The sequence below is a fragment of the Latilactobacillus sakei genome (genome assembly GCA_002953655.1).
Classification (GTDB): Bacteria; Bacillota; Bacilli; order Lactobacillales; family Lactobacillaceae; genus Latilactobacillus; species Latilactobacillus sakei_A.
Window position 1 is genome coordinate 346030 of sequence record CP025839.1, and the last position, 230686, is coordinate 576715.

The 230686-nt window shown below is 41.8% G+C and carries 210 protein-coding genes, 35 tRNA genes, 8 rRNA genes and 1 other RNA gene (2 of these 254 running past the window's edge); 222 read left to right on the forward strand and 32 right to left on the reverse strand.

Going from position 1 to position 230686, the window contains the following annotated elements; translation table 11 throughout:
• The 3 genes from C0213_01490 to trxA (C0213_01500) form a co-directional block, all read left to right on the forward strand.
• Positions 1-654: ribosomal RNA gene (locus tag C0213_01490) — 23S ribosomal RNA — on the forward strand (it extends 2267 nt beyond the left edge of the window).
• An 88-nt stretch (positions 655-742) separates the two neighbouring features.
• A 5S ribosomal RNA gene (rrf, locus tag C0213_01495) occupies positions 743-859 on the forward strand.
• A gap of 69 nt (positions 860-928) precedes the next feature.
• Positions 929-1264 (forward strand): thioredoxin, encoded by a 336-nt coding sequence (gene trxA / locus C0213_01500; protein ID AUX11166.1) that lies wholly within the window; start codon positions 929-931, stop codon positions 1262-1264.
• Positions 1265-1314: 50 nt separating this feature from the next.
• Here trxA (C0213_01500) and C0213_01505 read toward each other — a convergent pair whose 3' ends face one another.
• Positions 1315-2496, reverse strand: coding sequence for a Bcr/CflA family drug resistance efflux transporter (locus C0213_01505; protein AUX11167.1), 1182 nt, complete (start codon positions 2494-2496; stop codon positions 1315-1317).
• Positions 2497-2729: 233 nt separating this feature from the next.
• Between C0213_01505 and C0213_01510 the strand changes: the two genes are divergently transcribed.
• From C0213_01510 to C0213_01535, 6 genes are all read left to right on the forward strand, one after another.
• Positions 2730-3488, forward strand: coding sequence for a hypothetical protein (locus C0213_01510; protein ID AUX11168.1), 759 nt, complete (start codon positions 2730-2732; stop codon positions 3486-3488).
• A 17-nt stretch (positions 3489-3505) separates the two neighbouring features.
• On the forward strand, positions 3506-3973 hold the full coding sequence (locus C0213_01515; protein ID AUX11169.1) for a threonine/serine exporter: 468 nt from the start codon (positions 3506-3508) through the stop codon (positions 3971-3973).
• 391 nt (positions 3974-4364) lie between these two features.
• A complete protein-coding gene (locus tag C0213_01520; protein ID AUX11170.1) occupies positions 4365-5762 on the forward strand; it encodes an L-cystine transporter in 1398 nt (465 codons plus the stop codon).
• A 21-nt stretch (positions 5763-5783) separates the two neighbouring features.
• Positions 5784-7118 carry a CoA-disulfide reductase gene (locus C0213_01525; GenBank protein ID AUX11171.1) on the forward strand — a complete coding sequence of 445 codons (1335 nt, stop codon included), beginning with the start codon at positions 5784-5786 and terminating at the stop codon, positions 7116-7118.
• A gap of 210 nt (positions 7119-7328) precedes the next feature.
• Positions 7329-8852 carry a cell surface protein gene (locus C0213_01530; GenBank protein AUX11172.1) on the forward strand — a complete coding sequence of 508 codons (1524 nt, stop codon included), beginning with the start codon at positions 7329-7331 and terminating at the stop codon, positions 8850-8852.
• Between the two features lie 100 nt (positions 8853-8952).
• Positions 8953-9591 carry a hypothetical protein gene (locus C0213_01535; GenBank protein ID AUX11173.1) on the forward strand — a complete coding sequence of 213 codons (639 nt, stop codon included), beginning with the start codon at positions 8953-8955 and terminating at the stop codon, positions 9589-9591.
• A gap of 86 nt (positions 9592-9677) precedes the next feature.
• On the opposite strand, the gene C0213_01540 is transcribed toward C0213_01535, so the two are convergent.
• Positions 9678-10319 (reverse strand): short-chain dehydrogenase, encoded by a 642-nt coding sequence (locus C0213_01540; protein ID AUX11174.1) that lies wholly within the window; start codon positions 10317-10319, stop codon positions 9678-9680.
• 373 nt (positions 10320-10692) lie between these two features.
• On the opposite strand from C0213_01540, the gene sdaAB reads away from it, so the two are divergent.
• From sdaAB to C0213_01570, 6 genes are all read left to right on the forward strand, one after another.
• On the forward strand, positions 10693-11343 hold the full coding sequence (gene sdaAB, locus C0213_01545) for an L-serine ammonia-lyase, iron-sulfur-dependent, subunit beta (protein AUX11175.1): 651 nt from the start codon (positions 10693-10695) through the stop codon (positions 11341-11343).
• A 16-nt stretch (positions 11344-11359) separates the two neighbouring features.
• A complete protein-coding gene (gene sdaAA, locus C0213_01550; GenBank protein AUX11176.1) occupies positions 11360-12253 on the forward strand; it encodes an L-serine ammonia-lyase, iron-sulfur-dependent, subunit alpha in 894 nt (297 codons plus the stop codon).
• A gap of 29 nt (positions 12254-12282) precedes the next feature.
• A complete protein-coding gene (locus tag C0213_01555) occupies positions 12283-14220 on the forward strand; it encodes a peptide transporter (GenBank protein ID AUX11177.1) in 1938 nt (645 codons plus the stop codon).
• A complete protein-coding gene (locus C0213_01560) occupies positions 14201-14554 on the forward strand; it encodes a PqqD family protein (GenBank protein ID AUX11178.1) in 354 nt (117 codons plus the stop codon). Before C0213_01555 ends, C0213_01560 begins: the two co-directional genes overlap by 20 nt.
• A 57-nt stretch (positions 14555-14611) precedes the next feature.
• Positions 14612-16033, forward strand: coding sequence for a dipeptidase (locus C0213_01565; protein AUX11179.1), 1422 nt, complete (start codon positions 14612-14614; stop codon positions 16031-16033).
• Between the two features lie 75 nt (positions 16034-16108).
• Positions 16109-16960, forward strand: coding sequence for a YitT family protein (locus C0213_01570; protein AUX11180.1), 852 nt, complete (start codon positions 16109-16111; stop codon positions 16958-16960).
• Between the two features lie 48 nt (positions 16961-17008).
• On the opposite strand, the gene C0213_01575 is transcribed toward C0213_01570, so the two are convergent.
• Entirely contained in the window at positions 17009-17224 is a 216-nt protein-coding gene (locus C0213_01575; protein ID AUX11181.1) for a DUF2187 domain-containing protein, read from the reverse strand.
• Positions 17225-17422: 198 nt separating this feature from the next.
• Here C0213_01575 and C0213_01580 point away from each other — a divergent pair, with 198 nt between their 5' ends.
• Together C0213_01580 and C0213_01585 are read left to right on the forward strand one after the other, a co-directional pair.
• The gene (locus tag C0213_01580; GenBank protein ID AUX11182.1) at positions 17423-18265 is read left to right on the forward strand and encodes a Cof-type HAD-IIB family hydrolase; all 843 of its coding nucleotides are present in this window, start codon (positions 17423-17425) and stop codon (positions 18263-18265) included.
• Between the two features lie 64 nt (positions 18266-18329).
• Positions 18330-18402: transfer RNA gene (locus C0213_01585), tRNA-Thr, on the forward strand.
• Between the two features lie 70 nt (positions 18403-18472).
• On the opposite strand, the gene C0213_01590 is transcribed toward C0213_01585, so the two are convergent.
• Positions 18473-20770, reverse strand: a complete 2298-nt coding sequence (locus C0213_01590) for an ATP-dependent DNA helicase (protein AUX11183.1) — start codon at positions 20768-20770, stop codon at positions 18473-18475.
• A 355-nt stretch (positions 20771-21125) separates the two neighbouring features.
• On the opposite strand from C0213_01590, the gene trpS reads away from it, so the two are divergent.
• The 20 genes from trpS (at position 21126) to C0213_01690 (ending at position 37450) form a co-directional block, all read left to right on the forward strand.
• Positions 21126-22142, forward strand: a complete 1017-nt coding sequence (gene trpS / locus C0213_01595) for a tryptophan--tRNA ligase (protein AUX11184.1) — start codon at positions 21126-21128, stop codon at positions 22140-22142.
• A 208-nt stretch (positions 22143-22350) separates the two neighbouring features.
• Entirely contained in the window at positions 22351-23718 is a 1368-nt protein-coding gene (locus tag C0213_01600; protein AUX11185.1) for an MATE family efflux transporter, read from the forward strand.
• Entirely contained in the window at positions 23711-24508 is a 798-nt protein-coding gene (locus C0213_01605) for a DNA-entry nuclease (protein ID AUX11186.1), read from the forward strand. The genes C0213_01600 and C0213_01605 overlap by 8 nt, the downstream gene beginning before the upstream one ends.
• Positions 24509-24572: 64 nt before the next feature.
• Positions 24573-25208 carry a pentapeptide repeat-containing protein gene (locus C0213_01610; GenBank protein ID AUX11187.1) on the forward strand — a complete coding sequence of 212 codons (636 nt, stop codon included), beginning with the start codon at positions 24573-24575 and terminating at the stop codon, positions 25206-25208.
• A gap of 87 nt (positions 25209-25295) precedes the next feature.
• Positions 25296-27917: a TIGR00374 family protein gene (locus C0213_01615; GenBank protein AUX11188.1), complete on the forward strand. Its 2622-nt coding sequence runs from the start codon at positions 25296-25298 to the stop codon at positions 27915-27917.
• 9 nt (positions 27918-27926) lie between these two features.
• Positions 27927-28532: a 16S rRNA methyltransferase gene (locus C0213_01620; GenBank protein AUX11189.1), complete on the forward strand. Its 606-nt coding sequence runs from the start codon at positions 27927-27929 to the stop codon at positions 28530-28532.
• A 72-nt stretch (positions 28533-28604) separates the two neighbouring features.
• On the forward strand, positions 28605-28949 hold the full coding sequence (locus C0213_01625) for a hypothetical protein (protein ID AUX11190.1): 345 nt from the start codon (positions 28605-28607) through the stop codon (positions 28947-28949).
• Between the two features lie 80 nt (positions 28950-29029).
• Positions 29030-29548, forward strand: coding sequence for a tRNA-specific adenosine deaminase (locus C0213_01630; GenBank protein AUX12790.1), 519 nt, complete (start codon positions 29030-29032; stop codon positions 29546-29548).
• A 7-nt stretch (positions 29549-29555) separates the two neighbouring features.
• Positions 29556-29653: signal recognition particle sRNA small type (gene ffs / locus C0213_01635), an RNA gene on the forward strand.
• A 319-nt stretch (positions 29654-29972) separates the two neighbouring features.
• On the forward strand, positions 29973-31691 hold the full coding sequence (locus C0213_01640) for a DNA polymerase III subunit gamma/tau (GenBank protein ID AUX11191.1): 1719 nt from the start codon (positions 29973-29975) through the stop codon (positions 31689-31691).
• Positions 31692-31717: 26 nt separating this feature from the next.
• Positions 31718-32026, forward strand: coding sequence for a YbaB/EbfC family nucleoid-associated protein (locus tag C0213_01645; protein ID AUX11192.1), 309 nt, complete (start codon positions 31718-31720; stop codon positions 32024-32026).
• A 25-nt stretch (positions 32027-32051) separates the two neighbouring features.
• Positions 32052-32648 (forward strand): recombination protein RecR, encoded by a 597-nt coding sequence (locus C0213_01650; GenBank protein AUX11193.1) that lies wholly within the window; start codon positions 32052-32054, stop codon positions 32646-32648.
• Positions 32649-32664: 16 nt separating this feature from the next.
• Positions 32665-32919, forward strand: a complete 255-nt coding sequence (locus C0213_01655) for a DUF2508 domain-containing protein (protein AUX11194.1) — start codon at positions 32665-32667, stop codon at positions 32917-32919.
• Between the two features lie 142 nt (positions 32920-33061).
• Entirely contained in the window at positions 33062-33706 is a 645-nt protein-coding gene (locus C0213_01660; protein ID AUX11195.1) for a dTMP kinase, read from the forward strand.
• A 14-nt stretch (positions 33707-33720) separates the two neighbouring features.
• Positions 33721-34050: a hypothetical protein gene (locus C0213_01665; GenBank protein AUX11196.1), complete on the forward strand. Its 330-nt coding sequence runs from the start codon at positions 33721-33723 to the stop codon at positions 34048-34050.
• A gap of 3 nt (positions 34051-34053) precedes the next feature.
• Positions 34054-35046: a DNA polymerase III subunit delta' gene (locus C0213_01670; GenBank protein ID AUX11197.1), complete on the forward strand. Its 993-nt coding sequence runs from the start codon at positions 34054-34056 to the stop codon at positions 35044-35046.
• A 51-nt stretch (positions 35047-35097) separates the two neighbouring features.
• Positions 35098-35451 (forward strand): initiation-control protein YabA, encoded by a 354-nt coding sequence (locus C0213_01675; protein ID AUX11198.1) that lies wholly within the window; start codon positions 35098-35100, stop codon positions 35449-35451.
• A gap of 98 nt (positions 35452-35549) precedes the next feature.
• Entirely contained in the window at positions 35550-36428 is an 879-nt protein-coding gene (gene rsmI, locus C0213_01680) for a 16S rRNA (cytidine(1402)-2'-O)-methyltransferase (GenBank protein AUX11199.1), read from the forward strand.
• Between the two features lie 10 nt (positions 36429-36438).
• Positions 36439-37185, forward strand: coding sequence for an acyl-ACP thioesterase (locus tag C0213_01685; protein ID AUX11200.1), 747 nt, complete (start codon positions 36439-36441; stop codon positions 37183-37185).
• Between the two features lie 67 nt (positions 37186-37252).
• The gene (locus tag C0213_01690; GenBank protein AUX11201.1) at positions 37253-37450 is read left to right on the forward strand and encodes a hypothetical protein; all 198 of its coding nucleotides are present in this window, start codon (positions 37253-37255) and stop codon (positions 37448-37450) included.
• 87 nt (positions 37451-37537) lie between these two features.
• On the opposite strand, the gene C0213_01695 is transcribed toward C0213_01690, so the two are convergent.
• Entirely contained in the window at positions 37538-38512 is a 975-nt protein-coding gene (locus C0213_01695; protein AUX11202.1) for an L-asparaginase, read from the reverse strand.
• A 284-nt stretch (positions 38513-38796) separates the two neighbouring features.
• Between C0213_01695 and C0213_01700 the strand changes: the two genes are divergently transcribed.
• A complete protein-coding gene (locus C0213_01700; GenBank protein AUX11203.1) occupies positions 38797-39333 on the forward strand; it encodes a folate family ECF transporter S component in 537 nt (178 codons plus the stop codon).
• A gap of 131 nt (positions 39334-39464) precedes the next feature.
• On the opposite strand, the gene C0213_01705 is transcribed toward C0213_01700, so the two are convergent.
• On the reverse strand, positions 39465-40748 hold the full coding sequence (locus C0213_01705) for a hypothetical protein (GenBank protein AUX11204.1): 1284 nt from the start codon (positions 40746-40748) through the stop codon (positions 39465-39467).
• 145 nt (positions 40749-40893) lie between these two features.
• Here C0213_01705 and C0213_01710 point away from each other — a divergent pair, with 145 nt between their 5' ends.
• The 4 genes from C0213_01710 (at position 40894) to tsaD (ending at position 43611) form a co-directional block, all read left to right on the forward strand.
• Complete coding sequence (locus tag C0213_01710; protein AUX11205.1) at positions 40894-41223, forward strand: XRE family transcriptional regulator; 330 nt, start codon at positions 40894-40896, stop codon at positions 41221-41223.
• Between the two features lie 88 nt (positions 41224-41311).
• Entirely contained in the window at positions 41312-42037 is a 726-nt protein-coding gene (gene tsaB / locus C0213_01715) for a tRNA (adenosine(37)-N6)-threonylcarbamoyltransferase complex dimerization subunit type 1 TsaB (protein AUX11206.1), read from the forward strand.
• A gap of 61 nt (positions 42038-42098) precedes the next feature.
• Positions 42099-42566 (forward strand): ribosomal-protein-alanine N-acetyltransferase, encoded by a 468-nt coding sequence (rimI, locus tag C0213_01720; protein ID AUX12791.1) that lies wholly within the window; start codon positions 42099-42101, stop codon positions 42564-42566.
• 10 nt (positions 42567-42576) lie between these two features.
• On the forward strand, positions 42577-43611 hold the full coding sequence (tsaD, locus tag C0213_01725; protein AUX11207.1) for a tRNA (adenosine(37)-N6)-threonylcarbamoyltransferase complex transferase subunit TsaD: 1035 nt from the start codon (positions 42577-42579) through the stop codon (positions 43609-43611).
• 121 nt (positions 43612-43732) lie between these two features.
• Here tsaD and C0213_01730 read toward each other — a convergent pair whose 3' ends face one another.
• Positions 43733-44992, reverse strand: coding sequence for a hypothetical protein (locus C0213_01730; protein AUX11208.1), 1260 nt, complete (start codon positions 44990-44992; stop codon positions 43733-43735).
• Positions 44993-45269: 277 nt separating this feature from the next.
• On the opposite strand from C0213_01730, the gene C0213_01735 reads away from it, so the two are divergent.
• Entirely contained in the window at positions 45270-45587 is a 318-nt protein-coding gene (locus tag C0213_01735; GenBank protein ID AUX11209.1) for a PTS sugar transporter subunit IIB, read from the forward strand.
• A 99-nt stretch (positions 45588-45686) separates the two neighbouring features.
• The gene (locus C0213_01740; GenBank protein ID AUX11210.1) at positions 45687-46049 is read left to right on the forward strand and encodes a YccF domain-containing protein; all 363 of its coding nucleotides are present in this window, start codon (positions 45687-45689) and stop codon (positions 46047-46049) included.
• 41 nt (positions 46050-46090) lie between these two features.
• Here the strand turns inward: C0213_01740 and C0213_01745 are convergent, their stop codons facing one another.
• Positions 46091-48037 (reverse strand): multidrug ABC transporter ATP-binding protein, encoded by a 1947-nt coding sequence (locus C0213_01745; protein ID AUX11211.1) that lies wholly within the window; start codon positions 48035-48037, stop codon positions 46091-46093.
• Positions 48038-48234: 197 nt separating this feature from the next.
• Between C0213_01745 and C0213_01750 the strand changes: the two genes are divergently transcribed.
• A complete protein-coding gene (locus C0213_01750) occupies positions 48235-48882 on the forward strand; it encodes a redox-sensing transcriptional repressor Rex (GenBank protein AUX11212.1) in 648 nt (215 codons plus the stop codon).
• A 48-nt stretch (positions 48883-48930) separates the two neighbouring features.
• On the opposite strand, the gene C0213_01755 is transcribed toward C0213_01750, so the two are convergent.
• The gene (locus C0213_01755) at positions 48931-49563 is read right to left on the reverse strand and encodes a CPBP family intramembrane metalloprotease (protein ID AUX11213.1); all 633 of its coding nucleotides are present in this window, start codon (positions 49561-49563) and stop codon (positions 48931-48933) included.
• A 171-nt stretch (positions 49564-49734) separates the two neighbouring features.
• On the opposite strand from C0213_01755, the gene C0213_01760 reads away from it, so the two are divergent.
• From C0213_01760 to C0213_01940, 37 genes are all read left to right on the forward strand, one after another.
• On the forward strand, positions 49735-50019 hold the full coding sequence (locus tag C0213_01760; GenBank protein ID AUX11214.1) for a co-chaperone GroES: 285 nt from the start codon (positions 49735-49737) through the stop codon (positions 50017-50019).
• A 53-nt stretch (positions 50020-50072) separates the two neighbouring features.
• On the forward strand, positions 50073-51698 hold the full coding sequence (gene groL / locus C0213_01765) for a chaperonin GroEL (protein ID AUX11215.1): 1626 nt from the start codon (positions 50073-50075) through the stop codon (positions 51696-51698).
• Between the two features lie 626 nt (positions 51699-52324).
• A complete protein-coding gene (locus tag C0213_01770; GenBank protein ID AUX11216.1) occupies positions 52325-54154 on the forward strand; it encodes an amino acid permease in 1830 nt (609 codons plus the stop codon).
• Positions 54155-54414: 260 nt separating this feature from the next.
• Positions 54415-55221 carry a TIGR00282 family metallophosphoesterase gene (locus tag C0213_01775; GenBank protein AUX11217.1) on the forward strand — a complete coding sequence of 269 codons (807 nt, stop codon included), beginning with the start codon at positions 54415-54417 and terminating at the stop codon, positions 55219-55221.
• A 21-nt stretch (positions 55222-55242) separates the two neighbouring features.
• Positions 55243-57846: a DNA mismatch repair protein MutS gene (mutS, locus tag C0213_01780; GenBank protein ID AUX11218.1), complete on the forward strand. Its 2604-nt coding sequence runs from the start codon at positions 55243-55245 to the stop codon at positions 57844-57846.
• 23 nt (positions 57847-57869) lie between these two features.
• A complete protein-coding gene (locus C0213_01785; GenBank protein ID AUX11219.1) occupies positions 57870-59831 on the forward strand; it encodes a DNA mismatch repair endonuclease MutL in 1962 nt (653 codons plus the stop codon).
• On the forward strand, positions 59831-60376 hold the full coding sequence (gene maf, locus C0213_01790) for a septum formation protein Maf (GenBank protein ID AUX11220.1): 546 nt from the start codon (positions 59831-59833) through the stop codon (positions 60374-60376). Before C0213_01785 ends, maf begins: the two co-directional genes overlap by 1 nt.
• 15 nt (positions 60377-60391) lie before the next feature.
• Complete coding sequence (locus C0213_01795) at positions 60392-60952, forward strand: TIGR00730 family Rossman fold protein (GenBank protein ID AUX12792.1); 561 nt, start codon at positions 60392-60394, stop codon at positions 60950-60952.
• 374 nt (positions 60953-61326) lie between these two features.
• Positions 61327-61938: a Holliday junction branch migration protein RuvA gene (locus C0213_01800; protein ID AUX11221.1), complete on the forward strand. Its 612-nt coding sequence runs from the start codon at positions 61327-61329 to the stop codon at positions 61936-61938.
• Between the two features lie 12 nt (positions 61939-61950).
• Complete coding sequence (locus tag C0213_01805) at positions 61951-62958, forward strand: Holliday junction branch migration DNA helicase RuvB (protein AUX11222.1); 1008 nt, start codon at positions 61951-61953, stop codon at positions 62956-62958.
• Positions 62959-62972: 14 nt separating this feature from the next.
• On the forward strand, positions 62973-64004 hold the full coding sequence (locus tag C0213_01810) for a tRNA preQ1(34) S-adenosylmethionine ribosyltransferase-isomerase QueA (protein ID AUX11223.1): 1032 nt from the start codon (positions 62973-62975) through the stop codon (positions 64002-64004).
• 23 nt (positions 64005-64027) lie between these two features.
• Positions 64028-64552 carry an N-acetyltransferase gene (locus C0213_01815; GenBank protein ID AUX11224.1) on the forward strand — a complete coding sequence of 175 codons (525 nt, stop codon included), beginning with the start codon at positions 64028-64030 and terminating at the stop codon, positions 64550-64552.
• A gap of 207 nt (positions 64553-64759) precedes the next feature.
• Positions 64760-65995: an arginine deiminase gene (gene arcA / locus C0213_01820; GenBank protein ID AUX11225.1), complete on the forward strand. Its 1236-nt coding sequence runs from the start codon at positions 64760-64762 to the stop codon at positions 65993-65995.
• Between the two features lie 25 nt (positions 65996-66020).
• Entirely contained in the window at positions 66021-67037 is a 1017-nt protein-coding gene (gene argF, locus C0213_01825) for an ornithine carbamoyltransferase (GenBank protein ID AUX11226.1), read from the forward strand.
• Between the two features lie 98 nt (positions 67038-67135).
• Entirely contained in the window at positions 67136-68080 is a 945-nt protein-coding gene (gene arcC / locus C0213_01830; protein AUX11227.1) for a carbamate kinase, read from the forward strand.
• Between the two features lie 11 nt (positions 68081-68091).
• A complete protein-coding gene (locus C0213_01835) occupies positions 68092-69207 on the forward strand; it encodes an aminotransferase (protein AUX11228.1) in 1116 nt (371 codons plus the stop codon).
• A 33-nt stretch (positions 69208-69240) separates the two neighbouring features.
• Positions 69241-70668, forward strand: coding sequence for an arginine-ornithine antiporter (gene arcD / locus C0213_01840; protein AUX11229.1), 1428 nt, complete (start codon positions 69241-69243; stop codon positions 70666-70668).
• 71 nt (positions 70669-70739) lie between these two features.
• A complete protein-coding gene (locus C0213_01845; protein ID AUX11230.1) occupies positions 70740-71441 on the forward strand; it encodes a Crp/Fnr family transcriptional regulator in 702 nt (233 codons plus the stop codon).
• A 137-nt stretch (positions 71442-71578) separates the two neighbouring features.
• Entirely contained in the window at positions 71579-73150 is a 1572-nt protein-coding gene (locus C0213_01850) for a hypothetical protein (protein AUX11231.1), read from the forward strand.
• A gap of 91 nt (positions 73151-73241) precedes the next feature.
• Positions 73242-74384 carry a tRNA guanosine(34) transglycosylase Tgt gene (locus tag C0213_01855; protein ID AUX11232.1) on the forward strand — a complete coding sequence of 381 codons (1143 nt, stop codon included), beginning with the start codon at positions 73242-73244 and terminating at the stop codon, positions 74382-74384.
• 73 nt (positions 74385-74457) lie between these two features.
• Positions 74458-74814 carry a preprotein translocase subunit YajC gene (gene yajC / locus C0213_01860; protein AUX11233.1) on the forward strand — a complete coding sequence of 119 codons (357 nt, stop codon included), beginning with the start codon at positions 74458-74460 and terminating at the stop codon, positions 74812-74814.
• A 126-nt stretch (positions 74815-74940) separates the two neighbouring features.
• Positions 74941-76137 (forward strand): toxic anion resistance protein, encoded by a 1197-nt coding sequence (locus tag C0213_01865; protein AUX11234.1) that lies wholly within the window; start codon positions 74941-74943, stop codon positions 76135-76137.
• Entirely contained in the window at positions 76115-77311 is a 1197-nt protein-coding gene (locus C0213_01870; GenBank protein AUX11235.1) for a hypothetical protein, read from the forward strand. Before C0213_01865 ends, C0213_01870 begins: the two co-directional genes overlap by 23 nt.
• Positions 77304-77888 carry a hypothetical protein gene (locus C0213_01875; GenBank protein ID AUX11236.1) on the forward strand — a complete coding sequence of 195 codons (585 nt, stop codon included), beginning with the start codon at positions 77304-77306 and terminating at the stop codon, positions 77886-77888. Before C0213_01870 ends, C0213_01875 begins: the two co-directional genes overlap by 8 nt.
• Before the next feature lies 1 nt (position 77889).
• Positions 77890-78657, forward strand: a complete 768-nt coding sequence (locus tag C0213_01880; GenBank protein AUX11237.1) for a hypothetical protein — start codon at positions 77890-77892, stop codon at positions 78655-78657.
• Between the two features lie 217 nt (positions 78658-78874).
• Entirely contained in the window at positions 78875-81469 is a 2595-nt protein-coding gene (locus C0213_01885; protein AUX11238.1) for a bifunctional acetaldehyde-CoA/alcohol dehydrogenase, read from the forward strand.
• A 184-nt stretch (positions 81470-81653) separates the two neighbouring features.
• Complete coding sequence (locus C0213_01890; GenBank protein AUX12793.1) at positions 81654-82316, forward strand: Cro/Cl family transcriptional regulator; 663 nt, start codon at positions 81654-81656, stop codon at positions 82314-82316.
• A 19-nt stretch (positions 82317-82335) separates the two neighbouring features.
• On the forward strand, positions 82336-83832 hold the full coding sequence (locus tag C0213_01895) for a glucose-6-phosphate dehydrogenase (GenBank protein AUX11239.1): 1497 nt from the start codon (positions 82336-82338) through the stop codon (positions 83830-83832).
• 73 nt (positions 83833-83905) lie between these two features.
• Positions 83906-85036, forward strand: a complete 1131-nt coding sequence (locus C0213_01900) for a DNA polymerase IV (protein AUX11240.1) — start codon at positions 83906-83908, stop codon at positions 85034-85036.
• Between the two features lie 118 nt (positions 85037-85154).
• On the forward strand, positions 85155-86477 hold the full coding sequence (locus tag C0213_01905; GenBank protein AUX11241.1) for a hypothetical protein: 1323 nt from the start codon (positions 85155-85157) through the stop codon (positions 86475-86477).
• A 3-nt stretch (positions 86478-86480) separates the two neighbouring features.
• Positions 86481-87434 (forward strand): DHH family phosphoesterase, encoded by a 954-nt coding sequence (locus tag C0213_01910; protein AUX11242.1) that lies wholly within the window; start codon positions 86481-86483, stop codon positions 87432-87434.
• A 44-nt stretch (positions 87435-87478) separates the two neighbouring features.
• Positions 87479-88837, forward strand: coding sequence for an ATP-dependent helicase (locus C0213_01915; protein ID AUX11243.1), 1359 nt, complete (start codon positions 87479-87481; stop codon positions 88835-88837).
• Between the two features lie 34 nt (positions 88838-88871).
• The gene (locus C0213_01920; protein ID AUX11244.1) at positions 88872-89858 is read left to right on the forward strand and encodes a hypothetical protein; all 987 of its coding nucleotides are present in this window, start codon (positions 88872-88874) and stop codon (positions 89856-89858) included.
• A gap of 246 nt (positions 89859-90104) precedes the next feature.
• Positions 90105-92741 carry an alanine--tRNA ligase gene (locus tag C0213_01925; protein ID AUX11245.1) on the forward strand — a complete coding sequence of 879 codons (2637 nt, stop codon included), beginning with the start codon at positions 90105-90107 and terminating at the stop codon, positions 92739-92741.
• A gap of 186 nt (positions 92742-92927) precedes the next feature.
• Positions 92928-93188 carry an IreB family regulatory phosphoprotein gene (locus C0213_01930; GenBank protein AUX11246.1) on the forward strand — a complete coding sequence of 87 codons (261 nt, stop codon included), beginning with the start codon at positions 92928-92930 and terminating at the stop codon, positions 93186-93188.
• A complete protein-coding gene (locus tag C0213_01935; protein ID AUX11247.1) occupies positions 93188-93631 on the forward strand; it encodes a Holliday junction resolvase RuvX in 444 nt (147 codons plus the stop codon). Before C0213_01930 ends, C0213_01935 begins: the two co-directional genes overlap by 1 nt.
• A 47-nt stretch (positions 93632-93678) precedes the next feature.
• On the forward strand, positions 93679-93990 hold the full coding sequence (locus C0213_01940; GenBank protein ID AUX11248.1) for a DUF1292 domain-containing protein: 312 nt from the start codon (positions 93679-93681) through the stop codon (positions 93988-93990).
• A gap of 178 nt (positions 93991-94168) precedes the next feature.
• On the opposite strand, the gene C0213_01945 is transcribed toward C0213_01940, so the two are convergent.
• A complete protein-coding gene (locus C0213_01945) occupies positions 94169-95092 on the reverse strand; it encodes a ribonuclease HIII (protein AUX11249.1) in 924 nt (307 codons plus the stop codon).
• A 193-nt stretch (positions 95093-95285) separates the two neighbouring features.
• On the opposite strand from C0213_01945, the gene C0213_01950 reads away from it, so the two are divergent.
• The 8 genes from C0213_01950 (at position 95286) to dltD (ending at position 103329) form a co-directional block, all read left to right on the forward strand.
• The gene (locus tag C0213_01950) at positions 95286-95825 is read left to right on the forward strand and encodes a colicin V production protein CvpA (protein AUX11250.1); all 540 of its coding nucleotides are present in this window, start codon (positions 95286-95288) and stop codon (positions 95823-95825) included.
• Positions 95826-95880: 55 nt separating this feature from the next.
• Positions 95881-98244, forward strand: a complete 2364-nt coding sequence (locus tag C0213_01955) for an endonuclease MutS2 (GenBank protein ID AUX11251.1) — start codon at positions 95881-95883, stop codon at positions 98242-98244.
• A gap of 132 nt (positions 98245-98376) precedes the next feature.
• Complete coding sequence (gene trxA / locus C0213_01960) at positions 98377-98688, forward strand: thioredoxin (protein AUX11252.1); 312 nt, start codon at positions 98377-98379, stop codon at positions 98686-98688.
• Positions 98689-98889: 201 nt separating this feature from the next.
• A complete protein-coding gene (locus C0213_01965) occupies positions 98890-99039 on the forward strand; it encodes a teichoic acid D-Ala incorporation-associated protein DltX (GenBank protein AUX12794.1) in 150 nt (49 codons plus the stop codon).
• A gap of 17 nt (positions 99040-99056) precedes the next feature.
• Positions 99057-100589 carry a D-alanine--poly(phosphoribitol) ligase subunit 1 gene (gene dltA, locus C0213_01970; protein ID AUX11253.1) on the forward strand — a complete coding sequence of 511 codons (1533 nt, stop codon included), beginning with the start codon at positions 99057-99059 and terminating at the stop codon, positions 100587-100589.
• Positions 100582-101790 (forward strand): D-alanyl-lipoteichoic acid biosynthesis protein DltB, encoded by a 1209-nt coding sequence (gene dltB, locus C0213_01975; protein ID AUX11254.1) that lies wholly within the window; start codon positions 100582-100584, stop codon positions 101788-101790. Before dltA ends, dltB begins: the two co-directional genes overlap by 8 nt.
• Before the next feature lie 29 nt (positions 101791-101819).
• Entirely contained in the window at positions 101820-102056 is a 237-nt protein-coding gene (locus tag C0213_01980; protein ID AUX11255.1) for a D-alanine--poly(phosphoribitol) ligase subunit 2, read from the forward strand.
• A gap of 1 nt (position 102057) precedes the next feature.
• Positions 102058-103329, forward strand: a complete 1272-nt coding sequence (gene dltD / locus C0213_01985) for a D-alanyl-lipoteichoic acid biosynthesis protein DltD (protein ID AUX11256.1) — start codon at positions 102058-102060, stop codon at positions 103327-103329.
• A gap of 50 nt (positions 103330-103379) precedes the next feature.
• Here dltD and C0213_01990 read toward each other — a convergent pair whose 3' ends face one another.
• Complete coding sequence (locus tag C0213_01990) at positions 103380-104303, reverse strand: ferrichrome ABC transporter substrate-binding protein (GenBank protein ID AUX11257.1); 924 nt, start codon at positions 104301-104303, stop codon at positions 103380-103382.
• A 172-nt stretch (positions 104304-104475) separates the two neighbouring features.
• Between C0213_01990 and C0213_01995 the strand changes: the two genes are divergently transcribed.
• The 4 genes from C0213_01995 to C0213_02010 are packed head-to-tail and all read left to right on the forward strand — an operon-like array spanning position 104476 to position 108253.
• Positions 104476-105279, forward strand: coding sequence for an ABC transporter ATP-binding protein (locus C0213_01995; GenBank protein AUX11258.1), 804 nt, complete (start codon positions 104476-104478; stop codon positions 105277-105279).
• Positions 105269-106261: an iron ABC transporter permease gene (locus tag C0213_02000; GenBank protein AUX11259.1), complete on the forward strand. Its 993-nt coding sequence runs from the start codon at positions 105269-105271 to the stop codon at positions 106259-106261. Before C0213_01995 ends, C0213_02000 begins: the two co-directional genes overlap by 11 nt.
• Entirely contained in the window at positions 106258-107259 is a 1002-nt protein-coding gene (locus tag C0213_02005; GenBank protein AUX11260.1) for an iron ABC transporter permease, read from the forward strand. The genes C0213_02000 and C0213_02005 overlap by 4 nt, the downstream gene beginning before the upstream one ends.
• Positions 107260-107275: 16 nt before the next feature.
• Positions 107276-108253 (forward strand): hypothetical protein, encoded by a 978-nt coding sequence (locus C0213_02010; GenBank protein ID AUX11261.1) that lies wholly within the window; start codon positions 107276-107278, stop codon positions 108251-108253.
• Between the two features lie 54 nt (positions 108254-108307).
• Here C0213_02010 and C0213_02015 read toward each other — a convergent pair whose 3' ends face one another.
• Positions 108308-108967 carry a DUF2507 domain-containing protein gene (locus tag C0213_02015; protein ID AUX11262.1) on the reverse strand — a complete coding sequence of 220 codons (660 nt, stop codon included), beginning with the start codon at positions 108965-108967 and terminating at the stop codon, positions 108308-108310.
• Positions 108968-109107: 140 nt separating this feature from the next.
• Here C0213_02015 and C0213_02020 point away from each other — a divergent pair, with 140 nt between their 5' ends.
• The 5 genes from C0213_02020 to C0213_02040 all read left to right on the forward strand — a co-directional run bounded on the left by C0213_02020 (position 109108) and on the right by C0213_02040 (position 112975).
• Positions 109108-109932, forward strand: a complete 825-nt coding sequence (locus tag C0213_02020) for a glutamate racemase (protein ID AUX11263.1) — start codon at positions 109108-109110, stop codon at positions 109930-109932.
• Positions 109916-111145 (forward strand): XTP/dITP diphosphatase, encoded by a 1230-nt coding sequence (locus C0213_02025; protein AUX11264.1) that lies wholly within the window; start codon positions 109916-109918, stop codon positions 111143-111145. Before C0213_02020 ends, C0213_02025 begins: the two co-directional genes overlap by 17 nt.
• An 11-nt stretch (positions 111146-111156) precedes the next feature.
• The gene (locus C0213_02030) at positions 111157-111678 is read left to right on the forward strand and encodes a YfcE family phosphodiesterase (GenBank protein AUX11265.1); all 522 of its coding nucleotides are present in this window, start codon (positions 111157-111159) and stop codon (positions 111676-111678) included.
• 97 nt (positions 111679-111775) lie between these two features.
• Complete coding sequence (locus C0213_02035) at positions 111776-112249, forward strand: CBS domain-containing protein (protein AUX11266.1); 474 nt, start codon at positions 111776-111778, stop codon at positions 112247-112249.
• A 15-nt stretch (positions 112250-112264) separates the two neighbouring features.
• A complete protein-coding gene (locus tag C0213_02040; GenBank protein AUX11267.1) occupies positions 112265-112975 on the forward strand; it encodes a hypothetical protein in 711 nt (236 codons plus the stop codon).
• A gap of 99 nt (positions 112976-113074) precedes the next feature.
• On the opposite strand, the gene C0213_02045 is transcribed toward C0213_02040, so the two are convergent.
• Both C0213_02045 and C0213_02050 read right to left on the reverse strand, forming a co-directional pair.
• Entirely contained in the window at positions 113075-113971 is an 897-nt protein-coding gene (locus C0213_02045; GenBank protein AUX11268.1) for a DUF368 domain-containing protein, read from the reverse strand.
• Positions 113972-113995: 24 nt separating this feature from the next.
• The gene (locus C0213_02050; GenBank protein AUX11269.1) at positions 113996-114883 is read right to left on the reverse strand and encodes a mechanosensitive ion channel protein MscS; all 888 of its coding nucleotides are present in this window, start codon (positions 114881-114883) and stop codon (positions 113996-113998) included.
• A gap of 157 nt (positions 114884-115040) precedes the next feature.
• Here C0213_02050 and C0213_02055 point away from each other — a divergent pair, with 157 nt between their 5' ends.
• Positions 115041-115475, forward strand: a complete 435-nt coding sequence (locus tag C0213_02055; protein AUX11270.1) for a DUF948 domain-containing protein — start codon at positions 115041-115043, stop codon at positions 115473-115475.
• A 5-nt stretch (positions 115476-115480) separates the two neighbouring features.
• Positions 115481-115918 carry a YtxH domain-containing protein gene (locus tag C0213_02060; protein ID AUX11271.1) on the forward strand — a complete coding sequence of 146 codons (438 nt, stop codon included), beginning with the start codon at positions 115481-115483 and terminating at the stop codon, positions 115916-115918.
• Positions 115919-116271: 353 nt separating this feature from the next.
• Here C0213_02060 and C0213_02065 read toward each other — a convergent pair whose 3' ends face one another.
• Positions 116272-117369: a peptidase M24 family protein gene (locus tag C0213_02065; protein AUX11272.1), complete on the reverse strand. Its 1098-nt coding sequence runs from the start codon at positions 117367-117369 to the stop codon at positions 116272-116274.
• A 216-nt stretch (positions 117370-117585) separates the two neighbouring features.
• Here C0213_02065 and ccpA point away from each other — a divergent pair, with 216 nt between their 5' ends.
• Complete coding sequence (gene ccpA, locus C0213_02070) at positions 117586-118587, forward strand: catabolite control protein A (GenBank protein AUX11273.1); 1002 nt, start codon at positions 117586-117588, stop codon at positions 118585-118587.
• Between the two features lie 50 nt (positions 118588-118637).
• On the opposite strand, the gene C0213_02075 is transcribed toward ccpA, so the two are convergent.
• Positions 118638-121187, reverse strand: a complete 2550-nt coding sequence (locus C0213_02075) for a carboxypeptidase (GenBank protein AUX11274.1) — start codon at positions 121185-121187, stop codon at positions 118638-118640.
• A 283-nt stretch (positions 121188-121470) separates the two neighbouring features.
• Here C0213_02075 and C0213_02080 point away from each other — a divergent pair, with 283 nt between their 5' ends.
• Positions 121471-122178, forward strand: a complete 708-nt coding sequence (locus C0213_02080) for a glucosamine-6-phosphate deaminase (protein ID AUX11275.1) — start codon at positions 121471-121473, stop codon at positions 122176-122178.
• 274 nt (positions 122179-122452) lie between these two features.
• Here the strand turns inward: C0213_02080 and C0213_02085 are convergent, their stop codons facing one another.
• Complete coding sequence (locus C0213_02085; GenBank protein AUX11276.1) at positions 122453-123157, reverse strand: DUF4811 domain-containing protein; 705 nt, start codon at positions 123155-123157, stop codon at positions 122453-122455.
• Complete coding sequence (locus C0213_02090; GenBank protein ID AUX11277.1) at positions 123154-124629, reverse strand: MFS transporter; 1476 nt, start codon at positions 124627-124629, stop codon at positions 123154-123156. Before C0213_02090 ends, C0213_02085 begins: the two co-directional genes overlap by 4 nt.
• Positions 124630-124781: 152 nt before the next feature.
• Between C0213_02090 and C0213_02095 the strand changes: the two genes are divergently transcribed.
• Positions 124782-125222 carry a MerR family transcriptional regulator gene (locus C0213_02095; protein AUX11278.1) on the forward strand — a complete coding sequence of 147 codons (441 nt, stop codon included), beginning with the start codon at positions 124782-124784 and terminating at the stop codon, positions 125220-125222.
• A gap of 58 nt (positions 125223-125280) precedes the next feature.
• On the opposite strand, the gene C0213_02100 is transcribed toward C0213_02095, so the two are convergent.
• From C0213_02100 to C0213_02115, 4 genes are all read right to left on the reverse strand, one after another.
• Positions 125281-126684, reverse strand: a complete 1404-nt coding sequence (locus C0213_02100) for a dipeptidase PepV (GenBank protein AUX11279.1) — start codon at positions 126682-126684, stop codon at positions 125281-125283.
• A gap of 192 nt (positions 126685-126876) precedes the next feature.
• Positions 126877-128967 carry a cadmium-translocating P-type ATPase gene (cadA, locus tag C0213_02105; GenBank protein AUX11280.1) on the reverse strand — a complete coding sequence of 697 codons (2091 nt, stop codon included), beginning with the start codon at positions 128965-128967 and terminating at the stop codon, positions 126877-126879.
• 206 nt (positions 128968-129173) lie between these two features.
• Entirely contained in the window at positions 129174-129506 is a 333-nt protein-coding gene (locus tag C0213_02110; protein AUX11281.1) for an ArsR family transcriptional regulator, read from the reverse strand.
• 14 nt (positions 129507-129520) lie between these two features.
• The gene (locus tag C0213_02115; GenBank protein ID AUX11282.1) at positions 129521-130849 is read right to left on the reverse strand and encodes a cell surface protein; all 1329 of its coding nucleotides are present in this window, start codon (positions 130847-130849) and stop codon (positions 129521-129523) included.
• Between the two features lie 293 nt (positions 130850-131142).
• Here C0213_02115 and C0213_02120 point away from each other — a divergent pair, with 293 nt between their 5' ends.
• The 7 genes from C0213_02120 to C0213_02150 all read left to right on the forward strand — a co-directional run bounded on the left by C0213_02120 (position 131143) and on the right by C0213_02150 (position 136263).
• Positions 131143-131457, forward strand: coding sequence for a hypothetical protein (locus C0213_02120; GenBank protein ID AUX11283.1), 315 nt, complete (start codon positions 131143-131145; stop codon positions 131455-131457).
• Between the two features lie 12 nt (positions 131458-131469).
• Complete coding sequence (locus C0213_02125) at positions 131470-132072, forward strand: metallophosphatase (protein AUX11284.1); 603 nt, start codon at positions 131470-131472, stop codon at positions 132070-132072.
• Positions 132073-132084: 12 nt separating this feature from the next.
• Complete coding sequence (locus C0213_02130) at positions 132085-133464, forward strand: multifunctional 2',3'-cyclic-nucleotide 2'-phosphodiesterase/5'-nucleotidase/3'-nucleotidase (protein ID AUX11285.1); 1380 nt, start codon at positions 132085-132087, stop codon at positions 133462-133464.
• 18 nt (positions 133465-133482) lie between these two features.
• Complete coding sequence (locus C0213_02135) at positions 133483-134100, forward strand: DUF1027 domain-containing protein (GenBank protein AUX11286.1); 618 nt, start codon at positions 133483-133485, stop codon at positions 134098-134100.
• Positions 134101-134108: 8 nt separating this feature from the next.
• Positions 134109-134894: a TIGR01457 family HAD-type hydrolase gene (locus C0213_02140; GenBank protein ID AUX11287.1), complete on the forward strand. Its 786-nt coding sequence runs from the start codon at positions 134109-134111 to the stop codon at positions 134892-134894.
• Positions 134882-135523, forward strand: a complete 642-nt coding sequence (locus tag C0213_02145; GenBank protein AUX11288.1) for a TIGR01906 family membrane protein — start codon at positions 134882-134884, stop codon at positions 135521-135523. Before C0213_02140 ends, C0213_02145 begins: the two co-directional genes overlap by 13 nt.
• Positions 135524-135609: 86 nt before the next feature.
• Entirely contained in the window at positions 135610-136263 is a 654-nt protein-coding gene (locus C0213_02150; protein ID AUX11289.1) for a cytochrome O ubiquinol oxidase, read from the forward strand.
• 54 nt (positions 136264-136317) lie between these two features.
• Here the strand turns inward: C0213_02150 and C0213_02155 are convergent, their stop codons facing one another.
• Positions 136318-137304, reverse strand: coding sequence for a ferredoxin--NADP(+) reductase (locus tag C0213_02155; GenBank protein AUX11290.1), 987 nt, complete (start codon positions 137302-137304; stop codon positions 136318-136320).
• A gap of 144 nt (positions 137305-137448) precedes the next feature.
• Here C0213_02155 and C0213_02160 point away from each other — a divergent pair, with 144 nt between their 5' ends.
• From C0213_02160 to C0213_02335, 36 genes are all read left to right on the forward strand, one after another.
• Positions 137449-138033, forward strand: coding sequence for a peptidylprolyl isomerase (locus C0213_02160; GenBank protein AUX11291.1), 585 nt, complete (start codon positions 137449-137451; stop codon positions 138031-138033).
• Positions 138034-138180: 147 nt separating this feature from the next.
• On the forward strand, positions 138181-138558 hold the full coding sequence (locus tag C0213_02165) for a general stress protein (protein AUX11292.1): 378 nt from the start codon (positions 138181-138183) through the stop codon (positions 138556-138558).
• On the forward strand, positions 138559-138945 hold the full coding sequence (locus tag C0213_02170; protein AUX11293.1) for a hypothetical protein: 387 nt from the start codon (positions 138559-138561) through the stop codon (positions 138943-138945).
• Between the two features lie 397 nt (positions 138946-139342).
• Positions 139343-140920: ribosomal RNA gene (locus tag C0213_02175) — 16S ribosomal RNA — on the forward strand.
• A gap of 83 nt (positions 140921-141003) precedes the next feature.
• Positions 141004-141077, forward strand: a tRNA-Ile gene (locus C0213_02180).
• Between the two features lie 26 nt (positions 141078-141103).
• Positions 141104-141176 (forward strand) — tRNA-Ala (locus tag C0213_02185).
• 170 nt (positions 141177-141346) lie between these two features.
• A 23S ribosomal RNA gene (locus tag C0213_02190) occupies positions 141347-144267 on the forward strand.
• An 88-nt stretch (positions 144268-144355) separates the two neighbouring features.
• A 5S ribosomal RNA gene (rrf, locus tag C0213_02195) occupies positions 144356-144472 on the forward strand.
• The 16S, 23S and 5S rRNA genes sit together here with 29 tRNA genes alongside, the layout of an rRNA operon.
• A 10-nt stretch (positions 144473-144482) precedes the next feature.
• Positions 144483-144555 (forward strand) — tRNA-Val (locus tag C0213_02200).
• Between the two features lie 2 nt (positions 144556-144557).
• A tRNA-Lys gene (locus tag C0213_02205) sits at positions 144558-144630 on the forward strand.
• Between the two features lie 23 nt (positions 144631-144653).
• A tRNA-Leu gene (locus C0213_02210) sits at positions 144654-144737 on the forward strand.
• A gap of 35 nt (positions 144738-144772) precedes the next feature.
• Positions 144773-144845 (forward strand) — tRNA-Thr (locus tag C0213_02215).
• 7 nt (positions 144846-144852) lie between these two features.
• Positions 144853-144924: transfer RNA gene (locus C0213_02220), tRNA-Gly, on the forward strand.
• 14 nt (positions 144925-144938) lie between these two features.
• Positions 144939-145027 (forward strand) — tRNA-Leu (locus tag C0213_02225).
• Positions 145028-145038: 11 nt separating this feature from the next.
• Positions 145039-145112: transfer RNA gene (locus C0213_02230), tRNA-Arg, on the forward strand.
• 5 nt (positions 145113-145117) lie between these two features.
• Positions 145118-145191: transfer RNA gene (locus C0213_02235), tRNA-Pro, on the forward strand.
• 37 nt (positions 145192-145228) lie between these two features.
• Positions 145229-145302: transfer RNA gene (locus C0213_02240), tRNA-Met, on the forward strand.
• 15 nt (positions 145303-145317) lie between these two features.
• Positions 145318-145391 (forward strand) — tRNA-Met (locus C0213_02245).
• Between the two features lie 45 nt (positions 145392-145436).
• Positions 145437-145510: transfer RNA gene (locus C0213_02250), tRNA-Met, on the forward strand.
• Positions 145511-145512: 2 nt separating this feature from the next.
• Positions 145513-145586: transfer RNA gene (locus tag C0213_02255), tRNA-Asp, on the forward strand.
• A gap of 9 nt (positions 145587-145595) precedes the next feature.
• Positions 145596-145668, forward strand: a tRNA-Phe gene (locus tag C0213_02260).
• Positions 145669-145680: 12 nt separating this feature from the next.
• Positions 145681-145751 (forward strand) — tRNA-Gly (locus C0213_02265).
• A 6-nt stretch (positions 145752-145757) separates the two neighbouring features.
• Positions 145758-145831, forward strand: a tRNA-Ile gene (locus C0213_02270).
• A 14-nt stretch (positions 145832-145845) separates the two neighbouring features.
• A tRNA-Ser gene (locus tag C0213_02275) sits at positions 145846-145933 on the forward strand.
• Between the two features lie 8 nt (positions 145934-145941).
• Positions 145942-146013 (forward strand) — tRNA-Glu (locus tag C0213_02280).
• Positions 146014-146043: 30 nt separating this feature from the next.
• Positions 146044-146134: transfer RNA gene (locus tag C0213_02285), tRNA-Ser, on the forward strand.
• Between the two features lie 9 nt (positions 146135-146143).
• A tRNA-Met gene (locus C0213_02290) sits at positions 146144-146217 on the forward strand.
• 3 nt (positions 146218-146220) lie between these two features.
• Positions 146221-146294, forward strand: a tRNA-Asp gene (locus tag C0213_02295).
• Positions 146295-146303: 9 nt separating this feature from the next.
• A tRNA-Phe gene (locus tag C0213_02300) sits at positions 146304-146376 on the forward strand.
• A gap of 5 nt (positions 146377-146381) precedes the next feature.
• A tRNA-Tyr gene (locus tag C0213_02305) sits at positions 146382-146462 on the forward strand.
• Positions 146463-146469: 7 nt separating this feature from the next.
• A tRNA-Trp gene (locus tag C0213_02310) sits at positions 146470-146540 on the forward strand.
• Positions 146541-146599: 59 nt separating this feature from the next.
• Positions 146600-146672: transfer RNA gene (locus tag C0213_02315), tRNA-His, on the forward strand.
• Between the two features lie 9 nt (positions 146673-146681).
• Positions 146682-146753: transfer RNA gene (locus C0213_02320), tRNA-Gln, on the forward strand.
• 27 nt (positions 146754-146780) lie between these two features.
• Positions 146781-146851, forward strand: a tRNA-Cys gene (locus tag C0213_02325).
• A 37-nt stretch (positions 146852-146888) separates the two neighbouring features.
• Positions 146889-146972: transfer RNA gene (locus tag C0213_02330), tRNA-Leu, on the forward strand.
• A 133-nt stretch (positions 146973-147105) separates the two neighbouring features.
• A complete protein-coding gene (locus C0213_02335) occupies positions 147106-147954 on the forward strand; it encodes an alpha/beta hydrolase (GenBank protein AUX11294.1) in 849 nt (282 codons plus the stop codon).
• Positions 147955-147978: 24 nt separating this feature from the next.
• On the opposite strand, the gene C0213_02340 is transcribed toward C0213_02335, so the two are convergent.
• Positions 147979-148899, reverse strand: a complete 921-nt coding sequence (locus C0213_02340) for a LysR family transcriptional regulator (GenBank protein AUX11295.1) — start codon at positions 148897-148899, stop codon at positions 147979-147981.
• A 131-nt stretch (positions 148900-149030) separates the two neighbouring features.
• Between C0213_02340 and C0213_02345 the strand changes: the two genes are divergently transcribed.
• From C0213_02345 to C0213_02360, 4 genes are all read left to right on the forward strand, one after another.
• Entirely contained in the window at positions 149031-150662 is a 1632-nt protein-coding gene (locus tag C0213_02345; protein ID AUX11296.1) for an NAD-dependent malic enzyme, read from the forward strand.
• A gap of 33 nt (positions 150663-150695) precedes the next feature.
• Positions 150696-151658, forward strand: a complete 963-nt coding sequence (locus tag C0213_02350) for a malate permease (GenBank protein ID AUX11297.1) — start codon at positions 150696-150698, stop codon at positions 151656-151658.
• 144 nt (positions 151659-151802) lie between these two features.
• Positions 151803-152171: a reactive intermediate/imine deaminase gene (locus C0213_02355; GenBank protein AUX11298.1), complete on the forward strand. Its 369-nt coding sequence runs from the start codon at positions 151803-151805 to the stop codon at positions 152169-152171.
• A gap of 22 nt (positions 152172-152193) precedes the next feature.
• Positions 152194-153099: an L-lactate dehydrogenase gene (locus C0213_02360; GenBank protein AUX11299.1), complete on the forward strand. Its 906-nt coding sequence runs from the start codon at positions 152194-152196 to the stop codon at positions 153097-153099.
• 45 nt (positions 153100-153144) lie between these two features.
• Here C0213_02360 and C0213_02365 read toward each other — a convergent pair whose 3' ends face one another.
• Positions 153145-154092: a malate transporter gene (locus tag C0213_02365; GenBank protein AUX11300.1), complete on the reverse strand. Its 948-nt coding sequence runs from the start codon at positions 154090-154092 to the stop codon at positions 153145-153147.
• A gap of 201 nt (positions 154093-154293) precedes the next feature.
• Here C0213_02365 and C0213_02370 point away from each other — a divergent pair, with 201 nt between their 5' ends.
• The 11 genes from C0213_02370 (at position 154294) to C0213_02420 (ending at position 163513) form a co-directional block, all read left to right on the forward strand.
• The gene (locus C0213_02370; GenBank protein ID AUX11301.1) at positions 154294-155235 is read left to right on the forward strand and encodes a dihydroorotate oxidase; all 942 of its coding nucleotides are present in this window, start codon (positions 154294-154296) and stop codon (positions 155233-155235) included.
• 5 nt (positions 155236-155240) lie between these two features.
• Positions 155241-155939, forward strand: a complete 699-nt coding sequence (locus C0213_02375; GenBank protein AUX11302.1) for a noncanonical pyrimidine nucleotidase, YjjG family — start codon at positions 155241-155243, stop codon at positions 155937-155939.
• A gap of 56 nt (positions 155940-155995) precedes the next feature.
• Entirely contained in the window at positions 155996-157276 is a 1281-nt protein-coding gene (locus tag C0213_02380) for a glutamate/aspartate:proton symporter GltP (protein AUX11303.1), read from the forward strand.
• Between the two features lie 405 nt (positions 157277-157681).
• Positions 157682-158659 carry a PTS mannose transporter subunit IIAB gene (locus C0213_02385; protein ID AUX11304.1) on the forward strand — a complete coding sequence of 326 codons (978 nt, stop codon included), beginning with the start codon at positions 157682-157684 and terminating at the stop codon, positions 158657-158659.
• Between the two features lie 34 nt (positions 158660-158693).
• Positions 158694-159500, forward strand: a complete 807-nt coding sequence (locus C0213_02390; GenBank protein ID AUX11305.1) for a PTS mannose/fructose/sorbose transporter subunit IIC — start codon at positions 158694-158696, stop codon at positions 159498-159500.
• A gap of 18 nt (positions 159501-159518) precedes the next feature.
• Positions 159519-160430: a PTS mannose family transporter subunit IID gene (locus C0213_02395; protein ID AUX11306.1), complete on the forward strand. Its 912-nt coding sequence runs from the start codon at positions 159519-159521 to the stop codon at positions 160428-160430.
• A gap of 309 nt (positions 160431-160739) precedes the next feature.
• The gene (locus tag C0213_02400) at positions 160740-161108 is read left to right on the forward strand and encodes a DUF956 domain-containing protein (protein AUX11307.1); all 369 of its coding nucleotides are present in this window, start codon (positions 160740-160742) and stop codon (positions 161106-161108) included.
• A 156-nt stretch (positions 161109-161264) separates the two neighbouring features.
• The gene (locus tag C0213_02405) at positions 161265-161489 is read left to right on the forward strand and encodes a DUF2829 domain-containing protein (GenBank protein AUX11308.1); all 225 of its coding nucleotides are present in this window, start codon (positions 161265-161267) and stop codon (positions 161487-161489) included.
• Positions 161489-162229, forward strand: a complete 741-nt coding sequence (locus C0213_02410; protein AUX11309.1) for a 3-oxoacyl-ACP reductase — start codon at positions 161489-161491, stop codon at positions 162227-162229. The genes C0213_02405 and C0213_02410 overlap by 1 nt, the downstream gene beginning before the upstream one ends.
• 73 nt (positions 162230-162302) lie before the next feature.
• A complete protein-coding gene (locus C0213_02415) occupies positions 162303-163148 on the forward strand; it encodes a permease (GenBank protein ID AUX11310.1) in 846 nt (281 codons plus the stop codon).
• Positions 163148-163513 (forward strand): DUF1634 domain-containing protein, encoded by a 366-nt coding sequence (locus C0213_02420; protein AUX11311.1) that lies wholly within the window; start codon positions 163148-163150, stop codon positions 163511-163513. The genes C0213_02415 and C0213_02420 overlap by 1 nt, the downstream gene beginning before the upstream one ends.
• 169 nt (positions 163514-163682) lie before the next feature.
• Here C0213_02420 and C0213_02425 read toward each other — a convergent pair whose 3' ends face one another.
• Entirely contained in the window at positions 163683-164114 is a 432-nt protein-coding gene (locus tag C0213_02425) for a hypothetical protein (protein ID AUX11312.1), read from the reverse strand.
• A 414-nt stretch (positions 164115-164528) separates the two neighbouring features.
• Between C0213_02425 and C0213_02430 the strand changes: the two genes are divergently transcribed.
• The 14 genes from C0213_02430 to C0213_02495 all read left to right on the forward strand — a co-directional run bounded on the left by C0213_02430 (position 164529) and on the right by C0213_02495 (position 176603).
• Complete coding sequence (locus C0213_02430) at positions 164529-165731, forward strand: glycosyltransferase family 4 protein (protein AUX11313.1); 1203 nt, start codon at positions 164529-164531, stop codon at positions 165729-165731.
• Positions 165732-165808: 77 nt separating this feature from the next.
• Positions 165809-166825, forward strand: coding sequence for a hypothetical protein (locus C0213_02435; protein ID AUX11314.1), 1017 nt, complete (start codon positions 165809-165811; stop codon positions 166823-166825).
• A gap of 12 nt (positions 166826-166837) precedes the next feature.
• Positions 166838-167716: an oxidoreductase gene (locus C0213_02440; protein AUX11315.1), complete on the forward strand. Its 879-nt coding sequence runs from the start codon at positions 166838-166840 to the stop codon at positions 167714-167716.
• A 71-nt stretch (positions 167717-167787) separates the two neighbouring features.
• Positions 167788-168021, forward strand: a complete 234-nt coding sequence (locus C0213_02445; protein ID AUX11316.1) for a DUF1797 domain-containing protein — start codon at positions 167788-167790, stop codon at positions 168019-168021.
• Between the two features lie 220 nt (positions 168022-168241).
• Positions 168242-170299: a glycerol phosphate lipoteichoic acid synthase gene (locus C0213_02450; protein ID AUX11317.1), complete on the forward strand. Its 2058-nt coding sequence runs from the start codon at positions 168242-168244 to the stop codon at positions 170297-170299.
• A 149-nt stretch (positions 170300-170448) separates the two neighbouring features.
• Positions 170449-170883, forward strand: a complete 435-nt coding sequence (locus tag C0213_02455; GenBank protein ID AUX11318.1) for a transcriptional repressor — start codon at positions 170449-170451, stop codon at positions 170881-170883.
• A gap of 366 nt (positions 170884-171249) precedes the next feature.
• Positions 171250-172827 (forward strand): 16S ribosomal RNA (locus C0213_02460).
• A 217-nt stretch (positions 172828-173044) separates the two neighbouring features.
• A 23S ribosomal RNA gene (locus C0213_02465) occupies positions 173045-175965 on the forward strand.
• An 89-nt stretch (positions 175966-176054) separates the two neighbouring features.
• A 5S ribosomal RNA gene (gene rrf, locus C0213_02470) occupies positions 176055-176171 on the forward strand.
• A 5-nt stretch (positions 176172-176176) separates the two neighbouring features.
• Positions 176177-176249, forward strand: a tRNA-Asn gene (locus tag C0213_02475).
• Positions 176250-176260: 11 nt separating this feature from the next.
• Positions 176261-176350, forward strand: a tRNA-Ser gene (locus C0213_02480).
• Positions 176351-176367: 17 nt separating this feature from the next.
• A tRNA-Glu gene (locus tag C0213_02485) sits at positions 176368-176439 on the forward strand.
• A 5-nt stretch (positions 176440-176444) separates the two neighbouring features.
• Positions 176445-176517: transfer RNA gene (locus C0213_02490), tRNA-Val, on the forward strand.
• Positions 176518-176529: 12 nt separating this feature from the next.
• Positions 176530-176603 (forward strand) — tRNA-Asp (locus tag C0213_02495).
• Positions 176604-176718: 115 nt separating this feature from the next.
• Here C0213_02495 and C0213_02500 read toward each other — a convergent pair.
• Positions 176719-177342: a hypothetical protein gene (locus C0213_02500; GenBank protein ID AUX12795.1), complete on the reverse strand. Its 624-nt coding sequence runs from the start codon at positions 177340-177342 to the stop codon at positions 176719-176721.
• Between the two features lie 267 nt (positions 177343-177609).
• Between C0213_02500 and C0213_02505 the strand changes: the two genes are divergently transcribed.
• A complete protein-coding gene (locus C0213_02505) occupies positions 177610-178809 on the forward strand; it encodes a methionine adenosyltransferase (protein AUX11319.1) in 1200 nt (399 codons plus the stop codon).
• Between the two features lie 94 nt (positions 178810-178903).
• Complete coding sequence (locus C0213_02510) at positions 178904-180364, forward strand: MFS transporter (protein ID AUX11320.1); 1461 nt, start codon at positions 178904-178906, stop codon at positions 180362-180364.
• 31 nt (positions 180365-180395) lie between these two features.
• Here the strand turns inward: C0213_02510 and C0213_02515 are convergent, their stop codons facing one another.
• Positions 180396-181421 carry a 6-phosphogluconolactonase gene (locus tag C0213_02515; GenBank protein ID AUX11321.1) on the reverse strand — a complete coding sequence of 342 codons (1026 nt, stop codon included), beginning with the start codon at positions 181419-181421 and terminating at the stop codon, positions 180396-180398.
• 145 nt (positions 181422-181566) lie between these two features.
• Between C0213_02515 and C0213_02520 the strand changes: the two genes are divergently transcribed.
• Both C0213_02520 and C0213_02525 read left to right on the forward strand, forming a co-directional pair.
• A complete protein-coding gene (locus C0213_02520; protein AUX11322.1) occupies positions 181567-181959 on the forward strand; it encodes a PTS sorbitol transporter subunit IIA in 393 nt (130 codons plus the stop codon).
• Positions 181960-181974: 15 nt separating this feature from the next.
• Positions 181975-183114 (forward strand): AI-2E family transporter, encoded by a 1140-nt coding sequence (locus C0213_02525; protein ID AUX11323.1) that lies wholly within the window; start codon positions 181975-181977, stop codon positions 183112-183114.
• A gap of 129 nt (positions 183115-183243) precedes the next feature.
• Here C0213_02525 and C0213_02530 read toward each other — a convergent pair whose 3' ends face one another.
• The 3 genes from C0213_02530 to C0213_02540 all read right to left on the reverse strand — a co-directional run bounded on the left by C0213_02530 (position 183244) and on the right by C0213_02540 (position 185919).
• Positions 183244-183690 (reverse strand): GNAT family N-acetyltransferase, encoded by a 447-nt coding sequence (locus C0213_02530; GenBank protein ID AUX11324.1) that lies wholly within the window; start codon positions 183688-183690, stop codon positions 183244-183246.
• A gap of 153 nt (positions 183691-183843) precedes the next feature.
• Positions 183844-184821: a GMP reductase gene (locus C0213_02535; GenBank protein AUX11325.1), complete on the reverse strand. Its 978-nt coding sequence runs from the start codon at positions 184819-184821 to the stop codon at positions 183844-183846.
• Positions 184822-184965: 144 nt separating this feature from the next.
• Positions 184966-185919 (reverse strand): magnesium transporter CorA family protein, encoded by a 954-nt coding sequence (locus tag C0213_02540; GenBank protein ID AUX11326.1) that lies wholly within the window; start codon positions 185917-185919, stop codon positions 184966-184968.
• An 88-nt stretch (positions 185920-186007) separates the two neighbouring features.
• Between C0213_02540 and C0213_02545 the strand changes: the two genes are divergently transcribed.
• The 12 genes from C0213_02545 (at position 186008) to C0213_02600 (ending at position 200086) form a co-directional block, all read left to right on the forward strand.
• Positions 186008-186844, forward strand: a complete 837-nt coding sequence (locus tag C0213_02545; GenBank protein ID AUX11327.1) for a methyltransferase — start codon at positions 186008-186010, stop codon at positions 186842-186844.
• 252 nt (positions 186845-187096) lie between these two features.
• Positions 187097-187606 (forward strand): tRNA (uridine(34)/cytosine(34)/5-carboxymethylaminomethyluridine(34)-2'-O)-methyltransferase TrmL, encoded by a 510-nt coding sequence (trmL, locus tag C0213_02550; protein ID AUX11328.1) that lies wholly within the window; start codon positions 187097-187099, stop codon positions 187604-187606.
• Between the two features lie 11 nt (positions 187607-187617).
• On the forward strand, positions 187618-188025 hold the full coding sequence (locus tag C0213_02555; GenBank protein ID AUX11329.1) for a DUF1149 domain-containing protein: 408 nt from the start codon (positions 187618-187620) through the stop codon (positions 188023-188025).
• A gap of 138 nt (positions 188026-188163) precedes the next feature.
• Positions 188164-190533 carry a cell division protein FtsK gene (locus C0213_02560; protein ID AUX11330.1) on the forward strand — a complete coding sequence of 790 codons (2370 nt, stop codon included), beginning with the start codon at positions 188164-188166 and terminating at the stop codon, positions 190531-190533.
• A gap of 197 nt (positions 190534-190730) precedes the next feature.
• A complete protein-coding gene (locus tag C0213_02565; GenBank protein ID AUX11331.1) occupies positions 190731-192002 on the forward strand; it encodes an insulinase family protein in 1272 nt (423 codons plus the stop codon).
• Complete coding sequence (locus C0213_02570; GenBank protein AUX11332.1) at positions 191992-193299, forward strand: insulinase family protein; 1308 nt, start codon at positions 191992-191994, stop codon at positions 193297-193299. Before C0213_02565 ends, C0213_02570 begins: the two co-directional genes overlap by 11 nt.
• The gene (locus C0213_02575; protein ID AUX11333.1) at positions 193296-194027 is read left to right on the forward strand and encodes a 3-oxoacyl-ACP reductase; all 732 of its coding nucleotides are present in this window, start codon (positions 193296-193298) and stop codon (positions 194025-194027) included. The genes C0213_02570 and C0213_02575 overlap by 4 nt, the downstream gene beginning before the upstream one ends.
• 81 nt (positions 194028-194108) lie before the next feature.
• Positions 194109-195032, forward strand: coding sequence for a DUF4115 domain-containing protein (locus C0213_02580; GenBank protein ID AUX11334.1), 924 nt, complete (start codon positions 194109-194111; stop codon positions 195030-195032).
• A gap of 25 nt (positions 195033-195057) precedes the next feature.
• A complete protein-coding gene (gene pgsA / locus C0213_02585; protein AUX11335.1) occupies positions 195058-195642 on the forward strand; it encodes a CDP-diacylglycerol--glycerol-3-phosphate 3-phosphatidyltransferase in 585 nt (194 codons plus the stop codon).
• A gap of 183 nt (positions 195643-195825) precedes the next feature.
• Positions 195826-196893, forward strand: a complete 1068-nt coding sequence (recA, locus tag C0213_02590) for a recombinase RecA (GenBank protein ID AUX11336.1) — start codon at positions 195826-195828, stop codon at positions 196891-196893.
• Between the two features lie 386 nt (positions 196894-197279).
• Positions 197280-198845 carry a ribonuclease Y gene (gene rny, locus C0213_02595; GenBank protein AUX11337.1) on the forward strand — a complete coding sequence of 522 codons (1566 nt, stop codon included), beginning with the start codon at positions 197280-197282 and terminating at the stop codon, positions 198843-198845.
• Between the two features lie 152 nt (positions 198846-198997).
• Positions 198998-200086 (forward strand): undecaprenyl/decaprenyl-phosphate alpha-N-acetylglucosaminyl 1-phosphate transferase, encoded by a 1089-nt coding sequence (locus C0213_02600; GenBank protein AUX12796.1) that lies wholly within the window; start codon positions 198998-199000, stop codon positions 200084-200086.
• A gap of 25 nt (positions 200087-200111) precedes the next feature.
• Here C0213_02600 and C0213_02605 read toward each other — a convergent pair whose 3' ends face one another.
• The gene (locus C0213_02605) at positions 200112-200777 is read right to left on the reverse strand and encodes a YigZ family protein (GenBank protein ID AUX11338.1); all 666 of its coding nucleotides are present in this window, start codon (positions 200775-200777) and stop codon (positions 200112-200114) included.
• Between the two features lie 61 nt (positions 200778-200838).
• On the opposite strand from C0213_02605, the gene C0213_02610 reads away from it, so the two are divergent.
• The 30 genes from C0213_02610 to C0213_02755 all read left to right on the forward strand — a co-directional run.
• Positions 200839-202176, forward strand: a complete 1338-nt coding sequence (locus tag C0213_02610; GenBank protein AUX11339.1) for a DNA/RNA helicase — start codon at positions 200839-200841, stop codon at positions 202174-202176.
• On the forward strand, positions 202176-202847 hold the full coding sequence (locus C0213_02615; GenBank protein AUX11340.1) for a ComF family protein: 672 nt from the start codon (positions 202176-202178) through the stop codon (positions 202845-202847). Before C0213_02610 ends, C0213_02615 begins: the two co-directional genes overlap by 1 nt.
• Before the next feature lie 126 nt (positions 202848-202973).
• Positions 202974-203519: a ribosome-associated translation inhibitor RaiA gene (gene raiA, locus C0213_02620; protein AUX11341.1), complete on the forward strand. Its 546-nt coding sequence runs from the start codon at positions 202974-202976 to the stop codon at positions 203517-203519.
• Positions 203520-203764: 245 nt separating this feature from the next.
• Complete coding sequence (locus C0213_02625) at positions 203765-206128, forward strand: preprotein translocase subunit SecA (protein ID AUX11342.1); 2364 nt, start codon at positions 203765-203767, stop codon at positions 206126-206128.
• Between the two features lie 69 nt (positions 206129-206197).
• A protein-coding gene (locus C0213_02630) for a peptide chain release factor 2 (GenBank protein ID AUX11343.1) occupies positions 206198-207314 on the forward strand; the annotation gives its coding sequence in 2 pieces (ribosomal slippage) (positions 206198-206269 and positions 206271-207314; 1116 coding nt in all).
• A 130-nt stretch (positions 207315-207444) separates the two neighbouring features.
• Positions 207445-208131 carry a cell division ATP-binding protein FtsE gene (gene ftsE, locus C0213_02635; protein ID AUX11344.1) on the forward strand — a complete coding sequence of 229 codons (687 nt, stop codon included), beginning with the start codon at positions 207445-207447 and terminating at the stop codon, positions 208129-208131.
• The gene (locus C0213_02640) at positions 208121-209008 is read left to right on the forward strand and encodes a cell division protein FtsX (protein ID AUX12797.1); all 888 of its coding nucleotides are present in this window, start codon (positions 208121-208123) and stop codon (positions 209006-209008) included. Before ftsE ends, C0213_02640 begins: the two co-directional genes overlap by 11 nt.
• A gap of 191 nt (positions 209009-209199) precedes the next feature.
• Entirely contained in the window at positions 209200-210333 is a 1134-nt protein-coding gene (locus C0213_02645) for a PDZ domain-containing protein (GenBank protein ID AUX11345.1), read from the forward strand.
• A 19-nt stretch (positions 210334-210352) separates the two neighbouring features.
• Positions 210353-211066, forward strand: coding sequence for a DNA-binding response regulator (locus tag C0213_02650; protein AUX11346.1), 714 nt, complete (start codon positions 210353-210355; stop codon positions 211064-211066).
• The gene (locus tag C0213_02655) at positions 211053-212714 is read left to right on the forward strand and encodes a two-component sensor histidine kinase (protein AUX11347.1); all 1662 of its coding nucleotides are present in this window, start codon (positions 211053-211055) and stop codon (positions 212712-212714) included. The genes C0213_02650 and C0213_02655 overlap by 14 nt, the downstream gene beginning before the upstream one ends.
• Positions 212715-212806: 92 nt before the next feature.
• Positions 212807-213667 carry a phosphate ABC transporter substrate-binding protein gene (locus tag C0213_02660; GenBank protein ID AUX11348.1) on the forward strand — a complete coding sequence of 287 codons (861 nt, stop codon included), beginning with the start codon at positions 212807-212809 and terminating at the stop codon, positions 213665-213667.
• Positions 213668-213676: 9 nt separating this feature from the next.
• Entirely contained in the window at positions 213677-214600 is a 924-nt protein-coding gene (pstC, locus tag C0213_02665; protein ID AUX11349.1) for a phosphate ABC transporter permease subunit PstC, read from the forward strand.
• Positions 214600-215484, forward strand: coding sequence for a phosphate ABC transporter, permease protein PstA (gene pstA, locus C0213_02670; GenBank protein ID AUX11350.1), 885 nt, complete (start codon positions 214600-214602; stop codon positions 215482-215484). Before pstC ends, pstA begins: the two co-directional genes overlap by 1 nt.
• Positions 215485-215493: 9 nt before the next feature.
• Positions 215494-216303 (forward strand): phosphate ABC transporter ATP-binding protein, encoded by an 810-nt coding sequence (gene pstB / locus C0213_02675; protein ID AUX11351.1) that lies wholly within the window; start codon positions 215494-215496, stop codon positions 216301-216303.
• A 20-nt stretch (positions 216304-216323) separates the two neighbouring features.
• Positions 216324-217082, forward strand: a complete 759-nt coding sequence (locus C0213_02680) for a phosphate ABC transporter ATP-binding protein (protein AUX11352.1) — start codon at positions 216324-216326, stop codon at positions 217080-217082.
• A gap of 17 nt (positions 217083-217099) precedes the next feature.
• A complete protein-coding gene (phoU, locus tag C0213_02685) occupies positions 217100-217777 on the forward strand; it encodes a phosphate transport system regulatory protein PhoU (GenBank protein ID AUX11353.1) in 678 nt (225 codons plus the stop codon).
• A gap of 281 nt (positions 217778-218058) precedes the next feature.
• The gene (locus C0213_02690; GenBank protein AUX11354.1) at positions 218059-218529 is read left to right on the forward strand and encodes a nucleoside 2-deoxyribosyltransferase; all 471 of its coding nucleotides are present in this window, start codon (positions 218059-218061) and stop codon (positions 218527-218529) included.
• 189 nt (positions 218530-218718) lie between these two features.
• Positions 218719-219906 (forward strand): glycine C-acetyltransferase, encoded by a 1188-nt coding sequence (locus C0213_02695; GenBank protein AUX11355.1) that lies wholly within the window; start codon positions 218719-218721, stop codon positions 219904-219906.
• A gap of 19 nt (positions 219907-219925) precedes the next feature.
• Positions 219926-220873, forward strand: coding sequence for a UDP-glucose 4-epimerase (locus C0213_02700; GenBank protein AUX11356.1), 948 nt, complete (start codon positions 219926-219928; stop codon positions 220871-220873).
• Between the two features lie 186 nt (positions 220874-221059).
• Positions 221060-222541, forward strand: coding sequence for a hypothetical protein (locus tag C0213_02705; protein ID AUX11357.1), 1482 nt, complete (start codon positions 221060-221062; stop codon positions 222539-222541).
• Positions 222542-222568: 27 nt separating this feature from the next.
• Complete coding sequence (locus C0213_02710; GenBank protein AUX11358.1) at positions 222569-222805, forward strand: PspC domain-containing protein; 237 nt, start codon at positions 222569-222571, stop codon at positions 222803-222805.
• Positions 222805-223080, forward strand: coding sequence for a hypothetical protein (locus C0213_02715; GenBank protein ID AUX11359.1), 276 nt, complete (start codon positions 222805-222807; stop codon positions 223078-223080). The genes C0213_02710 and C0213_02715 overlap by 1 nt, the downstream gene beginning before the upstream one ends.
• Positions 223080-223454, forward strand: a complete 375-nt coding sequence (locus tag C0213_02720; GenBank protein ID AUX11360.1) for a hypothetical protein — start codon at positions 223080-223082, stop codon at positions 223452-223454. The genes C0213_02715 and C0213_02720 overlap by 1 nt, the downstream gene beginning before the upstream one ends.
• A gap of 137 nt (positions 223455-223591) precedes the next feature.
• Positions 223592-224533 (forward strand): HPr kinase/phosphorylase, encoded by a 942-nt coding sequence (locus C0213_02725; protein AUX11361.1) that lies wholly within the window; start codon positions 223592-223594, stop codon positions 224531-224533.
• 118 nt (positions 224534-224651) lie between these two features.
• Positions 224652-225488 (forward strand): prolipoprotein diacylglyceryl transferase, encoded by an 837-nt coding sequence (locus C0213_02730; GenBank protein ID AUX11362.1) that lies wholly within the window; start codon positions 224652-224654, stop codon positions 225486-225488.
• 17 nt (positions 225489-225505) lie between these two features.
• The gene (locus C0213_02735; GenBank protein AUX11363.1) at positions 225506-226528 is read left to right on the forward strand and encodes an NAD(P)H-dependent glycerol-3-phosphate dehydrogenase; all 1023 of its coding nucleotides are present in this window, start codon (positions 225506-225508) and stop codon (positions 226526-226528) included.
• Between the two features lie 118 nt (positions 226529-226646).
• A complete protein-coding gene (locus tag C0213_02740; GenBank protein AUX11364.1) occupies positions 226647-227048 on the forward strand; it encodes a hypothetical protein in 402 nt (133 codons plus the stop codon).
• 116 nt (positions 227049-227164) lie between these two features.
• Entirely contained in the window at positions 227165-228085 is a 921-nt protein-coding gene (gene trxB / locus C0213_02745; protein ID AUX11365.1) for a thioredoxin-disulfide reductase, read from the forward strand.
• A 154-nt stretch (positions 228086-228239) separates the two neighbouring features.
• Complete coding sequence (locus C0213_02750; protein ID AUX11366.1) at positions 228240-229964, forward strand: phosphoglucomutase; 1725 nt, start codon at positions 228240-228242, stop codon at positions 229962-229964.
• Between the two features lie 124 nt (positions 229965-230088).
• Positions 230089-230686, forward strand: the 5' portion of a protein-coding gene (locus C0213_02755; protein ID AUX11367.1) for an HD domain-containing protein. It continues 35 nt past the right edge of the window; only the first 598 of its 633 coding nucleotides appear in the window; the start codon lies at positions 230089-230091; its stop codon lies beyond the right edge, outside the window.

Consider the following 230686-nt stretch of genomic DNA (forward strand, 5'->3'; position numbering starts at 1 on the left):
CTGGGGCGGTCGCCTCCTAAAGTGTAACGGAGGCGCTCAAAGGTTCTCTCAGAATGGTTGGAAATCATTCGTAGAGTGTAAAGGTATAAGAGAGCTTGACTGTGAGATTGACAAATCGAGCAGGGACGAAAGTCGGACTTAGTGATCCGGTGGTTCCGTATGGAAGGGCCATCGCTCAACGGATAAAAGCTACCCTGGGGATAACAGGCTTATCTCCCCCAAGAGTCCACATCGACGGGGAGGTTTGGCACCTCGATGTCGGCTCATCGCATCCTGGGGCTGTAGTCGGTCCCAAGGGTTGGGCTGTTCGCCCATTAAAGCGGTACGCGAGCTGGGTTCAGAACGTCGTGAGACAGTTCGGTCCCTATCCGTCGCGGGCGCAGGAAATTTGAGAGGAGCTGTCCTTAGTACGAGAGGACCGGGATGGACATACCTCTGGTGTACCAGTTGTGCCGCCAGGCGCATCGCTGGGTAGCTATGTATGGCAGGGATAAACGCTGAAAGCATCTAAGTGTGAAGCCCCCCTCGAGATGAGATTTCCCATTCCTTTATGGAAGTAAGACCCCTGAAAGATGATCAGGTAGATAGGCTAGGAGTGGAAGTACAGCGATGTATGGAGCGGACTAGTACTAATCGGTCGAGGACTTAACCAAAGGTGCAATGTTTGGCTTTTGAAATGAAATATTACTTATTATGCAGTTTTGAGAGAACGAAGTTCTTCTCAGTGCGTAAGCACAAATAGTGTGGTGGCGATAGCAAGAAGGATACACCTGTTCCCATGTCGAACACAGTAGTTAAGCTTCTTAGCGCCGATAGTAGTTGGTGGGAAACTACCTGCGAGGATAGGACGTTGCCACGCAAATTAAAAAGGTTGAACCTCAGGTTCAGCCTTTTTTGTTAGTTATATTTTAATTAGGAAGGGAAAATAATGACTCAAACAATTACAGCGAACAATATAGAGGCCTTTGTTGCTGAAGAACCGTTAGTTATTTTAGACTTTTGGGCGGACTGGTGCATGCCTTGTAAAATCATGACGCCAATGATTCAAGAATTACAGGCAGCTTCTAATGACGCATTTAAGCTCGGGATGGTGGATGTTGAAGATCAACCTGAATTAGCAGAACGATATGCCATTCAATCCGTACCAACCTTATTAATTTTCAAAAAGGGCAAAGCAACTGAAAAAGTAACGGGTGCTTTCCCTAAAGAAAAATTGAAACGGTATTTAGATAAGAAGATTGCAGAATCTAATCACGAAGGCTAAATAAAAGGCGAGACATCCAAATGGACGTCTCGCCTTTTATTTTGTTAAGCTTAAACAATACGACGCACATAGCGATAGAGTAACAGTGCGCTGCATTCACAGATTAGAATAAGAATGGCTAGTGGGAGATAAGTATAACTGCCCATAATTCCGACAAGTGGTGATAAGAAGATGCCAAAGACGTACATGCCTAAGCCTAAAACCGAAGAAGCGATACCGGCTTGTTTCCCTTGTCGTTGAAGTGCCAAGGAAGTGACAACGGCATTGATAAGACCAAGAGTTGAAACGACTAGGAATAAACCAATCAATGCTAACCAAAGTTTGTTAGGGCCTAAGCCACTGATCAAAATACAGAAACCGCCAATCAGTCCGCCAATGAGGCCTAATTTTAGTTGTTCTAATTCGGTGAACCAGTTAATCAGAACGGTTGATAATTCTGCCATTAGGATAATCCCAATCCCGTTAATCCCGTAGATAAGACTAAAAGTTGATTTTGAAAGTGAAAAGACGTTTTGTAACATAAAACTAGAGCCAGAAATATAACAGAACATTGCGCCGTAGACGAGTCCTTGGATAAGTACGAAACAGATAAAAGGCCGATCTTTAAAGACTGTTTGAACATTGAGTCGGGTACTGGTTGCCTTTTGATCGGCTGGGGATAACTTGTGCGTTTCTTTAAATCCGAAAATCAAACCGAGTAATAAGAGTAAGCCGGCACCACCGATGAAACCGAAGATACCTTGCCAGGAAGTATAACGTAATAGTAGACTACCAATTAACGGTGAGATAATCGGGAAAATCCCGTTAATGGCCATCAATAATGCGATAAACTTAGTCAGTTGTTTGCCGTTAAAGAGATCCTTCGCAACAGCCCGCGTGACCACTTGGCCAGCAGAACTTGCAAGCCCTTGGATAAATCTAAGTAAAAAGAATAACCAGATATTATGGGTAACAAGTGATAGAAAACAAGCGATAATGGCTAGTGATGTCCCAATCACCAACGGTTTTTTGCGACCGACGCGATCACTCCAGGCACCCATGAAAATGGGGCCAATCGCTAACCCCGCTAGGCACATCGTCAAACTAATCTGAATCATGGAAGCGGAAGTATGAAAATCAGATTCCATAATTGGAAATGCCGGTAAATACATATCGACCAATAAGGGACCATAAGCGCTCAAAGAGCCGAGTAGAACGGATAGCCAGATGATTCTTGATTTTGAATAATGCATGAAAACCCTCCTAGATAAGCTGGAAAAAAGTCCAAAAAAATAGCCCGTCATAAACGTAGCTGTCGCAGTACGTATTCGAATAGGTGCTATAAATGATGCTTCCTTATTAGATTAACATAGATGGTGAATGATGAGGGGTTCTATGAGCAATTTTTAATCAGATTTATTGTTTCTATTTAAGTTTAAACAAGTTATGATGGAGATATTGAGAAAAGAATTGAGTGAGGGTTTGTATGAAAATTGCACAAAAAAATAAAATTCTAGAAACCTGCTTAATTGCGGGGCGCATTATGATTGAAAGTGGTTCTGAAATGTACCGAGTTGAAGATACGATGAACCGAATTGCTTATAATGCTGGTATTCAAAAGAGTGTGGTCTTCACGACACCCACTGGCTTATTTATCGGGATTGAAAATCAACCGTATGTGCAGTTGGAATCAGTTGCAGTGCGTACGATTAATTTAGAAAAAGTTGAAAATGTTAATACCGCTTCACGGCAGTTTGCGACCAAAGAAATTACGTTAGATCAGTTAAGTACTCGTCTCAAACAAATTGATCAACACACACCTTATTTTCCGTTGTGGATTCAAATTATTGCAGCGGCTTTTGTATCAGCGTTATTAATGATTATTTTCTCCGGTGAATATGACTGGGCTGATTTATTACCAGCGGCCTTAGTGGGGGCTTTAGGATATGCCGTTTTTTCTGAAATCAATCGTTTGACTAGCATTCGCTTTATTGGCGAGTTTTTAGGAGCCTTTTCGATTGGTGTATCAGCTTACTTATTAACGAAGTGGCACCTAGGGGTCGATCTCGATAATATTATTATTGGGGCTGTGATGCCACTTGTGCCTGGTGTGGCGATTACTAATTCGATTCGAGATATGTTAGCCGGGCATTTATTATCTGGTATTGTGCGCGGTGTTGAGGCGCTTTTAAGTGCCTTTGCGATTGGAACCGGGATTGCGTTAATCTTTAGATTCTTAATTTAATGAAGGTGGTGGGATAGTTGCCATATTGGGTACAGTTCATTGTCCAAGCAGTTTTTAGTTATTTTTCAACAGTCGCGTTTGGAATCTGTATTAATTTACCGCGGCGCGCACTAGTTTGGTGTGGGATTGCAGGCATGCTTGGTTGGCAGGTTTATTGGGTACTGTTTAACCTTGGTAGTGGTCGGATGATGGCTAATTTATTCGGGGCGTTAGCTGTCGGGATTGTCGGGAGTATTTTAGCTCGCTATAAACGAATGCCCGTGATCATTTTTAATATTCCTGGCTTAGTGCCCTTGGTGCCGGGTGGTACTGCCTATCGGGCAGTTCGCAACCTAGTTTTAGGGAACATCTCACAAGCTGTTACCCAGAGTGTTTCGGTAGTGATGGTCGCAGGGGCGATTGCAGTCGGTTTTATGTTTGCCCAAATTCTAGCGGATATTACCAGAAAAAGAAGTAGTGTGCCGATTTGGCTTTCAAGACACTAAAAAGTATGCTATACTATTGTTATGCGATGAGTCGAGTAAGTCTCGGTAGGCAACTATTCTGCGAAAGCAGCTAGGAGACCCAAAGATACAGGATACCACGATTATTAATTTAATCACTTGCCGTATTGCAAGGGTGTTTTCGCCCGCTGTGTTGTGGAGCACATGGTGTTTATTCTTCGGAATACTGTCGAGAAAGATCTTTCCTTTTAGGAAGGGTCTTTTTTTGTGCTCCCAATCGGGTTTTCTGTAAATTTCAGGTTAAAAATTGAAAGAAATAATGTGGTTTAATGGCTTTTCACGAATTATTTCAGAAATTAGGGCTTACTTAATGCAAAAAAAGTGGTTTTCGTTTACAATAAGTAAGTATTGAAAAAGGAAATGAGGGATAGAGATGACTATTACATATATTGTGATCAATATTATCATTATGTTGATCATGTTATTCGTTCTAAATAAGATGGCGCGGATTCACGTTAAATTCAGTCGACGGGTCTTCACGGCATTAGGTGTCGGTATTTTGTTTGGTGCTATTTTACAATTAGTTTTTAAAACCGACTCAGAAGTAGTGAAACAAACGGCCGATTGGATTGGGATTGTCGGAAACGGTTATGTATCATTCTTGAAGATGATTGTGATGCCGTTAGTCATGGTTTCCATCATTCAAGCCATTACTAACTTGGAATCGTCTAAGGGCTTAGGTAAAATGGCCGGAATGGTTATTGGTTTATTAGTTTTCACGACGTTAATTGCCGCAACTGTTGGTTCAGTGACGTCAAACGTGTTTGATTTAAATGCGAGTTCCATTCAATCAGGACAGGTTGAAAAGGCTCGTTCAAAAGAATTAGAAACAAAATTAGGGGATGTCCAAGAACAAACCGTCCCTGAAAAGATTGTTAGCTTCATTCCAGAAAATCCATTTATGGATATGACTGGTGCACGACCAACGTCAACTTTAGGGGTTGTTATTTTCTCAGCTTTCTTGGGTTTAGCAGCCTTACAATTACGGCGGAAGAAACCGGAACAAGCAGAGACGTTTAATAAAATCGTCAATGCCTTTTACGCCGTTATCATGCGAATGGTTACTTTAATCTTGAGAATGACACCGTACGGGGTTTTGGCATTAATGACAACGACGGTGGCCCAAACAGATGTCCAAGGTATCTTGAATCTAGGGAAGTTCGTAATCGCCTCATACGTTGCTTTAATTATCATGTTTATCGTTCATTTCCTATTGATCACCTTTACGGGTTTAAACCCAATTAATTACATTAAAAAGGTTATTCCAACCTTAATCTTTGCCTTTACCTCACGGACAAGTGCGGGTTCAATTCCAATGAATATTGAAACCCAAACAAAACGTTTAGGGGTCGAAGAAGGGATTGCCAACTTGTCAGCTTCATTTGGGGCTTCAATTGGTCAAAACGGCTGTGCTGGTGTTTATCCAGCGATGTTAGCAGTTATGATTGCACCAACGGTTGGCATTAACCCTTGGAGCATTGGCTTCTTGGTTAAATTAATCTTAATTGTGGCGATCAGTTCATTCGGAGTTGCCGGTGTCGGTGGTGGCGCAACATTTGCCGCTTTGATCGTCCTTTCTTCAATGAATTTACCAGTTGGGTTAGCCGGTCTTTTAATCTCAATCGAACCATTAATCGATATGGGGCGGACAGCATTGAACGTTAATGGTTCAATGACTGTTGGGGTGTTGACGGCACAATTCCTAGGTAAATTAGATAAGCATAAGTTTAATGATATGACATTAACAGAAGATTCAGATGAAGTGGCATAATTTTAAGTTGGAGGGATAACAATGCGAACCATTATTGTAGGAGCAACAGCAGCCGGGACGAGTGCGGCCGCTAAAGCTAAACGAATGAACCCAGAATTAGAAGTTGTGATGTATGAGATGCGGGATTACGTCTCCTTTGGTGCTTGTGGCTTACCATACTTTGTCGGCGAGCATTTTGATAATCCTAACCAAATGATTGCTAGAACGCCGGAAGCTTTTGCTAAACAAGGCATCGACGTGCAATTAGAACACGAAGTCGTTGCGGTTGATTTCGATACACAGATGATTACTGTTCGTGATTTAAAAACAAAGCAGGCCAAAACAGAACATTACGATCAATTAATGTTAGCGACTGGGGCAACGGCAGTGATGCCACCATTTGAAAATGGTCAATTGGATAATATTTATCATTTACGGACGTTGGCTGATGGTGAAGTGCTCCGTCAGTTAGGTCAAACACCTGAAATTCAATCCGTAACGGTGATTGGTGCGGGCTTTATCGGTTTAGAAATTGCTGAAGAGTTCCATCAATTAGGTAAAAAAGTACGGGTTATCCAACTAGAAGATCGCGTCTTGCCACTTGCATTTGATTCAGAATTAACGGAGATGATGGCCGCTGATTTACGCGATAATGGGATCGAATTACGATTATCAGAAGCTGTTCAATCTTTTGAAGGACAATCGAAGGTAACGGGCGTTGTAACTGATAAAGGTCGCTACGCAACAGACTTAGTGGTTGTCGCAGCTGGGATTCGGCCTAATACACAATTTATCACGGATGAGCGGCTTAAAAAGCTTAAAAATGGTGCGATTGTCGTCGATCAAACAGGGCGGACATCAATCGAAAATGTTTTCGCAGCAGGCGATAATGCCACGGTAATTAACAGTGTGACCGGCGAGCCCATGTATTCTGCTTTAGCCACTGGTGCTAACAAGTTAGGTCGCGTTGTGGGCGTTAATTTAGCGGGGCAACAAGCACAATTACCAGGGATGCTAAATTCAGCCGGGGTCAAGTTAGTGACCCTTGAAGCTGGGCGGACAGGACTAACTTCTGCCCAAGCACAAGCAGCTGGCATTGATTACGATACTGTTTTGATCCACGATAAGAATCATACCGATTATTATCCAGGTCAATCAGAACTGACGATTAAATTAGTTTATAAAAAAGCAGATCATGTTTTAATCGGGGGTCAAATTATTGGGCAAAAGGATGCGGTCTTGCGAGTTGATGTACTCGCAACTGCCATTCAGGCACAAATGACAACTGAGCAATTAGGGTTATTAGACCTTGTCTATGCGCCACCATTTGCAAGAACTTGGGATGCATTAAATGTTGCCGGAAACGTGGCTCATTAGGTGATTTAAGAAAAAGGGATGACAAATTAAATTTTGTTGTCCCTTTTTTTAGTACTTTCTAAAAAAAGGGTGGAAGCGTGCAAACTTGATTAATGGGGCTAAATTATGCTAAGATTGCTTTTAGAAATTATTTTTTTTTTAAGATATTTAGAAATTACTTACGAATATTAAGAATTACCAAATATAAAATCATGTTTAGGAGATAAGTTAATGAACAACACGAAGAGTTTAATTGCACTTGGTTCAGGTATCTTAGGAGTCGCTGGAATGAGTTTAATCAGTGCAGGACAAGCCAACGCCGCAACCGCAACAGTCAATTACTCAGCTGGCGCAACTACGGTTTGGACAAGTCCTGAGACTGGACAAACAGCTAAACGTTACATTTTTAAGGGGCAATCAGTTAATCTACTCGCTTCTCAAAAAGTGGGTGCTGAAACTTGGTATCGGATTGGTAACGGCGAATGGGTGCCAGAACGCTATTTGACGACTGCTAAGGAAACACCTAAAGCACAAACAGATGCTACTAAAACGATTCGTGTTGCTTTTGCGGATGGTGCCACAACTGTCTGGTCAACACCAACTTATACACAACCTACTGGCCGTTATATGACTTACGGTCAAACTGAAGGCGTTGTAAAAACACAAACTGTCTCAGGTGAAGAATGGTATCAATTAGCTAATGGTGGTTGGATTCCGGCTCGTTTTACAGGTGAAGGTCAATTGAAGAGCACCCCGGTTGTTAAGCAAGCAGCAACACCTACTCAAGCACCAGCTCAATCAACGACTGCTGCTAAGGTAGTGACGCCAGCCGCTGAAACAGTAACCTCACAAAGTACATCGGTAGCAACACCAGCGCCAGTTGCCTCATCATCAGTTTCAGAAAGTGTTGCTTCAAGTACAACTGTCTCAGAATCAACAGCACCGGTTGCATCAGAGAGTCAAGCTGAGTCTGTTTCGACACCAGTAGCCTCATCGTCCGTTGCTGAAAGTAGTAGTGTAACGTCAGAATCGACAGCGCCAGTTGCTGAAAGTAGTGTGACATCAGAATCAACAGCATCAGCGGTTGAAAGTTCAGTTGCACCAGCGCAAAGCTCATCTGCAACAGCCGTAGAAGTACCTGCTAAAGAAACGGTTGAATCAACACCAGAAGCGACACCAATTCAAGCAGAATCTGCGACTGTTTCATCAACGACACCTTCAACACCAGTTGTTGAAAGTAGTACCCAACAAACAACACCTAAAGCACCGGTACAACAATCGTCTGTTGCCGAAAGCAAACCAGCGGTTGTTGAAAGTACTAAACCAACAACGCCCACACAAACAACACCGACACCAGCGCCTACAACGCCAAAACCCGCAACACCAGCACCAACCACGGGTAATGCACAAGCTGTTATCAATTTAGCAATGGCTCAAATTGGTAAACCTTACGTTTGGGGTGCTCATGGCCCAAGTAGCTTTGATTGTTCTGGTTTGATGGATTATGTCTTCCAAAATGCAGCCGGTCGGAGTATCGGTGGCTGGACAGTCCCTCAAGAAAGTGCCGGTTATTCTGTTTCATTAAGCAGCTTACAACCTGGAGACTTATTATTCTGGGGTGCACAAGGTAGCTCATACCACGTTGCTTTATATATCGGTGGTGGCCAATACGTCCACGCACCACAACCAGGTGAAAATGTTAAAATTGGTTCAATGCAATATTACACACCAAGCTTTGCTAAACGTGTCTTCTAAACACTTAAAAATTAAAACATCTCACGTTCTGTGGGATGTTTTTTGTGTTTTAGACTAAAATAAGCTATGCTAGGTAGAACATCAAAAAAGGACTGATGAAATGAAAATCGGCGTACAAGCATTTATTAATGAAATTCAAGATCAAACTTATTTAACAGATGAATATGAAATAGCAACACCCAACCCATTTGTGGCAGCTGACTTCTTGGCACAATTGAAACCTGCTGTCAGTAAGGCTGTTGAAAAACAAGCATTGGCTTCTTTTTCAGCATTAACCACTTATGAAGGTGAACAAGTGAAGGTGACGCTAGAAACAGGTGTTGTGAATTTACCATTACAATACATCAAAAAGGTGAACCAATTTTTAGAATTAGAAGCACAAGCGGAAGTCAATATCTATCTTTATGTCACTTCACTACTAGTGAACCGCTCGGGAATGCGGATTGACCTCATTGGAACTGTTGCTGACTTTGAAGCACAAGCTGATCAAGCGTGGGCCAAAGTCGAACAACTATTAACGCAGGATCTAGAAGCTGTTGAAGCAGGCGCTAAGTTGGCTAAAGAAGCACCAGTTGAAGTCCCTAAAAAGGCTCCTGCTAAGAAAAAAGCAGCACCTAAGAAGAAAACGGCGGCTAAAAAGACAACTACCAAGAAAAAAACGACAACCACTAAGAAGAAACCAGCGACAAAGAAAACAACCACTAAAAAGACAACGACTAAGAAAAAAAGCGATGCTTAAAGTATCGATTCAAAAAGGGTCTAAGACAAAATTTACTTTTGTCTTAGACCCTTTTTTATTATCCGAATATTGATGGTACACTTTTTCTAATCTGCTTGTTCAATTGCTTGTTGGATTGGTAGGTCACCATTTACAAATGAATACTTGTGGTGGATTGTTTGTTCTGGTTTTTCAAGGACAGCTTTGATCATGGCTGCAACATCAGCACGGGCAACTTGTCCACCAGTTGGTTGCATGGTGAATTGCGCTGTACCAGCATCATTGGTTAATGTGCCGGGTCTGAGGATTGTCCAGTCTAAACCAGAAAATTCGAGCCAGTGATCAGCATAGTATTTAGCGGCATAATAAGGCTTGATACTTTCTGGCCACTTGGCGCGGTCTTCAACGAAGAGGGCACTGACCATGACATAGCGTTTCACATCCGCGATTTTAGCAGCCGCCATACTTTTAACAGCGCCGTCTAAATCGACTAATAGCGTTTGATCGTCGCCAGTTTTACCACCGGAACCGGCAGTAAAGACGATGGCGTCATGGTCAGCAAAAAGAGGTGCTAACTCTTTAGGTTGTTTCGTTAAGTCAAAAGAAACGGGGGTTGCGCCTAATGCTGTCATTTCAGTTGCTTGTGCCTCATTGCGGATACCTGCAGAGACGATGTGGCCCGCTGCAACGAGTTTGGGGATTAGTAATTGGCCGATGTTACCATGGGCACCAATAACAAATATTTTCATAATAGAGACTCCTTTGCTGATTATCTTAAGATACATTATAGTAGTTATTATTAGTAAGTGCAAAATAAAAGCGCCGTGTTATAGCACAATTAGTAAAACAATTATAAAACGTTTTTTCTAATATGAATTATGAGATTTAAATAAGAAATATAAGCGATGCATAGACGTTAAATAAACCTTTTTATATAATTAACATGGTGAAGCTTGCCATCCATTTAATAACCTTCTCATAATCACATAAATATGCTTATTGTAATATAATGAACTGCTATTCAATTTGTGTTATGGTACAGGTATAAGGATTGTGATGTATTTTACAATAACCTGATTTTACAAATTGTTATTTAATTTTTCTTGAGGAGAGGCGTTTAGAATGACAAACCAATATCGTAGTGTTTTTGATATTATTGGACCGATTATGATAGGACCTTCTAGTTCACATACTGCTGGTGCTGTGGCGATCGGACACGTTGCCAATCGACTTTTCCATGCGCCAATTAAAAAGGTGATTGTGCGCTATTATGAATCTTTTGCACAGACCCACCAAGGACATGGGACCGATTATGCCATTATTAGTGGTGTGTTAGGATTCGATCCTGCTGATCAACGGGTACCAATGGCGGTCGATTTAGCACGTCGTCAGGGAATTGAAGTTGAATTCATTGAAGATCCTGGTGATAGCCCAGTTAATCATCCCAATACTGCTGAATTAACCCTTATTAATTCACAAAAATCATTAACGATTTGGGGTTGTTCGATTGGTGGTGGGACCATTGAGATTCGGAAGGTTGATTTAAATGGGATTATCTTCCAACCAGACGGCCCGCTACCTATTATTTTTGTCGAAGCTGACCAAGAGATTGGGACTGCTTTGGACCACATCTTCAAGGATAATTATCGTGACGAACGCATCTCAGTTCGGGTACCAGGTCGGTTCTTGTATAAATTAGAGTTACTTGATAAGCCTTATCCAGAACAGGTTGAACAGGTTCGTGGTATGAGTAAAGATATGATTGTATTATAGAAGGCGGTGAAATGTGATGTACACAAAAATTCATGAGTTAGTTCAAACAGCGCAAGAACGGCAACTACCTATTTCTGAATTAATTATTGAGCAAGAAATCAAAATGAGTCATTCTAGTCGAGAAATTATCTGGGCAACAATGGGTAAAAATTTAGATGTCATGCTTGCTGCTGAAGAAAAAGGGGTGACCGGTGAAGGCGTTCAGTCAGCAACTGGGATTACCGGTGGTGAAGCCGTTTTGATGAAACGGTATCGTGAAAAAGGGCAATCACTATCAGGTGATATCATGTTGGAAGCTGTTCAAAACGCCATTGCGACAAATGAAGTTAATGCGTCCATGGGGATTATTTGTGCGACACCAACGGCAGGTTCTGCTGGGACTTTACCAGGGATTTTATCAGTGATTACGAAACAGTTATCACTCGATCGTGATGCGCAAATTCGTTTCTTGTTTTGCGCGTCAGCATTTGGGATGGTTGTTGCTAATGATGCCATGATTGCTGGTGCGACAGGTGGTTGCCAAGCAGAAGTCGGAAGCGCCTCAGCAATGGGTGCGGCCGCAGCAGTTGAAGCAGCCGGTGGAACACCACAACAATCTTCAGAAGCTTTTGCGATGGCGATGTCTAATTTATTAGGCTTAGTTTGTGATCCCGTTGCAGGGTTAGTTGAAGTCCCATGTGTTAAGCGGAATGTGATTGGTTCCGTCAACGCTTTAACAAGTGCTGATATGGCACTTGCTGGTTTAGTAAGTAAAATTCCAGCTGATGAGGTCATTAGTGCAATGAAGAGTATTGGTGAAAACCTACCTTCAACACTGAGAGAAACTGGCTTAGGCGGTTTAGCAGCAACACCAACTGGGATTGCGCTTAAAATGCAAATTTTTGGTCAAGATATGAGTATTGATAAATAAATAGCTTTGCTATTTTAGGAGGAAATTCGATGCAAAAGAAGCTTTCAAAGTCAGCATACGGTGGCATTTCGGGAGAAAAGTATGTCCCGTATGTTAGCCAAGGGAATAAGAAAGTCGGTAACACTGCTATTTTAATTATGGGGAGCTTATTAGCAATTATTTTTGCAGCTTCCACTGCTTATTCAGGGATGAAGGCCGGCTTAACTGTTGCGGCCGGCATTCCAGGTTCAATCATTGGTTCCGGTTTAGTAGGGGCTTTCGCTAAATCAAAAGGGATTTTAGGTAAAAATATCATGCAAGGGATGTCCAGTGGTGGGGAATCAATCGCCAGTGGGATGATTTATGTTTTACCAGCCATCGTTTTAATTGGTGGTCATATCAACTTTATTGAAGGATTAATTGTTGGGATTTTAGCAATTCTCTTTTCAATTGGAACATCTTCATTAGTGCATAACTACTTAGTTGTTGAAGAACATGGTAACTTGGTTTATCCAGAAGCCATGGCGATTTCAGAAGCGCTAGTTGCTTCTGATACTGGTGGCGATTCTTTGAAATACATGGGAATTGGCTTTGGTATCGGTGGCGTTATTACGATGTTAACAACTTCTGTTTTTGGGGTTGTTAACAATATGATGAACTATGTTGGCTCATCATTTTATAAATGGAAATTAGACGTTGAAGTTAACCCCTTACTAGCAGGGATTGGGTTCATTGTTGGGTTAGAAGTTGCTTTAACGATGTTTGCGGGTGCTTTATTATCAAACTTTGCCATTGCACCACTTATCGGTTACTTTACTGATATGGCTGGCAACGGCGCTCATGTTTGGAATAACGCAAGCTTAGCTGTTAACCAAATGACAGTTAACGATTTAGCAAGTTCATACGTTAAATATATTGGTGCTGGGATGATGCTTTGTGGTGGTTTAATTGGTGCCATTAAATTAATCCCAACCATTGTCACATCAATCAAGAAGACATTAAACGCTAAAAACACAACTGGCGAAGATAAAAATACACTTGGTATGATTTCAATCGTACTTGGTGCGGTTGGGATTTTTGTAATTGGGATTATTATTGCCCAAAACTTCATGATGGGGATTGTTGGTGCATTATTAGCTGTTATCTTAAGTTTATTATTTGTTATCGTATCAGCTCGAATTGCCGGTACAATTGGTTGTTCTAACTTACCTGTATCAGGGATGACAATTGCTTCATTAGTGATTATGACGGTTGTCTTCGTCTTATTCGGTTGGACAAGCAATGCACATACCCAAATCTTATTAATGTTTGGGACTTTCGTCGTAACAGCAATCGCTGTTGGTGGTGGCTACATGCAATCACAAAAAGTAACTTATGTTATCGGTGGTTCTAAATCAGAAATGATGAAATACTTCATGATTTCAGCAATCATCGGGGTGGTTGTCGTTATCGGGACAATCAGTATTTTATCACCACAATTTGTCACAGATAGTGCAACACCTGCTTTTGGGTTACCACAAGCTAACTTAATCGCAACGTTAACATCAGGTATCATGTCTGGTGAATTACCATGGATTATGATTATCGTTGGGGTTGCAATGGCAATTGTATTATACTTCTTGGAATTACCAATTATGACTGTTGCGATTGGTTTTTACTTACCAATTTCAACAACATCAATTATTTTAATTGGCGCTTTAATTAAAGTGTTCATCGATAAAGTTACGGGTGATGAAGCTGTTAAGAATAACCGAATCCAAAGTGGGATTAGTTTATCTTCAGGTTTAATCGCTGGTGGTTCGATTATCGGCTTAATCGGGATTATCCTCCATGTCACAGGTGTTCTAAAAGACCGCGTGATTTCAGGCTTTGCAAGCAGTAACGAAATGGCATTGATTCTCTTAGTTGTCATGATTGTTGCGATTGCAGCACCATTGATGATGATCAAAAAAGGAGGAGATAGCGAAGATGAGGAAGCAAAAGGCTGAGGTTGATTTAAATCAACTAATCTTTGCTAAAGTACCAGAAGTTAAGTTCCAATTAAAAGCGGGACAGGTAACGATTATTCGTCCTCAGGATCATTGGATTCAACGATTCTTTAGACGGTTACACGTCAAAATTCCAGCTGAATCAAAATTGACGCTGGATGATTATGGTAGTTTCGTATTTAGACACGTTAATGGTCAGCGGAGTGTTTATCAGATTGGCCAAGCACTCGCAGCCGAATATGATGAAACAAACGACTATCTATATGAACGATTACTCGTTTATTTAAATCATTTAGAACAAACTGAACATTTAATCAAACGTGTGACGGATTGAGTTAATTAAAGTTGTGAATCATGATTAAAATAGCTTATAGATAAAGGAGTTTTTCAAATGACAGACAGAATCGAGTTATCCGCATGTACTTCAATGATGGTGGGCAAGAATGCGTCAATTGATGGCTCTACGATGATTTCGCGTAATGAAGATCGCTTTTATGCGATCCACCCTAAACGTTTCTTCGTACAACCAGCAGTGCACAATCGGCATGAAACATATGTTTCTAAATATAATGGGTTAACCATGCCCTTACCAGAAGAAGGGTATCGTTATACTTCCACTCCTAATGGTGATTTAAGCGATGGTTTGAATGAAGAAGACGGCATTAACGAGAAAAACGTCGCACTTTCTGCCACAGAAAGTGTCTACGCTAACGAACGGGTTTTAGCATATGATCCGTTGATTAAGAATGGTTTAGCAGAAGACTCAATGTGTTCACTCGTATTACCCTATATTAACTCAGCACGCGAAGGGGTTAAGTTGATGGGCGATATCGTTACAAAATATGGCTCAGCCGAAGGTAATGGTGTTCAATACAGTGATGAAAATGAAGTTTGGTATCAAGAAATCGTAACAGGACATCACTGGGTAGCTGTTAAGATTCCTGATGATTGTTACGCAGTTGCAGCAAACCAAGTTGCAATTGAAAATATTGATTTTAATGATCCTGATAACTACATGTGGTCAGATGGTATTCAAGAATTTGTTAGTGAAAATCATTTGAATCCAAGTGACACAGAATGGAATTTCCGGAAGATTTTTGGAACGGATACCGAAAAAGACCGTCACTACAACACACCACGTGTTTGGTATGCACAACGTTATCTCAATCCAGAAATTAAACAGGAACCAGAATCAAGTGATTTACCATTTATCCGGAAAGCAAACCGCAAATTAAGTGTGGAAGATGTTCAATATGTGTTAAAATCACATTATAACGAAACAGAATATGATCCGCTTGGTAATGGGACGGAAGAACAAAAGACGACTTATCGCGCAATTTCGCTTTCACGGACACAAAATTCCCATATTTGTCAGATTAGAAATAATGTGCCTGATGCGGTGAAAGGTGTTCAATGGTTAGGTTTTGGTGTACCGACATTCTGCCCTCACGTACCTTTCTTTACGAATGCAAATGATACGGATGAAACTTATCGGGAATTGCCTGAAAAGATGACTTTAAAGAATGCTTATTGGTTACACGAAGCTTTAGCAATGGTTGTAGAATCACACTACGGTGCGTTTAAACAAGCTGATATCGATTATCAAAAGGCATTATCAGAATGGGCAAGAACTAAGATTGCTGCAACTGATAAAGCAATTGAAAATCAAACTGACGCCGTAGCCTTTTTGACAGCTCAAAATCATGAGATTGCAACGCACTATAACGAAGCAACCACTGATTTGTTAGCACAATTAGTTACTGAAGGGACACAACTGTCTAAGTTAACGTTTGTGATGGATAAGAATCTTTAGGTCTAATCGGGCTTTTAATTAATTTGTCACACTTCCAAGGGGGGAGTGTGACTTTTTTTGGTGGAGGTGCTGAGAATGACTGATTTAAAAATGAGTTCCAAACGAATTGTGGTGGCAATGATTTATGGTTTTTTAGCAGCGGTCAGTGTGAATTTATTTTTGATTCCTGCTAAGACGTATTCCAGTGGTGTAACTGGGGTAGCACAATTATTAACGGCGTTTGTTGCCCACCTTGGTGGTTCTTTGAGTGTGGCGGCCTTAGTGTTTATCCTGAATGTGCCGCTGTTAGTATTGGCATGGTTTAAAATCAATCATCAATACGCAATTTTCAGTATTGTTGCTGTCTTTACGAGTGTTATTTTTTTGAAGATTATTCCAGTACCGGTTCAACCGATTATTACTGAACGTTTTGCAGGGGCCTTATTTGGAGGGGCCTTGATTGGTCTAGGCGTTGGACTTTGTTTTAGAGCGGGCTTTTCCACTGGGGGAACTGATGTTATTGTGACCCTTGTTGGTCGGTTAACAGGCAAGCGAGTGGGTGCCGTGAACAACGTCATTAACGGTATGATTATCCTCGCTGCTGGTATTTTCTTTGGTTGGGGTGCTGCTTTATATAGTATCGTTGAAATCTTCGTATCGAGCTTATTAATGGACTATATTTACACGCAACAACAAAAGGTGACAGTAACGATCTTTACGAAGCAACCTGAAGCTCTAAAGAAACGGATGCGCGAATTTATCCATGGTGCGACCGAATTGGATGGGACGGGCTTATATACGAATCAGGAGACATCTGTGATTATGACAGTTGTTTCTAAATATGATTTGACCGCCCTTAAATTAGTGGTGCAAGATGCAGACCCAAATGCGTTTGTTAATATTCAATCGACAATGAATTTATGGGGTCGCTTTGAAAGTAATGAATAAAAAAGAGCCGATTCAACAAGATTAATTGTTGAATCGGCTCTTTTAGGACTATTTTGTTTTAGCGGCTTTCAATTGTTTAAGATTAACAACAATTTTGTTGTTTAATTCCGAAACGTTAGCTTTATCAACTGCGTCGAAATCCGTGATGGTGACTAAAGCTGAGTTTTCATATACCTTTTCGACAGTTCCTGTAAAAGCTGACTCTAGATCTTCGTTGACTTTACCAGTGACAATATCACCGATATTGAGATTTTCTTTATCCATCGTAAAAACTCCTTTAGACATAATAAAATTACCAAATAAGGTGATAATAAACTATGTCACTCTAAATAGCAAGCTCTAACCAAGTAAAAAGAAAATAAATCTGTGACACAATTGCTGATAGCTATTTAATTTATAAAGTAAATAGGCTAGAATAGAGTTGTGTTAGCGATTACAAAAGCGGCTGAAAAAGGAGTTATTATGGAACCTTACTTAGTTTTTTCAGATATTGATGGGACATTAGTCATTGATCATCAAATTGTCACACCATTTACGAAGCGGGTTATTCGAGAACTACAGCAACGAGATGTGATATTTTATATTGCAACCGGACGAATGTATAATCTTGGAAAAGTAATTGCACGTCAAATTAATGATGATGCACGAATTATTGCCTCTAATGGTGCTGTATTTGAAAATGAGCAAGGAAGTGTTCAACATCATTTAGGCCACGCTGCGCTAAAAGCAGCTTACGAAATCACACAATCAAATCCGCGATTATCAGCCCATTTTTTTACGACTGATGCGGCATATTATACACGTGAAATTCCGCGGTTTGTGGCACGTGATGCGGGGAACCTCACCAGTATGGGGGCCGAAATTGCTTATGACTCAGTCAATGATTTAGATACTTTGCTAGCGATGAGTAATCAGATTATTAATGGTATTATTGTTGCGAAAGGTGAACCAGCATTACTAGCGTCAGTGAAACAATACCTAGCTGAACAAGATGTGATGAATTTATCATCATCCGGACCGGATAATATCGAATTAATTCCTAAGGGAATCGATAAGGCAACGGCGATTCGCCAAATTCAAACCCTACATGGGATTGATGCAGATCATACCTTTGTTTTTGGGGATGGTCAAAATGATCTTGGCATGTTACAAGCGGCTAAGTATAGTGTTGCAATGGGAAATGCTTTACCAGAAGTAAAAGCAGTCGCTAATTATGTGACGGAGAGTAATGTTAACGATGGTGTCGCTAAGTTTTTACAAAAACATTTTGAATTATCATTATCAGATTCAGAAGTTGGCCTTTAGGGACTTGACCCGCTTTTTATTTTTCGATATACTTATATCACGGTCAACAATTAGCCGTGATTATGCTGTTTTAGCTCAGTAGGTAGAGCATCACCATGGTAAGGTGGGGGTCGTCGGTTCAAATCCGATAAACAGCTTAATAATCATTCGAATTAAAGACTGTTGCTAATGTGCAACGGTCTTTTTTTGTACCAAAAAAGGAAACGCTTAGGCAATCGTTTCCTTAGTGGTTGTAATGTTTTGGTAGTATTGAGGATCGAGGCTAGTAATGAGTGGGCTGAGGGTACCAATTCCCAACAAGGTTAAGTCGTGCATGGCACGCGTCATCAGTGTGTAGAGTAAGTCAACGTCACTTGATTGGCCAAAGGTGGTTGCTGAAATGTCGTAACCAATGACAGCATCGAATTCGAGACCTTTAGCGAGATATAACGGTAATACTAAAACACCTTTTGGCAATGAGCGGGTGGTTTCGGAGATGAGTGTTACCTGATCATCGGGAGTCAGGCTGGCGAAAAGTTGGCGCGCCGTTTGTTGATCCTTGGTTAAAATGGCGATAGTTGCATGCCGTTTTTGTAGGTGGAAAATTTCTTGCGTTAAGGCATTTAAACTAGCTTCCTTAGTGGCTGTGATGACACGAGGGAGCCGTCCATCACGACTAAAGGCTTGCAAGGCTGTTTCTTTAGGCAATAAGGCTTTTGCGAAATTCGTGATGGGGGCAGTCGCGCGATAGCTCTTCGTCAAACTAATTTGGTTAGTTTTTAGTTTTGGAAAAGCCGCGCAGAGGCGTTCAATGAAATTACCGGCTTGATAAGTAGCGGTAAAGACGTCCTGCGCGTAATCGCCGAGCACGGTGAATTTAGCGTTCGGGAAAGCATGCTGGAGATAAACGAATTGCGCAATGCTATAATCTTGCATCTCATCGACGAATAAGTATTGAATGCTGTGATTTTGACCACTATCGGTTAATAAATCACGGAGATACAGAATTGGCGCTGCGTCACTTAAACCGACGAGGTGGCGTTCATTATTTTGAGCGACTGTTTCAATCATTGCTTCCCAAACGGCAACCGGAATTGTAGCCGGACAAGCTGTCCGTAGGAAGTTTTGATATTCAGTATACACATCCAAAAAGTAATCGTTATAAATAGCATCGTATAAATCAGCAAAATAATTTTGAACAATTTCCCGGGCAATAAATGCTTGTTCTAAATCGCCAGAATCAAATTCGCGATCACCGACGATGGCACGGTAGTCATCATCTGATAAGGTATCGATTTTTTCAGCGACCCAATCAAGGTGCACTTCTAAATTAATTTGGCGTTTAAGTCGTTTAATGAGGGTATTTTTAGTGGCAATAAATTTATCACCGGGACGCATATTATGTGGGAGATCGAGATAAATTTTATTAATTTGCGCTTTTGTGAAGAACGGACGATCTTCAAAGTAGAGGTCATTGAAGGCCAATGGCTGTGTAGAAACCTGTTTAACATAATCCGCAATTTGTTGCATAAAGGGGGCACTTTCTTTAAAGCGGCGCATTGCTTGCGTCATTTCTGGGAAACTCGTTTGGTCTTTTTCAAAACGATCGAAGAGTGTTTCAACTTGAAGCCCCGAGAAACGATGACTTAAAAATTCAGCCATCGTCACTTGGCGCATATTCTTTTCCCCTAAACTAGGCAGCACCTCAGAAATATAGTGACTGAATAAGCGATTAGGTGAAAAAAGGACCATTTGATCGGCTTCTAAGTGACTACGACTGTGATAGAGTAAGAAAGCGATGCGTTGTAAAACAGCGGAGGTTTTACCGCTGCCGGCGACCCCTTGGACAATCAGCAAATCGGCAGTGGTATCACGGATAATATCGTTTTGTTCTTTTTGAATTGTTGCAACGATATTTTGCATGTACTCATCACTTTGTTGGCCGAGGACGGCTTGCAGAAGTTCGTCGCCCACTGTTTCGTTTGTATCAAAAAGATGTTCAATTTGACCGTTTTTAATCTTGAACTGCCGTTTTAGTGTTAAATCAACTTTAACGGGGCCATTAGGCGTGTCGTAACTGACGGTTCCTAATGTGCCATTATAGTAAATACTAGCGATTGGTGCTCGCCAATCATAAACCAAGAATTGGTCTTGTTCGTTGATAAAAGTGGCGGTCCCGATGTAGAGTGATTCTTCCTCACCGTCTTCATTGATATCAATCCGGCCAAAATAAGGAGAGTCAACTAAATCCGTTAGTCGTTTTTGTTGCGTCGTTAAGAGTTTCTCGTTTTCAACGGCCGCTGCGACTAGTTGTTTTTGCTGTTGGACAGCAGCGTTGGTTTCCATCCGATCATCGACTTCGGTGATATTGACCTTGGTAGTATCACCATAACGTTGTTCAATATCTTTAGTTTCATTATAGGCATTGTCCAATTGCTGGTTGATAACCGTTAGCCGTTGATTGACTTGGTCAACCGTTAAATCAACACGGGCTTGTTCTTGTTGTTGCGTATCTTCTTGTAGCATGGCGACCTCCAGATGTTAGTTGTTATATTATAGTCGTGTTATTAGAAAAAAGCGACCGTTTGACATTCATTTTAAAATCCGTTAGTATGACAGTAATTCAACAAACAGAGTGAAGGATAAGTAGCAACTTTAACTTTTTGTACAGGAAGCGGCGGTACTGAGAAGTCGTCAAAAGCAAGTTGTGAATGGGCCTTTAATCGGGAGCTGGTGATAAGCCAGTTCGGGTAGCGCCCTTATCGCATAAGTGGCACGATTTTTTCGTGCAATTTAGGTGGTACCACGTCTAAGCGTCCTAATTGTGAACAACAATTAGGACGTTTTTTTAGTTGATAAGTAAAAATTGGAGGACCTTATTATGGCAAAAAAAATCATCTTAACCGGCGATCGACCAACTGGTAAATTACACATTGGGCATTACATCGGATCATTGCGCAACCGAGTTGCGATGCAAGACTCAGGCGAATACGAAACATTCATTATGATTGCTGATCAACAAGCCTTAACGGATAATGCGCGCGATCCTGAAAAGATTCGTAACAGCCTTTTTCAAGTCGCTTTGGATTATTTATCAGTAGGCATCGATCCTGCTAAAACAACCGTCTTTGTGCAATCGCAAATTCCAGCTTTAAGTGAATTAACAATGCATTACTTGAACCTTGTGACGGTTTCGCGGTTGCAACGCAACCCAACTGTTAAAGCTGAAATTCAACAAAAGAACTTTGAACAAAGTATTCCAGCTGGTTTTTTAATTTATCCTGTTAGTCAAGCTGCTGATATTACAGCGTTCAAAGCAACAACCGTCCCAGTTGGCGATGATCAAGAACCAATGTTGGAACAAACCCGCGAAATCGTCCGGACATTCAATAACGTTTATGGCCAAGAAATTTTGGTTGAACCAGAAGGCGTCTTCCCACCAAAAGGTGAAGGTCGCTTACCTGGCTTAGACGGGAACGCCAAGATGAGTAAGTCATTGGGCAACGCCATCTACCTATCAGACGACGCTGAAACGCTTGAAAAGAAAGTCATGTCAATGTACACTGATCCATTGCATATCAAAGTAACCGATCCTGGTCACATTGAAGGCAACACTGTCTTTACTTATTTAGATGCTTTTGATGATGATCATGAAAAAGTGGCTGAACTCAAAGCACAATATCAAGCTGGTGGTTTGGGTGATGTGAAGATTAAACGTTACTTAAACGAAGTCTTGCAAGCTAAATTCGCACCAATTCGTGAACGTCGTGCTGAATTCGAAAAGAATCCAGCAGCCGTTTATAAGATGTTAGAAGAAGGTAGCAAGAAAGCAAATGCCGTTGCAGAACAAACGCTTAAAGAAGTACGCGATGCAATGGGGATTAATTATTTCAACTAAATTTTGTTAATGAAAGCTTGATTGAACGCCAGTTAGGAGATCAATCAAGCTTTTCTTATGGCATTAAAAAAGTGAAAAAAGTTAAGCCTTTTTATGGTAATTTACTAGTGCATATGAGAAACTTAACTCAATTTATTGAGTCTGAAAATGCTCTTTCAATCAACCGCAGTGGGTTATATTTAGCGCGTGAGAAAAAGGGGGAATTCATATGCATGATTTTACTAAGGGTAATCCATTAAAAGTGATTATTTTGTTTACCGGACCATTGTTGATTGGTAATATTTTTCAACAATTATACAGTGTTATTGATACTCTAATTGTTGGACGAACAATTGGTGTCAATGCCTTGGCAGCTGTTGGATCGACTGGTGGCTTAAATATGCTGATTATTGGTTTTTGTACAGGGACGACAGCTGGTTTATCGATTTTGACAGCCCAACGTTATGGTGCACAAGATTATCGCGGTGTGAAGCGTAGTTTTGCAACGAGTATCCTAATTAGTTTGGTGATTACAGTAATCTTAACCATTTTGAGTATGGTGTTTTCGCGGCAAATATTAGTTTTGATGAAGACACCAACGGCGATTATTGCTGATGCCCAGCAGTTTATTATGATAATTTTCGCTGGTATTTTTGCTTCCATGGCTTTTAATTTATTATCGAATATTATCCGAGCACTGGGTGATAGTCGAACCCCACTTTTTTTCTTAATTGTGGGCGTGGTGGTTAATATCGTTTTAGATTTTATCTTTATTTTAGGATTTAAAATGGGTGTTGAAGGGGCTGGATTTGCAACAGTTTCCGCGCAAGTGGTTTCTGCTGTGTTATGCTTAATTTATATTTATCGACGGATTCCAGCCTTGGTTTTACGGCGTAAAGATTTTCGGATAACGCCCAAAGAAGTTCGTGAGCATTTAAAAGTAGGCTTACCGATGGGATTTCAATCCTCAATTATTGCCATTGGGGCCATTGTTATTCAGATTATGTTGAATACACTAGGTGCAAGCGCAGTCGCAGCCTATACGGCAGCTGGCAAAATAGATCAACTTGCAAACCAAGTCGGCAATTCATTTGGTGTCGCACTGGCAACCTATGCAGCTCAGAATTATGGGGCTCGGCAGTACGATCGAATCCGAGTGGGCGTGCGGCAAACGTTATTGGTGTCGATTACCTTTAGTATCATAATGGGGGCTTTAATTATTACTTTTGGCCGACCATTAGTGAATATCTTTATCGGGACGCAACAGCCGCACGTAACGGCGTTAGCGCAAATTTATTTCCGCTATAATAGTAGTTGTTACTTTATTTTAGCGATCCTGTTTGCGATTCGCTATACACTACAGGGCTTAGGGCAGAGTGTGATGCCAACGCTAGCAGGATTGGCTGAGTTATTAATGCGGATTTTTGCAGGTATTATCTTAGTGAGGATGCTTGGCTTTACCGGGGCTAGCATGGCCAATCCATTAGCTTGGATTGGTTCATGTTTAGTCTTATTGGGATCATACTTTAAGACCATGCGGCAGTTAAAACGAAGAGCAGCAAAGCAAACGAAAAAAAAGGAGTCCCCAAATGTTTAAAAAAAGATTCATTGGCGTTGTTGCGCTATTAGCACTAATGTTAGCGGGGTGTCAGGTTCAACCAGCGACGCCCCATAAACCAGCACAAACAACGACGACTCACAAGCAAGCCAAAACAACAACGGCTTTAGCCGCTAAGACGTTCAAAAGTGGGGACGAACCTTATCTGGTAGTTAATCACAATAAATCGACGTTAGATGTGCGCCAATGGCAAACTGAACGCATTAAATACGGGGCGTTGGATGATTTGAATCGAACGACGACCAACACGGCCTATTTATCAAACGAAACGCTAGGCCATTCGCATACACGGGCGCGTCAAAATTGGCGTCCAACCGGTTGGCATAACCAGCCTGTAATGATTGATGGTCACCGGGTAATACCACAAAATCGTGGTCATCTAATTGCTTATGCGATTTCATTTAATTTTGATGAAGATGGTGTTTTTAAAAAAGGTCAACCAGGCAGCAATGATAGTCCTAAGAATTTGGCCACCCAAACTGAATTCAGTAATCAACGGACGATGCAGATTTTTGAAGATCAGGTCCGGCAGGCTTTAATTCGCCATAAAAAGGTGATTTACCAAGTAACGACCGTCTTCCGCGGATCAGAATTGATGCCTCGTGGTTACTGGGTACAAGCCATTTCAACGGATAAGACATTGAATTTTAATGCGTATGTTTGGAATGTTGAACCTAAGATGCAATTTGATTATGCCACTGGTCGCGGTCGCGTTGATTCAGCAATGAAAGTTAGTGACCGTTACCAAGGTAATCGTTATACAAGATAATAAATTAGTAAGATTGGCAACCAAGTTTGACTGCCAATCTTTTTTAGTTAGAGGAGTAGTAATGATGACAATAAAAAAAGCACAGGCACCGATTTTAACGGCGGCTTTAGAGCCATATCAAGAAAATTATTTTGAAACGGACGAAGCCTACGAGAACCAGTTGATTACGGAGATGCCGTTAAAAGAAGTCACGATTAATATGGCTTATTTCAAGGGCAGCCACTTTAAAGATATCCAATTTGAGCAGGTGACGTTTGATAATTGTGATTTTCAAGACGTCCTGTTTGAGCATTGCGCGTTATTGAACTGTTCATTTATCGGTAATACTTTTCAGCGAGTGGCTTTTGACGGCTGCCAGTTAATTGGGGCCGATTTTGCCGAAGCTGGTTTGCGGGATGTTCGCTTTGTTGCTTGCAAACTGGATTATGCGGGTTTCAACCAAACCCGCATGCGCCATGTGGCTTTTGAAGAATGCTCACTACAAGAAGTGGCGTTTGAATATGTTGATTGGCAGTGGCTGACGATGAACGGTAACGATTTGAATGGCATTGATTTGACGGGGACTAATTTAAAACAGTTTGATTTGAGCCAGAATACTTTTGAAAAAGCAGTTTTCTCACTCGATTTATTGCGTGGGGCAACTGTTAGTTCTGCTCAAACGTTAGTCATTATGAGTGCTTTACGAATTAATGTGCGCTAGGTGTAACTAACATAATTGTCATTTTGCTGAGTTTTTTTGATAGATAGCTTATAATTAAGGTATCTCATTAATTAAGAGGAGACAAAAATGAAAAATTTGGGTAGACGTATTTATCAAGCAATCCAGCGCCATTTAACACTATTAAAGGGCCTTTTTATCCTATCAGTCTTAGTATTTGTTATCTTTGAAGTCGGTCGTATTTTTCGCGACCTCAATGGGGAACAATTACGGGCTAGTCTAACCACGCAAAGTCCGTTAACGTTATTAGCAATGCTCGTGATTGGCTTTTTCGCGATATTACCAATGCTCAATTACGATTTTGTCATTACGGAATTGTTGCCAGAAGATTATTCGTTTTGGTATCAGGTCAAATCGGGATGGATCGTTAATACATTTACGAATATCGCTGGTTTTGGTGGCTTTTTAGGGGCTAGCTTACGAGCTAACTTCTATGGTAAAAAAGCTTCGCAAAAAGAAATTCTAATTGCGATTTCAAAGATTGCGCTCTTTCTATTAGCCGGTCTTTCAATTTGGTGTTTAATTAGTATCGTCTTAATCTTTGGTTTTGGCATTGGTCAAATTTATGCTAACTATTGGTTATGGTTAGTCGGTGGGGCTTGTTATTTCCCAGTATTACTCGGGAGTACTCGTCTGAAGAACGCAGCATTCTTTAGTGATTTATCCGTTAAACGGATCTTGCGCTTAACAGCGGGTTCATTCTTCGAATGGGGCTTTGCTGGCGGCTTCTTCTTACTGATTGGTTATTTCTTAGAAATCAAAGGGGACTTGTTACAAGTCCTACCATTATTCATGATTGCCAACATCATTGGGGTTATTTCAATGGTGCCTGGTGGTTTAGGGACGTTTGATTTATTTATGATCTTTGGGTTGAGTGCGATTGGTGTGGGCAATGCGGATGCTGTTGTTTGGTTATCATTCTACCGGGTGTTCTACTACATCATGCCTTTCTTGGTAGGGGTCGGCTTATTTACGCACGACGCGGGTAGTCGCTTAAACCACTACCTCCAAGGCTTACCACGGCAGATTATGCAAAAAATCGCGCACCACTTTATCGTCTTTTTCCTCTATATTTCGGGGATTATTTTATTATTAGTAGCGACGGTGCCCAACTTTGCGATTACTAATACCGTGATTGGTCAACTTTATCCTTACACATTTTTCTTCCTAGATCGGGTAACGAACATTATCGTGGCCTTTGTCATGTTAGGACTAGCGCGTGGGGTTGCTAACCGGGTGAAACGGGTCTATTGGCCACTGATGATTTTATTGGTGATTGCGATTGCCAATACCTTATGGCGTGACTTCTCGATTAAGTTAGCCGTTTTCTTGTTCTTGGTCTTATTGGCCAGTCTCTTATTGAAACGGGAACTTTATCGTGAAAAAATTGAATTCTCGTGGAATGATCGGATTGTCGATGGTGCCATTTTTGTGGGTGTCTTCTTGCTGTACAGTTTTGTCGGGATTGCAAATTCACCACACTTGCATCACCGCAAACCAGTGCCAACGGCGTTATTATTCCCGTCAGAACGAATTTGGTTCGTCGGTTTTGTTGGTCTGTTAGTGGCAGCTGCAACATTGTTCATTGTTTTCCGATATTTAAGTCGGGGCGGACACGTAATTGCGACCCCGTTTGATGAAGCGCGAATTAGCAAGGTAATTGCTGAATATGGTGGCAACGAGGTCAGTCATCTAGCCTATCTAAAAGACAAATCAGTTTATTTTTATCAAGAAGATGGTGAAGATCAGGTCTTCTTATTATTCCGGAAAAAAGCGGATCGGTTGATTGTGATGGGCGAACCAGTTGGAAATCCCGATAAGTTCATCGATGCGATTGAAGCATTGATGCGCGAAGCCGATTTGATTGATTGTCACTTGGCGTTCTATGAAATCTCGGCTGAATTAACAATGCAGTTACATGAAATCGGGTTTGATTTCATCAAGTTTGGTGAAGAAGGTTACGTGAAGCTGGCTGACTTTACGTTAGTTGGTAAGAAACGTCGTGCTGAGCGGGCCTTGATGAATAAATTTGAACGTGAAGGCTATCAATTTGAATTATTGACGCCACCATTTTCAGCGGAATTAATGGCTGAATTGAAGGCTGTTTCGGATGATTGGCTTGACGGTCGCGTTGAAAAAGGGTTTTCACTCGGGTTCTTTGATCCTAACTACCTACAACAAGCAGCGATTGCTGTGATTTACGATTCAGAACATCGCATCGTGGCGTTTGCCAGTGATATGCCAACGGGGACGAAAGAAGTTTCAAGTATTGACCTCATGCGCCACAGAAAAGACGCGCCATCTGGTATAATGGATGAAGTTTTCATTAGTCTTTTTGAACACAACAAAGCAGAAGGTTATGAGTACTTCAATTTAGGGATGGCGCCTCTCGCCAACGTGGGGACGTCGGAATTCAGTTTTATTGAAGAAAAAATCGCGCATTTGATTTATGAATATGGCTATCACTTCTACGGCTTCCAAGGCTTGCGGACGTATAAGAAGAAATATACGACGAAGTGGCTTCCTAAATACATTGCTTATCAAAAGCGGACCTCAATTATCTTTACGATGCTCCAAATTCTATTAGTGGTGAACCAAAAAGTGACAGAGACGCCACAACGAAAAGGACTCGCAGGTCATTTTATGCGGTTTGTTCAAATCGGCAACTTAACTAACAATCAAGACAAATGAGGTTCTTAAATGACAGATTATTATTATTCAAAAAATCCGGAAGTTGAACATGCTGAAAAAAATTGGATGTTTGAACTACGGGGCTTTAATTTCAAGTTCACAACTGACAATGGTGTATTCTCTAAAAATACTGTGGATTATGGTTCACGGGCATTGTTAGATGCCGTTGATTTAAGCGAAACACCAGTAGGCCCCATTTTAGACATGGGTTGCGGTTACGGGCCAATCGGAATGACACTTGCTAAACTAGCACCTGAGCGCCAAATCGACATGGTCGATGTTAACGAACGCGCGCTTGGCTTGGCACAAAAAAATTGTGATTTGAATCAGATCCAAAACGTTGCAATTTTCGAATCCGCTGAATATCAAAATGTGACGGCCCAATACGCGGCAATTTTAACAAATCCCCCAATCCGGGCTGGCAAAGCAGTGGTTCAAAATATTTTAAAGGGTGCCTACGAACATTTGTTACCAGATGGTGAATTAGATGTTGTGATTCAAAAGAAACAAGGTGCGCCTTCAGCCAAGCAATTGATGGCAGATACTTTTGGCAATGTGCAGATTATTCATAAGGACAAAGGCTACTATATTTTACAAAGCATTAAGTTAAAATAATATTGAGCCGATAAGACGTCAAATAGGCTGGGATATGCTAGAATAGGGCTATAGTGTAAGGAGGTTGATACAATGAAAATGAGATATAAGATTCTAATTGGTGTTGGTGTCACAGCGGGGGTCAGCGCAACAGCTGTCATCGTTGGTTCTAAGGCAGTTATTGAGAAAGTTGAACGCTACCGTAAACGTTCGGCAGTCAAAAACTTTATCAAGGATAAACTACACGGTAATCAAAAGGCATTGGAATTGGTTGATCAGCTTTCCGATGCAGACGTGAATAATTTGTTGGGGGCAGCTGATAAGCTCAACCAACTTAAGGATAAGCTTGGCGAACAAACCGATAATATTCCAGAAATGATGGAAGATTTACGGCAAACGTTGACGGCTTATGCGACAAAGGTTAAAGAACGGTTATAAAAAACGACTAAGAGTGTTTCTAGGACAAAGATCTCTTTTGTTTTAGGGACACTCTTTTGATTGGTGAAGGGGTTAGTGAATTGGGATATACACAAACTGAGATTGATCAGTGGATGCAAGTTGCGATTGATGAAGCAAATCAAGCACGGATTATCGGTGAAGTTCCAATTGGGGCGGTCATTGTGAAGGATGGTCAAATTATCGGTCGGGGCCATAATATTCGTGAACATGCGCAAGATGCGACATTACACGCGGAAATTATCGCGATTCAAGAAGCCTGTATGGTCGAAAAAAGTTGGCGCCTAGAAGACACAGCGATTTTTGTAACGCTAGAACCGTGTCCAATGTGTGCCGGGGCGATTATCAACAGTCGGATCCCAAACGTTTATTTTGGCGCCAGTGATCCAAAAGCCGGCGTGACTGGCACCTTGATGAACCTTTTGACAGATAAACGGTTTAATCATCAAGCGACGGTGGTAGCCGGTGTGCGTGAAGGCGAATGTGCCGCCTTATTACAGACTTTTTTCAAAAAAATTCGGGAAAATCGGCGGAAAAAGAAGAAAAAAACTGGTAATTTTAAACCTAATCAGGTAGAATAAGAGTTGCCGTAAGGCCTTGAGACAATGATGAGCCTACGAATCGTGTCAGGTTCGGAAGAAAGCAGCACTAAGTTTGTTTTATCATGTGTCTTAAGTTTTTTAGAAATTAACCAGGATTAGGTCAATATGACTTAATCCTTTTTTAGTGCCTAGTGTGTTTCAGGCGCTCATATTGGGTAGGCTTAGCTGAGGCGCGGGAATAAGCGAGGCGGTCGATTGTTTGCGCGGCGCCGCTAACCGCAACAATATGCCTGAAAAAGCACGTTGATTTAGAGGATGCGGAGAGACTGAAGCTAAAATTATTTTTGGAACAGTCTCTTTTTTAGTGCCCCTAGGGTCTAAAAAATACTGTAAAATATGCTAAAATGAAACAAGTAGTTTTTTTTAACAATAGGACGATTAGGTGAAAGGCGGAGGTCATTAAATGAGCTATCAAGCTTTATATCGGGTTTGGCGGCCACAACGGTTCGATGATGTCGTTGGGCAAGAAACAATGACCCAAACATTAAAAAACGCCATCATCACAAAACAGACGAGTCATGCCTATTTATTTACGGGTCCGCGGGGGACTGGGAAAACGTCCGCTGCGAAGATTTTTGCCAAGGCGATTAACTGTCATTATCAAAAAGATGGTGAACCTTGTAATAAATGTGAAACGTGTCGGGCAATTACTGCCGGGGCGTTAAATGATGTGATTGAAATTGATGCGGCTTCAAATAACGGGGTTGAAGAAATTCGGGATATCCGGGATAAAGCGAAGTATGCCCCCACCCAAGCCGATTATAAAATTTATATTATTGATGAAGTCCACATGTTATCCACTGGTGCGTTTAATGCGCTGTTGAAAACATTGGAAGAACCACCAACAAACGTGGTCTTTATTTTAGCAACGACCGAAGTTCACAAGGTGCCAGCAACGATTATTTCGCGGACCCAACGCTTTAACTTCAAGCGGATTACGGCTGCTGATTTATTCAAACGGATGGCCTACATCTTAGAGCAAAAAGAAATGACCTATGATCCAGCTGCGTTAAAAGTGATTGCTAAAGCTGCTGAAGGTGGGATGCGGGATGCACTGAGTATCTTAGATCAGGTCTTATCCTTTAGTGATAATCACGTCACTTTAGAAAATGCGTTGGACGTGACGGGGAGTTTGACGGAAGCTTTATTAGCCGATTATGTGCAAACAATTCACGATCACGCGCCTAAAGAAGCGTTGCAATTATTGCAACAGATATTAGCTGAGGGTAAAGATGCCCAACGCTTTGTTGAAGATTTAATCGAATATGTGCGTGATTTATTGATGTACCAACAAGCACCTGAATTGGTAATGGCTAATGAAATGGATTTATTGGATGAACACTTTAAACAACTTAGTGGGGCTTTAAGTGCTGAACAATTGTATACGGTGATTGATATTTTAAATGAAACGCAACAACAATTACGCTTCACTAATCATCCAGAAATTTATTTAGAAGTCGCAACGGTCCGGTTGACACAACAACCAGTGGCACCTACGGCCGTCAGTGCCAACACCTCAGCCCCAGCTGATAATGAGCAAGTGACCCAATTAAGTCAACAAGTTGCTCAATTACAAGCGGCTTTACAAAAGTTGGCAACAGCTGGACCCAGTGCGCCGGTTCAACCAGCAAAACCTAAACCGGCTAAGAAGATTAGTAAGAAGGTTAACCGCAAGTTGATTTATCCCGTACTGGCAGATGCGACGCGGACTAACTTAGAAAACTTAAAAGAAGTTTGGCCGGACTTATTAAATATGTTAGATGTTACTAAACGGGCGATTATGCGGGTCTCTGAACCGGTAGCGGCGAGTCAAAGTGGTGTCGTCGTCGCTTTTAACTACGAAATTTTATTCGAACGGGCTAATAACGATCAGGATTTATTAACGGTCCTAGAAAATGGCTTAAACCGTTTAACGGGCAATCCGTTTAAAGTGGTTTTAGTTCCACAAGATAATTGGCCAGAGATCCGGAAAGAATATTTGCAAAATCATGCGGTTTCAGGTCATAATAATGAGGACCAACCAACGACGACTACTGAAAAAGCACCGGCGCCTGAAGTTAACGAAGTTGTGCAGCAGGCCCAAGCGTTATTCGGGGATGCAGTCGTTGTTCAAAAAGATTAATTTAAAAATTGAGAGGATGTTTTAAAATGCGCGGAATGGGTAATATGCAAGGTATGATGAAACAAATGCAAAAAATGCAAAAAGAAATGGGTCAAACACAAGACGAATTAAACAGCACCGAATTCGTCGGTAAAGCTGCTAACGACACAGTTGTTGTGACCATGACTGGTGACAAGAAGATGAAAGATATCGCCATCAAACCAGAAGCTGTTGATCCAGATGACGTTGATATGCTTCAAGATTTAATCATCATGGCAGTTAACGAAGCAATGGTTGATATCGATAAGCAAACACAAGCTAAAATGGGCAAGTTCACAAAGGGCCTCCCATTCTAAGGTAACCGAATAAGGAAGTGCACATATGCAATATCCAGAACCAATTGCGAAGTTGATCGAAAGTTATATGAAATTACCAGGAATTGGTAACAAAACGGCAACACGGTTAGCTTTTTATACGATTGATATGAACGAAGATGACGTGACTAACTTTGCCAAGAATTTAATTTCAGCACGTCGAGACCTCCATTATTGTAGTGTCTGCGGTAATATCACTGATGAAGATCCTTGTGAGATTTGTCGGGATACGGCGCGTAGTCAGGAAATGATTTTGGTGGTCGAACAACCTAAAGATGTGATGTCGATGGAACGGATGAACGATTATCACGGCCTCTATCACGTCTTGCACGGGGTATTGTCACCCATTGAAGGCAAAGGGCCAGACGATATTAATATTGCTAATTTAATTAAACGACTCCAAAAAACACCGGCTAAAGAAGTCATCATTGCTACCAATGCGACGCCAGAAGGAGAAGCCACGGCGATGTATATTTCACGGCTGATTAAGCCGGCTGGGATTAAAGTTACCCGCTTAGCCCATGGCTTAGCGGTCGGAAGTGATATTGAATATGCAGATGAGATGACTTTATTAAAAGCTGTCGAGGGTCGTCAAGAAATCTAGAAATGGTGGGGTTATAATGTTCGGTAGACGAAAACCAACGCTAAGAGAAGCTGGCGATGAAGCGTTACTTGATTTGATTTATCAAGTGAAAGATAAGTGGCGCTCAGCACAAAAAACGCAAGCCAATGTTAGAGGACTCGATCAAACGTTGGAGATGGAAAGTAAAATCCAACAAGCAAAGTTCGAATTTTTATACCGACAAGCACGTCAACGCAAGGTGGCCAGTGATGCCGTTTCGCGCGAAGTAGCCAGCCGTAATGCTTTAAGATAACCAAAAAAAGATTGGGACCGCGATAAAAGTGATTTTATCAAGGCCCAATCTTTTTATTAGCGAACTTTTAACCCCTTCCCTTTACCTTGTTTGCTCAATCAAGTAAAATAAGAGTAACTCTATTGATGAAGAAGGTTGTTGTGTGGTAGGCAAATTAATTACGTTTGAAGGGCCAGATGGTGCCGGCAAGACCAGTGCACTCGAAGCAGTCGTGGCACGCTTGCAAAAAGAAGTGTCTCAAGAAATTGTGGTAACACGTGAACCGGGTGGCAATCCCATTTCTGAACAGATTCGCCAGATTATCTTGGATGTGAAGAATACAGCAATGGATGATCGAACAGAAGCATTATTATACGCAGCAGCTAGAAGACAACATATTGTTGAAAAGATTCAACCAGCGCTGGCAGCTGATAAGCTCGTCATTTGTGATCGATTTGTGGATAGTTCAATTGCTTATCAAGGTGCCGGTCGCGGGATCGGCGAAGATGCCGTGGCGCAAATGAATTTATTTGCCACCGACGGCCTCACACCGGATTTAACGTTATACTTAGATGTGCCTTCTGAAGTTGGGTTAGCCCGAATCAAGCAGCACCGTCAGAATCAATATGACCGTTTGGATCAGGAAAAATTAGCGTTCCATCAAAAAGTACGTCAATCTTATTTGAAATTAGCACAAGCGCACCCAGATCGGATTAAAACAATCGATGCCTCACAACCTCTTGAAGCGGTTGTGACACAATGTTTACAAGTTATCGCACAAGCCAATCCGCATTTATTTGAAGTATAAGGGGAGAGATTAAGATGAAATTATTATTAGCAATCGTCCAAGACAAAGACAGTAACTTATTAAGTAGTGAATTAATTGATGCCAACATTCGAGCAACGAAGTTATCAACAACGGGGGGCTTTTTGAAATCTGGCAATACAACGTTTATCGTGGGGATTGAAGACGAACGTGTCCCAGAAGCCTTGAAGATTATTGAAGAAACGTGCCAAGCACGCGAACAATTCATGACACCTCCGATCAATATGGATGCGACAATGGACAGTTCAATGTCATACCCTATTGAAGTACAAGTCGGTGGGGCAACCGTCTTTGTGATGCCAATCGAACAATTCCACCGCTTTTAAACAATGGCCACTTTAACAATTGAACAAATGCAACCCAAGCTTGTCCAGCAGTTTGCCCAGATTGTTGCGCGTGGGCAGTTAGCACATGGCTATTTATTAGCCGGTGCACAAGGTGTGGGTAAAATGCAATTAGCACAATGGTTGGCACTGCGTCTTTTTTGCCAACAGGTCAATGAAGACAGCCAACCGTGCTATCAATGTCCTGAGTGTCAGCGGATTTTAACCGGGAATCATCCCGACGTTGTCGAAATAAAACCCGACGGTAAGAGCATTAAAATTGCTGATATTCGTTATTTGAAGCAAGAAGTTGCTAAGAGTGGGATGGAATCGAGTCAGCGGCTTTTCATTATTGAAGCGGCAGAGACATTGACGGCTAGCGCGGCCAATAGTTTATTGAAATTTTTGGAAGAACCGGCCCCAAACGTCTATGCGATTTTATGTACCAGCAATAAGAATCTGATGTTACCGACGATTTTGTCGCGGCTTCAAGTGATTGATTTAGCTAATCTGCCGAAGGAAATGGTCCGGCAACAATTTGAAGCAGCCCAGATTTTACCAGCGCAGGCACAGCTATTGAGTCACTTGACGAGTGATTTAACGCAGGCGCAACAATTATTGGCTGAAGACTGGCTAATGCAAGTCGTTGCTAAAATTACGAGTTGGGCCCAAAAAGTCGCTCAAAAGGACTTAGAGAGTTTCGTAGCCATTCAAACGCAACTATTACCATTATTGGCGGATCGGTCTCAACAAAAGATTGCCTTAAATTTAATCGGTTTGTGGTATCAAGATCTTTTAAACTGCCGGTATGATTTGGCGGGGGATCTTTGTTTTAGTGAGTATCGTCCGCAGTTAAATACCATTAGTCAACAAATGACCGCAGCGGAGATTGTGGCGCAAACAGAATTCGTTTTAACGGCCCAACGCACGTTTGAACAAAATGTGAGTTGCCAAAACGTCTTAGAGAGTTTAACGTTAAATTTAATCGCAGTAGCATAGCGGATCATAGTTCAAAAATTAGCTTAAAAGGCCATCGGGAGGATGTAAACGTTGAGTAAAACAGACTTATACGAACAATTATTAACTATTGAGCAGCAGGCCAAGTTAACGTTTGACGGCATCACTGAAATGAAGGCAGTTTTATCTAAAGTTCTGGAAGAAAATGCAGAATTAGAGATTGAAAATAAACACCTCAGAGAACACCTTCAGGAATTACAACAAACAACTGAGGAAACTGACACCAAAGATTTATCGCAAGGTTTGTCTAAGTCTAAACAAAATTTACAGAATCTGTATGAAGAAGGCTTTCATATCTGTCCTTATTTCTATGGCTCGCGACGTGAAAACGACGAACCATGCGCCTTTTGTAACGACGTTATTTATGGTGAACGGACAGCTGATTAATCATTAAGCAACGCAAACAGGGCGCTGAGGCAAGATTATTTGTCGCGGCGCCCGCTTTTATAAGTTCGAGTCATTACGGCGTGAAGGGATAAATAAACATGCAAACACAATCTAGTTTTAAAACAACCACTCAAGGGACGCTCTATTTGGTGCCAACGCCAATCGGTAATTTGGGTGATATGACGTATCGCGCAATTGAGACGTTAAAAAACGTTCAGTTAATTGCGGCTGAAGATACACGCAATACGCAAAAATTATTGAACCACTTTGAAATTGAAACCAAACAAATTAGTTTCCACGAACATAATACGCAACAACGGATTGAAACGTTGATTGAAAAATTGGCAGCAGGCGACGATATTGCCCAAGTTAGTGATGCGGGGATGCCATCGATTAGCGATCCGGGTCATGAATTGGTCAAAGCTTGTATCGAAGCCAATATCGCAGTCGTACCACTACCAGGCGCAAATGCTGGGATTACGGCGTTAATTGCTTCCGGGATTACACCGCAACCCTTTACGTTCTTTGGCTTTTTACCACGCAAAGGTAAAGAATTAACGGAAACGGTCGCGCAATTAGCTTTAAAGCCGGAAACAACTATCTTTTACGAAGCGCCTCATCGTTTAAAAAAGACGTTACAAGCATTGATTAACGGTTTTGGTGGCGAGCGCCAAGTGACTTTAGGCCGAGAATTGACGAAGAAGTTTGAAGAATTTATTCGCGGTGATTTACAAGAAGCCTTAACTTGGGCAACTGATAATGACATGCGCGGTGAATTTGTGATTATCGTAGCAGGCAACCCCACGCCTCAAAACCTAAGTGTGGTGGCAACTGATCCGACTTTATCACTATCAGAACAAGTCGAAGCTCAAATTCAACAAGGGGCTAGTCCCAATGTTGCCATTAAAACGGTCGCTAAGGCCAATGACTTGAAGAAACAGGTGGTCTACAAGGCGTACCACGATTTAACAGAATAGAGGAAATAAGATGGCAGGCAAGCAGTATACAGAGGAATACCGAATTCCGTATTTTGAAACGGATATTAAAGGCGAGTTAACTTTGGCATCTTTAGTCAACGTTTTAATTTTGGCCTCAGAACACCAACTCAATGACCTCAATGTCGGTGAAGAAACAATGCACAGCTTAAATCTTGGCTGGGTTGTCACACAATATCAAATGACGATTAACCGGATGCCCAAAGTGGATGAAAAGGTCCGAATTGTGACCGAAGCAGAGAGTTATAATCGTTATTTCTGTTATCGGAATTTTTGGCTGTATGATGAAGCAGGCCACGAGTGTGTCTTTGTTCAAAGTATTTTCGTGATGATGTCTTATGAAACGCGTAGTATGGTGCCCGTCGTTCCAGAAATTATGGCACCATTTGAATCAATGGCGATCAAAGGCAGCAAACGATTCCTTCGGATTAAGAAGCTAGACCCAGAAAAAGCGGCGCAAAAAGAATACCGCGTGCGTTATTTTGATATTGATGGCAATCAACACGTCAACAACGTCCATTATTTTGAATGGATGTTAGACGCCTTGGATTATGATTTCTTGATGGATCATCGGGTGACAAGTGTTAATATCCGTTACGGCCACGAAATCCAATACGGTCAAATGACACAAAGCCAGGTCGAACAAGTGATGGTGGATGATATAATGACGACACGTCATAAAGTCGCTGTAGGTGACTTGAGTGCAGCAGAAGCTGAAATAACATGGACTAAAAGATAAGCGTGTCTTTGTCAGCGATTAACTGCTGGTAAAGGCACAGTTCAATCGCATAAATGGGGAAAGTCATATGGTTAAAATAATTGAATTGTTTGCTAAACAGCATCCATATCTTGCCTATATCGTGTTAATTGTAACGGCGAGTTTGATCGGAATTACCATTGAAGGGCTTATAAATCGGGATTTTGTTAACAACATATGGGGCGCTTTAATGGTGATTGTAATTGGGATAATTGGCATTTATTATAAGCAAAAAAAGAAATCATAACAGTAATTGGAAATATGCTGGATAGCACGTAATGAACTAAAAAAGGCGCGGACATGACCATGTCCGCGCCTTTTTTAGCTATTTTTTTTATGAAACGGCATTGCTGACGAAGTTCACGAGGTCTTCGCCTGTTTTACCAGCACTTAAGCCAACTTGAAGTTTCAAGCGCGCTTTGGGGCCGTTTAAGCCTTGGCAGAAAGTAATCCCCATTTTTTTCAATTTAACGCCACCACCATCGTAGTCGTAGACGTCTTCGGCAATCCCGTTGAAACAACGTGATACGAGCACAACCGGGATGTTGCGGTCTAGTAAGGCTTGGATAGCAGGCAGTGTTGCGGGTGGTAAGTTGCCAGCACCAAGGGCCTCGATTACAAGCCCCTTAGTGGTTGGTTGATTGATGGCTTCAAAAAGCGTCCCGTCCATGCCGGCATAAGCTTTTAATAAGAAGACCGGTTCAACCAATTCTTGAATATCGCAGATTTCAGAACGAATTAATTCTTGGAAGAAATTTGCATCGTGCTTGCTGACCAAACCAATTGGGCCAAAAGTTGGTGTTCTAAAAGTAGCGACATTTGTCGTGTGCGTCTTGGTTACATAACGAGCGGTGTGAATTTCATCGTTCATGACGACTAAAACACCCTTATCGTGGGCATCGTCAGAAGCAGCGGTCCAAACGGCACTGATTAAGTTATGGAGACCGTCTGAGCCGATTTCATTAGAAGAACGCATCGCACCGGTGATGACAATTGGCACGTTGTTAGGCAAGGTCAGGTCTAAGAAGTAGGCTGTTTCTTCAAGGGTATCGGTCCCGTGAGTGATGACGACCCCATCGATACCAGTTGCTTCAGCTGCTTGAATGCGATTTTTGAGCGCTAACATCACGGCTGGTGTAATGTGTGGTGAAGGGAGATTCGTAAATTCTTCACTGATAATTGTGAGTTGGTTATCGAATAATTTTTCAAAACCGGCCATTGGATTTTGACCAGTTGGTGCGACTGCACCGTCTTGATCAGCGGACATGGCGATTGTACCGCCAGTGTGCAAGACGAGGATTTTTTTCATAGTTGTCAGTCCCTTTCATAATCAAGCTTAATTAGTTCCAGTATAGCAAATTTTAACCACCTTGAGATGATATATTTTGAAGTGGACAAACTGAATAGTTGTATCCTCAGGGAATCGGTGGTACATTTAGTAAGTTCTAAAAAGATTCGGAGTAGGGATTAAAGCGTTAAGTGCTGGTGGAACGGAATGTGAACACCAGACGAAGAGCAGTAATGCTCGCGGTTTTAGTCCCGCATTCGCCGCAGTGTTATTTGTGGCAACTCCAAAAGGGAGATGCTTTTTTTATGGTTAATCAAGATCGGTTATTTGGTGTGAAGTTAGATACCAGACGCATTGTATTACTGGCGGTTTTAATCGCTTTACAATTAGTGATTGCGCGCTTTGCGATTTCACTAACGATTTACAGAATTAGTTTTGGGTTTATCGTCACCGCTTTAATGGGTTGGTGGTTTGGGCCAGTTTGGGCGGGCTTAGCGGCCGTCCTTGGCGATCTGATCAATAGTTTGATGATTGGTGTCCCGGGTGGTTATTTCCCCGGATTCACGTTATCAGCCTTCTTAGGGGCTTTCATTTACGGCTGTTTCTTCTACCGACAAAAGATTACGTGGTTACGCGTGATTTTAGCGGTATTAACGGTGGTGGTTGTCGTTAATCTCGGTCTAAATTCATGGTGGGTCTCGATTTTAAGTCAAACCCCAATCAGTGTCCATTTTGCCACCCGAGCGGTGGGTGAAGCCGCCACAATGGTCATTCATCCGATTGTGATTTACCTCGTGATGCATTTTGAACCAATTGTTCGTTTGAAAGACAGAATTCAATAATTTTAAAGGCTAAGCAGTCAGTTATTTGCTTAGCCTTTTTGTATAGGATAAAATAAAAAAACTATATCAAAATAAGTCTCTTAATGAGAATTTATTCTGATATAGTTATGAGTAATTTAACAGAAGTTATGTTACATGGCGTTGAACATTAGATATATATTATTGGGCTTATCTTTTTCTAACGTAAGTGGTGTAGCTGGTTGACCTGCATAACCGTATTCTTTTATGTGATAGGCCATATATTCCTCTTCGGTTGATATATTGAAATGTGCATTAAGAACCTCAATAAAACCATATCTGGTTGTTCCTGGATATAATTCCTCCATAGAATTTCCGACAGTGTATTGATGACGACCATCTTCAGTATAGACATGATCAGTATCTGAATATCCCGAAGTATATTTATCCATATAGCTAACTTTATCGCCAACTTTACCAGTAAAGGTGCCTACTTTATAGAAGGGACGGTGTTCTTGAGAATAGATTATATATACGTTGTATGAAACCTGGTCTGTTGGTTCGGGTTTGTCAGTATTGTTATTATCGTGGTTGTTATTAGTATTGCCAGTATTTGAACCATTGTCTTGGTTGTTATTGGTATTACCGGTATTTGAGCCGTTATCTTGGTTATTATTGGTATTACCAGCATTTGAACCATTATCGTGGTTGTTATTAGTATTGCCAGTATTTGAACCATTGTCTTGGTTGTTATTGGTATTACCGGTATTTGAGCCGTTATCTTGGTTATTATTGGTATTACCAGCATTTGAACCATTATCGTGGTTGTTATTAGTATTGCCAGTATTTGAGCCGTTATCTTGGTTATTATTGGTATTACCAGCATTTGAACCATTATTTTGATTGTTATTAGTATTACCAGTATTTGAGCTGTTATCTTGGTTATTATTGTTACTACTATTGTTTGAATTACTATTTACATTAGTACTTGGTGCTGTGGTTGTATCGTTAACATCAGGGCTAACTGGTTTTGTAACGATAACTGAGGCATTGTTCTTAACAGGTTGTGAAGAATCTAGATTGTAAGCATTATTATCCCCATTTTTATCCTTAACAATCACAGTGCTATTAACACCGTTCCATTTAAAAAGCAATGTGTTACCAGTTTCAATCAAATCAACATTACTAATATGGTTAATTTCAGCAAGACGTTTAATAGAAACATCAACGCCATTTAGTTTAGCAGCTGCACTAATCGTACTTAATGTATCTCCCCATTTGATTGTATACTTATCAATCCCTGTTGTTTTTAAGTCTTGTCGAATGGCTTGGACACTTCTAGGCGTCCAGTTCGTTGCAGCTTCAACAGAGTGACTTGCACCATTAAAAATAGGTGTTACGGTTAGTAAGGTTACTCCAGAAACAAGTAGACTTGTACTAATCTTTGATAATTTCATAATATTCCCTCCAAGTAATAAGATTACGGTATCATTTTAGCATGAAAGAGTAATATATGGAACATTTATATTTAAATAGATATAATAGTCACTTTAATGAGTGGTCTTAGTCTTTTAGTGTTGAACTAAAAGGAACTATGACATAATGATTAAACAAATAGGCAATTTAATCCGTACTAAACGGTTGGACCAAAAAATGACAATTGAACAACTGGCTGAAAAAGCAGAATTATCAGCCAGTTTTATCGCTAAGTTTGAACGAAATGATCAGAATAATATTTCGATACAAGCACTTGAAAAAATCGTGAATGCTTTAAACATGAAGTTGGGTGATTTATTCATGTACGAGGGTATCAGCGACACAACAACTTTAGAATTAATCGGTTATCTCTCTCGCTTAAGCGAAACAGATCAACAAGAATTAAGTGCGGCAATTCTAAAAATGATAAAAATTAGTCAAAAAAATAGTAAATAGGAAAAAAGCTTTGAACCGACCTCTGTCGATTTAATCGCTAATTTATGCTAGAATAACAAGGATTATAAGCAGAAGAAGGATGACATTAATGAAGCTATTGGCAATGGATACCTCGAATCAAGCGGTGAGTGTGGCGCTACTTGAAGACCAACAAATATTAGGCGAAATGACCGTCAATATTCGGCAAACCCACAGTCAAACATTGTTACCAATGATTGATCAACTTTTAAAACAAACTAAGACATCGATTGAAGCAATTGACCGGTTTGTAGTCGCACAAGGGCCTGGTTCATATACTGGCTTGCGGATTGCGGTCACAACGGCCAAGTCTTTTGCCTGGACAATGGCCAAGGAATTAGTCGGGATTTCCAGTTTGGCGCTCTTAGCGGGGAATGTTCAAGAAACAACCGCTTTGATTGTGCCGCTATTTGATGCGCGTCGGGATAATGTTTTTGCCGGTGTTTATCAATGGCAAGACCAGCACTTACAAAACGTGGTCGCTGATCAACATTTGGCACTAACTGACTTATTAGCACAAGTGGCATTATTAAATGAACCCGTCTATTTTGTTGGCGGTGACGTACAACGGTTTAACGCACAGATTAAAGCCACTTTGGGTAGTCAGGCCCATTTTGTCGATGCTAACCATAACTTGCCACACGCAGCTGTTCTAGGCCAATTGGGGGCTAAGGCTGAACCAGTTGCTGACATCCATGGCTTTGGCCCACATTATCTCAGAAAGACAGAAGCAGAGGTCAATTGGGGTAAGACACATGACGATCAAGGATCGGCAGCTTATGTGGAACAAGTTTAGAGAATACCTGCGTCCACGTGTTTGGTTAAAAAAAGAGCTCCCCTATGTTACGCGGCAAGTGATGATTGATAATCAATCGTTTTACTTGGCGCGTGCTAGCCAAAGCGATATTCCAGCCTTGATTGATATTGAACGCTCGGTCTATGGCGGTAAAACACCCTGGGATCGCTGGGCCTTTGCTAGTGAACTCAGCAAGCGCCGGACATCGATTTATTTAGTATTATGTCAAGGTTCAGAAGTGGTCGCGTTTGTCGGGGCTTGGTTTTCGACTAATGAGGCCCATATCACGAATATTGCGGTCCGTCCCAGCTTTCAAAAAAAGGGGATTGGCCACTTTTTAGTCCATGAAGTGGTTGCACTTGCGCGGGATTATCCAAGCCAAAAAATTACCCTTGAGGTCCGCACTGGTAATACCGGCGCTCAATCGGTTTATCGACGGATGGGGTTTAAGGTGGTTAAAACCAGACGTAATTATTATGTTCAGGAAAAAGAAGATGCATTCAGTATGTGCCGCATACTGAGTCAATAGGAGTAACAAAATGACGGAGAAAAAAGAATTAATTTTAGCCTTTGAATCAAGTTGTGATGAAACGAGTGTGGCGGTGATTGAAAATGGCCAACGCATCTTAAGCAATGTCATTGCAACGCAGATTAAGAGTCACCAACGCTTTGGTGGAGTAGTGCCAGAAGTCGCTAGCCGCCATCATGTTGAACAAATCACACTTTGTACACAAGAAGCACTGGAACAAGCCGGTGTGTCTTATGCTGATTTAACAGCGGTCGCGGTTACTTACGGTCCCGGATTAGTTGGCGCTTTGTTAATTGGGGTCACAGCGGCCAAAGCAATCGCCTATGCGCATCATTTACCACTTGTACCGGTCAATCATATGGCCGGGCACATTTATGCGGCTCGCTTTGTTAAACCGCTCGAATACCCCTTGTTAGCCCTCTTGGTTTCAGGTGGTCATACAGAATTGGTTTATATGCCTGCTGCGGGTCAGTTTGAAATCATCGGAGATACACGGGATGATGCAGCTGGCGAAGCCTACGATAAGATTGGTCGGGTCTTAGGTGTGCCATATCCAGCGGGTAAGGAAATTGATCGGCTTGCACATTTAGGCCAAGATACGTTTAATTTTCCCCGTGCAATGTTGAAAGAAGATAACTTGGACTTCAGTTTTAGTGGTCTCAAGAGTGCTTTTATCAATACGGTTCACCATGCTGATCAAATCGGCGAAACATTGGATCAAGCGGATTTAGCGGCGAGCTTCCAAGCAAGTGTTGTGGAAGTGTTAGTGACTAAAACCCTCCGCGCAGCTCAAGCACTAAAGGTTAAACAACTAGTTGTTGCCGGCGGGGTTGCGGCCAACCAAGGTCTGCGAGAAGGTTTAGCCGCTGGGATTGAATCAGCAGGATTAGACCTTGATTTAATCATGCCACCACTACGCTTATGTGGCGATAACGGCGCGATGATTGGCGCTGCTGCGCACATTGCGCTTGCGCAAAATACGTTGGCCGATTTAGATTTAAACGCCGTCCCTAGTTTGGACTTTCCATATCAAAACGAACTTTAAAATTAAAAAAGAGAGTGTGCCATAAGTCGGGTATGACTTATGGCACACGTTTAGACCATCAATATTTGGATATCAAAAGGGAGCTGGGACAAAATTTATTTTTGTCCCAGCTCCCTTTTTGTTAGGCTTCACTTTGATGTAATCGTGCACCTTGGCTTTGGTGTTGTGCTCTAATTTGGTGGCGGTGTTGTTGGTATTTTTCGAAGACAAAGGCGATGCCAGTAGCGATAATGCCAAGGACAAAGAGATTAGGCGGTAAGAATAAAATAACCGTAATCAATCCCGCGACTAGTGGGGCTTCAAGAATGGCACTGCCCATACTGATGGCAATTAACCCAATGACAAAGAGGGCATCAACTTGCGGTAATAACTGGCTGATTGCCATCCCTTGAGCGGTTGAAGCAAACAATACCGGGAAGATATCCCCACCAAGCCAACCGGTGTTCAAACAGATTGTTAATAAAATTAGTTTTAATAGGGAGCGGCTCATTAAAAAAAGCATTGATTGATCTTGCCAAAGCGTGGTGAATAAGTGAAAGTTATGTTGACCGGAAAAGAGAATGTGTGGGAAAAAGAGGCTGGCTAAGAAAATCGCCAGACCACCGATTAAGACGCGGACCTGATCGTTGGTGAGGCGGGCTTGCATAATTTTGCGTAAGCCCACCATGCCGGCCAACCAGAGTTTTCCGAGTAAATAACCTCCGAGCACTAATGGTAAAAACCAATAGAGATCGCGCCCTTGCCAGTGTGATTGGCCAAGCCGAATAATTAATGACGGTTGACCAGTTAAGATGAAGACACCGCTAAACCATGCGGTCCCGTTTAAAAAATAAGTGACAATGAGGGCTTTCTTTTGATAGGTTGCTACTTTGGTAAGTGCGGTGGTTGGTTGTTGATAATGCAATAGATAGCGGTGCGGTGTCGCGAGTACTTTTAATCTCGTGCCTATTGATTGTACACGTAAGTCATCAAAATGCGCGGCGACGTAGCGTTGCTTATCAGCAAGCCAAATACTATAGAGGAAGGTTGAGCTAACCAACGTTGCTTCAGGGCCCAGACTTGTTCCACTGACTAAAATAACCGCCGGAATCAGCATTTGTAAGAGGACATAGCGATAATTAGCAGTGCCCGCTTGTTTGAGATCAGCCTTAATAACCCCCAAATTTTGTGGCAAGGGGCCAAAATAGTGGCGTGAAATAATAATGACTAGGCCCACCACCACCAGCATAATGGCGTCTAAGGGGCCACCAAAGGTTGCTTTTTGCCAGAAAATTTCAATTAGGGTACTTTGCAAGCTGTAAAAAAGGCCGAGCAAGATACCGACGATGGCGCTCAGAATGAGACCATAACCAAATAGATAAAGTGATTTAAAATTAAACATGATGCCTCCGAAAAATAGTGTCTAAAAGCCATTTAACCATAGTTGACAGGAAAAGTCAGGTTAAAAAAATCAATATAAAATAACACTAGTTATTAGTTAATTTATTAACAAATAGTCAGTAAAGGGGAATCAGCAATTATTTAAATTAAAAAATAACATTATTTGACATTTTTTTAGAAAGCGCTTATACTGAATTTACAGCAGTGATGAAAACGCTTCATTTCACTTTCTGTACAATTCTTTCATTTCAATCTAAAAATATTAAGGGGTAATTATTATGGCAGAAAAAACAATCATGTTATGTTGTGCAGCCGGTATGTCAACTAGCTTGCTCGTTTCAAAAATGCAAAAAGCAGCAGAAGCGCAAGGTATCGATGCAGAAATTTTTGCAACTGGTGCCTCAGATGCAGACAACCAATTAGAAAACAAAAAAATTGATTGCGTCTTATTAGGCCCTCAAGTACGCTTTATGGAAGGTCAATTTAAAGAAAAATTGGCACCTAAAGGGATTGGTGTTGAAGTGATCGATATGAAAGCCTACGGGATGATGGATGGCGAGACTGTCTTGAAACAAGCGTTAGCATTAATCGATTAATTAATAAAAGTTAAGGCCCACCTACTAATTAGGCGGGCTTTTTGATTGGATTTGAATAAGCCTGTATAATCGGAGGAAAGAACAGAGGAGGAGCAGCTAATGAGTCTTTTAGGGACGATTATTTGGTGGATTTTCGGTGGTTTAGTGAGCGCGGTTGGTTGGTTTTTGGCGGGCTTAGTATGGTGTGTCACCATTGTCGGGATTCCAGTAGGGCTACAATGTTTTAAAATTGGTGGGCTGACGTTAATGCCGTTTAATGCTAGAATTGTTGCGAATGGCGGGGCCGGATCATTTGTATTAAATATTATTTGGTTTATCTTTGGGGGCTTCATTTTATGGGCTAACCATATTTTTTGGGGTTTATTATTAACGATTACAATCGTTGGGATCCCATTTGCGCACCAACATTTTAAATTGGCGAGTTTATCATTGAGTCCATTTGGGAAACAAATTGTTGACTAAAAAAAGCGCGTATCTACGATACGCGCTTTTTTATTGGGCTTTTAATTAGTGAATTCTTCAAGTGCTAGTGCTTGTTCTTCCCAATCAGCTTCTGTTTGGGCCAGATCTGCTTGTACTTTTTCTAAATCCTGTTGTAATTCCTGCAAGACTAGTGGCTTGGTGATAACATCGGCTTGCGTCATTTGTTCTTGGATGGCGGTTGCCTGTTCTTCAAGGGTTGCCATTTGTTCTTCTAAAGCTGTAACTTCCCGTTCTAACTTCCGTTGTGCTCGTTGTGTTTCCTTGCTAGCTTTGTAGTTATCTTGGGCAGTAACAGGCTGGGCACTGACTTCAGCTGGTACCTCAGCCGCTTGTGCAAAGGCTTCTTCTTCAGCTTTTTTTGCGAGATAGTAATCATAGTCGCCTAAGTAGCGCTTGCTGCCGTTGGTTGTTGACAGTTCAATGATGCCAGTAGCGACTTGGTTGATAAAATATCGGTCATGGGAGATGAAGAGGACGGTCCCATCGAATTCGCGTAAGGCTTGTTCTAAAACTTCCTTACTATCGATGTCTAAATGGTTAGTCGGTTCATCCATAATCAAGAAATTATCATGGTTCATGGCTAACTTAGTTAGTAACAGCCGGGCTTTTTCGCCACCACTTAATTGTGAAACGACTTTTAAAACATCGTCGCCGGTGAATAAGAAACTGCCCAAAAGTGTCCGGATTTCTTTTTCAGGGGTGGTGCGATGTTCATCCCATAATTCATTGAGGACTGTTTTGTTAGCGTGGAGGTTGCGTTGTTCTTGGTCATAATAACCGATCGAAACATTGCTACCAAGACGTTCATGTCCTTTTAAGAATGGGATTTGATGGAGGATACTCTTTAAAAGCGTTGATTTACCAATCCCATTCGGTCCGATAATCGCTAAGCGTTCTTGCTTGTTGACTTCAAAGTTAATCGGTTCGACCATTACTTTGTCGGCTGAATAACCAACGGCCGCGTCAACGACTTGCAAGACTTCGTTGCCACTTGGTTGATCGATATCAAAATGGAAGTGGATTTTAGACGCGTCGTTGGTAGGACGTTCTAATTTATCCATCTTTTCAAGTTGACGCCGGCGACTTTGAGCTTGCTTAGTCGTGCTGGCCCGGACTAAGTTTTTGTCGACGAACGTTTGGAGTTTTTCAATTTCGGCTTGTTGTTTTTCATAAGCCTTCCATTCGAGTGATAGGTTGGCTGATTTTTGCGTCAAGAAGTGACTGTAATTGCCGGTGTAGTGCGTTAGTGTGTGGCGACTCATATCGTAAACTTCTTTAGTAATCTTGTCTAAGAAGTAGCGGTCATGAGAAACGGTTAAAAGTGCGCCGGGATAGGTTTGAAGATAGTTTTCGAGCCAGGTTAAGGTTTGGATGTCTAAATGGTTAGTTGGTTCATCCAAGATTAAGACATCTTTTTTCTCAAGTAATAGTTTGGCCAGCGCTAAGCGGGACCGTTCACCACCAGATAACGTGCTAATCGGTTTGGTGAAAGTTTCTTCTGGGAATTGAAAACCGTGCAGGACACCGCGAATTTCAGCTTCGTAACCATAACCGTTGGCTTCAGAGAAGTCGTGTTGAAGCTGGTCGTATTGTTTTAAGAGGGCTTGGTAGTCTTCATCTGAACGATTAGCATCTGGATCAGCAATTGCTTGCTCTAGTGTATGCATCTGCGCTTCCATTTGGCGAAGACCTTCAAAAATCGTTAGCATCTCGTCATAGATGGTTCGTTCAGAACTTAAGCCACTATCTTGGGCTAAATAGCCGACTTGCACATTTTTACCCAAAATAATTTGACCGTCATCAGGCGTCGTAATGCCGGCAATCATTTTTAAGAGTGTTGATTTACCAGCACCGTTAGGGCCAACTAAGGCGACGCGGGCGTGATCTTGCACTTCTAATTGTGCATTTTTAAATAAGTAATCACCGCCAAAGTGACGGGCAACTTGTTGAACCTGTAATAATATCACAATGTAAAATCCTTTCGATGTTGTGTTTTTAAGATGTCATTTTAAGGAATCGTTAGAGTCCGTTTCAACTATCATAACAGATTTAGGGCAAAGACAGTCAAAATAGTAAATTAATTGCTTTTCACAAGAAAATTCAGTATCATTTCAATATAGTGTAGGGATATTTTCACAAGTAAAAGAATGAACGGAGGTTCCAAATGGCTGAAAATAAAATTCCAAGAGCCACAGCGAAGCGTTTACCTTTATATTATCGTTATCTAAATTTTTTAAACAATTCGGGTAAGACCAAGATTTCATCAACTGAACTATCTGAAGCGGTTAAAGTAGATAGTGCGACAATTCGCCGAGATTTCTCATATTTCGGTGCGCTTGGTAAACGGGGTTATGGCTATGATGTTGAATCACTCTTGAGTTTCTTCAAGAAAACGTTGAATCAAGATCGCTTAACGAATGTTGCTTTAATTGGTATTGGTAATTTAGGGCATGCTTTGTTAAATTATAATTTTAGACAAACAAATAATATTCGGATTAGCGCTGCTTTTGATGTTAAACCTGAATTAATTGGCACAATCCAAACAGGTGTACCGGTATATTCAATGGACGAAATGGTGGAGCAATTAAAGCTACAGCAAATCGAAATCGTTATCTTAACGGTCCCAATTGAAGTTGCTCAAAAAGTAACGGATGAATTGGTTGATGCAGGTATTAAGGGTATCATGAACTTTACCCCAATTCGGATTTCAGTCCCAAATACCATTCGGATTCAAAATGTTGATTTAGCAAAAGAGTTACAAACGTTAATTTATTTCCTTGATAATTATAATACAGAAGAAGCACCAAAATAAAGAGCGCCTCATTAACCAATAGCAATGTCGGTTAATGAGCGCTCTTTTTTAATGATTAAGATAAAAGAGTGTGACCAGAAGGTTCATCCCCGCGTGGCTGATAATTGTTGTGTAAATTGATCCTGTCTTACGATAAAGCCCGCAAAGAAAAAGACCAATAGCCGCGTAAATAATTAGATGACTATCTTGATGGATCATGGCAAATAATAAACTAGAAATGAGGGCCGCTAATAGTGGGTTTAAACGGCCACTAAGGCCACCAAAAATCGCCTTTCTAAAAACGAGTTCTTCCATCGTTGGGGCAGCAATGGTGAGGATAATGATTAACCACGGTTGGGTTTTAAGGGCTGTCATGAGCGTGAGCGTATTGAGTGACTGGGTACTATTTTTAAAAAGTAAGTGATCGACTAAGCCCGCGATAATTTGAATGATTAACACTAGTAAAACCCCAATAATTCCCCAGATGATACTTTTTTTAAGCGGAAGCGGCTGCTTTTCCAGATTATTTTTAGGGCCGCGATAATTAAAATAAAGTAATAAAAGTGCGCCGAGGCTATCAGTGATTGTGGCTAATAAATAGAATTGATCTGTTAGGCCCCAAAAGCGGACGAGGGCACTAGGAATCAATAAAATGATGAGATAACTGATAATCAGTCTAAAATTTTGTTGGTTTTGAGTCATGATTACGCTCCTGAAAGTTGACGTGACCATAGCTTAGCGCATTGATCATTAAAATGCAAAAGTGCGTGGCAAAATACTTGCAATGTTCTGAAAAAATGCTATGATAAAAAATGTGATTAGCACTTGAGCGTTTAGAGTGCTAAAAAAGAAAAAGTGATGGAGGGATTTTAAGTGTTAAAACCATTAGAAGATCGCGTAGTGATCGCCGTTAAAGACGAAGCAGAACAAACAGTAGGTGGGATTGTCATTGCAAGTAACGCCAAACAAAAACCACAAACTGGTAAAGTCGTTGCCGTTGGTGCCGGCGTAATGACCAGTGACGGTCAGCGAATCCCACTTGATGTCAAAGAAAATGATGAAGTCATTTACGATAAATATGCTGGCTCAGAAGTTGAATACGAAGGCCAACAATATTTGGTATTACACGCAAAAGACATTATCGCTATTATTGAATAATAAACTGAAGCATTTAAAAACAAACTAAAAAATTTTTTTGAGGTGAAATAACTATGGCAAAAGAACTTAAATTTTCAGAAGACGCACGTTCAAAAATGTTAGCAGGTGTTGATCAATTAGCTAACACTGTTAAAACAACATTAGGACCAAAAGGCCGCAACGTTGTTTTGGAAAAAGCTTACGGTTCACCAGAAATCACTAATGATGGTGTGACAATCGCTAAAGCAATCGAATTAGAAGATCATTTTGAAAATATGGGTGCCAAATTAGTTTCGGAAGTCGCTTCAAAAACGAACGACATCGCCGGTGACGGGACAACCACTGCTACTGTTTTAGCCCAAGCCATTATTCGCGAAGGGATGAAGAATGTGACAGCCGGTGCTAACCCAGTTGGTATCCGTCGGGGGATTGAATTAGCCACTAAAGAAGCTGTTAAGAAGTTACACGAAATTTCACACAAAGTTGAAAGCAAAGATGCCATTGCCCAAGTGGCTGCTGTTTCATCAGCTAACGAAGAAACGGGTCGTCTAATTGCTGACGCTATGGAAAAAGTGGGTAACGATGGTGTCATCACAGTTGAAGAATCAAAAGGGATTGATACTGAATTAAGCGTTGTTGAAGGGATGCAATTTGATCGTGGTTACTTGTCACAATACATGGTGACTGACAACGACAAGATGGAAGCTGACTTAGACAACCCATACATTTTGATTACAGATAAGAAGATTTCAAATATTCAAGATGTTTTACCATTATTACAATCAATCGTCCAAGAAGGTAAAGCCTTATTAATCATCGCGGATGACGTTGATGGCGAAGCATTACCAACCCTTGTCTTGAACAAGATTCGTGGGACATTCAACGTGGTTGCTGTTAAGGCCCCTGGTTTTGGTGATCGTCGTAAGGAACAATTAGAAGACATCGCGACATTAACAGGTGCCACAGTGATTACAAGTGACCTCGGTCTAGAATTGAAAGAAACAACCATCGACCAATTAGGGACAGCTGGTAAAGTAACAGTTACAAAAGATGATACAACAATCGTGGAAGGTGCTGGTAGCAAAGATGCCATCGCTGAACGAGTTGAAAATATCAAGAAACAAATCGCTGAAACAACATCAGACTTTGACCGTGAAAAATTACAAGAACGCTTGGCTAAATTAGCTGGTGGCGTTGCAGTGATTAAAGTCGGTGCTGCCACAGAAACTGAATTGAAAGAACAAAAATATCGGATTGAAGATGCTTTAAACGCAACGCGGGCAGCTGTTGAAGAAGGCTACGTTGCCGGTGGTGGGACAGCATTAATCGATGTAATCGAAAGTGTTGCTGCGCTTAAAGAAGAAGGCGACGTTCAAACCGGGATCAACATTGTGCTTCGTGCATTAGAAGAACCTGTTCGTCAAATCGCAACCAATGCTGGTCTTGAAGGCTCAGTTATTGTTGAAAAAGTAAAATCACAACCTGTTGAAGTCGGCTACAATGCTGCAAACGGCAACTGGGAAAATATGATTGAAGCCGGCATCTTAGATCCAACTAAGGTGACACGTTCAGCATTACAAAACGCAGCGAGTGTGGCTGCCTTAATGTTAACAACTGAAGCAGTGGTTGCTGACAAACCAGAAGACAACCCAGCACCAGCAGCAGGTATGGACCCATCAGCAATGGGCGGCATGATGTAATTAAAGAAGTGCGTTTGAAACGGGTTGATTCTGAGCATTAACCTAAAAATGAGCGTTATGGTGGGTCTTGCCATAACGCTCATTTTGTAGTTAAGCGTAAGAATCAGTTTCGAAAAGCACGGTCAATAAAAGAAGTGTGACTCGAGCTGATTAGGCTTTAAGGATTAACAGTGAAATGGGCGTTATGGTGGGTCTTGCCATAACGCTCATTTTGTAGTTAAACGCAGGAATCAGTTTCAAAAAGCATGTTAAAAGAAGTGTGTTCAATCAAGGTCATCTCTAGCATTTTGCTGGGGATGGCCTTTTTTGCTGTTGTTTTCAAAATTAACGCTGGTTATTATCCTAATTTAGCTTATAATGAATGCAAGGTATTGACTGTCTTCAATTATATTTCAATAACTTGCTTTGGCACCTACAACCAGTTATGGTTATGGTAGGTAGGTACCTAACTTAATTTGTTGTAGTATTTTATTGTCAGATATAGTAGAATACCTTTTGTTCGAAAAAACGGCTATTATTTTTAAGTAAGATATTATGTTCAAAAGTCACCGTGTGAAATGGTAACAGGCGATTATCACATGAGGGCTTTTTATGTTTAGAAATACCATTAAAGGAGTTATATTGCTATGCAACAGTTAAAACGTTTTTTCATCGGGAAACCATTGAAATCTTCCGATGAAGGAAACCAGAAATTAGGGCGCTTCAAGGCCTTGGCGATGTTGTCCTCTGATGCATTATCATCAGTTGCATACGGGACCGAAGAAATCGTTGTTGTTTTAACGACCCTTTCTGCAGCAGCAATTTGGTATTCAATTCCAATTGCGGCATTCGTATTGGTGTTATTGATTTCTTTAACGCTCTCTTATCGACAAGTTATCCACGCTTATCCAGGTGGTGGGGGTGCTTATGTTGTTTCCAGTGAAAACTTGGGGAAGAATGCCGGCTTAGCCGCAGGTGGTTCTTTACTTGTGGATTATATGTTAACCGTTGCGGTTAGTATTTCAGCGGGTGCTGAGGCGATTACCTCAGCGATTCCAGCGATGTATGGGCATCAAGTCGGCATTTCATTTGCCATTGTGATTATTTTAATGGCGATGAATCTTCGGGGGATGCGTGAATCAGCGTCATTCTTGATGGTGCCGGTTTACCTGTTTGTCTTGATGATGACCTTGATGATTATTGTCGGGTGTTACAAGATTTTCACAGGGGCGATTCCATTCCACGCAACGGCAACCGTTGGGGCTGTTGTGCCGGGGATTTCGATGGCGTTGATTTTTAGAGCTTTCTCATCTGGTTCATCTTCATTAACCGGGGTCGAAGCGATTAGTAATGCGGTACCGTTTTTTAAGAAACCACGGGCCACAAATGCTGCCGAAACATTAGCAATCATGGCTGCTATTTTAGGGTTCTTCTTTGCCGGAATTACCTTCTTGAACTATTGGTACGGGATTGTCCCAATGGAAAAAGTAACGGTCTTATCACAAGTTGCCCAACATACTTTTGGTAAAGGATTCTTATTCTATATCGTTCAATTCGCAACGGCCTTCATTTTAGCTGTTGCTGCTAATACTGGGTTCTCAGCTTTCCCAGTGCTAGCTTATAACTTAGCAAAAGATAAATATATGCCACATATGTATATGGATCGTGGCGATCGTTTGGGTTATTCAAACGGAATTATCACATTAGCAATCGGGTCAATGGCTTTGATTTTCATCTTTAACGGTGATACATCACGATTGATTCCGTTATACGCCGTTGGGGTGTTCATTCCATTTACACTTTCCCAATCAGGGATGTTACGTAAATGGTGGGTTGAACGGCCTAAGAATTGGTTTGGTAAATCAATTGCGAACTTTGTGGGTGCCTTGATTTCATTTGCCATTTTAATTATCTTATTTGTTTATCGCTTACCTGATATCTGGCCATTTTTCATCATCATGCCAGTAATGATTTGGATTTTCTACAAGATTCACGATCATTATAAGAAGGTTGCACGTCAATTAAGAGTGAGTGCCAAAGATGCTGTCTTACATGATTATGATGGCTCAACAGTCATTGTTTTGGTCAGCAATGTCACCCAAGTAACCCGTGGGGCGCTTGATTACGCACAATCAATTGGGGATTACGTCATTGCGATGCATGTTTCGACCGATGAAAATCCAGAAAAAGAACGTGAAATCCAAGCTGAATTTAAGGCTGATTTCCCGAACGTCCGCTTTGTCGATGTGCATTCATCATACCGCTCAATTCAAAAACCAATTGTTCGTTTTGTGGACATTGTTAGCAAGAATGCCCAAAAACGGAACTTCACGACCACGGTCTTGGTACCACAATTTGTGCCAAGAAAACCATGGCAAAATATTTTGCATAACCAATCAAGTTTACGCTTAAGAACAGCCTTTGCCAGCCGTGAAAACATCATTATCTCAACATACAGTTACCACTTGAAACACTAATTAGAAGTGCGTTCAAACCGGTTATGTTCTGAGGAATAGCCCAACAAGGCAAATGATTGCTGTAAGCAATCGTTTGCCTTGTGTAGCTAACCGCAGGAACATGGTTTGAAAAGCACGTTATCAAAAAACTTGACCTTAACCGAAATCGTTAAGGTCAAGTTTTTTTGTTGCATTAAGCACTGAGCAAAACTTTTTATTCAGGGTAAAAATTGCTACAATAGAAGCTATTAAAGTTAGTACACAACATTAAGGGGCGCGACATGCGAATATTATTTATTGGTGACACAGTTGGCACAATGGGACAAAAAATGGTGAACGAATATTTACCACTTTTGAAACAACAATATAAACCACAGGTTACCATTATCAATGGCGAAAACATCGCTGATGGTAAGGGAATGACACAAAAGGATTACAAGAACTTATTGCAAGCCGGTGCGGATGCCATTACGATGGGGAACCATACTTGGAATAAGCGGGATATCTTGGACTTTATCGACGATGCTAAAAAGTTAGTACGACCAGCTAATTTTCCTAAGGGAACACCGGGGCAAGGTATGACGATGATTAACGTTAACCAAGCTAAATTAGCCGTCATTAACTTGCAAGGCCGCGCATTGATGGGTGAATTATTGGAAGATCCATTTGCAATGTTAGATGACATGGTGGCCCAAGTCAGCAAGGAAACCAATTGTATTTTTGTCGATTTTCATGCTGAAACAACGAGTGAAAAATTGGCATTAGCTTGGTATTTAGATGGTCGGATTTCAGCGTTAGTCGGGACGCATACGCATGTGCAAACAAATGATGCCCGTGTCTTACCAGACGGGACGGCAGTGTTAACGGATGCCGGGATGACAGGTCCTTATAACGGGATTCTTGGGGTGAAACGCGAAAAAATTATTTCACGGTTTATGACGCAACGCCCAGAACGATTTGAACTAGTGACCGAAGGACCTGGTCAATTGAATGGTTGTTTAATTGAAATCGATGATCAAACGGGTCATGCCAAATCAATCAAACCCATCCATATTTCACCAGATCATCCATTTGGATCACGCTTTTAAGAGATAGAAAGGGGCTTGAAAATGCCGCAAAAAACAAAAGAAACGCCAATGATGGCCCAATATCAAAAGGTTAAGGATCAATATCCAGATGCCTTTTTATTTTATAGATTGGGTGATTTTTACGAATTATTCAATGACGATGCTGTTAAAGCATCACAACTTCTAGAATTAACGCTGACCGCGCGCAATAAGAATGCAACAGACCCCATTCCAATGTGTGGAGTGCCCCATCATGCGGCGCAAAACTACATTGATATTTTAGTGGATCAAGGTTACAAAGTTGCCATTTGTGAACAGATGGAAGATCCTAAAACGGCTAAGGGCATGGTGAAGCGCGAAGTTGTCCAATTAGTAACACCTGGGACTGTGATGGACGAAAAAGCCGGTCATGCTAAACAAAATAATTATTTAACGGCAGTCGTTGCACAAGGCGATCAATTTGGCTTTGCCTACACGGATTTATCCACCGGTGAAATGAAAGTCAGCCAAATCAGTAGTTTAGATGTGCTATTAAATGAAATGTTGAGTTTGCAAACCAAAGAAGTCGTTGTGAATCATGATGTCCCGAGCGAAGTGGTCCAAGCTTTTGTCCAACAACAAATCTTGGTTTCTTATCAAGATGAAGGCGCCGATACAGCAGAGGTCAGTTTTGTTTCTCAAAACATCTCACAACCACTAGCCTTAGCTGTCATTAAACAGTTAGTCGTTTATTTAGCAACAACGCAAAAGCGGCACTTAGGCCATTTACAACGCGCCCAAGCCTATGAACCTTCTCAATACTTGAAGTTGGATCATTCGGCCAAGATGAACCTTGAATTGACGGCTTCATTACGAACTGGTCATAAGAGTGGGACGTTATTGTGGTTACTGGATGAAACAAAGACTGCGATGGGTGGTCGGTTATTAAAACAATGGTTGGAACGTCCATTATTGGATTTAAACCAGATCAAGAATCGGCAAAATCAAGTCGCCAGTTTCTTACAGCACTATTTTGAACGCACGAACCTCCAAGAAGCTTTAACCAAGGTTTATGATTTGGAACGCCTAGCGGGCCGGGTTGCTTTTGGGAGTGTTAATGGGCGCGATTTGATTCAATTAAAAACATCATTAGAACAGATTCCAAAGATTAAAGCTGTTTTGACAGGCATTAATGAAACGCAAGCTTTTGATCAAGCGTTAACGCGCTTGGACCCAGTTGATGATGTGCGGACATTAATTGAAACAGCGATTAATCCCGATTCGCCAATTTCAGTGACTGACGGTGGGATTATTCAAGATGGTTACGACGAACAACTCGATCAATACCGCAATGCGATGTCTAACGGTAAGCAATGGTTGGCGCAATTAGAAGCCCAAGAACGAGAAGCCACGGGTATTCATAATTTGAAGATTGGCTTTAACCGCGTTTTTGGTTATTATATCGAAGTTACCCGGGCTAACTTGAGTTCATTGCCGGAAGGGCGGTATGAACGCAAACAAACGTTAACTAATGCCGAACGATTTATCACACCAGAACTAAAGGAAAAAGAACAACTGATTTTAGAGGCGGAAGAACGCTCAACCGCCCTAGAATATGAATTGTTTACCCAAGTTCGGGAGCAAGTGAAGTTACAAATTGAACGCCTCCAAACATTGGCTAAAGGCGTAGCGGCTTTAGATGTCTTACAAAGTTTTGCGGTCGTCAGCGAAAGTTACCACTATGTTCAACCAACATTAACGACTGATAGTCGTGAAATTGATTTAGTCGATGGCCGTCATCCGGTAGTTGAAAAGGTATTGGGGCGTCAAAAATATATCCCCAATGCCGTTCAAATGGGCAAAGAGACGGATATGTTATTAATCACTGGGCCTAATATGTCTGGTAAAAGTACCTACATGCGGCAACTGGCCTTAACCGTCATCATGGCGCAGATGGGCTGTTTTGTACCTGCCAAGTCGGCGCACCTTCCGGTTTTTGATCAAATTTTTACCCGCATTGGTGCGGCAGATGATTTGATTTCAGGTCAAAGTACGTTTATGGTAGAAATGATGGAAGCCAATCGTGCGATTATGAGTGCGACCGCTAATAGTTTAATTCTTTTCGATGAAATTGGTCGGGGAACAGCGACTTATGATGGGATGGCCTTGGCACAAGCGATTATTGAATATATCCATGATCACGTTCATGCTAAGACGCTCTTTTCAACGCATTATCATGAATTGACGGCTTTAGCCGATACGTTGACCGCTTTACGTAATGTGCATGTTGGTGCAGTTGAGGAAAACGGTGAGTTGGTCTTTTTACACAAGATGTTGGCCGGTCCTGCCGATAAGTCATACGGGATTCATGTCGCTAAATTAGCAGGCATGCCAGAAACGTTGTTACAACGGGCCGATGTTATTTTAGGCCAATTAGAAGATAAACCCAAAGCACCGGTTCAACCGGAAAAAGTGGTGCCAGAACAATCAGCAACAGCAGCTGTCGAAGAACAGATGGCCCTTTTTGAACCCGAAGTGGCGGCCCCAGTCGATAAGAAAACAGATAAAGTGGTGGCGGCAATTAAGAATTTTGATTTGATGAGCGCGACACCACTAGAAGCCCTTAATCAATTATATGAGTGGCAAAAACAATTAAATAAACATTAATAGTGAACTGAGAGGATTAGATGATGGGGAAAATTCATGAACTGTCGGAAATTCTAAGTAATCAAATTGCGGCGGGGGAAGTGATTGAACGCCCCGCCTCAGTGGTCAAGGAATTGGTTGAAAATGCGATTGATGCCAATGGTACGCAAGTCGATATCATTGTTGAACAGGCCGGTTTACAGATGATTCAAGTGATCGATAACGGCGACGGGATTGAACCAGAAGATGTGCCGGTCGCTTTTAAACGGCATGCCACCAGTAAGATTGCAACCCGCCAAGATTTGTTCAAGATTCAATCACTAGGGTTTCGGGGTGAAGCGTTAGCCAGTATCGCGTCTGTTTCTGATTTAACGATTGAAACGGCAACTGCGGACTCTTTAGGAACCTTCGCCCACTTTAAAGGTGGTGTGTTAGAAGAACAAAAAACAAATCCGATTCGACCGGGGACGGCGATTACGGTGCGGGATTTATTCTTTAATACACCAGCCCGGTTGAAATATGTGAAGACTTTTCAAACCGAATTGGCGAACATTGTCGATATCGTCAATCGACTAGCAATGAGTCATCCACAGATTGCCTTCACGTTAACCAATGATGATCATCTACTTTTAAAAACGGCTGGCAATAATGATTTAAAACAGACGATTGCTGGTATTTATGGCGTCACCATGGCAAAGAAACTCTTGGCCGTGAGTGCTTCGGATTTAGATTTTAAACTAACGGGCTATGTGTCGTTGCCGGAATTAACACGGGCAACGCGTAATTATTTATCGATTTTAATCAATGGTCGGTTTATTAAGAATTACCAATTGAATAAGGCGATCATTAAGGGCTATGGCTCTAAACTAATGGTCGGGCGCTATCCAATCGCCGTTTTAGCGATTGAGATGGATCCGTTATTGATTGATGTCAACGTGCATCCAACGAAACAGGAAGTTCGGTTGAGCAAAGAAGCTGCCTTGATGACCTTGATTGAAGGGGCAATCAAAGCAAGACTAGCAACTGAGAATTTAATTCCCGATGCTATGCAGAATTTGAAACGGACCAAGACGGTAGATGTGGACCAATTACAGATGAATCTGAATCAAATTACACAAGAAAGGCGCCACCCAAGCGGTCCGCTACGACCAGTCAGTCCCAAGCCAACGCCAACGGTCAAACCGACGCCACCAGAAATTGCAGAAACTGAAACACCGTTAGCCGCACCAACTGCTAAAACACCGACAATTACACCGGAGCGGCCGTTGTTTGAACAGCCGCAGGCACTGGCTAAGTGGGATCAGAAGTATGCGACCGAAGCGGTTGGGAAGCCATTTGGGGACCAAGTGGTGGACGAAACGGACGAAAGCGCAGAAACTGTGGCCGAACCCACTGTTCGGTTTCCAGAGTTACGCTACATTGGGCAATTGCATAGTACGTTCTTGTTAGCGGAAGGTGAAGATGGCTTTTATATCTTGGACCAACATGCTGCACAAGAACGGATTAAGTACGAATATTACCGAAAAAAAATCGGGGAAGTCAGCACCTCGGTGCAAAACCTGTTAGTACCGCTTGTTTTGGAATATCCAAATAGTGATGCGCTAAAGATTCAGGAAAAAACTGAACTTTTAGCGTCAGTTGGGATTCAATTAGAAAATTTCGGTCAGAATAGTTTTGTGGTCCACAGTCATCCAACTTGGATTGAACAAGGACAAGAGGAAACGACGATTCGTGGGATGATTGACGATGTTTTAAAAGACGGTCGCATTAGTATTGCCCAATTCCGTGAGAAGACGGCGATTATGATGAGTTGTAAACAAGCCATCAAAGCCCACCATCATTTAGATGATGCTCAGGCTAAGGCGCTTTTGGCTGATCTAGCGAAGACCGAAAATCCTTTTAATTGTCCGCATGGCCGACCCGTTTTAATTCACTATACGCAAAAAGATTTGGAAAAGATGTTTAAACGGATTCAAGAACCACATCATAGTTGGGAGGGCGAATAATGTTTATTTTAGCATCGCAATCACCGCGCCGGCAGGCATTACTAAAGCGCGTTGTCAATGATTTTGAGGTACAACCAGCACGAATTGATGAACACGAGACACCACTAACAACACCGGGCGAATACGTCCAAACCTTAGCGCAACGCAAAGGGGAAGCTATTGCAGTTCAATACCCAACGGCGACCATTTTAGCGGCGGATACGACGATTAGTTTTCAAGGGACGCTTTATGGCAAACCCAAGGATCGTCAAGATGCTTATGAAATGTTACGCCAATTGAGTGGTCAGACACATCAGGTTTACACTGGGTTGTGGTTGATGCAGGATGGTTTGGTGCAACAAAAGGTTGTCCAAACCGATGTCACATTTTGGCATTTAAGCACTGCTGAGATTGAACAATATTTAGATCGAAATGAATATACGGACAAAGCGGGTGCTTATGGGATTCAAGGTGCGGGCGCACTATTAATTAAGAAGATTAATGGTGACTTCTACAACGTGGTTGGCTTGCCAGTCAGCACTGTTGCAAGAATGTTGCAGGATTAAGAGGGGTCAGACATGGTGAATGTGGCAGTTTTTTGTGGGGCTAGCAGTGGTCGTCGTCCGGTTTATACACAAGCCGCCAGCGATTTAGGCCGTTGGTTAGTTAAACGCCAAGACCAATTAATTTATGGTGGTAGTCGGGTTGGCTTGATGGGCACGATTGCCGATACGGTTTTAGAAAATGGTGGCCGAGTAGTGGGTGTGATGCCCGAATTCTTAGATCAACGAGAATTAGCGCATACTGGCTTAAGCGATTTGGTGATGGTTGACAATATGGCCGACCGTAAATCAAAAATGATCGAAATGGCCGATGTCTTCATTGCCTTACCAGGTGGGCCAGGCACGTTGGAAGAAATGAGCGAAGTGATTTCGTGGGCGCGAATTGGTCAGCAAGATGGCCCTTGCATTTTCTACAACGTAGCGGGTTATTATGATTTATTACAACAATTTTTAGCGCACATGGTTGAAGAAGGGTTTTTAACGCAAGCCGATTTTGAAAAATACTTGTTTACCGACTCTTTAACCGAAATGACAACATTTATCGCGACTTACCAACCACCAAAAATACGCGAATATTAACAATTGGGATTAGGACCGAGTAGGGCGGACCTGATCCCAATTTTGGTGAAACGTGCTCTTCACACCAACTTCCTGTGCTTTGCCGACACTTGTCAAATCAACGATTGCATCGTTAATTCGCCAAGTTAAGCAAATGCTCGGGAGTTATCCGGTGTGAAGAGCACTCTTGGCCAAATCGCTTTGAATCACAACTTAATTTGAAACGTGTTCTTCAAAACTGGCTGTTGTGCTTTGCACCGCATCGCAAATAATCGACGGGGTCGCTTATTCACGATACTAAGCAAATGCTCGCAGCCAAATCGTTTTGAATCACACTCTGTATTTATGGTACAATTTAGCAAGCAAATATATGTTCTCGTAAAGTAGGTTAGATTATGTATGAATATTTAAAGGGCTTAGTGACGGCGGTTAATCCCTATTACGTCGTTTTGGAAGTCCAAGGAATTGGCTATCAATTACAAGTTGCCAACCCATATCGCTATACGGAATCGATGAGCGAAGTGGTTCAAATTTATGTCCACCAAGCGGTACGCGATAACGATATTACGCTTTTTGGCTTTTATGATTTAGATGAAAAACAACTTTTCCAAAAATTAATCAGTGTTTCCGGGATTGGTCCCAAGAGTGCCTTGGCAATTTTGGCCAATAGTGATCATTCCGGTTTAATTCAGGCGATTATGAACGATGATATTGGGTACTTAACGAAGTTCCCAGGTGTTGGGAAGAAGACGGCCCAACAGATTGCCCTAGACCTTAAAGGCAAGTTAGGTGATTTAGAACAAAGTCCAACGTTAGTCGGCCAAACGGCAATTGATTTAGGCAGCCAAGGTGATTCACCTGAATTAAGTGATGCGCTAGCAGCTTTGAGTGCGCTTGGTTATTCCGCACGAGAAGTCAAAGCGATTACGCCTCAGTTAACTGATTTTGCAGCGCAAACAACTGATCAATACCTCAGAGAAGGTTTGCGGTTATTGATGAAGAAATAAGGAGGACTTTAAATGGCAGATGAGCGAATTGTTTCAGCTGAAAACGACGATTTTGCTGAAGCAAGTATTGAAAAAACATTGCGGCCACAAGTCCTTGCACAATATATCGGTCAAGATCGAGTTAAAAATGAACTAGCGGTCTATATTGAAGCGGCCAAAAAACGGGAAGAGTCCCTCGATCACGTTTTACTCTATGGGCCACCAGGCTTGGGGAAAACGACGTTAGCGATGGTGATTGCCAATGAATTGCAAGTCCAGATTCGTACGACAAGCGGTCCGGCAATTGAGCGGCCTGGGGATTTAGTAGCGTTATTAAATGAATTACAACCCGGGGATGTTTTATTTATTGATGAAATTCATCGCTTACCTAAGATGGTTGAAGAATTACTTTATTCAGCGATGGAAGATTTCTACATCGATATTGTGGTTGGTCAAGGGCCCACCGCGCATCCCGTCCATTTTCCATTACCACCGTTTACATTGATTGGCGCGACGACGCGGGCGGGCTTATTGTCCGCACCACTGCGGGATCGTTTCGGGATTGTGGAACACATGGCTTATTACACGGAAGCTGATTTGATGGACATTGTGCAACGCTCAGCTGGTGTTTTTAACATGTCGATTGTGCCAGATGGTGCGTTAGAAATTGCACGCCGCTCGCGTGGGACGCCGCGGATTGCCAATCGGCTCTTGAAACGGACCCGAGATTACGCACAAGTGGCTGACCAAAATACGATTGATCAAGCGATTGCTGATCACGCATTAAGTCAGTTGCAAGTTGATATTCGGGGGTTAGACGGTGTCGATCGTAAAATCCTCCAGATGATGATTGATTATTATCAAGGCGGACCAGTTGGTTTGAAAACCATTGCCGCCAATATTGGTGAAGAAAACGAAACTATTGAAGAAGTTTACGAGCCTTATTTACTGCAAATTGGCTTTTTAAAACGAACACAAAGAGGCCGGATGGTAACGCCAGCCGGGTATGCCCATTTAGGCATACCTTATCCAGAAAAATAGAAAGAGGTAACCACATGGTATCCACAGAAGATTTTGATTACAATTTACCAGAAGAATTAATTGCACAAACACCCATGATTGAAAGAGCAGCATCACGTTTATTAGTGATGGATCACGAAACGGGCGCTTTAGAAGACAAGGTTTTCTACGACATTATTGACGAATTAAACCCTGGCGATGCAGTTGTCATGAACAATACCCGTGTTTTACCAGCACGTTTATATGGGGTTAAACCTGATACTGGTGGTCATGAAGAAGTCTTGTTATTAAACAACACGCATGATGATGAATGGGAAGTTTTAATGAAGCCTGCTAAACGGGCTAAAGTGGGGACCGAAGTGGTCTTTGGTGACGGTCAATTAAGAGCCGTGGTCACTAAGGAACTTGAACATGGTGGCCGAATGATTGAATTTAAATACGACGGCATTTTCATGCAAATTCTAGAAGCTCTAGGCGAAATGCCATTGCCACCATACATCAAGGAAAAACTAGATGATCCAGAAATGTATCAAACAGTTTATGCTAAGGAACCGGGTTCAGCCGCTGCACCAACAGCTGGCTTCCACTGGACAGAAGAGCTCCTCCAAAAAGTCCAAGATAAGGGCATCAAATTGGTTTACTTAACGTTGCACGTTGGGTTGGGGACTTTCCGTCCGGTTTCAGAAGACAATGTTGAAGATCACAAGATGCATAGCGAATTCTATCGTTTAACAGAAGAAGCTGCTGCAACGTTGAACGAAGTCAAACAAAACGGTGGTCGCATTGTCGCTACTGGGACAACCAGCATTCGGACATTAGAAACCATCGCAACGAAGTTTGATGGCGAAATCAAAGCTGATAGCGGTTGGACATCAATCTTCATCAAACCTGGTTACCAATGGAAAGCCGTTGATGCCTTCATTACGAATTTCCATTTACCAAAATCAACCTTAGTGATGTTAGTGGCTTCATTTACCGGTCGTGAAAACATCTTAAATGCTTATCAACATGCTGTTGATGAACGTTATCGTTTCTTTAGCTTTGGCGATGCCATGTTTGTTAAATAATTTATGTAATTGAGGTGTGAGCATTGATGTACTTAAGAAAAGCCGCTTTTTCTGATTTACCACGAATCTTAGCAATTATCGATGGGGCTAAAGCCGCGTTAAAAGAACGCGGTGTCAACCAGTGGCAAGCTGGTGCGCCTAGTGAAAGTCAGTTTGAAAATGATATTCGTCAAGAGTATTGCTATATTTTAATTAAGGATGACACGATTATTGGGGTCGCATCAATTGTCGATACAGTTGATGCCGGCTATTGCGCCATCACTAATGGTGAGTGGCAACCAGTTGCTTCTAAACATCCTTATTATTCAATTCACCGCATGGCTTTAGATGGTTCAGTTCGTGGGCAACATTTGGCCCATCAATTTATGACATTGTTAATTACGGCTGCTAGTATTGACGGGGCGCACGATTTAAGAATCGATACCCATCCCGATAATTTAGCCATGCAACACGTGATTCAAAAGGCGGGCTTTACTTACTGTGGTGATATCTTAATCGCTGACGATCCTTCACCTAAACGCTTTGCTTACCAACTCGTTTTAAAATAAAGTTTAAAATTAAATTGTCCAAACGAAACTAAGATACTCAGGTATCTTAGTTTTTTTTGTGCATTTTTTAGTAAGCGTTATCAATTGATGTAATAGGATTTTGGTTATAAAACGTGAAATTGCTAACATTAAGAGTGTAAGAATCCCCCTGAAAGCGATTACTATCGCGACTATAGTAGGTCTTGTAAACAAAGGAGGTAGTTTTAAATGACAAGTCCAATTCATGTAAATTCCGAAATCGGAAAACTTAAGACGGTCTTACTAAAACGGCCAGGTAAAGAAGTCGAAAACATTACACCTGACATTATGTATCGTTTATTGTTTGATGATATTCCTTATTTACCAACAATCCAAAAAGAACATGATCAATTCGCACAAACATTACGTGACAATGGTGTTGAAGTGCTTTACTTAGAAAACCTCGCTGCCGAAGCAATCGATGCTGGTGACGTTAAGGAAGCTTTCCTGGATAAGATGTTGAACGAATCACACATCAAATCACCACAAGTGCAAGCAGCCTTAAAAGACTACTTAATTAGTATGGCAACGTTAGACATGGTTGAAAAAATCATGGCTGGTGTTCGGACCAACGAAATTGATATTAAATCAAAGGCATTGATTGACGTTAGTGCTGATGATGACTATCCATTCTATATGGATCCAATGCCTAACCTATACTTCACACGCGATCCTGCCGCATCAATGGGGGATGGCTTAACAATTAATAAAATGACTTTTGAAGCGCGTCAAAGAGAATCAATGTTCATGGAAGTTATCATGCAACATCATCCTCGTTTTGCTAACCAAGGCGCACAAGTATGGCGTGACCGCGATCACATCGATCGCATGGAAGGCGGCGACGAATTAATCTTGAGCGATAAAGTCCTGGCAATTGGGATTTCACAACGGACATCCGCACAATCAATTGAAGAACTTGCCAAGGTATTATTCGCTAACCACAGTGGCTTTGAAAAAATCTTAGCAATTAAGATTCCACATAATCATGCCATGATGCATTTAGACACAGTCTTCACCATGATTGATTATGATAAATTTACTATTCATCCAGGCATCCAAGGTGCTGGCGGCATGGTTGACACTTATATCTTAGAACCAGGCAATAACGACGAAATCAAGATTACACATCAAACTGATCTTGAAAAAGTCCTCCGCGATGCTTTGGAAGTACCTGAATTAACCTTAATCCCATGTGGTGGCGGCGATGCAGTTGTGGCCCCTCGTGAACAATGGAATGACGGTTCTAACACATTAGCAATCGCACCGGGTGTTGTTGTCACTTACGATCGCAACTATGTTTCAAACGAAAACTTACGTCAATACGGCATTAAAGTGATTGAAGTCCCATCAAGTGAATTATCACGCGGTCGTGGGGGTCCACGTTGTATGAGTATGCCACTTGTAAGAGAAGACTTAAAAAAATAAACAATAAAAAACGAGGTTGATGAACATGACAAACAGCGTATTTCAAGGCAGAAGTTTATTAGCAGAAAAAGATTTTACTAAATCAGAACTCGAATACTTAATCGATTTCTCATTACATTTAAAGGATTTAAAGAAAAAAGGGATTCCTCATCACTATCTAGAAGGTAAGAACATTGCCTTACTATTTGAAAAGAACTCAACCAGAACGCGTGCTGCTTTTACAACAGCTGCGATTGACTTAGGCGCTCACCCAGAATTCTTAGGTAAAAATGATATTCAACTTGGTAAAAAAGAATCAGTTGAAGATACAGCTAAAGTTTTAGGAAGCATGTTTGATGGTATTGAATTCCGTGGCTTTAGTCAAAAAGTGGTTGAAGACTTGGCTAAATATTCAGGCGTTCCTGTTTGGAATGGTTTAACTGACGAATGGCATCCCACACAAATGATCGCTGACTTTATGACCGTTAAAGAAAACTTCGGCAAATTAAAAGGTGTGACATTAACGTATGTTGGTGATGGCCGTAACAATATGGCTAACAGCTTGTTAGTAACCGGTTCAATGTTGGGCGTTAATATCCACATCGTTGCCCCAGATTCATTACAACCCACACAAGAAGTCCGTGATTTAGCTGAAGGTTACGCTAAAGAAACAGGCAGCAAGAACATGATTACTTCAGACGTTGACGCTGGTGTTAAAGGCTCAGATGTTTTATACACAGACGTTTGGGTTTCAATGGGTGAAGAAGATAAATTTGAAGAACGGGTTAAATTGTTGAAACCATACCAAATCAACATGGACATGGTTAAGAAGACCGGTAACGAAAACATGATTATCATGCATTGTTTACCAGCTTTCCATGATATTGAAACTGAATATGGCAAGAAGATTGACGAACAATTCGGCATTCAAGAAATGGAAATTACTGACGAAGCATTCAGAAGTCAATATGCCCGTCAATTTGAAGAAGCTGAAAACAGAATGCACTCAATTAAAGCCATCATGGCAGCAACATTAGGTAACTTATTCATACCTCAAGCATAACCAGATTGTAGAAAGGGGCTGGAAAACAAAACTTTGTTTTGTCCCGGCCCCTTTTTTAATTGAAACCACAATTAATCAATAGAAAGTAGGACAAGCTTATGACAAAACGTAAAATCGTCGTTGCATTAGGTGGGAATGCTATTTTATCAACTGATGCCTCAGCAAGCGCTCAAATCAAAGCCGTTAAGGAAACGGTTAAACAATTAGTTGCCTTCGTAAAACAAGGTGACCAACTTATTATTTCGCATGGTAATGGGCCACAAGTCGGTAACTTGTTAATTCAACAAGCGGCTAGCGATTCTGAAAAAACACCAGCAATGCCATTAGATACGGTCGGTGCGATGTCACAAGGCGAAATTGGTTACTGGATGCAAAATGCTTTTAACGAAGTTTTAGCAGAAGAAGGCTTGGCTTTGGATGTTGCAACAATCGTAACCCAAACGATTGTGGATGCTAAAGATAAAGCTTTCCAAAACCCAACGAAACCAATCGGGCCTTTCTATACCGAAGCAGAAGCTAAGAAACAACAAAGTATCAATCCAGAAGCACACTTTGTGGAAGATGCCGGGCGTGGCTGGCGGCGGGTAGTTCCTTCACCACGGCCAATCGGGATTCAAGAAGCACCTGTTATCCAAAAATTAGTTGAAGGTAACGTGATCACGATTTCAGCCGGTGGCGGTGGTGTACCAGTTGCAAAAGAAGGCAACAAGCTTCGTGGGGTTGAAGCCGTAATCGATAAAGATTTCGCTTCAGAAAAATTAGCCGAATTAGTGGGCGCAGACATGTTAATTATTTTAACAGCTGTGGATAACGTCTACGTTAACTTCAATAAGCCAGATCAAAAGAAATTAACCAACGTCTCAGTCGCTGAATTAGAAGATTACATCAAAGACGATCAATTCGCTAAAGGTAGCATGCTGCCTAAGATTCAAGCTGCAATCGAATACGTTAATAATCGTCCTGATAGTAAGGCCATCATCACTTCCCTTGATAACGTGAAGAATTTATTGGCACATGATGCCGGGACAATCATTACGAAATAGAGGCCAAGCTAATGGAAATTGCAAATTTCGGCGTTGAAGAGTGGTTAAACGTGTACGAAACACAAGCAACCTTGGATATTGCGCAAAGTACGATTGCCTCAATGACGATGTCAGAATTGATGGCCCTCTCACCTGATAATGGGACGCAGTTTTATCAAGACTTAGCGCAACAAAAGATGAATTATGGTGCGATTGAAGGTTCAGCGGCTTTTAAAGAAGCCGTTAGTGAATTGTATCAAACGGTCAACAGCAACCAGGTGTTACAAACGAACGGTGCGACGGGTGCCAATTTATTAGCCCTTTATGCGCTAGTAAAACCTGGCGATCATGTGATTACCATGTTTCCAACTTATCAACAACTTTATGAAATTCCCATCTCAATTGGAGCAACCGTTTCGTATTGGCAATTGGATGAGGCCCATAATTGGTTACCAGATATTGCTGAATTGAAAAAGTTAATCAGACCAGCAACCAAACTGATTTGTTTGAACAACGCTAACAACCCGACCGGGACGGTTATTTCAACAGAATTGATGCAAGCAATCGTTGAAGTGGCGCGAACGGTGGGCGCCTATGTCCTTGTGGATGAGGTTTACTTGCCATTAGGTGAAGGGCAACCAACAACTTCGATTGCTGATTTATATGAACGAGGGATTGCCACTAACAGTTTATCGAAGACCTATTCAGTTCCTGGTATTCGGGTCGGTTGGCTGATTGCTAACGAAAAATTGACCGATTTGTTTAGAAAATATCGGGATTACACCATGATTTGTGCCGGTGTTTTCAGTGATCAGTTAGCGGTTTATGTATTACGACATCGCAAACAAGTTTTAGCCCGTAATCGGGCACTGGTTCAACGCAATCTCGCGATTTTTAAAGCCTGGGTTGCACAAGAACCACTCGTTGATGTCATCTATCCAGAATCAGTATCAACATCGTTTATTCATTTCAAAGAAATTGAAGACGATGAAGCATTTTGTAAATATTTATTAAAAGAATACGGCGTCTTATTAGTGCCCGGTCAGCGTTTTGAAATTCCCGGACATGCCAGACTAGGGTATTGCGCACCAGAAGCAACTCTGAAAAAAGGGTTGGCCGAATTATCAAAAGCGCTCAGAACGTATTAATAATTGAGTGACGTAATTTAGGAGTGGTTTAAAATGACGGAAGAAAAACCAGCAAAAAAAATTGGCTTATTGGCATTAATTGCATTGGTTATTAGTTCATCTATTGGTAGTGGGGTCTTCGGATTAACATCTGATTTAGCGAGTGCATCCGCACCGGGCCCAGTTTTAATCGCATGGGTCATTGTCGGTTTTGGGATTTTAATGCTGGCATTATCCTTGAATAATTTATTGATGAAAGAACCTGAATTAGAAGGGATTTTCTCGTATGCTGAAAAGGGTTTTGGCCCCTTTGCTGGCTTTGTTAGTGGCTGGGGTTATTGGCTATCAGCATGGTTGGGGAATGTAGCCTTTGCGACAATTTTAATGAGTGCGTTGGGTTATTTCTTCCCGATTTTTAAATCAGGACAGAATTTACCCTCAATCTTAGTTGCCAGTGTTTTATCGTGGAGCTTAACGTATTTTGTTAATCGCGGGGTAGAAGGCGCAGCCGCCATCAATACATTGGTAACTATTTGTAAATTGATTCCACTATTTGTTTTCATTGTATTTGGGATTGTGTTATTTAAAGGCCATCTTTTCACACAAGCATTTTGGAATAATATGAGTAATAGCTTCGTAGCAGGCGATGTGATGAGCCAGATTAAGAATTGTATGATGGTTATGATGTGGGTCTTTGTCGGTATCGAAGGGGCTTCAATGTTATCAGCGCGGGCGGAAAAGAAGTCTGATGCTGGTAAAGCAACGATTTTAGGATTAGTGAGTTTATTAGCGATTTATATCTTAGCGTCTGTGCTACCTTATGGGTATTTAACGCAAGATCAATTGGCTAGCATCAAACAACCAGCGATGTTATACATTTTTGAACAAATGGTTGGAACTTGGGGCGGCTACTTCATCGGTGTGGGGTTAATTATCTCGATTTTAGGGGCTTGGTTGTCTTGGACGATGTTACCAGCCGAAACAATGTTATTAATGGCAAAGCAAAACCTATTGCCAGCTTACTTCGGCCGCGTCAACAAGAAAAAGGCACCGACGTTTGCATTAGTCGTGACAGCGGGGTTGATTCAAGTTTTCCTTTTCACCCTATTATTCACAACAAAAGCTTATAACTTCGCTTATTCCTTGTGTACGGCGTCAATTATCGTTTGTTACATGTTGGTGGCAGCTTATCAAATTAAATATTCTTGGGCTCACCTGCAAGAAAAAGGTAATCGGCAACAATTATTAATTGGGATTTTAGCCTTATTATTTGAAATTGCCGGGATTTTAATGGCGGGTATTAGTTACTTATTACTTTGTTTTATTGCCTATATTCCTGGGATTTACTTCTATGGTCGTGCTCGTAAAAATAATGGTCATCAACATTTCTTGTCAAAAGGGGAATGGTTAATCACGGCAATTATTGTCGTAGGTGCAATCGTTGGTATTTGGTTAGTTGTTTCAGGTAAAATTGTTATTTAGATATGTTATATTAGAACTTTGGTTACTTTGAGTAAAAAGTAATAATTGAGAATACTTTGGGAGCGAAAATCATGATTGCCGCAGACGAATATCCAAGATATATTCAATACTTAAGGACCAGACCTGAATTTATTGATTTTTCAGATGAAGAAATGAACATTCTGATGAACAACATGAAAGTTAAAGATTTTCATAAAGGCCAGGAATTGTTTGATCAAACAGATGAGCGGAGCCGATTCTATTTCGTTGTAAGCGGTCTCGTCAGAGCCGAACGAACGGACGAAAATGATGAGTTTACGTTTTATACGTATATCAAACAAGACTTAGCTTTCCCTTATCGGGGGATGTTTACCGATCAATATTATCCATATACGGCTCGTGCGATGACCGATATTGAGATTATTTATTTTCCGATGGCGACTTTTGAGCATTTATTACAAAAGAATACCGCTTCAATCGTCAAAGTGGTTCAAGAAATGGGTTCGATTATTAGTGAATCAGAAGATCAAATCCAAAGAATGGTGACCTCTAGTGCAAAGCAACGGGTTATTCAAGCTTTAAAAATATTTGAAATTAATTTGGGTGAACCACTGCGATGTGGTCGGGCGTATATCCCGTATCCGATTACGGTGAAGGAATTGGCGACGATGAGTGGGACCACTCGTGAAACGGCCGGTCAAATTGTTAAACAATTAGCCGCCCAAAAATTACTAAGTTATGAACACAAAGAATTTCGGTTTGAAAAAGCCTTCTTTAAAGATGAGTTGGCGTAAAAATTAAGGGGCACTTTGTCTCGCTATTAAGTTTAAAAGCCCATAATAAATCGTTTTGAAAAACGACTATTATGGGTTTTTATGTGGCAATTATTGTAAACGCTTCAATTGAACTTATTAAAAAAGGAGATGGCATGATGAATGATACTGAAATAATAACAACCAATCCAAGCCCTAAGAAGCGGTTTAAACTTAAAATGCCGGGGGCGTTCGTCATTTTATTCATACTGACAGTGGTCGCGGTGATGGCAACGTGGGTTGTGCCGTCAGGGTCTTACGCGAAGTTATCGTATGATCAAAAGAGCACGCAGCTGGTTGTGACCAAACCAGCTGGACAGGTTGAAAAGGTGCCAGCCACACAGGCAGCCTTAGATCGACTCGGCGTTAAAATTAAAATTAGTCAGTTTACTTCTGGTAGTATCAATGCAGCCGTATCGATTCCCAATACTTATAAAAGATTGAAGCAGCGCCCCGCTAGTTTGGCAGCTGTCCCTAACAGCATGGTTCGGGGGACTGTTGAAGCCGTTGATATTATGGTCTTCATTTTAGTTTTAGGCGGTTTGATTGGGACGGTCAAGGCCAGTGGTGCCTTTGAATCAGGCTTGTTGGCTTTGACTAAGAAAACAAAAGGCCACGAGTTCCTGTTAATCTTTTTTGTCGCACTCCTCATGGTTTTAGGGGGGACTTTATGTGGGATTGAAGAAGAGGCGGTGGCCTTTTATCCAATCTTAGTACCGGTCTTTATTGCGATGGGATATGATTCGATTGTTTGTGTGGGAGCGATTTTCCTCGCTAGTTCAATCGGGACGACTTTTTCGACGATTAATCCCTTTTCAGTCGTCATTGCTTCTAATGCGGCTGGGATTAGTTTCACGGAAGGCTTGTTGTGGCGAGTTGGCGGCTGTATTATAGGTGCTATTTTTGTCATTTATTACCTTTATCGTTATTCTAAAAAGGTTAAGGCTGATCCGACCCAATCATATGCATACGAAGATCATGACGCGTTTGATAAGCTGTGGGCAATTACGGCTGATGAGACGCAGTCAAAAGCCGTCTTCACCTGGCGGAAAAAATTGATTCTGGTCTTATTTGTGGTGACCTTTCCGATTATGGTTTGGGGTGTCATGTCTCAAGGTTGGTGGTTCCCAACAATGGCGGCTTCATTTTTAACCTTTGCGATTATCATCATGTTTTTAACAGCAACTGGGCCAGAAGGGATTGGCGAAAAAGGGGTCATCGATGCCTTTGTAAATGGTGCTGCTAGCTTAGTGGGGGTCTCCCTTATTATTGGCCTTGCGCGAGGGATTAACTTGATTATGAATGAAGGGCTGATTTCAGATACGCTATTACAATATTCGTCATCACTAGTGGCACATGTTAGTGGGCCGATTTTTATTTTAATCATGTTAGTGATTTTCTTCGTCCTCGGGTTTATTGTCCCTTCTTCTTCAGGATTAGCGGTTTTGTCGATGCCAATTATGGCCCCATTGGCAGATACAGTTAACATTCCGCGGTTTGTCGTGGTAACGGCCTATCAATTTGGCCAATATGCGATGTTGTTCTTGGCACCAACTGGCTTGGTGATGGCTACTTTGCAAATGTTAGATGTTAAATACGCTCACTGGTTGCGGTTTGTCTGGCCGGTGGTCGCTTTTGTGCTGACATTTGGGGGCGCCATGTTGGTCTTACAAGTCCTAATTTATTCATAAAATTGCTTGGGGAAATAACGGGTTTTCTTGCTTAATCACTAAAGTCTGATAGAATGAAGCAAGTAGAAATTCTAGAATTGGAGTCGATTAAATGGAACCAGCGATCAAGTATCGTTTAATCAAAAAAGAAAAACATACAGGCGCGCGCTTAGGCGAAATTGTAACACCGCATGGGACTTTTAAAACACCGATGTTTATGCCGGTGGGGACCCAAGCCAGTGTTAAAACTATGGCCCCTGAAGATTTAAAAGCAATGGGTGCTGGCATTATTTTGTCGAATACTTATCATTTATGGTTACGACCTGGTGAAGATATCGTCGAAAAAGCGGGCGGTTTGCATAAATTTATGAACTGGGATCGGGGGGTTTTAACCGATTCAGGTGGTTTCCAAGTCTTTTCATTAGCTAAATTGCGTGATATCAGTGAAGAAGGGGTCGCCTTCAAGAGTCATTTGAATGGCGAAAAACTATTCCTATCACCTGAAAAAGCAATTCATGTTGAAAATGCTTTGGGTGCTGATATCATGATGAGTTTTGATGAATGTCCACCATTCTTCGAAAGTTATGACTATGTTAAAAAATCAGTTGAACGGACTTCGCGTTGGGCTGAACGAGGCTTAATTGCGCATCAAAATCCAGCCACACAAGGCTTGTTTGGAATTGTCCAAGGGGCCGGTTTTGAAGATCTTCGTCGCCAAAGTGCGCGTGATTTAGTGGGGATGGACTTCCCAGGCTATTCAATCGGTGGGCTTTCAGTTGGTGAATCAAAGGGTGAAATGAATCGCGTTCTCGATTTTACAACACCAATGTTACCTGAAGACAAACCACGTTATTTGATGGGCGTTGGCTCACCAGATGCGTTGATTGATGGTGTTATTCGGGGTGTCGATATGTTTGATTGCGTGTTACCAACGCGGATAGCACGTAATGGGACTACAATGACATCTCAAGGCCGTTTAGTGGTTAAGAATGCGAAATATTCTGAAGATTTCAGACCATTAGATCCCAAATGTGACTGTTATGTCTGCAAGAATTATACACGAGCTTATATTCGTCATTTAATTAAAGCGGATGAAACTTTTGGGATTCATTTAACGAGTTACCATAACTTATACTTCTTAATCAACTTGATGCACCAAGTACAAGATGCGATTGAACAAGATAACTTATTGGAATTCAGAGAAGCATTCTTCGAAGAATACGGCTATAACGAAAATAACGGCCGTAATTTCTAGCGAATCACTGGAAGTTAGGCGATAAGTCTGCTAAAGTTGACTAGTAGATAAATAACGAAAAGAGGTATTTTAAATGTTAAACCTAGTATTAGGTGCCAATCCATTTGGTGGCAACTCAAGTTTCTTAATCATCTTGGTTTTAATGATGGTCATGATGTATTTCATGGTCATGCGGCCACAAAAGAAACAACAACAAAAACATCAAGAAATGGTTAACCAAATGAAAAAAGGCGACCAAGTTATCACAATTGGTGGTTTACACGGTGTCATTGACTCAGTGAATAACGATACTAAAATTGTTGTTTTAGATTGTGATGGCGTTTATCTTAAATTTAACTTAAGTGCTATCCGGACAGTTGAACCAACTGCTAAAGCAACTGAAACAGTCGTTGAAGACACAGTTGACGAATCAAAAGAAGAAACAAAATAATTTAAGCGAGATGACTCATTTTTATCATAAAATGAGTCATCTTTTTTTGTATAATACATAAAATAGATAGTCGAGTAGCGAGCGGTTTGATATACTATAATCAGATAGTTTATAGTGTTAACCTAAATGATTGTTAGCGCTGTTAAACAAAATGGAGATGGTGATTTAATGACTTTAGAATTAACTGACGAATTACTTGCAACACCAACAGCACTTGATGCGAAGCTTGATTTTTCAGATGAAATTAAGCATAAATTAACGCCAGCAGAAATGGTATCGGCGCAAGCGTATGCGCAGAGTCTCTCGGTCAGACAACAGAATACTGTAACCGAGTATGGTAAAGCACAACAAACAGCACTTTCTAATTTTTCAACTGATATTTTAGAAAAAGTCCGGAATAAGGATCTAGGAGAAATTGGGGATAGTCTGCGGGTACTCGTTAAAAGTTTAAGTGAAGCCAACCCTGATAAGTTGGCCCATCAAAATGATTCACTATTCGCTAAATTATTTGCGCGCCTTAGGACGTCGCTATTGGAAATGACGGCTAAATATCAAGAAGTGAGTGTCCAAATTGACCGTTCGGCAGAGCAATTAGCAAAGCAAGAACAGGTTTTATTATCAGATAACAATTTATTAGATGAAATGTATACTAAAAATTTAGCTTTTTATCAGGAGTTAAACATCTTAATTGTGGGGGCTAAGTTGAAAATCGAAGCGCTTGATACTGAGATTGCACAAATGCAGGCAACGCTTAAAGCTGGCGATCAAATGCAAGTGCAACAGTTACAAGATTTAATGGCGATGCAAGAACGTTTGGGTAAGAAAATGTCTGATTTATTGTTAACACGTGAGATTACGATTCAACAGGCGCCACAAATCCGATTAATTCAAAATAGCAATACGGTCTTAGCGGAAAAAATTCAAGCATCCATTGCAACGGCTATTCCGCTTTGGAAAAATCAAGTCGGCATCGCCTTAGCGTTACTGAGCCAAAAAGAAGCTTTATTAACTCAAAATGCGGTAGCCAATGCGACCAATGATTTATTGAAGAAAAACAGTCAACTTTTACATCAATCGGCTGTTGAGATTGCTCAAGCTAGTCAACGGGGAATTGTAGATGTGGCAACTTTAAAAGAAACCCAGACTAACCTAATTGATACGATTTCTGAAGTCTTACAGATTCAAGCCGAAGGTAAGACCCAACGCCAAGATGTTGAAAGTCAATTACAACAATTAGAGCAGTCATTGCAAAAACGTTTAGCAACGATTGACCAAACTGAATTGAAGCAGGATGAAGACAATGCGCAAGATACTAGTTTATAGTCAACCTAAATTACATTTTTTGATGCGCCGGTTAGTGGCGCTGTTGTTACTACTACTATTTATTGGGGGCTTTTTGTTAAGGGCTAAATACCACAATGAGTTTGTGGCAGGTCAGTATTATCACCAGTTATTAATTGTGTACGGACTCGCGTTTATTGGGATTCTTAGTTATTGGGGGGTTAGTTATCACCACTTGGCGCAAGATAAGTTTCAAGTGGCCAGAATTAACGACCAAAAGACAGGCCTGTGGCTTAATCTACATGGCTTTCGAACCCGACGAATTTATGTGGCTTTTGAATGGTTGACGGTGCAAAATAATCGAACGGGGATTCAATTGAATTATCGCCGAGCATTAGCACTGACGCGTCGCGATAAGCTGATGCTAGTCGGTCGCGGTTCCGTTACCTTAGATACCCGGGTCTTTGATAAAAAAGTGCTCGTTAGTTTTGCACGCCAATTAGAGGCAACTAATCAAGCAGAAGTAGCAGCGGGCTTTTCTGAAATTATCGACCGTGATATTAAGCCAACCAAGCTGCCTAAAATATCGCTTTGGAAGTGGCTTTGTGTGGGAATAACACTCTTTTTTTTAGGAGCTACTATTTGGGATACTAATTCAGCGACAACTAAGCCAACCAAAGAAGTACGCGCTAAGACTGAATTTGCCCGTAATGGTTATCACAAAGCACAGACGTATCAAAAGCCGGGGCAAGTTGTTAAGACGCGTAAATTAAAGCTGGTGATTAACCACATCTACCGTGCGACATCAACCGATGAAAAAGCATTAGTGATACTGAATGTGACGGTTAGCGGACACAACGTTGATGATGGGTTAAGTCTAGCAGGTGGGGACTTTTATCTGTATCGTAAGTGGTCTTTGAAGGATGAAAAAGACGATGAATATTTTGATATGGCTGGACATAAAAATCTCAATTATCTCTTACTTGATGGTAAAGAGCAGCCGATTATTAATATTTTGAAGGAAGGTTACGAGGTGTCAGGGGATACGCCACCTCGAACTTTTAATATTGTGATGAATAAACCGAATCAAGCAGCTTTTGATATTGTTTACCAGGGCTTTTATTATGATTTAAATAAAAAGCCAAGCAGTACTGATGACACTTCCTTTGTATTACATGTTAAGGAAAAGCAATTGGAGGAATTGACGAATGGTTAAAAAAGGAATCCTGATTATTTTAGGGTTTGTATGCTATTTCGGTATAGCAATCACGCCAGTAGCCGCTCGAACATACGATTATCAGCCAGGAAAGCCCATTACGCTTAAGGATGCAGGCAACCACTATACGATTTTAAATATTAAGACCCTAGAAAAGCCATTACCTAAATTCAACTATGAGGATACAGATGAGTTAGAACGCTTTTTAGTAGTTCAGATGCAACTGTCGGTTGCTAAGAATAATGAAGAAGAATCGGTTGGCGATTATATGTATAAATTAAAAGAAGGTCCTAATCAGCTTGATGCACTAGATAGGTTTGAAAAAGATTTTAAGAATACGACTTTACAAGCGCAATATTATCTATCTTGGATTAACAATAGTGATGATAAATTAGTGGTTAAACCAGGTAAACATAAAAAGTACGACTTAGTTTTTAAGATTTATCCACAAAATGATTTAGTTTTAGAAATAAAATTACCGCGTTCACTAGACGATAACCATGTTGATCGGATTAATATTAAAAAGATTCAAAGCAAAAATGGGGTGACGCCTAGTTTAACGCAGGAGGCGCAGTAGCATGCAAAATATTATTCAATACCGACAGTGGCAACGGGGACTGGCTGTTGTGCTTTTGGGAATATTACTTTTAGTCATTAAGGCTGATCAGGGACTGCCGTTTTTTATCATTGCTGCAATCACCTTTCAATTTTGTTTTAACCAACGACGTAGTTGGTTAATATACGCCCCGCTGACCATCGTTATGTTGAATTTTGTGATGAGCGACCATTTTTTCAGTGATGGACTATTGGGCGGTTCCTTTTTAATCGCTGTTTTTTCATTACCAGTGGAAGGACTGATTTACCTTTATCGGCGAATTAGCGTTCGGCGTTATGCACGCCAGATTAATGAATCAGGAGCACTGGGTCAGCTCTATATTAGTGATCATCTGCTGAAGCAAAGTGGATTAACGAATGCTGAGCGGCTGTTTTTCAAGCGAGAAATTAAAAGCTCATATCAACAACTTGTTTATTTACAACGCGTTAAAATTAAGGCCAGTGCTAGTTTAAAATCTTATAACAAAGATCTTAAACTGATTAATGCCATTTTTAATGAATTGTTGAGTTCACCACGCCAAATTTTAAATGTTTCAGATTTTTTATATGACCATTTTCCAGACTATGTGGCGCAAACCAAAAGTTTATTGCGTTTGAAAAATAACGTTTTGAAAGTTTCAGAAGACGAGGATAAGATTAAAGAAATTCAAACGACGATTAAAGAGCTCTCCGAGTTACTAGCGGCGGATTATTTAATCGTTACGGCAGATGAACGACAACTCGAAAATTAAAGCAAAGGGACTGTTTGAACGGTCCCTTTTTTATATGGTTGGTTAGTGATTAATAGCGCAATATTTCTTGTAGTTCAATTGAATAGATTGCTACGGTTGAAATTAACCTTTAAAAAATATGTTAAAAAAATCACAATAATAGTTTACAAACGCTGCTGAATGCGTTATGCTTTCTTTGTTAATTAAATCACATATAAAAATTACGGAGGCATTCCTGATGGTTAAAAAAGAAGGCGTTAAAGCGGTTGTTGATGCGGTATCTGAAGTAGATAAGATGGTGACGGATTTAGTCACACGGGCCCATGAAGCACTTAAAATCATGGAAACATTCGATCAAGCGAAGGTGGATCATATTGTCCACCAAATGGCGATTGCCGGCCTTGATCATCATATGGAATTAGCTAAAATGGCCGTTGAAGAAACGGGTCGTGGAATCTATGAAGATAAAGCCATTAAAAATATTTTTGCAACGGAAGAAATTTGGCACGCGATTAAAGATAATAAAACAGTTGGTGTCATTGAAGAAGATCCAGAACATGGGATTACTAAGATTGCGGAACCAGTCGGGGTCATTGCGGGGGTAACCCCGGTTACTAATCCAACCTCAACCACGATTTTTAAGGCAGAAATTGCCATTAAAACACGGAATCCAATCATCTTTGCTTTCCATCCCAATGCCCAAAAATGTTCTGCCAGAGCACTTGAAGTGATTAAAGAAGAAGCCGTTAAAGCCGGCTTACCAGCGGATGCCTTATTATTCATTGAGGAACCTAGTTTGGCAGCCACTCAAGCTTTGATGAATCATACTGGGATTGCAACGGTCCTAGCCACTGGTGGACCAGGGATGGTTAAGGCTGCTTATTCAACTGGAAAACCAGCGTTAGGGGTTGGGGCTGGTAACGCACCAGCTTATATTGAAGAATCAGCCAATATCAAACAAGCAGTCAATGATTTAATATTATCGAAATCATTTGATAACGGGATGATCTGTGCATCAGAACAAGCGGTGATTGTTGATGCTAAAATCTACAACGAGGTTAAAAAAGAATTCCAAGCACAAGGTGTTTATTTTGCCAAAGCAAGTGAGCTCCCTGCGTTAAACGAAGCAATTATTGATCCGGCTAAGAACGCTGTGCGCCCGGCAATCCCTGGGCAATCAGCTGCTAAAATTGCTAAGTTAGCTGGCATTGATATTCCAGAAGATACCCCCGTTTTAATTGCTGAAATCAAGGGTGTTGGTCATCAATACCCACTCTCACATGAAAAATTATCGCCGGTCTTAGCGATGATTAAAGCCAAAGACCGTGAAGATGGTTTGGCATTATGTGAAGCGATGCTTGATCTAGGAGGCTTGGGCCACACCGCATCATTGCATACGACAGATGACGCGTTACCATTAGAATTTGCAAAACGGATGAAGGCTTGTCGTGTGTTGGTTAACACACCATCGGCCCAAGGTGGGATTGGTGATTTATACAATGAAATGATTCCGTCATTAACACTAGGCTGTGGATCATATGGGCATAACTCAATTTCACATAATGTCTCGACAATTGACTTATTGAATATTAAAACATTGGCGAAACGGCGGAATAATATGCAATGGGTCAAATTGCCAAGCAAAATCTATTTTGAAAAAAATTCGGTCAACTATTTAGAAAAAATGGCTGATTTAAATAAGGTTTTTATCGTCGCTGATCAGGGCATGGTGAACCTTGGTTATGTCCGGATTGTTGAAGAAGTGTTAGCTAAACGGGCGAATGACGTTCAAATGCAAATCTTCTCAGATGTTGAACCAGATCCATCAACCAACACGATTTATAAGGGTGCTGCAGCGATGCGGAGTTTTGAACCAGATGCGATTGTCGCAATTGGTGGCGGTTCTGTCATGGATGCTGCTAAAGGGATGTGGTTATTCTATGACTCAGAAGAGGCCGATTTCTTCGGCGCAAAACAAAAATTCTTAGACATTCGCAAGCGGACCTACAAGTTCCCTAAACTTAACAAAACCAAACTAATCTGTATCCCAACAACTTCTGGGACGGGGTCAGAAGTAACACCTTTTGCGGTGATTACTGATAGCGAAACCCACATTAAATACCCATTGGCAGATTATGCATTGACGCCAGACGTGGCAATTGTGGATAGTCAATTTGTCGAAAGTGTGCCACCACGAGTTGTGGCACACACTGGGTTGGATGTGCTCTGTCATGCGACTGAAAGCTACGTATCAACCATGGCGTCTAACTACACGAAGGGGCTTAGTTTACAGGCGATTAAATTAGTTTTTGATAACTTGAAGGCCAGCTACGATGGTGATATTACGGCTAAAGGGAACATGCATGATGCCTCAACCATGGCGGGGATGGCCTTTGCGAATGCGTTATTGGGCATCAACCACTCACTGGCGCACAAGTTAGGTGGCGCGTTCAACTTACCCCACGGTTTGATGATAGCCATCACAATGCCCCATGTTATTCGCTATAATGCGACAACCCCAACCAAACGGGCACTCTGGGCTAAATATAGTTACTTCAGAGCTGATGAAGATTACGCCGAAATCGCACGTTATATTGGGTTGAAGGGTAATACGACAGCAGAACTCGTTGAAGCGTATGCCAATGCAGTGACTGAATTAGCCGAAAGTGTTGGGATTCAAATGAGTCTGAAGGCTAACGGTGTCACCAAGGCGGATTTCAAGCAACATGTTGACGAATTAGCCGAATTAGCTTATGAAGATAACTGTACCGTTACAAATCCAAAGGAACCATTAATTAAAGAATTAAAAGGTATCTTAGAAGCAGAATTTTAAAAATAAATAGTTAAAAAGGATTAAGCCTTGTTTGAAGGGCTTAATCCTTTTTATCTTGTTTAAATTTAAACCTGAGAGTATTAATATTACTCAAAATAGGGCATAATAGAGGGTAGACATTCATTTAATTCAGGGAGAACTGAGAAAAGTTTGTCGACAAACTTGATTAAGGATCGGGATGGCAATGACACCCAATAAAGAAGACTATTTAAAAATTATTTTTGAACTTGGTGGCGACGCAAAAAAAGTTACCAATAAGGAAATTCTAGCGGGATTGAACGTTTCGGCAGCATCAGTCACGGAAATGGTCAACAAATTAGTGAAAGAGAATTACGTCAACCACACACCCTATCAAGGGATTCAATTGACAAGTGAAGGTGCTAGAGAAGCAGCGCTATTAGTGCGCAATCATCGCTTGTGGGAAGTTTTTCTAGTCGACAAGTTACATTATCAATTTAATACCGTTCATCCAGAAGCAGAACAGCTTGAGCATGTAACCAATCATGATTTAGCCGAACGGTTGGCCGATTTTTTAGGCCATCCAAAGCGCTGCCCACACGGTGGCATTATCCCTAACGCTAAAGGTGAGTTTGAACAACAGAGCCACCATGCATTAGTCGATCTTGAGGTCGGTGAAAAAGCGGTAATTGAACGGGTATTAGATGATAATGATTTATTGAAATACACGTTGGAAATCGGCTTAACGGTTGGCGATACTGTGACTTTGACGAAGGTGGGGCTTTTTGAAAGTCCGATTACCGTGATGGATGAAACACAGCAAACCGAAATTCAAGTCGGGATTAAAGCGGCGCAACACATTTTTGTGACGCCAGTTACAGCAGATTAATGAAGAAAGTGGTGTGAACATGCGCTCAGATTTAGCAGCATTATTTATTATATTTGGTGGCTCGGGTGATTTAGCACAACGCAAATTATACCCAGCGCTTTTCAATCTATATCGTAAGGGTTACTTAAAAGAAAGTTTTGCAGTGATTGGCACCGCTAGACGCCCTTGGACAGATGAACATTATCACGAAATTGTGATGGCATCCCTAGCAGGTTTTGAAGAAGATGATAAAACGAAGCAAAACTTTACGAGCCACTTCTACTATCAATCACACGATGTCACAGATGCCAAGCATTATGAAACACTGAAGGCCTTAGCAGCAAAATTAGATGACAAATATCAACTAAACCAAAATCGCATCTATTATATGGCAATGTCACCCCGTTATTTTGGGACCATTGCCAGTCACTTAGGTTCAGAAGCCTTGTTGACCGCAGATGGGTTCAACCGTTTAATTATTGAAAAACCATTTGGTCGTGACTACGAAAGTGCCAAAGCGCTCAATCAAGAATTAACCCAAACTTTCGCTGAAGACCAAATTTATCGCATTGATCATTATTTAGGTAAGGAAATGATTCAAAATATCGTTGCTTTACGTTTCGGTAATGGCCTATTAAGTGGTGTTTGGAATAACCAATTTATCGATAACGTGCAAATTACGTTAGCCGAATCAGTTGGGGTTGAAGAACGAGCTGGCTATTACGAAACGTCTGGTGCTTTGCGCGATATGTTCCAAAACCATATCATGCAAGTGATTGGGATGTTGGCAATGGAAGTGCCGGTTAACTTCTCAGCAGAAGATGTGCAACGCGAAAAGACACGTCTGTTCAGAAGTATCCAACCTTATTCACCAGCAGAGATTAAACAAAACTTTGTCCGCGCCCAATACGCTGAAACAACGGTCGATGGTGAAAGCAAACCAGGTTATCGTCAAGAAACTAACGTGGCACCAGACTCCCAAACGGAAACGTTTGTTGCTGGGAAAGTGATGATTGATAACGAACGCTGGTGTGGCGTACCATTTTATGTTCGGACCGGGAAACGTTTAGCGCGCAAGGAAACCCAAATCAACATCGTCTTCAAGAAGACCGGGGTTAATATTTTTGCTGATGATAAATCTGATCGTTCAGCAATGGCACCAGATGTCTTAACGATTTATGTGGAACCAGAACAAGGTTTCTCATTAACAATCAACGGTAAGGAAGTCGGTCAAGGCTTCGTATTGAAACCTGACCAATTAAATTATCAATATGACGAACAAATGTTAGCTGACAGCCCAGAAGCTTATGAACGTTTGATTTTAGAAGCGTTAAATGGCGATGGCACAAACTTTACGCATTGGCATGAATTAGCTGCTTCATGGCAATTTGTCGATGCGATTCGTCAAGTTTGGGATGCAGATCAGACACCGCTTCCTACGTATGCAATCGGTTCAATGGGGCCTAAAGAAGCGACAGATTTATTGGCTTCAACCGATGCCAAATGGATTTTTGATCCAACTCAAACAAAAAAATAAGAATTGCCGAGAAGTCTGCGTGTGAAGCCATTCATACCAGGCTTTTCTTATCGCATGAAAGAGGGGGCGTAAAATGGCTGAATTATTTAAGATTCCGTTGGAAAACGATACGAGTCGCAAAATTATTCATATTGATATGGATGCTTTTTACGCTTCCATTGAAGAACGTGAGCAGCCCGATTTACGGCAAAAGCCGCTGATTATTGCCCGCGATCCGAGTGACACAGGGGGCAAAGGGGTCGTGACGACGGCCAATTACGTCGCTCGCCAATACGGGGTGCATTCGGCGATGAGTGCCCAAAAGGCTGCCGAATTAATTCCTAAACATCAAGCCGTTTTTAAGACGCCGAACTTTCCGTTATATCAGTCCGTTTCGGCGCAGATTCACGAAATTTTCCATACGGTGACCGATAAAATTGAACCGATTGCTTTTGATGAAGCTTATTTAGATGTTACTGAAAATAAGTTGGGGTTAGCGCACACGATTGAAGTCGTTGCGTACTTGCAAAAGGCGATTTTAGAAGAAACACAGTTAGTCAGTTCCGCTGGGATTTCCTACAATAAATTTTTAGCGAAGATGGCCTCTGATTACCGTAAACCGGCCGGCCGAACATTGGTCTTGCCGGAACAAGCAATCGCCTTTTTAAGCCGCTTGCCGATTGAAAAATTTAGAGGGGTTGGTCAAAAAACGGTGCCCAAGATGCAGGAACTAGGGATTATGACCGGTGCCGATTTACTGGCGCAATCGGAAATGTTTTTGATGCAACATTTTGGCAAGTTGGGTTATGGGTTGTACCGTCATGTGCGGGGCATTGATAACCGGCCAGTCGAATACCAACGCGAACGTAAATCAATCGGTAACGAACATACTTACGGCCAGCCGTTGATTAGCGAAGAACAAGTGCAGGCCCAACTGAAAAGTTTGGCGATTGAATTGGCTCAGCGGTTGCACAAAAATCAGAAACATGGCTTAACGGTCGTTTTAAAAGTGCGTAATCGGCAGTACGAAACGATTACCAAACGCAAAACACTCGGTGAATATGTTGGTAATGCCGCGGAGTTAGAGGCGATTGCCAACCAAATTTGGCAATCAATCGGCCAGGCAGAAGTTGGGATTCGCTTGTTGGGGATTACCGTGACTAATTTAGCCCCCCAGACTTTTGAAAATATAACGCTCCCACTTTACGATTGGGAAAATGATTGACGAGATTACTTTGTCTTTGACGGGTAAAACCGATATACTGTAAGTAACTATGAAAATGGGCTAATAGACGAATTGGCACAAATAGGATTAACTAAGCGGAAATGGCGGTGGTGTTTGAGTGGCAACGAAGCATGATCAAATATTAATGTACATTGAGAATTTGCCAATTGGCGATAAGATATCGGTGCGCTCAATTGCCAAGACGCTAGCGGTTAGTGAAGGAACGGCTTATCGGGCAATCAAGGCCGCTGAAAATAACGGCTTAGTCAGCACGATTGAACGGGTCGGCACGATTCGAATTGAACAAAAATTAAAAGGCAAGATTGAAAACCTCACTTTTGCCGAGATTGTCCAAGTCATCGATGGTGAAGTTTTAGGTGGCAAAGACGGCTTGAATAAGTTGTTGGATAAGTTCGTAATTGGTGCGATGCAGTTAGCGGCGATTACCCGGTATATCACGCCGAAATCATTGTTAATCGTTGGTGATCGGATCGACGTGCAACGATTAGCGCTAGAAAATGGCGCAGCGGTTTTGATCACGGGTGGTTTTCACACTTCCGATGAAGTGATTGCACTGGCTAACGAGCTAGCATTGCCCATTTTGCAAACGACTTACGATACGTATACCGTTGCAACGTTGATTAACCGGGCATTAACCGATCAATTAATCAAAAAAGAAATTACGACGGTGGCCTCAATCTACCGCCCATTTTCAGAAACATACTCATTATTGGCGACTGATACGGTCGGCGATTACAAGAAATTGAGTGCTGCGGTTAAACATTCACGCTTCCCGGTGATTAATGAACACCGGCGCTTAGTCGGAATCGTCACGGTGAAGGATATTTTGGATAAACCAGCTTCGATGACGCTTGATAAGGTAATGACCAAAGAACCTGCGAGTGTTAAGAAGTATATGAGTATTGCCAGTGTCGGACATGCGATGACTTGGAATAGTTTGGAAATCATGCCGGTGGTTGCTGATAACCTTGAATTAGAAGGCATTATTACGCGCCAAGACGTGATGAGCAATATGCAAACGGCCCAACGTCAACCGCAAGTGGCCGAAACTTTCTACGACCAAATTATCGAACTGCTACATCCTAGCGAGAGTTTCCCTGAATTTTATTCAGCGGCGTATCAGTTTGAAGTGAGTCCCCAAATGACCAATAACTTAGGGACGATTTCGTTTGGTGTCTTGAGTGAAGCCGTTTCGGCCGCTTGTCAACGGATGTTACAAGCGACACATCAACGTCATTCAATGATTGAACAGATTAATTTGCATTATCTGCGCTTAATCCAAATTGAAAGTCAGATTCAAATTTTACCGCGGATATTAGAGATTGGCCGGCGCTCCGCTAAAGTTGATGTTGATGTTTATGCCAATCACGTCATTGTTGCCAAAGCAATTGTGACCTGCCAAATTTTAGAAAGAGGTTAATCAATGACTATTCCAGAACAAATTATTGCTAAAATTAAAGCTTACCAAACGATTATGATTCATCGTCATGTCAATCCAGATCCAGATGCGATTGGTTCGCAAGTGGGGTTGGCTGAAGTGATTCGTAATAGCTATCCCGATAAAAAGGTTTACCAAGTCGGTAGTGATACCGGCAACTTAGCTTGGTTAGCCAATGCGCAACCAATTGATCCGGCTTTATACCAAGGTGCGTTGGTGATTACAACTGATGCTGCCAATACCCCCCGGATTAGTGGCGAAGATTATAACCAAGGGGATTACTTGATTAAAATTGATCATCATCCCAACGACGAACCTTATGGGGATTTAAATTGGGTGTTACCAGATGCGTCTAGCACTTCCGAAATTATTGTCGATATGATCAACGATAGCCAAGGCCAATTACAATTGAATCAAGCAGCCGCTCGTGTGCTTTACGCCGGGATTGTGGGCGATACTGGGCGTTTCATGTTTAATTCAACGACACCGCACACAATGACTTGTGCCGCGCAACTAATGACGTTTGACATTCAACATGATAAGATTAATCAACGGATGAACGAGATTACACTCGAACAAGCAAAGTTACAAGGTTACTTATTTGATCAATTGCAGGTTAATGACGACCAAGTGGCTTATCTGGTTGTGGACCAAGAAACGCAAAAACGTTTGAATGTATCAGCCCAACAGGTTCATTCAATTGTCGGCACACCTGGCCGATTAAAAGGTGTGTTAACGTGGGTCATTTTTGTCCAACAAGACGACGGCACTTATCGCGTTCACTTCCGTTCTAAAGGGCCAATCATTAATGAATTGGCTAAGCAACATGACGGTGGTGGGCATCCGCTTGCCAGCGGGGCCAAAGCAGCGGATCAAGCTGAAATTGACACGATTATTACGGCATTATCAGCGCTTGCTGCTGATTACACAGCACAGTAACAGATACTTTTTTGACGGATTTAAACAATAGAAAGCAGGACTTTATGGATAATCAATTTACACAATTCAATCTAAAACCAGAAATCATTACGGCTTTAGACGAGATGCACTTTACAAAACCAACGGCGGTTCAACGCCGTGTGATTCCAGCCATCAACGCTGGTAAGAGTGTTATCGGACAATCACAAACAGGGAGTGGGAAGACTCATGCCTTCTTATTACCACTTTTAAATAAGTTAGTCCCTGAAAAAGACGAAGTTCAAATCGTCATCACAGCCCCTAGTCGGGAATTGGCTTACCAAATTTATACGGCCGCTGAATTAATCACAAAGCATATGACTGGTGATATTCGGATTGGTCGCTACGTTGGTGGGACTGATAAACAACGTCAAATCGAAAAATTACAACAACATCAACCACAAATCGTGATTGGGACACCTGGTCGGATTTTAGATTTGATCACAAGCAAGGCACTTAAGATTTATACAGCTAAAACATTAGTGATTGATGAAGCTGATATGACGCTTGATATGGGCTTTTTGAAGCCAGTTGATAATATTGCAAGCCGGTTACCAGAAGACTTACAAATGATGGTCTTTTCAGCAACGATTCCTGATAAATTACAACCGTTCTTACAAAAATACATGCATAACCCAGTAATTGAAGAAGTGAAGAATGAAACGATCATTAGCCCAACGATTGAAAACTGGTTGGTGCCAACTAAGGGTAAAGCCCTCAATCAAACAATCTATTCATTAATCACAATGGGCCATCCATTCATGGTCTTGATCTTTGCAAATACCAAGAGCAAGGTTGATGACATCCATCATTATCTCCAATCACAAGGGTTGAAGGTTGCTAAGATTCATGGTGATATTCCACCACGTCAACGGAAACGGATTATGAAGGAAGTTCATAATCTTGATTATCAATACGTTGTGGCGACTGATTTAGCCGCTCGTGGGATTGATATCGAAGGGATTAGCATGGTCATCAATGCCGAAGTACCACGCGAAGATTTAGAATTCTTCGTGCATCGTGTGGGTCGGACAGGCCGGAATGGTCTTAAGGGCACTGCGATTACACTTTATGGTCCAGATGACGAACAAGCTGTTGCACAAATCGAAGCAATGGGGATTAAGTTCACACCCAAAGCCTTTAAAGATGGCGAATTGGTGACTTCTTATGACCGTAACCGTCGTAAAAAACGGGTTGCAACAACGCATGAATTAGATGTTAACTTAAAAGGCTTTGTTAAAAAAGCCAAAATCAAGCGTAAGCCTGGTTACAAGAAAAAGATTAAAGAAGCAATCCAAAAAGATGCGCGTCAAAAACGTCGGATTGAACAACGTGTTGAGATGCGTGAACGTAAGCGTAATAATAAGAAACAAAATCAAAAATAATAACCGTTAATGAGTTTATAAATGAGGTGTTGTCATGGTACATGAAAATGACTTGCAATTACCAAATTGGTTACAACTATCGGAACAAGCCCGGCGCGCTAATTTTGGCCAGGTTTTACGGTATTTTGTCAGCCCGCTAGTTACCATTGAAGGGATTCAACCGGAAGTGGTCCAAGCTGGTCGATTAACGTTTAAGACATACAGTGCTTGGTTTTCGGGTGAGCAATTTATCTTCATTCCGGCACAATCAGCTGTTAGTTTAGGTTGGTCATTGGGGGCGGATAAACTGGCACCGAGTGAATGGTTTGCCCAAACTAATCGGCAACTGGCTGCTAACGAAGGCCAACTTTGGGCGGATAAAACGGATGTGGATACTTATATTGACCAACTCACGACACCGAGTCGGATGGTTAATATGCCAGCTTTATTGGTAGCTCGAGAGTCCGTCCCAAGTGGCTGGTTAGCGCAAGGGCGCTATTCATCAATCACACGACATTTTACGGGCAATCAACTGTTCTTCAGTCGCTTTCAAGCTGAGATTCAAAATGGGTTATACCGAGCACAGCCGGAGACACCGTTGTTAGAGACGGCACACTTAGTGTTACGACTTTTGGCAGACCAACAAGGCTATCAGGTTTTTGAAAAAACGCCGTTCACACAACAGCAACTCAGACAAGCATTGCGGCAACAAGGTTTTGATTTTGTCAGTGTTGATCAGTATGAATGGTTAAGAAGTGCGGGTGTGCCAACGTTATGGCCGACTGGCAATCACTTGCCACAACCAACGGCCGTATCAGCGGCTTCGTTTGGTCTAGATTTTGCGGCTGACCAACAGGCGTACGAGTTGACGACTGATCCACTTATTTACAAGGGTGGGCCGTGTGTCACTGGTGGTCGCTATCAACTTGAACGTCAGTTACCTAGCTCGCCATTTTATGAATCAGGCGTGCCAACTGCGTTGATGGGCAATACTGATCTTGCGACGCGTTATCGGCGCACAATCACTGTTGCACTCGAGTAGTTGACAAGTGGTGAATTATTTTCTATACTTTTGAAGTGCTGGGATATACGTTAATCACTAGAACGACAGGAACAAGACCCTTGACTGAGAGGTGTTGACGACGGATTGACGCGCTCCCCAACGCCTAAATAATTGAATAAACTCATAAAGAGGTTAACGACTAACATCGTTGCAATCAAGGTGGTACCGCGCTTTTGCGTCCTTGAATTTGCAGCGGTGTTTTATTTTTTTTAAGGAGAAAATGATATGAAACAACTAACAAGCGCCCAAGTGCGCCAAATGTTTTTAGACTTTTTTAAAGAAAAAGGCCATGATGTTGAACCAAGTGCCTCATTGATTCCAGACGATGATCCAACGCTATTATGGATTAACTCTGGGGTTGCCACTTTAAAGAAATATTTTGATGGCCGTGTTGTGCCTAATAATCCGCGGATCACGAATGCGCAAAAGAGTATCCGAACCAACGATATTGAAAACGTGGGTAAGACTGCCCGTCATCATACATTCTTCGAAATGCTCGGTAACTTCTCTGTTGGTGATTACTTTAAAGAAGATGCCATTCCTTGGGCTTGGGAATTCTTAACAAGCGACAAGTGGATTGGCTTAGATCCTGAAAAGCTTTACGTGACGGTTTATCCTAAGGATAAGGATGCACACCGCATCTGGCATGAAAAGGTTGGTTTGGCAGAAGACCGAATTATTGAAGTTGAAGATAACTTCTGGGATATCGGTGAAGGTCCATGTGGTCCCGATTCAGAAATTTTCTACGATCGGGGTCAAAGTTTCAACAATGTTAGTGAAGACGATCCTGAAAACTATCCTGGTGGCGAAAACGAACGTTATCTCGAAGTTTGGAATATCGTGTTCTCAGAATTTAACCATTTACCAAACGGTGAATATGTCGAACAACCACACAAAAATATTGATACGGGGATGGGTCTTGAACGACTTGTCTCAGTGATTCAAGAAGCCCCAACTAACTTCGAAACAGATTTATTTATGCCATTGATTGAAGCCACAGCTGCAATGAGTGACCATAAACAATATGGTCAAAATGCTGCTGACGATATTTCATTTAAGATTATCGCAGATCACGCACGGGCCGTTACCTTTGCAATTGGTGATGGCGCAATGCCAGCTAACGAAGGACGCGGTTATGTGCTCCGTCGATTAATTCGGCGGGCTATCTTAAACGGTAAGAAGTTAGGCATCAACGACGCTTTCATGTACAAATTAGTCCCAATCGTTGGCGAAATTATGCACAGCTATTACCCAGACATCTTAGAGCAAAAAGACTTCATTGAAAAAGTGATCCGTTCTGAAGAAGATCGTTTCCGCGAAACTTTAAATGATGGCTTACGCTTATTAAACCAAACAATCGAAGCCGTTAAAGCTGAAAATAAAACTGAAATTAACGGCGCAGATGCCTTCAAACTCTTTGATACATTTGGTTTCCCAATCGAATTAACAACTGAATATGCTGAAGATGAAGGTTTAACCGTTGATCAAGCTGGTTTTGAAAAAGAAATGGCTGCTCAAAAAGCACGTGCTCGTAATGCACGGAGCGATGAACAATCAATGGGCTCACAAAACGAAGTCTTATTAAACATCAAGACTAAGAGTGAATTCACAGGTTATAATGAATTAGAAACTGAAAGTCGTTTGGCAGATATCATTCAAGATAATGCTGAACAAGAAAGTGTGACAACCGGCGTGGCGCAATTAGTCTTTGAAGCAACACCATTTTACGCTGAAATGGGGGGACAAGTGGCTGATCAAGGGATTATCAAGAATCTTGCCGGCCAAGTGGTTGCGGAAGTCACAGACGTCCAATACGCACCCAATGGCCAACCTTTACACACGGTTAAAGTGTTAAAAGAAATGATCAGTGGTGTCCACTATACCTTAGCTGTTGATCCAACCTTTAGAAGTGGCGTAGTTAAGAACCATACGGCAACTCATTTATTGGATCAAGCACTAAGAGATGTTTTAGGCGAACATACCCATCAAGCTGGTTCATTAGTGGAACCTGATTACTTACGTTTTGATTTCACTAACTTGGGCCAAGTGACACCAGATCAATTAGCTGAAGTAGAACAAATCGTAAACGATAAGATTTGGGCAGCTCTTCCAGTTAATACGGTTGAAACGGACATTGAAACAGCTAAACAAATGGGGGCCATCGCGCTCTTTACCGAAAAATATGGTAAAACAGTTCGTGTTGTTCAAATTGGAGATTACTCAATGGAACTTTGTGGTGGGACACATGCTAACAACACTTCAGATCTTGGCTTATTCAAGATTACCAGTGAGTCAGGTATTGGCGCCGGCACACGTCGGATCGAAGCCGTTACTTCTAAGGCAGCCTTTAAATATTTAAATGACAAACAAGTGCTTTTAAATGAATTAGCTGGTGAATTAAAAGTTGCCCAAACAAAGGATCTTCCTAAGAAGATTCAACAATTACAAGCGGATTTAAAAGCAGAACAAAAAGAAAATGAACAATTAAAAGCTAAATTTGCACAAGAACAAGCCGGCAATGTTTTTGGAAATGTTGTTGAAGCAGGTCAATGGCGCTTAGTAGCCGCTGATGCAAAGGTTGCCGGGGTGAATGAATTACGGCAATTAGCGGATCAATGGCAACAAAAACAAATTTCAGACGTCTTAGTGCTCGCAACTGTTGCGGGTGACAAGGTTAGTTTGATTGTGGCCGTCGCTCCAGATGCGATTAAAGCGGGTATTAAAGCCGGTGACTTAATCAAACAAATCGCCCCACTTGTTGGTGGTGGCGGTGGTGGCCGTCCTGATATGGCGCAAGCTGGTGGTAAAAATCCAGCTGGGATTCCAGCTGCCTTGGCAGCTGCTAAAGAATTTTTAGCTTAATCATCAAGGAATAAAGTTGATTAGTTTTAATCAGCTTTATTTTTTTGCAGAAAATAGCACGTTGGGTTTGAATTGTGGTATAGTGGATATTCAGCGTTACGACAACCGAGTGATGCGAGTTGTACTTTTATAGATTTTCGAGTAGAATATGGTTGTATAAGTAGCGAAAAGTTGAGGTGTTGAGAGATGAATCTAGATAAAACAGTCCATTTTGATTTTGGTAAGAATAGTCCTAAGAATGTGCATGAAACATTGGTAACGGTCTACCAAACTTTAGAAGATAAGGGCTATAATCCTATTAACCAGATTGTCGGCTACCTGTTATCAGGGGATCCTGCTTACATTCCACGCTATAACGACGCTCGTAACTTAATTCGTAAGCACGAACGAGATGAGATTATCGAAGAACTCGTGAAGAACTATCTTGATAAGGGGAATACTAAATAATGCGCTTAATGGGATTTGATGTCGGTTCAAGAACCGTCGGTATTGCTGTGAGCGATTTATTTGGTTGGACCGCCCAAGGTGTTGAAATCATTAGAATTAATGAGGATGAATCTGAATTTGGTTTAGACCGAGTGAAGGAACTCGTTGCGCAGCACCAAGTAACGGGCTTTGTCTTAGGATTACCTAAGAATATGAATAATTCAATTGGCCCGCGGGCGGTTAAGGCTCAGGAATACGGTGCGATGTTGACCGAATTATTCCCAGAAATCCCAGTTGATTATATTGATGAACGACTAACAACTGTTCAAGCTGAGCGAATGTTAGTGGAACAAGCCGACACCTCACGAAAAAAGCGTAAGCAAGTGATTGATAAACTTGCTGCGGTAATGATTTTGCAGAACTATTTGGATGCTAAAGGGCCTTTGACCAAACAAGGGTACTAGCAACCAGTTAATGAATGAGATAATTAAATATTAAGGGGTTTTGATGAATGACTGAAACAAATAAGAACATCCACCAAGAAGCAGAACAAGAAATTACTTTAATCGATGATCAAGGTAACGAAGAATTATACCAAGTGCTCTTTACTTTTGATTCTGAAGATTATGGTAAATCATATGTCCTATTATACCCAGCAAGCTCAGCTGAAGACGAAGAAGTCGACATTCAAGCTTTCGCTTTCACATCAGACGTTGCAGGAGACGCCAGCCAAGGCGATCTTTTCCCAATTGAAGATGATGAAGAATGGGAAATGGTAGAAGAAGTCCTAAACACATTCTTAGCAGACGACAATATGCAATAAAACAGAGTGCCTCTCAAGCTTGATCAGATTTTGAGCATTAGCATAGGTTGTCAGATTAGCGATATAATCGCTAATCTGACAACCGGCGCTAAGCGCAGAAATCTAGCTTGGGAGGCACGTTTTAATTAGACCATGCTACAAAAATAGGGATCAAGACGCTAAATCGTCTTGGTCCCTATTATCTTGGTGAGCGTAAAGCCTGTGCTTTTTTAGTGTTAATAAAATGTAATTTAGCAAATTGGCCTAGGTAGGCCAAACCGCCTTGATCCAATAAATCGGCCGCAATTTTGTCAATCGATTTGTGTGCCCCGACTGGGATGTCACGTCCAGCGCGTTTGGAAAGCTCAATCATTGATAGGTTGGCTTGATGGCGGGCGATAATCGAAGCGGCTGCGACCGCAAGATGAAACTGTTCTGCTTTAGTTGTGAAGTAGACGTTATCACGCAACACCACTGGTTCGTCTTTTAAATAACGATAGTAAGTGGCACGGGGTTCGAATTGATCGATTAAAATGCCTTGAGGTTGATCCGGTTGAATTTTCTTCAAGACTTTTAAGAGGGCAAAGTTATGGCTGACCGCCTTCATTTTTTCGATATTCATTTGTTCGTGAACTTGGTTATATTTTTGCGGCATGATATTGACGATATGATAAGGCAGTTTGGTCATCATTTTAATCGCCATTTGATCAATCTGAGCGTCAGTTAAGGTTTTGGAATCAGCGACGCCTAAATTGCGAACAAAGCTGAGATTTTCCTGACTGACATAGACGGCGGCAATCGTCAGTGGGCCAAAGTAACTACCATTGCCGACTTCGTCTGAGCCGATAACCGACCAGTTAGCAAAATCGGGTGGTAGTGTGTCACCTTTGGCAGACCCCTTAGTAGCCTTACTTTGCTTAGCGGGTGCTAGCGGGCCCCACTTAGCAGCGGCGGCCTCAGCGGTTGGCCCTTGAAAAAGCACTTTGCCGGAGCGATAGCCGGTAACGTTCAAACCGTTGCCACGGTGGGCAAAAACGGCACCAGGTGGTAGGGGACGATTGGACGGATAAGTTTGTTGAATTGTTTTTAATTGTGCCGGGGTCATTTTTATCACAGCTTGCATGCGCCATCCTCCTCAATGAATGGTAAAATAAGATATTAATGGTAAAATTGCTACTTCTCCTTATTTCATGATAAAATAGTTCAGTTGAAGTAGCAAATTTTATTTGCAATGTCTGAAGCTGGTTACCAGAAATAGCTGGTTGGCCGGATAGTGATGAATCATATCAAATTAAAAGCGCGGTTAAGGGGAAATTATGCTAAGTCTAATTATTATCTTAATGTTGTTACATGCGATTTATACTGGGATGCGCCGGGGAATTGTCTTACAGGTCGTTTATGCAATTGGTTATTTCATTGCCTTTTGGATTGCGGTCCCATTAAGCAAGACGCTCGGCCCTAAATTAAATTTGTTAGTACCATATCCATCGGCAACCGAAGAAAGTTACTTTGCTTTTTTCCAACAGAAGGTGGGGTTATCACTCGATAAGGCCTTTTATATCGGTGTGGCCTTTGTACTAATCATGTTCATTAGTGGCTTGATTATCCGCTTTATTGGCTTGTTGTTGAATTCATTAACATTTATGTACGTTTTCAGCCGTTTTAATAAAGTTTTAGGCGGCATCTTAAATTTCATGGTTGTTTATATCGGGATTTTCTTAGTATTGTATGTCTTAGCCTTAGTACCAGTTGATGGGCTACAAACCATGTTGGCCCATTCGTGGCTTGCTAAGATGATGGTGCTTAAAACACCACTATTAACCTCACTTGTGACACAATGGTGGATAGTTGGTTAACATAGCTGTAAGGGGCTGACGAAGGTCGCCCCTTTTTTAGAAGGAGTTAACAGAAATGAATCATAAAATATTAAAAACATTAGAGTACGACAAAATTAAGCAAATGTTGCAAGGCTACGCGATTACAGCGTTTGGCCAAGAACAAATTGCAACTTTAGAACCGATTAATGAAGCCGATTTGATTCAGATTCGCTTAAACCAAACCAAAGACGGTGTTGATATTGAACGGCTAAAAGGTGGCATCCCATTGCCCCAATTGGAAAATATCAGACCACATTTAAAACGGATCGAAATCGGAGCCATGTTAAATGGGAGTGAGCTCGCTCAAATCGGGCGCGTTTTACGCGCAACGTCTGCCGTGGTTCGTTTCTTTGAGGACTTGGAAAAAGACGAACTCGAATTAAAAGCTTTACCTGAATTGGTGGCACAATTTGTCACGCTACCGCAATTAACCGAACGGATTAGAAGCTCGGTGGCTGATGATGGTGCCATTTTAGATACTGCTTCAACCAAGTTACGCGGCTTAAGAACGGGCTTGAAGCAACTAGAAGGCCAGATTAGAAGTCGGATGGCTAGCTACACGCACGGCGCGAAAGCTAAATATTTAAGTGATCCGATCGTGACAATTCGTAATGACCGCTATGTAATTCCTGTTAAACAAGAATACCGTGGTCAATTCGGTGGAGTGGTGCATGATCAAAGTGCCAGTGGTCAAACCCTATTTATGGAACCCCAAGCGATTATGGAATTAAATAACCGTCTGCGCCAATTACAGATTGAAGAACAACAAGAAATCGAACGGATTTTGGCGGAATTATCAGAAGCCATTATGCCAGAACGCCACAATATTTTAGCAAATGCTGAATTATTGGGCCAACTCGATTTCGTGAATGCCAAAGCGCAACTGGCAAAAGCCTTAAAAGCAACGGAACCTTTGATCAATCCGGAGAATCATGTTGATTTAAAACAAGCCCGCCATCCTTTAATTGATGCGGCTAAAGTCGTGGCCAATGATATTGCGATCGGTGCGGATTACCAGGCAATTGTGGTGACAGGTCCGAATACCGGTGGTAAAACCATTACCCTTAAAACACTGGGCTTAGTCCAAGTAATGGCCCAATCAGGCTTATTTATCACGGCGCGTGAAGAAAGCCAAGTTGGTGTCTTCTCAGATATCTTTGCTGATATTGGTGATGAACAATCAATCGAACAGAACTTGAGTACTTTCTCAGCACATATGGAAAATATTATTCAGATTCTCAAACAAATTGATGATCGGAGTTTAGTGCTATTAGATGAATTAGGGGCCGGGACTGATCCGCAAGAAGGGGCTGCTTTAGCGATTGCCATCTTGGATCAAATCGGGATTGTCGGAGCTAACGTGGTGGCGTCAACCCATTATCCTGAATTGAAGATTTATGGCTACAACCGACCACAAACCATCAATGCCAGCATGGAATTTGATGTAGCGACGCTACAGCCAACGTACCGCCTTTTAATCGGGGTCCCTGGTCGCAGTAATGCGTTTGATATTTCCACACGGCTTGGTTTACCAAATTCAATTGTCGCTCAAGCTAAACAGTTAATGAACGATGAAAGCCAAGATTTGAACAATATGATTACCGATCTTGAAAATCAACGGAAGGCAGCCGAAACCGAATACCAAGCACTACGGCATGAATTATCAGAAGCGACTGATCTGCACCAACAACTCTCAACAGCTTATCAACAATTCTTTGAAGACCGCGAAACGGAAATGACGAAGGCCAAAGAAAAAGCAAATGCGATTGTCGAAAAAGCTGAAGTCAAAGCGGATAAAGTCATCACTAAATTGCGTGATATGCAAATGAATCAAGGGGCACAGATTAAGGAAAATCAATTAATCGACGCCAAGGCTGAATTAGGCCAACTACATCAAGAAACGACCTTGAAGAAAAATAAAGTGCTCCAACGGGCTAAACGACGTCAAACGCTTAAAGTTGGCGATGACGTATTAGTCACGTCTTACGGCCAACGAGGGACTTTAATGCGCCAAATTGATCCGAAAAATTGGGAAGTCCAAATGGGCATTATCAAGATGAAGATTGCCAGTGACGATTTGGAAAAACAAAAAGTCGTTGAAGATAACCGACCACAACGCCATGTGACAACCGTTAATAGCGGTGGTGCGCGCCATGTTAAAGCGCAATTGGATTTACGGGGCAAACGCTATGAAGAAGCAATGGCCGAAGTGGATCAATATATTGATGCGGCACTATTAGCTAATTATCAACAAGTCACGATTGTCCACGGTAAAGGAACTGGTGCGATTCGTCAAGGGGTTCAAGAATACCTCCAAGCCAATCGTCAGGTGAAGAAGTACGAATATGCACCAGCTAATGCTGGTGGGAATGGTGCCACCATTGTGACATTTAAGTAAGCTGATTAAAAACTCGAAAATGGGTGGTTGCCAAACCTATTTTTGAGTTTTTTTAATTGTCTTTCAATAGGTCAAGGTGTAGACTAAAAGTAAGCAATTGGTTTTACACAACTAATTATAGGAGGTGCGGTTATGGTAGACGTTTTAACGGATAAAGATTTTGAAGCAGAAACAAGTCAAGGGGTTGTTTTAACAGACTTCTGGGCGACTTGGTGTGGTCCTTGTCGGATGCAATCACCTGTTATTGAAGAATTAGCACAAACAAATGATAAGGTTAAATTTACAAAGATGGACGTGGATGCTAACCCAGAAACGCCAGCAAAATTTGGGATTATGGCAATTCCAACATTGATTGTCAAAAAAGACGGTCAAGTTGTCGAAACAATTACGGGCTTCCACAATAAGGCACAATTAACAGAAACATTAGCTAAATATACTGATTAGAGCACAGAAACGATTGGAAACATGCGTTGAAAAGCGTCTCTAACAACTGCAGGACCAGGGGGAGAATTTCTTTACCGGGTCCTTTTTTAGTCCCCCATAATGTGTGACAAAAATGTTAGTGGTGGTTATTAAATCGGTGTGGTACCTTTAATAAGGTAATATAGTGGACTAATCAGAAAACAAGAGAAAGAAATGGTGAAAATGGGACAAAAAATCCTTAATTTTTGGCAAAAACCAGTTGTCAATTTCATTGGCAGAACGATTATATATTTTATAATTCTCTTAATTTTACTCTACCTGTACGACTACAGTGGTATTGGTAGCCCTAAATTTATTTATAATGAATTTTAGTTTAATGAAGGAGCGTAATGGTGATGACAAATAGCATTATTCAAAAAATTGATACAATTGCGATTGAACAACCGCAAACCGTGGCGTATCAATACGGCCAAATGCAGTATTCATATGCGGACTTAAAAGTTGCATCTGATCGAATCGCTGCGTTTATCCAGGACCAAGCATTGCCTAAAGGCGCCCCAGTGATTGTTTTTGGGGGCCAACAGTTCGAAATGGTGGCCACATTCTTAGGTGCTGTAAAAGCGGGCCATGCCTACATTCCGGTTGAACAACACTCAGATGCAGAACGCATTCAACAAATTGAATCGGTTGCTAAACCAGCGGCGGTTCTATCATGGGCGTCAGCTAGCCAAATTGAGGTTGACATGCCGGTCTTCCAAGCTGATACATTAGCGGACGTTGTGGCAAGTGGGGCAACAGATTATGATGCCCAACAAAGCGTCCAAGGGGATGATAACTTCTATATCATTTTCACTTCTGGGACAACCGGCTTACCAAAAGGAGTTCAAATTAGTGAAAACAACCTTTTGAGCTTTGTCGACTGGGCGAACCCAGCCTTTGGAGTTGCCGATAATAGTCGGGTCTTAATTCAAGCCCCATATTCATTTGACTTATCAGTCATGGACCTTTATCCAGGGCTTTGCTCAGGCGCAACATTGGTGATTTTAGAAAAAGAAATTACGGATAACTTCAAAACCTTATTTGAAGTATTACCAACCTTGAAGATTAATGAATGGGTTTCAACCCCATCATTTGTTGAAATCTGTTTACTTGCACCAACGTTTGATAGCGAACATTATCCAGAACTGCGTGAATTCGTCTTCTGTGGTGAAGAATTAACGCATCAAACGGCTGAAAAATTAATTGCACGGTTCCCAGCAGCTAAGGTCTTCAACACTTATGGCCCAACCGAAGCAACGGTTGCGATGACTAGTATCGAAATTACTGCTGATGTTCTCGCACAGTATGACCGTTTACCAATTGGGTATACGAAGCCAGATACGCAGACGGTTGTCGTTGATGAACAAAACAACGAAGTCGCACCGGGCCAACCTGGTGAATTATTGATTAGTGGGCCGAGCGTTTCGAAAGGTTACTTAAATAATCCTGAAAAAACGAACGCCGCCTTTTTCGAAAAAGACGGCCAACGTTTCTATCATTCAGGCGACTTAGTGGTTGCCGATGACAATCAATTGATTTTCTATAAAGGGCGGACGGATTTCCAAGTTAAGATGCATGGTTATCGGATCGAACTAGAAGAAATTGATCATCACTTAGGTCAATTAAAACAAGTTAAACAAGCCTGCACAGTACCGCGTTACAACAAGGCCCACCAAGTAACGCAATTAATTGCTTACGTCGTGCCCGCTGAAGACCAAGTGGGGGATGCGACATTAACAAAAACGTTAAAAGCAGCCCTGGCTGAAAATACAATGGCCTACATGATTCCCCAACGTTTCGTCTATCCAGAAAGTTTACCATTATCCGTCAATGGTAAGGTTGACCGCAAAGCGTTGATTAAAGAGGTAAATGGGAATGCCTAATTTACAACCATACGCCAATCCTAATTACTTCATTATTTTAGGAATTGCGCTAGTGCCGCTAATCATTGGTTTTTTAAATGGTAAACGGTGGCATATCTATGAAACACTTGTTTCACTGCTCTTTTTAGTCTTAATCTTTGACGGTGATAAGATTAATCAAGGGTTAGCTTTAATCGGTTACGTGCTATTCGAGGGGGCCTTGATTTGGGGCTACACCGTATATCGTCAAAAACGTAATAGTACAGCGTTATTCGACCTAGCGGTTGTCCTGGCGATTATGCCGCTAGTGATTGTTAAATTCGTCCCATTTTTAAATCCAGGTCGGAATTCGATTATTGGTTTTTTAGGGATTAGTTATTTAACCTTCAAAGCTGTCGGCATGATTATGGAAACCCGTGATGGGAGTATTAAGAAGTTTGAACCATGGTTGTTCTTACAATTCATGTTATTCTTCCCAACCATCTCATCTGGTCCGATTGATCGTTACCGGCGCTTCAAGAAGGATTATCTAAAAGTGCCTGAACGTGATCACTATATTGATATGCTGGGAAAAGCCATGCACAACTTCATGCTAGGGTTTGTGTATAAGTTTATTCTGGGATACGCGTTTGGAACCTTGTTACTGCCTAAAATGGCGCACTTAGCTATGGCCAGTCGTGGTGGTTTCTTGGATATTTCATGGGGCCTTGTGGGTTACATGTATGTCTATAGTATGTATCTATTCTTTGATTTTGCGGGTTACAGTTTATTCGCAGTGGGGACGAGTTATGTGATGGGGATTGAAACACCAATCAACTTTAACAAACCATTTTCATCACCGAATATCAAAGAATTCTGGAATAGATGGCATATGACACTATCATTTTGGTTTAGAGATTACATTTATATGCGACTCGTTTTCTTCTTGATGAAGCATAAAATTACTAAGAATAAAGTCTTGATTGCCAACCTTGGTTATTTAACGTTATTCTTACTGATGGGCTTTTGGCACGGGTTAACCTGGTATTACATTGTGTATGGTTTATTCCATGCCATTTGGATTATCCTAACAGATGTCTGGTTACGCTTTAAGAAGAAACATAAAGATCACATTATCAGCAACCGGTGGACTAATTATCTAGCCATCTTTGCAACTTTTAACACAGTATGTTTAAGTTTTTTAATTTTCTCAGGCTTCTTGGACCGACTCTGGTTCCATTAAGACCAAACAATTGAAGGAGCGTTTTAATCATGGATGTAGAAAACACAGTAGTAGAAATTTTGGCAGATTTAACAGGTAACGACGATATCAAAGATAATATGGATTTAGATTTATTTGAAACAGGCACATTAGATTCGATGGCTACGGTTCAATTATTACTTGAATTACAAGGTCAATTAGATATCGACGTACCAGTTTCAGAATTTGATCGTAACGAATGGGCAACACCAAACAAAATCATCGCTAAAGCAAAGGAATTGCAATAAGATGTTTAAGAAATTGTGGCTGATTTTTGGGCCAGTGTTAATTGCCGGTGCGTGCTTAGGCGCGTTATTATTATCGCCATTTCGCTTTAGTCATCCAAGCGCCAAGACTTTATCGACAGCAGCGACATCAATGTCAGCCAATGTCATTAAAGGCGAGGCTATCAAGGATGCTGCGTTTAATGCGGATTATATTCCTGTTATCGGTTCTTCCGAGTTGTCACGAATGGATGCGTTACATCCTTCCGTCATGGCTGAAAAGTATAATTGGCAAAATAAACCATTTTTAATTGGCGCACCTGGCACACAGTCATTAACACATTTCTTATCCCTTCAAGCGACAGGGCAACACCTTACGGGTAAGAAAGCGGTCGTGATCATTTCGCCACAATGGTTTGTACCACAAGGCGTTAAATCAGAAATGTTTGATTTCTTCTATTCGCCACTGCAAACGTCATACTTCTTAATCCACGCTAAGGATTCAGCAGCAACACGCTATGCAGCCAAACGAATTCTCGATTTAACGAGCGATACAACCAGTGGGGTAATGCGGGATGCATTAAAGAACAAGGCTTTGGGCTTACCGCTAACAACGGTGCAAAAAGTGTATATCAATAACATTAAACGCCCAGGCCTACAACAACAGGATCAACTCTTCAGTCAATTATTTATTCACGGTCGTGAAAAGGAATTGGCCAAAGGGTTGAAGGTCTTACCAGATCAACAAGATTTACAAACCCTTGATCAGGTGGCGACAACGCTTGGTCGCAAAGCAACTGCGGGTAACCCGTTTGGGATTCAAAAGAAATTTTATGAACAACGGATTTTACCAAACCAAGCAAAATTAAAGGGTGAACAAAGTCATTTTAACTATGAAAGTTCACCAGAATTTTCGGACTTCCAGTTGATGCTCGATTTCTTTGCACAGCACAAGATGGCAGTGCAATTTATCATTCCACCGGTTAATGCGCGGTGGGCAGCTTATACTGGTTTATCACAAGATATGTTAAATAACTTCTCGACAAAGATTTCTTACCAATTGAAATCACAAGGGTTTAATAATATTGTCGATATGACCAAAGATGGTAACGAAGATTACTTCATGCAAGATACGATTCATCTAGGCTGGCGTGGTTGGTTGAAGGTTGACCAACATGTTCAACCATTCATGGCAACTAAGCAGGCTGGTAAAGTATCTTATAAATTATCAGATGACTATCTAGATCGCTCATGGCAAGATGTTGCTGGTGATCAAGTGAAAAATTTTGAAGAATAAACTAAAAAAGCGTGCTGACGACTGTCAGCACGCTTTTTTAGTTGCACTTCTTATTTAATGATCTTCAATACCGATTGAATCATTTCTTCGTACGCGATGGGACCTTTGTACATCCAACTTGATGATTTGTCATAACTATAGAGTTGTTTATTCTTAACAGCTTTGACGTTTTGCCAGATGGGTTCTTTGAACATAGCGGCCCCGCGGTCGCTGTTAACTAGGAAGATATAGTCGGCATCTAATTCAGTTAGTTTTTCGAGCGAAACTGGCATCCAGTCAGCGGTTGCGTTTTTAGAAATTGTTTTTACCAAATCAGGTTCTTTTAAACCGAGGTCTTGATAAAGAAGCGCGCCACTTGCGGCGTGATCATTGACCATGAAAGCTGAGTTATTCGTGACCCATAAAACCGCGGCTGATTGATTAGGCGCTTTTGTTTGGATTGTTTTTTTAGCGCTGGCTAATTTTTGGTCATAGTCTTTTAAAACGGCTTGCCCCTTATCTTCTTTGTTGACCGCTTTAGCCACGTCTTTTAATTGGGTGCGCCAGTTGACTTTAGCGCCATTTTTAACAACGTAAGTCGGTGCCAGTTTGTTGTATTGGGCATACTTACCACCTTGAACAGCACTGTTGTCACCCACTAGAATCAGATCAGGTTTGGCTTTGGCAACCGCTTCAAACGGTAAATCGTAGTTGATAGTGGGGACATCTTTTAAGTATTTTGCAAGATAGTCTTGGCGACTGGTCCCGTTTTTGACGGACCATTGGACCACCGGTTTGATATCGAGCGAAACAAGATAATCTTCTAGATATGAACCAATCACACGCTTAGGGTGTGTGGGAACGCTTACCTTATGTTGCATACTATCGGTTAATGACCGGGTTTGTTTCTTAGGGGCTGCTTTAGCTTGGCAACCAGCTAAGACGACTAATGATGCTAATCCTAAAATGGCGATAATACGACTTGACTTTTTCATGAGTTTCCTCCAAAAATATAATTGAGAACTATTCTCATTATCGAATGATTATAGTCCAACTGTCAAGTTGTTTCGGAATTTTGATATTGTTTTCTCATATAAGATTGTTATCTGAGAAATGTTTTCTTATAATAAGTAAGAGCTGTTAATCGGGCGAAAGGTGAGCGGAATTATGGCAATTTTAGAAACACAACAGGTCAGTGTCGGGTATAGTCGGCGCTTAATTATTCAGGACTTATCGATTAAAATTCCTCAAGGTCAGATTACAACCTTAATCGGGCCAAATGGGAGTGGTAAGTCAACTTTGATACGGACGTTAGCCCATTTGTTGAAACCGTCTTCAGGGACGGTCCTGCTGGCAGATCAGGCCTTAGCGACTAAGACGCCTAAAGAGATGGCCCAAGAAATGGCGTTATTACCCCAGGTTGGGGAATTAACGACTGATTTATCGGTCTTTGATTTAGTATCGTTTGGACGGCTACCGTACCGCCAACAGTTTAGACCATTATCAACAATTGATAAAGAAAAAATCGAATGGGCAATTAAACGCACGGGACTGAGTCAATTTAGGGCGCGTCTTTTGAGCACCTTGTCAGGCGGACAACGCCAACGGGCTTGGATTGCGATGGCTTTGGCGCAAGATACGGATATTTTAATATTAGATGAACCAACCACTTATTTAGACTTGACCCACCAATTGGAAATTATGTTATTGATTCAGGAATTAAATCAGATTGAAGGCCGGACTATTATTATGGCGTTGCATGATCTAAACCATGCAGCCCGTTTTTCAGATCATTTGATTGCCCTAAAAGATGGGCAATTGCAGGCTAGCGGAACAGTCAATGAGGTGATGACCCGGGATAATTTACGTCGTATTTTTAACATTGATGCGACATTAATTGAACATGACGGGCGCCCCTTAATTCTAACTTACAATCGCTGGTCAAAAGGGGAACTGGGACATGATGAATAAAAAATTCGGTTTTTCCTTAGTGATTAGTTTGATTCTGTTAGCCATTTTGATGATTGTCAGCATTCGCTATGGTGCGGCCCAGACAACGATGGCGACGGTCTATCATGCGGTTTTCGATTATCATGCAAGTCAATTACCACAAGCTGTGATTCATGAAATTCGCTTACCGCGAGTTTTAGGCGCTGCTTTAATTGGCGCTAGTTTGGCTGGTAGTGGCCTGATTATGCAGGAACTGACGCAAAATCCATTAGCTGATTCTGGCTTATTAGGCATTAACGCAGGTGCGGGGTTCATGCTAACAATCAGTTTCATCGTGTTACCCAAAGCGACACCACAACAAACCGCTATCTTTGCTTTAATTGGCGCCGCGTTGTCGGCGTGCTTAATCTTAGCCATTAGTCTAGCTAAAAAGACGCAGAAAACGGCGACGGTTGTCTTGGCTGGGATGGCAATTAGTAGTTGTCTAGTGGCCTTAAGTGAAGGCTTATCTTTAATGACTCAACTTAAACGGGATTTAGCGTTCTGGCACTTTGGGGGCGTCGCGGCGATTACTTGGACGCAATTAACACATTTAGGACCGTGGCTAATTGCTGGCTTGCTGGCAAGCCTCTGTTTGGCACCGCAACTGCGTTTATTACAACTAGGCGATGAACTTGTATTGAGTTTAGGCCGCAAGACGAGTGTTGTCCGCTTATTAGGGTTTATCTGTGTGATTATTCTAGCGGGTATTTCCGTGGCCTTAGTCGGTTCCGTGGCATTTGTGGGCTTGATGGTGCCACATATTACGCGGTACTTGGTTGGTTATGATGTACGCCAGGTGATGCCAGTCACGTTATTATTAGGGGCTAGTCTGGTCGTAGTAGCGGACTTAATTTCACGGACGATTAATCCCCCACAGGAGATTCCCTTTGGGATTATGATTGCCTTAATTGGCGTGCCATTCTTCATCTATCTAGCAAGAAAAGGGGCGAGTCAAGCATGAATATGACGATGAAACGTTATCGGTGTTGGCTCGTCGGGCTAGTGATATTACTAGTCGTGACGACTCTAGTTAGCTTACAAACAGGGCAATTGGCGATTGGGCCCCAAGCAATCGGCCGATTATTGATTGGTCAGGGCCAAGCACAGGATGCATTAATCTTGGTTGATTTTCGGATGCCGCGGATTATCATTGCGATTTTAGTCGGCTTTGCGCTAGCGATTGCTGGTGAAGTCTTACAGAGCACGACGCAAAATCCATTAGCCGATACTGGTTTTTTAGGTATTAATGCCGGTGCGGGGATTGCGGTTTTATTATTTATTACGTTTGCTGCTGATCAGAGTAGCCAAATTTTCATATTACCGGTATTAGCTTTGATTGGCGCACTAGTGAGCGCAGTGGTAATCGTGATCGGCGCGTATCAAAAGTCGGTGGGGATTACGGCCAATCGCTTGTTACTGACTGGGGTAGCGGTCTCGACCTGTTTTTCAGCATTGATGGTCTTATTAACCTTGAAGTTATCCCCTGATAATTATCAATTTGTAATGACTTGGCTAGCGGGCAGTATCTGGGGCAGTAGTTGGCCATTTATCTGGGCACTATTGCCGTGGTTATTGGTAACCGTGCCATATATCTTCAGTAAGTGGCAAATCTTGGATGCTTTTGTCTTAACCCCCGATAACATGCGTTCATTGGGGATTGATTTTCAAAAGCAACGGCTGTACTTGATTGGGGCCGCCGTAATTTTGGCGGGTGCCAGTGTCTCAATCAGTGGGGGCATTGGTTTTATTGGCTTGATTACACCGCATATTGCCCGCAGAATTATCGGGTACAAGCACCGTTATCAATTACTATTGACGGGACTTTTAGGCAGTTGTTTTTTATTAGTTGCTGATACCTGTGGGAAGTTAATGAGCCCCACCGCCGAAATACCAGCCGGGATTATTGTCGCCTTAATCGGCGCCCCTTATTTTATTTATCTATTGATCAAAACGAAATGAAAGGAGTCCGTGTGCAATGACTGACATTTATGAGACAACGATTATTGGTGGTGGCCCAGCTGGGTTATATGCGGCTTTTCAAGCTGGTTTGTACGGTTTAAATGGGCAATTATTAGAAGGCGATCAACAATTTGGGGGTAAGGTTGCGACTTATGCGGAGCGTGTGATTCACGATATTGGTGGGATACCTAACATCACAGGGCAGGATTTAATTCGGAATCTAACGACGCAGGCCACTTTTTATGACACACCGTTGCGAACGGATGCTTTAGTAACAGACGTCAAATATTTGGCTGACCAACACTATTATCAAATTGAGACGCCGGATGATCGGTATTATAGTCGAACCTTGATTTTAGCGATGGGTGGTGGCGTGGTCCGGCCTAAGCAATTACGGTTGTTTGAGGAACAGACTTTTGAAAATGTGCACTACGCACCAGCCAATCCCGAGGACTATCGGGATCAACGCGTGGTCTTAATTGGCCCCGGCTATAACTTGATGGAACTGGCGCCGCATTTGTTAGCGACTGCTAAATCAGTAGTCTGGTTAACAACCAAACGGCCTTTTGTGGATGAAGCAGCTGAAAAAGCGTTCTTAACTGCTTATCCACAGATTGACTATTACTGCCAGCCTTTGGCAAGTTATCAACAGGTGGACCAACGGGTGACGAGCATTACATTGGCGGATCAAACGCAGATCACATTTGATCAAGCCGTAGTCAGTCTTGGCTATCGACGCTCATTACAAACGCTTGATCAGTGGCAATTAACCGCAGAACAGATTGAAAAGCGTCCTGATATTTGGGTGATTGGCAATCAAATCCCAGATCGCGCTGGGATTAGCCTGTTAACAAGTGCTTTCCAAGATGGGATTACGGCGGTGACCGAGATTGTGGATCAATTTAAACCAACGACCAAAACGCCGATGGTCACGACGCATAATCCTGTTTTCCAGGCGGATACAAAAGCCTATTGGCAAGAACGATTACGATAGCCGTAATAACCAAAAGGACCTGATGCAAGTTTGGCATCAGGTCCTTTTAATTATTTAATGTTTTTTACGGCGGTGTAATTCCTGGCGACTTGGTAAATCGGCGACACTGCTAAATGAAGCTTTAGCAACCGGTTCATGTTCTGATTCAGTTGTTGGTTCAGCAGTAGCGGCTGTGACTGGTTCCGTGGGGGTTACTGGTGTACTTTCAGGTGTCTGGATTGTTACTACTGGTTCTGTTTCAAGTGGGATTTCAATGGGATCATTGATGTCAGTTTGGACAAAAATGGTGACCCGTTTTTTATTTTCAACGGTCGCCTTGGCTTCAGCAGTGACTTGTAATTGTTGTTCGAGCGTTTGCGCCATAAAGCCGGCTTCGAGTTGGAAGTCAGGTGTTTTAAAATCAGTGATTCGTTTAGTAACGATTGGTCCAGTGAGTTCAAAAAAGTATTGGTTTTTCTTTTGCTTTTTAAGCGTTAATTGCCCAAAGTTAATTTGTTCGAAGAATTGACTGAGATCCGCGATTGATTCTAACGGAAATTTAGTGGCTAATTGTTTACCAGCCCAATAACTAATGCCTTCAGTTTCATCACCTAAAATGAGCGGTAATAAGATATCGCGGAGCGTGGCTTGGGCTAGATAAGTAGCGGTTTGAGGGGTATCTGTGAGTTGTGTGTAAAGTGATTGAGTCACGACGGTGCTCCTTTTTAATAACATTTTTTAATTAAGATAGTTGTATTATACCGCGAAATCAGATTATTTTTTAGTATTTAAAGGTTAGTCGGTTGAATTTTAGGTAAAAAAAAGAGAAAATAGAGTTTACGAATGCATTTTGTGATGAAAAGAGAAAGACTACTATGAAGAAACAACCAATTGGTTTTATGGATTCCGGGGTTGGCGGTTTGACGCTGGTCAAAGAAGCCCGCAAACGCCTCCCAAATGAAGACATGGTGTTTATTGGTGATCAAGCACGATTACCTTACGGTGAAAAGCCGGCTGCCACCGTACGCGAATTTGCTTGGCAGATGGCTAATTTTCTCCGCCACCAAGAGATTAAGGCCTTAGTGATTGCTTGTAATACTGCCACTGCTGCGGCTTTACCCGATTTACAAGCCCAATTGGCCATTCCGGTAATTGGGGTTATTAAACCAGGGAGTATTGCAGCCTTACAAGCGACCCAAAATCAGCACGTCGGCGTGATTGCCACGACTGGGACGATTCAAAGTGCCGCTTATAGTCAACAAATTGCAGCTCTCAATCCTGATGTGCAAGTGACCGGGTTAGCCGCACCACAGTTTGTGACGATGATTGAAGCTAACCAACGACATGGGCAAGCCGTCCAAGCAAGCGTTAATCAGATTTTGCAACCCTTGCAACAAAGTAAGATTGATACCCTTGTTTTGGGTTGCACGCATTTTCCATTATTGACGAGCGCCATTCAAACGGCAGTTGGTCCTGACGTGACGTTGGTCAACCCAGCTGTCCAAGCGATTACGATGTTAGCAGAAGTCTTGAAGCAACAACAACAATTGGCGACAACCACGCCGGGTACGCTGAAGATGTACACAACCGGCTCTGTTGCCGCTTTTGAAGAGATTGCCCAGCAATGGCTTGCCCAACCCGATTTAACCGCACAACAAGTTGATATTCAAAAGGAGAAAAATGATGGTCCGGACCGATAATCGAGCAGCAAATGATGTACGCCCTGTCAAAGTACAGTGGCATTATTTGACGAAACAACCCGCTTCTGTCTTATGGCAGCGCGGGACGACCAAAGTATTGGCAGCGGTCACTGAACAAGCAAACACGGCAGTCACGTTGGTCGGCAGTGGTTTGACACCAGCGCAGACTGATTGGCTGCAACAAATGTTAACCACTTTATTAGCACCCGCTCTGGAAAAGACGGGGCTATTGGTGTCAGTCACGGTTTTAGAAGATGGTGGTAGTTTACTAGCAGAAGCTAGCAATGCCGTTTTTGGGGCCTTGCAATTATTACCTAAACAATGCTTACCTAATCGCGCAGCAGCTGTTACAGCTGTTTTAGTCGACAACGAAACGTTAGTTGATGCTAGTGATACGGAAGAAGCGGTTGCTGACAGTACGCTGTTAGTTGTGACCGATAATCAAGAACAAGTCTTAGCGATGACTTTACAAGGCACAATGGCGGTTAACAGCAGTCAGTTGAACGAATTGTTATTGGTCGCTAGCCAAGGCGGCACACGGACCGCCGAGCAGATTCAAGCGAGTTATCAACAAGCTATCCACCCAATCATTCAAAAGGAGCGTTCTGAGATGCCAACAATTGTGATTGCGACTAAAAACCCGGGCAAGGCCCAAGAATTTCATGCGATGTTTGAAAAAGAAGGCATCCAAATCAAAACCTTATTGGATTACCCGGAACTACCAGAAATTAATGAAACGGGGCAAACTTTTGAAGAAAATGCCCGCCTAAAGGCGGATCAGATTGCTGCTATTTTACAGCTACCAGTCTTGGCAGACGATTCTGGCTTAATGGTCGATGCGCTAAACGGACGGCCTGGAATTTATTCAGCGCGATTTGCCGGCGATCATAATGATGCTGGGAATAACGCTAAATTACTTTACGAATTAACCGGGGTGCCTGCTGAAAAACGGACAGCTCATTTCCATACAACGTTAGTGTTTGCGAAACCTGATCGGCCTAACGATGATTTAGTGGTTGAAGGTAGTGTCGACGGTCGGATTCTAGGAATTCCCCGTGGCGATAACGGTTTTGGTTACGATCCGTTGTTCTACGTGCCAGAACTAGATAAATCAATGGCTGAATTAGCAATGGCTGAGAAAAACGCAATTAGTCACCGAGCAAAAGCGATTGAAAATTTAGAACCACTTTGGCGTGATTGGTTAGCAAAATAGGAGGAATTAAGATGCGGTTAGTAGTAGTCAGTGATAGTCATGGCGATCGGGATATTTTGGTGCAATTGGTCGCGCATTATAGGGATGAAGCAGTCACTTTCTTACATTGTGGCGATTCCGAATTAACGACGACTGATGCCTTATTTCAACAAATGACGGTTGTTCAAGGCAACATGGATTTTAATGGTCACTTTCCAGAACAAGTGGTGGTGCCAATTGGGGCGCAAAGAGCCTTTTTAACACATGGTCATTTGTACGGTGTTAATTTTGATTTAACGCGGTTGATGTTAGCAGCCCAAGCACAAGGCGCGCAATTGGCTTTTTACGGGCACACACATCAGTTAGCCTGTGAAATGCATCAAGGGCTCTTGGTATTAAATCCGGGTAGTATTTCGCAACCGCGGGGCCAATTCCAAGCCTTAGGCGGGACCTATGCGGTTGTGGATATCACGCCGACTGACTACCAAGTTCAATATTATGACCGCCATTTTGAAAAAGTACCACAACTCCAATTTAAATTTAAAAGAGCTTAAAGTTAAAGACTATCCAAAGTTTAAGGGCTGTGGATAGTCTTTTTAGTTAGTGGTTTGATACAATATTAAACGTAGGTAATTAGAAGGAGGACACTGCATGATTTCAGATGCGTTTCAGAATTTATTACTCGAAAACAAAGAACATTTTTTAATTCCTGGTGAAATGGTCGCTAGCGTTCAGGAAAACAATTCATTAGAACATGCATTTATTCTCTTAACAACGGTTAAGTATTCAAGCATTCCGGTGCTCGATAACCATTCGAAGTTTAAAGGGATGTTAACGATGCCGCTAATCACAGAGACGATGTTAGGCCTCGATCATTTGAGTTTCGATAACCTGCGTAAAATGACCGTTCAAGACGTGATGCAAAAGGATGTCGTGACAATCAAAGATCCATACGATATTGAAGAAACACTCCATTTATTGGTCGATCATCCTTACTTACCGGTTATATCAGACGATGGCGAATTCACAGGGATTGTGACTCGCCGTGAGATGATGAAGAGTTTCAATCGGGTAGCTCATAATATTGAAAAAGAATATAATATAGTAAGATCGTCAAAAGTATAAGTGGAGGTTAGGATAATGAAAAAAATGATTATTGATGATTCTTTTTGGCAATTATTTCCTAAAGCACAGATTAATATTTTGAGAGCTGACGGGCTAGATAATACGGTAGATAAGCAACAAGATGCTTATTTCCAAGCCCGACTTCAAGCTGGTTCAGAGCGCGCACATGATTTTCTAGGAGCTGAACCGTTTAGTCAAAATGCGGTTGTGGCACAATGGCGAGAAGGGTTTACTAAATTTAAGACAAAAAAAGGTGCACGTTCATCAATTGAAGCTTTATTAAAGCGCATTGACCAGGGGCATACCTTTGAACCGATTAATCCATTAGTTGATTTATATAATAGTGTATCGTTGAAATACGCTGTCCCTTGTGGTGGTGAAGATATAGCCCAAATTGATGGGGATTTGCATCTTGGTGTTGCTCAAGGTGGGGAATCATTCCGACCTTTAGGGGCTCAAGAAGACGCACCGGCTTTACCGAATGAAGTCATTTATTATGATCAGACAGGCGCGATTTGTCGATGCTTGAATTGGCGAGAAGCTCAGCGAACGATGCTTCAAGAGCAAACGCAATCAGCTGTGCTAGTGATGGAATCTATTAATGATGAACAAGCCAAACGTGCTAATCAGGCAATGGCTGAACTTCAACAAGAAATTGAAGCCTATTTTAAAGTTAAGACTACTACGGCTGTCTTAACGCTAGAAACGCCATCTGTTACACTTTAATAGTGTAAAAAGGCGGTCGGACAAGTTTAATTTGTCCGACCGCCTTTTTTTTATGGTTAAATAGTAATACTAATTTTTTATAGCCGACAGTTATTGTTCTTAGGCCCGATCAAAGTAAATCGTTGCAATAGCTCCTAAAACGAGCATCACGGCGATTAATGCGATTGGCCCTAGTAGTGCGGCTAAACCACTCACGGCCGGCCATGCGGGGACAACGCCCGTTTCAGCGAGGATCCAGATGGCTGCTAGGATTACACCTAAAACGCCGGCGTAAACGTAGTGGGCATAGTGAGCGAGTAAATAATGCATGATTTTAGCGACAATCACGGTACCGATGACGGCCCCTAGCATAAATGGCAAGAGGAGAGCGACACTTTTGAAAGCTTCGCCTGCTTGTTCAAAGCGGCCAGTAACCAGATAAACGAGTAAATCGAGCAATTGGCTCACGGCGTGATAAACAGTCCCGTATTGCTTGATAATCATCAACATAATCGAACCCGACACACCGGGAATAACCATCAATGAAACGGAGAAAAAGCCGGTAAAGGTTAACATCCCAAAGTCTTGGAGGGATGTTAACTGTTTGATGGCGATGTCTGATTCGTTTTGATGACCACCAATTTTGGTAATCAATAACATTAAGCCACCACAGACAATGGCAATTAGCACTTGTTGCCAGGTTAGCTTTTTGAGTTTACGCCAGATGAACGGTAAGCTACCTAAAACAAGACCGATGAAGAAACTATAGGCGGCCAGTGGATAAGCAGTGCATAACCACAAAATGACTTTGGTCGATAATAATACACCGATGCCCGCGCCAATGCCGATTGGCCATAAAAAGCCAATTGCTTGGCGCCAATCTTGTTTGAATTGCGCGATGGCCTTTAATAATGGTTCATATAAACCAACGATGACGGCAAAGATACTACCAGATAAACCAGGAATAACGAGTGCGACACCGATCAGGGCGCCTTTGAGTGCATTAATTAGTGGCATAAGAGTGCTCCTTTGGCGGATAATTTAGTTGGTTAAATTCAATGAACTAGTGGGCAGGGTGATTCCAGCAGCGTTAATTGCTTGTAAGTAACCTTGTAAAAATAAACGTTGTGTCGTTGCTTGTTCACCGTTTAGTGTATGCATCATTACTTGGTAAGCAAGTGTGCCATCTGTTAAAGTCGAAACACCCAATAGTGTAGGGCCGTCTTTAATCTCAGGATGGCGTGGCACTAATTCGGTGTTGACTTGCTTAATAATTGATGCGAGTTGTTCGATATCGGTATCAGGATTGATCCGAATATTAATCAATACCCGCATATTGTTGCGGGAAAGGTTGCTGACAATTGAGATATTCCGGTTGGGGATGAAATTGAGCGTCCCATCGTAACTTTGGACTTGTGTGGTGCGCAGACCAATTGCGGTGACTGTCCCTTCAATGGTCCCAATTCGAACAGTATTGCCCACATCAAATTGTTGTTCGGCAAGAATGAAAAAGCCGGTAACAATATCGTTGACAAATCCTTGGGCCCCAAGCCCGACGGCTAAACTGAAGATTCCGGCACCGGCAATCAAGGTACCGACTGGGACCCCGATAATGCTGAGTAGGGCGTAAAGATAGAAGAAAATTAACAGATAAGCTAACGCGTTAGTCATTAAGGTATAGATGGTATTCATCCGATTATTAGAAAAACCATCCGCTTCACGATATTTACGAAAGGCGCGTTTGATAGTGAAGCGCCCGATACGACTAAGCAGGTAAAATAATAATGAAATTAAAATAATTTGGAAAAAACCGGTGATGAAAAGGCCTAATAGATGATCCCAATCGATGCTAGTCACGTAGCGCATAAAGATATTGGTTTGCTTTTGGACCGACTCGACAGGTGTTGCGGTTAGTGATTGAAAGAACATACTGACAAACTCCTTTAAAAGTGCGTAATTCTAGTTTAGCAAATGTTTAAAAAAATGACATCTAATATAGTATGATTATTTGAAGGTTGTATCGAATAATGCTATCCTAGAGACTGAGAAACAAGATAATAGACGACGAAATAGGAGGAACAAATTGATGACGGGTGGTCAAATTGCGGCGTTAATCGCTGCAGGGGCTTTTGCAGTTTTGGTTGTTTTTCTAATAGTGATGTTGTTGAAAGTCACTAAAGTTTTAACGCGTGTTTCCGAGACAGTCACTGAAGCCAATAAGAGCGTGACAATAATTACGAACGATGTAGACGTCCTTTCAAGACAGGTTGAAGGTCTATTAAACAAAACGAACGTTTTACTAGACGATGTCAACGGTAAAGTAGCAGATTTAGAGCCAGTTTTCCGAGCAGCCGGCGAATTAGGTGAGAGCGTTTCAAGTTTGAATGCTGCCAGTCGTGGTTTGACTGAGAAAGTGACAAGTGTTGGTCGCACGACTGCTAAAGCAACAGTCGCTTCTAAGATGGGGGCTAGTGCCCTTAGATTTTATCAAAATAAACGACAAACAAAAGATAAGGGGTAATTCACATGGCAAAAAAAGGCTTTTTATTCGGTGTTTTAGTGGGCGGTGCAGCAGCAATTGGTGCCACACTTTTATTAACGCCTAAAACGGGTAAAGAATTACAAAATAAATTAGTAGACTTGGGCGAAGATGCCATTGATCGCGCACAAGATTACTACTATTTAATGAACGAAACGGCTGCTGATCTTAAAGGAGAAGCGAAGTTCCATATGAACCGGATGCATGATTATGCGAGCGATTGGCAAGAAAATGCAGTGGATATCAAAGAACAAGCTAAGGCCCAATTCGATGAAAAAACCGCAGATTTAAAATCACAATTTGGTAGTAGCTTAGAACCAGCTGCCGAAGATTTTGATGATATTGTTATTGAAGGCAAGAGTGCTTTTGGTCAAGCCAAAGACGAAGCCGAAGAAAAAATGGCACCCGATTCATTAGGTGAATAAAAGAACGTTAAAAAGCCCTCACTTGATTGTGAGGGCTTTTTAATTTGGAGGGGTGATTCATTGTAACAACCTCCGTAGAAGTTACCCGTTTGGCATGGCACTTTATCTGAAACGTGCCATTAATTGCAACAACTTCCGCCTAATCTAAAAATACCATTAATCTCAAGATGCGAGATTAATGGTATTTTTTAATTAGTGCTCAGTTGCTAACCGTCACTAAAAGCACTCTTATTTTGAAATGTGCTTCAGCAGGCATATTTCTGCGGCTAGCTACGTATTGCAAAACGACCGGCAGAGCCGTTCATTCACAACACTAGGCAAAAGCTCAAAAGCTCCCCGTTAATGACGCACTCTTAGAATGTTTGTAGTTCTTTTGTCATATGTGTGAATGATTCTGCGCCTGTTTCTGTAACGTGGACACAGTCTTCAATCCGAACCCCGGCAACGCCTGGAATGTAAATCCCTGGTTCGATTGAGAAGCACATGCCTGGTTTGATAATCATGTCGTTACCTTCCATGATTGATGGGAATTCGTGTTCTGAAGTACCAATCCCATGACCTAAACGGTGAATGAAGTATTCGCCGTAACCGGCTTTCGTAATCACGTCACGGGCAATCTTATCTAATTCAGCAGCAGTGATACCGGGTTTCACTGCATCTTGGGCAGCTAAGTTTGCTTCAAGACAAACTTTGTGGATTTCAAGTGACTTAGCATCAGGTTTACCAAAAGCAACTGTCCGGGTGGCATCACTCATATAACCTTTGTGTAATGTCCCAAGATCAAAAAGCACTAATGCATCAGGCGTTAAAATGTTAGCTTCTGGGCCACCATGTGGGTTAGCAGCATTGATGCCAGATTGCACAATCGTGTCGAAACTCATATGCATGACACCTTTACGCATTAAAGCATATTCGATTTCAGCAACGATATCTTGTTCTGTTTTACCCGCTTTTAAAGCATTGAAACCAACTTCAAAGGCGTAGTCAGCTTCGCGGCCGGCTGCTTCCATTAAAGCAATTTCTGCAGGTGTTTTGATTAATTTTAAGTTTTCCATGAAGCGTGAGGCATCGCCAGGGAAAGTTGCGTTAGGGAATTGCTTTAGAATGGCTTCATAACGTTGAACGGGAAGATCATCTTTTTCAAGGGCCCAACGTGTTGGGTTGGCGATGCGTTTCTTGATTTGATCGGCGATGATAGCATATGGGTCTTCATGATCAAGGTAACCATAGACATCAAGTTTCCAGCCAGCTTTTTTGGCAGATTCAACTTCTAATTGTGGTGTAAATAGGAATGGGTCCTGATCTGCAAAAACGAAGAGCGCTAAAACCCGTTCTGCAGGATCACTTTCAAAACCAGTGAAATAGAGGATGTTCGTTGGATTACTAATGTAAGCCACATCCATATTATTCTCGACAAGCCAATTTTGTAATTGAGCTAATTGATTATTCATCTAAAGCACTTCCTTTACAGTTGATAATCACAGTATAGCACAGAAAATGTAAACGTTAATGTAAACTGCAAATGAAAACAAAAATGAAAATTTCATAAAAATGATGTAAACCGCTTGCATTTGCCTTAAATATCTGTTAAATTAGTCAAGAAGTGAAATGAAAACAAATGAAAATACAATATATTTTATTTTGCGAATGAAAGGAATCATTTTAAAATGGAAAAACAAACAATTACAATTTACGACGTTGCGCGCGAAGCTGACGTATCAATGGCGACCGTCTCACGGGTTGTTAACGGGAACCCAAACGTTAAACCTGCCACTCGCAAGAAAGTGCTGGAAGTTATCGATCGTTTAGACTATCGTCCTAATGCGGTTGCTCGTGGTTTGGCAAGTAAGAAAACAACAACGGTGGGGGTTATTATTCCAGACGTTAGTGATATTTACTTTGCTTCATTAGCACGTGGGATTGATGATGTTGCCACCATGTACAAGTACAACATCATTTTAGCGAACTCCGATGAAAACAATCAAAAGGAAGTTCAAGTATTGAATACCTTATTGGCTAAACAAGTGGATGGTTTAATCTACATGGGGCACAGTATCTCAGATGCAATCCGCGCTGAATTCGCCCGTTCTAAGACCCCAATCGTGTTAGCAGGTTCAATTGATCCAGATGAACAAGTTGGTAGTGTTAATATCGATTACGTTGCAGCCGTTAAGGACGCAACTTTGAAGTTAATCAAGAATGGTAACGAAAAAGTGGCCTTCATCTGTGGTAACTTAGACTTCCCAATCAACAGCAAATATCGTTTACGTGGCTATAAAGATGCCTTGAACGAAGCTGGTATTCCGTATGATGAAAGCTTAATTTTCGAAACAGAATACAGCTACAGTGCTGGTGAAGCCTTATTCGGTAAGGTTCAAGCAACTGGTGCAACTGCTGCTGTTGTCAGTGACGATGAATTAGCTGTCGGTGTTTTAAACGCTGCTGTTGATGCGGGTGTTAACATCCCAACTGACTTTGAAATTGTGACAAGCAATAACACGAAGTTAACGGAAATGGTTCGTCCTAAGATGACATCTATCTCACAACCTTTATATGATATGGGTGCTGTTGGGATGCGTCTTTTAACGAAGATGATGAATAAAGAAGAAATCGATGATAAGACAATCCTATTGCCATATAGCATCGTTGATCGTCAATCAACTAAATAAAACAAAAATAAGCGGTGATTACATATCTGTATGTAATCACCGCTTATTTTTTATTCTGATTGACTATCTTTGGGTTCACCGTATGTGATGGTCCCATAGCCGTTGTTGTAGCCCATATAATGTTCCCAGAATGATTCGTAATTGCTACTTGTACCACCAATTCCGAATTCATATTGCGTTGCTTCTGGGGTCCAATTATTGTAAAGCGAGGTGACTTTACCACTGTCAACCGTCCGTGTATCACCGTTAATGGAAACAATACCCGGTAGTTGACCAGTTGCTTTAACAACTTTACTACTTGTCACAGTGCTTGGTTTTTCATGATCTTCTTCAAGTTTCATAATACTTGGATCGTTTTGATAGACGCTATTGGCTAATTTAGCCCAGTAACGTTGGTTAATCATGCTTGAACTATCGGTTAAGTTGCGACCGGTGCTATCATAACCCATCCAAGAAGCAAGGGTGATCCCTGGTGTACTACCGATAAACCATACATCACGGTTATCATTATTAGTCCCGGTTTTACCAACTAAGTTATTGGTATTGAAGTAGAGCTGATCGCTTAATTGCGTTGCAGTCCCATCAGTATCCGTTAAGACCCCCGATAACATTTGGTTCATGATGTAACTGGTAGCTTTCGAGAAGACTTTAGTTTTCTTAGAGTGATGTTTGTAAATGATATTACCAGCAGGGTCAGTAATTTTATCAATTACATAAGCGTCAACGTGTTGGCCTTCATCAGCAAATGTTGTAAAGGCACTTGCTTGGGCGAGCACACTAATCCCATCTTTGGTTCCCCCTAAAGCAAGACCCAATTGACTATATTCATCATCAGAAAGGTGAATCCCCATCTTATCCATATAGGTCGCAGGGTTAGTTGTTTTTCGTAACTTATTGTATAAGTTAACGGTAGGAATATTAAGGGATTGGGCTAAAGCCTTATCCGCGGGAATGAACTTGTTCTGAATCGTATTACCGTAATCGGTTGGGGCATATGTTTTGAAGTTGGTTTTAAAGTCAGCCAACATTGTTTTAGAACCAATTAATTTTTGATCAATTGCGGGGCCATAAACCAAGAGTGGTTTAATGGTTGAACCCGGTGATCGTTTAGTCAACATATAGTTAGTTTGTTTGAGAGAGAAGTCACGGCCCCCAACAAATGAAATCACTTTACCAGTCCGGTTATCGAGTAAGACACTCCCGTTTTGAACGGGTGTGTCACCAACTGATTGCAGACCAGTAATCGGATCGGTTGTTGTATCTTGATAGGTTGGCCCAAAAGAACTACCTTCTTGTTTGACGATTTCTTGCATAGAATCGTAGATATCTTTGTCAATTGTACTATGGATCTGATAACCCTTAGTACTTAGGAGTTCAGTTGCTTTTGTTTCATATTGTTTATAAAGCGTTGGACTACTATTAAGTTTCTTGGTCGAAACATTGGCTTCATTAGCGAGTTGTTTTGTCATGATGTCAGTTGCTTGTGATTCCAAAAGGTTATAAACGTAACCATAACGCTTAGAAGTTGATTCAGGTTCCGCTTTGGCTTGGAATTCACTCGTTAAATCGACTTTTTTAGCAGCTTGGTATTCTGCTTTGGTAATGCGATGATCACGATACATCCGGAACAAAACGGTATTCTTACGATCGAGTCCGTATTTCAAGTATTCAGGATCTTTCAAGGTACCGTCTTGATCGTACGGTGTATAGACGGAAGGACTTTGAGGAAGACCAGCAATATAAGCGGCTTCGGCTAATGTAAGATTCTTGGCATCCTTTCCAAATAATCCTTGAGCGGCTTCTTGCACACCAGCAACATTTTGGCCTTTATTATTACGACCGAGAGTTGCGATGTTTAAGTAATCTTGTAAGATTTCCTTTTTCGTGAAGTATTTGTCAACGCGTAAAGCAAGTAAAACTTCAGTTGCTTTACGTTTGAAGGTTACTTGGGATGTTAAGACTTGCATCTTGATTAACTGCTGCGTTAATGTCGAACCACCAGTTTGAGAACCAAAGCCGGTTAAATCAGAGATGACAGCTCGTAATAGGGCCTTTGGAACGACCCCTTGATGTTTATAGAAGTCTTCATCTTCGGTTGCGACAATCGCATCGGTTAAATAAGGCGACATCTCATTGATGCTGACAGGTGTTCGCGAAAGGTCGGTTTTAATTGCGCCAAATTTTGTGTTCTTGGCAAAATACAGACCAGCCGCTTGATCAGTGTTATCAAGTTGTTGTTTAAGCACCTGATAACTTGGGACTGGTTCTTCTTTCATCAACGCGGCAAAATAGCCGGCGCCAATCCCGAGTCCTAAGGCAAACATAATCAAACCGATTGAGATACCGTAGAGGACTAAACTTTTAAGTGCTTCTAAGAAAACGTTAAGCTTAAAAGTGAGGGGTTTAGCACTAAATTGATCGACAAATGTCCGATTCTGATCTTTGTCTTGATGGTTAAACCAATTATTAAGCCAAGGCATGGAATGTGATAATTTCGTTTTAATCTTGGAAAATAGCGTATTGACTTTGCGACGCCCTTTAGAGATGAGGGCTGATGCGTGCTTTTGCCGTTGGCTGGAACGCTGCTTTGAATCTTTCAAATAATAACGCCACCTTTTTTCTCATACTGTCCAATATTATATAATAGTTTTTCTGAATATTATACCTGTATTTAAATTTGTAAGGTAAATGAAAAATATGGCATCGTCATACCAATCAATATTCAGGCAGTGATTGGCATTGTAGTGGAAACGCTAACTGTCATGTATACCAATATTTCAACGACGATTTAAAATTAAAATGCTTGCAAATGAAAGAAGGCTGCTTTATAATTGGACTATACCAATGGTTCTTTGAATTCTAAATTATGAGGAGACTATCACGATGAAAATTATTAAAGTAAAAGATCAAGTAGAAGGCGGCCAAAAAGGCTTTGAAATCTTCAAAGAAGGTTTAGCAAACGATGCAAAAGTTTTTGGTTTAGCAACTGGTAGTTCACCAATTAAATTCTACGAAACAGTTGTTGCCAGCGACTTAGATTTCACAAATTGTATATCAGTTAACTTGGATGAATATGTTGGTTTATCAGCTGACAACAGCCAAAGTTACCACTATTTCATGAAAGAAAACCTATTTAATAAGAAACCATTTGCAAAATCATACTTACCAAACGGTTTAGCAAGTGATATTCCTGCTGAATTAAAACGTTATGACCAAGTGATTGCTGATAACCCAGTAGACATCCAAATTCTTGGTATCGGCCAAAACGGTCACATCGGATTTAACGAACCAGGTGCTGCTTTTGATAGCAACACACAAGAAGTACAATTAACAGAATCAACCATCAAAGCGAACGCGCGTTTCTTCGAAAACGAAGCAGACGTGCCAACAAAAGCAATTTCAATGGGAATTGGTTCCATTTTAAAGGCTAAGAAAATTGTCTTGTTCGCATATGGCGAATCAAAAGCTGAAGCCATCAAAGGTACAGTAGAAGGCCCACAAACAACAGACGTCCCAGCAAGTGCCTTGCAACTACACGACGACGTGACAATCATCGTAGACGAAGCAGCAGCAAGCTTGTTAAGTAAATAAGAGTGCTGATTCGAACGATTTGGCTTTGAGGATTAACCGTAAAAGGCAGTTCGAAGAAGCACGTTTCAAAATAGAGTGCGTAATAAGCCGGTTATCTTCTGAGGATTAGCCTAGGCTCGTGAATAAGCGCCAAAGGCGATTATTTGCGATGTGTAACTAACCGGAAGAGTATGCCTGATGGAGTACATTTCAAAATAGAGTGCGTTTCAAAAAGCACGTTTCCACAAAAAAGGCCCCACATCCAAATCACGATGTGGGGGCTTTTTTGCTTGTATTATTTTAGCGTTGCCATTACTTTTGCCATTGCGGCTTGTTGATAGGCTAGCGCTGCTTTTTTAGCAACTGCTTGTTGTTGCGTTGCAGTCATTGCCGGATTGGTTTGCATGGCAGCCATCACAGCTTGTTTGCCGGCGTTAGTGGCGCCGGCTTTGATTTGGGCTTGTTGACGCTTCAAGGTTTTAGCGAGTTGTTTAGCTTGCGTATCGCTTAAAACGAGCCAACCTTTAGCAACTTTGAAGGTATTGTGGCGACTCACAAATTCGTGGTCATTACCAGAAATCCCGAACCAGAATTTAGCCGCATCATTTTTATAAACACGGTATTTCGTCGTGGTTACTAAGGCAGCCTTATCAGCATTCTTTTGAACAAGATTGGTTGTCTTTTCGGTTTGGGTTGCTTTAGGTTTACTTTGATGGCTATCAGTCCGATAAAGGTAAACTTTTTCGGTACCATTACCAAGTGGGTGATAGAGCAACATTGACATGCCTTTTGCATCCGCACTTGAAACGAGAGTTTGCGTCTTAGTTTCAGTGACTGTTTTCATCCCATAATGATTGTGATCATTTTGAACAATGAAAAAGAGTGACGCCATAAAAATGAGACCGAAAATCGTCATTAAAATTGGGCGCCACATTTTTTGACCGAAGATTGACGAGAAGAATAACGCAAGTGTACTAATAATGAGTGTAATAACGATCATGCTTTGGCACCTCCGTTAATAGTTGATTTCTTAGAGGAGAGGAAGAATGTGATAATGAAGCCGATGACACAGAAAATGACAGCGACGATAAAGGCAGCGTGGTAGCCTGAAAGCGTTGCATTAATCATTTTATCGCGGAAGGCCAATGGCAAGGTTTTAATCATGTGCGTGCTTGGCATATTATTTTTAGTAACACTTGAAAGCACACTGATTAAGATCGCGGTCCCGATTGAGCTGGCAACTTGCCGGAAAGTATTATTAACAGCTGTCCCATGACTGATTAAGTTCATTGGTAAAGCATTCATCCCAGAAGTTGTAACAGGCATCATGACCATTGAAATCCCAAACATCCGAACAGCATATAAAACGACGATGTAGATGATTGGGGTCTTAGCAGTTAAGAAAATAAAGGGGGCGGTTGCACTCATCAATAAGAACATCCCAGTCATAGCCAAGCGTTTCGCACCGTATTTATCAAAAATACGACCCGTAATTGGCATCATAATCCCCATCATGAGGGAACCAGCTAATAAGGTTAACCCAGAATGGAAGGCAGATTCGCCACGAATATTTTGAATGTATAATGGTAGGACCATTTCGGCACCGACCATCGCCATGTTTGTCACACCACTTAAAATAGCGGCAATTGTGAAGACGGGTGATTTGAAGACGCGCAGTTCCAAGAAGGGATTTTCCATTGTGAGTTGACGCCAGATGAATAAGGCAATCACGACGACACCGATGGCTAAAGTGGTGAGGACAAGTGTATCGCCCCAGCCTTTATCCCCAACTTCAGAGAAGCCATAGAGTAAACTCCCAAAACCGACAGTTGATAAAATAATCGAAGGAACATCAATTTTAGGTTTTGAAAGTTGAATAACACTCTTCATTTGGAAACTAGCGAGGACTAAGACAAGAATCACGATTGGAATAATCATGCCGAATAAAACCCGCCAGTTGTATGAATCGATAATCCAGCCTGAAAGGGTAGGTCCTAAGGCCGGTGCAAGACCGATAACGATTCCGGCCATACCCATGGCAGTGCCCCGTTTTTCAGGTGGGAAAATTGTGAGCATAATGGTTTGTAAGATGGGCATTGAAATCCCAACACCGGCAGCTTGAATCAGACGGCCGATTAATAAAGTTGCAAATGAGCTCGTTGGAGCGATGTAACAAATAATGGTCCCCAGTAAAAAGACAGTCATTGCTGACATGTAGAGAACCTTTGAATTGAAACGGTTAATTAACCAAGCACTAATGGGGATCATAATCCCGTTGACTAGTAAGAAACCGGTTGTGAGCCATTGGACGGCTGAAGTGGACACGTCAAATGCTTTCATTAATGTGGGGAAAGCAGTTGATAGAATCGTCTGGTTTAAGACAGTACAGAAAGTACCAATCAATAAGACCAAGACTAAGACTGTCCGGTTGTATGGTTTCCCATGAATATCTAATGGTCTAGAGTCTGACAAGATAAAAATCTCCTTTACGTTTTGTTGATGCGGTTTATTAGTTTAGTCGCATTTTCAGTCTTTGTCAAGTAAGTTGACAAGAGTGTCATTTGACTTGACAAGTTTTTTAGATAATCTATAATGAAATTTATTAATAGGAACGGAGTGGGGACTTGCAAAAAGACCTTTTTTTAAAGTTGATAGATACGGATCGATTAATTTTTGGGATTAGTGAAGTTTGTAAGATGGCAGGGGTAACCCCGCGTCAACTCCGCTACTGGGAGCAAAAGGGCTATATTAAGGCCCGCGAAACAAACGGCAATAAGGCCCGTGAATATGATGCCCATACAATGATTAAAGCGATTTTCATCAAGCACTTTTTAGATGAAGGGTATACGTTGGGCGTTGCGGTCCAAAAAATTCAAAAGCACATGGCTAATATGAAAGTTGTTCGCTCAATTATTCGCGAGCACTTCCAAGGTATTGAAGAAATTGATGGCGAAATGGCTGTTAACCTCGGCTATTTTGATGATACGAAACAACAAATGCTATATGCGATTGTCAAAGAGGGGCATTCAACTTTTAAATTAGTGGATGCACCAACAAAAGAATAAACATAACAAAAAAACGGTAGCCAATTGGCTACCGTTTTTTGATGTGTTTATATTCTAATTAACGTGTTAAACGATAAATTGCGTCAGCATAGATGGCAATCGCGTTCATAATATCTTCGATATGCATGTATTCATTTGCTTGATGCATAACGTTTTCGCGATCTTCTGGTAAAGCACCAAAAGCAACACCACGTTCTAAGATCCGACCGTATGTGCCACCACCGATAACTTGTTCGTGACCTTTAAGACCGGTTTGATCTTCAAAGACTTGTAATAAAGTTGCCACTAATTTGTCATCGCCAGGGACATAGTGAGGTGCTTGTGCATGGCCTTCGATTGTTACGTCAGCTACATCACTAAGTGTCTTAGCAAGGCCATCGCGTGTGCTTTCATCAGTCACACCTTTAGGATAGCGAACGTTTAAGAGAACCGATGCAACACCGTCTTGTGTGTAGTTGAAGACAGCAGGACAAGCTGTTAAATCACCCATTACATCGTCTGTATGGTTGATGTTTAAGAGGTGACCACGTGAGTCTTCATGCATTAAACGTGCAATTGTACCGATGTAGTTGCCACCTTTAGCATCTAGCGCAAAATCAGCTAAGAATGTTGCCAAGTGAGTTGCAGCATTGACACCAGCTTTAGGTTCTTGGGCATGTGAGCCTTTACCGATTAAATCGATCACTGTTTGGTCACCATCAGTTGTGATTGTGCCTTGTAGTTGATGTTCAGATACATAAGCATCAAACTTAGCTTGGAAATCAGCTGGCATTGTACCAGTTAAGATAGCCTTGGCAGTTTGAGGCACCATGTTCGCACGTAAACCAGATTTGAAGCTGACCAATGTCATTTCGCCATCAGCACCATCAACTGGTTTGAAAGTGATCATGTATGACACAATCCCTTTTTCACCATTGATGATTGGGAAGTTAGCATCTGGTGAGATAGCAAAATCAGGTTTTGGTTCAACTTCTAGATAACGGTTGATACCAACCCATTCACTTTCTTCGTCAGTCCCGAAAATGAAGTGAACTTTTTTGTTCAATTTAATATCGTTGTCTTTTAATAATTTAAGCGCATAGTATGCTGCAATTGATGGGCCTTTGTCATCTGATGAACCACGGGCATAAATCTTGCCGTCTTTGATAACTGGTTCAAAAGGATTTGTTTCCCAACCGTCACCGGCAGGAACCACGTCAACGTGACCTAAGATACCAAAAATTTCGTCGCCACTACCAAATTCAATCCGGCCAGCAACGTTTTCGATGTTTTTAGTTGTAAAACCGTCACGATCAGCGATTGCTAACATTTGTAGCAAGGCATCACGAGGGCCAGGGCCAAGCGGTGCATCGTCTTCTTTATGTTCAACGTCACGCGCGCTATTAATCTTGAGTAAACTTGTTAAGTCGGTAAGCATTTGATCTTTATACTTTGCCGCTTCTTGTTGCCAATTCAATGTCATTGCAGTCCCAGCTTTCTTTGTTAAATTTTAACCAAGGTGCGGTTAATCTAAAATTAGGATAACCTCATTCTAGCATATTTACTCACAATTAAAAAGCGCTTCCTCCTAAAAAAGAACGGCCGTTAACAATTACTTTTAACGGTCGTTCTTTTATTAATGTATCTATTATGTGAAACTAATCTCAAACGTGAATTAGTTTGATTTTCTCATAATGCGCAAGGCGTTTAAAATAGCAATCAAGGTTACGCCAACGTCTGCAAAAACGGCTTCCCACATGGTTGCAATGCCAAATGCGCCTAGTAATAAGAAGATGGCTTTAACGATGAGGGCAAAAGCAATGTTTTGCCAGACGATTTTGCGGGTGAAGCGGGCAATATCGATGGCCGTTGCTAACTTAGTGGGTTCATCGGACATCAAAACGATGTCAGCTGCTTCAATCGCAGCGTCGGAACCTAAACCGCCCATCGCAACCCCGACATCGGCCCGTGCAAGAACGGGGGTATCATTAATCCCGTCACCAACGAAGGCCACTTTGCCGTTTTGCGCACGGTTATCAGTCAGGCTGGCTAAAGTAGCCACTTTGTCTTGGGGGAGTAGTTCACTTTGGTAACGATCAATGCCCAATGATTGGCTGACTTGTTGAGCGATTGCATCGTTATCACCAGTTAGCATCATCGTTTGGCGGATGCCGACTTTTTTCAGTTGTGCAATCGCTGTGGCTGCATCTTTTTTAAGCTGATCTGAAATAACGAGGTAACCAAGATAATCAGTGCCATAAGCAATGTGTACCGCAGTACCGACTTCAGTAGGAGTGAGTGGTGTTAAGCCTTGTTCCTTGAGCCAACTAGCTTTCCCCACTTTTAGGGGCTGGCCGTCAAGGGTCGCACTAACGCCGTGACCCGCAACTTCCGTGACCGCACTTAATGTTTGATCAAGTGGGGCTTGATTGGCAGCAATAATGGATTGGGCAATCGGATGTGTTGAGTGTTGTTCTGCTAAAGCGGCTAGTGCGAGTAAACGTTCTGGTTGATGATCGACAGCGTGAATTGCTGTAACGGTAAAACTGCCTTGGGTTAACGTCCCGGTTTTATCGAAAACAACCGTCCGCACATCGTTTAAAGCTTCGAGGTAATTGCTCCCTTTGACCAGAATGCCATTTTTAGAAGCAGTCCCAATGCCGGCAAAAAAGCCGAGCGGAATTGAAATGACTAGCGCACAAGGACAAGAAATCACTAAGAAAATGAGTGCCCGGTAGAGCCAATCTGAGAAGGGTTGGCCTAAAAAGAGTGGCGGTACAACCGCTAATAATACGGCAAAGCCTACCACGATTGGGGTATAGACTTTCGCAAAGCGGGTGATGAAGTTTTCAGTCGGTGCTTTTTGACTACTGGCATTTTCAACCAGGTCTAAAATCTTAGCGACCGTTGAGTCAGCGTAAGGTTTGGTGACTTGCAGGGTTAAAAGGCCGGATTGATTGATGCTGCCACTCAAGAGGGTATCGCCAACGTTAAATGAGCGAGGGACTGATTCACCAGTGACCGCAGCGGTATCGACAAAACTATTGCCCGCAATGACGGTGCCATCTAGTGGGACTTTTTCCCCGGGTTTGATTAAAATGGTTGCACCAACTGGCACGGCTTCCGGCGCAACTTGTTGGAGGCCTTGGCTAGTTTGTAAGTTGGCAAAAGTCGGTTTAATCGCCACTAAACTGGCGATTGAATCTCGTGAACGATTGATCGCTAAACTTTGGAAATATTCACCGACTTGATAGAACAGCATCACGCCAACTGCTTCAGCATATTCGCCAATCCCAAAGGCCCCAATTGTGGCGACAGTCATTAGGAAGTTTTCGTCAAACCACTGGCCGTGAAGGATATTCCGGATGGCTGTCCAGATAATATCGTAACCGATGAGGACAAAAGCGATTAGTAAGAGGCCGATTAATAGTGGTTGACTAAGCGGTAAGACATAGCTGCCCAATAGTAAGAGACCACTGATGAAAATCCGAATTAAGTCTAGATTAAATTTAAATTTTTTAGGCGGCGTTTGACCGGCAGTTGGTAATGATTTTTGAATGGTAACATCTGGTTCAATTGTTGTTAACAATTGTTGAAGTTCCAATTCAAATGCGCTTGCGGCTTGGTCACCAGTCAATTCATAACTTAGTTTTTGTGTCGCAAAGTTAACCGCGCAAGCTTGGACTTGCGGTAATTTTTGAACATTTGTTTCGATTTTAGTAGCGCAGGCGGCACAATCGATACCTGCTAATTGAATTTGTGTCATTGATGAGTCCTCCTTATTGGTTAATGAACCGTCAATTCGGATCTAAATCGTTATATTTACGAATTAGATATACATATGAGCATATATTCATATGTTACCTCTAAGATAACACCGTCACCTATAAAATGCAACCCGTTTAGTTGCTAGTAGTTTAGCTCAAAAAGAGGCTGCAGCCAAAGTTACTTTGCTGCAGCCTCTTTTAATCATTAGTGTTCGTTAACGTGCGCAATGACTTGTGAGAAGATGTTAATCACATGGTTGTCGGCAAGTGAGTAGTAAACTTCTTTGCCTTCTTTGCGACTCTTAACAAGCTTTGCTTGTTTGAGTACCCGTAATTGATGTGAAATCGAAGATTGTGACATCTCTAAAACGCTGACGATGTCATAAACTCGTAATTCTGATTGGAAGAGTGCGTACAGAATTTTAGCGCGGGTCTTATCACCCAAGATTTTAAAGAGTGTCGAGATATGATCGAGCGTATCTTCTTTCGGAAGTGTTTTTTGCACGGAGCGAATCAGTTGATCGTGGTCGATTGTCATAATAGCCTGCCTTATTAGAATTTAGTGTTAAAAAAAGAATGTTTTAATAGTAGGTTAGTGGGACGGAGTTGTTTGGGTAATTGTCGGTAATAAGCCAAAGCAACAGTTGGTAAGTCGGTATGAGAATCCAATTGGATCAGTGCTTGACGACTTTTGAACCAGCCGGTTGCGGTTTGGAGCCAAACTTGATTACCAACATAGCGGACAGCGAGTATTTTGTGGCGACTATTGGCTAGTAGCTGACCAGTTGTCTGGGTTGGATGTAAAGGACTATTCCAGGTTGCAACGGTCATGGGACTCGGTTTAAGCTGCGCTGTTTTACCTACTAATAAGGAAGCCGCCTGTGCGGTTTGCCCAACATTAATCGCATCACTTAGGACAAAACGGTTAGTGCCAATCCGATAATAGGTCTGATCGGCAACTGTCACAGTTTGAGTCACGTGGTAACTATGCCCTGCTTTAGCCGGTGTTTCAGTGGGAACTTGTGCATAAGGATTTTCAACGGTCGGCAAATCGTGAAGGCTATTGACTTGACCAGTCGTTTCTAAGGATTCAATCTGGGATTGATCTTGGGCGGCTTGGTAATGACGGCCTAGCGCCGGATAATTGGTGACCACACCATCGACGTCGAGGTTAACGAGCCAGTTCCAAGTGGCCTGATTTTCGGCCATTTCATTCCAGACGTAGACTTTCTGGTGAAGGTAGTGCAATTGTTTGATAATTGTTGGCGTGACTAATTCGGAAGAAATATTAATTCCATCCGCATATTTGAAGCTTTCAAACGAAATTCGCTTAAGACTACCCACAATAAAAATGCGGGGAATCTCAGGCATTAATTTTTGCATATTGATTAAGCTTGGAAGCGAAAAAGAGTGAACCATGATCCGCTTTTGCAGATGGTATTTCTGAATGAGCGCGACTAATTTGGCTTCCATATCTTGCGGGTTACCCTTTTTCGTCTTCTTGGTTTCAATTAAAAATTTAGCGTTGGGGTTATGCTGATAGTGTTGGAATAACTGTTCAACACTGTGGACCGGTTCGCCGTTACTCATCTTAAGGGTACTTAATTTGGCAAACGGATTTTGAGAAACAATGGTATCAACACCGGTGACACGTTTTAGATTACGGTCGTGCGAGATGACTAAGACGCCATCTTGGGACTCATGTAAGTCGAGCTCGACATAGTTGGCACCTTGGGAAAAGGCCATATCAATACTTTGGAAGGTTTCTTCTGGCGCATTGATGGGATCACCACGATGGCCAACAACGGTAAAACCTGATAATAAGAGGAAGTAAAAGCAACAAAAGAGCACGATGCCCAGTTGTGATTTGGACTTTAACAAAGTTAACGGCCTCCTAATTAAATTTAAAACTACTAATTAAGATACCATTATTTTTCTAAAAAACCTATCATCGAACAAGAACCAGGTTATAAATTAATCGAATTATTACTAAATAATAATTGACAACGCTTACATTGAGCGGTATATTATGTTTGTAAGGTACTTATGCAATTACCTTTTTATCAATTCTCTTTCTCTCTTATGCCAACCACTGTCTACGGATAGTGGTTTTTTTGCGTACATATTGGTAAAATGAACGTAATTGAAATCGGATTAGAATAGGGAGTCACACTATGGCAGAGAAACAACAAGTGTTTGATATTATTGAAGAAATTACACGCTTAGACGGTTCAACGTACTATGAGTTAGGTAATATTTTTATGAACGGCCGGGCAGAACTCGCCGCTAATCGGGGGTTGATTAAGGGTGTGCGAATTTTGCAATTAAACATTCCACACTCTAATGCCGTGCAAACTTATGAAGATTACATCAACGCTACTTACACGATGCCCACTGTTGATTTTACAGAATGGGAAGAGTGGGAAAAAACACCGGGGCCGGTTGAAGATGCTTTCAAGGAAGTCTTAAAAGCAAATCATATTGGCTAGGTGGTTGATAAAATGATTTATTTTACAGCGGATACCCATTTCTATCATGAAGAACTACTCGGAATGAATGACTTTGCGCCACGACCGTTTGCGGATGTGGCCACGATGAATGAAATCATTGTGACTAATTGGAATCAGTGTGTTCAAGCAACTGATCAGGTTTACCTATTAGGGGACGTTGCATTGGTCCCCAATAAACCGACTGCTTTTGCACAAGTTAATGCTTTGCTCGGCGCATTGAACGGGCAGATTATTCTGGTGAAGGGTAATCATGATAACCGTGCCTTCTTTAAATACTTGAAGAAGCACGATCCAGGGACAGAGGCACACCCGCACTACCGGTTTATCGATGTCGGGGCGCTAATTAAGATTAATCATCGGCAGTATTTCTTGAACCATTATCCGCTGTTACTCGGTAAAGTTAGCCAAACGGTTAACTTGCATGGTCACATTCACCACAATATGTTGCCAATTGCTGAGAATATCAACGTGGGGATTGACGCCCCAGAACGTGAATTATTGAAAGCACCGCTACCATTTGGGACACCTTTATCAGTAGCGGATATTGAGGCAATCTTGACGGCAAAACAAAAGGCGTTAACGCAATTAAAATAAGAGGATGACAAAATGGAAACTATTCACATCTTACACACGAACGACTTGCACTCGCATTTTGAAAATTGGCCTCGAATGCGCCGCTTTTTGTTAGCTCATCAAGCGGCCTATCGGCAAAAAGGTGAAACGGTCTTAACGTTTGATATCGGGGATGCAATGGATCGTAGCCATCCTTTAACTGAAGCAACAGATGGCCAGATTAATACGACCTTGTTGAATCAAATTGGTTATGACGGTGTGACAATTGGTAACAATGAAGGCATTGGCAATAGTCATGAACAATTGGAACATCTATACGATCATGCGAATTTCCCCGTGTTATTAGCAAATCTCTACGAACAATCCTCACAAACGCTCGCTAAATTTGCGCAACCGTACCGCATTATCACAACTGATCAAGGCACGCGGATTGCGGTTGTCGGATTAACGGCGCCATTCTTTTTGACATATCGGCCTAACGGTTGGGATCCGGTCACAATCAGTGAAGAAATGCCGCAATTACTAGCGCAAATCGAAGGACAATATGATGTCTTGGTGTTACTATCACATCTGGGCCTGACCACTGATCAATGGTTGGCAGAACACTATCCTGAAATCGATGTGATCTGTGGCGCCCACACGCATCATCTTTTAAAAGATGGGTTGATGGTGAATCAAACGCTATTGACGGCTGCTGAAAAGTACGGTCATTATATTGGTGATATTACGTTAACCCTCGATGCTAATCATCGCCCGGTTGACCGGAAGGCCCGGACTGTCTTGACGGCCGATTTACCAGAAGAAGCGGGAGATGAAGCTGAAATTGCGGGTTATTTAGCACAAGGCCATGCCCAATTGGCTGCCCAAGTGGTGGCTGACTTGCCAGAAGCACTACCGATTGCTACCATTGGAGAGTCACCGATGATGACGGCCGGGCTAAAAGCGATTGAAGCGGCAACGCAAACGGAAGCCGCTGTTTTGAACACTGGCCTATTTTTAGGTGGACTAGAAGTCGGCTTGGTCACCAAAGATGATTTGCAGAGTCAATTACCGCATCCGATGCATTTAATTAAGGTTACCTTGAAGGGCTACGACTTATGGCGTTTGGTCTTAGAAATGGAGAAAAACCGGTTATTCTTACGCAAGTTTCCGATTAAAGGGATGAGTTTCCGTGGTAAAATCTTTGGAGACATTGTTTATGATGGGATTACAGTGGATATGACATTACGGCGCGTCTTTTGGCATGGTCAGGAGATTGATCCTGAAGCTAGCTATACGTTGACGACAGTTGATCATTACCTCTTTATTCCGTTTTTCCCAACCATTGAAATTGTCGGGGAGACTGAAATTATGTTCCCTGATTTTCTGAGAAATGCAGTTGCTACCTATTTAACACAAAAATATCCCGTTTAAGGGAAGAGGAGGTTCGCCGTGGCGGATACAAAAACAAAACCGAAGATTGCCAAGAAGGTAACTCGGGCGCTTGAAAAAGAAATGATTGCAGCGGCTAAACAACCGGAAGTACCACAGCACGTTGTTGTTAAGAGTGAAACCATGATTGACATCGATAAGTGTGCCTACGAAGTGGTCGCCAATTATCGCGATGGTTTTGATGCTGAAAAGCTAAACGAACGCTATAACGAGGTTCTTGCGAAGTACGATTATATTGTGGCGGACTGGGGTTTTGAACAACTACGCCTTAAGGGATTCTACAAATCAACTAATCGGCGGGCCAATAAGGACCAATTAATTGATACACTCCAAGACTACTTATATGAATATTGTAATTTTGGTTGTGCCTATTTTGTCCTAGAACGACAAGGTAAACCACAGATTCGCAACGAAAATCGCCGTAGTAATCGCCGGCGCGGACCACAGAAACAACGCCGGCAAAAGCAAGGCTTCACGGAACGCAAAGTAACACCTAATCAAAAAGTGGCTAAAGAACAACCGCAAAAAGCGGTCACGGAGAATAAAAAATCCGTTAATAAGCGTCACTTTAAGATTCGACCATTAGAGAGTAATTCCCCAAAGGAAACTGGAAAGTGAGTAACTAAATGACAAAAACAAACTACGCAGGCTATTTAATCGATTTAGACGGGACAGTTTATCGCGGTAGCGAACAGATGCCAGAAGCACGTGATTTTATTGAACGGCTCCAAGCTAAGAACATCCCTTTTATGTTTTTAACGAATAACACCACTAAATCACCCGCAGCGGTGATCAAAAATTTAGCAGATAACCATGATATTCATGCAACCGAAGACCAAGTTTACACCCCATCATTGGCAACGGCGCGTTATTTATTAAATCTAAATGGTGGTCAGGCCAATGGTAAGACCGTATATGTCATCGGCGAGATTGGGTTGAAACAAGCTTTATTAGATGCTGGTTTTAGAACTAACGAATATGACCCAGACTACGTGGTGGTTGGCTTAGACTACGATGTTACTTACCACAAATTTGAATTGGCAACGCTCGCGATTAAACGCGGCGCTCTTTTTATTGGGACGAATGCCGATACCAACTTACCTAATGAACGCGGCTTAGTGCCAGGGGCAGGTTCAGTGATTGCCTTAGTTGAACGAGCAACACAACAATCAGCGCTTTATATCGGTAAACCAGAAAAAATCATTATGGAAATGGCACTCGAACAATTTGGGTTAACTAAGGACCAAGTGGTAATGGTCGGTGATAACTATAATACAGACATCAAAGCGGGCTTAAATGCTGAAATGGCAACCTTATTAGTTTATACGGGCGTTTCAACACCGGCTGATTTGGCAAAAGTCACGGCGCAACCAACGCATATTATCAATAGTTTAGCCGAATGGGAAGTTTAAACGGCGTCAAAAAAACGGGCAACTGGCTAGTTTTTTATCTCAGTATCGTTAGTGGGAGTATTCTAGCGGCGATTGCTATCGGTTGGTTGAGCTATGACTTGGTCAGCCGGCAACTGCATTTGGCAGCGCAAATGCAGATGAGCCAGGCGGCATTAATGCATGAGTTTAACCGCTTGATGCGTTATTTGGTTTTACCGGGTGGACAATCGCTAGTGTTGCCACATTTCAAGATGTCAGCAAATGGCTTAGCGCATTTTAAGGAAGTTAAACACCTCTTCTTATTAACAACGGTCATTTTCCTGGTGACGATTGGACCGGCCCTTAGGAGTTGGCGGCGTGATTTTAAGTCGAGTAGGCAATGGCGCTATATTCGACCGATGCAAGTCGCACTGGTTATGCCGATTGTAATTGGGTTGATTGCCAGTGTTAGCTTTGATCGCTTTTTCGTGTTATTTCATGAATTGCTATTTCGGAACCTCGACTGGCAGTTTGACCCGCTGTTAGATCCTATTATTCTAGTGTTACCCGAGCAGTATTTTATGCTGTGCTTTATCTGCTTTTTTGTCATCCTCGAAGGTCTTTTTCTGATTATTTTGTGGCGGGCAAAGAAGTCATTGAAAATTTATTAAGAAGCTCTAATGATGATTGTTTTAGGATTAATATTCGGTATGCTAGAAAAGTGAGTACCGACAAATGAAAATATAGGAGTATCAACATGACGCAGTTAATTGATTTTGTGTTACATATCGACGCGCATCTGGTCAATATTGTCAATCAGTTTGGCAATTGGACGTATGTGATCTTGTTTGCGATTATTTTTGTAGAAACCGGGGCAGTCATCTTACCGTTTCTACCAGGGGATTCATTATTATTTGCCGCAGCTGCCTTGGCGGCTCGAACAGATAATGATTTGAATATCTGGGTATTTGCCGCACTATTCTTAATTGCCGCAATTGCGGGCGATTCTTTAAACGAACAAATCGGTAAACGAGTTGGGATGGCTGCAACCAAGAGCCGTTTCTTCGGGAAGTTTATCAATACCGAAAAGATTGAAGAGGCCCAGGTCTTCTTTAACAAGTACGGTGGCAAGACGATTACCATTGGTCGTTTCATGCCAATTATCAGAACCTTTGTTCCATTTGTCGCCGGTGGGAGTCAAATGTCATTTGGCAAGTTCTTCCGGTATGATGTCATTGGGAGTATCTTATGGGTTGTCCTTTGTTGCGGGGCCGGTTACTTCTTTGGGAATATCACAGTTGTGAAGGAACATTTCTCATTGGTTGTTTTAGGGATTATCGCTGTTTCACTGATCCCAATGGTCATCACTGCGGTTAAGAGTCAATTAAAGGGCCGTAAAGCTAAATCATAATTAAAAAAGCGCACCGCCTAATTCTCGTTTGAGATCAGGCGGTGCGCTTTTAAATTACATAATAGAAGTACTGTGAAGTGGTTGACGCTTTTCAGGGTAGAGTTTGGTTAAAAGTTCGGTTACAGCAATGGGTGCTTCACCAAAGCCACTCGCAATTAATTTCACCTTACCAGGATAGGTGGCAATATCACCAATCGCATAGATGTTTGGTAAGTTAGTCGCCATTTGCTGGTTAACACTGACTTGGTGATGATCAAGCGTTAAGCCCCAATCACGGAGAATCCGTGTATCGGAGATAAAACCGTAGTTGACGAGTAATTTATCGACCACTAATTGTTCTTGATCAGTTGATTTCATCTTATTGAGTGACAGGGCGAGTTGATGGTCAACTTCTGTGAGACCATCAATTAAGAATGGGGTCTTAATTTGAATGGAAGAGTTCATCAAAGCATCGACACTGCTTTCAAGACCCCGGAACTGATCACGACGGTGGATAATGTAAACTTGTTTAGCCACTTTTTCGAGCATCAGCGCCCAATCAATCGCAGAATCGCCACCGCCAGCAACGGCTACAGTTTGATCTTTAAACTGGGCCATTTCTTTGGCGAAGTAGTGGATATAGTTATTTTCCCATTCAGGTTGATAATCAACGGCTAGTTTTCGGGGGGTAAAGGCCCCATTCCCGACGGCAACAATGACACCGCGTGTACGGGTTGTTCCTTTAGATGTTTCTAAGATATAAGTCCCGTCTTCTTGGGGTAAGATGGCCTTAACAGCCGTTTCTAGTTGGGTTGTCGGTTCAAAGACGGCTAATTGTTCAGCCAAGTTAGCGGTGAGCTGAGCACCAGTAATACCTTTAAATCCGGCCACATCGAAGATTTCTTTTTCAGGATAGAGCGTTGCGACTTGGCCGCCTAGTTCAGGGAGGCTCTCGATGATTTGCACATCGGCTTTACGCATACCAGCGTAGTAAGCAGCAAACATGCCAACGGGACCGCCACCGATTACGGTAATATCAAAAAGATGGTTAGGATCAAGCATAGGATAACTTCCTTCTATAGTAGACTTCTGAAATAGTATACTAGAAAAAAATTAGGAAAGCATGTTAAAAAGAAATAATAATAGTAATTTCTAGATTAATTCGCTATTATATACTGTGAATTAAAAACATTTAGGAGGTCTATCATGACATTTCCACAATTAGATTTAGAAAACTTTGCAGGACCAACAGCAACTTTTGATACCAACCATGGTGAATTCACTGTTGCGCTATTCCCAGAACAAGCCCCTAAGACGGTTGAAAACTTCATCGGCTTAGCTGAAAAAGATTACTATGACGGTATTGTCTTCCACCGAGTAATTAACGACTTCATGATTCAAGGTGGCGATCCTACAGGTACCGGTATGGGTGGCGAAAGTTTATGGGGCCAAGCCTTTGGCGATGAATTTAGCCAAGAACTTTTCAACTTGAACGGTGCTTTATCAATGGCAAATGCCGGTCCTAATACAAATGGTAGCCAATTCTTTATCGTGACTAATGAGCATATCAACCCAAGCATGATGGCGCAAATGCCAGGTGCTGGCTATCCTGAAGAAGTGATCGCAGCTTACGAAAAGGGTGGCACACCTTGGTTAGATCACAAACATACTGTCTTTGGCCAAGTTTTAAGTGGCATGGACGTTGTTAATGAAATTAATGCTGTTGAAACAGGGATGCAAGACAAACCGGTTGATCCAGTGGTTATCAACCATATTTCAATCAAACACTAAAAATGATAATCGTGATACCCAGTTGATGCGTAAACTGGGTATTTTTTATTGGATTTTAATAAAGATAAGGCAGGTTGTTTCAGATGGCTTGCCTTTTACTAAGGACAAGGATTAGAATAGATAGGATAATTAAAGTTGGAGGACAATATGGTTTATCGAATTGGACAAAAAGTGACAGGCACCGTAACAGGGATTCAACCGTATGGTGTCTTTGTGGCATTAGATGAATCAGTTCAAGGCTTGATTCATATCTCAGAGTGCGGTCATGGTTTTGTGAAGGCACTAGACGAACAATTTACAGTAGGGCAGCAACTAGACGTATTAGTGTTAGATGTTGATGAATACACGCATAAGATTAGTTTGTCGTTACGTGCACTTCATAAGGCACAGGATTTGCTACCACAACGAGCAAAGAAGCATTATTGGACTAACCGTCGGATTCAAACCGGCTTTGCACCGATTGCAGAGCGATTACCGGGATGGACTAAAGCAGCAATTGAAGAATTAAACCAAAGGGGTAAATAGATGAGTGCTAAAGTAGCAGGAACAATCATGTATAAGACAAAGCAAGGTCAATATGATTTTTTAGTACAAAAACAAGCCGATACGGATTACAAAATGTTATCAACACATAAAAATTCGGATCAAACACCATTAGCTGCAGTTTTAAACGCCATTAAAGCGACGATTAAAATTGATGTTAATGAGCTAAGATTGATTAATTTAGCCAATATTAACCTTGAAGGTGAGAATGTTTCGTTTTTTGTCTTCCAATGGAGTGAACATCCGGCCGAATTCTATGACGAACAATTGCAAATAATTGCGGAATCGGGTTATCGGTTCGCAAACCCTAGTGAAATCACGGAATTGCTTGATAAATTGGAAGTAACAGGCGTTCCGCACCTAAATTAATTCGGACAATCACTGCATATCTATTCAAAAATGTCCGTTTTTATAACTTTTTACATTTTTATTCAAAAAAATGTAAATAAATGCTTGACGATATATCGGAATGTTGGTATAGTAGTCTATGTTGTCAGCGAGGCAATTGATAATCATCGAAAACAACGTCATCGAATTTAAAAGTTTTGAATATTTATTCAAAAAATATTTAAAAAAAGTTCTTGACAAGTTAGTATGAAAGATGATATATTAATTAAGCTGTTTCAACACAGTAGATCTTTGAAAACTGAACAAAGTTTTGATAAACCAAATGTGTAGGGTCGCCCTTTTAGGGCACAACATATTTGCGAAGTCAATTTCGCTAGCAAATAAATTAAGTAACAAAACAAGAGCTACAAACTTTTAATCGAGAGTTTGATCCTGGCTCAGGACGAACGCTGGCGGCGTGCCTAATACATGCAAGTCGAACGCACTCTCGTTTAGATTGAAGGAGCTTGCTCCTGATTGATAAACATTTGAGTGAGTGGCGGACGGGTGAGTAACACGTGGGTAACCTGCCCTAAAGTGGGGGATAACATTTGGAAACAGATGCTAATACCGCATAAAACCTAGCACCGCATGGTGCAGGGTTGAAAGATGGTTTCGGCTATCACTTTAGGATGGACCCGCGGTGCATTAGTTAGTTGGTGAGGTAAAGGCTCACCAAGACCGTGATGCATAGCCGACCTGAGAGGGTAATCGGCCACACTGGGACTGAGACACGGCCCAGACTCCTACGGGAGGCAGCAGTAGGGAATCTTCCACAATGGACGAAAGTCTGATGGAGCAACGCCGCGTGAGTGAAGAAGGTTTTCGGATCGTAAAACTCTGTTGTTGGAGAAGAATGTATCTGATAGTAACTGATCAGGTAGTGACGGTATCCAACCAGAAAGCCACGGCTAACTACGTGCCAGCAGCCGCGGTAATACGTAGGTGGCAAGCGTTGTCCGGATTTATTGGGCGTAAAGCGAGCGCAGGCGGTTTCTTAAGTCTGATGTGAAAGCCTTCGGCTCAACCGAAGAAGTGCATCGGAAACTGGGAAACTTGAGTGCAGAAGAGGACAGTGGAACTCCATGTGTAGCGGTGAAATGCGTAGATATATGGAAGAACACCAGTGGCGAAGGCGGCTGTCTGGTCTGTAACTGACGCTGAGGCTCGAAAGCATGGGTAGCAAACAGGATTAGATACCCTGGTAGTCCATGCCGTAAACGATGAGTGCTAGGTGTTGGAGGGTTTCCGCCCTTCAGTGCCGCAGCTAACGCATTAAGCACTCCGCCTGGGGAGTACGACCGCAAGGTTGAAACTCAAAGGAATTGACGGGGGCCCGCACAAGCGGTGGAGCATGTGGTTTAATTCGAAGCAACGCGAAGAACCTTACCAGGTCTTGACATCCTTTGACCACTCTAGAGATAGAGCTTTCCCTTCGGGGGCAAAGTGACAGGTGGTGCATGGTTGTCGTCAGCTCGTGTCGTGAGATGTTGGGTTAAGTCCCGCAACGAGCGCAACCCTTATTACTAGTTGCCAGCATTAAGTTGGGCACTCTAGTGAGACTGCCGGTGACAAACCGGAGGAAGGTGGGGACGACGTCAAATCATCATGCCCCTTATGACCTGGGCTACACACGTGCTACAATGGATGGTACAACGAGTTGCGAGACCGCGAGGTTTAGCTAATCTCTTAAAACCATTCTCAGTTCGGATTGTAGGCTGCAACTCGCCTACATGAAGCCGGAATCGCTAGTAATCGCGGATCAGCATGCCGCGGTGAATACGTTCCCGGGCCTTGTACACACCGCCCGTCACACCATGAGAGTTTGTAACACCCAAAGCCGGTGAGGTAACCCTTCGGGGAGCCAGCCGTCTAAGGTGGGACAGATGATTAGGGTGAAGTCGTAACAAGGTAGCCGTAGGAGAACCTGCGGCTGGATCACCTCCTTTCTAAGGAATAATACGGAAAACCTTGTACATTTGCGAAATCAAAACTTTGTTTAGTTTTGAGAGGTCTACTCTCATCATTAAGGACGTTTTTGGGCCTATAGCTCAGCTGGTTAGAGCGCACGCCTGATAAGCGTGAGGTCGATGGTTCGAGTCCATTTAGGCCCATTGTACCAATTTAATAGTTTCATTATGGGGGATTAGCTCAGCTGGGAGAGCGCCTGCTTTGCACGCAGGAGGTCATCGGTTCGATCCCGTTATCCTCCATTGATGACAATAGTCATCGTAACTTTGTTCTTTGAAAACTGGATAATAAGTAATATATTAGTTTTAAAAGCCGAGAAAACATTGCGTTTTAAAGAGTTTTTTAATAATAGAAATATGAATTAGTTCATATCGCTAAACTCAAATAATAACCCTTTACCGTAGGTAAAGATAGGTTAAGTTATAAAGGGCGCATGGTGGATGCCTTGGCACTAGGAGCCGATGAAGGACGGTACTAACACCGATATGCTTCGGGGAGCTGTAAGTAAGCTTTGATCCGGAGATTTCCGAATGGGGGAACCCAATACTTTTAATCGAGTATTATCATTAAGTGAATACATAGCTTAATGAAGGTAGACGAGGGGAACTGAAACATCTAAGTACCTTCAGGAAGAGAAAGAAAAATCGATTCCCTAAGTAGCGGCGAGCGAACGGGGAAGAGCCCAAACCAAGAAGCTTGCTTCTTGGGGTTGTAGGACAGAACTTTGGAGTTACCAAGTTAAGTTGTAATCGAATCAGCTGGGAAGCTGAGTCAAAGAGTGTGATAACCACGTAGATTAAACAACTTAACCTCCGTTCTGGATCCTGAGTACGGCGGAACACGTGAAATTCCGTCGGAATCCGGGAGGACCATCTCCCAAGGCTAAATACTCCCTAGTGACCGATAGTGAACCAGTACCGTGAGGGAAAGGTGAAAAGCACCCCGGAAGGGGAGTGAAATAGATCCTGAAACCATGTGCCTACAATTAGTCAAAGCTCGTTAATGAGTGATGGCGTGCCTTTTGTAGAATGAACCGGCGAGTTACGTTTATATGCGAGGTTAAAGTGAAAAGCTGGAGCCGTAGCGAAAGCGAGTCTGAAATGGGCGAGTGAGTATATAGATGTAGACCCGAAACCAAGTGACCTACCCATGTCCAGGTTGAAGGTGTGGTAAAACACACTGGAGGACCGAACCCACGTCAGTTGAAAATGGCGGGGATGAGGTGTGGGTAGCGGTGAAATTCCAATCGAACTTGGAGATAGCTGGTTCTCTCCGAAATAGCTTTAGGGCTAGCCTCGGAATATTGGATCATGGAGGTAGAGCACTGTTTGGACTAGGGGCCCGTCATGGGTTACTGAATTCAGATAAACTCCGAATACCATTGATTTAGTTCCGGGAGTCAGACTGCGAGTGATAAGATCCGTAGTCGAAAGGGAAACAGCCCAGATCACCAGTTAAGGTCCCAAAATTTATGTTAAGTGGAAAAGGATGTGGCGGTGCACAGACAACTAGGATGTTGGCTCAGAAGCAGCCACCATTTAAAGAGTGCGTAATAGCTCACTAGTCGAGTGCCGCTGCGCCGAAAATGTACCGGGGCTAAACATAATACCGAAACTGTGGGTGGACACGTAAGTGTCCGCGGTAGGAGAGCGTTCTAAGGGCGACGAAGCTAGATCGTAAGGACTAGTGGAGCGCTTAGAAGTGAGAATGCCGGCATGAGTAGCGAAAGATCAGTGAGAATCTGATCCACCGTATGACTAAGGTTTCCTGGGGAAGGCTCGTCCTCCCAGGGTTAGTCGGGACCTAAGGCGAGGCCGAGAGGCGTAGTCGATGGATAACAGGTTGATATTCCTGTACTAGTTTATTTTGTTTGAATGATGGAGGGACGCAGGAAGCTAAGGAATGCACACGACTGGAAATGTGTGTCCAAGCAATAAGTCTTGAGTTGAGTGAAATGCTTGATTCTTTAAGGACAAGTTGTGATGGGGAGCGAAATTAAGTAGCGAAGTTCCTGATGTTACACTGCCAAGAAAAGCTTCTAGTGAGAAATAAACTACCCGTACCGTAAACCGACACAGGTGGTCGAGGAGAATATCCTAAGGTGAGCGAGTGAACTCTCGTTAAGGAACTCGGCAAAATGACCCCGTAACTTCGGGAGAAGGGGTGCTGACCGTCAGGTCAGCCGCAGTGAATAGGCCCAAACAACTGTTTATCAAAAACACAGGTCTCTGCAAAATCGTAAGATGACGTATAGGGGCTGACGCCTGCCCGGTGCTGGAAGGTTAAGAGGATGAGTTAGCGCAAGCGAAGCCCAGAATTGAAGCCCCAGTAAACGGCGGCCGTAACTATAACGGTCCTAAGGTAGCGAAATTCCTTGTCGGGTAAGTTCCGACCCGCACGAAAGGCGTAATGATTTGGGCACTGTCTCAACGAGAGACTCGGTGAAATTATAATACCCGTGAAGATGCGGGTTACCCGCGACAGGACGGAAAGACCCCATGGAGCTTTACTGTAGCTTGATATTGAGTGTTTGTACAGTTTGTACAGGATAGGTAGGAGCCGTAGAAATCGGAACGCTAGTTTCGATTGAGGCGTTGGTGGGATACTACCCTAACTGTATGACCACTCTAACCCGCGCCACTTAGCGTGGCGGGAGACAGTGTCAGGTGGGCAGTTTGACTGGGGCGGTCGCCTCCTAAAGTGTAACGGAGGCGCTCAAAGGTTCTCTCAGAATGGTTGGAAATCATTCGTAGAGTGTAAAGGTATAAGAGAGCTTGACTGTGAGATTGACAAATCGAGCAGGGACGAAAGTCGGACTTAGTGATCCGGTGGTTCCGTATGGAAGGGCCATCGCTCAACGGATAAAAGCTACCCTGGGGATAACAGGCTTATCTCCCCCAAGAGTCCACATCGACGGGGAGGTTTGGCACCTCGATGTCGGCTCATCGCATCCTGGGGCTGTAGTCGGTCCCAAGGGTTGGGCTGTTCGCCCATTAAAGCGGTACGCGAGCTGGGTTCAGAACGTCGTGAGACAGTTCGGTCCCTATCCGTCGCGGGCGCAGGAAATTTGAGAGGAGCTGTCCTTAGTACGAGAGGACCGGGATGGACATACCTCTGGTGTACCAGTTGTGCCGCCAGGCGCATCGCTGGGTAGCTATGTATGGCAGGGATAAACGCTGAAAGCATCTAAGTGTGAAGCCCCCCTCGAGATGAGATTTCCCATTCCTTTATGGAAGTAAGACCCCTGAAAGATGATCAGGTAGATAGGCTAGGAGTGGAAGTACAGCGATGTATGGAGCGGACTAGTACTAATCGGTCGAGGACTTAACCAAAGGTGCAATGTTTGGCTTTTGAAATGAAATATTACTTATTATGCAGTTTTGAGAGAACGAAGTTCTTCTCAGTGCGTAAGCACAAATAGTGTGGTGGCGATAGCAAGAAGGATACACCTGTTCCCATGTCGAACACAGTAGTTAAGCTTCTTAGCGCCGATAGTAGTTGGTGGGAAACTACCTGCGAGGATAGGACGTTGCCACGCTATATTTGATGGAGGTTTAGCTCAGTTGGGAGAGCGTCTGCCTTACAAGCAGAGGGTCACAGGTTCGAGCCCTGTAACCTCCATTGAGTCGTTAGCTCAGTTGGTAGAGCATCTGACTTTTAATCAGAGGGTCGACAGTTCGAGCCTGTCACGACTCATCGGCCAAGTTACACGCCAAAATGCGGGTGTGGCGGAATTGGCAGACGCGCTAGATTTAGGTTCTAGTGTCTATATAGACGTGGGGGTTCAAGTCCCTTCACCCGCATTTAATTGAATATTCAATGAAAGTTATCTTATTATGCCGACTTAGCTCAGTTGGTAGAGCATCTGATTTGTAATCAGAGGGTCGGGCGTTCGAATCGTCTAGTCGGCATTAAGATGCGGAAGTAGTTCAGTGGTAGAACATCACCTTGCCATGGTGGGGGTCGCGGGTTCGAATCCCGTCTTCCGCTTTCATTATGATTAAGCCGGGGTGGCGGAACTGGCAGACGCACGGGACTTAAAATCCCGCGGTAGGTGACTACCGTACCGGTTCGATTCCGGTCCTCGGCATCATAATGAAAAATGCACCCATAGCGCAACTGGATAGAGTGTCTGACTACGAATCAGAAGGTTGTAGGTTCGACTCCTACTGGGTGCATATAACGGGAAATAGCTCAGCTTGGTAGAGCACCTGGTTTGGGACCAGGGGGTCGCAGGTTCGAATCCTGTTTTCCCGATTGTAACGTAAGTTACATGTTATAATTTAAGTTTTTTGGCGGTGTAGCTCAGCTGGCTAGAGCGTCCGGTTCATACCCGGGAGGTCGGGGGTTCGATCCCCTTCGCCGCTATTTTTCAAAAAACTTGGACCTTTAGCTCAGTTGGTTAGAGCAGACGGCTCATAACCGCCCGGTCGTAGGTTCGAGTCCTACAAGGTCCATCGTTTGGTGAGATTTTGTAGGTGGTTATAATATTTTTATATTATCGCGGGATGGAGCAGTCTGGTAGCTCGTCGGGCTCATAACCCGAAGGTCGTAGGTTCAAACCCTACTCCCGCAATTGGTCGCATGGTCTAGCTGGTTAGGACGCCTGCCTGTCACGCAGGAGATCACGGGTTCGAGTCCCGTTGTGACCGTTTCAAAATGGCTCAGTAGCTCAGTTGGTAGAGCAATGGATTGAAGCTCCATGTGTCGGCAGTTCGATTCTGTCCTGCGCCATATCATGAATATGCGGGTGTAGTTTAGTGGTAAAACCACAGCCTTCCAAGCTGTTGTCGCGAGTCCGATTCTCGTCACCCGCTTTTCATGGGCCTATAGCTCAGCTGGTTAGAGCGCACGCCTGATAAGCGTGAGGTCGATGGTTCGAGTCCATTTAGGCCCATTATCTAAATATTTGGAGAAGTACTCAAGTGGCTGAAGAGGCGCCCCTGCTAAGGGTGTAGGTCGGGAAACTGGCGCGAGGGTTCAAATCCCTCCTTCTCCGTTTTGTATGGCCCGTTGGTCAAGTGGTTAAGACACCGCCCTTTCACGGCGGTATCATGGGTTCAAATCCCGTACGGGTCATTGTAACATTGTTACATTTATAGTTTTTATGGAGAATTACCCAAGTCTGGCTGAAGGGAACGGTCTTGAAAACCGTCAGGTGGGTTCTGCCCACGCGAGAGTTCGAATCTCTCATTCTCCTTTATATTATCGCGGGATGGAGCAGTCTGGTAGCTCGTCGGGCTCATAACCCGAAGGTCGTAGGTTCAAACCCTACTCCCGCAATTTGGTCGCATGGTCTAGCTGGTTAGGACGCCTGCCTGTCACGCAGGAGATCACGGGTTCGAGTCCCGTTGTGACCGTTTCAAAATGGCTCAGTAGCTCAGTTGGTAGAGCAATGGATTGAAGCTCCATGTGTCGGCAGTTCGATTCTGTCCTGCGCCATTTTTGGAGGAGTAGCGAAGTGGCTAAACGCGGCGGACTGTAAATCCGCTCCTTCGGGTTCGGTGGTTCGAATCCACTCTCCTCCATATTTATAGGGATATAGTTTAAAGGTAGAACTACGGTCTCCAAAACCGTCAGTGTGGGTTCAATTCCTACTATCCCTGTTTATATTATATGTTGCATAAACATTGCGACTATGGTATAATTATTCATGTTAATAATGGCGGTATTGGTGAAGTGGTTAACACATCGGTTTGTGGATCCGACACACGTGGGTTCGATTCCCACATACCGCCTTTTATTATTGGGCTATGGCCAAGCGGTAAGGCAACAGGTTTTGATCCTGTCATGCGTTGGTTCGAATCCAGCTAGCCCAATTTCAAGGACAGGATTTGTTCTTTTATGGCGGTATAGCCAAGTGGTAAGGCAGAGGTCTGCAAAACCTTTATCACCGGTTCAAATCCGGTTACCGCCTTTGCGTTTAGGCGCTAACCTTAAACGTTCTGTAAGATGCCGGTGTGGCGGAATTGGCAGACGCGCGGGATTCAAAATCCCGTTTCCTCACGGAAGTATCGGTTCGACCCCGATCACCGGTATAATGGATTATTATACAAGTTTTAAAAGCCCTAGAGATAGGGCTTTTTTGTTGTCTAAAAATAAGTTATTGTCTGGCATGAAAGCGGTATGATACGATAGGGATATACTAAGTACATCAAAAGGGTGATTGTGATGAAGAAGTGGGGCTTTTTACTTAGCGGTGGTTTTCTAGTAGCAATTATTGTAGGAATATTACTGATAAATCAGCGTCCAAACCAAGCAAGACAACAAGCAAATCGTGTCCGTGACAGTGCACCAACTTTTTATTTACATGGGTATGGTGGCTCTGGTCGTTCGAACGATAGTATGATTGCGGCGGCAGAAGAGCGAGGTAGGGCTACTAAGGTATTAACCGCAATTGTCAGTCGGACGGGACAAGTTGAATTAGAGGGGCATTGGACAGGCAATACAACACGACCGATTATCCAGGTGATTTATAAGAATAATCGCAATGCCAATTACCGGCAAAATGGTGAATGGTTCAAACGGGTATTGATTGCGGTTAACCGGCAGCATCATTTTAAACAATTTAATGTAGTCGCTCATTCGATGGGTAATTTAACATTAGCTTTCTATCTGGCAAATAATGCTCAGAATAAAAAAATGCCACAATTAGCTAAGTTCGTTTCGATTGCGGGGCACTATGCTGGTATTATCGGGATGGATGATCGTGCAAATCAAAATCATCTGGCTAAAAATGGCCGCCCACAGCAGATCAACGCCACTTACCGGCAACTAATGGGATTGAGACACAGATTACCCAAAAATCAAATTCAATATTTAAATATTTATGGGGACTTATCAGATGGTAGTGATTCTGATGGGCGTGTTAGCAATGTCTCTTCACAATCGTTGCGATATTTAGTGGCACCAAGCGCTAAATCATATCAAGAAGTTCAATTTAAGGGCTCGAATGCCCAACATAGCAAACTACATGAAAACGAAGCTGTTAATAAAGCGGTAATCGATTTCCTATGGTAATTAAAAAACAGCAACATCGACGGTTTATGAGTCGGTGTTGCTGTTTTTTTGTTCTAAGCGGTATTCTTTAGCGGCGGTTATTAAAGTCCCTAATAAGGCTTGTTGAGTTGCTGAGAAGAGTTGTGTCTTACGAGAGGCTAATGAAATGTAGAAGGTGGGTTGCGGTTGGTCAAGTAAGTCTAAAGTAATTAAGTCATCAGCTGGTGTGATGGCCGTTTCAGTTAGAAAGCCAATTCCGACGTTTTCATGGACCATACTTTTAAGAATACTAACATCGTTGGTTCGGTAAATAATATCAGGGTTCATTTGATTCATCGTCGAAAGCGTATCAAAAACGACAGGATGAACGAACCCCTCCGCTAACATGATAAAATTTTCATTGGCTAAATCACGAAAAGCAACTTTTTTTGCGTTTGCGAGCGATGATTTGGGGCTGACAACGATTTTAAAGTGATGTTGTTCGATAATTTCAGCCGTTAAGGCATCATTTTCTAGTGGCGTTGCCGAGCCCAGTAAAGCAGCATCTAAACGCCCGGCTTCTAAACTTGCCAGTAATTCGGTAGAACCACCGTCAACCGTTGCAAAATGTTGAATACTCCCAGCCTTGACTAATTTCTGCGCTAATTTAGAGAAATAATAGGTGCCAATGATAGGTGGCAATCCAAAACGAAGTTCAGTGGCAGACAAATTTTGCATATCGGTAGTTGTCAATTGAATTTCATTTAGAATTTTTACCGCATGTCGATTGAGTTGTTCACCGCTATCCGTAATAATAATCGATTGATGCGACTGGTCCCGACGGATTAATTTAGTCTCAAATTCTGTTTCTAAACGCTTAACCGCATAAGTGATGGTCGGCTGGCTAACGCCAAATTGGTCAGCAACTGCCGTAAAATTTTTTAATTTAATTAAAGCCACAAAATATTCTAAATCTTTAATCTTCATAGAAACTCCTATTTAATGCGATTTGAAAAACTCATATAAATCTATTTTATCACAGTTGTAAGTTTTGACTATCAAATGTTGAGGCGTGTATAGTGACCAACATGATATAAAAAGAAAAGGAGATTATTAATATGAAAGCACAACAAATTTTAAATGATCCATTTTTAAATAAAGGGACCGCTTTTACGGCTGAAGAACGTGCTCAATTTGGTTTAACGGGGATGTTACCACCCCACGTTCAAACAATTGACGAACAAGTTAAACAAGCTTATGCCCAATATCAATCAAAAGCAAACATGCTTGAACAACGGATTTTCTTAATGTCAATTTTTAATGAAAACCGGGTTTTATTCTTCAAGTTATTCAGCCAACACGTTGCTGAATTCATGCCAGTGGTTTACGATCCAACGATTGCTGACACAATTGAAAACTACAGTGCTTTATATGTGAATCCACAACATGCAGCCTTCTTGTCAATCGACGATCCTGATTCAATGAAGACGACTTTAGCCAACGCTGCTGATGGTCGCGAAATTAAATTAATCGTTGTGACTGATGGCGAAGGTATTTTAGGGATTGGCGACTGGGGAACACAAGGTGTCGATATCTCAGTTGGTAAATTAATGGTTTATACAGCTGCTGCCGGGATTGATCCTAGTCAAGTCTTACCAGTTGTTTTAGATGCTGGTACAAACCGTGAAAGTTTATTAAATGATGAATTATACTTAGGAAACCGGCATGAACGTGTTCGCGGCGATCGTTACTACGATTTCGTTGATCAATTCGTTCAAACAGCTGAAGAATTATTCCCTAACATGTACCTTCACTTTGAAGATTTTGGCCGGAGTAATGCTGCTAACATCTTGAACAAGTACAAAGATCAAATCGTGACTTTCAATGATGATATCCAAGGAACAGGGATTATCACATTAGCTGGTATCATGGGTGCATTAAATATCTCTGGTGGCAAGATGACCGACCAAGTTTACATGAGCTTTGGTGCTGGGACTGCTGGTGCTGGTATTACACACCGCATCTTCGAAGAAATGTTACAAGAAGGTTTAACTGAAGAACAAGCACGTAGCCGTTTCTACATGGTTGATAAGCAAGGTCTATTGTTCGATGATGATCCAGAATTAACACCAGAACAAAAACCATTTGCTCGCAAACGTAGTGAATTCGCTAATGCGGATGAATTAACAACCTTAGAAGCTGCTGTTAAAGCGATCCATCCCACAATCTTAGTTGGTACTTCAACACAACCTGGTACTTTTACAGAATCAATCGTGAAGGAAATGGCTGCTCACACAGAACGGCCAATTATCTTCCCATTATCAAATCCAACTAAATTAGCTGAAGCAACTGCTGAAGACTTAATTAAATGGACCGATGGTAAAGCCTTAGTGGCTACTGGTATTCCAGCGGCACCTGTTGAATACAACGGTGTCACATATGAAATCGGTCAAGCTAACAATGCTTTGGTATACCCAGGTCTTGGTTTAGGGACAATTGCTTCAACTGCTAAAGTCTTAAATGACGAAATGATTAGTAAGGCAGCACATTCATTGGGTGGGATTGTTGATCCAACAGAACCTGGCGCAGCCGTATTGCCTCCTGTTACAAAATTAGACGTCTTCTCACAAACTGTTGCTAACGCTGTTGCACAAAGCGCTGTTGACCAAGGTTTGAATAAAGAAGAAATTGCTGACGTGCAAAAAGCCGTTGCAGACATGAAATGGGAACCAGAATACAAAGCACTATAATTTTAAATATTAATTGGTAGGAGAGTGAAAGAGTTGGCAGCATTTCTAACATCATTATCAAGTGTCATCGAAATCGTCTTAGTCATTGCTTTGGGGTTTTGGCTACGAAGTTCTAAGAAGTTTGATGATAACTTTAAAGGTACAATTTCATTTTTAATCATGAACGTTGCTTTACCATTATCAATCTTTGTTTCAGTTTTAGATAACTTGACCCGTGAAAAGTTGGTCGGTTTATCTGGCGGCTTAATCTATGTTTTAATTAGTTTTGCCCTAGGTTACTTAGTTGCTTGGTTATTAACAAAGGCTTTCCGGATTCGGCCAGGTCGTCGTGGGACATTTATCAATATGTTCGTTAATGCCAATACAATCTTCATTGGTTTACCATTGAACTTGGCACTATTCGGTGACAAGAGTTTACCTTACTTCTTGATCTACTATGTTGCAAACACGGTTTCAACATGGGCAATCGGGGTCTTCTTCATCTCAAATGATGATCCTACAAAAGAAAAAGGCGCTGCTAAAGGCAAATTTAACTGGCGTAAATTATTACCTTCACCATTAATCGGTTTCTTAGCCGCATTAATTTATCTTTTAACTGGTTTACCATTACCAGAACTTGTTGATAAGACATTCTCAATGGTTGGTGGCATCGTAACACCAATGTCATTGATCTACATTGGGATTATCTTAGCTGATGCTGGTTTGAAATCAATCCATTTCGACCGCGATACAATCTTAGCCCTATTAGGTCGTTTCGTTGTTGCACCAGCCATCATGATTGCGATCATGATGTTCTTCAAGAACACAACTTCAATTCCATCAATTGAACAAAGCACATTAATTATTCAAGCCGCAACACCAGGTTTGGCTGTCTTACCAATCTTAGTCGGTCAATCACACGGGGACGTTGAATATGCAACAAACGTTGTTACAACAAGTACTGTCTTGTTCGTCGTCGTTGTGCCAATCTTAATGCAAATCGTTCAATTCATCTAGTTTCAATAAGAGTGTTAGATATTCCGATTATCTAACGCTCTTTTTTTGTGGTTAAATGTGTAATAATACACAATCTTGGTTGATAAACAAGCCTATCTGGACTACAATGAAAGCGTAGTCAATAAACAAGAGAGGTTGATTAATATGTCAGAAAAGATTTATACGAAACAAGCACCAGAACCATTAGGACCATATAGCCAAGCAATTGCGACCGATAAGATGGTCTTTATGTCAGGTCAACTGGGCTTAAAAGACGGCAAACTTGCACCTGATTTAGCAGGACAAACGAAACAAGCGATTATGAACTTACAAAGTGTTTTAAAAGAAGCAGGGCTAACCTTAGAAAATATCGTTAAAACCAACTGTTTCTTAACCAACTTAGATGATTTTAATGAATTTAATCAAGTTTATGCAGAATACTTCGGTGACATTGCACCTGCTAGAAGTGCCGTTCAAGTTGGCAAATTACCAGCTGGTGGGATTGTTGAAATTGAAGCGATTGCTGTTCGATAATATTTGATTGGGAGTTGGATCAATGAATAAAGTAGCCATTATTGGCATTGGTCACGTTGGGAGTACGGTGGCCTATACGCTCGTTTCCCGGCGCATTTGTAGTGAGTTAGTTTTATTTGATCAAAAGCCAAAATTAGCAGAAGCAGAACGAAATGATTTAGAAGCCGGTCAAGTTGATCACACAGGTTTTGTTAAGATTACAGCTAATGATGAAAGTCAATTAGCAACTTGCGACCTAGTGATTTTCTCGGCAGGCGACATTAGTATCCTCGAACATAGTGATGATCGGTTTGATGAATTAACTTATACGAAAACAGCCGTCGCAGAGTGGGCCCCTAAATTAAAGGCGGCTAATTTCAAAGGAATCTTATTGAACATTACTAATCCATGCGATGTGATTACCCAATATTTACAAGCTTTAACTGGCTTTCCTAAGGAACGCGTTTTAGGGACGGGGACAACTTTGGATACGGCGCGCATGCAAGTTGCAGTCGGCCATTATTTGAACGTTGCGCCTAATAGTGTCCAAGGGTATGTATTAGGTGAACATGGTAATTCACAATTTGTCGCTTGGTCTGGGGTGCATGTTGGTGGGCAACCACTAGCAGCACAATTATCGCCAGAACAATTGGCACAATTTGAAGTCGATGCTCGCCAAGGTGCTTGGGAAATTCTCAGTGGCAAGGGTTATACGTCTTATGGGATTGCTAATCAAGCAGCGCACTGTGCCGCAGCTATTTTACAAAATACACGGCAAGTCTTACCCGTTTCTAACTTTGATGACACTGTCCAATGCTATGTTGGCCATCCAGCAATGGTTGGTGCTGCGGGTGTCTTACAGGATTATCCAAGTCAGTTAACGACAGCAGAACAACAAAAATGGCAAACATCGATTGATACGATCAAACACATGTATGCCGCTATCTAAATGAAAAGACGCCATCCAAATTAATGGATGGCGTCTTTTTTATGGTTAAAATAGTTGTCCCAAGAGGAACATCATGAGCGGTACCATCAACAAAGCCCCGATTGTTGTCTCGGTCACCAGGACAGCGGCAAAATCAGCGTCTGTATTATAAAGCCGTGCGACAACGGGGGCATTTGTCATGACGGGCATACAAGATTGCAGAATGAAGACTTGTTTCATGAGGGGTGGCATGTGACTTGGATAGACTAACGCAGTCATTAATAAAGGCGCAAAGATGAACCGACCGGCCAAGACACCTAGTTGATCTTTGCCAAAGCGAATATTTCTAAGGCCGGCGTTATAAATTGAAATCCCAATGAAGAGCATGGATAGTGGGATGGTCAGGTTGCCGAGATAAGTGAAGGACTGTGTTAAGAAACTGGGTAAGTGCCAATCCAATAAGACTAGGATAACGCCGATAATAAAACCGATTAGTGGCGCCGAGAAAACCTTCTGTAAAACAGTTTTAAGGGATAGGCCGTCCTGAACGGTACCATCTCGTTGAATTAAGTAAACACCAAGGGTCCAAAAAATAGTGGTATTAGCCATGTAATAGACTAAGACAAAGGGGAGACTGCGCTGACCAAAGAGGGCTAGGTTAATCGGTAAGCCTACAAAAACCGTATTGGAATTGAAAAACATGGATTCGAATAAGCCACGTCGATTGGCATCGACTTTAATAAGTCGTGCGACGATAATTGAAATCCCAAATAAAAGTAACATTGAGATAACTGGAAAACGGAGATTAGGGAGTAAAGTGACTAATTGATTATGTGAAAAGTCCTTAGTGATTGAAATAATCATGTACGGTGGTAGGGCAACTTGTGTCACAAGTTTAGCGATGAGCGCGGTACTTTCTTCATTAAACCAATGCCGTGCCGCCAAGGCATAACCGACCACAATCATGATAATGATAATAAAAACACCGGCACTACTATTAACTAAGGTTTGCATAATAAGCTTCTTTCTATTTGAAAATCGTTCTGCTATTAGTATAAAACGATTAGGGATGACTTAAAAGCAACTCTATTAAGGAGATATTTAAGTAATAGGCTAAATAGTTCGTGTTTTGATATTAATATCGAATAAAGGGTGGTATTTATTGGTTAAATCACGTATAATCAATAGAAATAAATCGGAATAGGGGCGAAAATATTGATTTCAACTGAAACAACATTAGCAGGCATTCATTTTGACAATTGTTTAATGAATGCAGCAGGCGTTTATTGTTATGATGCAGATGAACTAAATCAGATTCAAAAATCTGCAGCAGGCACTTTTGTAACCAAGAGTGCCACCGTGGTCCCAAGGGCGGGTAATCCGGAACCACGCTATTTATCAACACCGTGGGGGAGCATTAACTCGATGGGTCTCCCTAATAAGGGCTTACCTTATTATCTCGATTACATTTCTCAACAACAAGCCCTTTTTCCTGAGAAACGATATTTTCAATCAATTACTGGTTTCAATATCTCTGAGGACGAAACGCTATTGAAGCAAATCACAGATTCTGATTTTAATGGTTTAGTGGAATTGAATCTTTCTTGCCCTAATGTGCCAGGGAAACCACAAACGGGTTATGATTTTGAAACGGTTGAACAAATTTTAACGCGGGTCTTTGAAGTGTATGACGGACCGTTAGGCGTCAAATTACCCCCTTATTTTGATATTGTTCATTTTGATCAGATGGCGGCTATTTTAAACCAATTTCCCTTGGCATTCATTAATTCTGTCAATAGTATCGGTAATGGGCTCACGATTGATGCTGCCACCGAACGGGTTAGCATTAAACCCAAGCATGGTTTTGGTGGGATTGGTGGCGACTATATTAAACCGACAGCGCTCGCGAATGTCCATGCCTTTTATCAACGATTGAAACCTGAGATTCAAATTATCGGGACGGGCGGCGTCAAGTCTGGACAAGATGTTTTTGAACATCTATTATGTGGTGCTAGTATGGTTCAAGTCGGAACTGCACTTTATAAAGAAGGCCCACAGATCTTTGCCCGCTTAACAGCAGAATTACAAACAATCATGCAACAAAAAGGGTATAATAAAATAGCCGATTTTAAGGGCAAGTTAAAATATTTAGATTAAAGAGAGTGATTAACAAAATGCAATATAAATATTTATTTTTCGACATGGATAATACCTTATTTGACTTCGATGCGGATGAAGATCAAGCATTAGAACGGCTATTTAACGCCCAAGATATTGACTTAACGAGTGATATTAAAGCAACTTATCAAACTTTCAATCAAGGGTTATGGCGCCAATATGAACAAGGCGAATTAACCCGGGAAATATTATTGAATACCCGCTTTGCGACTTTTTTCAAAAAGCAGTTTAATAAAGTGGTCGACGGTCAACAGTTATCAAGTCAATACTTAGATAATTTGGCTTTAGGCCACGATTTAATGCCACAATCCGAAGAATTATTGCGTGGTTTGCAAGCGCAACACGCGAAGTTATATATCACAACGAACGGTGTGGCGCGCACACAGTACCAACGCCTGCAAGATTCGGGGTTAGCGCATTATTTCGATGCCATTTTTGTATCGGAAGAATTAGGTTATCAAAAACCGGACCCAGCTTATTTTCAAACTGTTTTCCAGAAATTAGAAACTGTTACAATGACTCAGTCATTAATTGTAGGTGATTCACTGACTTCTGACGTTCAGGGAGGGCAAAATGTGGGGGTGGCAACAGCTTGGTACAATCCAACAGGTCAAATTAATCATGATCAGGCCTTACAGCCAACACATGAAATTAAACAATTAACAGAATTATTGACGCTTTAAGCGTGACAATCAAAGCGCCAACCGTTAGAGTGCGTTAAAAGATGGAGTGACAAGAGATGAAAAAACAACGTTATTTTAGGATTAGTTTAGGCTGGCGGATTTTAATCGGCATCGCACTTGGCTTAGTTGCCGGTGGGATTTTCTACCAAAACAAAGCTGCAATTGCGGTGATGCAAGCGATAGGAACGTTGTTTATTAATTTAATTAAGATGATTGTATTGCCAATCGTTGTTTCTTGTTTGGTAGTAGGCATCGCCAAAATGGGCGATATCAAAAAGTTGGGTCGAATTGGCGGCAAGACACTTTTATATTTTGAAATGATGACCACCATTGCCATTGCATTGGGGTTGACCGTCGGTAATTTGACAAAGCCAGGGGCCTTAATCGATATTCATAGTTTGAGTCAAGGTTCAATTGGCCAATATACAGCGGCTGCTGAGTCAGCTAGCAATCATGGCTTGGGCGATATTATTATGAATATTGTGCCCACGAATATTTTCAAAGCCCTTAGTGAAGGGGAAATGATTCCAATCATCTTCTTTACGGTCTTGTTTGGCCTAGGGCTTGCAACATTTGGCAAACGTAGTGAATCGCTGATTAACGCTTTTGAAATGATTTCAGAAGTGATGTTTAAATTGACTAACTGGATTATGCAATTAGCGCCAATCGGGGTTTTTGCCCTAATCGGTGTGACGATTGCCCAATTTGGGTTTGATGCATTGAAGCCATTGGTTTATTTCCTAGTGATTTGTTACTTAACGATGATTTTCTTCGTTGTGGTTGTGGCGGGGCTAGTGGCGCAAATTTGGCACATTAATATCTTAGAACTGTTGAAAGTCTTTAAAGAAGAATTAGTGCTATCCTTTTCAACTGCCAGTTCGGAAGCTGCGTTACCTAAAGTAATGGAAAAAATTCAAGATTACGGGGTTAGTCAGGGAATTGCTTCTTTTGTCATTCCTACAGGTTATACGTTTAACCTTGATGGATCCGCAATCTATCAATCATTAGCGGCGCTCTTTTTAGCGCAAGCTTATCATATTCACCTTAGTTTAATGCAACAATTAACGCTCTTAGTGGTCTTGATGATCACCTCTAAAGGGATGGCCGGGGTGCCAGGGGCTTCATTTGTGGTATTACTTGCAACGATTACGACCATTGGGGTGCCAGCTGCTGGTGTGGCATTCATTGCGGGGATTGATCGCTTAGTCGACATGGGGCGAACAGCAGTTAATGTCATGGGTAATTCATTAGCAGCCGTGATTATTGCTAAATCTGAAGATGAATTCGATGAAGCAAAACGAACGAAATACTTAGCGCAATTAGGCGCTAAAAAATAGTAAGACTAAATAGTAGTCAGCCGATAAAAAAAGGACTAGGATGAGAATTGTCTCCTAGTCCTTTTTACTGTCTCAGGGTATAGACCGGTCTGGCAATGATTTAAATTAATGTGACATCTTCAAATCAGCTACCTTGAAATGTTGTCGTCGTTAAATACTAGAGAGCAATGTATATTTATGAAAACGGATAACGACGGCATTATCTAGACCAATTTCATAGATAACGTAAAAATGATTAGACAGATTAGAGATTTGTGGTAAAATAAACGAGTAAAGCGTTTTAAAAAGAAAAACGTTTTGGTGTGATAATAGATTGATAGGGATTAATGCCATAATATTTCATTATAATTGTTAGCGTTTTTATCAGTGTGTTATTACAACTATTTTATAAGGAGGTTTTTGTGAATGGTTGGAATCGTTATTGCAAGTCACGGGGAGTTTGCTAAAGGTATCATGCAATCTGGTTCAATGATTTTCGGCGAACAAGAAAAAGTACAAGCTGTTACTTTTATGCCTAATGAAGGACCAGATGATTTGAAAGCGCATTTAGAAGCTGCCGTTGCAACGTTTGACGCAGATGATGACGTCTTGTTCTTAGTCGATCTTTGGGGAGGTTCACCATTTAATCAAGCAAATGGCTTGTTCGAAGCTCACAAAGATAAATGGGCAATCGTTACTGGTTTGAACTTACCAATGTTGATTGAGGCATACGCATCACGTTTATCTATGACATCTGCTCATGAAATCGCAGCACATATTATTGATGAGGCTAAGGCGGGTGTTCGGGTTAAACCTGAAGACTTAGAACCAAAAGAAGCACCAAAGGCAGAAGCAAAACAAGCTGCTAATACAGGGACTCCTGGTAAGTTCAAATATGTCTTGGCACGTATTGATTCACGTCTATTACATGGTCAAGTGGCAACCACTTGGTCTAAGACAACTAACCCAACACGGATTATTGTTGTTTCAGACAACGTTGCTAAAGATGAATTACGGACAAACTTAATTAAACAAGCGGCTCCTGGTGGCATTAAAGCGCATGTGGTGCCAATCGATCAAATGATCAAGTTGGCAAAAGATGATCAACACTTCGGTAAGGAACGTGCCTTATTATTATTCGAATCACCACAAGATGCACTTAGAGCCGTTGAAGGTGGCGTACCATTAGAAACAATTAATGTTGGTTCAATGGCGCACTCAACTGGTAAAGTTCAACCTAATACTGTTTTGGCCTTTGACCAAGATGATATCGATACATTTGAAAAACTAAAGGCAAAAGGCATCAAGTTTGATGTTCGCAAAGTGCCAAGTGATTCAAACGGTAATATGGATAGCATCCTTAAAAAAGCACAATCAGAATTAGACAAACAAAACAATAAATAATTAATTATCAGAAGAAAACGGAGGATTAATAATCATGGATTTGAATTTCATTCAAGTGATTTTGGTCATTTTTATCGCATTTCTAGCTGGTGTGGAAGGTATCTTAGATCAATTCCATTTCCATCAGCCAGTCATTGCTTGTACATTAATCGGCCTAGTAACCGGTAACTTATTACCATGTCTTATCTTAGGCGGGACATTACAAATGATCGCCTTAGGTTGGGCTAACGTTGGGGCCGCTGTTGCACCCGATGCTGCTTTAGCATCAATCGCATCTGCAATTATTTTAGTACTTGGTGGTCAAGGTAAAGCCGGCGTTACATCAGCTATCGCTATCGCTGTGCCGCTTGCCGTAGCTGGTTTATTATTAACAATCATCGTACGGACATTAGCAACAGGTATCGTGCACATCATGGATGCTGCTGCTAAAGAAGGTAACTTCCGTAAGATCGAAATGTGGCAATACATCGCGATTATCATGCAAGGTTTACGGATCGCTATCCCTGCAGGCTTAATCTTAGCAATCGGTGCTGGTCCTGTTAAAGAAATGTTGACAGCAATGCCAGTATGGTTAACAGATGGTTTAGCAATCGGTGGTGGGATGGTTGTTGCTGTTGGTTACGCAATGGTTATCAACATGATGGCAACTAAAGAAGTATGGCCATTCTTCGCAATTGGTTTCGTACTTGCAACTATCTCTCAATTGACACTTATCGGACTTGGCGCAATCGGTATTTCACTTGCTCTTATCTACTTAGCCCTTTCAAAACAAGGCTCAGGTAATAACGGCGGTGGCTCAAATACTGGTGATCCGCTAGGCGATATCATTGACAACTACTAAGAAGGAGGCTGACAAAAAATGGCAGAACAACTAAAATTAACAAAAAAAGACCGTATCTCTGTTTGGTTACGTTCAACTTTCCTTCAAGGTTCTTGGAATTATGAACGTATGCAAAATGGTGGTTGGGCTTACTCATTAATCCCAGCGCTTAAGAAATTATATAAAACTAAAGAAGAACGTTCAGCTGCGTTAGTACGTCACATGGAATTCTTTAATACGCATCCATACGTTGCTTCACCAATCATCGGGGTTACTTTAGCCCTTGAAGAAGAACGTGCTAATGGGGCCCCAATTGACGATGTTACAATCCAAGGGGTTAAAGTTGGTATGATGGGACCTTTAGCTGGTATCGGCGATCCCGTTTTCTGGTTTACTGTTAAACCAATTATCGGTGCTTTAGCTGCTTCACTTGCTATGAGTGGTAACATTCTTGGCCCAATCATTTACTTTATCGCATGGAATGCTATCCGTATGTCATTCATGTGGTACACACAAGAATTCGGCTATCGTGCTGGTTCTAAGATTACTGAAGATTTATCTGGTGGTATTTTACAAGATATTACTAAGGGTGCTTCAATCCTTGGGATGTTCATCTTGGGATCACTGGTTAATAGATGGGTATCAGTCAAGTTCACACCGACTGTTTCATCTGTTAAATTAGATAAAGGTGCTTTCATCGACTGGGATAAATTACCAAGTGGTGCTAAAGGTATTCAATCGGCTTTACAACAACAAGCACAAGGTTTGTCATTAACAGACCATAAAGTAACAACTTTACAAGATAACTTAGATAGCTTGATTCCTGGTTTAGCTGCATTAGGTTTAACATTATTCTGTATGTGGTTACTTAAGAAAAAGGTATCACCAATCGTTATTATTCTTGGCTTATTCGTAGTCGGAATTGTCTTCCATCTATTACACTTAATGTAAAAGAGTGCGTAAGCAGGCGTTTATATTTTGAGGATTAACTGGATTTGACGAATTGGGGCTGAAAGCACCGATTTGACAAATTTGCTTAACCGTAGAAATATACCTACTGAAGCACGTTTAAAAAAGAGTGCGTCACTAACGGGGTGCTTTTGAGCACTAGCTTAGTGTTGTGAATAACCGGAAAAAGCAGTTAGTGAAAGCACGTTTCAAAAACAAAGGAAGGGCTAGGGCAAATTTACTTTGTCCTAGCCCTTCCTTTTTATAAAAGCGTATAATGAAAGTAAGTTCTTGGGAAATGGAGTCGATACAATGGTTCAATCAATCAATACAAAAGTCGAATTAGTCATCAATGCGACCTCTTTTACGGCCTTATCAGATTACGGCAAAATTATGATTGGCGATAAGGGTTTTGAATTTTTTAATGATCGCGATGCCCGCCAGTTTATTCAAATTCCGTGGGAAGAAGTCGATTATGTGATTGCGTCGGTTATGTTCAAAGGTAAATGGATTCCGCGGTATGCAATTCAAACTAAGAAAAATGGAACTTATACTTTTGCTTCAAAGGAGCCTAAGAAAGTGTTACGGGCTATTAGAGAACACGTACCGGCTGAAAGATTAGTACAATCGCTCGGCGTGTGGGATGTGATTAAGCGCGTTTTTAAACGTCAATCAAAATAAAGCATTATTAAGAATAGACCTTGGTTGAATGATGATTCAGCTAGGGTCTATTTGTTTGTCAACGATTGTAAAATTGCGACTCCTTCTAGGGCGTGCTAAAATACCATATAAGATTAATTTAATGAACATACAAGCAAAATAGAAGAGGGGATTCAAATGGGATTTGACAAAGCAATTATCGCGTTAAAAGCAGGCAAAAAAGTAGTACGAACAGGTTGGGGTGGCCCCGAATTATTTATTGTTCAAGTTAGTGGTGATACGTATCAAGGAGCAGCAATCAGTCCATATTTACTGATTAAAACAACGGAAGAACCAGCTTATTCAATGTTCCAACCAACTTCTTGTGACGTATTAGCCGAAGATTGGCAGTTAGTTGACTAATGGGGCATTTTACAGATTTAAAACAAAAGACGGTTTTAGTCACCGGGGCGGCTTCCGGGATTGGCCAAGCACAGATGCTGGCCTTTTTGGCGGAAGGGGCAACTGTCGTCGCATTAGATAAAGTGCCCATTGCAAAGGCGGCAGACGGTTTAAAAACGGTTCAAGTCGATGTTCGAGACGCTCCCCAATTAACGGCGACGTTACAAAACTTGTTAGCGACAGGGCACTCATTTGATATTGTCTGCAATACAGCCGGCATATTGGACCAATACGCACCAACGCTTGAAACAAGTGCAGCTGATTGGGATAACCTGATGGCAGTTAATTTAAAAAGCCAATTTTTAGTGACTAATGCAATTTTACCCAGTATGTTGGCCCGCCATAAAGGCGTTTTTGTCAACATGGCTTCAATTGCCGGGTTAGTGGCTGGTGGTGGCGGTGCGGCCTACACGGCTTCTAAGCATGCGATTATCGGTTATACGAAGCAACTGGATTACGATTACGCGAGTCAAGGCATTCGGGCGAATTGTATCGCACCAGGGGCGATAGAAACCCCGATGAACGCTGCCGATTTTACGGGCGCAGGTGAAATGGCCAAGGAAGTGGCGCGTCAAACGCCAGCTGGTCGCTGGGCACAACCGTCAGAGGTTGCCCAGTTAAGTTTGTATTTAGCAAGTCAAGCATCTGATTACATCCACGGGACGGTGGTGCCAATCGACGGTGGTTGGCTTGAAAAATAGTAACATTCAGATCTTAACAGGTAAAAAACGCTTGTAGGACATGCTTTAATGGCATAGAGGAGAGAAAAAAGTTATGCAACAGATTATATTATTATTGGCAGTGGGGATTTTAGCTGGTATTTTAGGTGCGATTCTTGGCATTGGTGGCGGCATTATCCTGACCCCCGTGTTAACACTTGCAATTGGCCTAGATATCAAGTATGCAATCGGGGCTAGCATTGTCGCCGTGATTGCCACTAGTTCAGGCGCCACAATTGCTTATTTAAAAGACGATATGCTGAATTTGCGAGTGGCGATGTTTCTTGAAATTGCGACAACCGTCGGAGCAATTATCGGGGCCTTATTAACCGGTGTTGTCCCGACCGGCTTTTTATTCGTTTTATTTGGGAGTTTTTTATTGTTCTCGACTTACAATATGATTCAAAAACTGCGTGGTAAAAAGGCCGAAGAACATGTTGGCGCAGCAAATGATCAGTGGGCTGAGAAATTAAATTTAAATGGTACTTATTACGATAAGGCCAACCAAAAGCAAGTTGATTATCAGGTTGAAAAAGTACCTGGTGGCTTTGCGATGATGTTTGGTGCGGGGATTGCTTCTGGCCTATTAGGGATTGGTAGTGGGGTGTTTAAAGTAACCGCGATGGATACGATTATGAAGATGCCGCTAAAACCTTCCAGTGCTACAAGTAATTTAATGATGGGTGTGACGGCAGCAGCTTCAGCCACGGTTTATTTCTTTAGTGGCGCGATTCTACCAGAAATTGCTGCCCCGTTAGCCCTAGGAATTTTAGCGGGCGCAACAGTTGGTTCAAGAGTGATGCAACATTTGCAACCGAAGTTTATTCGGATGATTTTTATCCCAATTTTGCTTTATATGGGACTGCAAATGGTGCTTAAAGGATTCGGGGTGCACATCTAATGACAGATCGTAAAAAAGAAATGGCGCAAATTGAATTAGTAATTGGTAAAATCTTACGAGTGGGTGTTTTAGTCTCAGCGACTGTCCTCATTATCGGGATGCTTCTATTTTTAATGCATGGTGGAACCGGCTATGGTGAACACCAATTTCCTACAACTTTTACAATGATTTTCCAAGGGATGGCTGAATTAAAAGCTGGGGCGGTTATTATGTTTGGCTTATTCTGTTTGATTTTAACCCCTGTTTTACGAGTGGTGGTTTCAATCTATGCTTTTGCTAAAGAAGGGGACTATCTGTATGTTTGGATCACGGTCATCGTTTTAGTGATTTTAATCATTGGGATGACGATTGGGTTTATCAAATAAAGAGTGTGTTTCAGGCGCTTATCTTCTGAGGCTTAACAAAGAGTGACGAATGATTGCAACAAGCAAGCAGGCGGCATTCAAAGTTAACCGGAGGAAGATGCCTGAAAAAACACGTTTACACCATAAAAAGCCCAGGACAAGAATTACTTTTGTCCTGGGCTTTACTTGGTTATTGATCTTCTAATCCTAAGATCCGTTTTTTCTTTTCTTCGAATTCATCATCGGTCATTAGGCCGTCTTCTTTCATCTTGAGATAAGCCATAATTAGTTCGCCTTTTTTGACGAAACTTAAGTCTTCTTCGGCCGGTTTCTCGATGTAATCGTTCATTAGTTGATAGAGCTTTTGCAATTCATCGTTATCAGTAGCTTCAAAGCTGATAATGATTTTTTCAAGGGCGTGGTTCGGCTTTTGATAGAGAATTTGGAGATGGCCTTGGCGATAAGTGGCTTCAAAAAAACGAACGGATTTTAATTTTTTAAAGGCAATCTCACGATCGTCTTTGTCATTTTTCTTTAAGAGTCCTGGGTAGTGAAGTGTGAGAATTTGATCATCATAAGTGATTTCAAGTTTGCGTGGCTTCTTAATGCGATAAGTCTGCATATGACTGCTCCTTTTAATAAAACTTAAGTAAAAGCAAGGACGTTCTTAAGATACAACGTCTAAACTTACCCCTATCATAGTAGATAATGGGCGTAAATAGCAAGTATTGCCTTTTGTTAAAAAAATGAGGTGGTTAGGATGCAATTTTTCACTGGTGTGCGCAATGGCTTATTACTCGCATTACCCATCTGGGGCGTGTTAATCTTAATGGTAAGCTACTGGTTATACTAAAAGACACCGCGATGACCGGGCGGTTGTTTAGGATGTCTTTTTTAGATAATTCAGTCTTTTTTAGGTCTTAAGTCGGTTTTTATGCTAGTATGAATAGATTACAATTAAGAACATTGATTGCATATGATTTAATTAATTACTATAATAGTATCAAATGTCCAAAGATAAGGAGGAGGAAACCAATTGAATATTGGGATATTTACGGACACCTACTTTCCACAAGTTAGCGGTGTGGCAACCTCCATTAAAACTTTAAAAGAGGGGCTCGAGAAGAAGGGGCACTCTGTTTACATATTTACAACAACTGATCCCCATGTTGATAAAGAAACGATTGAACCGAACATTTTCCGCTTTGCCAGTGTACCGTTTGTGTCATTTACGGATCGCCGGATTGCTGTTCGGGGCCTTTTTCATGCCTATCAGGTTGCTAAAGAATTAGATTTAGACATCGTGCATACCCAAACTGAATTTTCGATGGGGTATATCGGCAAGTTTGTCGCTAAGAATTTGAAAATTCCCTGTCTGCACACGTATCACACGATGTACGAAGATTATTTACATTACGTCTTAAACGGGAAGCTTTTGCGTCCTTATCATGTTAAACAGATGAGTAAGGCCTTTTTATACCACATGTCGGGGATTGTCGCACCGTCTGAACGGGTTTCTCAAACGTTGAATCGGTACCAAGTCAAAGCGCCGATTCGGATTATTCCAACCGGGGTTGACATTAGTCGGTACGAAAAACAAGTAACGTTAGATGTGCGGAAGTCCTTAGGCTTAACAAAGGAACAACCCGTCTTACTATCGTTAAGTCGAGTGGCTTACGAAAAACGGATCGATATTATTATCGATGCACTGCCACGTTTGGTCGCACAAAAGCCAGATTTAATGTTGGTGATTGTGGGCGAAGGGCCAGCGCGTGAGGATTTGGAAGCGCAAGTGGCTAAATTAGGGATGAGCGAACACGTTATTTTTACCGGCATGATTGATAACGATGAGGTTTCTAATTATTATCACATGGCGGATTTATTCGTTTCAGCGAGTGATTCTGAATCACAAGGGCTGACGTATATTGAAGCCATGGCGGCTGAAGTCAAAATTGTCGTGATGGCTAGCCCTTACGCCAGTGAATTATTGACGGATCCGTCGATTGGCACGACTTTTACAACTGAAGATGAAATGCTGCACCAAATCTTGAATTACTTGAATCATCCGGGGGCCTTTGATGATCCGGCACCCCGGCAAAATAAGTTGCATGCAATATCGGCAGACTACTTTGCTGAACAGATGATCCAATTTTACAAGCAATCACAAGTGCTATACGATGAACTGAAACTAGATCAAGATGATTTATTAGAATTAGAAGATATGGATACTAAAAAATAAATGGCATAATTGAAGAAACTGTTGATTGTAATCAGCAGTTTTTTATTGGTCAATTATCATTAGAAAAAGGGTCGGTTATGAGTCGGACAAATAAAATTGTGTTTGCAGTCATGTTAGCGATTGGCTGTGGCATATTTGCTTACGAGAGTCGCACATTACAATTAAATCAATTGGTGGCAGATATTAGGCGGTTAAAAGTCGGCTGGTTACTTGTCGCACTTTCATGTATGTTAATTTCTTGGTTCTTTGAAGCATTAGTATTGCGGGTCTTTTTAAAGGGCCGGACGACGGATTTTTCATTATTTAATGCCTTGCGGATTCCATTGATTGCGCAGCTTTTTAATGCGATTACGCCATTTTCTTCGGGAGGGCAACCTGCTCAGTTGGTCGCGTTGATGCAATCACGAGTAGAAGCTGGTCAGGCGAGTTCTGTCTTATTAATGAAATTTATCGTTTATCAGTTTATGGTTTTGGTCAACTTTTTACTGAGTATGATTATTGGCTTTTCACAGGTTTCTAAGCATTTTGGGACGCTGGCGATTTTAATTAATTTCGGTTTAATCGTTCACGTCGTGGTTTTAGTCGTCTTGTTGTTGGTGATGTATTACAATAAATTTACTAAGCAATTGGTGCATTGGTTGTTAATTCCGGTCAGCTGGTTTATTTCTAAAAAACGGATGATTGAATGGCGTAGCGTACTATTAACTAAAATTGATACGTTTTATGCTGAGAGTCTGCACCTTAAAAAAGAAAAGAAGAAACTTGTCAAAGGCTGTTTACTAACTTTATGCCAACTCTTTTTCTACTATAGTGTGCCGTATTTCGTGTTATTAGCGTTGGGCAGTCCGAACGTAAACTACTTAGAAGTGATGGTCTTACACGTGATGATTGTCATGATTGTGTCGCTGTTCCCTGTACCAGGTGGTTCTGGGGGTGCAGAATATAGTTTCAAGACTTTATTTGCCACCTTTACGCTCAGTTCGAGTAAACTAGTGTTAGCCATGTTGTTATGGCGACTTTTTACTTATTATCTAGGAATGTTTATGGGGATTGGCGCTTTGGCGGTCAAACCTAAGTTAAGTGCTAAAAAATAGGAGGTTATTAACATGCAACCAACAATCGGCTTTATCGGTATCGGTGTAATGGGGAGCAGTATGGTTAAAAATCTATTGAAAGCAAATTACGCAGTCGTCGTTTACAATCGAACGAAACAAAAGGCGGATGAAGTGGTCAGCTTAGGTGCAAAATGGGCGGACACACCAGCAGCTGTTACGACCCAAAGTGATGTTGTCTTATCAATGGTTGGTTATCCACAAGATGTGGAAGCCATTTATTACGGGGATGACGGTATTTTTAGCGCGGTCACACCGGATAAAATTGTTGTCGATATGACAACCAGTACCCCAACTTTGGCCCAAAAAATTGCGGCCACAGCTAGTGAATTAGGCTTGCAAGCATTAGATGCTCCCGTTTCAGGTGGGGATATTGGTGCTCAAAACGGTACTTTAACGGTGATGGTCGGTGGTGATCAAGCCGCTTATGAACAAGTTGAGTCCGTTTTTGAAGCGGTTGGACAAACTGTGCAACGGTTTGGCGAAGCCGGTAAGGGCCAACATACCAAGATGGCCAATCAAATTATGATTGCTGGTACAATGACTGGGATGACAGAAATGTTGGTTTATGCTCAAGCAGCCGGCTTAGATTTACCAGCCGTCTTAAAAACGGTCAATGGTGGGAGCGCTCAAAATTGGAGCCTCGCAAATTATGGTCCTCGGATTCTAGCGGGCGATTATACACCTGGCTTTTTTGCAAAACATTTCTTGAAGGATTTGAAGATTGCCTTAGAGGAATCTGAGAAAATGGGTCTCAATTTACCAGCCACACGTCAAGCTAAGAAATTATACGCGAGATTAGTGAATGAAGCGGGCCTTGGCAATGATGGGACACAAGCCTTGATTAAATTATGGACAGATTCTATAAAATAATTGCATATAAACGGTGCAGTCGAGGCCTTTTTCTGATAAACTGGTAGATAGTTATTAAAGGAGGATTCGCCATGCAATCATCACAGTTAGTTGCGATTATCAAACGTCTGGTAGCAATGCAAGAAGATCAAAGCGCTGAGGTTCAAGAAAGACGTTTTGAAAAGGAAGGCGATTTAAAAGCGACTGTTAGCTATGATCCACAAGCACAAGCCTTTGAACTTGAAGACAGTAGCACACATCAACAATTCCAATTTGACAATATTGATTTAGTCGCAATGGAACTATACGATTTATTAGCAGACTAGTTAATTAACCATTGAGTATCAAATTACTTGGTGGTTTTTTTGCTACTTGGAGTGGTTAGCGCTTTATCTAACGGCTCTTGAGATTCTTAAAAATGGGTTAATATTTGAAACTGCACTCGGTTTCGTATTGATTTTTAATACTGACATGTGTAAACTAACTGTCAGATTGTCAATAGCTTTTAACGAAGCTAAATGACCTTTAACGGAGGCTATTGTATCGATGAAACAGATTGGTCATAAAATTCAGGCCGGATTAAGTACGCGCTGGGGCTTTTTCCTATTTGCGGTGGCTTTATTCTGGCTTAAAACGATTTATGCGTACCAAACAAAATTTAACTTAGGCGTCAAAGGCGGTATGCAAGCCTTCTTGATGACAATTAACCCGATTCCAACAACCTTATTGTTATTTGGGATTGCCCTATTTATGAATGGCCGTAAGTCGTACGTGACATTAATGATTATTGATTTATTAACGTCTATTTGGTTGTTCTCGAATATTCTCTATTACCGAGAATTTTCTGATTTTTTAACCTTTAACTTAATGAAAGGTTCAGGCGCGGTTTCTAATAACCTGGGGAAGAGTATTGCCGGCATTATTGAATATTCCGATTTCTTAGTTTTTGCAGATGTGCTGTTATTATTAATCTTATTGGCAACTAAAATAATTAAGATTGATCGGCGTGTTTTCATGAAACGGAATGCTTTTGCGATTACTGGGTTATCAGTTGTCTTATTCGGCGCTAACCTAGGGATTGCTGAAGCGGATCGTTCAGGGTTATTAACCCGGACTTTTGATAATAACTATATTGTCAAATATCTAGGGATGAATGCTTACACGGTTTATGATGGGGTTAAGACGACTAAGAATAACGCCATTAAGGCTAATGCTGATAGCAGTAGTATGAGCAGTGTTTTGAAGTATATGAAAGATAATCGAGTTGCACCTAATGTTGAATATACAGGGGTTGCTAAAGATAAAAACGTCTTTGTGATTCACTTGGAAAGTTTCCAACAGTTCTTGATTGACTACAAGTGGGATAATCAAGAAGTTACGCCAAACATCAATAAGCTCTATCATGATCAAAATACGTTAAGCTTTGATAATTTCTTTAATCAAGTTGGTCAAGGGAAGACCGCTGATGCTGAATTGATGCTTGAAAACTCGTTATTCGGGTTACCTGAAGGGGCCGCCATGGTCACACAGGGGACAACCAATACGTTCCAAGCAGCACCAGCCATCTTAAACCAACAAGGCTACACAACAGCTTCATTCCATGGGGATGTCCCAAGTTTTTGGAACCGGGATAATACCTACAAGTCATGGGGCTATGATTACTTCTTTAGTTCACAGTACTTCAAAGAAGGTAAGGACTATAATGTTGGTTACGGCTTGAAGGATAAGATTTTCATGCAAGATTCAGCCCGCTACATTGAACAATTACCACAACCGTTCTATGCAAAATTAATCACAGTTACGAACCATTATCCATACTTATTGGATAAGAAGAACCAATCGATTGCTAAAACCGATACTGGTGATGATACCGTTGATGGTTACGTTCAAACGGCTAAGTATTTAGACCAAGCACTAGGCGAATTTATGACTTGGTTGCAAAAGACAGGTTTGGATAAGAATAGTATGTTGGTCTTATACGGGGATCATTACGGGATTTCTGGTAATCATAAGAAGGCCGTTGCCAAGTTATTGAAAAAGGATGAATTCAATGACTTCGATAACGCTCAGTTCCAACGGGTACCATTCATGGTGCATATGCCTGGCTTAAAAGGCGGCGTTAACCATACGTATGGTGGTGAAATCGATGTCTTACCAACCTTATTGAATCTGCTAGGGGTTAAGAATAACGATACCATTCAATTCGGGTCCGATCTTCTAGCGGCTAACCGTAATCAAACCGTCGTCTTTAGAAATGGGGATTACGTGGCACCAGATTACACGAAGGTCGGTAGTACTTACTACGATACCAAGACAGGTAAGGAATTGACTAAGATGACCAAAGCGCAAAAACTCCGTGTCCTAGCGCTTAGTGAACACGTGACAAAGGAACTCTCATTGTCGGATAAAGTCATTACCGGTGATTTACTTCGTTTCTATACGCCAACAGGCTTTGAAGCAACTGATAAAACGAAGTTGAGTTACAAGGTTAGTGATGCTAAGGCACAACTAAAAGCTGATAAGACTAAAACGAGTGTTATTCAAAAGAACAATGGTAAATCGACGATGAATCTCTATCAAACAGATGCACCTGAATTGAAATAAAGGTAGTAAAGCCAGAGTGGTTAATCACTCTGGCTTTTTTGCTGTCTTTTTTCAATCATTTTACTTGTCAGCGTCGTTAAAAAAAGGTACGATTACATCAATCAATACACATGATAATGATTATCAATTAAGAAAGGAGTTTATCTGATATGAGTCAAACAATTGTGGAACAGACGCTGCGAAAGTTGAAAGCGAACAATGTACGAATTACACCGCAAAGACAGGCCGTTTTGGAATTTATGATTGGTACGCATATGCACCCAACTGCTGATGATGTTTATCAAGCGTTAGCAGGCCGGTTTCCGAATATGAGTGTTGCAACAATTTATAATAACTTGCGGTTATTTACAGAGCTAGGTGTCATAGAAGAAATGACCTATGGGGATGCCTCGAGTCATTTTGATTTTGCGCAGACTAAACATTACCATGCCATCTGTGATCGTTGTGGGAAAGTAGTTGACATTTTTTACCCAGGACTAGAAGATGTTGAAATAGTTGCCCAGAACTTAACTGGTTTTATGGTGACGGGCCACCGGATGGAAGTTCATGGTATCTGCCCAGAATGTCAGTTGGTCAATCGCTAATTAGGTGAATTTAGTGAATATTTAGAAAAAAACAAAAAAGTTGCATTTTTTACTTGACGATGGCTATAGATGTTGGTATAGTAGTCTATGTTGTCAGCGAGATAAAAGATATTCATCTGATAACAAGTGATTTATGTTAAGAACTTTGAATATTTATTCAAAAAATATTTATAAAAAGTGCTTGACAGTTCACTGTGAAAGATGATATATTAATTAAGCTGTTTCAACACAGTAGATCTTTGAAAACTGAACAAAGTTTTGATAAACCAAATGTGTAGGGTCGCCCTTTTAGGGCACAACATATTTGCGAAGTCAATTTCGCTAGCAAATAAATTAAGTAACAAAACAAGAGCTACAAACTTTTAATCGAGAGTTTGATCCTGGCTCAGGACGAACGCTGGCGGCGTGCCTAATACATGCAAGTCGAACGCACTCTCGTTTAGATTGAAGGAGCTTGCTCCTGATTGATAAACATTTGAGTGAGTGGCGGACGGGTGAGTAACACGTGGGTAACCTGCCCTAAAGTGGGGGATAACATTTGGAAACAGATGCTAATACCGCATAAAACCTAGCACCGCATGGTGCAGGGTTGAAAGATGGTTTCGGCTATCACTTTAGGATGGACCCGCGGTGCATTAGTTAGTTGGTGAGGTAAAGGCTCACCAAGACCGTGATGCATAGCCGACCTGAGAGGGTAATCGGCCACACTGGGACTGAGACACGGCCCAGACTCCTACGGGAGGCAGCAGTAGGGAATCTTCCACAATGGACGAAAGTCTGATGGAGCAACGCCGCGTGAGTGAAGAAGGTTTTCGGATCGTAAAACTCTGTTGTTGGAGAAGAATGTATCTGATAGTAACTGATCAGGTAGTGACGGTATCCAACCAGAAAGCCACGGCTAACTACGTGCCAGCAGCCGCGGTAATACGTAGGTGGCAAGCGTTGTCCGGATTTATTGGGCGTAAAGCGAGCGCAGGCGGTTTCTTAAGTCTGATGTGAAAGCCTTCGGCTCAACCGAAGAAGTGCATCGGAAACTGGGAAACTTGAGTGCAGAAGAGGACAGTGGAACTCCATGTGTAGCGGTGAAATGCGTAGATATATGGAAGAACACCAGTGGCGAAGGCGGCTGTCTGGTCTGTAACTGACGCTGAGGCTCGAAAGCATGGGTAGCAAACAGGATTAGATACCCTGGTAGTCCATGCCGTAAACGATGAGTGCTAGGTGTTGGAGGGTTTCCGCCCTTCAGTGCCGCAGCTAACGCATTAAGCACTCCGCCTGGGGAGTACGACCGCAAGGTTGAAACTCAAAGGAATTGACGGGGGCCCGCACAAGCGGTGGAGCATGTGGTTTAATTCGAAGCAACGCGAAGAACCTTACCAGGTCTTGACATCCTTTGACCACTCTAGAGATAGAGCTTTCCCTTCGGGGACAAAGTGACAGGTGGTGCATGGTTGTCGTCAGCTCGTGTCGTGAGATGTTGGGTTAAGTCCCGCAACGAGCGCAACCCTTATTACTAGTTGCCAGCATTAAGTTGGGCACTCTAGTGAGACTGCCGGTGACAAACCGGAGGAAGGTGGGGACGACGTCAAATCATCATGCCCCTTATGACCTGGGCTACACACGTGCTACAATGGATGGTACAACGAGTTGCGAGACCGCGAGGTTTAGCTAATCTCTTAAAACCATTCTCAGTTCGGATTGTAGGCTGCAACTCGCCTACATGAAGCCGGAATCGCTAGTAATCGCGGATCAGCATGCCGCGGTGAATACGTTCCCGGGCCTTGTACACACCGCCCGTCACACCATGAGAGTTTGTAACACCCAAAGCCGGTGAGGTAACCCTTCGGGGAGCCAGCCGTCTAAGGTGGGACAGATGATTAGGGTGAAGTCGTAACAAGGTAGCCGTAGGAGAACCTGCGGCTGGATCACCTCCTTTCTAAGGAATAATACGGAAAACCTTGTACATTTGCGAAATCAAAACTTTGTTTAGTTTTGAGAGGTCTACTCTCAAACTTTGTTCTTTGAAAACTGGATAATAAGTAATATATTAGTTTTAAAAGCCGAGAAAAACATTGCGTTTTAAAGAGTTTTTTAATAATAGAAATATGAATTAGTTCATATCGCTAAACTCAAATAATAACCCTTTACCGTAGGTAAAGATAGGTTAAGTTATAAAGGGCGCATGGTGGATGCCTTGGCACTAGGAGCCGATGAAGGACGGTACTAACACCGATATGCTTCGGGGAGCTGTAAGTAAGCTTTGATCCGGAGATTTCCGAATGGGGGAACCCAATACTTTTAATCGAGTATTATCATTAAGTGAATACATAGCTTAATGAAGGTAGACGAGGGGAACTGAAACATCTAAGTACCTTCAGGAAGAGAAAGAAAAATCGATTCCCTAAGTAGCGGCGAGCGAACGGGGAAGAGCCCAAACCAAGAAGCTTGCTTCTTGGGGTTGTAGGACAGAACTTTGGAGTTACCAAGTTAAGTTGTAATCGAATCAGCTGGGAAGCTGAGTCAAAGAGTGTGATAACCACGTAGATTAAACAACTTAACCTCCGTTCTGGATCCTGAGTACGGCGGAACACGTGAAATTCCGTCGGAATCCGGGAGGACCATCTCCCAAGGCTAAATACTCCCTAGTGACCGATAGTGAACCAGTACCGTGAGGGAAAGGTGAAAAGCACCCCGGAAGGGGAGTGAAATAGATCCTGAAACCATGTGCCTACAATTAGTCAAAGCTCGTTAATGAGTGATGGCGTGCCTTTTGTAGAATGAACCGGCGAGTTACGTTTATATGCGAGGTTAAAGTGAAAAGCTGGAGCCGTAGCGAAAGCGAGTCTGAAATGGGCGAGTGAGTATATAGATGTAGACCCGAAACCAAGTGACCTACCCATGTCCAGGTTGAAGGTGTGGTAAAACACACTGGAGGACCGAACCCACGTCAGTTGAAAATGGCGGGGATGAGGTGTGGGTAGCGGTGAAATTCCAATCGAACTTGGAGATAGCTGGTTCTCTCCGAAATAGCTTTAGGGCTAGCCTCGGAATATTGGATCATGGAGGTAGAGCACTGTTTGGACTAGGGGCCCGTCATGGGTTACTGAATTCAGATAAACTCCGAATACCATTGATTTAGTTCCGGGAGTCAGACTGCGAGTGATAAGATCCGTAGTCGAAAGGGAAACAGCCCAGATCACCAGTTAAGGTCCCAAAATTTATGTTAAGTGGAAAAGGATGTGGCGGTGCACAGACAACTAGGATGTTGGCTCAGAAGCAGCCACCATTTAAAGAGTGCGTAATAGCTCACTAGTCGAGTGCCGCTGCGCCGAAAATGTACCGGGGCTAAACATAATACCGAAACTGTGGGTGGACACGTAAGTGTCCGCGGTAGGAGAGCGTTCTAAGGGCGACGAAGCTAGATCGTAAGGACTAGTGGAGCGCTTAGAAGTGAGAATGCCGGCATGAGTAGCGAAAGATCAGTGAGAATCTGATCCACCGTATGACTAAGGTTTCCTGGGGAAGGCTCGTCCTCCCAGGGTTAGTCGGGACCTAAGGCGAGGCCGAGAGGCGTAGTCGATGGATAACAGGTTGATATTCCTGTACTAGTTTATTTTGTTTGAATGATGGAGGGACGCAGGAAGCTAAGGAATGCACACGACTGGAAATGTGTGTCCAAGCAATAAGTCTTGAGTTGAGTGAAATGCTTGATTCTTTAAGGACAAGTTGTGATGGGGAGCGAAATTAAGTAGCGAAGTTCCTGATGTTACACTGCCAAGAAAAGCTTCTAGTGAGAAATAAACTACCCGTACCGTAAACCGACACAGGTGGTCGAGGAGAATATCCTAAGGTGAGCGAGTGAACTCTCGTTAAGGAACTCGGCAAAATGACCCCGTAACTTCGGGAGAAGGGGTGCTGACCGTCAGGTCAGCCGCAGTGAATAGGCCCAAACAACTGTTTATCAAAAACACAGGTCTCTGCAAAATCGTAAGATGACGTATAGGGGCTGACGCCTGCCCGGTGCTGGAAGGTTAAGAGGATGAGTTAGCGCAAGCGAAGCCCAGAATTGAAGCCCCAGTAAACGGCGGCCGTAACTATAACGGTCCTAAGGTAGCGAAATTCCTTGTCGGGTAAGTTCCGACCCGCACGAAAGGCGTAATGATTTGGGCACTGTCTCAACGAGAGACTCGGTGAAATTATAATACCCGTGAAGATGCGGGTTACCCGCGACAGGACGGAAAGACCCCATGGAGCTTTACTGTAGCTTGATATTGAGTGTTTGTACAGTTTGTACAGGATAGGTAGGAGCCGTAGAAATCGGAACGCTAGTTTCGATTGAGGCGTTGGTGGGATACTACCCTAACTGTATGACCACTCTAACCCGCGCCACTTAGCGTGGCGGGAGACAGTGTCAGGTGGGCAGTTTGACTGGGGCGGTCGCCTCCTAAAGTGTAACGGAGGCGCTCAAAGGTTCTCTCAGAATGGTTGGAAATCATTCGTAGAGTGTAAAGGTATAAGAGAGCTTGACTGTGAGATTGACAAATCGAGCAGGGACGAAAGTCGGACTTAGTGATCCGGTGGTTCCGTATGGAAGGGCCATCGCTCAACGGATAAAAGCTACCCTGGGGATAACAGGCTTATCTCCCCCAAGAGTCCACATCGACGGGGAGGTTTGGCACCTCGATGTCGGCTCATCGCATCCTGGGGCTGTAGTCGGTCCCAAGGGTTGGGCTGTTCGCCCATTAAAGCGGTACGCGAGCTGGGTTCAGAACGTCGTGAGACAGTTCGGTCCCTATCCGTCGCGGGCGCAGGAAATTTGAGAGGAGCTGTCCTTAGTACGAGAGGACCGGGATGGACATACCTCTGGTGTACCAGTTGTGCCGCCAGGCGCATCGCTGGGTAGCTATGTATGGCAGGGATAAACGCTGAAAGCATCTAAGTGTGAAGCCCCCCTCGAGATGAGATTTCCCATTCCTTTATGGAAGTAAGACCCCTGAAAGATGATCAGGTAGATAGGCTAGAAGTGGAAGTACAGCGATGTATGGAGCGGACTAGTACTAATCGGTCGAGGACTTAACCAAAGGTGCAATGTTTGGCTTTTGAAATGAAATATTACTTATTATGCAGTTTTGAGAGAACGAAGTTCTTCTCAGTGCGCAAGCACAAAATAGTGTGGTGGCGATAGCAAGAAGGATACACCTGTTCCCATGTCGAACACAGTAGTTAAGCTTCTTAGCGCCGATAGTAGTTGGTGGGAAACTACCTGCGAGGATAGGACGTTGCCACGCTTGATTCCGGTTTAGCTCAGTTGGTAGAGCGCATGACTGTTAATCATGATGTCGTCAGTTCGAGCCTGACAACCGGAGTAAATCATTTTGGAGAGTTGTCCGAGCGGCCGAAGGAGCATGATTGGAAATCATGTAAATGGGTATGACCTGTTTCGAGGGTTCGAATCCCTCACTCTCCGTTATATAATGATAGTATGGCCCGTTGGTCAAGTGGTTAAGACACCGCCCTTTCACGGCGGTATCATGGGTTCAAATCCCGTACGGGTCATTTTTGGAGGTTTAGCTCAGTTGGGAGAGCGTCTGCCTTACAAGCAGAGGGTCACAGGTTCGAGCCCTGTAACCTCCATTTTTATTTTAAGGTCGCATGGTCTAGCTGGTTAGGACGCCTGCCTGTCACGCAGGAGATCACGGGTTCGAGTCCCGTTGTGACCGTCGAAGAGACGGTTAAAAGCATTGGTCGTTTATAACGATTGGTGCTTTTTTTGTGCGTTTAAAAAGATAGATTAGGCTATAAAAAAAACAGCCAGTCTAGGCTGCTTTTAAGGACTTATAGGAATAAACCAGTAATGAAAATGAGGTAATAAAGTTCGTGTAGATAAGTATTATTTTTAATGAAGCCCAGTTGTGTCGCTAGTAATAGTAATTGAGCAATCATAAACGGTAATAATTGCCAGCCAACGACTATTTTAGTGGCGATGATTAAAAGAACGATGATCAACCAGAGACAGTCACCAACCACGGTGAGCATCTTATTAGTTGGAATCAGTTCAAAAAGGAAGATTAACCCTAAAAAAAGTCCAATCTTAACCAGCAATGCTTCGGGTAAAAAATGAAGCCCATTGAAAATCAATGTTGCCAGGAAGAAATAGGGCGCCAATAAGAATTGACAGACTAATCGCAGCCAATGATTGTTAAACTGTTTTGGAAAGATAAATGGAACAAGGACCAATAAACTGGTAATTGCTAATAAAGTACCGGCCCAAACGAGCGAATGGCGACCAATAGTTAGGCTAATAACCAGCGTAATTAGTAGGCCGCTAGCGGCTAATGAGCGCTTTAACTTACTAGTTGTCGAAAGGACTAAGGGAATCGTTAATAATGCGCCTAAAAGCGCAGTTAGCATGAAGTATAAATCGAGATGCTTGGGAAAAGGGTGAATCGCTAATCCCACAATTAAGCCTAGGTTTAAGTAGTTAAATAAGATTAACCGAGCAGGCGGATTATTAGCAGGTAGTTTTTTTTGTCTAAGATAGAACATAGCAACACCTTTTTCATATAATATGACTTTCATCTTAACTTTTTTTGAAAAGAAGGTCAATGGCTTTTGAAATATGTCGTGATTTATGCTAAGGTAGTAGAGTTATAAGAAGTTCCCGATAGGATTCACATACCGTGAAGAGGCCTTGTAACCGACACATATATAGGGGGAAACATAGAAATGCAAGAAAGACATTTATTTACTTCGGAATCTGTTTCTGAAGGCCATCCAGATAAGATTGCAGATCAAATTAGTGATGCTATCTTAGATGCGATGTTAGCACAAGACCCACAAGCCCGTGTTGCTTGTGAGACAACCGTTACAACTGGATTAGTATTGGTCGTGGGTGAAATTTCAACGACGGCTTACGTTGATATCCAAAAGGTTGTCAGAGAAACAATCAAGAAGATTGGTTATCGTGATGGCCAATACGGTTTTGATGGCGACAACTGTGCGGTGATTGTAGCACTTGATGAACAATCACCAGATATTGCACAAGGGGTCGATGATTCACTTGAATCACGTGAGAAGGATGAAGATCCACTTGATAAGATTGGTGCAGGGGATCAGGGGTTAATGTTTGGCTTTGCTGTCGATCAAACACCTGAATTAATGCCATTACCAATTGCCTTATCACATCGCTTAATGCGTAAGGTTGCTGAACTACGTAAGAGTGGTCAGTTAGCCTATTTACGACCAGACGCAAAAGCACAAGTTACTGTTGAATATGATGAAAACGAACAACCAAAACGTGTTGATACCGTCGTCATTAGTACACAACACGATGAGGATGTTACTTTAGAGACCATTCAAAAGGACATGTTGGAACAAGTTATTAAAACGGTCATTCCGGCTGAATATTTGGATGATAAGACAAAATACTTCATTAACCCAACTGGCCGCTTCGTTATTGGTGGGCCACAAGGGGATTCCGGGTTAACTGGTCGCAAGATTATTGTGGATACTTATGGTGGTTATGCCCGCCATGGTGGCGGTGCGTTTTCTGGTAAGGACGCAACTAAGGTTGATCGTTCTGCTAGTTATGCAGCCCGTTATATTGCTAAGAATATTGTGGCTGCTGGTTTAGCGCGTAAATGTGAAGTACAACTAGCCTATGCAATTGGGGTGGCCCAACCGGTATCTGTTTCAGTGAATACTTTTGAAACAGGCACAGTGAGTGAAGAAGCCATTCAAACTGCAATTCGTGAGAACTTTGACTTACGACCTGCTGGGATTATTAAAATGTTAGATCTACAAAGACCTATTTATAAGCAGACAGCTGCTTATGGGCACTTTGGGCGTACAGATGTTGACCTTTCTTGGGAACGATTAGATAAAGTTGCTGCTTTAAAAGCAAGTATTGCTAAACTAAATCACTAAGAAGTCAATCGAGTAAAAGAGGCGGCCTTTCCTTAACTTATTTAAGCTAAGAAAGGTCTCTTTTTATGCTTAGAATTAAGAGGAGAATGGTGTAATGGAGAAGAGAAAAACAAATGTATTATTAGTAACAATTGCGTTGTTTGTCGCGACATTTATGACGGCAATTGAAGGGACAATCGTCTCAACGGCAATGCCAACGATTATTAGTAACTTACATGGGATGCGTTTGATGAATTGGGTGTTCTCAATTTATTTATTAACGAATGCGATGATGACACCGATTTATGGGAAGATGGCGGATCGGATTGGCCGCAAACCAATTTTTATTTTTGGGTTAGTGCTATTCGTGATTGGCTCATCATTGTGTGGGTTATCCAACCATATGGAGACCTTAATCATTTCCCGGGCAATACAAGGGTTAGGTGCTGGGGCAATTATGCCGGTTTCTTTCACCATCATTGCTGATATTTATCCAATTGAAAAACGGGCCAAAGTCCTAGGCTTTAACGGTTCTGCGTGGGGGATTGCCTCAATTATTGCGCCACTTTTAGGTGGGTTTATCGTTGATAAATTAACGTGGCATTGGATTTTCTTCATCAATGTTCCCATCGGTTTAATTACGATTGGTTTAATTTGGTATTTCTTACAAGAAGAAAAACGGACAAGTGATCAACCAATTGATTATTGGGGGAGCTTCTGGTTAATGATGGCCCTCTTAGGCCTCTTGTATGGCTTCCAATTAATGGGTGAGACCCACTTATCATGGGGCTTATTAGTACCAGCGCTTGTGATTGCCGTTGTTGCTTTCATTTTATTTGTCCGCGTTGAAAAGAAAGCACAAGATCCGATTATTTCATTATCATTATTTAAAAACCGGACCTTCGTGGTTCAAAATGCAGTGGCTGCTTTAGTGAGTGGCTTCTTGATTGGTTTTGAAGTTTACATGCCAATGTGGATGCAAGGTATTCTTGGTTTGAAGGCTTCAATGGGGGGCTTTGTGGTGACACCAAGTTCAATTATGTGGATCTTCGCTTCGTTGTGGGCCGGCCAGTTATTAGTGAAACATGCACCACAACGTATTTTAATGGGGAGTTTAGCAATTTTACTCGGTGGCAGTATTGTTTTATCACTCGTGCCACAAACAACGCCGTTTTGGTTCTTCTTAATGGTCGCCGCTTGTTTAGGGATTGGCTTTGGGATGATCATTACAACGACTACTGTTACGTCACAGAGCGTTGCTGGTTCGGACAAAGTGGGGGTTGCAACTTCATTTAACACACTGAGCCGAACATTGGGTCAAACGCTAATGGTGTCAGTTTACGGGATTATTTTAAACCGTCAATTGGCTAAGGGGATTAGTGGCGATTCACGGTTGAATCAAAATATGCTTAACGAATTAATTAATCCGGAAACAGCTGCTAAATTACCGCAAAACTTATTACCAGATTTACGGCATATTCTGTATAATGGCTTACATTATATCTACTTTGCTTCAATCGTCTTAATCTTAGTTGCAATGTGGATTAATTTATCAGATCGTCGTCAAAAGCAATAAAAAAAGATTGGCCAACTGGCCAATCTTTTTTTTATCGGAATAGGACACAAACGCCTTCTGGGGTCTCTAAACCTTTTTGACAAGGGGTTAATAAACCAGTTTGGGCATCGCGATGATAAAGTGTGCCATTATCGCTATTTTGATTAACGGCAAAGAGAAATTGATCATTAGCAGAGAGGTTGAAGTCACGAGGAAACTCGCCATCTGTTGACATTTGTTGAATAGCTGTAAGTTGTTGCCCGTCGTCACTGATACGGTAGACCACAATTGAGTTATAGCCACGATTTGAGGCGTAGAGGAATTGGCCGTCTTGTGAAATACGGATCGCCGCACCACCATTAGCCTCATGCCAATCATCTGGCAACATTGAATAAGTTTCAACGGCTGTAAATTCACCAGTGCTTGCGTCGTAGTTAAGAACCGTCACTTCACTTGAAAGTTCACCTAAAAGATAAGCCACTTGGTGGTTGGGATGAAAAACAAGATGCCGAGTTCCAAAACCAGGTTCACTATGGTAAGTTGCTGTCTTAGTTAAGTCGCCATTGGCTGCGATTGTATAGGTTGTTAGTTCATCGGTGCCTAAATCACAGACAGCTAAGCGATTATCTGGTGTGAGATCGGTATAATGAACGTGGGCGCTTGCTTGTTCTGGACGAGGGCCATGACCAGTGTGTTGGACCGTGTTGGCTAATACGAGGTGGCCATCATTTTGAATGGCATAAACCAGAATTTCGCCTTTATGGTAATTAGCAGCGTAGACCAATTGACGCGCCTCATCGACAGCCACGTATGCTGGTGGGGCACCAGCGGCTAAGACCGCGTTTAAATAAACCGGTGTGGCGCCAGAAATATCGTAAGCAGCAATGCCGCCTTGTTCGCCTTCTTTAACCACAGTATATAAAATTTGTTGTTTGGAAATAGCCAAATATGAGGCGTTATCTAAAGTGATATAAGGTTTAATATCAGTGATTGTTGCGGTTTCAGGTGAGAGCGTACCACGATAAATGCCCTTACCAATTCGACGGGTATAACCCCCAATTAAAACTTCTTCAGTCATAAAATAGACTCCCTTCATCAAATACTATTTGAGTATAGCATATTCATGCGAAAACGGTTTAATTAATCGCCTAAAAGGCGTTTGAAAACGTTAAGTTTAAGTAGAATATGCTACAATGAGAGTATCTTAAATACGAGGAGATTCAGTGATGATAATGCAAGCAGAGATCGTGGCAATCGGGGCCCAAGCAATTGATGCCGCCGAACCACTGGTTATTTTATTCAACGAACAAGCAACACCAGCGATTAAGGCCGTCGCCCTCATTCAACGTTTTACGACGGCTAATCAATCTGAACGACTTACGATGACAACTCAGTCAATCGTTGTGATTGATGGCCGACCATATCAAGTCACTTATGTTGGGGCACTGGTTAATGAAAATCTTAATAATATTGGGCATGTCGCGTTGATCTTTGATTCAGCACCAGAGGAAGATCAACTGCAAAGTGGCCTTTATTTGACACCTAAAGATGCTAGTTTGCAAGGCAAACCTGATTTTAAAGTGGGGACGCTAATCCAGTATCAAGAAACTATGTAGGAAATAGGTGGGCACGTGGCTGAGCATAAACAAACGAAGGAACAATCTTGGTTTTTTAAATGGTTTTTAAATCAAAAATTACCGGTCATCTTATTGAATGTTTTTCTAATCTTGCTGATTATTCTGTTGGTAACTAAATTAGCATGGCTATTAGAACCCATTCAGCAATTGATGTTGATTGTTGGGTTACCGATTATTATTGCGGCAGTTCTTTATTATTTAATTAACCCGCTAATTGATTGGTTGGAACACCGTTGGCAACTTAATCGTGTTTTATCGATTACTTTGATTTTTATCGTGATTGTGGCGTTATTGGCTTGGGGGGTGGCAACGATTATTCCCATTATTCAATCACAAACGACGAGTTTAATTAAGCAATGGCCATCGTATTGGGCGAATATTCAAAAGCAGACGATGAGTTGGTTTAATGATCCTAGTTTTAAGTCCTTACAAAAACAATTAGATGATATCAATACGGATATGTTAAGTAACGTCTCTGGTAAAGTGAATAAGATGTTAACATCAACTGTGACCCATATCGGGACAGCCGTCGGGGTCGTGACAAACATTGTAATCGCAATTGTGACGATGCCGTTTATTCTCTTTTTTATGCTAAAAGACGGTCATCGGTTGAAAGGCTACCTTGTTAAATTCTTCCCCGTCCGAATTCGGGAAACTACCAGTCAGGTTTTAGAAGAAATTAACGGACAAGTCAGTCAATATATTCGGGGTCAGTTGACCGTTGCTTTTTGGGTAGCAGTGATGTTTACAGTTGGTTATTGGATTGTTGGGATGAAATACGGGCTAACGCTAGGGATTATGGCAGGGCTATTGAACTTGATTCCATATTTGGGATCATTTCTAGCATTGGTGCCATCGGTCGTCATTGCAGCTTTTATCTCACCGATTTTACTGATCAAGGTCTTGTTGGTGTTTGCTGTTGAGCAAACACTGGAAGGACGAGTAGTCTCGCCGTTGGTGCTTGGCAGCAAGATGTCGATGTATCCAGTCACGACGATTATTGTCTTATTGGCCTCCGGGAAGTTATTCGGATTGGTTGGCGTCATTGTCGGGATTCCAGTTTATGCAATTATTAAAATCCTGGTGACACACTTATTTGAATGGTTTAAAAAGGTATCAGGCTTATACGAATAAAAAAGTGCGCGAGAAAGCATATTAATGGTAATTAAAAAGGCGTGGACAAATTAATTTTTGTCCACGCCTTTTTGAAACTGGCTTCAGTGCTAAGGCTCAAAGCCAACTTGTTTCAAACGCATGCTCTTTTTAATGATTGATTGTTAGTTTCATATAGTGATGCGGGATGTTAGCTTCCATTTCACCTTCGCTAATCACTTCAAAGCCTAGTTTCTCATAGAAACCAATGGCGTGATCTTGTGCAAATAAGATGATGTAGGGCGTTTTTGTGCGCTTGGCATCTTCGATAATGGCTTCGATTAGTTTAAATCCAAGGCCCTGACCTCTAAATGACTTAATTGTGGCGACACGTTGAATTCTAAAACCGCCATCTTTTAGTACATGGACACGTGCGGTTACGGCTGGGTCTTGCTCAATGTAACCGACGTAGTGAACAGTATGATCTTCATGTGCATCTATTTCTTGTGTTTCCGGCATATTTTGTTCTCGAACAAACACCGTTCTTCTAATGTAAGTTGCATCACGAAAGATAACACTGTTATCACCAAGTGTATGTTTAATATCCATTTGTTTCACACCCTTTTCTGCTCAATGTCGACGCTGTGAAAGCGACAAAGGTCATTATACAGTTGTTCAGGGGCTGATTCAATAGATAAGCGTAAAGTTTTTAGGTACCTAACTAAAAAAAGAACCACTCCTTTTAGAGTGGTTCTTTTTTTGATAATTGGTCTACAACATATCACCATTAAAAATAGAATGCCGGACAAGTACGTAATCCACTTTGCGTAGTGCTGACAAGCGCTTGCCACCAGCATAAGAAATTGAAGATTGTAAATCTTGACGCATCTCGGTCAAGGTATCACTAATGGCGCCTTTATAAGGGACTAAAATCCGTTTGCCTTCAACATTTTGGTGCGTGCCTTTTTGAAATTCAGAAGCTGAACCAAAATATTCCTTAAATTGTTGGCCGTCTTCTTCGACGAGTTCACCAGGAGATTCAGTATGACCAGCAAAGAGAGAACCAATCATGACCATGTTAGCGCCAAAGCGAATTGATTTAGCAATATCACCGTTAGTACGAATACCACCATCAGCAATGATTGGTTTAGTTGCCGCTTTGGCACACCAGCGAAGGGCCCCAAGTTGCCAACCGCCAGTCCCGAAACCAGTTTTGATTTTAGTGATGCAGACTTTACCAGGACCAATGCCGACTTTGGTTGCATCAGCGCCGGCGCGTTCTAAGTCTCGAACCGCTTCAGGGGTGCCGACGTTACCGGCGATTACGAAACTTTTAGGTAAAACTTTTTTGATGTGTTGAATCATATCAATCACGACTTGTGAATGACCGTGAGCGATATCGATTGTAATGTATTCTGGGATGAGGTTATCTTGTGCGAGTTGATTGATGAAGTCAAATTCATCGTCTTTAACGCCAACACTAATGGAAGCGAATAGGTTGCGTTCGTGCATCATCTTGATGAAGGCAGGGCGTTTTTCCGGTTGAAAACGATGCATGACATAAAAGTAGTGATTTTCGGCAAGCCAAATGGCCAGCGGTTCATCAATAATGGTTTGCATATTAGCAGGGACCACCGGGATTTTAAAAGTCTCTGAACCAAAGCGAACAGTGGTATCAATTTCACTCCGACTTTTGACGATACATTTATTGGGAATAAGTTGAACATCTTCGTAATCAAATACGTCCATGAATAATTCTCCTTAAATACGAACATTTATTTTTATGTACGCCTATTAATTCGTACATAACGTATTCTAACGAGTTGATAATGGAAAGTCAATCAAAAAACACCGAACAATCCCGATAATGGGTTGTTCGGTGTTTGAATGGATTTAGAAATAGCGTTTCCGCCAGAAACGAAAGCCTAAAAGGGCTGCAATGACTAAGGAAATTGCAATGGTGACGATCCAACTGATTTTGAAATTGGCCAGTGGTAAGGCCACGTTCATCCCGTAAAAACTAAAAACTAATCCAGGGATGGTCAGCATAATCGAATAAGATGCCAAAAACTTCATGACGTTATTCATGTTATTATTAATAATTGACGAATACGTATCAGCTGTTTCATTGATAATCGAATTGGAAATCTCGGCCATTTCAATTGCTTGTTGATTTTCAATTTGAATATCGTCTAATAAATCAAGCTCAGATTCGTTGAGCATCAACATATTAGAGCGCACCAGACTAGCTAATACCATCTTATCGGTTTTTAACGACATCATGAAATAAACTAACCCGCGTTGAATGCCCATTAAATCATAGAGCTCTTCGTTACGTAGTGACTTTTGTAAGCGGGTTTCAATACGTTCGCGGGAACGGTTGATATCCCGCAAATATTGAAGGTATATTGTGGAAATTCGATAGAGAATTTGAAGGACACTCCGGCGTTGTTCCTGTGGATTAAAGTTTTTGATTTGATTATCAATGAAACTCTGTAAGAAATCAACTGGCGTTTTATTGATGGTTAAGATGACAGAATCTGTTACAATAATTCCTAGAGGACTTGTTTTGTAGTGGAACTTATCGGCTTGCCGTTCATCTTTTTCAAGAATCGGCATGTTAAAAATGATTAACGTCGCATTATAATCTGGGTCGTGTTCAGCACGCGCACTTTCGTCGGCATCTAAACTATAATAGATGAAATCGGAAGGGACGTGCAGTTTTTTAGTCAGTAAATCAATTTCTGCTTGCGTGGGATCGGTAATGTTAATCCAACTATTGGGTTGGATTTTGGCATGCTTGGTTAGCTTCTTTTTAGCTTCATCGAAGCGGTAAGTATCGAGCATGAGTTCACTTCCTTCGTTGGTCACTTGATATGACTAAGTTTACTTGATATTTTTAGAATGTAAAGGATTGAAATAAGGAGAATTTGAATTGAAAAAAATTGATTTAGCGCAACAATTCTTGCAAGCCAACTTAAGTGCCTTGCAGTGTCCAATTTGCCAAGAGGCATTTGCTACTATTAGTGATCATCAATTGGTCTGTGAAGTCGGGCATAGTTTTGACCTGGCTAAAAATGGGACATTGTATTTTTTACCTAAACAAATGAAGTCTGAATATACAAAAGAAATGTTAAGTCATCGCCGGGCCTTTTTACAAGCTGGTTTCTTTAAACCGTTCCTAGATGAAATTGCCAAGCAATTGACGGCTAATAGTCGGATTCTCGATGTCGGTTGTGGGGAAGGGACACCGGTTTACCAGCTCGCGCAACAAGTGCCAGCCCAATACATCGGGTTTGATATTTCTAAACCAGCGATCCAACTGGCCAGTGATTACAATCAAGAAGGTTGGTTTTGTGTCGCTGATTTAGCGCGGATGCCGTTTGCTGATCAGAGTTTGGATACGGTCTTGAATATCTTTTCGCCATCGCAATACCAAGAATTCAAGCGAGTGCTCAAACCTGACGGGCAGTTGATTAAGGTGATTCCTAATGCTGGTTACTTACACGAGCTACGAGAATTATTATATCAGGGTCAAGAAAAGGAAAGCTACAATCATGGTCCAGTGTTGGCTTTGTTTGAGCAGCATTTCCCTGGGTACCAAGAAATTCAAGTCCAACAAAAATTGACTTTAACGCCCGCAACCTTGGCAGATTTAGTTGAGATGACACCGCTAACCTGGACGGCTACAGAGGAACAACTACAAGCGATTACGTTGGACGCGTTACCAGAGATATCATTGGATGTCACGGTTTTGGTGGGAAAACAATGAGAAATTAAAGTAATTTTAAGAAATCTGATTGCAAGTCAGAAATAAGGGCGTTATAATAACCACAAGGAATTTTTTCCCTAACTTTTATCAGAATTCTTTTTGATAAAAGCTAGTGATGAAATGACACTAACGTAGTTTCTCGCCGTGAATAACCGAGGGACTACGTTTTTTTATATGTAAAGCACCAGTAGAGCTTTACCATTAAATCGTGTATAATTAAGCTACTGAATCTTTATTGAAGGAAGTTAGATTGTGACTAATCATATTGTTTTATACGAACCACTTATTCCAGCTAATACTGGCAACATTGCTCGGACATGTGCCGGGACGGATACTGTTTTAGATTTAATCGAACCATTGGGCTTTGAAACTGACGACAAACATTTAAAACGGGCGGGTCTAGATTATTGGGACCAAGTGAAGATTAATTACCACAAGAACTTGGACGCCTTTTTAGAAACGGTTCCAGATCGTAAACATCTTTATTTGATCACGAAGTTTGCCAAGCAAGCTTATTCTGATCAAGATGTGACGGATACAAGCGTCGATCATTACTTTATGTTTGGTAAGGAAACAACCGGCCTTCCAGAAACGTTTATGCGTGAAAATGAAGATCAGTGTCTCCGCATTCCAATGTCAGATCACATTCGGGCTTTGAATTTATCCAACTGTGCAGCATTGGTCATTTTTGAAGCATTACGGCAACAAGATTTTCCAGGATTAGAAAAGAGTCATTTGTACGATCACGATAAATTAAAATAGGAGTGTTTCTAATGCAAACTAAAAAAGATCCCATTAGCGTTGATGCTTTTCATTTTGACCGTGTGTCACCGGACGCCGAACCACAACAAAATATCCAAGTCAGCTTAGTGAAAATTGATGCTGACGATGAATATTTACAAGAAGCTGATTTAAAAGCCGGTAACATCTATCAAATCGTGACACCATTTCAAGTTATCCCGCAAGGAAGCGGCTTTGCCGTTTCTGGTCAAATTTCACGCGTTGTTCAATTGTTAGATTTCTTTGGCACACCAGATGAAATTGAACAAAAAGAAATGATGAAATTATCACGACCTTTAATCGAATACATTGAAACCTTGACGTATCAAGTAACAGCGGTTGCTTTGAACGAAGGGATTCAACTTCAATTTACAGCACATGAAACACCAGAAGAAGCATAATGATTAAATAAGAGAAGCTAAGGGGAACTTCGGTTGACCTAGGCTTCTTTTTTTGTTTGAATAAAGCCTAAAAGATGGGTTAACCTGAACAGAAGTTCGTGTATAATAAGGATTAGATATGTAAGGTAAGGAGATTTTATGGCAACTCAAACGAAGAAGCGTCAGAAAAAAACGACGACTAAGAAGAAAAAAACACAACAGCCGGATTACACGGTTAATTTTGTCGGCTTTTTGTTTATTTTAATTAGTCTTTTCTCTGGGCTGAAATTAGGCTTTATCGGCGCACTATTTGCGAATGTTTTCCGCTTATTCGTTGGTGATACATTCGTCCTGGGCGCAATCCTATTTGCAATGCTCGGTATTTACCTCTTAATTTATGGCAAACAACCACCATTGTGGCAACAAAAAACGGCGGGGTTTAGTTTAGCCTACATCGGTATTTTAATCTGGCTATCGGCTTTCATCTTGCATCAACAAGCGATTAATAACCATTTTATCGCAGCAACTTGGCGCTTATTATTTGAAGATTTCCAAAAAATGGCAGTCACGACGGAGGTCGGCGGGGGCCTGATTGGGGCTGTAATTTATAGTGGTTCGCATTTTCTATTTGCACAGATGGGGACTTATATCATTGCTGTGTTAGTGACAATTATGGGGCTCTTTATTTTTATGGACATTCCTTTTAGTGTGGTTGTTAAAAGCAGTCAACGCTTTGTCCACGGCATATTTCAAGTCGGGCGCTACACTAAATCAGGTTTGGTGAAGGCCACTGAAAAGGGCCGCGATCAAGTCAGCGCGCTCAAAGAACAGACGCAAAATGCGTTGTCTGCAGTTGATGAAAAAACACCACCAACCAAACCCGCTAAAAAGGCGGTCCCAGAACCGACCGGCGAGCCTGAGAAAACAGGGGTTGTGGTGAACGAACCAGCAACCTTTAAGATTAACGGGCCTAAGGATTTACCAAAACCAATTGCAACGCACCAAATAACTAATGCGCCAGCAGCAGCGGAAGAAGCACCGGCAGAACAAGTGCCAGATGTTGCTGAATTAACGCATGCTGTAGCAATTGATGAAGATTATGAAATGCCAACGCCTGAATTATTGACGCAGATTCCGCCATCTGATCAGAGTGCGGAATACGAAGCGATTGAAAAAAATCAACAGGTCTTGAAACAAACCTTCGATTCGTTTGGCGTGGATGTCACGGTTAAGAGTGCTAGTTTGGGCCCGGCCGTTACGAAGTATGAAATTCAACCAGCGGTCGGGGTTAAGGTGTCGAAGATTGTCAATTTAGCGGATGATTTAGCGTTAGCACTGGCCGCCAAAGATATTCGGATTGAAGCACCGATTCCAGGGAAACCATACGTCGGGATTGAAGTCCCTAATACAACCGTTTCAACCGTTTCCTTTAGAGAGATGATTGAACAGGAACCACCACATCCAGGTAAACCGTTAGCAGTGCCATTAGGGAAAGATATTTCTGGTAAGGTGATTATGTCAGATTTGGCGAAAATGCCGCATCTTTTGATTGCCGGTTCAACCGGTAGTGGGAAGTCGGTAGCGATTAACGGGATCATCACCAGTATTTTGATGAGCGCACAACCCCACGAAGTTAAGTTGATGTTGATTGATCCGAAGATGGTTGAATTAAACGTCTATAATGGGATTCCCCATCTCTTGATTCCGGTGGTGACCAACGCTAAGAAAGCGGCCAACGCGTTGAATAAAGTCGTTAAAGAAATGGAACGACGCTATCAACTTTTTGCGGATACTGGTCAGCGGAACATGACCGAATATAATCAGTATATTCAAGGTCATAATGAAGATGGCGAAATCAAAGGTGCGGCCTTACCATATATTGTCGTGATCGTTGATGAATTATCTGATTTGATGATGGTTGCTAGTAATGAAGTTGAAAGTGCGATTATCCGGTTAGCACAAATGGCCCGGGCAGCTGGGATTCACATGATTGTTGCGACACAACGACCATCTGTTGATGTTATTACCGGGTTGATTAAGGCTAATATTCCGTCACGAATTGCTTTTGCAGTTTCTAGTGGGATTGACTCACGAACCATTTTGGATGGCAGTGGGGCTGAAAAACTACTTGGTCGCGGGGACATGTTGTACCTACCAATCGGGATGAGTAAACCACTGCGAGTTCAAGGTGCTTTTATCTCGAGTCAAGATGTGGAAAGCATCGTTTCCTTTATCAAAGCGCAAAAGACGGCTGAATACGATGAAGAGATGATTCCAACGGCCGCCGACGAGCACCAAGAAACGGCGGATCCCGAAGATGAATATTATCAAGAAGCCGTTGAATTAGTGATTAAGCAACAAACAGCGAGTGTCTCGATGGTCCAACGCCGCTTTAGAGTCGGTTATAATCGGGCAGCTCGTTTGATTGATGAAATGGAAAGTCGCGGGATTATCGGGCCTTCTGAAGGCAGCAAGCCACGCAAGGTCCTTTTACAAGAAGTACCAAGCGAACAGCCACCAACTGAATAATGAACAAAAAACGGTATTAGAATCGATAGCAGGATTCTAATACCGTTTTTTCAAAGGAAAAGCGTAGTCGTTAAAACGGTGGTGCTTTTGAGTTTAACCCGCTTTTTTGGTATGATAGTGTCTGTGACATTATTCTTAAAAAGACTTAAGTTGAAAGCAAGCCATTTTAACTGTTAAAACAGTGAGGAGCAGCAAGTATGAATCAAAAAGTAATGGATGGCGTTTATTTAAATATTTTACAAACACAACAATTTAAAACAATTCGTTTTTCTGTACAACTAGTCGCACCAGCGACCAGAGAAACCTTAACAAAGTGTTCATTACTAGCCAGTGTTTTATCTGCTAGTAGTCAAGCGTATCGCGATCAGGTTGCAATTGCCAATCAGCTTCAAGCAATGTATGGCGCTGGTTTCAATATGAATGCTTACCGGCAAGGCAATTTAGCGATTTTTAGTATTTCAATGCGGATTGTCAGCCCCCAATATTTACGGGACACAATCGATTTACAGCAACAAGCGATTGCCTTTATCGGTGAATTGCTTTTAAAACCGGATGTCGTTAACCAAGCCTTTAATGCGGTTACTTTCGATCGAGAAAAAGAAAACTTGCAACGCTACATTGACAGTGTTGCTGATGACAAACAAACTTATGCTGCACTTAAATTACGGGAACTTTACTTTACGGATCAAACGCAACAAACCCCTAATTATGGGGATGCTGACGTCTTAAAGACGATTACGGCGACTGATTTATATACTTATTATCAACAGATGCTTGCAAATGATCGGATTCAAATGACGGTTGTGGGTAATGTGGATGAGGAAAAACTAGCGCTTGATTTAGCGCAACTATCATTAGCACCACGGATTGTAACGCTACCAGGTATTTTTTATCAACAAGCCGTTAGTGATGCGGTCCGTGAATTGACGGAAGAACAGACAGTTCAACAAGGGAAGTTGAACATGGCTTATCAACTATCGGCTTATTTTTACCAAAAAGATTATTACGCGGCCTTAGTGATGAACGCATTATTCGGTGGGACACCGCTATCGTTACTCTTTACAAATGTCCGTGAAAAGGCGAGTTTGGCCTATTATGCGTCTAGCAATATCGATGCGTTCCGAGGGGCTGTCATGGTTCAAACCGGCATTGAAAGCCATCAAAAAGAACGGGTACTAGCCATTATCGAAGCGCAACGGCAAAGTATTATCGCGGGCGATTTTACGCAAGCCATGTTTGAACAAACCAAATTAGCTTTAATCAATCAATTTAAATCCAGTCTTGATAGCCCTGGTTATTTGGGCCAACAGCAATTTAATCAAATCTTTGTCCCTGAAACGGAATTAGACGCGGATCGATTTACGACCGCTATTTTGGCCGTTTCTAAACAAGCGGTCCAAGAACAAGCCGCTAAGATGCAGCTCCAAGCAATCTACTTCTTGAAAGGAGTCGACACAAATGAAGCTTAGACAAAATCCCCGCTTAGGTGAAACGCTCTATGAAGACACCCTCGAAAATGGGCTAACGGTCAAACTCTATCCTAAGAGTGGTTATCATAAGACCTATGCTATTTTAACGACTGACTACGGTGCAATTGATACGACTTTTGTACCTGCAGGCCAAACGGACTATGTGACGGTTCCTGATGGAATCGCGCATTTCTTAGAACATAAGCTATTTGAAAAGGCGGATTATGATGCCTTTGAAAAATTTGGGCAATTTGGTGCCAGTTCAAATGCTTTCACGAGTTTCACGCGAACAAGCTACCTCTTTTCAACAACCAGTCATTTGAAGGAAAACTTGGATATTTTGCTTGATTTTGTACAGGAACCCTATTTTACGGCTGCCACAGTCGATAAAGAAAAAGGCATTATTGGGCAAGAAATTCAGATGTACAACGATGAACCAGATTGGCGTTTATTTTATACGGTGCTGGGCAACCTTTATCCACAACACCCAGTTCGAACGGATATTGCCGGTACTATCGAAAGTATTGCACAAATTACGCCTGAAGAATTGTACCAAGCGCATCAAACTTTCTATCAACCCAGCAATATGAATTTATTCATCGTGGGTCAGATTGATGATCCTGAAGAAGTATTGTCGTGGGTCAGCGCTAATCAAGACGCTAAAGATTTTGCACAACCAAGCGACATTAATCGCTCATTACCGGAAGAAGAAGCTGATGGTAGTGACATTATTCCGTACCGCTCTTTAGAAATGCCGGTGACTCGCAGTAAGAGCATGGTCGGTATCAAAGGACTAACTGATTTTGGGACTGGTCAAGAAGCACTAGAAATGAAAATTAAGATGAACCTGTTATTAGAATTACTTTTTGGCGATTCATCAACGCAAGTTCAAAAATTATATGAACAAGGGATTTTAGATGATAGTTTTGGCTATGAATACGCTATTCAACGCTCATTTAACTTCATTACCCTTGGTGGTGACACTGATGATGCACAGGGGTTATCGGATGCGTTGATCAATATTTTGGAACACTATCAGGAGAGTCCTGATTTTTCAGAAGCTAATTTAGCCTTGGTCAAAAGAGCGGCAATTGGCGAATACTTACAAGCTTTTAATTCCTTAGAAGCAATCGCCAATCAATACAGCGATGCCTTTTTCGACGAAGTGAGTCCGTTTGATGTGCTAGGGTTGATTGAACAGGTAACGTTAGCAGACTTGGCACAAGTTGCGGCCGAATTCTTCAAAATTGAAATTATGACAGTTTGCCATATCTTACCAGAGGTGACGCAAAAATGAGACGCTCAGCTTTAATTATCGGCGCCTCAGGTGATATCGGGGCTACCATTGCCCAACGCTTAGCAGCGGACGGTTGGTCGCTTTATTTGCACTATAACCAAAATCAAGAACGTATTCAAAAACTACAACAGCAGCTTAATCAGCAGTATGCGCGCCAAGACTTTTTTGCACTTCAGTTGGATTTAACGATGGGGACCGCTGCGGTTGACCATTTGAAAAGTCAGTTGTTTCAAGTAGATGCGGTTATTTTTGCCGCTGGCATGACGACTTATGGCTTATTGCCAGCGGTCTCTGCCGAGCAAATTGATGCATTGTGGCAAGTGCACGTGAAGACCCCGATGTTAATTTTACAAGCTTTGCAGTCGAAATTAGCCCAGAGCGATTTGGGCCGAATTGTTTTTATTGGCTCCATTTATGGTGGTCGTGGCAGTGCAATGGAAGTCCCGTACAGTACGGTCAAGGGTGCCCAATCAGCCTTTGCCAATGCTTACGCACAAGAGGTGGGGTCACTAGGGATTACAGTCAACGTGATTGCCCCTGGTGCGGTAGCCACGAAAATGAACCAACAGTTTACAGCAGACGAACAAGCGGCGATTGCCGCTGAGATTCCAACTGGTCGTTTTGCGACACCAGCACAGATTGCTTATTGGGTCCAGACTTTGTTAGCACCAGAAGCCAATTATTTAACGGGACAGACAATTTATGTTGACGGCGGTTGGCTAAAATAAAGAAATCTTAATACAATATCATTGTGGCAATATGCTATAATGACGAGTAATGATAATGGGATAATAGTGGGTGGAATTCAAATGAATGAAATTGGTCAAAAATTACGTGAAGCACGTATTGAAAAAGGTTATACATTAGATGATTTACAACAAATTACGAAAATTCAAAAGCGTTATTTAAGTTCAATTGAAGAGGGCGATTTTGATGCACTCCCAGGGACTTTTTATGTGCGTGCGTTTATTAAGCAATATGCACAAACGGTGGGCGTTGATAGTGAGGCGCTATTAGCTGAATATCAAGATAAATTGCCCAACGCAAAACCAGAAGAATATGTTGAAAAGTCAGTTGAAAATCAAACCCGTTTAACACGCGAAACAACCGACTCTAAATGGGCAAAATGGCGGGGCTTAGCACCACAAATCGCCGTTGTTGCGGTTGTGATTGTGATTGTTGGAATTGTCTACGGGATTACGCTCAGTAACCGAGGCAAAAACCGGGAAACATTAACTGAAACTAGTTCATCGGTAACCGTTTCAGGTGACCAATCAACAGCTAAGAAAGCAACTTCAGACGATAATCAACAAAAGGCCCAAGAAAGTAAGGCTCAAGAAGCGTCTAAAGCAAGTGAACAAGCAAAAAAAGAAGCTGACAAAAAGGCAAAAGAAACTAAGTTATCAGCTTCAATGACAAGTATGAGTGGTTCACAACAAGCCTTCACGATTAAAAACTTGCCTAACAAAGCTAATACGTTGACGTTCTCAGCTGAAAACGCAACGGCTTGGGTGGGGTTAATTGTTAATGGCTCAACCATTTGGCAAGGTTCTGTTACACCAGGAACTGATCAAACAACGCAATTACCAGCTGGCGTAACCCAATTCTCAGTTAAAACGGGGAACGGTCCTGCAACGAAGATGAAGATTAACGACACAGCTGTTAATTTAAATCCCAATAATGAAACAGTTCAGGTTCGAACAGTAAACTTTACAGCAACACTTGCAAAATAATAAAGAGATGTGAGAGGTCTATCCGATGAATTTACCAAATAAATTGACGATGTTTAGAATTATTTTAATTCCTATTTTTACAATCCTATTAGCGTTTAACGTACCGGCTGGTGACGTAATTGTTGCTGGGACAGCCATTCCGGTCAGTGAATTGATTGCCACAATTATCTTTATTGTCGCATCATTGACGGATTTGTTGGATGGGAAAATTGCACGTTCACAACATTTGGTGACTAACTTTGGCAAGTTTGCTGATCCACTAGCGGACAAGTTATTGGTAATGACAGCCTTCATCTTCCTTGTTGAATTAGGTGCTGCGCCCGCTTGGGTAGTTGCCATCATTATTTGGCGTGAATTAGCAGTGACCGGTCTTCGATTGCTCTTGAGCCAAGGTGGCGAGGTCATGGCCGCTGCCATGCCTGGTAAGATTAAAACCACAACTCAGATGTTGGCGATCATCTTATTATTCTTGCATAACGTCTTCTTTGCGAATATCGGCTTACCAATGGCTGATATCATGTTATATGTTTGCCTATTCTTCACAATTTACTCAGGGACCGAATATTTCATTAAAAACCGGGGTATCTTTCAAGATTCATTTTCTAAATAATCACCAAAACTGGCCCGCTAAAGCAGGCCAGTTTTTTTATTGGTAAAATCCCGGCGAATTACGTATTATATAATGACCGAACAAAAATTGAGAACGTTTGTTCGATTTTAACTTGCTTTTATTTAACGAAATCTGTAAACTAAGAGAGTAATGAAATGTACTCTTTTAAGGAGGGTCACTTAATTGGCTAAAGATGAAAGACAAGCAGCACTTGATGCTGCCCTAAAGAAGATTGAAAAGAATTTTGGTAAAGGTTCAATTATGCGCATGGGTGAAAAGGTTGATACACAAGTCTCAACAGTTTCATCTGGCTCATTGGCATTGGACGAAGCGCTCGGAGTAGGTGGCTACCCTCGTGGCCGGATCGTTGAAATTTACGGCCCTGAAAGTTCAGGTAAAACAACTGTTGCATTACACGCTGTTGCCGAAGTGCAAAAGCAAGGTGGCACGGCTGCTTATATCGATGCTGAAAATGCGATGGATCCTAAGTACGCAACAGCACTTGGTGTTAATATCGATGACTTACTCTTGTCACAACCTGATACTGGGGAACAAGGTTTAGAAATCGCTGATGCCTTGGTATCAAGTGGGGCCGTTGATATTTTAGTAGTCGATTCAGTTGCTGCCTTGGTACCACGTGCTGAAATCGAAGGTGAAATGGGTGACGCCCACGTTGGCTTACAAGCCCGTTTGATGTCACAAGCCTTACGTAAATTATCAGGAACGATTAATAAGACGAAGACGATTGCGTTATTCATTAACCAAATCCGTGAAAAAGTCGGCGTGATGTTCGGTAACCCCGAAGTCACACCAGGTGGGCGTGCTTTGAAATTCTATTCAACTGTTCGGCTTGAAGTCCGGCGTGCTGAAACCATCAAGAATGGGACAGATATGATTGGGAACCGCGCCCGCATTAAAGTTGTTAAGAATAAGGTAGCACCACCATTTAAGGTCGCTGAAGTTGATATCATGTACGGTCAAGGGATTTCCAGAACCGGTGAATTGGTTGATATGGCGGTTGAAAAAGACATTATCAATAAGAGTGGTTCTTGGTACTCTTATGGCTCAGAACGAATTGGTCAAGGGCGTGAAAATGCTAAAAACTATTTGGCTGATCATGAAGATGTCGAAGATGAAGTTCGTTTGAAGGTTAGAGCAGCTTATGGTATTTCAGATGTACCAGAAGAAGATCTTCCCACAAATGAGGATGAACAAATAAATATTTTGCCAGATGATTCAACAGAAGAATAAAGCATGACCAACAAGAGCCAGGCCAAAACTTAGTTTTGTACTGGCTCTTGTTTTAGGTATAACCGAATGATTAAGGTTAAGGATTGGTAAATTAAGACTTATAGCGTCTACTACCGAATGGGATTACTAAGAAGTTAAGTCATATTCGCAATTGGACCGAAGGCGGTTTGACAATATCTAAGGGCCTAACACAATAAGCGCTGGATTAACCGAATAAACGAGTGGCGATCAGTCCGGTAAACGGTTGCAATGCTGATACTTTAAGTTGACAGGCGGTTTAGTAAACTATAAAATAACTATGTGTTGAAAAATTAAACATAATTACATCTTTAAAAATTTGCAACGTGCTTGCAATTTAAAATTTTTGATGATGCGGAGGTGAAAAAATGAACTTAGATTTGCTATTAATCCTTACCGCAGTCATCATGTTAATCGTTGGTTTAGCTGTTGGAACGCTTTTGCAAAAGAAGGCTCACGAACGTGAAATTGATGGTGCAAATAAGACTGCTAAAGGAATAATTGAGTTAGCCGAAAAAGAAGCGGCAACGCGAAAAAAAGAAATTCTTTTGGAAGCAAAGGACGAAAATCATCAATATCGCTCTGAAATTGAAAATGAATTGAAGGATCGACGTGGTGAAGTTCAAAAACAAGAGAATCGATTGATACAGCGTGAAGAAACCATGGATCGTAAAGATGCAACGCTTGACAAAAAAGAGCGGGCATTAGAGGAACATGAAAATCGTTTAGCTGAGCAAGCGCAGCAATTAACGAAAAAGCAAGCAGAAGTCGAAGCGTTGGTTGAACAACAACGAACGAAGTTACAAGAGATTGCTGAGCTTTCACATGATGAAGCGCAAAAGATCATTTTGGATGAAACAAAACAGAACTTGGATCATGAACGGGCTGTTTTAATTAAAGAAAGTGAAGAGTCTGCTAAAGAGCATGCGGATCGGACAGCTAAAACATTAGTTGCTGAAGCAATTCAACGTAGTGCAGCAGATATGGTAGCTGAAACAACTGTGACGGTTGTAACACTGCCTAATGACGATATGAAGGGCCGGATTATTGGCCGTGAAGGTCGGAACATTCGAACACTTGAAACATTAACTGGGATTGATTTAATTATCGATGATACACCAGAAGCAGTCGTTTTAAGTGGGTTTGATCCAATTAGACGTGAAATTGCCCGGATGACTTTAGAGAAGTTAATTCAAGATGGCCGGATTCATCCAGCTCGTATTGAAGAGATGGTCGATAAGTCACGTAAAGAAATGGATGAACAAATTCGTCAAATTGGTGAACAAGCCATTTTTGATGTTGGGATTCATACCATGCATCCAGATTTAATTAAAGTTTTAGGACGGCTACACTTTAGAACAAGTTATGGTCAAAATGTCTTGAATCACTCAATTGAAGTTGCTAAATTAACAGGGATTTTGGCTGCTGAATTAGGTGAAGATGTGACACTTGCCAAACGTGCTGGGTTATTACATGATATCGGTAAAGCACTGGATCATGAAGTTGATGGTTCCCACGTTGAAATTGGTGTTGAACTTGCAACGCGTTACAAGGAACCGGCAACGGTGATTAACGCAATTGGTTCGCATCATGGTGATATTGAAGCAACGTCAATTATTTCAGTCTTAGTGGCTGCATCTGATGCAATTTCAGCTGCTCGTCCAGGGGCGCGTTCTGAATCACTTGAAAACTATATTCACCGGCTTGAGAAACTTGAAAGTATTACGAATAGTTTCAAAGGTGTTGATCATAGTTTTGCAATCCAAGCCGGTCGAGAAGTCCGCGTGATTGTTAAACCAGAACAAGTCACAGATGATCAAGCAACCGTCTTAGCGCGTGATGTTAAGAATCAAATTGAAGATCAACTTGAATATCCTGGTCATATTAAGGTGACCGTTATCCGAGAAACCAGAACAGTCGAATACGCTAAGTAGTTATCAGTTGATATATTTTTTGGGGGGACAATTAAATTTGTCACCCCCTTTTTTTGGATTTCATTAAGAAATTAAGTCCTGGTTGTGTTTATGGGCTGGGATTTGTATAATAAAGTGAATGTTAGAGAAAGTAGGCGAATCAAATGATGCCCATGTTTAGAATCATCGTTGGGTTGTTTGCGACCATGCTCGTTTCGGCCGCAATTACACCGCTCGTTAGACGCTTAGCTTTTGTCTTAGGCGCGGTTGATAAACCCAACGCTCGCCGAGTGAACAAGAAAGCGATGCCCTCAATGGGTGGTCTGGCGATTTTTATTGCCTTTAATGTAGGCACTTTTATTCTATTGCGCGGACAGTTTCCGACGCATGAACTATTTAGTATCTTTTTAGCAGAATGTATTATCATCATCACCGGGATGATTGATGATATCAAAGAATTAAGTCCTAAAGAAAAAATGTTGGGAATTTTAATCGCTGGGTTAGTGATTTACTTCCTAGCGGGTGTACGGATGAATATCCTAACCATTCCGTTGGTGGGAACCTTTAAATTAGGTTGGTTAAGTTTTCCAATTACGATTTTCTGGATCTTAGCAATAACCAACGCAGTAAACTTAATTGATGGCTTAGATGGTTTAGCGACCGGGGTCTCAATCATTGCCTTATTCACGATGGGTGTGATTGCCTACTTCTTCTTAGCCATTACTAATGTCAGTGTTTCGATCATGATTTTCTGTTTAGTCGCTGCGTTAATCGGCTTCTTGCCGCATAATTTCCATCCCGCCAAGATTTTCTTAGGGGATACGGGGGCCTTGTTTATAGGTTTCATGATTGCGGTCCTATCCTTGAAGGGTTTGAAAAACGTGACCTTCATTACATTATTGATTCCAGTTATTATTTTAGGGGTCCCAATTACGGATACGGTTTACGCGATGTTACGGCGGATCTTAAACCGCAAACCAATTTCACAAGCGGATAAACATCATTTACACCATCGCTTAATGCAATTAGGATTGTCACACCGGCAAACGGTACTGGTTATCTACGGTTTGGCATTAGTTTTCTCACTGATTTCGCTATTATACCCGTTGTCAACACTGTGGGGGAGTTTAGCGTTAACGATTGCCGTTTTGTTTGGCTTAGAATTATTTGTTGAATCAATTGGGTTAGTTGGTGAAAATCGTCAACCATTATTACACTTACTAAAACGATTATTAAAACCGAGAGATGAAGAAAAGGATTAGCCATTGGCTAATCCTTTTTTGATAGTTATTTTTGATAACGTAAGTCGTGAATGGCTTGGGTACTGATGGGGACTTCGTTAAATTGTTGTTGGCCAAGCGTTAATGTGAGCTGCCCATTGAGCAACTCGGTCATCTGGGTTTCAAAGGCGGGGACTTCTTCGGTGGGCAACCAAACCGTTAGTTGAATATCAGTTGTATATTGAATATCTTGGGCAGCTAAATTCAGTTGCGCTAAGCGGTTTTGAAGAGAATCGAACTGTGCGTAGTCGATGGTTAAATGACAAGCAGTTTGTTCAATGCCTTGGACAATGCCAAGATGTTCGAGGGCGGCAGAAGTCGCGTGGCTATAAGCACGAATCAGGCCGCCAGTGCCTAATTTAGTGCCTCCAAAATATCGCGTGACAACGACGCAGAGATTCGTAAGTTGCATTTGACGTAAAACTTCCAGTATGGGAACACCGGCAGTGCCACTGGGCTCACCATCATCGCTTTGTTTTTGAATGTTAGCGGGTTGTCCCAATTGGTAGGCAAAGCAATTATGATTGGCCTTAGTATGTGTTTTACGGACCTGATCGATGAAGGCTTGGGCAGCAGCTTCATCACTAACCCGAGCGATTTGACAAATGAAGCGAGACTTTTTAATTTCGAGTTCAAACTGCCCGTCTTTTTGAACTGTTAAATAACTTTCCATGGAAGACACCTCAAAAAAATAGATTCCGATTGCGTATATTAATCCCAAAGGAGCAAATAAAATGGGACAAATAGTGATTGCCTGTGGCCGCCAGTTTACTGCGGCCCAGTTAGCCGATACGCAAAATAATAATTATAGTTTACCACAGATTGAGCGCCGACCCGCGTTTTTACGGGTCAAGCAACGTTTAATCTGCCAACGTTGTCAGCAAGTGGTACCGTCGCAAACTTGCTTACCAGACGGCCGTCATTATTGCGCGCAGTGTTTGTTATTTGGTCGTTTAGTAGAAGGGGATTGGTTATATACAATCCCTGAGGATCATTTATTTAAAACCGCTACACCGAAGTTGACGTGGGCAGGCCAATTAACAGTGTATCAGGAACAAGCCGCCCAAGTAGTGGTAGCGGTTATTCAAGCCCATAAACGGCACGTATTAACAGCCGTGACCGGTGCCGGGAAGACCGAGATGCTTTTTCAAGGGATTCTAGTCGCACTACAAAAGGGACAGCGAGTGTGTTTGGCGGCACCTAGAGTCGCAGTTTGTCTAGAACTGTATCCGCGGCTTCAAGCCGCCTTTGCGACGACTAGTATCATGTTGATGCATGGCGAGCAAACCGAGCCCTATCGCTATACCCAGTTAGTGATTTGCACGACACATCAATTACTGAAGTTTTATCACGCTTTTGATACGGTCATCGTTGATGAAGTGGATGCTTTTCCTTTTGTTGATAATCCAGTTTTAGCCACGGCAGTTGAACAAGCCTGTAAGCCTCAGTGTGCGTTATTATATTTAACGGCTACGCCGACACCAGCCATCAAGCGGGCGATTGCTGCTAAACAAATGACAGTTAGTGAATTACCGCTTCGCTTTCATGGGGGAATATTGCCAGAACCGCAACGACATGTCGCTTTCAATTGGCGGCCGCGATTAAAGAAGGGCCGGTTACCTAAACGACTTGAGCATGATTGCCAGATTTGTTTAAAAAACCAGCAGATTTTGCTATTTGTACCGCAAGTCAGATTATTAAAACCAGTTGCCAATCGACTATCAATTTTATTACCGGCGGTCAGAATTGAGACGGTACACGCAAACGATCCTGAACAAATTGAAAAGATCGCGGCGTTTAGGGCCCAACAAATTCAATTAATGGTGACGACCACTATTTTGGAGCGGGGGGTCACATTTAAAAATGTTGCGGTTTTGGTCTTAGGCGCGGAACACATGGTGTTTAATGAAGCCGTTTTGGTCCAGATTGCCGGGCGAGCAGGACGGCATAAAGACTATACCCAAAATCCAGTTCATTTTTATTATCAGGATTATACCCGCGCTATTAAAGGAGCTTGTCGGCAAATTAAGGCCCAAAATCAGAGGGGACGGCGATTACAATCAACTGTTTAATGTGTCAAAATGTCATTATTGAAAAGCCAAGTATTAAACAACTGCTACAACTAAAACCACTACTTAAACCACATATCTGTCAAATTTGTTTACAGCAGTTTGAACCTATCAGTGGCAACCAGTGTTCGGATTGTAGTCGGCCACTATTGACGGGCATTTTATGTTCTGATTGTCAGCATTGGCGACAACTTTATCCCCAACAGCATTTTAAAAATCAAGCATTGTTTACTTATAATCGGGCGATGCAGTTATATTTTCAACGTTATAAGGGCCAAGGGGATTATCAATTACGGTTACTATTTGAACGGGACATTCAAACGCGGTTGCCAGTAAAGCCCAATGTAGCTTACGTGCCGATCCCATCCGATGAGCAACATCAACAAGCACGCGGTTTTAATCCAGTCCAAGGCTTATTCGAAAATTGTTTTCCGCTAATGTCACTCTTAAAAAAGCGACCAACGGAAAAGGGGCAAGCGCAAAAAAATCGTGCAGAACGACTCGCAAGTCCGCAATTTTTTGAATTAATACCACAAAAGTTACCTGATAAGCTACAGTCGATAACGATTCTAGATGATATTTACACGACCGGTCGAACGTTGTGGCATGCTCAGCAATGTCTGCGTGCTCGTTATCCGCAAATTACAATTAATGCAATTACTTTGGCCAGATAGTAATCGTTTTATTTGTCTATTGGCCGCAATTTATATATAATGAACTTAGTAACAAAGCCCCAATAATTTATCGATTATTGGGTGACAGATAACCAATGGGGTTATTTGTGAAAGGGGAGAAATCATATGCTAAGTTTTAATGTCCGTGGAGAAAATATTGAAGTCACAGAAGCAATTCGGAGTTACGTTGAGAAAAAAATCAGCAAACTCGAAAAATATTTTGATGAGTCAGCTACCGCAACTGCACACGTTAACTTGAAAGTCTATCCTGATAAAACAGCGAAGGTCGAAGTGACTATTCCGCTCCCTTATTTGGTTCTTAGAGCCGAAGAAACATCACCAGACATGTACGGTAGTGTTGATCTGGTAACTGATAAACTAGAACGTCAAATTCGTAAATATAAAACTAAAATTAACCGTAAATCACGTGAACGTGGTATCAAGGGTGTTGAATTAGTGGTTTCTTCTGAAGAAACTTTACCAGAAGAACCAATGCAAGTTGTTAGAACTAAACGGGTCTCATTAAAACCAATGGATAGCGAAGAAGCTATCCTACAAATGAACATGCTAGGTCATGAGTTCTTTATCTTTGAAGATTCAGAAACAAATGGCACAAGCATTGTTTATAAACGCCAAGATGGCCGTTATGGGTTAATCGAAACAGATGAATAAAAAATAAATAAATATCATAAAGAGCCCAAAACAAACAAAATAGTGTTTGTTTTGGGCTCTTTATTTATTTTCAGAATAAGACTATAGGTAATAGGGTTAATTTTATGCCTAATCGTGCGGATTTGTTTAAGCAGTAGGTTTTAATTGACTGTAATAAATGTTAGAATAAGTTGTTAGTGGTCCAGTAATTCTAAAATTTAATTAAAATCATAGTGATCAGAATTTCCAGAGGAGAATTATAATAAATGGCAAATTTTCTAAAATCATGGGTAGAAAGCGATAAACGTGAAGTTGCACGAATGGGCAAAATTGCCGATAAAGTGCAATCTTATGAAGATGAATATAGCAATTTATCAGACGAAGCGTTACAAGCTAAGACACCCGAATTCAAAACAAGATTAGCAAATGGCGAAACATTAGATGATATTTTACCGGAAGCATTCGCGGTCGCTCGAGAAGGCGCTAAACGCGTGCTTGGTTTATTCCCATTCCGGGTTCAAATTATTGGGGGGATTACACTACACGAAGGTAATATCGCTGAAATGAAAACTGGTGAAGGGAAAACCTTAACCGCTACAATGCCCGTTTATTTGAACGCGCTTGCGGGCCAAGGGGTCCATGTTGTTACCGTCAATGAATATCTTTCAAGTCGTGATGCGACTGAAATGGGTGAATTGTATAATTGGTTAGGGCTTTCAGTTGGTTTGAACTTAAATGCGAAGACCCCTGAAGAAAAACGGGATGCTTACAACTCTGATATTACGTATTCAACCAATAGTGAACTTGGCTTTGATTATTTACGGGATAACATGGTTGTTTACAAAGAAGAAATGGTCCAACGCCCATTGAACTTTGCAATTGTCGATGAAGTGGATTCAATCTTAATTGATGAAGCCCGGACACCATTGATTATTTCTGGACAAGCAGAAAAATCAACGGCACTTTATATTCGCGCGGACCGTTTTGTAAAAACTTTAAAAGAAGATACAGATTATAAAATCGATTGGCCTACAAAAACCATTAGTTTAACAGAAGCCGGTATCGGCAAAGCAGAAGCTAATTTTGGTCTTGATAACTTATATGACATTGAAAATACAGCGTTAACGCATCATTTGGATGAATCATTGCGAGCTAACTTCATCATGTTAAAGGATATCGATTATGTGGTTCAAGATGGTGAAGTCTTGATTGTTGATCAATTTACCGGCCGTGTGATGGATGGTCGTCGTTATTCAGATGGTTTACATCAAGCGATTGAAGCCAAAGAAGGCGTTGAAATCCAAGATGAAACCAAAACAATGGCCAACATTACGTACCAAAATTACTTCAGAATGTATAACAAACTTTCAGGGATGACTGGGACGGCTAAGACCGAAGAAGAAGAATTCCGTGAAATTTACAATATGGAAGTTATTTCAATTCCAACGAACCGCCCAATCGCACGTAACGACAAATCAGACGTCTTGTATCCAACGCTTGAAAGTAAATTCAATGCTGTTGTGAAAGATATCAAATCACGTTATGAAAAAGGCCAACCAACATTGGTGGGGACAGTTGCGGTTGAATCATCAGAATTACTATCACGTTTATTAGACGAAAATAACGTGCCACATGCTGTCTTGAATGCGAAAAATCATTTCAAAGAAGCTGAAATCATCATGAATGCTGGCCAACGGGGCGCTGTTACAATCGCTACTAATATGGCTGGTCGTGGGACCGATATTAAATTAGGACCTGGGGTTACAGATTTAGGTGGACTAGCCGTTATTGGGACTGAACGTCATGAATCACGCCGGATTGATAATCAACTTCGAGGCCGTGCTGGTCGTCAAGGTGATCCTGGTGAAACACAATTCTACATGTCTCTGGAAGATGACTTGATGAAACGTTTCGGCTCAGAACGAATCAAAGCCTTTCTAGATCGGATGAAGATTTCAGACGACGATGCGGTCATCCAAAGTAAGATGATTACCCGCCAAGTTGAAGCGGCTCAAAAACGAGTTGAAGGGAATAACTACGATACACGTAAACAAACCCTTCAATACGATGATGTTATGCGTGAACAACGTGAAGTGATCTATAAACAACGGATGCAAGTTATCATGGCAGAAGACAACTTGAAAGAAGTGATTATGCCAATGATTTCACGGACGGTTAAACGCATCGTTCAATTGCATACACAAGGCGACACCGCAGATTGGAACCTTGAAGCAATTCATGACTTTGCAACGACTTCAATGGTCAGTGAAGAACAATTAACGATTGAGAAGTTACAAGGTAAGACAGCTGAAGAAATCGAAGCGCTCTTGATGACTTTTGCAGAAAAAAATTATGCGACAAAACAAAAACAATTATCTGATGAAAATCAAATGCTTGAATTTGAAAAAGTTGTTATTCTGCGTGTTGTTGATGAACGTTGGACAGATCACATCGATGCGATGGATCAACTTAGAAATTCAATCGGATTACGAGGCTACGGTCAAATGAATCCATTGGTTGAATATCAAGAAGAAGGCTACAGAATGTTTGAAGAAATGATCAGTGATATCGATTACGATACAACTCGACTCTTCATGAAGGCGGAAATTCGTCAAAATATTCGACGCTAATTAATGAATGGCTGAGGCAATTGACTTAGCCATTTTTTAATGGCATGAAATCAAAAAGAGGTTAATCAAATGGAATTAAGTGAAGCAAGACATTTATTAAACGAAATTGAGCGCAAAATAACGCAATTCAGGGGGTCTCTTTGACTTAGAAGGCCTGCAAGAAAGCATCGCGCAAAACGAAGCGCAGATGGCTGATCCTGATTTTTGGAATGACCAAAAATCAGCGCAACAATTAATTGATCAAAATAATGCGTTAAAAGAGAAGTACGATTCTTTTAACCAATTACAAGCACAATTTGAAGAATTAAGCGTCACCTTAGAGCTATTACAAGAAGAACCCGATGACGAGTTACAGGCGAGTTTTGAAGCTGATTTAGAGCAGATTCAAAACCAGATGCGCCAATATGAATTGGGGCAATTATTATCAGGTGAATACGACAGCAATAACGCGATTGTTGAATTACACCCAGGGGCTGGCGGAACAGAATCCCAAGACTGGGGGGCCATGTTATTACGGATGTATTTACGTTGGGCAGATGCGCATGGCTTTACCGTAGAAACCGAAGACTATCAAGCCGGTGAAGAAGCCGGGATTAAGAGTGTGACGCTGATGATTAAGGGCCATAATGCCTATGGATTATTGCGCTCTGAAAAAGGGGTCCATCGCTTAGTTCGTATTTCACCATTTGATTCAGCTGGTCGGCGCCATACGTCATTTTGTTCAGTCGATGTGATGCCTGAATTAGATGGCTCAATTGATATCGAGGTGCGCACCGAAGACTTGCGGGTCGACGTTTTCCGGTCAAGTGGGGCTGGTGGCCAACATATCAATAAGACCTCTTCAGCGGTCCGTTTAACCCATTTACCAACGGGGATTGTGGTCAGTTCACAAGCCCAACGGTCACAACTGCAAAATAGAGAAACTGCGATGAACATGTTGAAGGCCAAGTTATATCAAAAAGAACAAGAAGAACAAGCCAAAAAAGCAGCCGCTATTAAAGGGGAACAACTCGAAATTGGCTGGGGTTCACAAATTAGATCGTATGTTTTCCATCCCTATACGATGGTTAAAGATCACCGGACTAATTACGAAACGGGTAATGGTCAAGCCGTCATGGACGGTGATTTAGATCCCTTTATGTATGCTTATTTACAGTGGCAGTTGAGTCAAAAAAATCCGAATTAAGCTCGGCGGAGGGATTCGTTAGAGTTTACTAATTTTGGTGCCGAATAAGTAAGATAGCATGCTATAATGAAATATGACTAGTGTTTTTTGTAGCTTATATGATGAACAATTAAAAAGGAGTGTTACCTCAGTGATTCGAATGACGAATGTGTCCAAAGAATATCCAAATGGTGTCACAGCAATCAAGGATTTATCCGTAACGATTGAAGCTGGCGAATTTGCTTATATTGTTGGACCAAGTGGTGCTGGTAAATCAACATTTATTAAGATGTTATATCATCAATTAAAGGCCACCAGTGGTGAAATTGAAGTGGCTGGTTTTGATTTAATTAATATGAAAGATCGGGAAGTCCCTTATTTACGCCGTAAAGTCGGCGTGGTTTTCCAAGATTTTAAATTATTACCACGGTTGACAGTTTTTGAAAACGTTGCTTATGCCATGGAAGTGATTGAAGCTGAACCAGACGTCATCCAAAAACGGGTGTTAGAGGTCCTTGAATTAGTGGGCCTAAAAGCTAAGAATGACCGTTTCCCTAATGAGCTATCTGGTGGGGAACAACAACGGGTCGCTGTGGCACGGGCCATTGTTAATTACCCAGAAGTCCTCATTGCCGACGAACCAACTGGGAACTTAGATCCAGAAACTTCTGACGGCATCATGGATATTTTAGAAGCCATCAATGATAAGGAAACCATTGTTTTAATGGCGACCCATAACCGACAAATGGTTAACGAACGGACACACCGGGTCTTAGCGATTGAAGATGGGCGTTTAGTTCGGGATGAAAAAGAAGGTGAGTATGGCTATGAAGATTAGAACGTTGAAGCGGCATTTAAATGATAGTTTTAAAAGCTTAAAACGTAACGGTTGGATGTCAGTGGCCGCGGTCAGTGCGGTTACCGTTACGTTATTATTAGTTGGCGTTGTTTTTGCGATGATTTTTAATTTTAATAAAATTTCAAATGATATTGAAAATGACGTGCACGTCCGGGTAATGGTTGAACGTGGAACGACTAAAGACCAAAAAGCTAAGTTGGAAAAGCAACTTAAGAAAATGGCATCTGTCAAAAAAGTAACGTATTCAAGTCGGAAAAAGGAATTAAATAAAGTGGTCGGTAGTTACGGTCAATCATTCAAGATGTTTACCGGTGACGATAATCCACTTTATGACGTTTACATGGTCAGCACAACCAACCCCAATAAAACCATTGGGGTTGCTAAAAAAGCTAAGAAATTAGCCCATGTTTATGATGCTACTTATGGTGGCAATAATGCTAAAAAACTCTTTAGCGTGATGAAGAACATCCGTAAATGGGGCTTAGGCTTTGCTGCATTGCTCTTATTCGTAGCCGTCTTCTTGATTTCAAATACAATCCGGATTACGATTTTATCACGGCGCGATGAAATTGGAATTATGCGTTTAGTGGGCGCAACCAATGCCTATATTCGTTGGCCATTCCTCTTTGAAGGGGCTTGGACTGGTTTATTAGGGGTGATTGTCCCGGTTATCGTAATCGATTTTGGCTATGTCTGGGTTTATAACCATATGGCCTTTAGCATGGCTTCTGCCGGTTACTCACTCTTAAGACCAGGTATGTTCTTATTCCAACTTGATTTAACAATGGCCGTTTTAGGGATTGTTATCGGGGCCTTGGGATCGGTTGTTTCAATGCGACGTTTCTTAAAAATCTAAAAAAATCATACTGATTTACAAAAAGGAATCTCAGCTTTTTAGCCGGGGTTCTTTTTTTAGCATCTTTAAGGGCTAGGCAGTTAACGGGGCAAAATGCTATACTTATGGGGAAAGTTCAGCAGTCTGTTCAACAGATGTGGCTAGCATCGGTTTCAGATTGGCGGGATTGAATAGGTTGGAGGGTTTATTTGATGGAGATGTTCGTTAATATGTTGCTTACCTTTTTCACGACGCCATTGTTATGGGTGGCGATTGTGTTTGCTTTTTGGTTAGCGCTACATCGTATAAAACATGAACGACAGACATTTAGAATTGCTGTGAATCCCAAGTGGCCGGAATTAAAATTATTTTGGTGGCATGGCTTATTAGCAGGCTTAGCGCTTAGTTGTTGCACCTTGTTATTAGGTGTCACGATTAATTTAAATTGGTGGATAGTCTACCAGATTGTTGCAGTAGCAGCCTTATTATTAATGCCCATCGGTTTTGCAGGGAATGTCTTAATTTTATTGAGCGCCTTATTGTATTTAGGGAGTGCAATGATTTGGCCGCAATACCAGATTTTAGCTGGGAACAGCCTGTTAGCAGAACTGTTGATTGTCGCCGGATTAGTCACGATCCTAACCGGTTTCTTACAAAAATGGGATGCAACCAAGGTGGTGACACCGCACGTCATCACCAGTAGCCGGGGCCGGATGACAGCCATGTTTACAAGTCGTCAAATTTATTTAGCACCTGTTTTCTTCTTAGTCCCAGGCACTAATCAGTTACCTGACTGGGGTTTTTGGCCAGTCTTACGTATTGGTCAGCAATCATTTAACATCGTGATCCTACCGTTAATTCTTGGCTTTTCAGTTAAAGCCATCAAAGAGCTGATGTCAGCGTTAGTGGCGCGTGATTTACGGACCCAGATTACGTTTGGCAGTGTGATTGTGGTGGCTGGTATCGTTAGTTTTATATTCCCAAGCATCATATTTAGCACGTTAAGTGTTGCGTTAATTATCTGTTTTATCTTACAATGGCGATTAAGACAACAAAGCCGGGCAAATAAGCAGCATTTTACGAAACCATATGCGGGCATTCGCATTTTGGGAGTCCTCGAACAAACACCGGCCGCTAAGATGGGGTTAGAAGCTGGCGATGTAATTGTGGAATGCAATGGTCAAGCAATTTCGAATAACGAAAATTTTTATCAGGCCATTCAAAGCCATTCGACTTATTGTCATTTGAAAGTTCAAGATCTTCAGGGTGAATATCGCATTACGGAAAGTGCTGTTTTTGCCGATGCACCCCACGAATTAGGTGTTATTTTATTTCCAGAGAATTAATTAGATAAGGATGACATTGATGAAAACGATTCTAGTGGTAGACGATGAACCAGCAATCTTGACACTCTTGAGATACAATTTGGAGCAAGAACATTTCAAGGTAATGACGGCAACAGATGGTGCCCAAGCGCTAACGATGGCCTTACAACAGAAATTCGATTTTATTATATTAGATTTGATGTTACCCAAGCTAGATGGGATTGCGGTAACTAAAAAAATTCGGGAAGCTAAATTAAAAACACCGATTATGATTTTAACGGCTAAAGATAACGAAACAGATAAGATTGTTGGACTTGAAGTCGGGGCCGATGATTACGTAACGAAACCCTTCAGTCCACGCGAAATCATCGCTCGGATTCGAGCAATTGAACGCCGTACTGCCCAACCAATCGAGCAACCTGTGGAACAAGCTTCTGAGACGATTGTGGTCGGTGATTTGAGTGTGGATGAAGCGGAAGTCATCGCCAAAAAAGGCGATCATAAGCTTCACCTAACGCCAAAGGAATTTGAATTATTAGTGTACTTTATGCATCGCCTTAATAAGGTGCAAAGTCGTGAAAAATTATTGAATGCTGTTTGGGGTTTTGACTATCCAGCTGAAACCCGAATGGTCGACATTCAAGTGAGTCATTTGCGCGAAAAGATTGAAGATGATCCCCGCCACCCCGTGTATCTCAAAACGGTTCGTGGCTTTGGTTATCAATTGGAGGATCCCGCACATGACCAAGCATGATCAAGTGAGATTTTATAAGCTAGCCACTATTTTAGTGGCTATTTACATAGCCTTTATTTTATTAATTAATTTGGTCATTTATCGCCAGCAAAATACAATGCTCAAAGAACGAAGTGCCGATTACGCCTTAATCGTAAAGGATCCCGGTTTTAAGCGCACAAAATGGTTACATCAGAATAACTTACAAGTGGTGACGCCACAGTCGAGTCACAATACTAAGCTAGAACGTTCGGTAGCCGATATTTTAAATCGCGATCATACGACGCGTAATTTTAGCGTGCGACAAAAAATTAATGGACGTTGGTATTTAGTGGCGGTTCATCAATCGAGCCAGCCAACGTTTGTCTTATTAATGCCACAACAACGGTTTTGGCATACTTGGCCGGAAATCGCCTTAACGGTGACCATTTTGTATTTATTGTTCAGTCTGACTGTTCTTTGGCAATTCAAACGCCAACGCAGTCGTTTTTACGAACACTTGAAGATTTTAGTGGCTAATATTCACCATATTCGGTATGAAGAAACACCAGAACCCATTATTTTCCAAAAAGACGCATCATTGTATGTTCTCGCCCACGAAGTGAATCAATTGAATAAAGATATGCGGCATATGCGTCAAAAAATTGCTATTCAACAAGGTAGTTTTGATCGGTTGATTGATCATCTACCAGTCGGGGTAATGGTGATTAACGAAAATCGGCAAGTCGTGCTGCATAACGAGGCGATGGGACAGTTATTAGAAACAACGATTGAAACCCAAAAGCATCCGTATATTGATGATATTAAGACTTATGAGTTAACGCGGATGATTGAACATACTTTCCGGTATCGACGGAGTCACCACCAAGAAATTCAGCTCATTCAAAATCGGGAACGGTTTGTGGATGCTAATGTGGTGCAGTTAAATACCGTGAAGTCTAAATTTCAGGCGTTAGTGATTTTGTATGATTTAACCGATATTCGCCGGGTTGAGCAGATGCAGCTCGATTTTGTCAGCAACGTCAGTCATGAATTGAAGACGCCGGTGACAGCAATTACTGGCTTTGCTGAAACATTATTAGCCGGAGCCAAGGATGATCCGGAAACCTTGCAGCAGTTTTTGAAGATTATTTACGAAGAAAGCACACGCCTGACAGCCTTAATTCAGGATATTTTAGCGCTATCGCACTTGGACCGCCAAGACCAAACACAGGCTCAAGATATCGCGTTAAAAGCGATGGTGACAGCTAATCTAGAATTGATGCAACAAAAGATTCAGCAAAAAGAAATTCACGTTTCCGTCAATATTCCGGAGACATTAACGTTTAAGACGCAAAAGATGAAGTTAAACCAGGTCTTAAAGAATTTAATCGCCAATGGCATTACCTACAACAAACAAGCAGGATCGCTGGTCGTTACCGCTCAGGCCAATCAACAGCAATTAATCATTCAGGTTGTGGATTCCGGTCTCGGTATTCCGAGTGATTTACAAGAACGCATTTTTGAACGTTTTTACCGTGTTGATCAAGCGCGGGCGACACATAAGAGTGGTACCGGGTTAGGGCTAGCGATTGCCAAAGAAATTACCGAAAGCATTGGTGGCCAATTAACAGTTGAAAGTCAATTAGGCGTTGGCAGTCAATTTACTTTGACGTTCCCCTTAGTGTGATTTACACAATCTTTACATTCAGTAGTGTTAGATTTTACAATTCTTTTCTATAATTAATTAAAGGGTTTAAATGGAATTCGTGGAGGATTAGCATGCGTAAACGTAGTGTTATTGGCTTATTAGTCACATTCGTTGTCTTACTATTAACTGGTTGTCAAACTAAACAAAATGGTCAATCAGTCACGGCAGTCGGGTCATCGGCCTTGCAGCCATTGATTGAAGCCTTAGCCGAACAATACAGTGCCCAACATTCAGGTCAGTTTATTAACGTCCAGGGTGGTGGTTCTGGGACTGGTTTAAGCCAGATTCAAGAAGGTGCCGTTCAGATGGGTAATTCTGATCTATTTGCAGAAGAAAAAGCTGGCATTAAAGCGGCTAAATTAGTCGATCATAAAGTAGCCGTTGTCGGTATTACACCAGTAATTAACAAAAAAATTGGCGTTAAGAATTTAACATTGACGCAATTGGCTAAAATCTTTAGCGGCGAAATTACGAACTGGCAACAAGTCGGTGGGCCTGATCAAGAAGTGGTCTTGGTCAACCGAGCACAAGGTAGCGGGACGCGGTCAACCTTTGAACAATGGGTAATGGGTAATCGCAAGACAAAACCAGCGCAAGAACAAGATTCAACTGGGATGGTCCGCTCAATCGTGGCCAATACACCGGGGGCGATTAGTTATCTAGCCTTTTCTTACGTTGATCATACGGTTGCTACCCTTAAAATCGACGGCGTTGCACCAGATGATCAAAACGTCATGAATAATACTTGGCCAATCTGGTCGTACGAACATGTTTACACTAAAGGTCAACCAACGGGATTAACTAAGGCCTTCTTGGCTTATGTCCTATCAGATGAGGTTCAAAACAAACAAGTTAGCAAAATGGGTTACATCCCAGTCGCACAAATGCAAGTTGAACGGTCGTTAGACGGCACAATTACGAAGGTTAAGTAGGTGGCAAAAATGGATCCAATTAAGGCAAGTTTACTGAAAAAATCACGGGCGGCGAAAACCGAAAGCCGAGGAAAATTAATCAGTTTATTGTGTATCAGTTTAATCGTTTTTATCGTTCTGGCTATTTTTTACTTTGTGGCTTCTAAAGGATTGGCAACCTTCTTTAAGGATAAGGTCAGTCTAGGGCGCTTTTTAACCCAAAGTGATTGGAATCCAAGTCTTAAGGATAGTCATGGTCGGCCAGAAGTTGGGGCGCTTCCCATGATTATGGGCTCGTTTGGTGTGACGTTCTTGGCAGCCTTATTGGCAACCCCATTTGCTATTGGCGCCGGAATCTTCATGACAGAAATTTCACCTAAACGGGGCGAAAAGATTTTACAACCCGTTATGGAATTATTGGTTGGGATTCCATCTGTTGTTTACGGTTTTATCGGGTTATCAGTGGTTGTGCCAACAATGCGCCATATCTTTGGCGGTAGTGGTTTTGGGATTTTAGCCGGAACCTGTGTGTTGTTCATCATGATTTTACCAACGGTAACCTCAATGACCGTTGATGCTTTGAAGAGTGTGCCACGGCACTATCGGGAAGCTTCATTGGCACTAGGAGCCACGCGTTGGCAAACCACTTGGAAGGTCGTTTTAAAAGCAGCGACCCCCGGGATTTTAACTGGGGTCGTCTTCGGGATGGCACGGGCGTTTGGTGAAGCACTGGCCGTTCAAATGGTGATCGGGAATGCGGCCTTAATGCCACATAACTTGATTTCACCGGCCTCAACATTAACCAGTGTCTTGACAATGGGTATTGGGAACACCGTTATGGGCTCACTTGCCAATAACGCCTTATGGTCATTGGCACTGCTCTTATTATTAATGTCACTATTATTTAACTTATTAGTTCGTTTAATTGGTCGGAAGGGAGCAATGGGTCGCTAATGGATGCAAAAAAATGGGATAAAGTTGCAACCGGCGTTTTAACACTAATCGCTGGCTTAATTGTTTTATTATTGGCAAGTTTACTAGGTTACATTTTGATTCGCGGATTACCGCACGTGACTTGGCAATTCTTGACGAACCCAGCGTCAACCTTTACAAAAGGTGGCGGGATTGGTGTTCAACTTTTTAATTCATTCTACCTATTGGTAATTGCCATGGTGATTTCCGTACCACTTTCGATTGGTGCTGGGATTTACCTCGCTGAATATGCGCCTAAAAACTGGGTCACGAATGTCGTCCGGACGGCAATTGAAGTTTTAAGCTCTTTACCATCAGTCGTGGTTGGTTTGTTTGGTTTCTTAGTCTTCGTTATTCAATTCAAATTAGGTTTCTCAATTTTAGCGGGGGCTTTGGCCTTAACCGTCTTTAACTTACCATTGTTAACACGAAACGTGGAAGATGCTTTGAAATCAATCCACTTTACACAACGTGAAGCTGGCCTGGCGCTTGGCTTATCACGTTATGAAACGGTTAAACACGTCATTATTCCAGAAGCGTTACCCAATATTATTACGGGGATGATTTTAGGGGCCGGCCGGATTTTCGGTGAAGCGGCTGCTTTAATTTACACAGCAGGTCAAAGTGCGCCTTCATTGGATTTCACAAACTGGAACCCAATGTATATTGCAAGTCCTTTGAACCCAATGCGGCCAGCCGAAACATTGGCGGTGCATATTTGGAAGATTAATTCTGAAGGCATTATGCCGGATGCGACAGCTGTTTCAGCAGGTGCATCGGCCGTCTTGATTATCGCTGTCCTATTATTCAACTGGTTAGCACGGGTAATCGGCAAGCGCGTTTATCGCAAAATGACAGCAGCATAGGAGAAGTTTATGGCAGATTATGATTTAACAAAAACACATATCAAAAAATTAGCAGAACCTAAGCATGAAATTGCGTTGTCAACTGAAGACTTAAACGTCTACTATGGTGACAAACGCGCGATGCACGATGCGTCATTACAATTTGAACGTTATCGGATTACGGCTTTAATCGGGGCTTCCGGCTCTGGTAAATCAACGTATCTGCGGAGTTTAAACCGGATGAACGATAATATTGCTAATACTCGTGTGACCGGGAAGATTATGTATCGGGATGTTGATATCAATAGTGATGAAGTGGACGTTTATAAGATGCGCGAACATATTGGGATGGTTTTCCAACGCCCTAATCCGTTTGCTAAATCTATTTACGACAACATTACGTTTGCATTGAAACAACACGGTCAAAAAGATAAAAAGTATCTTGATGAAATCGTTGAAACAACGCTTAAACAAGCTGCACTTTGGGATCAAGTGAAAGATTCATTAAATAAGAGTGCCTTAGCGTTGTCAGGTGGGCAACAACAACGGCTTTGTATCGCACGCGCAATCGCAATGAAACCTGATATTCTCCTGATGGATGAACCGGCTTCAGCTTTGGATCCTATCTCAACAAACACCGTTGAAGAAACGTTGATTCGTTTGAAAGAGCAATATACAATTGTCATTGTGACGCATAACATGCAACAAGCAGCACGGATTAGTGATTACACGGCCTTTTTCCATTCAGGGCACGCGCTTGAATTTGATGAAACCCGGAAGATGTTTACCCGGCCTAAGATTAAAGCGGCAGAAGATTATGTGTCTGGTCATTTCGGCTAGCATACAAGGAGGTTTGCCAGTTGGCGAATAAAATTATTGAATCCTCAGATGTTCATTTGTTCTATGGTAAAAATGAGGCCTTAAAAGGCATTAATATGGATTTTGCAGAAAATGAAATTACAGCGTTAATCGGGCCTTCTGGCTGTGGTAAATCGACCTATCTCCGGTGTTTAAACCGGATGAACGATTTGATTGATTCCGCAACGGTGACGGGCAAGTTTTTGCTTAATGGTCAGGATATTTATGCGCCTGAGATGGATACCGTTAAATTACGGAAGGAAGTTGGGATGGTTTTCCAACAACCTAATCCATTTCCCTTTTCAATTTATGAAAATGTTGTCTATGGTTTACGCTTATCTGGCGTGAAGGATCACCGTGTTTTGGATGAAGCGGTTGAAACCAGCTTGAAACAAGCTGCCGTTTGGGATGACGTGAAAGATAAACTTCACGAAAGTGCTTTGTCACTTTCAGGTGGGCAACAACAACGGGTCTGCATTGCGCGGGTGCTGGCTGTTAAACCCAAAGTGATCTTAATGGATGAACCAACTTCGGCACTGGACCCAATTTCGAGTACAAAAATCGAAAATATGTTGCTAGAATTGCGCCAACAGTATACCATTATAATGGTGACGCATAATATGCATCAGGCTTCTCGTATTTCGGATAAGACAGCATTCTTTTTACAAGGTGAATTAATTGAATATGCACCAACGAAGAAAATTTTCTTGAACCCAACCGAAAAAGAAACGGAAGATTACATTAGTGGCCGCTTCGGCTAAGAAAGAAGGGAAATAGCATGCGTAGACTTTTTGAAGATGAATTGAATGAACTGCACGTTCGTTTTTCTGAAATGGGCATGATGGTCAATGAAGCCATCTATAAATCTGTTAAAGCCTTCATTAATCACGATAAGCAATTGGCAAGAGAAGTGATTGCCGATGATCATAAGATTAATGAACGGGAAACGGATTTGGAACGTAAGAGTTTTGAATTAATTGCTCTTCAACAGCCGGTATCGACTGATTTACGGATTATCGTAACCATCATGAAGGCCAGTTCTGACTTGGAACGAATGGGCGATCATGCGGTTTCAATCGCTAAATCAACGATTCGTGTGAAGGGCAATACTCGCGTACCAGATATCGAAAAAGATATTGCGGATATGGCCGACAAAGTAAAACAAATGGTAGAAGAAGTCTTGGATGCCTACGTTAAAGAAGACCGGCGCCGAGCAATTGCGATTGCTGAAGAAGATACAGCAATTAATGCTTATTCGGAAAATATTTACGATGACTGTGTTAAAGAAATGCAACGTGATTCAGAGACCGTTGTTGGTAGCATGGATTACATGTTTGTAGCCAGTTATTTGGAACGAATTGGTGATTACGTCACAAACATCTGTGAATGGATTGTTTATTTAAGAACTGGCAAAGTTGTCGAATTAAATTCAAACGACAAAGAAGACGAATTTTAAAAGAGTGTTTTATCAGCCGGTTATATTTTGAGGATTAGCATAGAATGGCGAATGATTGCTTCCAGCAATCATTTGGTATTCGTAGCTAACCGGAAGAATATGGCTGATAAAACACTTTAAGAAGAGAGTGCGTTTAAGTCTGCACAGTAGGGTTAAGCGGCGGAAACTAGACTTAAAAAGCACGTTAAAAAAATCATATTCGCCAATCGAAAAAAGGGGCGGTAGACAAAAGCAATTTTGTCCCACCCCTTTTTAATGTTTAATAAAGAGGAGTCGTAATAATGCAAAAACAAATTTACTTAGCAGGTGGTTGGTTCACCCCTAAACAAGCAGATATGGTGGCGCGCGCCCATAAAGCGTTGGCTGCTAATCCGACCGTTGGTTATATCCATAGTCCGCAAGAACATCAATACAAAGATGTCACTGAAGATAATGATCCTAATGGTTTATTCGGTGGTTACGAATGGGCCAATCAAACTTATCAAAATGACATTACTGCAATGGACTTAGCGGATTTGGCGGTTGTCTTATGGGATATGGCTGATGAAGATACGGGGACCGCTTTTGAAGTCGGTTACCTTAATGCAAGCCATACACCAATCGTATTTGTTTGTGAAGATGATTTGCAAGAAAATCCGATTAACTTAATGTTAGCTAAAGGGATTAGCAAGTGTGTGACAGATATTAATGAATTAGAAACCTTAGATTTCCAATTTGTAGCGGGCGAACCTTACCCTGGTAAGATCGTTTAAGCAATTGTTTTCAAATTAAAAAAGCCCGTCCGAATTATGATAATTCGGACGGGCTTTTTTAATGACCTTCTTATAATTGACCTCGTTAAATAGCGCTTTGTTAATTTAGATAAAAAGAACGATTGTTTTTATTGTAAGCGATTACATTGCGTGCTATATTTTATTTATTAAATGGACAGGAGTGATTGGATGACTAAAACGTTAGAAGCATTCTTGCACGAAGGATTAGCATCGTTGAAGGAACAGGGGTTATATAACACAATCGATGTTCTAGAAGCGCACAATGGGCCGGTGATTAAAATCAACGGACATGAATTAATTAATTTAGCATCTAATAATTATCTAGGCTTTGCTAATCGCGATGAATTAAAGGCGGCGGATCAAGCGGCCACACAAAAGTGGGGTGTGGGGGCTGGTGCGGTGCGGCCGATTAACGGAACACTTCAGATTCACCAAGATTTAGAAGCTAAAATTGCCGAGTTCAAAGGTACTGAAGCGGCCATTGTGTTTCAATCCGGTTTCAATTGTAATATGGGTGCGATTTCAGCAGTCATGACTAAGAATGATGCGATTCTTTCAGATGAATTAAATCACGCGTCAATTATCGATGGGTGCCGGCTATCAGGGGCGAAAATCATTCGTATCAAGCATCAAGATATGGCAGATTTAGAAGAAAAAGCAAAGGCCGCAACCGAAAGTGGTCTTTATGAAAAAGTGATGTACATTACCGATGGCGTCTTTTCAATGGATGGTGATGTGGCTAATTTACCCGAAGCGGTTAAAATCGCTGAGAAGTATCAACTGATTACTTACGTTGATGATGCGCATGGTTCTGGTGTGATGGGACATGGAAAGGGCACCGTTAAACATTTTGGCTTACAAGACAAGATTGATTTCCAAATGGGGACCCTCTCCAAAGCAATCGGCGTTGTCGGTGGTTATGTTGCGGGGACTCAAGCATTAATCGATTGGTTGAAGGTTCGTGGCCGGCCATTTCTTTTTTCAACCTCATTAACACCTGGTGCAGCGGCTGCTTGTATTACGGCGTTAGATTTAATCATGGCGCACCCCGAATATGTGGATCAGTTGTGGGAGAATGCCGATTACTTCAAGGCTAAATTAAAAGCGGTGGGCTTTAAAGTCGCAAAATCGGAAACGCCAATTACACCGGTAATTTTAGGCGATGAACAATTAACTCAAAAATTCTCGCAAGCCTTGGTTGCAAATGGTGTCTATGCCAAACCAATCGTATTCCCAACCGTCCCACTGGGAACTGGGCGGATTCGTAACATGCCAAGTGCTACTCATACCAAAGCAATGCTGGATGAAGCAGTGACGGTGTATGAAAAAGTAGGTCGTGAACTAGGGATTATCTAAATTCAAAGGAGGAACTAACATGCATAAAGTGATGGTAACGGGTTGTTTAGGACAAATCGGATCAGAATTAGTGGCCCAATTGAGAGCCCAAAACGGTGTCGATAGTGTGATTGCAACGGATATTCGGCGACCAGACCATAACGAAACGGTTGAAAGTGGTCCGTTTGAAGTATTAGATGTAACGGATTATGATCGAATGCTTAAAATTGCGACCGATTATCAAGTCGATACACTTATTCACTTAGCGGCATTACTGTCAGCAGTGGCTGAAGAACGGCCACAATTTGCTTGGCAGTTAAATATGACCGGTCTCGTTAATGCATTGGAAGTGGCCCGGGAATTAGATTTGAAATTCTTTACACCAAGTTCAATTGGCGCATTTGGCCCTAGTACACCTAAAGATAATACACCACAAGATACGATCCAACGACCAACAACGATGTATGGCGTAACGAAAGTCTCTGGGGAATTACTCTGTGATTACTACCATACTAAATACGGGGTTGATACACGGGGCGTTCGTTTCCCAGGTTTGATTTCTTATAAGACCTTACCTGGCGGCGGCACGACTGATTATGCAGTCGATATCTACTACGAGGCTTTACGCAATGGCCATTATGAATCATTCATTAAAGAAGGTACTTATATGGATATGATGTATATGCCAGATGCTATCGGGGCCATCATTAAACTGATGAATGCCGATCCAGAGCGCCTGGTTCATCGCAACGCCTTTAATATTACGGCGATGTCTTTTGAACCAGAACAAATTAAAGCCGCGATTCAAAAAGAAATGCCAGATTTTGAAATGACTTACGCCGTTGATCCAGCGCGTCAAGCGATTGCCGATTCATGGCCTAATAGCATTGACGCCAGCTGTGCTCAAGCGGAATGGGATTTTAAACCGCAATATGATTTAGAAGCAATGACCAAGGATATGTTGGCGCAATTAAAAACTAGAATCTAATGCAGTAAAGGACCGGGCTTAGTCGCTCGGTCTTTTTTATGTGCCGCAATTAGTTATCGCTCGGAGTACCTAAATAAAAATCAACCTTTGGACCTATGACATTTCCAATTAAAATGGGCATAATAGAACCATAGTCAAGTGTGACAGATATCGAGGTCATCATTTAAACCAATGGAGGTCATAACAATGAATGAACGTCAAAGAATTTTAGACTTAGTGAACCAAGGTGTATTAACATCTTCAGAAGCCTTAATCTTATTAGAAAATTTAGCCAAAAACGATCAAAATACAAATACAACTAAAATGTCAGCAGAACCTGAAGTCCCTGATGTTGATGATGCCGAACAAGAAACGACCCAAGAAGCTGATCAACGCGTGCTTGTTGAAGAACGCGCCAGGGAATTAACCATTGCGTTATCAGGCGTTAATCGCCAATTACAAGACTTGAAGCAAAAAATTCAAGCCGATCAAGAACAAGTGACTGTGCTGGATACGATGGAAGATTTAGATAGCCTGACAAGTGAAAAGGCGGCTGAACGTCAAGCACTCAAAGCAGCTGTTTTACAAAATCAAGCTCAAATTGATGACTTGGAAGAACAACGGCAAACATTAACGGAAGAATTAAATCAAATTGAAAAGCAACGTCGGCAGATGGCGAAAAATCAATGGTCTGAAAAGCTAGGCCTTTCAGATGATTGGAAAGAAAATGCTAGTGAAACTTTCGATGAAATCAGCGGTCGTTTAGGCGAAGCAAGCCTACATCTTGGTAAATTCATGAAGGAAACTGCTAAAAACGTGATGGATAACGTTGACTGGAAAGAAGTTAACTTCAAGGTACCAGGTTTGGCAACCGAGAAATTCACGCATGAATTTATTTACTCAGACGTGACACCAGAGATGATTAACGTCAAGGTAGCCAATGGGAATGTCGATTTCAAGATTTGGGATCAACCCGAAATTAAAGTCGTGGCCCAAGTCAAACTTTACGGTAAGATGGGTGAACCAACAGCTCGCGAAGCTTTTGAAGCCCGCAGCAATATCAATGTCACCGATGCTGATTTGGTCTTCCAAGTGCCTAACAAACGCATTCAGGCGGACTTAACATTCTATCTACCTGCTAATAATTACTTACAAACTAACGTTAAGTTATTAAACGGCGATATTGCATTAGATGGGTTCACAGGTCGTGATTTATACCTTAAAACGACAAATGGTCAATTAACATTGAACAGTACGAATGTCGCAATGTTAGAAGCAGAAAACGTCAACGGTGGCATTACGGTTACTGATGGCCATTATGAAGATATTCTAGGGACAACCGTCAACGGTAATATCGTGATGAAAGCCCAAGTGCTAAATAGTAGTGTTTCAACGGTTAACGGTGATATCAAAGCTTCTTTCAACGATAATCAGTTACAGCATTTGAAAGCTAAGTCGGTTAATGGTACGGTTAAGTTAGCCTTACCACAAACAATTGGCTTCACACTTGAAGCGCGGACACGTTTTGGGATGATCAAAAATCGTTTAGCCAATACGCAAACGGTTGATCAACATCAAAGTACAGGGAGCCAAATGTTACAATTAGCCCGCAACGAAGATATGCAAGCAGCCCAATTAACATTAGGCACGACAACTGGTAATATCTTATTAAAAGACAAAGAAAACTAAAAAATAATGAATGGTGGTTTCTGAATAATGGCACAAAAGAGATTATATAAATCAAGAGATAACCGGATGATTTCCGGTGTAATGGGTGGGATAGCAGAATACTTCAATGTTGACGCGACATTGGTTCGAGTGCTCTACTGTTTGTTCTCAATCTTCTCAGCAGCTTTCCCAGGGATTGTCGTCTATATTATCTTGGCCCTCGTTATTCCGGAACGGCCAAGTCAAACGCGTCGCGATTCTCATGATGAATGGAGTGAATATTAATGCCTTTTCTATTAATCCTAGTCCCAATCTTGGCGATTATTCTCGCCATTACGGTAATGGGCGTCTTGATTGGTTCAGTGATGATTCTCTTCAAGTTCGCGATTCCGTTACTAGTGATCTGGCTCATTTACCGCTTAATTGTCGGTCATAATAAACCACGTCACCATTACCATGCACAACAACATCAAGCTTATTACAGCCAACCGGGCGATGCTCGGGGCCGTAAGGAAGCACGTGATGTGAAGGTCGATGATGACAACTGGAGTGATTTTTAATGCGCTATTGGACCCGTGTTTTAGTGAATACAATTTTATTTATCGCAATTTCGGGCTTACTACCAAGCCTATTTCATGTTGACGGGATTTTGGTCGCCTTAGTGGCAAGTATTGTCTTATCAATTTTAAACGTGCTAGTAAAACCGATTTTGCATATTCTCTCATTTCCAATTACGTTTTTAACACTCGGCCTTTTCAGCTTAGTGATTAACGGGATTATGTTGGAATTAACGTCAATCTTCGTCAGTTCAGGGAGTACCTTCCCGAACGTGACGTTTGGCTTTTCTGGATTAGGCGCGGCGATTGTCGTGGCGTTCATCCTATCAATTGCCAATACGATCATTGGCAATCAATTTAGCAGAGAGCGTTATTAATGATAAAGCCTGCATCAGAAATTTGATGACAGGCTTTATTTTTAGATTAATTTAAGAAAACGCCTACATTAATGTTGAAAAATGTATCTAAAAGCAATATGATAGTACGTATAAGAGTAGAAGAAGGACGGTATATCATGGCGGATAGTGTTTCAATGGAAAGATTAGTGACGGACCTTAAGTTACAAGTGTACTCAGGGGAAGCTCATTTAAAAGAGAAAACAGTGACGTTGAGTGATATCTCTCGTCCGGGACTCGAATTAACTGGTTATTTTAATTATTACCCATACGAACGAATTCAATTATTTGGGATGACGGAAGTTTCCTTTACGCAAAATATGACGGCGGAAGAACGCTTAATGATTATGCGGCGAATGGCCTCTGAAAATACGCCTTGTTTCTTAATTTCGCGTAGTTTAGAACCACCTAAGGAAATGTTACAAGCAGCTGAAGAATCAGGCATTCCAGTATTGGGATCAAACCTATCAACAACGCGTCTTTCAAGTTTAGTGACGGATTATTTGGATGGTCAATTGGCTGAACGGCGCTCAATGCATGGCGTGCTTGTCGATATCTACGGCCTAGGGGTGCTTATCACAGGCGATTCTGGTGTTGGGAAGAGTGAAACTGCACTCGAATTGGTTAAACGGGGCCACCGTTTAATCGCCGATGATCGGGTTGATGTGTACCAACAAGATGAACGGACGGTTGTTGGTGAAGCACCAATGATTTTACGGCACTTACTTGAAATTCGGGGAATTGGCATTATCGATGTTATGAACCTCTTTGGGGCCGGTGCTGTAAGGGCTGATACATCAATTTCATTGATTGTTCATTTACAAAACTGGTCACAAGATAAGAAGTACGATCGTCTTGGTTCCGATACAGAAGAACAAATGATTTTCGATGTGCCGGTACCTAAGATCACGGTGCCCGTTAAGGTTGGACGTAACTTGGCCATCATCATTGAAGTTGCAGCGATGAACTTTAGAGCCAAATCAATGGGCTATGATGCAACGAAGACTTTCGAAGCGAACTTAGGCAAGTTAATCGAATCTAATTCTGACGACGAAAACTAATTTAAACGTTAAAAGTACCTTAATATAGTAGGTCATCTGACTAGATTGAGCTATACTGTTATAAAGACAGGATAGTACTCAGTCTAGTTTTTTTAATTGAATATGAGGAGCGATTATCGTGAACCTAATATTAGGTGTTTTAAATCCGATTGCCCTACAATTAGGGCCGTTGGCAATTCATTGGTACGGCGTGATCATTGCTAGTGGTGTCGTATTGGCCGTCGTGTTGGCCTTGCGCGAAGCTACACGACGTAATGTTAGTGAAGATGATATTTTGAATTTAATTTTATGGGCCTTACCGTTTGCCTTAATCGGGGCGCGGCTGTATTATGTGATTTTTGAATGGTCCTATTACCAAGCTAATCCAAGTGAAATTATTAAAATCTGGCACGGGGGGATTGCGATATATGGTGGTTTAATTGCCGCAACAATTGTGTTCATCATCTATTGTCGCAAGCATTTCTTGTCGCCATGGTTGGTTTTGGATATCGCGGCGCCAACGGTCATGATTGCCCAAGCAATCGGGCGTTGGGGGAATTTTATGAACCAAGAGGCCTTCGGGGCTAAGACGACGTTGCACTTCCTACAGACGCTTCATTTGCCCAATTGGGTAACCGAACAGATGTTGATTGATGGGGCTTATCGCCAACCAACTTTCTTATATGAATCGACTTGGAATGTCTTAGGGTTTATAATCATTATGAGTGTCCGTCATCGTCAAGGCTGGTTTAAACAAGGTGAGATTTTATTGAGCTATGTTGCTTGGTACGCCTTTGGCCGCTTTTTCGTGGAAGGGATGCGGACCGATAGTTTATTTATCGGACCATTACGTGTGTCACAGATTCTATCACTCGTGTTATTCTTTGGCGCGATTGGGCTGTGGATCTGGCGGCGTAAACAACAGCCGTTACCCGACTACTTAGAAGGTAATACACTGCGTTCAGCAGTTAAATAAAAGGAGAATTAGGATTAATGACAGTTAATGTTGCAGTTTTAGGTGCCGGTTCATGGGGCACAATTTTAGCCAACTTATTAGTAGAAAATGGCCACCACGTTGAATTATGGGGGAATGATCCTGAGAAAGTAGCAGAGATTAACGAACAACACACTAACAAGCATTATTTACCCGAATTCAAGATTGACCCACGCTTACACGCAACTTTAGATTTAAACGAAGCGTTTGAAGCGGTGGACGTTGTTTTATTCGTTATTCCAACACAAGTGATTCGCCAAGTGGCAGCACAAATCGTACCAGTGCTAGAAGCCAAAGGGGTGAAACCCGTGATTGTCACCGCCTCAAAAGGGCTGGAACAAGGGAGTCATAAACGAATTTCAGAAGTTTTAACTGAAACTATTCCAGCCGATGTCCGCAATGGCATCGTCGTCTTATCAGGTCCTAGTCACGCTGAAGATGTTGCGATGAAGGATATTACCACTTTAACGGCTGCTTCAACTGATTTAGTGCAAGCCCAATGGATTCAAGAAATCTTCATGAACGATTACTTCCGCCTTTACACGAATACGGATGTCATTGGTGTTGAAATGGGGGCGGCTTTGAAAAACGTAATTGCTTTAGGCGCAGGTGCATTACATGGCTTGGGTTATGGCGATAACACGAAGGCCGCTTTAATGACACGGGGCCTAGCCGAAATTTCTCGTTTAGGAGTGGCCATGGGGGCTAATCCATTAACCTTCATCGGTTTATCTGGTGTTGGTGATTTAATTGTTACTGGGACCAGTGTGCATTCACGAAACTGGCGGACTGGTAATGCTTTAGGCGAAGGTCAAAAGCTAGACGACGTGCTTGAAAATATGGGGATGGTCGTTGAAGGGGTTGCCACCTGTAAGGCCGCTTATGAATTAGCACAACAACGCTCAGTTGATATGCCAATTACCAATGCAATCTACAATGTCCTTTATCGTGGTTGTGATATTCGCACTGAAATTGGCAACTTGATGCAACGTTCTGGTAAACCAGAAATTGATTTTAAATAGAGACCAATTAATTTAATTGATAAAAACGCCATCATTTTAAACAGGTATCGCATCTGCAAAACGAATATGTTATGATGACATAGGCTGATAAATTGACTAAAGGAGAACCGATTACTTTATGGGCGATTTGGTATCTGTAAGACCAACTTGTGAATTTTATTTTGATAGAGGCATGCAGGCATTTGAGCGATTTCATTATGAAAAAGCCCTTACTTGTCTACAACGCTCTAAGTCACTGGCAAAAACAAAAGATGATTATATCTTTGTGGTCTGCCAATTAGCAATTTGTTTAGAATCGGTCGGTAATTACCGCGGTGCTGTGATTGCATTGGAAGAAATTCCAAGCGTCAATTACCAGACACATCCGGAATTACAGTATTTTTTAGCAACGGCGTACGCTTTTTTGGGCCAGATGCAAGAGAGCTATCAATTAGCGAAAGCTTACTTACAAAGTGACGACGTAGATTTTGAAGCTGAAGCCACTGAATTATTGCAAGAATTAAAGCAAATTAAAGGTTAACTATAAATGTAGAAAGTTCACTAACTGGGCAAACAGTTTGGTGGACTTTTTTTTTAATAACGGGTAAGATACACTCTATTAGAAGTAACTTGATAAAAGTAAGGAGATTATGCAAAATGGCTAAAAGTTATGATGTAATTGTAATCGGTGCTGGCCCCGGCGGGATGACCGCGGCGCTTTATGCATCACGTTCGAACCTATCTGTTTTAATGTTGGACCGAGGAATTTATGGCGGTCAAATGAATAATACGGCAGAGGTCGAAAACTATCCTGGCTTTAAGTCAATTTTGGGCCCCGAATTGGGCGAAAAAATGTATGCGAGTGCCACACAATTTGGTGCTGAATACGGTTATGGCACCGTTAATAGTATCGAAGATAAAGGTGAATTTAAATTAGTGCATACTGACGAAGGTGACTTCCAAGCACGGGCCGTGATTATCGCAACGGGTTCTGAACATAAGAAGGTTGGCATTCCTGGCGAAGACGAATATGGTGGCCGCGGGGTCTCATACTGTGCCGTCTGTGATGGTGCGTTCTTCAAGAACAAGGAAGTCGTTGTCATCGGTGGCGGTGACTCAGCGATTGAAGAAGGTCTTTATTTAACACAATTAGCTAGCAAAGTAACGGTCATTCACCGTCGTGATCAACTACGTGCGCAAAAGATTTTACAAGATCGTGCATTTGCTAACGATAAGATGGCCTTTGTCTGGAATGCACAAGTTAAAACGATTGAAGGCGACGATAAAAAAGTCACCGCTGTCACTTATGTTGATAAGGAAAGTGGCGAAACTAAAGAAGTCCCAGCAAGTGGGGTCTTCATCTACGTCGGGATTGATCCAATGACAAGTGCTTTCAAAGACCTAGGTATTTTAACGGAAGCCGGTTGGGTTAAAACCGACGACCACATGGCAACTAGTGTCCCCGGGATTTTTGCAATCGGTGATGTTCGTGAAAAGGACTTACGTCAAATTACAACAGCAGTCGGTGACGGCGGCATAGCCGGCCAAGAAGTCTTCAAATATATTCAAAGTATTTAAAGAACGTTTAAATGAGCTATACCAATGAAAGCGCCGGTCCATAAAAAATGGATCGGCGCTTTTTTAAGTTTCTTAACATGTGATGCCCTAGGGAAAGCGGTTGATTTATGCTATAATTATAGTGAGATTTTATAACAAATGTGGGGGTTACAAAATGAGCTGGCAAGATAATTATGCAATTTGGAATAAACAAACAAAAATGGATTTACCTTTACGAGAAGCATTAGACAATATGGCAAACGATGAAGAAGCGCTTGAAAAAGCCTTCAGCGTGCCAATGGAATTTGGGACAGCTGGTATGCGTGGCCTCTTAGGCCCTGGGATTAACTGCATGAATATTTATACAGTTCGTCAAGCGACAGAAGGCCTTGCCCAATTCATGGAAACTTTACCAGAAGCAACTAAAAAACGCGGGGTTGCGATTAGTTTTGATTCACGTTATCAATCAGAAACTTTTGCACACGAAGCAGCGCGTGTTTTAGGCCAACATCAAATTCCAACATTCGTTTTTGATGCTTTGCGCCCAACACCTGAATTATCATTTACGGTTCGTCACCTACATACGTATGCAGGGATTATGATTACCGCTAGCCACAATCCTAAACAATACAACGGCTACAAGATTTATGGTGAAGATGGTGCTCAAATGCCACCTAAGGAATCTGATTTGATTACAAGTTACATTCGTCAAGTATCAGATCTATTTGCAATCGAAGTTGCTGATGAAATGGCCTTACGTGAAGCTGGCATTATGTCGTTAATTGGTGAAAATGTTGATCAAGCTTACTTAGCCGAAGTTAAAAAAGTAACGATTAACCAAGAATTAGTGGATACTGTTGGTAAAACAATGTCATTAATTTACACACCACTTCATGGGACTGGGAAAGTCCTTGGCGAACGTGCTTTACGTCAAGCGGGCTTCGAACAATTCACAATGGTGGCCGAACAAGCCGTTGCTGATCCAGAATTTGCAACAACACCTTTCCCTAACCCAGAATTCCCGCAAACTTTTGATATGGCAATTGAGCTTGGAAAGGCGCAAAAAGCAGACCTTTTAATTGCGACTGATCCAGATGCCGATCGTCTCGGGGCTGCTGTGCGCCAACCAGATGGTAGCTATCAATTAATGACGGGAAATCAAATTGCATCGGTTTTACTGCGTTATATTTTACAAGCAAGTAAAGATGCTGGGACCTTACCAGCAAATGCTGCTGCGGTCAAATCAATCGTTTCAACAGAATTAGCCACTAAGATTGCGGCTAGTTATAATGTCAAAATGATTGATGTCTTAACAGGCTTCAAGTTTATTGCAGAACAAATCCAACATTTTGAAGATACAAACGAAAATACCTTCATGTTTGGTTTTGAAGAAAGTTACGGTTACTTGGTTAAACCATTTGTTCGTGATAAGGATGCCATCCAAACGTTGGTCCTATTAGCTGAAGTCGCAGCTTATTACAAATCAAACGGTAAGACATTGTACGACGGGATTCAAGAACTATACGCTGAATATGGCTACTATGCTGAACAAACGACAGCGATTGATTTTGAAGGTGTCAACGGGCCACAACAAATGGCTGACTTAATGGTTAAATGTCGTGAAGAAAGTCCCGTTGATTTTGCTGGCATCAAAGTTGCTTCAGCAGAAGACTTCCAAACCCAAACTCAAACGTTTGCTGATGGTCACACTGAACCAATTAATTTACCAACCTCAAATGTTTTGAAATACCACTTAGAAGATGGCACATGGATTGCCATTCGGCCAAGTGGCACAGAACCTAAGGTTAAATTCTACGTTGGGACTAGCGCTGATGATGAAGCAACGGCCGATTTGAAATTAGCTAACTTTGAAAAAGCAATTCAAGCCCTCGTTAAATAACAAAATCCTCATAAAAAGGGTTACTATTTTACATTGACGTGGAATTTATCTATAATGAGTGCAACAAATAGGCGGACTATATCGTTAGTCGGTCTATTTTTGTAAGAATGGAGGCTTTTTTAGAATGGGTATGCATCAGTATTTGCAAGGATTAAATAATTTGGAGACACTAAACCGGGCACCAGGCTTATTTAAGTACCAGGAACATTCCGTCGCAGCACATTCTTTTAAGGTTTGCGAGATTGCGCAGTTACTAGGGGATATCGAAGAAGAAAATGGTCAAACCATTAATTGGCAAGTTTTGTATGAGCGAGCGTTGAATCACGATTATACGGAGCGTTTTATTGGGGACATCAAAACGCCCGTTAAATATGCGACCCATGAGTTACGGGCAATGTTAGCCAATGTCGAAAGTTCTTTAACGGATAATTTCATTAATAATGAAATTCCCGGCTTTTTACAAGAACGCTATAAACGGCGTTTGAGTGAAGGGAAAGACGAAACCTTGGAAGGCCAATTGTTGGCAGTCGCTGATAAGATTGACTTGCTTTATGAATCATTTGGTGAGATTGAAAAGGGTAATCCGGAAAATGCCTTTTTGGAAATTTTCGCGGAAAGTTTAAAAACGATTATGCAATATCAAAATCTAGCTAGTGCGCAATATTTCATCCGAAAAATGCTGCCAGACCTGTTGAGTGAGGATTTTGCCGATCGTGGTAAGC

What these genes read in the sequence shown, in the direction of transcription:
- trxA (AUX11166.1), top strand. Translation starts at nt 929, where the DNA reads ATGACTCAAACAATTACAGCGAACAATATAGAGGCCTTTGTTGCTGAA.
- C0213_01505 (AUX11167.1), bottom strand. Translation starts at nt 2,496, where the DNA reads ATGCATTATTCAAAATCAAGAATCATCTGGCTATCCGTTCTACTCGGC.
- C0213_01510 (AUX11168.1), top strand. Translation starts at nt 2,730, where the DNA reads ATGAAAATTGCACAAAAAAATAAAATTCTAGAAACCTGCTTAATTGCG.
- C0213_01520 (AUX11170.1), top strand. Translation starts at nt 4,365, where the DNA reads ATGACTATTACATATATTGTGATCAATATTATCATTATGTTGATCATG.
- C0213_01525 (AUX11171.1), top strand. Translation starts at nt 5,784, where the DNA reads ATGCGAACCATTATTGTAGGAGCAACAGCAGCCGGGACGAGTGCGGCC.
- C0213_01530 (AUX11172.1), top strand. Translation starts at nt 7,329, where the DNA reads ATGAACAACACGAAGAGTTTAATTGCACTTGGTTCAGGTATCTTAGGA.
- C0213_01535 (AUX11173.1), top strand. Translation starts at nt 8,953, where the DNA reads ATGAAAATCGGCGTACAAGCATTTATTAATGAAATTCAAGATCAAACT.
- C0213_01540 (AUX11174.1), bottom strand. Translation starts at nt 10,319, where the DNA reads ATGAAAATATTTGTTATTGGTGCCCATGGTAACATCGGCCAATTACTA.
- sdaAB (AUX11175.1), top strand. Translation starts at nt 10,693, where the DNA reads ATGACAAACCAATATCGTAGTGTTTTTGATATTATTGGACCGATTATG.
- sdaAA (AUX11176.1), top strand. Translation starts at nt 11,360, where the DNA reads ATGTACACAAAAATTCATGAGTTAGTTCAAACAGCGCAAGAACGGCAA.
- C0213_01555 (AUX11177.1), top strand. Translation starts at nt 12,283, where the DNA reads ATGCAAAAGAAGCTTTCAAAGTCAGCATACGGTGGCATTTCGGGAGAA.
- C0213_01560 (AUX11178.1), top strand. Translation starts at nt 14,201, where the DNA reads ATGAGGAAGCAAAAGGCTGAGGTTGATTTAAATCAACTAATCTTTGCT.
- C0213_01565 (AUX11179.1), top strand. Translation starts at nt 14,612, where the DNA reads ATGACAGACAGAATCGAGTTATCCGCATGTACTTCAATGATGGTGGGC.
- C0213_01570 (AUX11180.1), top strand. Translation starts at nt 16,109, where the DNA reads ATGACTGATTTAAAAATGAGTTCCAAACGAATTGTGGTGGCAATGATT.
- C0213_01575 (AUX11181.1), bottom strand. Translation starts at nt 17,224, where the DNA reads ATGGATAAAGAAAATCTCAATATCGGTGATATTGTCACTGGTAAAGTC.
- C0213_01580 (AUX11182.1), top strand. Translation starts at nt 17,423, where the DNA reads ATGGAACCTTACTTAGTTTTTTCAGATATTGATGGGACATTAGTCATT.
- C0213_01590 (AUX11183.1), bottom strand. Translation starts at nt 20,770, where the DNA reads ATGCTACAAGAAGATACGCAACAACAAGAACAAGCCCGTGTTGATTTA.
- trpS (AUX11184.1), top strand. Translation starts at nt 21,126, where the DNA reads ATGGCAAAAAAAATCATCTTAACCGGCGATCGACCAACTGGTAAATTA.
- C0213_01600 (AUX11185.1), top strand. Translation starts at nt 22,351, where the DNA reads ATGCATGATTTTACTAAGGGTAATCCATTAAAAGTGATTATTTTGTTT.
- C0213_01605 (AUX11186.1), top strand. Translation starts at nt 23,711, where the DNA reads ATGTTTAAAAAAAGATTCATTGGCGTTGTTGCGCTATTAGCACTAATG.
- C0213_01610 (AUX11187.1), top strand. Translation starts at nt 24,573, where the DNA reads ATGACAATAAAAAAAGCACAGGCACCGATTTTAACGGCGGCTTTAGAG.
- C0213_01615 (AUX11188.1), top strand. Translation starts at nt 25,296, where the DNA reads ATGAAAAATTTGGGTAGACGTATTTATCAAGCAATCCAGCGCCATTTA.
- C0213_01620 (AUX11189.1), top strand. Translation starts at nt 27,927, where the DNA reads ATGACAGATTATTATTATTCAAAAAATCCGGAAGTTGAACATGCTGAA.
- C0213_01625 (AUX11190.1), top strand. Translation starts at nt 28,605, where the DNA reads ATGAAAATGAGATATAAGATTCTAATTGGTGTTGGTGTCACAGCGGGG.
- C0213_01640 (AUX11191.1), top strand. Translation starts at nt 29,973, where the DNA reads ATGAGCTATCAAGCTTTATATCGGGTTTGGCGGCCACAACGGTTCGAT.
- C0213_01645 (AUX11192.1), top strand. Translation starts at nt 31,718, where the DNA reads ATGCGCGGAATGGGTAATATGCAAGGTATGATGAAACAAATGCAAAAA.
- C0213_01650 (AUX11193.1), top strand. Translation starts at nt 32,052, where the DNA reads ATGCAATATCCAGAACCAATTGCGAAGTTGATCGAAAGTTATATGAAA.
- C0213_01655 (AUX11194.1), top strand. Translation starts at nt 32,665, where the DNA reads ATGTTCGGTAGACGAAAACCAACGCTAAGAGAAGCTGGCGATGAAGCG.
- C0213_01665 (AUX11196.1), top strand. Translation starts at nt 33,721, where the DNA reads ATGAAATTATTATTAGCAATCGTCCAAGACAAAGACAGTAACTTATTA.
- C0213_01670 (AUX11197.1), top strand. Translation starts at nt 34,054, where the DNA reads ATGGCCACTTTAACAATTGAACAAATGCAACCCAAGCTTGTCCAGCAG.
- rsmI (AUX11199.1), top strand. Translation starts at nt 35,550, where the DNA reads ATGCAAACACAATCTAGTTTTAAAACAACCACTCAAGGGACGCTCTAT.
- C0213_01685 (AUX11200.1), top strand. Translation starts at nt 36,439, where the DNA reads ATGGCAGGCAAGCAGTATACAGAGGAATACCGAATTCCGTATTTTGAA.
- C0213_01690 (AUX11201.1), top strand. Translation starts at nt 37,253, where the DNA reads ATGGTTAAAATAATTGAATTGTTTGCTAAACAGCATCCATATCTTGCC.
- C0213_01695 (AUX11202.1), bottom strand. Translation starts at nt 38,512, where the DNA reads ATGAAAAAAATCCTCGTCTTGCACACTGGCGGTACAATCGCCATGTCC.
- C0213_01700 (AUX11203.1), top strand. Translation starts at nt 38,797, where the DNA reads ATGGTTAATCAAGATCGGTTATTTGGTGTGAAGTTAGATACCAGACGC.
- C0213_01705 (AUX11204.1), bottom strand. Translation starts at nt 40,748, where the DNA reads ATGAAATTATCAAAGATTAGTACAAGTCTACTTGTTTCTGGAGTAACC.
- C0213_01710 (AUX11205.1), top strand. Translation starts at nt 40,894, where the DNA reads ATGATTAAACAAATAGGCAATTTAATCCGTACTAAACGGTTGGACCAA.
- tsaB (AUX11206.1), top strand. Translation starts at nt 41,312, where the DNA reads ATGAAGCTATTGGCAATGGATACCTCGAATCAAGCGGTGAGTGTGGCG.
- rimI (AUX12791.1), top strand. Translation starts at nt 42,099, where the DNA reads ATGATTGATAATCAATCGTTTTACTTGGCGCGTGCTAGCCAAAGCGAT.
- tsaD (AUX11207.1), top strand. Translation starts at nt 42,577, where the DNA reads ATGACGGAGAAAAAAGAATTAATTTTAGCCTTTGAATCAAGTTGTGAT.
- C0213_01730 (AUX11208.1), bottom strand. Translation starts at nt 44,992, where the DNA reads ATGTTTAATTTTAAATCACTTTATCTATTTGGTTATGGTCTCATTCTG.
- C0213_01735 (AUX11209.1), top strand. Translation starts at nt 45,270, where the DNA reads ATGGCAGAAAAAACAATCATGTTATGTTGTGCAGCCGGTATGTCAACT.
- C0213_01740 (AUX11210.1), top strand. Translation starts at nt 45,687, where the DNA reads ATGAGTCTTTTAGGGACGATTATTTGGTGGATTTTCGGTGGTTTAGTG.
- C0213_01750 (AUX11212.1), top strand. Translation starts at nt 48,235, where the DNA reads ATGGCTGAAAATAAAATTCCAAGAGCCACAGCGAAGCGTTTACCTTTA.
- C0213_01755 (AUX11213.1), bottom strand. Translation starts at nt 49,563, where the DNA reads ATGACTCAAAACCAACAAAATTTTAGACTGATTATCAGTTATCTCATC.
- groL (AUX11215.1), top strand. Translation starts at nt 50,073, where the DNA reads ATGGCAAAAGAACTTAAATTTTCAGAAGACGCACGTTCAAAAATGTTA.
- C0213_01770 (AUX11216.1), top strand. Translation starts at nt 52,325, where the DNA reads ATGCAACAGTTAAAACGTTTTTTCATCGGGAAACCATTGAAATCTTCC.
- C0213_01775 (AUX11217.1), top strand. Translation starts at nt 54,415, where the DNA reads ATGCGAATATTATTTATTGGTGACACAGTTGGCACAATGGGACAAAAA.
- mutS (AUX11218.1), top strand. Translation starts at nt 55,243, where the DNA reads ATGCCGCAAAAAACAAAAGAAACGCCAATGATGGCCCAATATCAAAAG.
- C0213_01785 (AUX11219.1), top strand. Translation starts at nt 57,870, where the DNA reads ATGGGGAAAATTCATGAACTGTCGGAAATTCTAAGTAATCAAATTGCG.
- maf (AUX11220.1), top strand. Translation starts at nt 59,831, where the DNA reads ATGTTTATTTTAGCATCGCAATCACCGCGCCGGCAGGCATTACTAAAG.
- C0213_01800 (AUX11221.1), top strand. Translation starts at nt 61,327, where the DNA reads ATGTATGAATATTTAAAGGGCTTAGTGACGGCGGTTAATCCCTATTAC.
- C0213_01805 (AUX11222.1), top strand. Translation starts at nt 61,951, where the DNA reads ATGGCAGATGAGCGAATTGTTTCAGCTGAAAACGACGATTTTGCTGAA.
- C0213_01810 (AUX11223.1), top strand. Translation starts at nt 62,973, where the DNA reads ATGGTATCCACAGAAGATTTTGATTACAATTTACCAGAAGAATTAATT.
- arcA (AUX11225.1), top strand. Translation starts at nt 64,760, where the DNA reads ATGACAAGTCCAATTCATGTAAATTCCGAAATCGGAAAACTTAAGACG.
- argF (AUX11226.1), top strand. Translation starts at nt 66,021, where the DNA reads ATGACAAACAGCGTATTTCAAGGCAGAAGTTTATTAGCAGAAAAAGAT.
- arcC (AUX11227.1), top strand. Translation starts at nt 67,136, where the DNA reads ATGACAAAACGTAAAATCGTCGTTGCATTAGGTGGGAATGCTATTTTA.
- C0213_01835 (AUX11228.1), top strand. Translation starts at nt 68,092, where the DNA reads ATGGAAATTGCAAATTTCGGCGTTGAAGAGTGGTTAAACGTGTACGAA.
- arcD (AUX11229.1), top strand. Translation starts at nt 69,241, where the DNA reads ATGACGGAAGAAAAACCAGCAAAAAAAATTGGCTTATTGGCATTAATT.
- C0213_01845 (AUX11230.1), top strand. Translation starts at nt 70,740, where the DNA reads ATGATTGCCGCAGACGAATATCCAAGATATATTCAATACTTAAGGACC.
- C0213_01850 (AUX11231.1), top strand. Translation starts at nt 71,579, where the DNA reads ATGAATGATACTGAAATAATAACAACCAATCCAAGCCCTAAGAAGCGG.
- C0213_01855 (AUX11232.1), top strand. Translation starts at nt 73,242, where the DNA reads ATGGAACCAGCGATCAAGTATCGTTTAATCAAAAAAGAAAAACATACA.
- yajC (AUX11233.1), top strand. Translation starts at nt 74,458, where the DNA reads ATGTTAAACCTAGTATTAGGTGCCAATCCATTTGGTGGCAACTCAAGT.
- C0213_01865 (AUX11234.1), top strand. Translation starts at nt 74,941, where the DNA reads ATGATTGTTAGCGCTGTTAAACAAAATGGAGATGGTGATTTAATGACT.
- C0213_01870 (AUX11235.1), top strand. Translation starts at nt 76,115, where the DNA reads ATGCGCAAGATACTAGTTTATAGTCAACCTAAATTACATTTTTTGATG.
- C0213_01875 (AUX11236.1), top strand. Translation starts at nt 77,304, where the DNA reads ATGGTTAAAAAAGGAATCCTGATTATTTTAGGGTTTGTATGCTATTTC.
- C0213_01880 (AUX11237.1), top strand. Translation starts at nt 77,890, where the DNA reads ATGCAAAATATTATTCAATACCGACAGTGGCAACGGGGACTGGCTGTT.
- C0213_01885 (AUX11238.1), top strand. Translation starts at nt 78,875, where the DNA reads ATGGTTAAAAAAGAAGGCGTTAAAGCGGTTGTTGATGCGGTATCTGAA.
- C0213_01890 (AUX12793.1), top strand. Translation starts at nt 81,654, where the DNA reads ATGACACCCAATAAAGAAGACTATTTAAAAATTATTTTTGAACTTGGT.
- C0213_01895 (AUX11239.1), top strand. Translation starts at nt 82,336, where the DNA reads ATGCGCTCAGATTTAGCAGCATTATTTATTATATTTGGTGGCTCGGGT.
- C0213_01900 (AUX11240.1), top strand. Translation starts at nt 83,906, where the DNA reads ATGGCTGAATTATTTAAGATTCCGTTGGAAAACGATACGAGTCGCAAA.
- C0213_01910 (AUX11242.1), top strand. Translation starts at nt 86,481, where the DNA reads ATGACTATTCCAGAACAAATTATTGCTAAAATTAAAGCTTACCAAACG.
- C0213_01915 (AUX11243.1), top strand. Translation starts at nt 87,479, where the DNA reads ATGGATAATCAATTTACACAATTCAATCTAAAACCAGAAATCATTACG.
- C0213_01920 (AUX11244.1), top strand. Translation starts at nt 88,872, where the DNA reads ATGGTACATGAAAATGACTTGCAATTACCAAATTGGTTACAACTATCG.
- C0213_01925 (AUX11245.1), top strand. Translation starts at nt 90,105, where the DNA reads ATGAAACAACTAACAAGCGCCCAAGTGCGCCAAATGTTTTTAGACTTT.
- C0213_01930 (AUX11246.1), top strand. Translation starts at nt 92,928, where the DNA reads ATGAATCTAGATAAAACAGTCCATTTTGATTTTGGTAAGAATAGTCCT.
- C0213_01935 (AUX11247.1), top strand. Translation starts at nt 93,188, where the DNA reads ATGCGCTTAATGGGATTTGATGTCGGTTCAAGAACCGTCGGTATTGCT.
- C0213_01940 (AUX11248.1), top strand. Translation starts at nt 93,679, where the DNA reads ATGACTGAAACAAATAAGAACATCCACCAAGAAGCAGAACAAGAAATT.
- C0213_01945 (AUX11249.1), bottom strand. Translation starts at nt 95,092, where the DNA reads ATGCAAGCTGTGATAAAAATGACCCCGGCACAATTAAAAACAATTCAA.
- C0213_01950 (AUX11250.1), top strand. Translation starts at nt 95,286, where the DNA reads ATGCTAAGTCTAATTATTATCTTAATGTTGTTACATGCGATTTATACT.
- C0213_01955 (AUX11251.1), top strand. Translation starts at nt 95,881, where the DNA reads ATGAATCATAAAATATTAAAAACATTAGAGTACGACAAAATTAAGCAA.
- trxA (AUX11252.1), top strand. Translation starts at nt 98,377, where the DNA reads ATGGTAGACGTTTTAACGGATAAAGATTTTGAAGCAGAAACAAGTCAA.
- C0213_01965 (AUX12794.1), top strand. Translation starts at nt 98,890, where the DNA reads ATGGGACAAAAAATCCTTAATTTTTGGCAAAAACCAGTTGTCAATTTC.
- dltA (AUX11253.1), top strand. Translation starts at nt 99,057, where the DNA reads ATGGTGATGACAAATAGCATTATTCAAAAAATTGATACAATTGCGATT.
- dltB (AUX11254.1), top strand. Translation starts at nt 100,582, where the DNA reads ATGCCTAATTTACAACCATACGCCAATCCTAATTACTTCATTATTTTA.
- C0213_01980 (AUX11255.1), top strand. Translation starts at nt 101,820, where the DNA reads ATGGATGTAGAAAACACAGTAGTAGAAATTTTGGCAGATTTAACAGGT.
- dltD (AUX11256.1), top strand. Translation starts at nt 102,058, where the DNA reads ATGTTTAAGAAATTGTGGCTGATTTTTGGGCCAGTGTTAATTGCCGGT.
- C0213_01990 (AUX11257.1), bottom strand. Translation starts at nt 104,303, where the DNA reads ATGAAAAAGTCAAGTCGTATTATCGCCATTTTAGGATTAGCATCATTA.
- C0213_01995 (AUX11258.1), top strand. Translation starts at nt 104,476, where the DNA reads ATGGCAATTTTAGAAACACAACAGGTCAGTGTCGGGTATAGTCGGCGC.
- C0213_02000 (AUX11259.1), top strand. Translation starts at nt 105,269, where the DNA reads ATGATGAATAAAAAATTCGGTTTTTCCTTAGTGATTAGTTTGATTCTG.
- C0213_02005 (AUX11260.1), top strand. Translation starts at nt 106,258, where the DNA reads ATGAATATGACGATGAAACGTTATCGGTGTTGGCTCGTCGGGCTAGTG.
- C0213_02010 (AUX11261.1), top strand. Translation starts at nt 107,276, where the DNA reads ATGACTGACATTTATGAGACAACGATTATTGGTGGTGGCCCAGCTGGG.
- C0213_02015 (AUX11262.1), bottom strand. Translation starts at nt 108,967, where the DNA reads ATGTTATTAAAAAGGAGCACCGTCGTGACTCAATCACTTTACACACAA.
- C0213_02020 (AUX11263.1), top strand. Translation starts at nt 109,108, where the DNA reads ATGAAGAAACAACCAATTGGTTTTATGGATTCCGGGGTTGGCGGTTTG.
- C0213_02025 (AUX11264.1), top strand. Translation starts at nt 109,916, where the DNA reads ATGGTCCGGACCGATAATCGAGCAGCAAATGATGTACGCCCTGTCAAA.
- C0213_02030 (AUX11265.1), top strand. Translation starts at nt 111,157, where the DNA reads ATGCGGTTAGTAGTAGTCAGTGATAGTCATGGCGATCGGGATATTTTG.
- C0213_02035 (AUX11266.1), top strand. Translation starts at nt 111,776, where the DNA reads ATGATTTCAGATGCGTTTCAGAATTTATTACTCGAAAACAAAGAACAT.
- C0213_02040 (AUX11267.1), top strand. Translation starts at nt 112,265, where the DNA reads ATGAAAAAAATGATTATTGATGATTCTTTTTGGCAATTATTTCCTAAA.
- C0213_02045 (AUX11268.1), bottom strand. Translation starts at nt 113,971, where the DNA reads ATGCCACTAATTAATGCACTCAAAGGCGCCCTGATCGGTGTCGCACTC.
- C0213_02050 (AUX11269.1), bottom strand. Translation starts at nt 114,883, where the DNA reads ATGTTCTTTCAATCACTAACCGCAACACCTGTCGAGTCGGTCCAAAAG.
- C0213_02055 (AUX11270.1), top strand. Translation starts at nt 115,041, where the DNA reads ATGACGGGTGGTCAAATTGCGGCGTTAATCGCTGCAGGGGCTTTTGCA.
- C0213_02060 (AUX11271.1), top strand. Translation starts at nt 115,481, where the DNA reads ATGGCAAAAAAAGGCTTTTTATTCGGTGTTTTAGTGGGCGGTGCAGCA.
- C0213_02065 (AUX11272.1), bottom strand. Translation starts at nt 117,369, where the DNA reads ATGAATAATCAATTAGCTCAATTACAAAATTGGCTTGTCGAGAATAAT.
- ccpA (AUX11273.1), top strand. Translation starts at nt 117,586, where the DNA reads ATGGAAAAACAAACAATTACAATTTACGACGTTGCGCGCGAAGCTGAC.
- C0213_02080 (AUX11275.1), top strand. Translation starts at nt 121,471, where the DNA reads ATGAAAATTATTAAAGTAAAAGATCAAGTAGAAGGCGGCCAAAAAGGC.
- C0213_02085 (AUX11276.1), bottom strand. Translation starts at nt 123,157, where the DNA reads ATGATCGTTATTACACTCATTATTAGTACACTTGCGTTATTCTTCTCG.
- C0213_02100 (AUX11279.1), bottom strand. Translation starts at nt 126,684, where the DNA reads ATGACATTGAATTGGCAACAAGAAGCGGCAAAGTATAAAGATCAAATG.
- cadA (AUX11280.1), bottom strand. Translation starts at nt 128,967, where the DNA reads ATGACACAAATTCAATTAGCAGGTATCGATTGTGCCGCCTGCGCTACT.
- C0213_02110 (AUX11281.1), bottom strand. Translation starts at nt 129,506, where the DNA reads ATGACAATCGACCACGATCAACTGATTCGCTCCGTGCAAAAAACACTT.
- C0213_02120 (AUX11283.1), top strand. Translation starts at nt 131,143, where the DNA reads ATGGCAGAGAAACAACAAGTGTTTGATATTATTGAAGAAATTACACGC.
- C0213_02125 (AUX11284.1), top strand. Translation starts at nt 131,470, where the DNA reads ATGATTTATTTTACAGCGGATACCCATTTCTATCATGAAGAACTACTC.
- C0213_02130 (AUX11285.1), top strand. Translation starts at nt 132,085, where the DNA reads ATGGAAACTATTCACATCTTACACACGAACGACTTGCACTCGCATTTT.
- C0213_02140 (AUX11287.1), top strand. Translation starts at nt 134,109, where the DNA reads ATGACAAAAACAAACTACGCAGGCTATTTAATCGATTTAGACGGGACA.
- C0213_02145 (AUX11288.1), top strand. Translation starts at nt 134,882, where the DNA reads ATGGGAAGTTTAAACGGCGTCAAAAAAACGGGCAACTGGCTAGTTTTT.
- C0213_02150 (AUX11289.1), top strand. Translation starts at nt 135,610, where the DNA reads ATGACGCAGTTAATTGATTTTGTGTTACATATCGACGCGCATCTGGTC.
- C0213_02155 (AUX11290.1), bottom strand. Translation starts at nt 137,304, where the DNA reads ATGCTTGATCCTAACCATCTTTTTGATATTACCGTAATCGGTGGCGGT.
- C0213_02160 (AUX11291.1), top strand. Translation starts at nt 137,449, where the DNA reads ATGACATTTCCACAATTAGATTTAGAAAACTTTGCAGGACCAACAGCA.
- C0213_02165 (AUX11292.1), top strand. Translation starts at nt 138,181, where the DNA reads ATGGTTTATCGAATTGGACAAAAAGTGACAGGCACCGTAACAGGGATT.
- C0213_02170 (AUX11293.1), top strand. Translation starts at nt 138,559, where the DNA reads ATGAGTGCTAAAGTAGCAGGAACAATCATGTATAAGACAAAGCAAGGT.
- C0213_02335 (AUX11294.1), top strand. Translation starts at nt 147,106, where the DNA reads ATGAAGAAGTGGGGCTTTTTACTTAGCGGTGGTTTTCTAGTAGCAATT.
- C0213_02340 (AUX11295.1), bottom strand. Translation starts at nt 148,899, where the DNA reads ATGAAGATTAAAGATTTAGAATATTTTGTGGCTTTAATTAAATTAAAA.
- C0213_02345 (AUX11296.1), top strand. Translation starts at nt 149,031, where the DNA reads ATGAAAGCACAACAAATTTTAAATGATCCATTTTTAAATAAAGGGACC.
- C0213_02355 (AUX11298.1), top strand. Translation starts at nt 151,803, where the DNA reads ATGTCAGAAAAGATTTATACGAAACAAGCACCAGAACCATTAGGACCA.
- C0213_02360 (AUX11299.1), top strand. Translation starts at nt 152,194, where the DNA reads ATGAATAAAGTAGCCATTATTGGCATTGGTCACGTTGGGAGTACGGTG.
- C0213_02365 (AUX11300.1), bottom strand. Translation starts at nt 154,092, where the DNA reads ATGCAAACCTTAGTTAATAGTAGTGCCGGTGTTTTTATTATCATTATC.
- C0213_02380 (AUX11303.1), top strand. Translation starts at nt 155,996, where the DNA reads ATGAAAAAACAACGTTATTTTAGGATTAGTTTAGGCTGGCGGATTTTA.
- C0213_02385 (AUX11304.1), top strand. Translation starts at nt 157,682, where the DNA reads ATGGTTGGAATCGTTATTGCAAGTCACGGGGAGTTTGCTAAAGGTATC.
- C0213_02390 (AUX11305.1), top strand. Translation starts at nt 158,694, where the DNA reads ATGGATTTGAATTTCATTCAAGTGATTTTGGTCATTTTTATCGCATTT.
- C0213_02395 (AUX11306.1), top strand. Translation starts at nt 159,519, where the DNA reads ATGGCAGAACAACTAAAATTAACAAAAAAAGACCGTATCTCTGTTTGG.
- C0213_02400 (AUX11307.1), top strand. Translation starts at nt 160,740, where the DNA reads ATGGTTCAATCAATCAATACAAAAGTCGAATTAGTCATCAATGCGACC.
- C0213_02405 (AUX11308.1), top strand. Translation starts at nt 161,265, where the DNA reads ATGGGATTTGACAAAGCAATTATCGCGTTAAAAGCAGGCAAAAAAGTA.
- C0213_02410 (AUX11309.1), top strand. Translation starts at nt 161,489, where the DNA reads ATGGGGCATTTTACAGATTTAAAACAAAAGACGGTTTTAGTCACCGGG.
- C0213_02415 (AUX11310.1), top strand. Translation starts at nt 162,303, where the DNA reads ATGCAACAGATTATATTATTATTGGCAGTGGGGATTTTAGCTGGTATT.
- C0213_02420 (AUX11311.1), top strand. Translation starts at nt 163,148, where the DNA reads ATGACAGATCGTAAAAAAGAAATGGCGCAAATTGAATTAGTAATTGGT.
- C0213_02425 (AUX11312.1), bottom strand. Translation starts at nt 164,114, where the DNA reads ATGCAGACTTATCGCATTAAGAAGCCACGCAAACTTGAAATCACTTAT.
- C0213_02435 (AUX11314.1), top strand. Translation starts at nt 165,809, where the DNA reads ATGAGTCGGACAAATAAAATTGTGTTTGCAGTCATGTTAGCGATTGGC.
- C0213_02440 (AUX11315.1), top strand. Translation starts at nt 166,838, where the DNA reads ATGCAACCAACAATCGGCTTTATCGGTATCGGTGTAATGGGGAGCAGT.
- C0213_02445 (AUX11316.1), top strand. Translation starts at nt 167,788, where the DNA reads ATGCAATCATCACAGTTAGTTGCGATTATCAAACGTCTGGTAGCAATG.
- C0213_02450 (AUX11317.1), top strand. Translation starts at nt 168,242, where the DNA reads ATGAAACAGATTGGTCATAAAATTCAGGCCGGATTAAGTACGCGCTGG.
- C0213_02455 (AUX11318.1), top strand. Translation starts at nt 170,449, where the DNA reads ATGAGTCAAACAATTGTGGAACAGACGCTGCGAAAGTTGAAAGCGAAC.
- C0213_02505 (AUX11319.1), top strand. Translation starts at nt 177,610, where the DNA reads ATGCAAGAAAGACATTTATTTACTTCGGAATCTGTTTCTGAAGGCCAT.
- C0213_02510 (AUX11320.1), top strand. Translation starts at nt 178,904, where the DNA reads ATGGAGAAGAGAAAAACAAATGTATTATTAGTAACAATTGCGTTGTTT.
- C0213_02515 (AUX11321.1), bottom strand. Translation starts at nt 181,421, where the DNA reads ATGACTGAAGAAGTTTTAATTGGGGGTTATACCCGTCGAATTGGTAAG.
- C0213_02535 (AUX11325.1), bottom strand. Translation starts at nt 184,821, where the DNA reads ATGGACGTATTTGATTACGAAGATGTTCAACTTATTCCCAATAAATGT.
- C0213_02540 (AUX11326.1), bottom strand. Translation starts at nt 185,919, where the DNA reads ATGCTCGATACTTACCGCTTCGATGAAGCTAAAAAGAAGCTAACCAAG.
- C0213_02555 (AUX11329.1), top strand. Translation starts at nt 187,618, where the DNA reads ATGCAAACTAAAAAAGATCCCATTAGCGTTGATGCTTTTCATTTTGAC.
- C0213_02560 (AUX11330.1), top strand. Translation starts at nt 188,164, where the DNA reads ATGGCAACTCAAACGAAGAAGCGTCAGAAAAAAACGACGACTAAGAAG.
- C0213_02565 (AUX11331.1), top strand. Translation starts at nt 190,731, where the DNA reads ATGAATCAAAAAGTAATGGATGGCGTTTATTTAAATATTTTACAAACA.
- C0213_02570 (AUX11332.1), top strand. Translation starts at nt 191,992, where the DNA reads ATGAAGCTTAGACAAAATCCCCGCTTAGGTGAAACGCTCTATGAAGAC.
- C0213_02575 (AUX11333.1), top strand. Translation starts at nt 193,296, where the DNA reads ATGAGACGCTCAGCTTTAATTATCGGCGCCTCAGGTGATATCGGGGCT.
- C0213_02580 (AUX11334.1), top strand. Translation starts at nt 194,109, where the DNA reads ATGAATGAAATTGGTCAAAAATTACGTGAAGCACGTATTGAAAAAGGT.
- pgsA (AUX11335.1), top strand. Translation starts at nt 195,058, where the DNA reads ATGAATTTACCAAATAAATTGACGATGTTTAGAATTATTTTAATTCCT.
- rny (AUX11337.1), top strand. Translation starts at nt 197,280, where the DNA reads ATGAACTTAGATTTGCTATTAATCCTTACCGCAGTCATCATGTTAATC.
- C0213_02600 (AUX12796.1), top strand. Translation starts at nt 198,998, where the DNA reads ATGTTTAGAATCATCGTTGGGTTGTTTGCGACCATGCTCGTTTCGGCC.
- C0213_02605 (AUX11338.1), bottom strand. Translation starts at nt 200,777, where the DNA reads ATGGAAAGTTATTTAACAGTTCAAAAAGACGGGCAGTTTGAACTCGAA.
- C0213_02610 (AUX11339.1), top strand. Translation starts at nt 200,839, where the DNA reads ATGGGACAAATAGTGATTGCCTGTGGCCGCCAGTTTACTGCGGCCCAG.
- C0213_02615 (AUX11340.1), top strand. Translation starts at nt 202,176, where the DNA reads ATGTGTCAAAATGTCATTATTGAAAAGCCAAGTATTAAACAACTGCTA.
- raiA (AUX11341.1), top strand. Translation starts at nt 202,974, where the DNA reads ATGCTAAGTTTTAATGTCCGTGGAGAAAATATTGAAGTCACAGAAGCA.
- C0213_02625 (AUX11342.1), top strand. Translation starts at nt 203,765, where the DNA reads ATGGCAAATTTTCTAAAATCATGGGTAGAAAGCGATAAACGTGAAGTT.
- C0213_02640 (AUX12797.1), top strand. Translation starts at nt 208,121, where the DNA reads ATGAAGATTAGAACGTTGAAGCGGCATTTAAATGATAGTTTTAAAAGC.
- C0213_02645 (AUX11345.1), top strand. Translation starts at nt 209,200, where the DNA reads ATGGAGATGTTCGTTAATATGTTGCTTACCTTTTTCACGACGCCATTG.
- C0213_02650 (AUX11346.1), top strand. Translation starts at nt 210,353, where the DNA reads ATGAAAACGATTCTAGTGGTAGACGATGAACCAGCAATCTTGACACTC.
- C0213_02655 (AUX11347.1), top strand. Translation starts at nt 211,053, where the DNA reads ATGACCAAGCATGATCAAGTGAGATTTTATAAGCTAGCCACTATTTTA.
- C0213_02660 (AUX11348.1), top strand. Translation starts at nt 212,807, where the DNA reads ATGCGTAAACGTAGTGTTATTGGCTTATTAGTCACATTCGTTGTCTTA.
- pstC (AUX11349.1), top strand. Translation starts at nt 213,677, where the DNA reads ATGGATCCAATTAAGGCAAGTTTACTGAAAAAATCACGGGCGGCGAAA.
- pstA (AUX11350.1), top strand. Translation starts at nt 214,600, where the DNA reads ATGGATGCAAAAAAATGGGATAAAGTTGCAACCGGCGTTTTAACACTA.
- pstB (AUX11351.1), top strand. Translation starts at nt 215,494, where the DNA reads ATGGCAGATTATGATTTAACAAAAACACATATCAAAAAATTAGCAGAA.
- phoU (AUX11353.1), top strand. Translation starts at nt 217,100, where the DNA reads ATGCGTAGACTTTTTGAAGATGAATTGAATGAACTGCACGTTCGTTTT.
- C0213_02690 (AUX11354.1), top strand. Translation starts at nt 218,059, where the DNA reads ATGCAAAAACAAATTTACTTAGCAGGTGGTTGGTTCACCCCTAAACAA.
- C0213_02695 (AUX11355.1), top strand. Translation starts at nt 218,719, where the DNA reads ATGACTAAAACGTTAGAAGCATTCTTGCACGAAGGATTAGCATCGTTG.
- C0213_02700 (AUX11356.1), top strand. Translation starts at nt 219,926, where the DNA reads ATGCATAAAGTGATGGTAACGGGTTGTTTAGGACAAATCGGATCAGAA.
- C0213_02705 (AUX11357.1), top strand. Translation starts at nt 221,060, where the DNA reads ATGAATGAACGTCAAAGAATTTTAGACTTAGTGAACCAAGGTGTATTA.
- C0213_02710 (AUX11358.1), top strand. Translation starts at nt 222,569, where the DNA reads ATGGCACAAAAGAGATTATATAAATCAAGAGATAACCGGATGATTTCC.
- C0213_02715 (AUX11359.1), top strand. Translation starts at nt 222,805, where the DNA reads ATGCCTTTTCTATTAATCCTAGTCCCAATCTTGGCGATTATTCTCGCC.
- C0213_02720 (AUX11360.1), top strand. Translation starts at nt 223,080, where the DNA reads ATGCGCTATTGGACCCGTGTTTTAGTGAATACAATTTTATTTATCGCA.
- C0213_02725 (AUX11361.1), top strand. Translation starts at nt 223,592, where the DNA reads ATGGCGGATAGTGTTTCAATGGAAAGATTAGTGACGGACCTTAAGTTA.
- C0213_02735 (AUX11363.1), top strand. Translation starts at nt 225,506, where the DNA reads ATGACAGTTAATGTTGCAGTTTTAGGTGCCGGTTCATGGGGCACAATT.
- C0213_02740 (AUX11364.1), top strand. Translation starts at nt 226,647, where the DNA reads ATGGGCGATTTGGTATCTGTAAGACCAACTTGTGAATTTTATTTTGAT.
- trxB (AUX11365.1), top strand. Translation starts at nt 227,165, where the DNA reads ATGGCTAAAAGTTATGATGTAATTGTAATCGGTGCTGGCCCCGGCGGG.
- C0213_02750 (AUX11366.1), top strand. Translation starts at nt 228,240, where the DNA reads ATGAGCTGGCAAGATAATTATGCAATTTGGAATAAACAAACAAAAATG.